The 226,445-nt window shown below is 71.7% G+C and carries 204 protein-coding genes and 10 pseudogenes (1 of these 214 only partly in view); 107 read left to right on the top strand and 107 right to left on the bottom strand.

What is annotated here, in order from left to right; all coding sequences use genetic code 11:
* Together IEZ19_RS03160 and IEZ19_RS03155 are read right to left on the bottom strand one after the other, a co-directional pair.
* Window positions 1-74 carry the beginning of an amidase gene (locus tag IEZ19_RS03160; RefSeq protein ID WP_189309386.1) on the bottom strand. Its footprint begins 1,276 nt before the window's first position, so the window shows 74 of its 1,350 coding nt (coding positions 1-74); it begins with the start codon at window positions 72-74; its stop codon lies beyond the left edge, outside the window.
* A gap of 170 nt (window positions 75-244) precedes the next feature.
* A complete protein-coding gene (locus tag IEZ19_RS03155) occupies window positions 245-1,255 on the bottom strand; it encodes a LacI family DNA-binding transcriptional regulator (protein ID WP_189309498.1) in 1,011 nt (336 codons plus the stop codon).
* 282 nt (window positions 1,256-1,537) lie between these two features.
* On the opposite strand from IEZ19_RS03155, the gene IEZ19_RS03150 reads away from it, so the two are divergent.
* The 6 genes from IEZ19_RS03150 to IEZ19_RS03125 all read left to right on the top strand — a co-directional run bounded on the left by IEZ19_RS03150 (window position 1,538) and on the right by IEZ19_RS03125 (window position 11,071).
* Complete coding sequence (locus IEZ19_RS03150; RefSeq protein ID WP_189309385.1) at window positions 1,538-2,830, top strand: ABC transporter substrate-binding protein; 1,293 nt, start codon at window positions 1,538-1,540, stop codon at window positions 2,828-2,830.
* A 6-nt stretch (window positions 2,831-2,836) separates the two neighbouring features.
* On the top strand, window positions 2,837-3,733 hold the full coding sequence (locus IEZ19_RS03145; protein WP_189309384.1) for a carbohydrate ABC transporter permease: 897 nt from the start codon (window positions 2,837-2,839) through the stop codon (window positions 3,731-3,733).
* Window positions 3,730-4,641, top strand: a complete 912-nt coding sequence (locus IEZ19_RS03140; RefSeq protein ID WP_189309383.1) for a carbohydrate ABC transporter permease — start codon at window positions 3,730-3,732, stop codon at window positions 4,639-4,641. Before IEZ19_RS03145 ends, IEZ19_RS03140 begins: the two co-directional genes overlap by 4 nt.
* Window positions 4,642-4,718: 77 nt before the next feature.
* The gene (locus IEZ19_RS03135) at window positions 4,719-5,975 is read left to right on the top strand and encodes a glycoside hydrolase 5 family protein (RefSeq protein WP_189309382.1); all 1,257 of its coding nucleotides are present in this window, start codon (window positions 4,719-4,721) and stop codon (window positions 5,973-5,975) included.
* Complete coding sequence (locus tag IEZ19_RS03130) at window positions 5,972-8,020, top strand: endo-beta-N-acetylglucosaminidase (protein WP_189309381.1); 2,049 nt, start codon at window positions 5,972-5,974, stop codon at window positions 8,018-8,020. The genes IEZ19_RS03135 and IEZ19_RS03130 overlap by 4 nt, the downstream gene beginning before the upstream one ends.
* 30 nt (window positions 8,021-8,050) lie before the next feature.
* Window positions 8,051-11,071, top strand: coding sequence for an alpha-mannosidase (locus tag IEZ19_RS03125; RefSeq protein ID WP_189309380.1), 3,021 nt, complete (start codon window positions 8,051-8,053; stop codon window positions 11,069-11,071).
* Between the two features lie 266 nt (window positions 11,072-11,337).
* Here IEZ19_RS03125 and IEZ19_RS03120 read toward each other — a convergent pair whose 3' ends face one another.
* Window positions 11,338-12,039, bottom strand: a complete 702-nt coding sequence (locus IEZ19_RS03120) for a FadR/GntR family transcriptional regulator (protein WP_189309497.1) — start codon at window positions 12,037-12,039, stop codon at window positions 11,338-11,340.
* A gap of 189 nt (window positions 12,040-12,228) precedes the next feature.
* On the opposite strand from IEZ19_RS03120, the gene IEZ19_RS03115 reads away from it, so the two are divergent.
* Genes IEZ19_RS03115 through IEZ19_RS03080 form a run of 8 tightly spaced genes read left to right on the top strand, consistent with a single transcriptional unit; the run spans window position 12,229 to window position 20,068 of the window.
* A complete protein-coding gene (locus IEZ19_RS03115) occupies window positions 12,229-13,302 on the top strand; it encodes a sugar ABC transporter substrate-binding protein (RefSeq protein ID WP_189309379.1) in 1,074 nt (357 codons plus the stop codon).
* A complete protein-coding gene (locus tag IEZ19_RS03110) occupies window positions 13,299-14,792 on the top strand; it encodes a sugar ABC transporter ATP-binding protein (RefSeq protein ID WP_189309378.1) in 1,494 nt (497 codons plus the stop codon). The genes IEZ19_RS03115 and IEZ19_RS03110 overlap by 4 nt, the downstream gene beginning before the upstream one ends.
* A complete protein-coding gene (locus IEZ19_RS03105; RefSeq protein ID WP_189309377.1) occupies window positions 14,785-15,810 on the top strand; it encodes an ABC transporter permease in 1,026 nt (341 codons plus the stop codon). Before IEZ19_RS03110 ends, IEZ19_RS03105 begins: the two co-directional genes overlap by 8 nt.
* Before the next feature lie 44 nt (window positions 15,811-15,854).
* On the top strand, window positions 15,855-17,204 hold the full coding sequence (locus IEZ19_RS03100) for an L-fuconate dehydratase (protein WP_189309376.1): 1,350 nt from the start codon (window positions 15,855-15,857) through the stop codon (window positions 17,202-17,204).
* The gene (locus IEZ19_RS03095) at window positions 17,201-17,956 is read left to right on the top strand and encodes an SDR family NAD(P)-dependent oxidoreductase (RefSeq protein WP_189309375.1); all 756 of its coding nucleotides are present in this window, start codon (window positions 17,201-17,203) and stop codon (window positions 17,954-17,956) included. The genes IEZ19_RS03100 and IEZ19_RS03095 overlap by 4 nt, the downstream gene beginning before the upstream one ends.
* Window positions 17,953-18,921: an aldo/keto reductase gene (locus tag IEZ19_RS03090; protein WP_189309374.1), complete on the top strand. Its 969-nt coding sequence runs from the start codon at window positions 17,953-17,955 to the stop codon at window positions 18,919-18,921. Before IEZ19_RS03095 ends, IEZ19_RS03090 begins: the two co-directional genes overlap by 4 nt.
* Window positions 18,918-19,232 carry an L-rhamnose mutarotase gene (locus tag IEZ19_RS03085; protein ID WP_189309373.1) on the top strand — a complete coding sequence of 105 codons (315 nt, stop codon included), beginning with the start codon at window positions 18,918-18,920 and terminating at the stop codon, window positions 19,230-19,232. Before IEZ19_RS03090 ends, IEZ19_RS03085 begins: the two co-directional genes overlap by 4 nt.
* Window positions 19,229-20,068, top strand: a complete 840-nt coding sequence (locus tag IEZ19_RS03080) for an amidohydrolase family protein (RefSeq protein ID WP_189309372.1) — start codon at window positions 19,229-19,231, stop codon at window positions 20,066-20,068. Before IEZ19_RS03085 ends, IEZ19_RS03080 begins: the two co-directional genes overlap by 4 nt.
* Here IEZ19_RS03080 and IEZ19_RS03075 read toward each other — a convergent pair.
* Window positions 20,056-21,477, bottom strand: a complete 1,422-nt coding sequence (locus IEZ19_RS03075) for a lipase maturation factor family protein (protein ID WP_189309371.1) — start codon at window positions 21,475-21,477, stop codon at window positions 20,056-20,058. The genes IEZ19_RS03080 and IEZ19_RS03075 overlap by 13 nt on opposite strands.
* A gap of 117 nt (window positions 21,478-21,594) precedes the next feature.
* On the opposite strand from IEZ19_RS03075, the gene IEZ19_RS03070 reads away from it, so the two are divergent.
* From IEZ19_RS03070 to IEZ19_RS03060, 3 genes are read left to right on the top strand one after another with little or no spacing between them, the layout of a single operon-like run.
* Complete coding sequence (locus IEZ19_RS03070) at window positions 21,595-22,971, top strand: DUF6777 domain-containing protein (protein WP_229839867.1); 1,377 nt, start codon at window positions 21,595-21,597, stop codon at window positions 22,969-22,971.
* A 59-nt stretch (window positions 22,972-23,030) separates the two neighbouring features.
* Window positions 23,031-25,127, top strand: a complete 2,097-nt coding sequence (locus IEZ19_RS03065; protein ID WP_189309370.1) for a SpoIIE family protein phosphatase — start codon at window positions 23,031-23,033, stop codon at window positions 25,125-25,127.
* 30 nt (window positions 25,128-25,157) lie between these two features.
* A complete protein-coding gene (locus IEZ19_RS03060) occupies window positions 25,158-26,021 on the top strand; it encodes an Fpg/Nei family DNA glycosylase (protein WP_189309369.1) in 864 nt (287 codons plus the stop codon).
* Between the two features lie 4 nt (window positions 26,022-26,025).
* Here IEZ19_RS03060 and IEZ19_RS03055 read toward each other — a convergent pair whose 3' ends face one another.
* From IEZ19_RS03055 to IEZ19_RS03045, 3 genes are all read right to left on the bottom strand, one after another.
* Entirely contained in the window at window positions 26,026-26,679 is a 654-nt protein-coding gene (locus tag IEZ19_RS03055) for a zf-HC2 domain-containing protein (RefSeq protein ID WP_189309368.1), read from the bottom strand.
* A 141-nt stretch (window positions 26,680-26,820) separates the two neighbouring features.
* Window positions 26,821-27,336, bottom strand: a complete 516-nt coding sequence (locus IEZ19_RS03050) for a hypothetical protein (RefSeq protein WP_189309367.1) — start codon at window positions 27,334-27,336, stop codon at window positions 26,821-26,823.
* A 136-nt stretch (window positions 27,337-27,472) separates the two neighbouring features.
* Window positions 27,473-28,021, bottom strand: coding sequence for a sigma-70 family RNA polymerase sigma factor (locus IEZ19_RS03045; protein WP_189309366.1), 549 nt, complete (start codon window positions 28,019-28,021; stop codon window positions 27,473-27,475).
* A gap of 228 nt (window positions 28,022-28,249) precedes the next feature.
* Between IEZ19_RS03045 and IEZ19_RS03040 the strand changes: the two genes are divergently transcribed.
* Window positions 28,250-29,401, top strand: a complete 1,152-nt coding sequence (locus tag IEZ19_RS03040) for a CapA family protein (protein WP_189309365.1) — start codon at window positions 28,250-28,252, stop codon at window positions 29,399-29,401.
* A gap of 12 nt (window positions 29,402-29,413) precedes the next feature.
* Here IEZ19_RS03040 and IEZ19_RS03035 read toward each other — a convergent pair whose 3' ends face one another.
* Together IEZ19_RS03035 and IEZ19_RS03030 are read right to left on the bottom strand one after the other, a co-directional pair.
* On the bottom strand, window positions 29,414-30,826 hold the full coding sequence (locus IEZ19_RS03035) for an amino acid permease (RefSeq protein ID WP_189309364.1): 1,413 nt from the start codon (window positions 30,824-30,826) through the stop codon (window positions 29,414-29,416).
* A gap of 185 nt (window positions 30,827-31,011) precedes the next feature.
* Window positions 31,012-31,473, bottom strand: a complete 462-nt coding sequence (locus IEZ19_RS03030) for a universal stress protein (RefSeq protein ID WP_189309363.1) — start codon at window positions 31,471-31,473, stop codon at window positions 31,012-31,014.
* 89 nt (window positions 31,474-31,562) lie between these two features.
* Here IEZ19_RS03030 and lysX point away from each other — a divergent pair, with 89 nt between their 5' ends.
* Together lysX and IEZ19_RS03020 are read left to right on the top strand one after the other, a co-directional pair.
* Window positions 31,563-34,844: a bifunctional lysylphosphatidylglycerol synthetase/lysine--tRNA ligase LysX gene (gene lysX, locus IEZ19_RS03025; protein ID WP_189309362.1), complete on the top strand. Its 3,282-nt coding sequence runs from the start codon at window positions 31,563-31,565 to the stop codon at window positions 34,842-34,844.
* Window positions 34,845-34,936: 92 nt separating this feature from the next.
* Window positions 34,937-35,779 (top strand): polysaccharide deacetylase family protein, encoded by an 843-nt coding sequence (locus tag IEZ19_RS03020; protein ID WP_189309361.1) that lies wholly within the window; start codon window positions 34,937-34,939, stop codon window positions 35,777-35,779.
* Between the two features lie 30 nt (window positions 35,780-35,809).
* On the opposite strand, the gene IEZ19_RS03015 is transcribed toward IEZ19_RS03020, so the two are convergent.
* A complete protein-coding gene (locus IEZ19_RS03015) occupies window positions 35,810-36,481 on the bottom strand; it encodes a class F sortase (protein ID WP_189309495.1) in 672 nt (223 codons plus the stop codon).
* A gap of 809 nt (window positions 36,482-37,290) precedes the next feature.
* On the opposite strand from IEZ19_RS03015, the gene IEZ19_RS50365 reads away from it, so the two are divergent.
* Window positions 37,291-37,785 (top strand): hypothetical protein, encoded by a 495-nt coding sequence (locus IEZ19_RS50365; protein WP_229839908.1) that lies wholly within the window; start codon window positions 37,291-37,293, stop codon window positions 37,783-37,785.
* 152 nt (window positions 37,786-37,937) lie between these two features.
* On the opposite strand, the gene IEZ19_RS03005 is transcribed toward IEZ19_RS50365, so the two are convergent.
* The 3 genes from IEZ19_RS03005 to IEZ19_RS52530 all read right to left on the bottom strand — a co-directional run bounded on the left by IEZ19_RS03005 (window position 37,938) and on the right by IEZ19_RS52530 (window position 39,793).
* On the bottom strand, window positions 37,938-38,642 hold the full coding sequence (locus IEZ19_RS03005) for a hypothetical protein (protein ID WP_189309359.1): 705 nt from the start codon (window positions 38,640-38,642) through the stop codon (window positions 37,938-37,940).
* Between the two features lie 226 nt (window positions 38,643-38,868).
* Complete coding sequence (locus IEZ19_RS03000; protein WP_189309358.1) at window positions 38,869-39,633, bottom strand: bestrophin-like domain; 765 nt, start codon at window positions 39,631-39,633, stop codon at window positions 38,869-38,871.
* 31 nt (window positions 39,634-39,664) lie between these two features.
* A complete protein-coding gene (locus IEZ19_RS52530) occupies window positions 39,665-39,793 on the bottom strand; it encodes a hypothetical protein (protein WP_268248603.1) in 129 nt (42 codons plus the stop codon).
* A 223-nt stretch (window positions 39,794-40,016) separates the two neighbouring features.
* Here IEZ19_RS52530 and IEZ19_RS50360 point away from each other — a divergent pair, with 223 nt between their 5' ends.
* From IEZ19_RS50360 to IEZ19_RS02975, 5 genes are all read left to right on the top strand, one after another.
* Window positions 40,017-40,298 carry a hypothetical protein gene (locus IEZ19_RS50360; protein ID WP_229839917.1) on the top strand — a complete coding sequence of 94 codons (282 nt, stop codon included), beginning with the start codon at window positions 40,017-40,019 and terminating at the stop codon, window positions 40,296-40,298.
* A 180-nt stretch (window positions 40,299-40,478) separates the two neighbouring features.
* Window positions 40,479-41,420 carry an SCO0930 family lipoprotein gene (locus IEZ19_RS02990; RefSeq protein WP_189309356.1) on the top strand — a complete coding sequence of 314 codons (942 nt, stop codon included), beginning with the start codon at window positions 40,479-40,481 and terminating at the stop codon, window positions 41,418-41,420.
* 215 nt (window positions 41,421-41,635) lie between these two features.
* Window positions 41,636-42,448: an SAM-dependent methyltransferase gene (locus tag IEZ19_RS02985; RefSeq protein WP_189309355.1), complete on the top strand. Its 813-nt coding sequence runs from the start codon at window positions 41,636-41,638 to the stop codon at window positions 42,446-42,448.
* Window positions 42,445-44,589 (top strand): putative bifunctional diguanylate cyclase/phosphodiesterase, encoded by a 2,145-nt coding sequence (locus IEZ19_RS02980; protein ID WP_189309354.1) that lies wholly within the window; start codon window positions 42,445-42,447, stop codon window positions 44,587-44,589. The genes IEZ19_RS02985 and IEZ19_RS02980 overlap by 4 nt, the downstream gene beginning before the upstream one ends.
* A 118-nt stretch (window positions 44,590-44,707) precedes the next feature.
* Entirely contained in the window at window positions 44,708-45,487 is a 780-nt protein-coding gene (locus tag IEZ19_RS02975) for an oxidoreductase (RefSeq protein ID WP_189309353.1), read from the top strand.
* A 202-nt stretch (window positions 45,488-45,689) separates the two neighbouring features.
* Here IEZ19_RS02975 and IEZ19_RS02970 read toward each other — a convergent pair whose 3' ends face one another.
* Entirely contained in the window at window positions 45,690-46,574 is an 885-nt protein-coding gene (locus IEZ19_RS02970; RefSeq protein ID WP_189309352.1) for a LysR family transcriptional regulator, read from the bottom strand.
* Between the two features lie 120 nt (window positions 46,575-46,694).
* Between IEZ19_RS02970 and IEZ19_RS02965 the strand changes: the two genes are divergently transcribed.
* The 3 genes from IEZ19_RS02965 to IEZ19_RS02955 are packed head-to-tail and all read left to right on the top strand — an operon-like array spanning window position 46,695 to window position 50,063.
* Entirely contained in the window at window positions 46,695-47,366 is a 672-nt protein-coding gene (locus IEZ19_RS02965; protein ID WP_189309494.1) for a succinate dehydrogenase, read from the top strand.
* A gap of 1 nt (window position 47,367) precedes the next feature.
* Window positions 47,368-49,317 (top strand): fumarate reductase/succinate dehydrogenase flavoprotein subunit, encoded by a 1,950-nt coding sequence (locus IEZ19_RS02960; protein WP_189309351.1) that lies wholly within the window; start codon window positions 47,368-47,370, stop codon window positions 49,315-49,317.
* Window positions 49,314-50,063 carry a succinate dehydrogenase/fumarate reductase iron-sulfur subunit gene (locus tag IEZ19_RS02955; protein ID WP_189309350.1) on the top strand — a complete coding sequence of 250 codons (750 nt, stop codon included), beginning with the start codon at window positions 49,314-49,316 and terminating at the stop codon, window positions 50,061-50,063. Before IEZ19_RS02960 ends, IEZ19_RS02955 begins: the two co-directional genes overlap by 4 nt.
* Window positions 50,064-50,232: 169 nt before the next feature.
* Here the strand turns inward: IEZ19_RS02955 and IEZ19_RS02950 are convergent, their stop codons facing one another.
* Entirely contained in the window at window positions 50,233-50,994 is a 762-nt protein-coding gene (locus tag IEZ19_RS02950; protein ID WP_189309349.1) for an IclR family transcriptional regulator, read from the bottom strand.
* 69 nt (window positions 50,995-51,063) lie between these two features.
* On the opposite strand from IEZ19_RS02950, the gene IEZ19_RS02945 reads away from it, so the two are divergent.
* Genes IEZ19_RS02945 through dmpG form a run of 3 tightly spaced genes read left to right on the top strand, consistent with a single transcriptional unit; the run spans window position 51,064 to window position 53,851 of the window.
* A complete protein-coding gene (locus tag IEZ19_RS02945) occupies window positions 51,064-51,885 on the top strand; it encodes a 2-keto-4-pentenoate hydratase (protein WP_189309348.1) in 822 nt (273 codons plus the stop codon).
* Window positions 51,882-52,826, top strand: a complete 945-nt coding sequence (locus IEZ19_RS02940) for an acetaldehyde dehydrogenase (acetylating) (protein ID WP_189309347.1) — start codon at window positions 51,882-51,884, stop codon at window positions 52,824-52,826. The genes IEZ19_RS02945 and IEZ19_RS02940 overlap by 4 nt, the downstream gene beginning before the upstream one ends.
* Window positions 52,826-53,851, top strand: coding sequence for a 4-hydroxy-2-oxovalerate aldolase (gene dmpG, locus IEZ19_RS02935; protein ID WP_189309346.1), 1,026 nt, complete (start codon window positions 52,826-52,828; stop codon window positions 53,849-53,851). Before IEZ19_RS02940 ends, dmpG begins: the two co-directional genes overlap by 1 nt.
* Window positions 53,852-53,874: 23 nt before the next feature.
* Here the strand turns inward: dmpG and IEZ19_RS02930 are convergent, their stop codons facing one another.
* Window positions 53,875-54,525 (bottom strand): TetR/AcrR family transcriptional regulator, encoded by a 651-nt coding sequence (locus IEZ19_RS02930; RefSeq protein ID WP_189309345.1) that lies wholly within the window; start codon window positions 54,523-54,525, stop codon window positions 53,875-53,877.
* Between the two features lie 194 nt (window positions 54,526-54,719).
* Here IEZ19_RS02930 and IEZ19_RS02925 point away from each other — a divergent pair, with 194 nt between their 5' ends.
* The 5 genes from IEZ19_RS02925 to IEZ19_RS02905 all read left to right on the top strand — a co-directional run bounded on the left by IEZ19_RS02925 (window position 54,720) and on the right by IEZ19_RS02905 (window position 59,863).
* Window positions 54,720-56,267 carry a bifunctional 3-(3-hydroxy-phenyl)propionate/3-hydroxycinnamic acid hydroxylase gene (locus IEZ19_RS02925; protein WP_189309344.1) on the top strand — a complete coding sequence of 516 codons (1,548 nt, stop codon included), beginning with the start codon at window positions 54,720-54,722 and terminating at the stop codon, window positions 56,265-56,267.
* Window positions 56,268-56,300: 33 nt separating this feature from the next.
* Window positions 56,301-57,233, top strand: a complete 933-nt coding sequence (locus tag IEZ19_RS02920) for a VOC family protein (RefSeq protein ID WP_189309343.1) — start codon at window positions 56,301-56,303, stop codon at window positions 57,231-57,233.
* On the top strand, window positions 57,233-58,078 hold the full coding sequence (locus IEZ19_RS02915) for an alpha/beta fold hydrolase (protein WP_189309342.1): 846 nt from the start codon (window positions 57,233-57,235) through the stop codon (window positions 58,076-58,078). Before IEZ19_RS02920 ends, IEZ19_RS02915 begins: the two co-directional genes overlap by 1 nt.
* Before the next feature lie 151 nt (window positions 58,079-58,229).
* Entirely contained in the window at window positions 58,230-59,003 is a 774-nt protein-coding gene (locus IEZ19_RS02910; protein WP_189309341.1) for a GNAT family N-acetyltransferase, read from the top strand.
* Window positions 59,003-59,863, top strand: a complete 861-nt coding sequence (locus tag IEZ19_RS02905) for a lysophospholipid acyltransferase family protein (protein WP_189309340.1) — start codon at window positions 59,003-59,005, stop codon at window positions 59,861-59,863. The genes IEZ19_RS02910 and IEZ19_RS02905 overlap by 1 nt, the downstream gene beginning before the upstream one ends.
* Before the next feature lie 252 nt (window positions 59,864-60,115).
* On the opposite strand, the gene IEZ19_RS02900 is transcribed toward IEZ19_RS02905, so the two are convergent.
* From IEZ19_RS02900 to IEZ19_RS02890, 3 genes are all read right to left on the bottom strand, one after another.
* Window positions 60,116-62,446, bottom strand: coding sequence for an ATP-binding cassette domain-containing protein (locus IEZ19_RS02900; RefSeq protein ID WP_189309339.1), 2,331 nt, complete (start codon window positions 62,444-62,446; stop codon window positions 60,116-60,118).
* 94 nt (window positions 62,447-62,540) lie between these two features.
* A complete protein-coding gene (locus IEZ19_RS02895; protein WP_189309338.1) occupies window positions 62,541-62,732 on the bottom strand; it encodes an antitoxin in 192 nt (63 codons plus the stop codon).
* Between the two features lie 81 nt (window positions 62,733-62,813).
* Window positions 62,814-63,827 (bottom strand): LLM class flavin-dependent oxidoreductase, encoded by a 1,014-nt coding sequence (locus IEZ19_RS02890; protein ID WP_189309337.1) that lies wholly within the window; start codon window positions 63,825-63,827, stop codon window positions 62,814-62,816.
* 210 nt (window positions 63,828-64,037) lie between these two features.
* Between IEZ19_RS02890 and IEZ19_RS02885 the strand changes: the two genes are divergently transcribed.
* Together IEZ19_RS02885 and IEZ19_RS02880 are read left to right on the top strand one after the other, a co-directional pair.
* Window positions 64,038-65,096, top strand: coding sequence for a glycoside hydrolase family 25 protein (locus IEZ19_RS02885; protein ID WP_189309336.1), 1,059 nt, complete (start codon window positions 64,038-64,040; stop codon window positions 65,094-65,096).
* 55 nt (window positions 65,097-65,151) lie between these two features.
* A complete protein-coding gene (locus IEZ19_RS02880; RefSeq protein WP_189309335.1) occupies window positions 65,152-65,667 on the top strand; it encodes a phosphatase domain-containing protein in 516 nt (171 codons plus the stop codon).
* 39 nt (window positions 65,668-65,706) lie between these two features.
* Here IEZ19_RS02880 and IEZ19_RS02875 read toward each other — a convergent pair whose 3' ends face one another.
* Window positions 65,707-65,922 carry a dodecin gene (locus tag IEZ19_RS02875; RefSeq protein ID WP_189309334.1) on the bottom strand — a complete coding sequence of 72 codons (216 nt, stop codon included), beginning with the start codon at window positions 65,920-65,922 and terminating at the stop codon, window positions 65,707-65,709.
* A 211-nt stretch (window positions 65,923-66,133) separates the two neighbouring features.
* On the opposite strand from IEZ19_RS02875, the gene IEZ19_RS02870 reads away from it, so the two are divergent.
* Entirely contained in the window at window positions 66,134-67,405 is a 1,272-nt protein-coding gene (locus IEZ19_RS02870; protein WP_229839866.1) for an extracellular solute-binding protein, read from the top strand.
* Between the two features lie 94 nt (window positions 67,406-67,499).
* Here the strand turns inward: IEZ19_RS02870 and egtD are convergent, their stop codons facing one another.
* Genes egtD through egtA form a run of 4 tightly spaced genes read right to left on the bottom strand, consistent with a single transcriptional unit; the run spans window position 67,500 to window position 71,897 of the window.
* The gene (egtD, locus tag IEZ19_RS02865) at window positions 67,500-68,462 is read right to left on the bottom strand and encodes an L-histidine N(alpha)-methyltransferase (RefSeq protein ID WP_189309333.1); all 963 of its coding nucleotides are present in this window, start codon (window positions 68,460-68,462) and stop codon (window positions 67,500-67,502) included.
* Window positions 68,459-69,235 (bottom strand): ergothioneine biosynthesis protein EgtC, encoded by a 777-nt coding sequence (gene egtC / locus IEZ19_RS02860; protein ID WP_189309332.1) that lies wholly within the window; start codon window positions 69,233-69,235, stop codon window positions 68,459-68,461. Before egtC ends, egtD begins: the two co-directional genes overlap by 4 nt.
* Entirely contained in the window at window positions 69,235-70,551 is a 1,317-nt protein-coding gene (gene egtB / locus IEZ19_RS02855; RefSeq protein WP_189309331.1) for an ergothioneine biosynthesis protein EgtB, read from the bottom strand. Before egtB ends, egtC begins: the two co-directional genes overlap by 1 nt.
* Window positions 70,548-71,897: an ergothioneine biosynthesis glutamate--cysteine ligase EgtA gene (gene egtA, locus IEZ19_RS02850; RefSeq protein ID WP_189309330.1), complete on the bottom strand. Its 1,350-nt coding sequence runs from the start codon at window positions 71,895-71,897 to the stop codon at window positions 70,548-70,550. Before egtA ends, egtB begins: the two co-directional genes overlap by 4 nt.
* Before the next feature lie 373 nt (window positions 71,898-72,270).
* On the opposite strand from egtA, the gene IEZ19_RS02845 reads away from it, so the two are divergent.
* Window positions 72,271-73,059, top strand: coding sequence for a TIGR02452 family protein (locus tag IEZ19_RS02845; protein ID WP_229839907.1), 789 nt, complete (start codon window positions 72,271-72,273; stop codon window positions 73,057-73,059).
* A 65-nt stretch (window positions 73,060-73,124) separates the two neighbouring features.
* Here the strand turns inward: IEZ19_RS02845 and IEZ19_RS02840 are convergent, their stop codons facing one another.
* The 6 genes and pseudogenes from IEZ19_RS02840 to IEZ19_RS02815 all read right to left on the bottom strand — a co-directional run bounded on the left by IEZ19_RS02840 (window position 73,125) and on the right by IEZ19_RS02815 (window position 77,949).
* Window positions 73,125-73,571, bottom strand: coding sequence for a type II toxin-antitoxin system PemK/MazF family toxin (locus IEZ19_RS02840; protein ID WP_189309328.1), 447 nt, complete (start codon window positions 73,569-73,571; stop codon window positions 73,125-73,127).
* A 53-nt stretch (window positions 73,572-73,624) separates the two neighbouring features.
* On the bottom strand, window positions 73,625-74,071 hold the full coding sequence (locus IEZ19_RS02835) for a DUF5990 family protein (protein ID WP_229839865.1): 447 nt from the start codon (window positions 74,069-74,071) through the stop codon (window positions 73,625-73,627).
* Window positions 74,072-74,152: 81 nt separating this feature from the next.
* Entirely contained in the window at window positions 74,153-75,643 is a 1,491-nt protein-coding gene (locus IEZ19_RS02830; protein WP_189309326.1) for a flotillin family protein, read from the bottom strand.
* 133 nt (window positions 75,644-75,776) lie between these two features.
* Window positions 75,777-75,995: an NfeD C-terminal domain-containing protein gene (locus IEZ19_RS02825; RefSeq protein WP_229839864.1), complete on the bottom strand. Its 219-nt coding sequence runs from the start codon at window positions 75,993-75,995 to the stop codon at window positions 75,777-75,779.
* Between the two features lie 26 nt (window positions 75,996-76,021).
* Window positions 76,022-76,300: pseudogene (locus IEZ19_RS02820) on the bottom strand (amidase family protein); the annotation flags it as partial.
* 203 nt (window positions 76,301-76,503) lie between these two features.
* Window positions 76,504-77,949, bottom strand: a complete 1,446-nt coding sequence (locus tag IEZ19_RS02815) for an amidohydrolase family protein (protein WP_189309325.1) — start codon at window positions 77,947-77,949, stop codon at window positions 76,504-76,506.
* 389 nt (window positions 77,950-78,338) lie between these two features.
* Here IEZ19_RS02815 and IEZ19_RS02810 point away from each other — a divergent pair, with 389 nt between their 5' ends.
* The 5 genes from IEZ19_RS02810 to IEZ19_RS02790 all read left to right on the top strand — a co-directional run bounded on the left by IEZ19_RS02810 (window position 78,339) and on the right by IEZ19_RS02790 (window position 82,502).
* Complete coding sequence (locus IEZ19_RS02810) at window positions 78,339-79,139, top strand: IclR family transcriptional regulator domain-containing protein (RefSeq protein WP_189309324.1); 801 nt, start codon at window positions 78,339-78,341, stop codon at window positions 79,137-79,139.
* A 110-nt stretch (window positions 79,140-79,249) separates the two neighbouring features.
* Window positions 79,250-80,440, top strand: a complete 1,191-nt coding sequence (locus IEZ19_RS02805) for a CaiB/BaiF CoA transferase family protein (protein ID WP_189309323.1) — start codon at window positions 79,250-79,252, stop codon at window positions 80,438-80,440.
* Window positions 80,433-81,290: a citryl-CoA lyase gene (locus tag IEZ19_RS02800; RefSeq protein ID WP_189309322.1), complete on the top strand. Its 858-nt coding sequence runs from the start codon at window positions 80,433-80,435 to the stop codon at window positions 81,288-81,290. Before IEZ19_RS02805 ends, IEZ19_RS02800 begins: the two co-directional genes overlap by 8 nt.
* Complete coding sequence (locus IEZ19_RS02795; RefSeq protein WP_189309321.1) at window positions 81,283-82,146, top strand: DODA-type extradiol aromatic ring-opening family dioxygenase; 864 nt, start codon at window positions 81,283-81,285, stop codon at window positions 82,144-82,146. Before IEZ19_RS02800 ends, IEZ19_RS02795 begins: the two co-directional genes overlap by 8 nt.
* Window positions 82,143-82,502: a hypothetical protein gene (locus IEZ19_RS02790; protein WP_189309320.1), complete on the top strand. Its 360-nt coding sequence runs from the start codon at window positions 82,143-82,145 to the stop codon at window positions 82,500-82,502. Before IEZ19_RS02795 ends, IEZ19_RS02790 begins: the two co-directional genes overlap by 4 nt.
* A gap of 12 nt (window positions 82,503-82,514) precedes the next feature.
* On the opposite strand, the gene IEZ19_RS02785 is transcribed toward IEZ19_RS02790, so the two are convergent.
* Window positions 82,515-83,552: a M81 family metallopeptidase gene (locus tag IEZ19_RS02785; protein ID WP_373296901.1), complete on the bottom strand. Its 1,038-nt coding sequence runs from the start codon at window positions 83,550-83,552 to the stop codon at window positions 82,515-82,517.
* On the opposite strand from IEZ19_RS02785, the gene IEZ19_RS02780 reads away from it, so the two are divergent.
* The 4 genes from IEZ19_RS02780 to IEZ19_RS02765 are packed head-to-tail and all read left to right on the top strand — an operon-like array spanning window position 83,433 to window position 87,476.
* Window positions 83,433-84,035, top strand: coding sequence for an ABC transporter permease (locus IEZ19_RS02780; RefSeq protein ID WP_373296890.1), 603 nt, complete (start codon window positions 83,433-83,435; stop codon window positions 84,033-84,035). The genes IEZ19_RS02785 and IEZ19_RS02780 overlap by 120 nt on opposite strands.
* Window positions 84,032-84,910 carry an ABC transporter permease gene (locus IEZ19_RS02775; RefSeq protein ID WP_189309319.1) on the top strand — a complete coding sequence of 293 codons (879 nt, stop codon included), beginning with the start codon at window positions 84,032-84,034 and terminating at the stop codon, window positions 84,908-84,910. Before IEZ19_RS02780 ends, IEZ19_RS02775 begins: the two co-directional genes overlap by 4 nt.
* Complete coding sequence (gene nikE / locus IEZ19_RS02770; RefSeq protein WP_189309318.1) at window positions 84,907-86,562, top strand: nickel ABC transporter ATP-binding protein NikE; 1,656 nt, start codon at window positions 84,907-84,909, stop codon at window positions 86,560-86,562. The genes IEZ19_RS02775 and nikE overlap by 4 nt, the downstream gene beginning before the upstream one ends.
* Window positions 86,559-87,476: an ROK family protein gene (locus tag IEZ19_RS02765; protein ID WP_189309317.1), complete on the top strand. Its 918-nt coding sequence runs from the start codon at window positions 86,559-86,561 to the stop codon at window positions 87,474-87,476. Before nikE ends, IEZ19_RS02765 begins: the two co-directional genes overlap by 4 nt.
* A gap of 53 nt (window positions 87,477-87,529) precedes the next feature.
* On the opposite strand, the gene IEZ19_RS02760 is transcribed toward IEZ19_RS02765, so the two are convergent.
* The gene (locus tag IEZ19_RS02760) at window positions 87,530-87,877 is read right to left on the bottom strand and encodes an alpha/beta fold hydrolase (RefSeq protein ID WP_229839863.1); all 348 of its coding nucleotides are present in this window, start codon (window positions 87,875-87,877) and stop codon (window positions 87,530-87,532) included.
* 187 nt (window positions 87,878-88,064) lie between these two features.
* Window positions 88,065-88,847 carry an SDR family NAD(P)-dependent oxidoreductase gene (locus IEZ19_RS02755; protein ID WP_189309316.1) on the bottom strand — a complete coding sequence of 261 codons (783 nt, stop codon included), beginning with the start codon at window positions 88,845-88,847 and terminating at the stop codon, window positions 88,065-88,067.
* A gap of 146 nt (window positions 88,848-88,993) precedes the next feature.
* On the opposite strand from IEZ19_RS02755, the gene IEZ19_RS02750 reads away from it, so the two are divergent.
* Together IEZ19_RS02750 and IEZ19_RS02745 are read left to right on the top strand one after the other, a co-directional pair.
* Window positions 88,994-90,019, top strand: a complete 1,026-nt coding sequence (locus tag IEZ19_RS02750; RefSeq protein ID WP_189309315.1) for an alcohol dehydrogenase catalytic domain-containing protein — start codon at window positions 88,994-88,996, stop codon at window positions 90,017-90,019.
* 112 nt (window positions 90,020-90,131) lie between these two features.
* The gene (locus IEZ19_RS02745; protein WP_189309314.1) at window positions 90,132-91,013 is read left to right on the top strand and encodes an LLM class F420-dependent oxidoreductase; all 882 of its coding nucleotides are present in this window, start codon (window positions 90,132-90,134) and stop codon (window positions 91,011-91,013) included.
* Window positions 91,014-91,081: 68 nt separating this feature from the next.
* Here IEZ19_RS02745 and IEZ19_RS02740 read toward each other — a convergent pair whose 3' ends face one another.
* Window positions 91,082-91,639, bottom strand: a complete 558-nt coding sequence (locus IEZ19_RS02740; RefSeq protein WP_189309313.1) for an NADPH-dependent FMN reductase — start codon at window positions 91,637-91,639, stop codon at window positions 91,082-91,084.
* A 116-nt stretch (window positions 91,640-91,755) separates the two neighbouring features.
* Here IEZ19_RS02740 and IEZ19_RS02735 point away from each other — a divergent pair, with 116 nt between their 5' ends.
* Window positions 91,756-92,418: a TetR/AcrR family transcriptional regulator gene (locus tag IEZ19_RS02735; RefSeq protein WP_189309312.1), complete on the top strand. Its 663-nt coding sequence runs from the start codon at window positions 91,756-91,758 to the stop codon at window positions 92,416-92,418.
* Window positions 92,419-92,431: 13 nt separating this feature from the next.
* On the opposite strand, the gene IEZ19_RS02730 is transcribed toward IEZ19_RS02735, so the two are convergent.
* Both IEZ19_RS02730 and IEZ19_RS02725 read right to left on the bottom strand, forming a co-directional pair.
* Complete coding sequence (locus IEZ19_RS02730) at window positions 92,432-93,568, bottom strand: FAD-dependent oxidoreductase (protein WP_189309311.1); 1,137 nt, start codon at window positions 93,566-93,568, stop codon at window positions 92,432-92,434.
* Between the two features lie 47 nt (window positions 93,569-93,615).
* Entirely contained in the window at window positions 93,616-94,299 is a 684-nt protein-coding gene (locus tag IEZ19_RS02725; protein WP_189309310.1) for a TetR/AcrR family transcriptional regulator, read from the bottom strand.
* A 151-nt stretch (window positions 94,300-94,450) separates the two neighbouring features.
* Between IEZ19_RS02725 and IEZ19_RS02720 the strand changes: the two genes are divergently transcribed.
* Both IEZ19_RS02720 and IEZ19_RS02715 read left to right on the top strand, forming a co-directional pair.
* Window positions 94,451-95,497: a LacI family DNA-binding transcriptional regulator gene (locus tag IEZ19_RS02720; RefSeq protein WP_189309309.1), complete on the top strand. Its 1,047-nt coding sequence runs from the start codon at window positions 94,451-94,453 to the stop codon at window positions 95,495-95,497.
* Between the two features lie 132 nt (window positions 95,498-95,629).
* Window positions 95,630-97,066, top strand: a complete 1,437-nt coding sequence (locus IEZ19_RS02715) for an aldehyde dehydrogenase family protein (RefSeq protein WP_189309308.1) — start codon at window positions 95,630-95,632, stop codon at window positions 97,064-97,066.
* Window positions 97,067-97,117: 51 nt separating this feature from the next.
* Here the strand turns inward: IEZ19_RS02715 and trxA are convergent, their stop codons facing one another.
* Window positions 97,118-97,498 (bottom strand): thioredoxin, encoded by a 381-nt coding sequence (gene trxA, locus IEZ19_RS02710; RefSeq protein ID WP_189309307.1) that lies wholly within the window; start codon window positions 97,496-97,498, stop codon window positions 97,118-97,120.
* A gap of 119 nt (window positions 97,499-97,617) precedes the next feature.
* On the opposite strand from trxA, the gene IEZ19_RS02705 reads away from it, so the two are divergent.
* Window positions 97,618-99,051, top strand: coding sequence for a dihydrolipoyl dehydrogenase family protein (locus IEZ19_RS02705; protein WP_189309306.1), 1,434 nt, complete (start codon window positions 97,618-97,620; stop codon window positions 99,049-99,051).
* Window positions 99,052-99,150: 99 nt separating this feature from the next.
* Here IEZ19_RS02705 and IEZ19_RS02700 read toward each other — a convergent pair whose 3' ends face one another.
* From IEZ19_RS02700 to IEZ19_RS02665, 7 genes and pseudogenes are all read right to left on the bottom strand, one after another.
* Window positions 99,151-99,795 carry a peptide deformylase gene (locus tag IEZ19_RS02700; RefSeq protein ID WP_189309305.1) on the bottom strand — a complete coding sequence of 215 codons (645 nt, stop codon included), beginning with the start codon at window positions 99,793-99,795 and terminating at the stop codon, window positions 99,151-99,153.
* Between the two features lie 175 nt (window positions 99,796-99,970).
* Window positions 99,971-100,318 (bottom strand): tetratricopeptide repeat protein, encoded by a 348-nt coding sequence (locus IEZ19_RS02695; protein WP_189309491.1) that lies wholly within the window; start codon window positions 100,316-100,318, stop codon window positions 99,971-99,973.
* 503 nt (window positions 100,319-100,821) lie between these two features.
* Window positions 100,822-101,253: pseudogene (locus IEZ19_RS02685) on the bottom strand (MarR family winged helix-turn-helix transcriptional regulator); the annotation flags it as partial.
* A 237-nt stretch (window positions 101,254-101,490) separates the two neighbouring features.
* Window positions 101,491-102,711: a cytochrome P450 gene (locus tag IEZ19_RS02680; protein ID WP_229839862.1), complete on the bottom strand. Its 1,221-nt coding sequence runs from the start codon at window positions 102,709-102,711 to the stop codon at window positions 101,491-101,493.
* 32 nt (window positions 102,712-102,743) lie between these two features.
* The gene (locus IEZ19_RS02675) at window positions 102,744-103,967 is read right to left on the bottom strand and encodes a cytochrome P450 (protein WP_189309304.1); all 1,224 of its coding nucleotides are present in this window, start codon (window positions 103,965-103,967) and stop codon (window positions 102,744-102,746) included.
* 42 nt (window positions 103,968-104,009) lie between these two features.
* Window positions 104,010-107,066, bottom strand: coding sequence for an amino acid adenylation domain-containing SDR family oxidoreductase (locus IEZ19_RS02670; RefSeq protein WP_189309303.1), 3,057 nt, complete (start codon window positions 107,064-107,066; stop codon window positions 104,010-104,012).
* Between the two features lie 48 nt (window positions 107,067-107,114).
* Window positions 107,115-107,429, bottom strand: a complete 315-nt coding sequence (locus IEZ19_RS02665; protein ID WP_444545183.1) for a pyridoxamine 5'-phosphate oxidase family protein — start codon at window positions 107,427-107,429, stop codon at window positions 107,115-107,117.
* Window positions 107,430-107,850: 421 nt separating this feature from the next.
* On the opposite strand from IEZ19_RS02665, the gene IEZ19_RS02660 reads away from it, so the two are divergent.
* From IEZ19_RS02660 to IEZ19_RS02650, 3 genes and pseudogenes are all read left to right on the top strand, one after another.
* Window positions 107,851-108,816, top strand: a complete 966-nt coding sequence (locus IEZ19_RS02660; protein WP_189309301.1) for an ATP-binding cassette domain-containing protein — start codon at window positions 107,851-107,853, stop codon at window positions 108,814-108,816.
* A gap of 2 nt (window positions 108,817-108,818) precedes the next feature.
* A complete protein-coding gene (locus IEZ19_RS02655; protein ID WP_373296900.1) occupies window positions 108,819-109,661 on the top strand; it encodes an ABC transporter permease in 843 nt (280 codons plus the stop codon).
* A gap of 90 nt (window positions 109,662-109,751) precedes the next feature.
* Window positions 109,752-110,346, top strand: a pseudogene (locus IEZ19_RS02650) (IS3 family transposase); the annotation flags it as partial.
* A 6-nt stretch (window positions 110,347-110,352) separates the two neighbouring features.
* Here the strand turns inward: IEZ19_RS02650 and IEZ19_RS02645 are convergent.
* The gene (locus IEZ19_RS02645; protein WP_189309299.1) at window positions 110,353-111,318 is read right to left on the bottom strand and encodes a pirin family protein; all 966 of its coding nucleotides are present in this window, start codon (window positions 111,316-111,318) and stop codon (window positions 110,353-110,355) included.
* A 299-nt stretch (window positions 111,319-111,617) separates the two neighbouring features.
* On the opposite strand from IEZ19_RS02645, the gene IEZ19_RS02640 reads away from it, so the two are divergent.
* Entirely contained in the window at window positions 111,618-113,102 is a 1,485-nt protein-coding gene (locus IEZ19_RS02640; RefSeq protein ID WP_189309298.1) for an MFS transporter, read from the top strand.
* Here the strand turns inward: IEZ19_RS02640 and IEZ19_RS53370 are convergent.
* The 3 genes and pseudogenes from IEZ19_RS53370 to IEZ19_RS02630 all read right to left on the bottom strand — a co-directional run bounded on the left by IEZ19_RS53370 (window position 113,059) and on the right by IEZ19_RS02630 (window position 116,035).
* Window positions 113,059-113,910 (bottom strand): DUF5954 family protein, encoded by an 852-nt coding sequence (locus IEZ19_RS53370; protein ID WP_373296889.1) that lies wholly within the window; start codon window positions 113,908-113,910, stop codon window positions 113,059-113,061. The two genes, IEZ19_RS02640 and IEZ19_RS53370, sit on opposite strands and share 44 nt — an antisense overlap.
* 27 nt (window positions 113,911-113,937) lie before the next feature.
* A pseudogene (locus tag IEZ19_RS52975) lies at window positions 113,938-114,101 on the bottom strand (DUF5954 family protein); the annotation flags it as partial.
* A 77-nt stretch (window positions 114,102-114,178) separates the two neighbouring features.
* A complete protein-coding gene (locus IEZ19_RS02630) occupies window positions 114,179-116,035 on the bottom strand; it encodes a glycoside hydrolase family 47 protein (protein WP_189309297.1) in 1,857 nt (618 codons plus the stop codon).
* A gap of 209 nt (window positions 116,036-116,244) precedes the next feature.
* On the opposite strand from IEZ19_RS02630, the gene IEZ19_RS02625 reads away from it, so the two are divergent.
* A complete protein-coding gene (locus IEZ19_RS02625) occupies window positions 116,245-116,610 on the top strand; it encodes a cupin domain-containing protein (protein ID WP_189309296.1) in 366 nt (121 codons plus the stop codon).
* Window positions 116,611-116,694: 84 nt separating this feature from the next.
* On the opposite strand, the pseudogene IEZ19_RS02620 reads toward IEZ19_RS02625, so the two are convergent.
* The 4 genes and pseudogenes from IEZ19_RS02620 to IEZ19_RS02605 form a co-directional block, all read right to left on the bottom strand.
* Window positions 116,695-117,668: pseudogene (locus tag IEZ19_RS02620) on the bottom strand (NAD(P)-dependent alcohol dehydrogenase).
* Between the two features lie 118 nt (window positions 117,669-117,786).
* Entirely contained in the window at window positions 117,787-118,761 is a 975-nt protein-coding gene (locus IEZ19_RS02615; protein WP_189309295.1) for a pyridoxal-phosphate dependent enzyme, read from the bottom strand.
* Between the two features lie 61 nt (window positions 118,762-118,822).
* Window positions 118,823-120,181 (bottom strand): VWA domain-containing protein, encoded by a 1,359-nt coding sequence (locus IEZ19_RS02610; RefSeq protein WP_189309294.1) that lies wholly within the window; start codon window positions 120,179-120,181, stop codon window positions 118,823-118,825.
* Window positions 120,178-121,035, bottom strand: coding sequence for an AAA family ATPase (locus tag IEZ19_RS02605; RefSeq protein ID WP_189309293.1), 858 nt, complete (start codon window positions 121,033-121,035; stop codon window positions 120,178-120,180). The genes IEZ19_RS02610 and IEZ19_RS02605 overlap by 4 nt, the downstream gene beginning before the upstream one ends.
* 199 nt (window positions 121,036-121,234) lie before the next feature.
* On the opposite strand from IEZ19_RS02605, the pseudogene IEZ19_RS02600 reads away from it, so the two are divergent.
* Window positions 121,235-121,762: pseudogene (locus IEZ19_RS02600) on the top strand (TetR/AcrR family transcriptional regulator); the annotation flags it as partial.
* A gap of 87 nt (window positions 121,763-121,849) precedes the next feature.
* On the opposite strand, the gene katG reads toward IEZ19_RS02600, so the two are convergent.
* From katG to IEZ19_RS02580, 4 genes are all read right to left on the bottom strand, one after another.
* Window positions 121,850-124,057, bottom strand: a complete 2,208-nt coding sequence (katG, locus tag IEZ19_RS02595; RefSeq protein WP_189309292.1) for a catalase/peroxidase HPI — start codon at window positions 124,055-124,057, stop codon at window positions 121,850-121,852.
* 33 nt (window positions 124,058-124,090) lie between these two features.
* Window positions 124,091-124,528: a Fur family transcriptional regulator gene (locus IEZ19_RS02590; protein WP_189309291.1), complete on the bottom strand. Its 438-nt coding sequence runs from the start codon at window positions 124,526-124,528 to the stop codon at window positions 124,091-124,093.
* Between the two features lie 141 nt (window positions 124,529-124,669).
* A complete protein-coding gene (locus tag IEZ19_RS02585; protein ID WP_189309290.1) occupies window positions 124,670-125,980 on the bottom strand; it encodes an FtsX-like permease family protein in 1,311 nt (436 codons plus the stop codon).
* 3 nt (window positions 125,981-125,983) lie between these two features.
* Window positions 125,984-126,769, bottom strand: a complete 786-nt coding sequence (locus IEZ19_RS02580) for an ABC transporter ATP-binding protein (RefSeq protein ID WP_189309289.1) — start codon at window positions 126,767-126,769, stop codon at window positions 125,984-125,986.
* Window positions 126,770-126,937: 168 nt separating this feature from the next.
* On the opposite strand from IEZ19_RS02580, the gene IEZ19_RS02575 reads away from it, so the two are divergent.
* Genes IEZ19_RS02575 through IEZ19_RS02565 form a run of 3 tightly spaced genes read left to right on the top strand, consistent with a single transcriptional unit; the run spans window position 126,938 to window position 129,221 of the window.
* Window positions 126,938-127,618, top strand: coding sequence for an ABC transporter permease (locus tag IEZ19_RS02575; protein WP_189309288.1), 681 nt, complete (start codon window positions 126,938-126,940; stop codon window positions 127,616-127,618).
* The gene (locus IEZ19_RS02570) at window positions 127,615-128,286 is read left to right on the top strand and encodes an ABC transporter permease (protein WP_189309287.1); all 672 of its coding nucleotides are present in this window, start codon (window positions 127,615-127,617) and stop codon (window positions 128,284-128,286) included. Before IEZ19_RS02575 ends, IEZ19_RS02570 begins: the two co-directional genes overlap by 4 nt.
* Window positions 128,283-129,221, top strand: a complete 939-nt coding sequence (locus IEZ19_RS02565) for an ABC transporter substrate-binding protein (protein ID WP_189309286.1) — start codon at window positions 128,283-128,285, stop codon at window positions 129,219-129,221. Before IEZ19_RS02570 ends, IEZ19_RS02565 begins: the two co-directional genes overlap by 4 nt.
* Window positions 129,222-129,229: 8 nt before the next feature.
* On the opposite strand, the gene IEZ19_RS02560 is transcribed toward IEZ19_RS02565, so the two are convergent.
* The 12 genes from IEZ19_RS02560 to rhaI form a co-directional block, all read right to left on the bottom strand.
* Window positions 129,230-130,384: an ABC transporter ATP-binding protein gene (locus IEZ19_RS02560; RefSeq protein WP_189309285.1), complete on the bottom strand. Its 1,155-nt coding sequence runs from the start codon at window positions 130,382-130,384 to the stop codon at window positions 129,230-129,232.
* A gap of 71 nt (window positions 130,385-130,455) precedes the next feature.
* Entirely contained in the window at window positions 130,456-131,004 is a 549-nt protein-coding gene (locus IEZ19_RS02555) for a hypothetical protein (RefSeq protein WP_189309284.1), read from the bottom strand.
* Window positions 131,001-131,672 (bottom strand): DUF6338 family protein, encoded by a 672-nt coding sequence (locus tag IEZ19_RS02550; RefSeq protein ID WP_189309283.1) that lies wholly within the window; start codon window positions 131,670-131,672, stop codon window positions 131,001-131,003. Before IEZ19_RS02550 ends, IEZ19_RS02555 begins: the two co-directional genes overlap by 4 nt.
* 8 nt (window positions 131,673-131,680) lie before the next feature.
* Window positions 131,681-131,974, bottom strand: a complete 294-nt coding sequence (locus IEZ19_RS02545; RefSeq protein ID WP_189309282.1) for a hypothetical protein — start codon at window positions 131,972-131,974, stop codon at window positions 131,681-131,683.
* Window positions 131,971-133,803, bottom strand: a complete 1,833-nt coding sequence (locus tag IEZ19_RS02540; protein ID WP_189309281.1) for a CHAT domain-containing protein — start codon at window positions 133,801-133,803, stop codon at window positions 131,971-131,973. The genes IEZ19_RS02545 and IEZ19_RS02540 overlap by 4 nt, the downstream gene beginning before the upstream one ends.
* The gene (locus IEZ19_RS02535; RefSeq protein ID WP_189309280.1) at window positions 133,718-135,871 is read right to left on the bottom strand and encodes a hypothetical protein; all 2,154 of its coding nucleotides are present in this window, start codon (window positions 135,869-135,871) and stop codon (window positions 133,718-133,720) included. Before IEZ19_RS02535 ends, IEZ19_RS02540 begins: the two co-directional genes overlap by 86 nt.
* A gap of 81 nt (window positions 135,872-135,952) precedes the next feature.
* Complete coding sequence (locus tag IEZ19_RS02530) at window positions 135,953-136,621, bottom strand: LutC/YkgG family protein (protein ID WP_189309279.1); 669 nt, start codon at window positions 136,619-136,621, stop codon at window positions 135,953-135,955.
* Window positions 136,618-138,096: a LutB/LldF family L-lactate oxidation iron-sulfur protein gene (locus IEZ19_RS02525; RefSeq protein WP_189309278.1), complete on the bottom strand. Its 1,479-nt coding sequence runs from the start codon at window positions 138,094-138,096 to the stop codon at window positions 136,618-136,620. The genes IEZ19_RS02530 and IEZ19_RS02525 overlap by 4 nt, the downstream gene beginning before the upstream one ends.
* Window positions 138,093-138,848: a (Fe-S)-binding protein gene (locus IEZ19_RS02520; protein ID WP_189309277.1), complete on the bottom strand. Its 756-nt coding sequence runs from the start codon at window positions 138,846-138,848 to the stop codon at window positions 138,093-138,095. The genes IEZ19_RS02525 and IEZ19_RS02520 overlap by 4 nt, the downstream gene beginning before the upstream one ends.
* Before the next feature lie 72 nt (window positions 138,849-138,920).
* Window positions 138,921-140,369 (bottom strand): rhamnulokinase, encoded by a 1,449-nt coding sequence (locus IEZ19_RS02515; RefSeq protein WP_189309276.1) that lies wholly within the window; start codon window positions 140,367-140,369, stop codon window positions 138,921-138,923.
* The gene (locus IEZ19_RS02510) at window positions 140,366-142,405 is read right to left on the bottom strand and encodes a bifunctional aldolase/short-chain dehydrogenase (RefSeq protein ID WP_189309275.1); all 2,040 of its coding nucleotides are present in this window, start codon (window positions 142,403-142,405) and stop codon (window positions 140,366-140,368) included. Before IEZ19_RS02510 ends, IEZ19_RS02515 begins: the two co-directional genes overlap by 4 nt.
* Window positions 142,406-142,556: 151 nt before the next feature.
* Complete coding sequence (gene rhaI / locus IEZ19_RS02505; protein ID WP_189309274.1) at window positions 142,557-143,717, bottom strand: L-rhamnose isomerase; 1,161 nt, start codon at window positions 143,715-143,717, stop codon at window positions 142,557-142,559.
* A 262-nt stretch (window positions 143,718-143,979) separates the two neighbouring features.
* Here rhaI and IEZ19_RS02500 point away from each other — a divergent pair, with 262 nt between their 5' ends.
* From IEZ19_RS02500 to sigJ (IEZ19_RS02465), 8 genes are all read left to right on the top strand, one after another.
* Window positions 143,980-145,497 carry a sugar ABC transporter ATP-binding protein gene (locus IEZ19_RS02500; RefSeq protein ID WP_189309273.1) on the top strand — a complete coding sequence of 506 codons (1,518 nt, stop codon included), beginning with the start codon at window positions 143,980-143,982 and terminating at the stop codon, window positions 145,495-145,497.
* A complete protein-coding gene (locus tag IEZ19_RS02495) occupies window positions 145,494-146,582 on the top strand; it encodes an ABC transporter permease (protein WP_189309272.1) in 1,089 nt (362 codons plus the stop codon). Before IEZ19_RS02500 ends, IEZ19_RS02495 begins: the two co-directional genes overlap by 4 nt.
* On the top strand, window positions 146,575-147,564 hold the full coding sequence (locus tag IEZ19_RS02490) for an ABC transporter permease (protein WP_189309271.1): 990 nt from the start codon (window positions 146,575-146,577) through the stop codon (window positions 147,562-147,564). The genes IEZ19_RS02495 and IEZ19_RS02490 overlap by 8 nt, the downstream gene beginning before the upstream one ends.
* A gap of 38 nt (window positions 147,565-147,602) precedes the next feature.
* Window positions 147,603-148,685, top strand: a complete 1,083-nt coding sequence (gene rhaS / locus IEZ19_RS02485; RefSeq protein WP_189309270.1) for a rhamnose ABC transporter substrate-binding protein — start codon at window positions 147,603-147,605, stop codon at window positions 148,683-148,685.
* Window positions 148,686-148,702: 17 nt separating this feature from the next.
* Window positions 148,703-149,023 (top strand): L-rhamnose mutarotase, encoded by a 321-nt coding sequence (locus tag IEZ19_RS02480; protein WP_189309269.1) that lies wholly within the window; start codon window positions 148,703-148,705, stop codon window positions 149,021-149,023.
* Between the two features lie 225 nt (window positions 149,024-149,248).
* Window positions 149,249-150,274 carry a LacI family DNA-binding transcriptional regulator gene (locus IEZ19_RS02475; RefSeq protein ID WP_189309268.1) on the top strand — a complete coding sequence of 342 codons (1,026 nt, stop codon included), beginning with the start codon at window positions 149,249-149,251 and terminating at the stop codon, window positions 150,272-150,274.
* A 97-nt stretch (window positions 150,275-150,371) separates the two neighbouring features.
* On the top strand, window positions 150,372-151,673 hold the full coding sequence (locus tag IEZ19_RS02470) for an alpha/beta fold hydrolase (RefSeq protein WP_189309267.1): 1,302 nt from the start codon (window positions 150,372-150,374) through the stop codon (window positions 151,671-151,673).
* Between the two features lie 29 nt (window positions 151,674-151,702).
* Window positions 151,703-152,605: an RNA polymerase sigma factor SigJ gene (gene sigJ, locus IEZ19_RS02465; RefSeq protein ID WP_189309266.1), complete on the top strand. Its 903-nt coding sequence runs from the start codon at window positions 151,703-151,705 to the stop codon at window positions 152,603-152,605.
* 3 nt (window positions 152,606-152,608) lie between these two features.
* Here sigJ (IEZ19_RS02465) and IEZ19_RS02460 read toward each other — a convergent pair whose 3' ends face one another.
* The 9 genes from IEZ19_RS02460 to IEZ19_RS02420 all read right to left on the bottom strand — a co-directional run bounded on the left by IEZ19_RS02460 (window position 152,609) and on the right by IEZ19_RS02420 (window position 160,576).
* Window positions 152,609-152,809, bottom strand: coding sequence for a DUF5999 family protein (locus IEZ19_RS02460; protein WP_189309265.1), 201 nt, complete (start codon window positions 152,807-152,809; stop codon window positions 152,609-152,611).
* A 140-nt stretch (window positions 152,810-152,949) separates the two neighbouring features.
* The gene (locus IEZ19_RS02455; RefSeq protein WP_189309264.1) at window positions 152,950-153,537 is read right to left on the bottom strand and encodes a nitroreductase family protein; all 588 of its coding nucleotides are present in this window, start codon (window positions 153,535-153,537) and stop codon (window positions 152,950-152,952) included.
* Between the two features lie 64 nt (window positions 153,538-153,601).
* Window positions 153,602-154,279 carry a TetR/AcrR family transcriptional regulator gene (locus tag IEZ19_RS02450; protein WP_189309263.1) on the bottom strand — a complete coding sequence of 226 codons (678 nt, stop codon included), beginning with the start codon at window positions 154,277-154,279 and terminating at the stop codon, window positions 153,602-153,604.
* Window positions 154,280-154,360: 81 nt separating this feature from the next.
* Window positions 154,361-154,984, bottom strand: coding sequence for a DsbA family oxidoreductase (locus IEZ19_RS02445; protein WP_189309262.1), 624 nt, complete (start codon window positions 154,982-154,984; stop codon window positions 154,361-154,363).
* 10 nt (window positions 154,985-154,994) lie between these two features.
* Window positions 154,995-155,633, bottom strand: coding sequence for an HD domain-containing protein (locus IEZ19_RS02440; RefSeq protein ID WP_189309261.1), 639 nt, complete (start codon window positions 155,631-155,633; stop codon window positions 154,995-154,997).
* Window positions 155,634-155,730: 97 nt separating this feature from the next.
* The gene (locus tag IEZ19_RS02435; RefSeq protein WP_268248602.1) at window positions 155,731-156,708 is read right to left on the bottom strand and encodes a GlxA family transcriptional regulator; all 978 of its coding nucleotides are present in this window, start codon (window positions 156,706-156,708) and stop codon (window positions 155,731-155,733) included.
* Between the two features lie 99 nt (window positions 156,709-156,807).
* The gene (locus IEZ19_RS02430) at window positions 156,808-159,042 is read right to left on the bottom strand and encodes a xanthine dehydrogenase family protein molybdopterin-binding subunit (RefSeq protein ID WP_189309260.1); all 2,235 of its coding nucleotides are present in this window, start codon (window positions 159,040-159,042) and stop codon (window positions 156,808-156,810) included.
* Window positions 159,039-160,040, bottom strand: a complete 1,002-nt coding sequence (locus tag IEZ19_RS02425) for an FAD binding domain-containing protein (protein WP_189309259.1) — start codon at window positions 160,038-160,040, stop codon at window positions 159,039-159,041. The genes IEZ19_RS02430 and IEZ19_RS02425 overlap by 4 nt, the downstream gene beginning before the upstream one ends.
* An 8-nt stretch (window positions 160,041-160,048) precedes the next feature.
* Entirely contained in the window at window positions 160,049-160,576 is a 528-nt protein-coding gene (locus tag IEZ19_RS02420) for a (2Fe-2S)-binding protein (RefSeq protein WP_189309258.1), read from the bottom strand.
* A gap of 100 nt (window positions 160,577-160,676) precedes the next feature.
* Here IEZ19_RS02420 and IEZ19_RS02415 point away from each other — a divergent pair, with 100 nt between their 5' ends.
* Window positions 160,677-161,198, top strand: a complete 522-nt coding sequence (locus IEZ19_RS02415) for an antibiotic biosynthesis monooxygenase (protein ID WP_189309257.1) — start codon at window positions 160,677-160,679, stop codon at window positions 161,196-161,198.
* 61 nt (window positions 161,199-161,259) lie between these two features.
* Here the strand turns inward: IEZ19_RS02415 and IEZ19_RS02410 are convergent, their stop codons facing one another.
* The gene (locus IEZ19_RS02410; RefSeq protein ID WP_189309256.1) at window positions 161,260-162,342 is read right to left on the bottom strand and encodes an aldo/keto reductase; all 1,083 of its coding nucleotides are present in this window, start codon (window positions 162,340-162,342) and stop codon (window positions 161,260-161,262) included.
* Between the two features lie 165 nt (window positions 162,343-162,507).
* On the opposite strand from IEZ19_RS02410, the gene IEZ19_RS02405 reads away from it, so the two are divergent.
* Window positions 162,508-163,338 (top strand): pentapeptide repeat-containing protein, encoded by an 831-nt coding sequence (locus IEZ19_RS02405; protein ID WP_189309255.1) that lies wholly within the window; start codon window positions 162,508-162,510, stop codon window positions 163,336-163,338.
* Here IEZ19_RS02405 and IEZ19_RS02400 read toward each other — a convergent pair.
* Window positions 163,300-164,832 carry a cytochrome P450 gene (locus IEZ19_RS02400; protein ID WP_189309254.1) on the bottom strand — a complete coding sequence of 511 codons (1,533 nt, stop codon included), beginning with the start codon at window positions 164,830-164,832 and terminating at the stop codon, window positions 163,300-163,302. The genes IEZ19_RS02405 and IEZ19_RS02400 overlap by 39 nt on opposite strands.
* Before the next feature lie 108 nt (window positions 164,833-164,940).
* Between IEZ19_RS02400 and IEZ19_RS02395 the strand changes: the two genes are divergently transcribed.
* Both IEZ19_RS02395 and IEZ19_RS02390 read left to right on the top strand, forming a co-directional pair.
* Window positions 164,941-165,546, top strand: a complete 606-nt coding sequence (locus IEZ19_RS02395) for a TetR/AcrR family transcriptional regulator (protein WP_189309253.1) — start codon at window positions 164,941-164,943, stop codon at window positions 165,544-165,546.
* A gap of 109 nt (window positions 165,547-165,655) precedes the next feature.
* Window positions 165,656-166,381 (top strand): DUF2470 domain-containing protein, encoded by a 726-nt coding sequence (locus IEZ19_RS02390; RefSeq protein ID WP_189309252.1) that lies wholly within the window; start codon window positions 165,656-165,658, stop codon window positions 166,379-166,381.
* On the opposite strand, the gene IEZ19_RS02385 is transcribed toward IEZ19_RS02390, so the two are convergent.
* From IEZ19_RS02385 to IEZ19_RS02370, 4 genes are all read right to left on the bottom strand, one after another.
* Window positions 166,349-167,557 (bottom strand): lactonase family protein, encoded by a 1,209-nt coding sequence (locus IEZ19_RS02385; RefSeq protein ID WP_189309251.1) that lies wholly within the window; start codon window positions 167,555-167,557, stop codon window positions 166,349-166,351. The genes IEZ19_RS02390 and IEZ19_RS02385 overlap by 33 nt on opposite strands.
* A 115-nt stretch (window positions 167,558-167,672) precedes the next feature.
* Window positions 167,673-168,707 carry a hypothetical protein gene (locus IEZ19_RS02380; protein WP_189309250.1) on the bottom strand — a complete coding sequence of 345 codons (1,035 nt, stop codon included), beginning with the start codon at window positions 168,705-168,707 and terminating at the stop codon, window positions 167,673-167,675.
* 34 nt (window positions 168,708-168,741) lie between these two features.
* The gene (locus tag IEZ19_RS02375; RefSeq protein WP_189309249.1) at window positions 168,742-169,995 is read right to left on the bottom strand and encodes an FUSC family protein; all 1,254 of its coding nucleotides are present in this window, start codon (window positions 169,993-169,995) and stop codon (window positions 168,742-168,744) included.
* 103 nt (window positions 169,996-170,098) lie between these two features.
* Window positions 170,099-170,593 (bottom strand): FBP domain-containing protein, encoded by a 495-nt coding sequence (locus IEZ19_RS02370; protein WP_189309248.1) that lies wholly within the window; start codon window positions 170,591-170,593, stop codon window positions 170,099-170,101.
* Window positions 170,594-170,718: 125 nt separating this feature from the next.
* On the opposite strand from IEZ19_RS02370, the pseudogene IEZ19_RS02365 reads away from it, so the two are divergent.
* From IEZ19_RS02365 to nrfD, 7 genes and pseudogenes are all read left to right on the top strand, one after another.
* A pseudogene (locus IEZ19_RS02365) lies at window positions 170,719-171,189 on the top strand (DUF3626 domain-containing protein); the annotation flags it as partial.
* A gap of 111 nt (window positions 171,190-171,300) precedes the next feature.
* Entirely contained in the window at window positions 171,301-172,263 is a 963-nt protein-coding gene (locus tag IEZ19_RS02360; protein WP_189309488.1) for a phosphotransferase family protein, read from the top strand.
* 91 nt (window positions 172,264-172,354) lie between these two features.
* Window positions 172,355-173,644, top strand: coding sequence for an ROK family transcriptional regulator (locus IEZ19_RS02355; protein WP_189309247.1), 1,290 nt, complete (start codon window positions 172,355-172,357; stop codon window positions 173,642-173,644).
* 554 nt (window positions 173,645-174,198) lie between these two features.
* Window positions 174,199-174,429, top strand: coding sequence for a hypothetical protein (locus tag IEZ19_RS02350; protein WP_189309246.1), 231 nt, complete (start codon window positions 174,199-174,201; stop codon window positions 174,427-174,429).
* A gap of 18 nt (window positions 174,430-174,447) precedes the next feature.
* On the top strand, window positions 174,448-177,693 hold the full coding sequence (gene fdh / locus IEZ19_RS02345) for a formate dehydrogenase (protein ID WP_189309245.1): 3,246 nt from the start codon (window positions 174,448-174,450) through the stop codon (window positions 177,691-177,693).
* Window positions 177,690-178,511, top strand: a pseudogene (locus IEZ19_RS02340) (4Fe-4S dicluster domain-containing protein); the annotation flags it as partial. The gene fdh and the pseudogene IEZ19_RS02340, both read left to right, overlap by 4 nt.
* Before the next feature lie 62 nt (window positions 178,512-178,573).
* Entirely contained in the window at window positions 178,574-179,467 is an 894-nt protein-coding gene (nrfD, locus tag IEZ19_RS02335) for an NrfD/PsrC family molybdoenzyme membrane anchor subunit (protein ID WP_189309244.1), read from the top strand.
* Window positions 179,468-179,597: 130 nt separating this feature from the next.
* Here the strand turns inward: nrfD and IEZ19_RS02330 are convergent.
* A pseudogene (locus IEZ19_RS02330) lies at window positions 179,598-179,953 on the bottom strand (SDR family NAD(P)-dependent oxidoreductase); the annotation flags it as partial.
* 373 nt (window positions 179,954-180,326) lie between these two features.
* Window positions 180,327-181,355, bottom strand: coding sequence for a PHP domain-containing protein (locus tag IEZ19_RS02325; protein ID WP_189309243.1), 1,029 nt, complete (start codon window positions 181,353-181,355; stop codon window positions 180,327-180,329).
* Between the two features lie 107 nt (window positions 181,356-181,462).
* Between IEZ19_RS02325 and IEZ19_RS02320 the strand changes: the two genes are divergently transcribed.
* Window positions 181,463-181,708, top strand: a complete 246-nt coding sequence (locus IEZ19_RS02320) for a hypothetical protein (protein ID WP_189309242.1) — start codon at window positions 181,463-181,465, stop codon at window positions 181,706-181,708.
* A 63-nt stretch (window positions 181,709-181,771) separates the two neighbouring features.
* Here the strand turns inward: IEZ19_RS02320 and IEZ19_RS02315 are convergent, their stop codons facing one another.
* From IEZ19_RS02315 to IEZ19_RS02300, 4 genes are all read right to left on the bottom strand, one after another.
* The gene (locus tag IEZ19_RS02315; protein ID WP_189309241.1) at window positions 181,772-183,004 is read right to left on the bottom strand and encodes a ricin-type beta-trefoil lectin domain protein; all 1,233 of its coding nucleotides are present in this window, start codon (window positions 183,002-183,004) and stop codon (window positions 181,772-181,774) included.
* A 132-nt stretch (window positions 183,005-183,136) separates the two neighbouring features.
* The gene (locus IEZ19_RS02310; RefSeq protein WP_229839897.1) at window positions 183,137-183,637 is read right to left on the bottom strand and encodes a VanZ family protein; all 501 of its coding nucleotides are present in this window, start codon (window positions 183,635-183,637) and stop codon (window positions 183,137-183,139) included.
* Window positions 183,638-183,683: 46 nt separating this feature from the next.
* Window positions 183,684-184,346, bottom strand: a complete 663-nt coding sequence (locus IEZ19_RS02305; protein WP_189309240.1) for a DUF4230 domain-containing protein — start codon at window positions 184,344-184,346, stop codon at window positions 183,684-183,686.
* A gap of 117 nt (window positions 184,347-184,463) precedes the next feature.
* Window positions 184,464-185,276 (bottom strand): helix-turn-helix transcriptional regulator, encoded by an 813-nt coding sequence (locus IEZ19_RS02300; protein WP_189309239.1) that lies wholly within the window; start codon window positions 185,274-185,276, stop codon window positions 184,464-184,466.
* Between the two features lie 71 nt (window positions 185,277-185,347).
* Between IEZ19_RS02300 and IEZ19_RS02295 the strand changes: the two genes are divergently transcribed.
* Together IEZ19_RS02295 and IEZ19_RS02290 are read left to right on the top strand one after the other, a co-directional pair.
* Window positions 185,348-186,064: an SDR family oxidoreductase gene (locus tag IEZ19_RS02295; RefSeq protein WP_189309238.1), complete on the top strand. Its 717-nt coding sequence runs from the start codon at window positions 185,348-185,350 to the stop codon at window positions 186,062-186,064.
* Window positions 186,065-186,124: 60 nt separating this feature from the next.
* Entirely contained in the window at window positions 186,125-187,075 is a 951-nt protein-coding gene (locus IEZ19_RS02290; protein WP_189309237.1) for a ribose-phosphate diphosphokinase, read from the top strand.
* Between the two features lie 18 nt (window positions 187,076-187,093).
* On the opposite strand, the gene IEZ19_RS02285 is transcribed toward IEZ19_RS02290, so the two are convergent.
* Window positions 187,094-187,486 (bottom strand): anti-sigma factor antagonist, encoded by a 393-nt coding sequence (locus tag IEZ19_RS02285; protein ID WP_229839861.1) that lies wholly within the window; start codon window positions 187,484-187,486, stop codon window positions 187,094-187,096.
* A gap of 194 nt (window positions 187,487-187,680) precedes the next feature.
* The gene (locus IEZ19_RS02280) at window positions 187,681-188,052 is read right to left on the bottom strand and encodes a zinc-binding dehydrogenase (protein WP_373296899.1); all 372 of its coding nucleotides are present in this window, start codon (window positions 188,050-188,052) and stop codon (window positions 187,681-187,683) included.
* Here IEZ19_RS02280 and IEZ19_RS54360 point away from each other — a divergent pair.
* The 6 genes from IEZ19_RS54360 to IEZ19_RS02245 all read left to right on the top strand — a co-directional run bounded on the left by IEZ19_RS54360 (window position 187,945) and on the right by IEZ19_RS02245 (window position 194,260).
* Entirely contained in the window at window positions 187,945-189,249 is a 1,305-nt protein-coding gene (locus IEZ19_RS54360; RefSeq protein WP_506004994.1) for a GlxA family transcriptional regulator, read from the top strand. The genes IEZ19_RS02280 and IEZ19_RS54360 overlap by 108 nt on opposite strands.
* Before the next feature lie 513 nt (window positions 189,250-189,762).
* Window positions 189,763-191,607 (top strand): ATP-binding protein, encoded by a 1,845-nt coding sequence (locus IEZ19_RS02265; RefSeq protein ID WP_229839860.1) that lies wholly within the window; start codon window positions 189,763-189,765, stop codon window positions 191,605-191,607.
* A 5-nt stretch (window positions 191,608-191,612) separates the two neighbouring features.
* Entirely contained in the window at window positions 191,613-192,023 is a 411-nt protein-coding gene (locus IEZ19_RS02260) for a roadblock/LC7 domain-containing protein (protein ID WP_043670271.1), read from the top strand.
* Window positions 192,020-192,430 carry a DUF742 domain-containing protein gene (locus IEZ19_RS02255; RefSeq protein ID WP_189309234.1) on the top strand — a complete coding sequence of 137 codons (411 nt, stop codon included), beginning with the start codon at window positions 192,020-192,022 and terminating at the stop codon, window positions 192,428-192,430. Before IEZ19_RS02260 ends, IEZ19_RS02255 begins: the two co-directional genes overlap by 4 nt.
* Window positions 192,411-193,016 (top strand): GTP-binding protein, encoded by a 606-nt coding sequence (locus IEZ19_RS02250; protein ID WP_189309233.1) that lies wholly within the window; start codon window positions 192,411-192,413, stop codon window positions 193,014-193,016. The genes IEZ19_RS02255 and IEZ19_RS02250 overlap by 20 nt, the downstream gene beginning before the upstream one ends.
* Window positions 193,013-194,260 carry a cytochrome P450 gene (locus IEZ19_RS02245; RefSeq protein WP_189309232.1) on the top strand — a complete coding sequence of 416 codons (1,248 nt, stop codon included), beginning with the start codon at window positions 193,013-193,015 and terminating at the stop codon, window positions 194,258-194,260. The genes IEZ19_RS02250 and IEZ19_RS02245 overlap by 4 nt, the downstream gene beginning before the upstream one ends.
* Window positions 194,261-194,342: 82 nt before the next feature.
* Here IEZ19_RS02245 and IEZ19_RS02240 read toward each other — a convergent pair whose 3' ends face one another.
* Complete coding sequence (locus tag IEZ19_RS02240) at window positions 194,343-195,374, bottom strand: 7-epi-alpha-eudesmol synthase (RefSeq protein WP_189309231.1); 1,032 nt, start codon at window positions 195,372-195,374, stop codon at window positions 194,343-194,345.
* 446 nt (window positions 195,375-195,820) lie between these two features.
* On the opposite strand from IEZ19_RS02240, the gene IEZ19_RS02235 reads away from it, so the two are divergent.
* Window positions 195,821-197,029 (top strand): RNA-guided endonuclease InsQ/TnpB family protein, encoded by a 1,209-nt coding sequence (locus IEZ19_RS02235; protein ID WP_189309230.1) that lies wholly within the window; start codon window positions 195,821-195,823, stop codon window positions 197,027-197,029.
* 56 nt (window positions 197,030-197,085) lie between these two features.
* Complete coding sequence (locus IEZ19_RS02230; RefSeq protein ID WP_189309229.1) at window positions 197,086-197,547, top strand: pyridoxamine 5'-phosphate oxidase family protein; 462 nt, start codon at window positions 197,086-197,088, stop codon at window positions 197,545-197,547.
* A gap of 140 nt (window positions 197,548-197,687) precedes the next feature.
* Here IEZ19_RS02230 and IEZ19_RS02225 read toward each other — a convergent pair whose 3' ends face one another.
* Window positions 197,688-198,137 (bottom strand): nitroreductase family deazaflavin-dependent oxidoreductase, encoded by a 450-nt coding sequence (locus tag IEZ19_RS02225; protein ID WP_189309228.1) that lies wholly within the window; start codon window positions 198,135-198,137, stop codon window positions 197,688-197,690.
* 82 nt (window positions 198,138-198,219) lie between these two features.
* On the bottom strand, window positions 198,220-198,852 hold the full coding sequence (locus tag IEZ19_RS02220) for a LysE family transporter (protein WP_189309227.1): 633 nt from the start codon (window positions 198,850-198,852) through the stop codon (window positions 198,220-198,222).
* Window positions 198,853-199,144: 292 nt separating this feature from the next.
* Here IEZ19_RS02220 and IEZ19_RS02215 point away from each other — a divergent pair, with 292 nt between their 5' ends.
* Complete coding sequence (locus IEZ19_RS02215) at window positions 199,145-200,395, top strand: cytochrome P450 (RefSeq protein WP_189309226.1); 1,251 nt, start codon at window positions 199,145-199,147, stop codon at window positions 200,393-200,395.
* A 12-nt stretch (window positions 200,396-200,407) separates the two neighbouring features.
* A complete protein-coding gene (locus IEZ19_RS02210) occupies window positions 200,408-200,626 on the top strand; it encodes a ferredoxin (RefSeq protein WP_189309225.1) in 219 nt (72 codons plus the stop codon).
* Between the two features lie 24 nt (window positions 200,627-200,650).
* On the opposite strand, the gene IEZ19_RS02205 is transcribed toward IEZ19_RS02210, so the two are convergent.
* Complete coding sequence (locus IEZ19_RS02205; RefSeq protein ID WP_189309224.1) at window positions 200,651-201,208, bottom strand: TetR/AcrR family transcriptional regulator; 558 nt, start codon at window positions 201,206-201,208, stop codon at window positions 200,651-200,653.
* Window positions 201,209-201,313: 105 nt separating this feature from the next.
* Between IEZ19_RS02205 and IEZ19_RS02200 the strand changes: the two genes are divergently transcribed.
* Together IEZ19_RS02200 and IEZ19_RS02195 are read left to right on the top strand one after the other, a co-directional pair.
* The gene (locus tag IEZ19_RS02200) at window positions 201,314-201,772 is read left to right on the top strand and encodes a nuclear transport factor 2 family protein (protein WP_189309223.1); all 459 of its coding nucleotides are present in this window, start codon (window positions 201,314-201,316) and stop codon (window positions 201,770-201,772) included.
* Window positions 201,773-201,800: 28 nt separating this feature from the next.
* Entirely contained in the window at window positions 201,801-202,328 is a 528-nt protein-coding gene (locus IEZ19_RS02195; protein WP_189309222.1) for a flavoprotein, read from the top strand.
* Window positions 202,329-202,330: 2 nt separating this feature from the next.
* Here the strand turns inward: IEZ19_RS02195 and IEZ19_RS02190 are convergent, their stop codons facing one another.
* Window positions 202,331-203,122: an endo alpha-1,4 polygalactosaminidase gene (locus IEZ19_RS02190; RefSeq protein WP_189309486.1), complete on the bottom strand. Its 792-nt coding sequence runs from the start codon at window positions 203,120-203,122 to the stop codon at window positions 202,331-202,333.
* A gap of 142 nt (window positions 203,123-203,264) precedes the next feature.
* Here IEZ19_RS02190 and IEZ19_RS02185 point away from each other — a divergent pair, with 142 nt between their 5' ends.
* Entirely contained in the window at window positions 203,265-204,233 is a 969-nt protein-coding gene (locus tag IEZ19_RS02185; protein WP_189309221.1) for an aldo/keto reductase, read from the top strand.
* Between the two features lie 25 nt (window positions 204,234-204,258).
* Here the strand turns inward: IEZ19_RS02185 and IEZ19_RS02180 are convergent, their stop codons facing one another.
* Window positions 204,259-205,101: a phytanoyl-CoA dioxygenase family protein gene (locus IEZ19_RS02180; protein WP_189309220.1), complete on the bottom strand. Its 843-nt coding sequence runs from the start codon at window positions 205,099-205,101 to the stop codon at window positions 204,259-204,261.
* 69 nt (window positions 205,102-205,170) lie between these two features.
* On the opposite strand from IEZ19_RS02180, the gene IEZ19_RS02175 reads away from it, so the two are divergent.
* Entirely contained in the window at window positions 205,171-206,085 is a 915-nt protein-coding gene (locus IEZ19_RS02175) for a helix-turn-helix domain-containing protein (RefSeq protein WP_189309219.1), read from the top strand.
* A gap of 289 nt (window positions 206,086-206,374) precedes the next feature.
* Window positions 206,375-208,171: a ricin-type beta-trefoil lectin domain protein gene (locus IEZ19_RS02170; RefSeq protein WP_189309218.1), complete on the top strand. Its 1,797-nt coding sequence runs from the start codon at window positions 206,375-206,377 to the stop codon at window positions 208,169-208,171.
* A 60-nt stretch (window positions 208,172-208,231) separates the two neighbouring features.
* Here IEZ19_RS02170 and IEZ19_RS02165 read toward each other — a convergent pair whose 3' ends face one another.
* The 5 genes and pseudogenes from IEZ19_RS02165 to IEZ19_RS53365 form a co-directional block, all read right to left on the bottom strand.
* Entirely contained in the window at window positions 208,232-208,723 is a 492-nt protein-coding gene (locus tag IEZ19_RS02165) for a universal stress protein (protein WP_189309217.1), read from the bottom strand.
* Between the two features lie 65 nt (window positions 208,724-208,788).
* The gene (locus IEZ19_RS02160; RefSeq protein WP_189309485.1) at window positions 208,789-210,048 is read right to left on the bottom strand and encodes an SLC13 family permease; all 1,260 of its coding nucleotides are present in this window, start codon (window positions 210,046-210,048) and stop codon (window positions 208,789-208,791) included.
* A gap of 94 nt (window positions 210,049-210,142) precedes the next feature.
* Entirely contained in the window at window positions 210,143-211,381 is a 1,239-nt protein-coding gene (locus tag IEZ19_RS02155) for a polysaccharide deacetylase family protein (protein WP_189309216.1), read from the bottom strand.
* A gap of 188 nt (window positions 211,382-211,569) precedes the next feature.
* Entirely contained in the window at window positions 211,570-212,274 is a 705-nt protein-coding gene (locus tag IEZ19_RS02150; RefSeq protein ID WP_189309215.1) for a DUF4232 domain-containing protein, read from the bottom strand.
* Window positions 212,275-213,451: 1,177 nt separating this feature from the next.
* Window positions 213,452-214,264, bottom strand: a pseudogene (locus IEZ19_RS53365) (serine/threonine-protein kinase); the annotation flags it as partial.
* Window positions 214,265-214,310: 46 nt separating this feature from the next.
* Here IEZ19_RS53365 and IEZ19_RS02140 point away from each other — a divergent pair.
* On the top strand, window positions 214,311-214,859 hold the full coding sequence (locus tag IEZ19_RS02140) for an RNA polymerase sigma factor (protein ID WP_189309214.1): 549 nt from the start codon (window positions 214,311-214,313) through the stop codon (window positions 214,857-214,859).
* A 42-nt stretch (window positions 214,860-214,901) separates the two neighbouring features.
* Here the strand turns inward: IEZ19_RS02140 and IEZ19_RS02135 are convergent, their stop codons facing one another.
* Window positions 214,902-217,280 carry a SpoIIE family protein phosphatase gene (locus IEZ19_RS02135; protein ID WP_189309213.1) on the bottom strand — a complete coding sequence of 793 codons (2,379 nt, stop codon included), beginning with the start codon at window positions 217,278-217,280 and terminating at the stop codon, window positions 214,902-214,904.
* A 258-nt stretch (window positions 217,281-217,538) separates the two neighbouring features.
* On the opposite strand from IEZ19_RS02135, the gene IEZ19_RS02130 reads away from it, so the two are divergent.
* On the top strand, window positions 217,539-220,625 hold the full coding sequence (locus tag IEZ19_RS02130; RefSeq protein WP_189309212.1) for a glycoside hydrolase family 2 TIM barrel-domain containing protein: 3,087 nt from the start codon (window positions 217,539-217,541) through the stop codon (window positions 220,623-220,625).
* An 84-nt stretch (window positions 220,626-220,709) separates the two neighbouring features.
* On the opposite strand, the gene qcrB is transcribed toward IEZ19_RS02130, so the two are convergent.
* Window positions 220,710-222,185: a cytochrome bc1 complex cytochrome b subunit gene (gene qcrB / locus IEZ19_RS02125; protein WP_189309211.1), complete on the bottom strand. Its 1,476-nt coding sequence runs from the start codon at window positions 222,183-222,185 to the stop codon at window positions 220,710-220,712.
* Window positions 222,182-223,114 (bottom strand): RNA polymerase sigma factor SigJ, encoded by a 933-nt coding sequence (sigJ, locus tag IEZ19_RS02120; RefSeq protein WP_189309210.1) that lies wholly within the window; start codon window positions 223,112-223,114, stop codon window positions 222,182-222,184. Before sigJ (IEZ19_RS02120) ends, qcrB begins: the two co-directional genes overlap by 4 nt.
* Window positions 223,115-223,307: 193 nt before the next feature.
* On the opposite strand from sigJ (IEZ19_RS02120), the gene IEZ19_RS02115 reads away from it, so the two are divergent.
* Window positions 223,308-223,919 (top strand): hemerythrin domain-containing protein, encoded by a 612-nt coding sequence (locus IEZ19_RS02115; protein WP_189309209.1) that lies wholly within the window; start codon window positions 223,308-223,310, stop codon window positions 223,917-223,919.
* A 17-nt stretch (window positions 223,920-223,936) separates the two neighbouring features.
* Here the strand turns inward: IEZ19_RS02115 and IEZ19_RS02110 are convergent, their stop codons facing one another.
* Complete coding sequence (locus IEZ19_RS02110; protein ID WP_189309208.1) at window positions 223,937-224,659, bottom strand: 2OG-Fe(II) oxygenase; 723 nt, start codon at window positions 224,657-224,659, stop codon at window positions 223,937-223,939.
* 12 nt (window positions 224,660-224,671) lie between these two features.
* The gene (locus IEZ19_RS02105) at window positions 224,672-225,175 is read right to left on the bottom strand and encodes a methylated-DNA--[protein]-cysteine S-methyltransferase (protein ID WP_189309207.1); all 504 of its coding nucleotides are present in this window, start codon (window positions 225,173-225,175) and stop codon (window positions 224,672-224,674) included.
* Window positions 225,176-225,340: 165 nt separating this feature from the next.
* Here IEZ19_RS02105 and IEZ19_RS02100 point away from each other — a divergent pair, with 165 nt between their 5' ends.
* Window positions 225,341-225,583 (top strand): hypothetical protein, encoded by a 243-nt coding sequence (locus IEZ19_RS02100; RefSeq protein WP_189309206.1) that lies wholly within the window; start codon window positions 225,341-225,343, stop codon window positions 225,581-225,583.
* A gap of 3 nt (window positions 225,584-225,586) precedes the next feature.
* Window positions 225,587-225,964, top strand: a complete 378-nt coding sequence (locus tag IEZ19_RS02095) for a toxin Doc (protein WP_189309205.1) — start codon at window positions 225,587-225,589, stop codon at window positions 225,962-225,964.
* Window positions 225,965-226,445: the final 481 nt, after the last annotated feature.

Below are 226,445 nucleotides of genomic sequence, written 5' to 3'. Positions count from 1 at the left end.
TCCCGGGGCGTGACCCGCTTCTCGCGTACGGCGGCGGCGATCTCGACGGCGGTCCGGCCGACCCAGCTGGTCACGGGCGCTCCTGGGGAAAGTACGAGGGCGGCGCGCGGGTGCGTACCGGTCGGTAGGTCCCGTGCGTAGGAGCACTGTGCCCCTTGGCGCGCGCCGCGTCGAGAGGCGGTCGGCCCCTTGGACATTCGCTCCACCGCTCTTGCGGGCCGGCCGGCCGCACCGCCGGGTGCGGTCAGCCGGCCCTCACCGGCCCTGTGCTGTCCCGCTCGATCAGGCGCGGCACCGGCACCTGGACCGTCCGTGCCGGGCCGCCGTCCAGGAGGGCCAGCAGTTCGCGTGCCGCCGTCGAGCCGAACTCCACGCTGTCCCTCGACAGTGCCGACAGCCACGGTTTGACGATGCGGCACAGTGCCGAGTCCTCCCAGGCCACCACCGACAGGTCCGCCGGTACCGAGACGCCGAGTTCGGACGCGGCGGCCACGCCGGCGACCGCCATCACGTCGTTGTCGTAGACCAGGGCCGTCGGAGGAGTGGCACCCTGCAGGACCCGGCGGGTGACGGCGGCGGCCTCGCTGTCCGAGTAGTCGGTGGTCACCGACTGCACCTCGGCCAGCCCCCGCCGCTCGGCCTCCGCGCGCAGGGTGCGGATACGGCGCTGGGTGTGCGCGAGACCGGGCAGACCCGCGATGTGCACGATCCGGCGGTGACCCAACGCCGTCAACTCGTCCACGACCGAGGCCATCGCCCCTGCGTCGTCGGCCCAGACGGTGGACAGGCCGGGGTGGCGTTCGTCCGGGGCCCCGCCGATCACCACGGCGGGCAGGCCCAGTTCGTCCAGCAGGTCGGGACGCGGGTCGTCGGCGCGTGGGTCGACGACCAGGACCCCGTCCACCCGATGCTCCGCCCACCAGCGCCGGTACACGGCGCACTCGTCCGCCACGTTCTCCGCCACCTGGAACAGCAGGCCGAGATGACGCTCCGCCAGCACTTCCTGGATACCCGAGACGAGTTGCAGGAAGAAGGAGTCCACCCCCAGCGTGTGGGCCGGGCGCGCCAGGACGAAGCCGACCGTCGCCGCGCCCTCCCCGGACAGCGCGCGGGCCGCCGTGCTGGGGCGCCAGCCCAGTTGCTCGGCGACGCGGCGCACCCGGTCCCGCGTCACTTGGGAGACCCCGGGCCGCCCGTTGAGCGCGAAGGAGACCGCGCTCTCGGACACGCCGGCGCGCCGCGCGATGTCCTTCATCGTCGGCCGACGCGCGGGCGACCGCTTGCCTGACACCCCTGCTCCCCATTCCGTAGAGACGATCTGTCGAGGTGATCTGCCTGACGATCTACTAAAGCGCTTGAGTTCGGCCATCCTAAAGCGCATTAGCGATCGTGGCAATACTGCGATTATGCGGCTGTGACCTGGGGGTTCGTGCAACTAATTAATTTAGCTGGAGTGAATCCATTGACTTGCCCGACAAACGGCGGGCATGGTCTGGCCGGGCCGCTCGGCCCACCCCACGCAAAGGAGCCACGCATCGTGCGCATCTCCCGCAGAACCTTCGCGGCCGTTGCCGCCGCCGCCCTCTTCCTGCCGCTGAGCGCCTGCGGTTCGGGGGACGACGGGGGCGGTTCGACCGACGCCTCGGGCAAGATCGAGGGCGACATCACCTTCCAGACCTGGAACCTGCGCGCCAACTTCAAGCCGTACTTCGAGGGTCTGGTCTCCGGCTTCGAGAAGAAGTACCCGGGCACCCATGTGAAGTGGATCGACCAGCCCGCCGAGGGGTACGCCGACAAGATCAGCGCCGACGCGGCCGGCGGCACCCTGCCCGACGTCGTCAACGTCTCGCCCGACCTCGTCGCCCCGCTCGCCAAGGCGGGCCTCGCCCTCGACCTCGACAAGACCGCCGCCAAGTACAAGCCCGAGTACCTGGAGGGTGCCTGGGCCAGCCATCAGATACCGGGGCTGAGCGGGACGTACGCCTTCCCCTGGTACCTGAACACCGGGCCGATGTTCTACAACAAGTCCCTGTTCAAGAAGGCCGGACTCGACCCCGAGCAGCCCCCGAAGACCTACGACGACCTCTTCACCGACGCCCTGCAGATGGCGCAGCAGAGCCACGGCAAGGTCGCCACGCTGGCCAACGTGCCGACCATCGAGGACTTCGGACGCTACGGCGCCGAGCTGATGAACAAGGAGGGCACCGGCTTCGCCTTCAACGACGCCAAGGGTGTCGAACTCCTCACCAAGTACAAGGAGTTGTACGACGCCAAGGCCCTCGACCCGCAGGCGCTGACCGCGACCCCGGAGTCCACCGGCAAGAAGTTCCTCACCCAGGCCGTCGCCATGAACCCCGGCAGCGCCCTCGACCTCGGCAACTTCAAGAAGAACGCGCCGGGCCTGTACAAGAACATCGGCATCACCGACCAGATCACCAGCACCGGGCACGTCAACATGTACGTGATGGGCGTGATGGTCAACTCCCGCACCAAGCACACCGCCGCCTCGGTCGCCTTCGCGCACTATGTGACGGACGCGGAGAACCAGATGTCGTTCGCCAAGCAGGTCGCCATCTTCCCGAGCACCGCCGGCTCCCTCGACGACCCGTACTTCACCAAGGAGGACGGCACCGACGAGACCCGCGTGCGGATCGCCGCCGCCAAGTCCCTGAAGAACGCGGTCAACTACACGCCCGTGCTGTTCAGCGAGCAGATGAAGACCGCGCTGCGCAACGAGGTCGCCAAGGCGCTGCAGGGCAAGGAGAGCCCCAAGGCGGCCCTCGACAACGCTGTCAAGGCCAGCGACCAGCTCCTGAAGCAGCAGGGCTGATCCGGCATGGCGAATCTCACGGTGCGGTCCCGGGTGCGGCGCCAACTGCCCACCAGCCCCTGGCTGTTCGCCGCGCCCGGGCTGCTGGTCACCGGTGTCTTCGTGCTCTACCCGTTCGTCTCCACGCTGGTGAACTCCTTCACCGACCGGCGCACCCTGATCCCGGGCCGCTTCGTGGGCCTCGCCAACTACCGCGAGCTGCTGCACGACGACATGTTCTGGACCGGGCTGCGTAACAGCACGCTCTACGTCCTCGGTGTCGTCCCCGCGCTGGTGATCCTGCCGCTGCTGCTCGCTCTGCTGGTGCAGAAGAACATCCCCGGCATCACCTTCTTCCGGTCCGCCTTCTACACCCCGGTCGTCGCCTCGATCGTCGTGGTGGGCCTGATCTGGGTGTGGCTGCTCGACGAGCGAGGCCTGGTCAACTCCCTGCTGGAGGCCGTCGGCGCCGGCCGGGTCGGCTTCCTCAGCGACCAGTGGCTGCTCCTGCTGAGCGCCATGGCCGTGACCGTCTGGAAGGGCCTCGGCTACTACATGATCATTTACCTGGCCGCGCTGGCGAACGTACCCCGGGAACTGCACGAGGCCGCCGCCGTCGACGGCGCGGGCGCGGTGCGCCGCTTCGTCACCGTCACCGTGCCCGCCGTGCGCTCCACCATGGTCCTGGTCGCCGCGCTCGCCTCGGTCAGCGCGTTCAAGGTGTTCTCCGAGGTGTATCTGATGGCGGGACCGGCCGGTGGACCGGCCGGCGAGGACACCACCCTCGTCATGCTGGTCCAGCGCACCGGCACCGGCCTGACCGGACGCGTCGGCTACGCCTCCGCCCTGTCGGTCGTGGTCTTCGTCGTGACCGTCGGCCTGATGCTGCTGGTCCTGCGAGCCGACCGGAGGGACGAGGCATGAGCGTCATCGAGAAGGTACGGCCCGCACGGACGCCGGCCCCCGCCCCGCGCCCGCAACCCCGGATCACCGACGAGCACGGCCGCCGTATTCCGGTGTGGGAACTGGCCCTGCGCTACCTGCTGCTGCTCATCGTCCTGGCCCTGACCATCGGCCCGTTCCTGTGGCAGCTGTCCACCTCGCTCAAGGGTCCCACCGAGGACATCTTCAGCTCCCCGCCGAAGTTCCTGCCCGGCCGTCCCACCCTGCACAACTACGACCGGGTCGCGCACACCATCCCGGTCTGGGACTACGCCCTCAACTCGCTGAAGGTCGCCGTCGCCAACGTCGTGACGAACTGCGTCGGCTCGGCCCTCGCCGGGTACGCCCTGGCCCGGCTGCGCTACCGGGGCCGCGGGGTGACCGCACTCGTCTTCGTGCTCGCGATGCTCGTGCCGGCGGAGGGCATCGTCATCGCCCAGTTCACCACCATGCGCGACCTCGGCCTGAACAACACGCTCGTCGGTGTGCTCCTGCCCGCCTCCATCAGCTCGTTGAACGTCCTGCTGATGCGCAACGCCTTCCGCAATCTGCCGTACGAGATCGAGGACGCGGCCTTCGTCGACGGCGCCAACTCCTGGCAGCGGTTCTATCGGATCGCGCTCCCGTCGGTCAGGGGAACCCTCGCCGTCGTAGCGATCTTCGCCTTCATGGGCGCCTGGGACGACTTCCTGTGGCCGCTCATCGTGCTCAGCGACCCGGACAAGTTCACGCTCACCATCGGACTCAACTATCTGCACGGCACCTTCGCCAACGACGAACGCCTCGTCGCCGCCGGCACCGTCATCGCCGTCGCACCGCTGATCGCCCTGTTCGCCTGTCTCCAGCGGTACTTCTTCCGCGGGGTCGGCGAAGGCGCCGTCAAGGGCTGACCGACAACGGGCGACCGTCAAGGGACGGACCACCCGCACACGCACCTCCACGTACGCACTACAGAACCAGGAACTCCATGCCTTCTGCCGTGCGCTTCGGCGTCAACTACACCCCGAGCGAAGGGTGGTTCCACCACTGGCTCGACTTCGACCTGGATTCCGTACGCGCCGACCTCGACTCGATCGCCGCGCTCGGCCTGGACCACATCCGGGTCTTCCCGCTGTGGCCCTACTTCCAGCCCAACCGCGCCCTGATCCGCCCCCGCGCGGTCGAGCAGCTCGTCACCCTCGCCGACGCGGCCGCCGAGCGCGGCCTCGATGTCAACGTGGACGGTCTGCAGGGACACTTGAGCAGCTTCGACTTCCTGCCCGCCTGGACGCGGACCTGGCACCGGCGCAACATCTTCACCGACCCGGACGTGGTCGAGGGGGAGGCCCGCTATCTGCGCACCCTCGCCGCCGCGCTCGCCGACCGGCCCAACTTCATCGGGATGACGGTCGGCAACGAGGTCAACCAGTTCGCCGCCGGGCCGCACCCCGACCCCGACCGCATCACCCCCGCTCAGGCGGACGCGTGGCTGACCCGGCTGCTCACCGCCTGCGCCGAGGGCGCCCCCGGGCGACTGCATCTGCACGCCTCGTACGACGCCGCCTGGTACCAGGACGACCAGCCCTTCACCCCGGAGCACTCGGCCCGCCGCGGCGACCTCACCGCCGTGCACTCCTGGGTGTTCAACGGCACCGCCCAGCGCCACGGCCGGACCTCCGTGCCGAGCGAGCACCACGCCGCATACCTCGTCGAGCTGAGCAAGGCCTGGGCCGACGACCCGCACCGCCCCGTCTGGCTCCAGGAGGTCGGCGCCCCCGCACCCCTGATTCCACCGGCGCACGCGGCCGCCTTCACCGAGGCGACCGTCACGCACGCGCTGGACTGCCCCGACCTGTGGGGCGTCACCTGGTGGTGCTCCCACGACGTCTCCCGCGACCTCGCCGACTTCCCCGAACTCGAATACGGCCTCGGCCTGTTGACCAACGACCGGCGGCCCAAGGACCTCGCGCTCGTGCTGGCGGACGCCGCCCGTGGACGCCGTACCACCCCCGCGACCCGCGGCACCGCACTCGTCGTACCCGCCGACCCCGCCGTCCGCTCCCGGTGCGCACCCGGCGGGCCCGTCTTCGACGCCTACTTCCGGCTCGCCGCCGACGGCGCCCGCCCCACCACCGTCCTCGACACGCGCGCGGACGACAAGGAACACCTCGCCGCACGCGGCATCACCGAAGTGGTCACTCCCGACCAGGTACTCCCCACTCCCCAAGGAGGCACCCGCTCGTGAACCCCACTAGACGCACCGTGCTCATAGCCGCCACCGCGGCCGCACTCACACCCGCCCTGCCTGCCGCGGCCGCCGGCCGGAAGAAGCCCGCCGCCGCGACCCCGGCGTACGCCTCCTACTGGTACCCGGACTCGTTCCCGTCCGGCAGCCCGGGCGCCGGCATCACCTGGCGCAGCCTGAAGGCCTGGCGCGCGGACACCGACGCCGACCTCGCCCTCAACGCCTCGACCGTGCCGCTCGCCGCCCGTTTCACCCCCACCCCGGCCAACGCGACCGCCTGCACGGACCAGGCCCGCATCCAGTCGCTGGTGTCCTTCGGACCCACCTCGAGCAACCCCTCCCAGGGCTCGGCCACCGCCGACTACTACGCCCTCACCCACTGGGCCTACATCGACGAACTGGTCTTCTGGGGCGGCTCGGCCGGGGAGGGCCTGATCCTCGCCCCGAACGCGCCGATCGTGGACGCGGCCCACCGGCACGGCGTCCGCGTCCTCGGCAACATCTTCCTGCCGCCCGTCGCCTACGGCGGACAGCTCCAGTGGACCCGCGACCTGGTCCAGAAGGACACCACCGGGCACTGGCCGCTCGCCGCACAGCTCGTCGCGGTGGCGGCGGCGTACGGCTTCGACGGCTGGTTCGTGAACGCCGAGACCGGCGGCGGCGACAGCGCGCTCGGCGCGGACATGCTGGGCTTCGTCCGGGAGCTGAAGAGCCTCGCGGCGGCCCAGGGACAGCGGGTGACCTGGTACGACGCGATGACCGTGAACGGGTCGGTGAGCTGGCAGGGGGCGCTCGACAGCCAGAACCAGGCGTTCTTCCAGGCCGCCGACGACATGTTCGTGGACTTCCGGTGGAGCGCGAGCAGCCTCGCCTCCTCGGGGACTCAGGCCGTCGAGCTCGAACGCAGCCGCTACGAGTTGTGGGCCGGGGTCGACGTCGAGTCCAACGGCTCGAACACCACCGTCAACTGGGACGCGATCGTGCCGAGCGGCTCGCCGCACATCACCTCGGTCGGCTTCTACCGGCCCGAGTGGACCCGCAACCACCTGCCCGCGGGCCGCACCCCCGGCGACTTCCACGCGGCCGACGACCGGTTCTGGACCGGCCGGTCGCTGGATCCGTCGCGGCCGGACGGCGCCGATCCCTGGCGGGCGCCGGCCGTGTCGGTCGCGGACCGGTCGACGGTCTCCGCACTCCCGTTCGCGAGCGTCTTCAACACCGGGCATGGCCTGCGGTGGTTCGAGGACGGGGCGGTCGCCTCGGACGCGCAGTGGAACCACCTCGGCCTCCAGGACCGGCTGCCGTCCCGGCGCTGGGTGGTGCGCACCTCGGGGGCGCGGCCGGCCGTCACCTTCGACTTCGCCGACGCCTGGCGGGGCGGCAGCAGCGTGCTGGTGGACGGTGAACTCGATCAACCGGTGGTGCTCGACCTGTACGCGACACGGCTGCCGATCACGGGTGACACGGTTGTCGAACTGACGCATCGGACCGACGCTGGCACTGTGAACGTCGAGCTCGCTGTCGCCACCGCCGAACCGAGCGGCGCCGGTGCGACACCGCCGTACACCTATCTGCCTGTGAACTCGGTCAACACGAGGGGCGGTGGGCATGCCGGTGCCCGTGTGAAGTCGGTCAACGGCTGGCAGACCACGACCGTACGGCTCACAGGGCTGTCCGGCACCGTCCACGCACTCGGCGTTCGGCTCACCGCGACCTCCGGCCCCGTGCGCTGGCGTCTCGGTGGACTCGCCGTCCACGACAACACCCCGGCCCCGGCCGCCCCCGGCGACGTACGGATCACCGCCGCCACCGGCGGCGACCTGCGCTTCGCCTGGAACGCGGCCCCGGGCGGCGTACGCCACTACGAACTCCACCGCCTCCTGCCCGACGGCACCCGGCGCTTCCTCGGCGGCACGGGCCAGCGCGCGTTCTTCGTGGCCGGCCTGCAGCCGGAGCAGGGGGAGAAGACGGCACGGTTCGAAGTGCGCGCGGTAGGGGAGCTCTACACCGCGTCGGCCCCCGTGACCGTCACGCACACCTGGTAACCACCCGCGACCCGCAACGGAGCACCCCGCATGCATGACGACCGCAGCCTGGTCGAAGCCCGTCTCAAGCGCGTCCTCGACGAGCGCATCCGCCCCGCCGTGTACCCCGAGTCCGTGCCCCTCGAGGTCGCGGTCTGGCACGCGCCCGGCGAACCCGTGCCGGTGGAGGAGGGGCTCGCCGCCGAGCCCGAACCGATCGAGGTGGGCGCCCGGTGGGGTGCTCCCTGGGGCACCAGCTGGTTCCGGGTCACCGGAACCGTCCCCGAGGCCTGGGCCGGGAGGACCGTCGAGGCGATCCTGGACCTCGGCTTCGACGAGAACATGCCCGGCTTCCAGTGCGAAGGCCTGGTCTACCGGCCCGACGGCACCCCGGTGAAGGGTCTCAACCCGCGCAACCAGTGGGTGCGGATCGGCGCGCCTGCCGAGGGCGGCGAGGAGGTACGGCTGCACGTCGAGGCCGCGTCCAACCCCGTCATCCTCGACTACCACCCCTTCCGGCCCACGCAGCTGGGCGACAAGGAGACCGCGGGCAGCGAGCCGCAGTACACCCTCACCCGCATGGATCTCGCCGTCCTCGACGAGACCGTGTGGCAGCTGGTGATCGACCTGGAGGTGCTCGGCGAGCTGATGGCCGAGCTGCCCGCCGACGCGCAGCGCCGCTGGGAGATCCTGCGCGCGGTGGACCGGGCGCTCGACGCGATCGACCTGCAGGACGTGGGCGGCACCGCGGCGAGGGCCCGTGCACAGCTCACCGAGGTGCTCTCCGCCCACGCCGTTCCCTCCGCCCACCGGATCAGCGCCGTCGGTCACGCGCACATCGACTCGGCCTGGCTGTGGCCGCTGCGCGAGACCGTACGCAAGGTGGCCCGCACGACCTCCAACATGACCGCCCTCATCGAGGACGAGCCCGACTTCGTCTTCGCCATGTCCCAGGCCCAGCAGTGGGCGTGGGTGAAGGAGCACCGGCCCGAGGTGTGGGCGCGGGTGAAGAAGGCCGTGGCGGAGGGCCGGTTCGTGCCGGCCGGCGGCATGTGGGTCGAGTCGGACACCAACATGCCGGGCTCGGAGGCGATGGCCCGGCAGTTCGTGCACGGCAAGCGGTTCTTCCTCGACGAGTTCGGCATCGAGAACGAGGAGGCGTGGCTGCCCGACACCTTCGGCTTCGCCGCCGGGCTCCCGCAGATCATCAAGGCGGCCGGTTCGAAGTGGCTGCTCACGCAGAAGATCTCCTGGTCCCAGACGAACAAGTTCCCACATCACACCTTCCAGTGGGAGGGCATCGACGGCACCCGGATCTTCACGCACTTCCCGCCGATCGACACGTACAACTGCTCCATGCGCGGCAGCGAAATAGCGCACGCCGTCCGCAACTTCAAGGACAAGGGCCATGCCCGCCACTCCCTCGCGCCCACCGGCTGGGGCGACGGAGGCGGCGGCACCACCCGCGAGATGATCGCCAAGGCCGCCCGGCTGCGCGACCTCGAGGGCTCGGCGACCGTCGTGTGGGAGACGCCGCAGAAGTTCTTCGAGAAGGCAGAGGCCGAGTACGCCCATCCGCCGGTCTGGGTCGGTGAGTTGTTCCTCGAGCTGCACCGCGCCACCCTCACCAGCCAGGCCAGGACCAAGCAGGGCAACCGCCGCAGCGAGCACCTGCTGCGCGAGGCCGAGCTGTGGGCGGCCACGGCGGCGGTCCGCACCGGATTCCCGTACCCGTACGAGGAGCTGGACCGCATCTGGAAGACCGTCCTGCTGCACCAGTTCCACGACATCCTGCCCGGCTCGTCCATCGCCTGGGTGCACCGGGAGGCCCGGGCGACGTACGACCGCCTCGCCGCCGAACTGACGGGGATCATCGACGCCGCCCAGCGCGCCCTGGCCGGCGAGGGCACCTCCGAACTGGTCTTCAACGCCGCACCGCACGCCCGCGCCGGCGTCGCCGCGGGCGCGGCCGGCGTACCGCGGACGGACGGCGAGACGACGCTCGCCCCGCGCCCCGGTGGCGGACACGTCCTGGACAACGGCGTGCTGCGGATCCAGATCGACGCCGCCGGACTCGTCGTCTCGGCGTACGACATCGCGGCCGACCGCGAGACGATCGCCCCGGGCCGGGCCGCCAACCTGCTCCAACTGCACCCGGACTTCCCGAACATGTGGGACGCCTGGGACGTCGACGCCTTCTACCGCAACACCGTCACCGACCTCACGGACGCCGACGAGGTGACCGCGGGCGAGGACGGCGCGTCGGTGCGGATCGTCCGGTCCTTCGGGGAGTCACGCGTCACCCAGATGCTGTCGCTGGCGCCGGGAGAGCGGCGGCTGGTCCTGGACACGGAGGTCGACTGGCACGAGACGGAGAAGTTCCTCAAGCTGGCCTTCCCGCTCGACCTGCACGCCGAACGGTACGCGTCCGAGACCCAGTTCGGGCACTTCCACCGCCCCACCCACACCAACACCTCCTGGGAGGCCGCCAAGTTCGAGGCCTGCAACCACCGCTTCGTCCACCTGGAGGAGCCCGGCTTCGGGGTCGCGATCGTCAACGACTCGACGTACGGCCACGACGTGACCCGCTCCGTCCGCACCGACGGCGATCTCGGTACGACCACGACGGTCCGGGTGTCCCTGCTGCGCGCCCCGCGCTTCCCCGACCCCGAGACCGACCAGGGCGTCCACCGCTTCCGGCACGCCCTGGTGCCCGGTGCGGCGATCGGGGACGCGGTGCGCGAGGGCTGGCGGATCAACCTGCCCGAGCGGCGGCTGACCGGCGCCCACACGGTCGAACCGCTGGTCACGGTCGACGAGGACGCCGTGGTCGTCACGGCGGTGAAGCTCGCCGACGACGGCAGCGGTGACGTCGTCGTCCGCTTCCACGAGGCCCACGGCGGACGCGCCCACGCCACGCTGACCGCCGGCTTCGAGGTCGCGGACGTCACCGTGACCGACCTGCTGGAGCGCCCGCTGGAAGAGACGGCGGCACCGGAGCGCGACGGCGGACGGATCGCCGTACGCCTGCGCCCGTTCGAACTCGTGACGCTGAGGCTGCGGCGGGCGTAGCGCTTGGCGGACCCGGCAGCACGGCCGACGAGACGGACCACGGCCCCACCAGGGGATCGCGGTCCGTCTCGTCGCCGGTGTCCGGTCGGACGCCGGGACGGGCCGCGGCCCCCCCACGCCCCCCAGGGACCGAACTCATGGCCCCGGACCGCGCCGCCGCGATCCTCCAGGCCCGCCGAGCGGGCCTCGGCGACCCCTGACGGACGGGGCGCCGCTTCGAGAAGGACGCCGGGCCGGCCAGGCGTTCGGGCCGGACGAGCCGCCTCCTACCCCCCGAGCTGCGCCCGGAGCCACTCCTCGACCTCGCCCACGTGGGCCGCGGCCGCCGCGCGGGCCGCTTCCGGGTCGCGGGCCGCCAACGCCCGGTGGATCGCGGCGTGTTCGCGGCGGGTGCGGGTGAAGGCGCCCTCCTCCTGGTAGCCGCGCCAGACACGGGCGCGGAACGTGCGGGAGGACAGGCCCTCCAGGATGGCGGCCATGGCGTCGTTGCCCGCTGCGGCCGCGATCTCCCGGTGGAAGGCCAGGTCGTGGGCGAGGATCTCCTCCGGGTCCTCCGTCGCGTTCATCGCCGTGAGGTGCCGCTCGACCTCGGCCAGCTGGTCCGGCGTGATCCGCGCCGCCGCCAGCGCCGTCGCCGTCGACTCCAGGACCCGGCGCACCTCGAGGAGTTCCACCAGACGCGGGCCGCGCGACAGATCGGCGACCACCCCGAAGGTCTCCAGCAGGTCGCCCGCCTCCAGCGCCGTGACGTAGATGCCGGAACCGTGCCGCGCCTCCAGCACCCCCATCACCGTCAGTGCGCGGATGGCCTCCCGCATCGAGCTGCGGGAGATACCCAGTTGGGCCGCGAGATCCCGCTCGGTCGGCAGCCGCTGGCCCGGTTCGAGGCTTCCCTCGCCGATCATCGCCTTGATCCGCTCGATGGCGCGCTGCGTCACGGTGCCCTTCTGCGGGGCCGTCCCGGCCACACCCGTCTCGTCCACGCCACTCCTCCAGCCGCCGGTGGGCCGCAGTCTAATCCGGGATGTGGTCGGACCACTATGGCTTCATGACGGCCTTCTTCGCGGAAAATCCGCGTCCTGAGGGTGTTCCACGCGCCAAGTGGTCTGATAAGTATGCGGACATCTGCTCGCACACGCTCGATGAGGAGCTGCCAGATGCCCGGCGCAACACTGCGGACACCGAGGAAACGCAACCGGTCCCGGATCATCGGCGCGGCGGCCCTGGCCGTCGGTGCCTCGCTCGTGCTCGCCGCCTGCGGCAGCACCAAGGACGGCGCGAGCGCCTCAGGTGGTGGCAGCGGCAAGGTCGGGGTGATCCTGCCGTTGCTGACCTCGCCGTTCTGGCAGTCGTACAACGACTACGTGCCCAAGATGGCGAAGTCCGAAGGCGTCGACGCGCTGAAGACCGTCAACTCCAACAGCGACCCCTCGCAGCAGATCACCGACATCAACAACGAGTTGAACCAGAGCGTCAAGGGTCTGGTCGTCGCCCCGCTGGACAGCGCCGCCATCGAGGCCGGCCTCGATCAGGCGGAGCGCAAGGGCGTGCCCGTCGTCGCCGTCGACGTCGCGCCCGACAAGGGCAAGGTCGCCATGGTGGTCCGCGCCGACAACGTGGCGTACGGCCAGAAGGCCTGCGACTACCTCGGGCAGCACGTCAGCAGCGGCAAGGTCGTGCAGATCATGGGCGACCTCGCCTCGGTCAACGGCCGTGACCGCTCGGAGGCGTTCCGCTCCTGCGTCAAGGAGAAGTACCCGAAGCTCAAGGTCCTGGAGATCCCAGCCAAGTGGGAGTCCGACACCGCGGCCTCCAAGCTCGACACCCTCCTGAACGCCAACCCCGACATCAAGGGCATCTACATGCAGGCCGGCGGCGTCTACCTCGCGCCCACGCTGCAGACCCTCAAGTCCAAGAACATGCTGAAGACGGAGGGGCGGAGCGGCCACATCGTCATCGTCTCCAACGACGGCATCCCGCAGGAGTACGACGCCATCCGCAAGGGCCAGATCGACGCCACCGTCTCCCAGCCCGCCGACGCCTACGCCAAGTACGGCATGTACTACATCAAGGCGGCGATGGAGGGGAAGACGTTCCAGCCCGGACCGACGGACCACGACTCCACGATCGTCAAACTGCCCAGCGGCATCCTCGAGGACCAGCTGCCCGCGCCCCTGGTCACCAAGGAGAACGTCGACGACCCCAAGCTGTGGGGCAACACGGTCGGATGACTACGCCACTTGTCCAAGCGGAGGGCATCGTCAAGCGGTACGGCCCCACGGTCGCCCTCGCCGACGGCCGCCTCACCGTCCTGCCCGGCGAGTCTCACGCCCTCGTCGGCCGCAACGGCGCGGGCAAGTCCACCCTGGTCAATGTCCTCACCGGACTCCAGGCCCCGGACGAGGGCACCGTCCACTTCGACGGCCGGCCCGCGCCCCCGCTCGCCGACCGCGACGCCTGGCGCCGCACGGTCGCCTGTGTCTACCAGAAACCCATGGTCGTCCCCGAGCTGACCGTCGCCGAGAACCTCTTCGTCAACCGGCAGCCGCTCCACCGCGGGTTCATCAGCTGGCGCAGACTGCGCAGCGAGGCCGTCGCGCTCCTCGACACCTGGGACGTCCATGTCGACCCGGACGCCCGCACCGCCGAGCTCAAGGTCGAGGACCGCCAGATGGTCGAGATCGCACGCGCGTTGAGCTTCGGCGCCCGGTTCATCGTCCTCGACGAGCCGACCGCCCAGCTCGACAACCGGGAGATCGAGCGGCTGTTCAGCCGGATGCGGGCGCTGCAGGACTCCGGCGTCACCTTCCTGTTCATCTCGCACCACCTCCAGGAGGTGTACGAGGTCTGCCAGACCGTCACCGTGCTGCGTGACGCCCGCTGGATCACCACGGCCCCCGTCGCCGAACTGCCCAGGGCGGCGCTGGTGGAGGCCATGGCGGGGGAGTCGGCCGCCGGCCACGGGCCGGCCCGCGCCACGGCGGCGAGCGCGGACGCCCCGGTCGTGCTCGACGTGCACGGGCTCACCTCCGCCCCGTTCCAGGAGGTCGACCTGACCGTCCGCCGCGGCGAGGCCGTCGGACTCGCCGGAACCAGCGGCAGCGGCAAGATCGAGCTGGCCGAGACCCTCGCCGGACTGCACCGCCCCACCGCCGGATCGGCCCAACTCGACGGGAGGAGGCTACCGTTCGGCGATGTGCGGGCCGCGCTGGAGGCGGGCGTCGGCTGGGTGCCCCGCGACCGGCACGAGCAGGGCCTGGTCTCCGGCATGACCATCGGCGACAACACCACCATGAGCGTCCTGGACCGGCTCGGCCGTTACGGCTTCGTCGGCACCGAACGCAGGCGCGGTGTCGCCGCCGAGCTGATCGAACGCCTCGACATCCACACCGAGGGCCCCGAACAGCCCGTCTCCGATCTGTCCGGCGGCAACGCGCAGAAGGTCGTCATGGCCCGCGCCCTCGCCTCCGACCCCCGGCTGCTCGTCCTCATCAACCCCACCGCGGGCGTCGACGTGAAGTCCAAGGAGTCCCTGCTGGCCCGCATGGACAGTGCCCGCGAGGACGGCACCGCCGTACTCGTCGTCTCGGACGAACTGGACGACCTGCGCCACTGCGACCGCGTCCTCGTCCTCTTCCACGGCCGCGTCGTCGCCGAGCACCCCGCCGGCTGGCGCGACCACGAGCTGATCGCCTCCATCGAAGGAGTGGACCATGGCTGACACCAAGGCTCCGCCGGTGACGCCGGTACCCGCCCCCGACGGGCGTGCCGCCCGGGCGGTCCTGCTGCGCAGGGCACGCGAACTCGCCCTCGTCCCGGCCCTGTTGCTGCTGATGGTGCTCGGCACGGTGGTCAACGACTCGTTCCTCACCGAGCGCAATCTGATCTCCATCCTCGGCGCCTCGGCCGCGCTCGCCATGGTCGTGCTCGCCGAGTCGCTGGTGCTGATCACCGGTAAGTTCGACCTGTCCCTGGAATCGGTCGTCGGTATCGCGCCGGCCGTCGGAGCGCTCCTGGTGCTGCCGTCCGCCCAGTCCGGCTGGGGCATCGAGTTCCCGGCGCCGCTCGCGCTCCTCGCGATCCTCCTGGTCGGCGCGGCGGTGGGCGCCTTCAACGGCATCCTCGTCGTGAAGTTCAAGCTCAACGCGTTCATCGTGACGCTGGCGATGCTGATCGTGCTGCGCGGTCTTCTGGTCGGCGCCACCAAGGGCAAGACGCTCTTCGGCATGCCGGACAGCTTCTACTCCCTGGCGACCACCACCTTCCTCTCCGTCCCTCTGTCGGTGTGGCTCGCGGCGATCGCCTTCGCCGTCGCCGGACTGCTGCTGCGCTACCACCGCGTCGGCCGCGCCCTGTACGCCATCGGCGGCAACGCGGACGCTGCCCGCGCCGCCGGCATCCGCGTCGAGCGCGTCATGCTCGGCGTGTTCGTCGTCGCCGGCGTCCTCGCTTCCGTCGGCGGGATCATGCAGACCGGCTACGTCGGCGCGATCAGCGCCAACCAGGGCAACAACATGATCTTCACGGTGTTCGCGGCCGCGGTGATCGGCGGCATCAGCCTGGACGGCGGCAAGGGCACCATGTTCGGCGCGCTGACCGGCGTGCTCCTCCTCGGCGTCGTCCAGAACCTGCTCACCCTGGCCCAGGTGCCCTCGTTCTGGATCCAGGCCATCTACGGCGGAATCATCCTCGTCGCCCTGATGATCGCCCGGGTGACGACGGGCCGCGCCCAGGACTGACCCCACGGCTCACCGGGTTCACGCCACCGACCGAAAGGCCCTCTGTGACACCGACCTCCCCGACACCCTTCCGTATCACCTCAGTCGACACCTACGACATCCGCTTCCCCACCTCGCGCGAGCTCGACGGCTCCGACGCGATGAACCCGGACCCCGACTACTCGGCCGCCTATGTCGTGCTGCGCACCGACGCTCCGGACGGACCCGAGGGGCACGGCTTCACGTTCACCATCGGGCGGGGCAACGAGGTACAGGTCGCCGCGATCCACGCTCTACGGCACCATGTGGTCGGGCGGTCCGTCGACGAGCTGTGCGCGGACCCGGGTACCCTGAACCGCGCGCTGATCGGCGACAGCCAACTGCGCTGGCTCGGGCCCGAGAAGGGTGTGATGCACATGGCGATCGGGGCCCTGGTCAACGCCGTGTGGGACCTCGCCGCCAAACGCGCTGGGAAACCGCTGTGGCAGCTGCTCGCCGACGCCGAACCGGAGTGGCTCGTACGGCAGATCGACTTCCGGTACCTCACGGACGCGCTCACCCCGGCGGAGGCGCTGGAGATCCTGGCCCGCGGCCGGGCGGGCAGGGAGGAGCGCCGGGTCCGGCTCCTCGACCGCGGCTACCCCGCCTACACCACCTCCGCAGGCTGGCTCGGCTACGACGACGAGAAACTGACCCGGCTCGCCGCCGAGGCGGTCGCCCACGGCTTCCGGCAGATCAAGCTGAAGGTCGGCGCCGACCTGGACGACGACATACGGCGCTGCCGCGTCGCCCGCGCAGTCGTCGGACCGGACATCCGGCTCGCCATCGACGCCAACCAGCGCTGGGACGTCGACGAGGCGATCCGCTGGACCAGGGCCCTAGCCGAGTTCGACCCGTACTGGATCGAGGAACCCACGAGCCCCGACGACGTCCTCGGCCACGCCGCGATCCGCCGGGCCGTGGCCCCGGTCAAGGTCGCCACCGGCGAACACGTCCAGAACCGCATCGTGTTCAAACAGATGCTCCAGGCCGGCGCGATCGACGTCGTGCAGATCGACGCGGCCCGGGTCGCCGGCGTCAACGAGAACCTCGCCATCCTGCTGCTCGCGGCCAAGTTCGGCGTCCCCGTCTGCCCGCACGCGGGCGGCGTCGGGCTGTGCGAACTCGTCCAGCACCTCTCGATGTTCGACTACCTGGCCGTCTCCGGCACCACCGACAAGCGGGTCATCGAGTACGTCGACCACCTCCACGAGCACTTCCTCGCCCCCGTGGTCGTCCGCGAGGGCCACTACACGGCACCCACCGCGCCGGGCTTCTCGGCCGCCATGCGGCCCGAGTCCATCGCCCGGTACACGTACCCCGGCGGCACCTTCTGGGCCACCGACCCCGACACCCGGAAGGGACAGGCGGCATGAGCGACTTCGAGGGCCTCAGGGCCCTGGTGACCGGCGGCGCGTCCGGGATCGGCCGGGCCACCGCCGAACTCCTCGCCGGGCGCGGCGCCCAGGTCGCCGTCCTCGACCTCGACCCGTCCAGCGTGGACAAGCCGCTCCTCGCCTGCCGGGCCGACGTCACCGACGACACCTCGGTGCGCGAGGCCGTGGCCGCCGCCGTGGCCGGCCTCGGCGGGCTCGACGTCCTGGTCAACAACGCCGGTATCGGCGCCCAGGGCACCGTCGAGGACAACGACGACGCCGAGTGGCGCCGCGTCTTCGACGTCAACGTGCTCGGCATGGTCCGTACCGCCCGCGCCGCCCTCCCGCACCTGCGCGCCTCCGCGCACGCGGCGATCGTCAACACCTGCTCGATCGCGGCCACCGCCGGCCTTCCCCAACGCGCCCTCTACAGCGCAACGAAGGGCGCCGTGTACTCGCTGACCCTGGCCATGGCCGCCGACCACGTCCGCGAGGGCATCCGCGTCAACTGTGTCAACCCCGGCACGGTGGACACCCCGTGGATCGGCCGACTGCTGGACGCCGCCGACGATCCCGGCGCGGAACGCGCCTCCCTGGAGGCCCGCCAGCCCACCGGACGCCTCGTCGCCGCAGCCGAAGTCGCCGGCGCCATCGCCTACTTGGCGAGCCCGCTCTCCGGCGCCACCACCGGCACCGCGCTCGCCGTCGACGGCGGCATGCAGGGCCTGCGGCTGCGCCCGGCCGCCCGGTGACCGCCCTCGGCCGCAGCGGCGTCGAGGTCAGCGCCCTGGCCTTCGGCGCCTCCGGGATCGGCAACCTGTACACCGAGGTCGGCGACGAGCAGGCGTACGAGGCGGTGACAGCCGCCTGGCAGTCGGGCGTCCGCTACTTCGACACCGCCCCGCACTACGGCCTCGGCCTGGCCGAAACCCGACTCGGTGCCGCCCTGCGGGAGTTGCCCCGGGACGAGTTCACGGTCTCCACCAAGGTCGGCCGCCGGCTGGAACCGTCGGACCAGGGCGGCGACGACCTCGCCCACGGGTTCGCCGTACCCGCCCGGCACCGCCGCGTCTGGGACTTCAGCGCCGACGGCATCCGGCGCACCCTCGAGGCCAGTCTGGAACGCCTCGGCCTCGACCGGGTGGACGTCGTCTACCTCCACGACCCCGACGACCACGCCGAACAGGCCTTCCGCGAGGGCTACCCGGCCCTGGAGAAGCTGCGTGCGGAGGGCGTGGTACGAGCCATCGGCGCCGGCATGAACCAGGCCGCGATGCTCACCCGGTTCGTCCGCGACACGGACGTCGACGTGGTGCTCTGTGCCGGCCGGTACACCCTGCTGGACCGGAGCGCGGGGGCCGAACTGCTGCCCGCCGCCGTGGAGCGGGGCGTCCCGGTGGTCATCGGCGGCGCCTTCAACTCCGGTCTGCTGGCCGATCCGCGGCCCGGAGCGACGTACAACTACACGGAAGCACCCGCCGAACTGCTGGACCGGGTCCAGCGCATGCGGGCGGTCGCCGACCGTCACGACATCACGCTGCGCGCCGCCGCGCTCGCCTTCTGCTCCGCGCACCCGGCCGTCGTCGCAGTCCTGGTCGGTGCCCGCTCGGCGGCAGAAGTACGCGACTGCGCCGAACAGTTCGGGACACCGGTCCCGGCCGCCTTCTGGCAGGAACTGCGCGAAACCGGCCTGCTGCTCCCGGAGGAACCGAGATGAGAGTCGCCCTGCACACCAGGGTCCGCGCGAACCACATCGCCGAGTACGAGGCCGCCCACCGCGAGGTGCCGAAGGAGCTGACGGCCGCCATCCGCGCGGCCGGCGCCACCTCCTGGACGATCTGGCGCAGCGGAACAGACCTCTTCCACCTTCTCGAGTGCGAGGACTACGGCCGCCTCCTCGCAGAACTGAACGAACTGCCCGTCAACGTCGCCTGGCAGGCCCGGATGGCCGAACTCCTCGACGTCGTGCACGACTACTCCGACGAGGGCGCGGACGCCGGGCTGCCCGTCGTATGGGAGCTGCCATGACGGTGGACGCCCACCACCACGTGTGGGACCTGTCGGTACGGGACCAGGACTGGATCACGGGACCCGAACTCCAGCCCCTCCGGAGGAACTTCACGACCGCCGACCTCGCCCCCGAGGCCCGCGCGGCCGGGGTGGACCGTACGGTCCTCGTGCAGACGATCACGGTGCCGGAGGAGACCCCGGAGTTCCTCGCCCTCGCCGCCGCGCACGACCTGATCGCGGGCGTCGTCGGCTGGACCGACCTCACCCGTCCCGATATCGCCGACGAACTCGCCCGGCTGCGCGAACTCCCCGGCGGCCGGCACCTCAAGGGCATCCGCCACCAGGTCCAGGGCGAACCGGACCCCGAGTGGCTGGTGCGGCCGGACGTCCGCCGGGGCCTGGCCGCGGTCGCCGACGCGGGCCTGGTCTACGACCTCGTGGTCCTGCCGCACCAGCTCCCGGCCTGCGCCAAGACGGCCGACTCGCTTCCTGAACTCACCTTCGTTCTCGACCACTTGGGCAAGCCGCCTGTCGCACGGCAGGAACGCGAACCCTGGGAGACGGCCCTGCGCACCCTCGCCGCCCTCCCCAACACGGTCGCCAAACTCTCCGGCCTGGTCACCGAGGCCGACCCCGCACGCTGGACGACCGACGACCTGCGCCCGTACGCCGAGGCCGCCCTCGAGGCCTTCGGCCCGGGCCGCCTGATGTTCGGCTCCGACTGGCCGGTGTGCACCCTGGCGGCGACGTACGGCGAAGTGCTGGACTTGGCCCGGGAGTTGACGGCTACCCTCGGCGAGACCGAGCGCACCCAGGTCTTCGAGGCCACCGCCACCCGCGTCTACGACCTCTGAGCCGCCCTCGCCAGCCGGGTCGGCGGCATGTACTCCCGGACGTACGTCCGCTCCCAGCACGCGCCCGTCTCCCGCAGCTCCCGCCAGGTCGTGTAGCGGTAGCGGAAGAGACGGGCGCGGACGTAGCGCGGGGGTTCGCCGGGCGGGAACGGGGAGCGGCGCAGGAGCCTGAGCGTGTCGCGGTCCTCCTCGAGCAGCCGCTCCATCAGACCGCCGAACCATTCCCCGGCGTACGCGGGCGACAGCCCGGCGAACCACATCAGCCAGTCCAGCCGCAGATGGTACGGGGCGAACTGGCGCGGCCAGTGCCGTGGATCGCCGGGCTTGCCCTTGAACTCGTACTCCCGCCAGTCCGAGTCCTCGCGCGGTACGTCGTCCAGCGTGCCCTCGACCACCACCTCGTAGCGGAACCGGCTGACGCTGCCGAACGCGCCGTAGGTGTTGACGAGGTGGAGCGGGTCGAAGGAGCGGTTCATGACCTGGCGGCGCGAGACCAGGTTCACCACCGGGTGGTAGCTGAGGTACCCGAGCAGGGCGGCCACGGCCAGGACCACGACCTCGTACCACAGCGGCGTCGGGGGCACCGACGGCGCGCTCCCCGGCAGACGCAGCGCCGACGCGGCCAGCACGATGGTGATCCAGTTGAGCCAGGAGAAGTTGCCGGACAGCACCAGCCACAGCTGGGTGACGATCATCAGGGACGCGGCGGCCGTCGCGATGGGCTGCGGGGTGAACAGCAGCACCGGCACCACGAGTTGGGTGAAGTGGTTCGCCGCCACCTCGACCCGGTGCAGCGGCTTGGGCAGGTGATGGAAGAACCAGCTCAACGGTCCCGGCATCGGCTGGGTCTCGTGGTGGTAGTCCAGGCAGGTGAGCTTCCGCCAGCAGGCGTCCCCGCGCATCTTGATCAGACCGGCGCCGAACTCAACCCGGAACAGGATCCAGCGCAGCAGGAACAGGACGACGATCGGGGGCGCGACCTCATCGTTGCCCAGGAACGCGGCCAGAAAGCCGACCTCGAGCAGCAGTGACTCCCAGCCGAACGCGTACCAGGTCTGGCCGACGTTGACGATCGACAGATACAGCGCCCAGGGGACCAGCCACAGCAGGATCCCGCCCCACAGTGGGACGTGGGAGTCGAGCCCCGCGAACAGCGCCGCCGACACCGCACAGCCCGCCCACGAGCAGGCCCCGAAGAAGCGGTCCGAGTAGTGCAGTTGGAACACGCTCGGCGCGCGTCGGAACGACACCCGTGCGACGAACCGGGGGATGGGCAGCATGCCTCGCTCGCCGAGCAGGGCGCGGAACTGCAGCGCCGCCGTCAGGAAGGCGACGAGGTACAAGCCGGCGAGAGCCCGCTGGAAGACCAGTCGGCTCCACCAGTACTCGGGTGCGATGAACCAGTCCACGGCCGTGCGCTCCTGCCTCCATTGTCACGCCGCACGCCTGCGCCACTGTCCGTAGCGGGCCGCTCCGCTTGCGTGACCCAAGTGAGTGAAGCAGACAATAGTGGCGAACTACCCGACATGACGTGGGAGAACGCGGTGCAGATACCCAGCGGAAGCATCGTCACGGCCTGTGTGCTCGCGGTGCTGCTGCTCGTGGCCGGATGCGCCGGCGGAGCCACGGAGACGCGAGTGAGCCGGGACGTCCTGCTGCAACCGGTCGACGCCCGGGGCCCCGACCCCTTCACCGACTCCACGGCCACCGGCCCGGGCCTCCCGCCCCCGGTCACCCGTACGGCCGTACCGGCGATGCCCGCCGCCGACACCCGCACCGCCTCCGCGCCCCCTAGCGCGGCGCGCTCCCTCTCCGGCGGCACGCCGGGCCTGTACGGCGGCACGGCCGGGGTCGCGAGCTGCGACGTCGAGCGGGAGATCGGCTACCTCACCGCCGACCCGGCCAAGGGCCGCGCCTTCGCACAGGCCGAGGGCGTCGAGGAGGCGTTCCTGCCCGGATATCTGCGCGGGCTGACCCCGGTCGCGCTGCGCGCCGACACCCGGGTCACCAACCACGGCTACCGCACCGGGCGTGCGGCCGGATTCCAGTCCGTCCTCCAGGCCGGCACCGCCGTCCTCGTCGACGCCCGGGGCGTGCCCCGTGTCCGCTGCGCCTGCGGCAACCCGCTGCTCCCCCCCGACCTGGCCCGGGACGACGCCGGCACGAGCGGAAGTCCCTGGTCGGGCTACCGGGCCGCCGACGTGATCGTCGTGACCCCGGCGCCGCGTGACGTCACCGGCATCACGATCCTCGACCTGGAGACCCGCATCTGGATCGAACGCCGGGTCGGCCAGGACGTCGGCCAGGACCGCCCCGTGGCGCCACCGCCGGGGGAGACCCAACACCCGCCGACAGCACCGCCGGTCCCACCGGACACCGCCTCCAGCGCCTCCGCGGGCGGAACGACGACCGACTGCGACACGCCGCCGACGCTCCCGCGCACCACACCGATACCGACCGCCCCCGCGGTCAGCGTCACCCCGGCCACAGGTGATGAAGCAGCCCCGGTCCGGCCGACGACGCCACTCACGGACTGCGCCTCGACGACCGACTGCGGCACGGCGCCGCCGGCCGCCCCCGCGGTCACCGCCGCCCCGGCCATGGCCGAGGCGGCGCCTCCCGCCCGGCCGGCGGTGCAGCCCGCGGACTGCGCCACGACCACCGTCCCGACGGACACCACGCCCCCCGGAAGCACCGTCTCCGAAGGCACGCCGGCCGACCGTCCCACCGGCACGCCGTCACCCGCTCCGCCGCCGCAGAGCGCCACGCCCGACGCCACCCGGATCGACCCCGGGACCGCCCCCGGCAAACCCCACCGCCCCGACACCGCCACTCCGATCCCAGACACCCACCCGGCCGTCGACAGCATCTTCGACAGCCCCACCGACGTCTTCGGCGGCTGAGCCCGCGCAGCGGCCCGGCACCGGTCGAAGAATCGGACGACTCCTGGCAAGGTGGCTCCATGGCTGATCGGGGAGCGAGCACCCAGTCAGTCCCGGACGACTGGCCCGCCCACCCGGACCCGATCCTGGCGCTCAACCGCATGGGCAGCTTCGACTGGGACCTGGACGCCGGTCTGTTCCAGATGGACGCCCAGGCGCACGAGGTGTTCGACATCCTCCCGGAGGAGTTCGACGGGCGCCCCGAAGGCCTCGCGATCCGGGTTCCGCAGCCGGAGGGCAGCCGACTCGACGCCGTGGTCACCCGCGCCATCAAGGACGGCAGCGAGACGTACGGGGCGTACTTCCGCATCCGCCGCCGCAACGGCACCCGCCGCTGGACCCACACCCAGGGCTACATCCGGCGCGACGAGGCGGGCCGGCCGCGCCGGATCATCGGCATCGTCCGCGACGCCACCGAGGAGCTGGCGGACGCCGAGGCACGCAGCGTGCGCGCCGCCCGGGACGCCGCGTTCCGCCAGCAGACAAACGTCGTCGAGGTCATCACGGCGGCCCTCTCGCACGCCCGCGGCGTGCAGGACGTGATCGACGTCCTCAAGGACACCCACGGCGTCCGCAACATCGGCGCCGCGAGTCTGGTGATGGGTCTCCTGGAGGCGGGCCGTATCCGGCTGGTCGCCGAGGGCCCGGAGGGCAGCTTCGTGCCCGGCACCCGGGTCACCCGGATCGACGAGCCGTACCCCATGGGCGAGGTCGTGCGCACCCTCAGCCCACGCTTCATCGAGTCGCCGGAGGAGTTCGCCGAGGGCTACCCGATCCTCTGGCCGCACATCACCGGCCTCGACATCACCTCCGCCGCCTATCTCCCGCTCATCGCCCAGGCCCGCCCGATCGGCGCGATGGGGCTGCTCTACAGCGACCGGCGCGGGTTCTCGACGGAGGAGCGGGCCGTCCTCGTCGCCCTCGGCACCAGCATCGCGCAGAGCCTGCAACGCGCCATGCTCTACGAGCAGGAGAAGGACCTCGCTCAAGGGCTCCAGCAGGCGATGCTGCCGCGCACCATCCCCAGCGTCCGGGGCGCCGACGTCGCCGTCCGCTACCGCGCCGGCTCCGCAGCGGGCTCGCCGGGCCGGGACATCGGCGGCGACTGGTACGACCTCATCCCGCTGCCGGGCGGCCGCGTCGGCGCCGTGATCGGCGACGTCCAGGGCCATGACACGCACGCGGCAGCCGTCATGGGCCAGCTGCGCATCGTGCTGCGCGCCTACGCGGCCGAGGGCCACATGCCGGCCACCGTGATGGCCCGCGCCTCCGTCTTCCTGCACGAACTCGACACCGACCGCTTCGCGACCTGTCTGTACGCGGAGGCCGACCTGACCACCGGCGTGGTCCAGATGGTCCGGGCCGGGCACATCGACCCGCTGATCCGGCACTCGGACGGCGGCTGCCGGCGCGTCTGCGTCGACGGCGGACTGCCGCTCGGCCTGTCCGCCGATTTCGGGCGGCTCGAGTACCCGGTCACCACCGTCGAACTCGGCCCCGGCCAGACCCTGCTGCTGTGCACGGACGGACTGGTGGAGCAGCCCGGCGCCGACCTCGACGACGGCATTCGGCTGCTCACGAGACTCGTCGCCGACGGCCCGGACGACGTGCGCGGTCTCGCCGACCGGCTGATCGAGGTGGCGGAGAAGCGCGGCGGCGACGACGACGTGGCGCTGCTCCTGCTGCGCCGCCGCACACTGGACTCGGTGCGGTCCGGCGGCCGGCTCCAGCAGCACGTGGCCCCCGGCGATCCGGACGCCCTCACCCTGGCCCGGCACATGATCCGCGCTGCGGTCCGCGCCTGGGGCGCCCGGACCCGCGCCGACGAGATCGAGCTCGTCGCCGACGAACTGATCACCAACGCCCTGATGCACACCGAGGGCTCCGCGATCCTCACCCTGCGGGTCCTCACCGGCAGCGACCGCAGACTGCGCGTCGAGGTCGAGGACTCCTCCAGCGCCCTGCCGCGCCGCCGTGAGGCGGGCGAGAACGGGGTCTCGGGGCGCGGCCTGCTCCTCGTCGACCGGCTCACCGACGTGTGGGGCGTGGAGGCGCGCGGCGGCGGCAAGTGCGTGTGGTGCGAGTTCCAGATGGCGCAACGCACGGGACACACCTGACACGCGGGTCCCGGATGGCACCCTGGACGTATGCCGGAACTGCCCGAGGTGGAAGCGCTCAGGGACTTCCTGACCGAGAACCTGGTAGGCCACGAGGTCGTACGCGTGCTGCCTGTCGCGATCAGCGTGCTGAAGACCTACGACCCGCCGCTCACCGCCCTCGAGGGCCACGAGGTGACCGCCGTGCACCGGTACGGCAAGTTCCTCGACCTGGAGACGGACGGCGGCCCGCACTTCGTCACCCACCTGGCCCGCGCGGGCTGGCTCCAGTGGAAGGACCGGCTCCCCGACGGTCCGCCCCGCCCCGGCAAGGGCCCTCTCGCCCTGCGTGTCGCCCTGGAGACCGGTGCGGGCTTCGACCTCACCGAGGCCGGAACGCAGAAGCGCCTCGCGGTGTACATCGTCAACGACCCGCAGGAGGTGCCCGGCGTCGCCCGCCTCGGTCCCGACCCGCTCGCCGCCGACTTCGACGAGGCCCGCTTCGCGGCGCTGCTCACGGACGAGCGGCGCCGGCTCAAGGGCGCCCTGCGTGACCAGAGCCTGATCGCGGGCGTGGGCAACGCGTACAGCGACGAGATCCTGCACGCGGCGAAGATGTCCCCGTTCAAACTGGCTTCGTCGCTGACCCCGGAGGAGACCGGGCGGCTCTACACGGCGCTGCGCACCACCCTCACCGAGGCGGTCGAACGCTCCCGGGGCGTTGCCGCCGGGCGGCTCAAGGCGGAGAAGAAGAGCGGTCTGCGCGTCCACGGCCGTACCGGCGAGCCCTGCCCGGTGTGCGGCGACACCGTCCGCGAGGTCTCCTTCAGCGACTCCTCGCTGCAGTACTGCCCGACCTGCCAGACGGGCGGCAAGCCCCTCGCGGACCGCAGGATGTCCCGGTTGCTGAAGTAGCGGGCTATCCGGCGTCGAGGGTCACCAGGTGGGCGCCGTCCTGGGTGCGCACGTCGTAGTGGTCGATCTCGTCCGGACGCAGGGCCGCGCTGCCGTCCACGGTGTCTGTCCCGGCGTGGCCGCTCACGGTCCAGCTGGCGACGACCTGTTCCGTGCCGTCGCGGCCGACGGCGACGAGGCGGCAGGAGCGGGGCCCCGCCGCGTCCTTCACCCGCAGCTCGACATCGCTGCCCCAGTCCTTCTCCCACGTCCTCGCCCGCGCCCACACGCCCGACGTGGCGTCGGTCGCCGTGATGACCCGCGCCACAGGACTCCCGTGCCCCGCGGTGTACACGGCGATCCCGGGACCGGCCACGGCGAACACCACCGAGGCGGCCAGCCCGTACAGCAGACGCCGCCGGCGCGCCCGGTGCCGGGCGGTGACCTCGCCGAGCAGACGGTCCAGGAACCGGGGACCGGGCTGGGTCATGGGGTGCACGAAGCGCGGAGTGGCCCGCCGGTACAGCAGCAACTGCCGTGCCGCGGGCCCGAATTCGGTCACGTGGGCCGCGCAGCGGGGGCACTCCATGAGGTGGTCCTCGAAGCGGAAGGCCTCCGCCTCGTCCAGCACGCCGAGCGCGTACGCGCCGACGTCGCGATGCCGTTCCTGGGACCTCATGCCGAATCCTCGTGCCGTTGGGTGCGGGTGGGGTTACTCCTTGCTCCCACCGGTACGCACCGGACAGCCGAATCACTCAAGACACCGGCAGAATCGCGACCAGGGTGTTCGGAGCCGTGGGCCCCGCGGATTGGTCCCGATTCAGAAAAGATGGATCGCGAGATGTCCCAGGGGCAGACCGAGCTGCCAGGCGGGCGTCCACACCTTCGGCCCGTCGTCCTCGCCGACCACCAGCCCGCCTCCCGGCACCGCGTCCAGGTCCGGCGCGAGCAGCTCGGTCTCCTGCAGCCAGCGCCACGCCTCGGCCGCCAGGTCCAGGTCGGGCGACGGGGTCCGCGACCGGACCGTCTCGGCGGCGACCTGGGCCATCCGCCGCCGCACCCAGTCCTGCCACGGCTGGTCGTACGCCGTCAGCGACAGCCACGTCTCCAGCTGGGAGACGACCCGGATGCCGGACAGCTCGCCGTCGGTGTCGGACAGGAAGACGGTCAGCGCCAGCGCGTCCCGGCCGGCCCGGAACTCGAAGGACGTGGGCGGCATCAGGTCGCCGGTCCGCAGCAGCTCGTCGGCGATGTACTCGGCGTAGAGCCAGGCCATGGGGACGGTCAGTTCTCCGCCGCCGGTGCCGTCCGTGCTCTCTTGACCTCTGTGCAGCATCCCTTCCTGCCTTCCTCCGGTGCGTGCGCGTCGCCCGAACCCGAGCCCCCGGTCCGGAACGCGGATGAAGACAGCTGATTGCTCAAACATGGTCGTCAGCAAGGCGCTTTGCGAAGGCTTGACCCGGCCCCCGGTTTCACCGCAGGTCGGCCGCGTAACCCGGAAGCACCCGGCGCAGGGCGCGCAGCGCGTAGTACGCGCGCGACTTCACAGTACCGGGCGGAATCCCCAGCGTTTCCGCGGCTTCCGCCACACTCGCCCCCTGGAAGTACACCAGCACCAGGACTTCACGGTGCTCCGGAGTGAGTGTCTTCACAGCCTCCCGGACGTCGAGCATCGCGGCCGACCGCTCGGCGTGGTCGGCGCACACCCGCGCGTTCTCCAGGATCGCGTCGCCGACCTCCGGCGGGCGCGCCTGCCGGGCGCGCCGCGCGTCGATCGCGAGCCGCCGGCCGACCGTCAGCAGCCAGGGCCGTACGGAGTCGAAGTCGTCGGCGCGCAGCGCCTCGGGATGCTGCCAGGCGCGTACGAGGGTCTCCTGCACGAGGTCCTCGGCGCGCTGCCGGTCCCCGTCGCACAGCCGCAGCAGCAGCGCGAACAGCGGGCGGCCGTGCTCGCGCTGCAGCGCGGCGAGCTCGTGCTCGGCGGTCGTCGTCCCGTGGGCGAGGGTGGTTCCGGCCGTCATGGCCGTATGGCACCTCAAGGCGCGCCGGGGGGACAGGGCGCGCACAGGGGTCTGCGCCGGACGGTCGATCGTGTCGGCGAACGGTACGACGAACGGTCCGACAGGTCCCGTCCGCGACACCGGACGGGTTAATGAGAAGGCCGGGACCGTTTGCGAGGCGAGTCGGATTCGTACCCATGTGGTCGTACATGAGACTTTCCATACATACGACAAATCTGGGGTGAGCTGATGATCGCACGCAGACGACAGGTGGCCCTGGCTCTGACCGCCGTTCTCGCGGCGGGCGCCGCCTGTCAGGCCGAGAACCGGCAGGAGCATGCCACCGGACGCCCGGCTCCCGCCTCCACCGCCCGCGGCTTCACCCTTGTCGCCTCCGGCGACGTCCTGCCGTCCGCCTCGGTCATCGAGCGGGCCAAGTTCGACGCCGGCGGCAAGGGCTACGACTTCCGCCCGATGCTGGCCGGGATCGAACCCGTCGTCCGCCGGGCCGATCTGGCGCTGTGCCACATGGAGACGGCGTATGGCGCGGACGGCGCCTACACCGGCTCCCCCCTCTTCAAGTCCCCGCCGGAGGTGGCCACCGCCCTCGTCACGACCGGCTACGACGGATGCTCCACCGCCTCCGAACACGCCCTGGACGACGGGCCCGCCGGTATCGCGCGCACCCTGGACGCCATGGACCAGGCGGGCCTCGGACACGCCGGCACCGCGCGCACCGAGGAAGAGTCACGCACCGTCACGATCCTCCAGGCCGGTCCGGCCCGCGTCGCGTACCTGTCCTACACCGACAACACGAACGCGGACGCGATCCCGACCGATCAGCCCGCGGCCGTCAACCCGCTCGACCTGCGGCGCATCGTCGCCGACGCCCACACCGCCCGGCAGGCCGGGGCCGACGTGGTCGTCGTGTCCGTGCACTGGGGCACCGCCTGGCAGGACGCCCCCGAACAACGGCAGCTCACGCTCGCCAAGCAGATCACCGCCGCGCACACCGGGGGCCGCCCCGACATCGACCTCGTGCTCGGCACCCACGGCCAGGCCCCGCAGCCGTACGAGAAGGTCAACGGCACCTGGGTGGTCTACGGCCTGGGCGACCAGATCTCCGGCGAGCCGGCGGACGGCCAGGGCGGCCAGGACCCGCGCGGCAACCAGTCCACCCTCGGCCGCTTCACCTTCTCCCCGCCCGCGACACCCGGCGGGCGCTGGCAGGTCACCCGGGCCGAGTTCGTCCCGCAGATGTACGACCTCGACGCCGGCCGGGTGGTCGACCTCAACGCGGCCGTCGCGAACGGCGCCGAACTGGCCCCGGTCCGCGACCGCATCCGGGACGTGGTGTTCAGCCGGGGCGCCGCCAAGGACGGGCTCTTGATGGGGAGTTGAGGCCGAGAGCCGCTAACTCCGCGCCAGCGCCGACCGCTTGTACGAGTAGCCGAAGTAGATGGCGCACCCGATCAGGAACCACACGGCGAACCGCATCCAGGTCTGCCACTGCAGGAACGTGATCAGCCAGATCGAGAAGACGACACCCAGCGCAGGCACGAACGGCATCCACGGCGTGCGGAAGGTGCGCGGCAGGTCCGGCTGCCGGTAACGCAGCACGATCACCGCCGTGCACACCACGACGAACGCCAGCAGGATGCCGATGTTGGTCAGTTCGGCCGCCTCGCCGATCGGCAGGAACCCGGCGATGGCGGCCGACGCCACCCCGACGATCCAGGTCACGCGCGTCGGCACATGCCGCGTCGGGTGCGTCTTCGCGAACCACTTGGGCAGCAGCCCGTCGCGGGACATCGAGAACCACACCCGGGTCACGCCCAGCATGAACGTGAACATCACGGTGAGGATGCCGATGATCGCGCCCGCCGCGATGAGATCCGCGAGCCTGGTCAGACCGACCGACTTGAACGCCGTCGAGAACCCGCTCTCCGGGTCGATCTCCGTGTACTTCTGCATGCCGGTGAGCACCAGGCAGGCCGCCACGTACAGCACCATCGAGATGGCCAAGGAGTAGATGATCGCCTTCGGCATGTGCCGCTGGGCGTCCTTGGACTCCTCGGCCGCCGTGGACATCGCGTCGTACCCGAAGACGGCGAAGAACACCGTCGCGGCCCCCGTGAACGCGCCGCTGATGCCGAACGGGAAGAACGGGTGGTAGTTGGCGGTGTCGATGTGGAACACGCCCACGCCGATCACCAGCAGCACCACCAGTACCTTCAGCACCACGACGAACGTCTCGAAGCGGGCCGCGCTCTTGATGCCGAGGTTCAGCAACCACGCGATCAGCAAGCACAGGACCGCCGCGAACAGGTCGACCCGGTGCCCGCCCCCGGTACCCGGCGCGCCCAGCATCCAGGCGGGCAGGTTCGCGCCCGCGTCCTCGACCAGGAAGCTGAAGTAGCCAGAGATGCCGATCGCGACCACCGCCACGATCGCCGTGTACTCGAGCAGCAGGTCCCAGCCGATGAACCAGCCCGCGAACTCGCCGAGCACCGCGTAGCCGTAGGTGTAGGCCGAGCCCGCCTTCGGGATGAGCCCGGCGAACTCGGCGTACGACAGCGCGGCGGCCGCGCTCGCCACGCCGGCGATGAGGAACGAGACCAGTACCGCGGGCCCGGCCGTGCCGTTGGCGACCGTCCCGGCCAGCGTGAAGATACCGGCGCCGATGATGCCGCCCACGCCGATCGCGGTCAGCTGCCACAGACCGAGCGATCGCTCGAGCCGTGGACCCTCCGCCACCTCGGTGTCCTCGATGTGTTCGATGGGTTTGCGGCGGAGAACGCCTTCACCCATTCGGAGCTTGGCCATACGCCTCACCTCTTCACCGACGGCAAACGGCTGACGGCCGCTCATGATGACTCAGGCCCGTCCAGGACGGAAGACGTCACGCATGGGCCCGCGGGGCCACGAGGGCGCCCATGCCCCGGCATCCCACTGCCGCCGCGTGAGCGCACCGCGGCCTCGGCTTCCGTCGCGCGAGGGCACCGCCTCGGTCACGGCACCACCGTCACGGGCCACCGCCCCGCCTTCACCAGCCGGATCGCCACGGACCCGATGATCCGGTGCCCCGCCTGCTCCGAGGCGCCCACCACCACCGCGTCCGCCTTCAGCTCGTCCGCGGCCTTGACCAGGCCGTTGTACGGGTCGCCGCGGAACGTGTGGAACTCCCAGCGCAGATCGAATATCCCCTTGACCCGCTCGGCCGCCTCCCGGATCAAGGCGATCAGCTGCTCGGCGATCTCGTCGGTCGTCTCCGCCACCGGCGCACCGAGCGCCGCCCCCGCGGCCAGCACCGGCTGCACGTACACGACGGCCAGCAGCGCGCGCTGCCTTCGGGCCAGGCCCCCGGCGTACGACGCGGCGCGCAGCGAGGAGTCGGAGCCGTCGACGCCGACCATGATCACCTTCGGCCCGTCCGTGCCCCGTTCGAACTGGTGCGAGTGCTGTTCCGTCACGGCCGTGAGGCTATCGGAATCTCCGGTTCCCGCTTCCGGCCGGGACCGCCCGACGGGCGAGCGGCCCGCGGTCTTCCTAGAGTCGTAACATGAGCGCCACCGTGGAGTCCGCCCAGGGGAGACAGGGCGCCACGGGCCCGCCACGACCGGCCCCGGGCGGCCGCCTCGGACACGTGCCCGAGATCTTCGGCGGGTTCTTCGGCACCCTCGGCGTGCTCTGCGCCCTGCTCGCCGTCATCCCCCCGCTGCGCGTCCTGCTCCGCCCGGTCGTCCGCGTCCTCGACCAGCTCATCGTGCCGGTCAGCGCCAACCTCGCCTACGCCGTCTTCCTGTTCCTGCTGGCCGCCGCGACCGCCGCCCGCAAGAGGATCGCCTGGTGGCTGGTCGTCGTCTATCTGGGCCTGCTGGTCATCAGCGACGCCATCGGTGTGGCGCTCGGCCTGTACGTCCAGTCGCTCCCGTCCCTGGTGGTGTGCGGCCTCGCCCTGGCCGTCCTGGTCGCGGCCCGTCGGGAGTTCTACGCCGTCTCCCGCCGCGGTGCCGTCCGCCGTGCCATCGCCGTCCTGGTCGCCGGGCTCGTGGTGGCGATCCTGGCCGGCTGGGGGCTCGTCGCCCTGTTCCCCGGCACCCTGCCACACGGACAGCACCTGGCCTGGGCGGCTGACCGGGTCCTGGGCGGCCTGGTGTCCGAACGCTCCTTCGACGGCCGCCCGCCGCACGAGATCACCTTCCTGCTCGGCCTGTTCGGCGCCCTCGCGCTGCTCAACGCGGCCGCCACCCTCTTCCGCTCGCAGCGCCTGGAGGCGGCCCTGCACGGCGACGAGGAGGCCCGCATCCGCGCCCTCCTGGCCGCGTACGGCGAGGACGACTCCCTCGGTTACTTCGCCACCCGGCGCGACAAGGCCGTCGTCTTCTCGCCCAGCGGCAAGGCCGCCGTCACCTACCGCGTCGAGGCCGGCGTGTGCCTCGCCGCCGGCGACCCCGTGGGCGACCGGGAGGCCTGGCCGCACGCCGTCGCCGCCTGGCTGGACGTGGCCCGGCGGCACGCCTGGGCGCCCGCCGTGATGGGCGCCTCCGAGTCCGGCGCCCGCGCCTACGCCCGCGCCGGACTCGGCGCGCTCCAGCTCGGCGACGAGGCGATCCTGCACGTGCCCGACTTCGACCTGGGCGGCCGGGACATGCGCGTCACCCGTCAGGCCGTGCACCGGGTCCGCCGCACCGGCGCCACCTGCCGCGTCCGCCGCCACGCCACCCTCAGCGAGGCGGAGATGGAGGAGGTCGTCGACAAGGCCGACGCCTGGCGCGACACCGAGACCGAACGGGGCTTCTCCATGGCCCTGGACCGGCTCGGCGACCCCGCCGACGGCGACTGCCTCCTGGTCGAGGCCCTCGGCGAGGACGGCGGACTCCTCGCCCTGCTCTCCTTCGTGCCCTGGGGACGCGACGGCATCTCCCTCGACCTGATGCGCCGCGACCGCGCCGCCCCCAACGGCGTCGTGGAGTTCATGGTCGCCGAACTGTGCGCCGCCGCCCCGAAACTCGGCGTGCGCCGCGTCTCCCTCAACTTCGCGGTGTTCCGCTCGGTGTTCGAGGAGGGCGCCCGCATCGGCGCCGGACCGGTCCTCAGGCTCTGGCGGCGCCTGCTGCTGTTCTTCTCCCGATGGTGGCAGCTGGAGGCGCTCTACCGCTCGAACGCCAAGTACCACCCCGAGTGGTACCCGCGCTTCCTCTGCTACGGCGACGCCGCCTCCCTCGCGCGCATCGGCCTCGCCTCCGGGATCGCCGAGGGCTTCGTCGCCGTACCGTCCCTGCGCACCCTCTGGGGCAGAGGGCACGCGAGGCCCGGGCAGCGACCCGTAGGCACCCAGCCCCTGCCGTCCCCGGCCGTGCCCGGTCCCGGCGGGGAGCACGCGGCCGGGCCCGCCGCACCGGACGCCGGCCTGCCCGACCAGGTCCGCGTGCGGCTCCACAAGCTCGACCGGCTGCGTGCCTCCGGCACCGACCCCTACCCCGTGGGCCTGCCACCGCCGACCCACGCCCTCGCCGACGTCCCCGAGGGCGAGGAGGTCACCGTCGTGGGCCGGATCATGCTGGTCCGCGACTTCGGCGGCATCGTCTTCGTCGTCCTGCGCGACTGGTCCGGCGACGGTCAACTCGCCCTGACCCGCGACCTGTCGGGCCCCGGACTGGACCGTTTCACCGCGGACACCGACATCGGCGACATCGTCACCGCGACCGGCCGCGCCGGCCGCAGCGCGAAGGGAGAGCCGACCGTCTTCGTCACCTCCTGGCGGCTCGCCGGCAAGTGCCTGCGCCCCCTGCCCGACAAGCACCGCGGCCTCGCCGACCCCGAGACCCGCGTCCGCATGCGCTACCTCGACCTGGCCACCCGCCCCGCCGCCCGCGACGTGATCCGCGCCCGCTCCACCGTCGTACAGGCCCTGCGCCAGGGCCTCCTGGACCGCGGCTTCCTCGAGGTCGAGACCCCGATGCTCCAGCAGATCCACGGCGGCGCCACCGCCCGCCCCTTCACCACCCACGTCAACGCCTACGACCTCGACCTCTACCTGCGCATCGCCCCCGAGCTCTATCTCAAGCGGCTGTGCGTCGGCGGCCTGGAGAAGGTCTTCGAACTGGGCCGCACCTTCCGCAACGAGGGCGTCTCCTACAAGCACAACCCCGAGTTCACGATGCTGGAGGCATACCAGGCCCACGCGGACTACGACGTGATGCTCGACCTCGCCCGTGAACTGATCCAGGGCGCCGCCATCGCCGCCTTCGGCCGCCCGGTGGCCCGCAGGGACGGCGAGGAGCACGACATCTCCGGGCCCTGGCCGGTGAAGCCGGTGTACGTCGCGATCTCGCAGGCCCTGGGGGAGGAGATCGGCCCCGGCACCGGCCTCGCCGTGCTGCACCGGCACTGCGACCGGGCCGGCGTTCCCTACACCGCGGACGACGGACCCGGCGACGTCGTCCTCGAGATGTACGAACGCCTCGTCGAGGAGCGCACCCGGCTGCCCACCTTCTACAAGGACTTCCCGACCGACGTCTCCCCGCTCACCCGGCAGCACCGCACGGACCCGCGCCTGGCCGAGCGCTGGGACCTCGTCGCCTTCGGCACCGAACTCGGCACCGCCTATTCCGAACTGACCGACCCCGTCGAACAGCGCCGCCGGCTCACCGCCCAGTCACTGCTCGCCGCCGGGGGAGACCCCGAGGCGATGGAACTGGACGAGGACTTCCTCGACGCCCTCGAGTACGCCATGCCGCCCACCGGCGGCCTCGGCCTCGGCGTCGACCGGCTGGTCATGTTCCTCACCGGTCTGACGATCCGGGAGACACTGCCGTTCCCGCTGGTCCGCCGCCGCTGAGCAGGCAGGGCACTGGGCCGGGCGGGTGCTTTCCCGCCGCCGCACCGGTGGCTGAGTGATGCGCCGGTGCCCAGCGGGGCGACTCATAAGTCATGAAGAAGTATCAGTTGCTCACGCGGCGCCGGGCGTTGCTCGCCGGCGCCGCCGCGGTGGGGGCGGCGGGCACCACCGCCGGCCTGCTCCTGTCCCACACCACGGACGCCACGCCCGCGTCGCCGAGCGCACCCGTCGCAGGTCCCCCGGCACGCTCGGCGCTCGGCTCCTCCGCCTACCGGCTCAGTCCCGTCGCCGGTGACGTTCCCCCGCGTGCCACCCCCGGACGCACACCAGTGCGGCACGTGCCGATCATGCGCATGTCGGGGACCGGCCGGCACATGCTGCTGACGTTCGACGACGGCCCCGATCCCGCCTACACCACGCACGTCCTGGACACCCTCGCCGAGTACGACGTCCGCGCGACCTTCTTCGTGTGCGGCGGGATGGCCAGCCGGAGCCAGGACCTGCTGGCCCGGATGGCCGACGAGGGCCACGTCGTCGGCAACCACTCCTGGAGTCACCCGCAGCTCAACCTGCTCAAGCGGTCCCGGATCCGCGACGAGATGGAACGCACCAGCGACGTCATCGAGAAGGCCTACGGGGACCGCCCCCAGTGGTTCCGCGCGCCCTACGGCGCCTGGAACCGGAACGTCTTCCAACTGGGCGCCGAGATGGGCATGGAGCCACTGGCCTGGACGGTCGACAGCCTCGACTGGACCGACCCGGGCACCCGCACCATCGTCGACCGCGTGGAGAACGGCGCCGCCCCCGGCGTCGTGGTGCTCTCCCACGACGCCGGGGGCGACCGCTCCCAGACCGTTACCGCCCTGCGGCGCTACCTGCCCAAGCTCCTCGACTCCGGCTACCACCTGACCGTCCCGAGGCGCCGGCTCAGCTGACCATCCCCCGCCCGCCGGGCCGCGGCACGCTCAGCGCGCCTCGACCAGGCGGGCGAACACGACGACGTTCCCCTCGTAGCCGTTCTCCTTCGAGAAGCCGCCGCCGCACGTGATGACCCGCAACTCGGGTGTGCCCTTGGAGGCGTAGACGCGGTCGCCGGGGAAGTTGCTCTTCGCGAAGACCTCGATGCCGTAGATCTCGAACACGGCGGTCTTGCCGTCCTTGCGCCGCACCTCGACCTGGCTTCCCTTCTTGAGCGCCCCGAGCCCGTAGAACACGGCGGGGCCCGACTTGTTGTCGACGTGGCCGACGATCACGGCAGTGCCCTTCTCGCCGGGCGAGACGGCGCCGGTGAACCAGCCGGCCAGGTTCGGGTCGTCCGGCGGCGGTGCGGCCACCCAGCCGTCGGTGTCCAGGCCGACGGGCGTCACGGGGGCGTCCACCCGGATCGAGGGAATCCTGACCCGCTCGGGGGAGGAGAACGGCAGCGGCTGTGGGGCCTTGGTGGACGTGGTGCCCGGTACGGCGTTCTCGGCCGCGGCGGCCTGAGCCGGCTGCGGCGGTCCGACGTCGAACTCCCCGGATCCGTTCCGGATGAGAGCGAGTCCGGTCAGCAGAACCAGCGCTATCACGCCCCACGGGGCACGCTTCCTCTGCCGCTCCTCCTCTTCGGCAAGCTCGGACAGCCCGGACGCAAACATTAGCCATCCCCTCTCGACACGGCCGTCGCCGCGTCCATCGCGCATACGAGAACGCTAAGTCCCGTTCGGGCCCGCTGCGATCGGAGGCGGGCGCGAACGGGTGGCCCGGAGGCCTTTTGGTGCGCCATCCGAGTTGCCACCCACAGGATTTTTTCTGACGGTCCGTGACCTGCGGTAATATCCGATTGTGCGCTTGTCTGACGGCGTGTCTGATCACCAGGACGGACCATTCTCGAAATGCGGGCGTGTTCCGCGCATCTGAGGGTCTTTCCGGGAGGTGCTTTCTCGCCGATAGACCGGGGACGGGACCCGGGGCACCTCCCGCGGAGGATCACATGGGAAACACACGCGCCCTGGCGGCCGTGGCCGCCGCGGTCGCCGCACTCGGGCTCACCACCCCGGTAGCCGTGGCCGACGGCATGGGCAACGGGGGCGGCACCGACGTGGGCGGCGTCGCCATTGTCCCCGGAGGCAACGGCGTCCTGCCCGTCCCCGTCCCCGGGGGCATTCTGGGCAACAACGGGTTCCTGCCGGGCTTCAACAACGGGTTCAACAACGGCTTCGGCAACAACGGCTTCAACAACGGGTTCCGACCGGGCTTCAACAACGGGTTCAACAACAACGGGAACCGCCCGGGCTTCAACAACGGGTTCAACAACAACGGGAACCGCCCAGGCTTCAACAACAACGGGAACCGCCCGGGCAACGACAACGGGTTCAACAACAACGGGAACCGCCCGGGCAACGACAACGGGTTCAACAATGGGTTCAACAACGGCCTCGGGCTGGGAAACAACAACGGCCTCGGGCTGGGAAACAACAACGGCCTCGGGCTCGGAAACAACAACGGCCTCGGGCTCGGAAACAACAACACCTTCGGGCCCGACAACAACCTCGGGAACTTCGCGCGGAACATCGTCATCCAGCCCAGCGTGGTCGCCGGCGGCGGCCGCATCACCATCACCGTGGACGGCTGCCGGGGTGGCGGCAACGCGTCCTCGCGCGCGTTCCGCACCCTCCCGCTGGTGCCGGTCAACGGCAACAGCGACACGGCCAGGGGCGTCGCGACCATCGACAACAACGTCAGGCCGGGCCCGTACGACGTCACGGCCGACTGCAACGGACGCACCCTGACCCGACCCAACGCCTTCACGGTGCTCGGCGGTGTGCACGGCGGCGTCGGCGGCAGCATCTCCAACGGGGCGACCCCGACGGACATGGCCATCGGCGGCGGTCTGGTGTCGTCGGCCGTGGTCGGCGGCTGCGTGTTCTGGCTGCGCCGCCGGCTCGAGAAGCGGATCTGACCCGGCGCCCCGGTGCCTGGCATTCCCTGTTCCGAGAACACATCGCACGCCGAACGGCCTTCGCCCCGATTCCCTCGATTCCGTCGAGCGAGAACCGGGGCGAAGTCCTGTGCGGCTCTCGGCGGCTGTGCGTACGCGAGTCATGGCGCGGCCTACGCGTCGGCCTCGGCGCCGCTGTCCCCGCGCGTGAGACGGTACGCCGCGCCGAGCACGCCGGCCACGAGCGCGACCCCCAGAGCGATCTCCTTGAGGTCGAACCCGGCGAGGCTGCCGCCGCCGTCACCGGCCTGGACGGGGCCTGGGACCTGCTGGAACGGTTGGAGGGGTTGGCCAGGTTGGTCCGGCTGGACCGGCGTGACTGGCTGGACCGGCGTGACTGGCTGGACCGGCGTGACTGGCTGGACCGGATCGACCGGCGTGACTGGCTGGACCGGCTGGAGCGGCGGGACTGGTTGGATCTGCTGGACCGGCTCGGGCAGCAAGCCGCCCGGCTGCCGGCTGCTCGCCACGGTGAAATCGGTGGAGCCGTACAATCCGTCGCAGTCGAACGTCACGCGGTACGGGGACCCGGACCGTGCGTCCCGGCGGACGGCGGCCGTTGCCGACGAACGCCCCTGTGGGATGCGGACCGTGTCGAAGACACCGGAGGAGGCCGTCGCGAAGCCCTTGCAGGCGCCGCCACGGTCCGGATACAGCGTCACCTTGCCGCCCACCGCCGCGTTCTGCGGCTCGACCCAGAAGCCGTACGGCGTGACGTGGCGGCCGCCCCCGCCGTCGTCCGCGTCGGCGGCCGGAGCGGACAGGGTGAGGGCTACGGCACCGAGCAGGACGGCCGAGGCGACGCGTATCGGGCACATGGTGTGTTTCCTCCGGTCACCGAGGAGCAGCCGCGGACCTTGTTCCGCTCGTGCTGGAAATGCCCTCGATGACCGGAACGCTAGGAAACCGCGCGCACCGGCGCGATCGGGGTAGCGCGAACGGGGCACATGCGTGGGCCGCACGGGCGACATCGGTGCCGCGGACGGGGGACGCGCACGGCGTGTCGGTGTCGTTCCCCCGGGGCTCGCGGCGCGTCAGCGGCGGTCAGCCCTTGATGTGCGGGAAGAGATACAGGAACGGCTGGGCCGTGGCCCGGATGCCCCGGCTGTAGGGGGCGTCGAAGTCCCAGATCAGGAACAGCATGAACGCGATCGTCGCGGAGAACAGCCCGGCGAGGACCAACTCCCGTTTGGTGCGCCGGATCTGCAGGGCGAAGACCATGCCGACGGTGATCGTTGCCCCGGCGATCAGCCCGAACCACACGAAGCCCGGCATCGTGGCCCCGGTCGAGTCGCCGCGGGCGCTGCGCGCCTGGTCCACCGCGGCCACCTGGTCGACGAGCGGCTGGTAGGCCTGTGCCTCGAAGTCCGACCGCGGCTGGTAGTCGGTGACGTCGCGACGGATGCGGGCGAGGAGTTCGGTGCCTTCCTGCGTGAGGTGGCCGCGTTCCGTCATCGTCCGCCACTCCATGTGCACGACGTGTCCGACATAGGCGTTGACATCGGCCCGAATGCCGTCACGGACGTCCGGTGGATAGACCCGGACCCGCTCCGAGATCTCGTGCAGCGCCTGGGCCTCCGTCTGCACATGGTCCTGGGCGGCGCTGCGCGCCTCCCACACCCCCGCGACGGCCAGACCCAGCACGATGGCGTACACGACGCCGATCCACATCGTCATGTACTCGATGACGTCCGGTGTCTCGCTCGGGTCGTCGTCGTCCGACGCCGTGCGGTGCCGTACGAGTGTGATGACGACCACCACGGCACAGGCGGCGAGCATCGCGAGGACGAGAACAAGCCAATCCGACAACAGGTGCCTCCAGGAACGGGCGAATCGACGGTCACCGCGGCCGCAGGGCGGCGACGGCGGCGATCGCGGGGATGGTGATGAGCAGGACGTAGGCGACCGGAGACGTACGGCCGTGGGCCGGGGCGGCAGCCGGCTCGGGCTGATACCGCGGGTACTTCACCGGGGTCGCCGTGTGATGCGGGGCCGAGCGTGGAGTCGGCTTCGGCGGCGGGGACGGTCTGCCGGGGGGCGTCGGGGCCGGCTTGCGTGTCGGTGTCGTGACCGGAGTGGGGGCCGGTCGTGCGGGGGGCTGGGCGCGCGGCGGGGGTGGTGTCGGTTTTGGCGTGGGTTTCGGTGTGGGCTTGGGCGGGGGAGACGGGGTGGGTGTGGGCGGGGGAGACGGGGTGGGTGTCGACGAAGGGCACGGTGGAGGCGTGGGGCAGGCCGGGGACGCCGGCCAGGAGTCCCCTGCCACGGCCACCGCCGTGATGCCGTCCGGGCCCGTCGAGGCGTACGCGCAGGCGTCGGCCCGCGCCGTGCCGATCGGGCAGCCCACGAGGATCCACGTCAGTGTCACGAGGGCCAACACCCTCGTGACCGGCGGGAATCGGATCGGTTCTGGTCCATGCACGACCGAGATCCTGGAGCGCGCGGAGGCACACCATGCCGCCGAGCCGGGTGATTGATCCGAAGGAGGGACAGCCGGTGAACGGCACCTTGACCCGCGGGGACGGGGCGGGAGTGGCACAGGATCCGGAAAGAAATCCGCGCGAGCGTTGAACGCATCGCCCCGTCACGTCCGTACCCAGTGTCGTCCGGCAGCGCAGCAGTTGCCGCAACATCCAGGCGATAATGGGGAGTTGACGATGAAGACCTCCTGGCGGACCGCCTCACTGGTGGCGACGGCCGCTTCGGTGCTGGCACTGACCACGGCGTGCGGTCAGGACAATGCCACCACCCCGTCGTCGGCGGCCCAGAACGTCGGTGCGACGGCCGCGGCGGGCGGCTACGGGACCGGTGCCGGCAACGGGTACGGCGCCGACGGCAGCCAGGCCTCCCCTTCCCCGGCCACGGTGAGCCCCGCGGGGCAGCTGTCCGTGGCCGCCAACCCCGATCTGGGCAAGGTGGTGAGCGACGAGTCCGGTCTCACCCTCTACCGTTTCGACGCGGACACCGCCCATCCGCCCAAGTCGAACTGCGACGGCGACTGCGCCACCACCTGGCCGCCGGTTCCCGCGGACGACGCCACGGCCGGCGCTGGTATCGACAAGGCGCTCCTCGGTGAGGTCACCCGGGCCGACGGCACCAAGCAGCTGACCGTCGGCGGCTGGCCCGCCTACCGTTACGCGAAGGACCTCGACGCCGGCGACGTCAACGGCCAGGGCGTGGGCGGCAAGTGGTTCGCGCTCGCCCCCGACGGCAAGAAGGCGAAACTGTCCGGCCTGCCCGGTCTGTCGACCCGCAAGGACCCCGAGCTCGGCGAGATCGTCGTCGACAAGAACGGCATGACGGTCTACCGGTTCCTCAAGGACAAGGCCTGGCCCGAGTCCGTCTCGAACTGCACCGGAGCCTGCCTCGAGAAGTGGCCGGCCGTCGCCCCGGTGAACGCGAACGACACCAAGGGCGTCGCCAAGAAGGGCCTGATGGGCTTCACCCGCCCCGACGGTGCCAAGCAGATGACGGTGAACTGCTGGCCGATCTACACCTTCTCCGGCGACACGGCTCCCGGAGACACCAACGGCCGGGGCGTGGGCGGCACGTGGTACGCCGTCACGCCCGACGGCAAGCCGGTCGACGCGCCCAAGTAGAGAGCGCCTCCCCAGGGTTCGTCCATACGAGGCGTACGACCACCGGTCCGCCCCCTCCGCTGCCATGCGGAGGGGGCGGACCCATGATCCGACCGCTCCGTGACCGGGAACGGACGGCCAATTTCCGTTTCGGGTCGCTCCATTGGCGGACGATCAGTAGCCTCGGCTCGAACACCGGATCGTCTGTCCCTGTCGGCTACGCCTCGGAGCGATGCATGGAACGTCCCGCCTGGGCTCCACGGAGCATCGACATCTCGGTGCCCAGCGTTTCGCGTATCTACGACTACTACCTGGGCGGTTCGCACAACTTCGAGGTCGACCGCGAGGCGGCCCGCAAAGCCATCGAGTTCATGCCGGGGCTTCCGAAGATCATGCAGGCGAACCGGGCGTTCATGCGCCGCGCGGTGCGCTTCGCGGTCGGCGAGGGCATCACGCAGTTCCTCGACATCGGCTCGGGCATCCCGACGTTCGGCAACGTCCACGAGGTGGCCCAGGCCGAACAGCCGGGCGCCCACGTCGTGTACGTCGACCACGACCCGGTGGCCGTGGCGCACAGCGAGGCGGTCCTGGACGGCAACGACGACGCGGAGGTGGTCGCGGCCGACCTCCGCAAGCCCCACGAGATCCTCGCGAGCCCTCAGGTCGAGCACCTCATCGACCTGAATCGGCCAGTGGCGCTGCTTCTCGTTGCCATACTGCACTTCGTGGAAGACGTGGACGACCCGCACGGTGCGGTGGCGCGGCTGAGCAAGGAACTCGCGCCCGGCAGCCTCCTGATCCTCACGCATGCCTCGTACGAGGGAATCCCCCTGCCGCCGGAGCGGGCCGAGGGCACGGTGGACGTATACAAGGACATTCGCAACCCGCTGATCATGCGCTCGCGCGACGAGATCGCGCGGTTCTTCGAGGGGTACGACATGGTGGAGCCCGGGTTGGTGCCGATGCCGCACTGGCGGCCTCAGACGGCGCCGGAGGACGAGGACCCTTATGCGTTCTCCGGGTTCGCCGGCGTGGGGCGTACCGCGTGAGCGCGGAGCCGGACGGGCCGGAGGACAGACTGCGCCGGTTCGCGACGATCTGGAGCCGGGCCGTGTTCCCGGTGACCTCCACGTCGCTGACCCGGCCGGAGCTCGAGGAACAACTACTGCCGCTCGCACGCCGGTTGAGCCGGGCGCTGCTACGGCGCGGCTTCGACGCCGGCGAGGCGAAGGCGGTCGGCGCCGCGCTCGTCGATGCGCACTGCACCGACCCCGAGGCGCTCGGCCGCACCCTGGACTGCGTCGACGCCTATCTGGTGCTCTACTGCGGCGAGGACGGCCCCCAGGACGAGCTGCGGGTGCGCTCCTCGCGGCTGCAGCACGCCATGGCCGCCGGGTTCGCCGAGGCGCTGCGCGACCGCACGCTCGCCGAGCAGGAGTCCATCGCCCAGGCCGCGCTCAGGGCGCAGGGCGTGGTCGCCCAGGCGCTGCACGCCAGCGAGGCCCGCTTCCGCGCGGTCTTCGAGGGCGCTGCCATAGGGATCGGCATCGCGGACCTCGAGGGCACCGTGCTCCAGGCCAACGGGGCGCTGCTGCGTATGTTCGGGCTCTCCGAGCAGTCGCTGCGCGGCCGCCGGGTGCCGGCCTGGACGCACCCCGACGACGCTCCCCAGACCTGGCGGCTGTACGAGGAGCTGGTGCGCGGCGATCGCGAGCACTACCACGTCGAGAAGGCGTTCAACCGCCCCGACGGAACGGTCCTGTGGACCAATCTGACGGTGTCCCTGCTGCGTGACGCCGACGGAAACCCGCAGTACCAGCTCGCGCTCATGGAGGACACCACCGAACGGCGGCTCCTCAACCTCCGGCTGCGCTACGAGGCCACGCACGACGCGCTCACCGGACTGCCCAATCGCACCCTGTTCTTCGAGCGCCTGGAGAAGGCGCTGGCCGCCGGCGAGGGCCAGCGCTTCGGGCTGTGCTACCTCGACCTGGACGGCTTCAAGACCATCAACGACAGCCTCGGCCACGCGGCGGGCGACCGGCTGCTCGTCGAGGTCGCCGACCGGCTGCAGGCCTGCGCCACCGCCCCCGGCGAGATGGTCGCCCGGCTCGGTGGCGACGAGTTCGTGGCGCTCACCACCGGGCCCGGCACCGAGCGCGAGGTCGACGAGCTGGCCGAGCGCATCATGAACGCGCTCGTCACCCCCGTCAGCATCGACGGCCGCGAACTCCTCGTGCGCGGCAGCATCGGCATCGTCGAGGGCCCCGCGGGCGAGCGCACCCCGGCCGAGGTGCTGCGCAGCGCGGACATCACCATGTACCGGGCCAAGTCGGCGGGCGGCAACCGCTTCGAGCTGGCCGACCCGGAGGCCGACGCCCGCGCCATCACCCGGCACGGGCTGACCACGGCGCTGCCCGCGGCCCTGGACCGGGGCGAGTTCTTCATCGAGTACCAGCCGCTGGTCCACCTCGGCGACGGCAGCGTCCGCGGCGCCGAGGCCCTGGTGCGCTGGCTGCACCCGCAGCACGGCGTCCTCGGCCCCGACCGGTTCATCCCGCTCGCCGAACACACCGGTCTGATCGTGCCGCTCGGCCGCTGGGTCCTGGAGGAGTCGGTGCGCCAGGCCCGCGAGTGGGGGGAACGGTACGGCGACGGGACGGCCGACCGGCCCCTGCGCATCAATGTCAATCTCTCCCCGTGCCAGCTCAGCCACCCGGGACTGGTCCAGGACACGGTGGAGATCCTCGAGCGCACCGGCGTCCAGCCGGACTCGCTGTGCCTGGAGGTCACCGAGTCGGCGCTCATCGGTGCCGACAACGACCTCCTCAAGCCGCTGCGCCGGCTCGCGGAGATGGGCGTCGACATCGCCCTGGACGACTTCGGCACCGGCTACTCGAACCTCGCCAACCTGCGCCGCCTGCCGGTGAGCATTCTCAAGCTGGACCGCTCCTTCACGCAGAGCATGCAGCGCTTCCCGGCGGACCCGGTCGACCTGAAGATCGTGGAAGGGATCGTTTCCCTCGCCCACAGCCTCGACCTCGCCGTCACCGTGGAGGGCGTGGAGACGGGCGCCCAGGCCGAACAGCTGCGGATACTGGGCTGCGACACGGCCCAGGGCTGGTACTACGCCCGCCCGGGCCCGCCGGAGCGGCTGCACGAACTGGCGCTGGTGGACGCGACGGGCTGAGCGCTGAGCGGGGCGACGTGCTCGCCCTGCGGTGCCGGTACGGGCCTGGCACCGCGGGTGCCGGGCTCGTAGGGTTTTCGCTCGCGCCCCGCTCTCCCCATTCCAAGGAGCCGATGTCATGGGCAATGAACTGCAGGGCAGGACCGCCGTCGTCACCGGCGCCAGCAAGGGCATCGGACTGGCGGTGACCGAGGCTCTGGCCGGCGCCGGAGCGGCCGTGGTCGCCGGATCCCGCACGTCGTCGAAGGACCTCGACGAGCTGGTCGAGCAGGGCTCGGTGACCTGGGTGCCCGTCGACCTGAGCGAGCCCGCGGCGGCCGAGCGGCTGGTCGAGGCCGCCCGGGGGCGGGTGGACATCCTCGTCAACAACGTCGGAACGGCGCCGCCCCGCACCGGAGGCTTCCTCACGGTGACCGACGAGGAATGGCGGCGCACGCTCGACCTGAACCTCCTCTCGGCCGTACGGGTCACGCGGGCCGCACTGCCCGTGATGCTCGAGGCGGGCCGGGGCTCGGTCGTCACGATCGCCTCGGTCAACGCCACCCTGCCCGACCCGCTGGTGATCGACTACAGCGCGGGCAAGGCCGCCCTCGTCGCCTTCTCCAAGGCCCTGTCCAAGGAGGTCGGCCCGAAGGGCATCCGCCTCAACACCGTGAGTCCGGGTCCGGTGGAGACGGATCTGTGGCTCGGCGGGGGAGGGGTGGCCCACACGGTGTCGGCCGCGGTGGGCGGCACCCCCGAGGAGATCGTGGCCGAGGCGAAGTCGTCCATGGTCACCGGCCGCTTCACCAAGCCCCGGGAGGTGGCGGAGCTGGCCGTGTTCCTGGCGGGCGACCGCTCCGCCAACATCACCGGCAGTGATTTCGTGATCGACGGCGGTCTGATCCCCACCTGGTGATCACCGCTCGAGGAGCGTCCGCAGCAGCTTCCGGGTGCGCGCGGGGCAAACCCGATGATCACCGCCCCGGCAGCATCCACCGCGCCTCCTTGCGGCTCGCGGAGGCGCCACGTCGTCCCGGACCTGCTGATCGGCGCTCCCGCAGCATCCACTGCAGCTTCCTGGAGCGCGCCAAGGCGCCACGTCGCCGTAGACCCGGTGGTCACCGTTCCAGCAGCATCCGCTGCAGTTCCCTGGCCGCCCGTGGCGGTGCCACATCGCTGCGGTGTGCCAGGGCGATGGTCCGGTACAGGCCCGGTCGGGCCAGCGGGGTGACGCGCAAGCCGCGTCCCGAGCGGGTCGCGACCATGCGCGGGACGACGGCCACGCCGAGACCCGCCCGCACGAAGCCCAGGACGGCGTCCATCTCGCCGCCCTCCACCGCGAAGTCCGGCTCGAAGCCCTCGGCGCGGCACGCGGCGACCGTCAGCTCGCGCAGGTCGTAGCCGTGCCGGAACATCACGAGCCGTTCGCCCTCCAGGTCGGCGATCCGCACCTGCCGGCCGTCCCGTCCCGGTGCCGGCGCCTCCGGTGACGACACCACCACCAGATCCTCACGCAGCAGTTCCACCGTGGTCAGCGCCGGGGACGGGGTCGGCAGGGGGAGGACGACCAGGGCCAGGTCCAGCGCGCCGCGGGCGAGTTCGCGGACGAGGTCGTGCGAGCCGCCCTCCTCGATCAGCAGCCGGATGCCGGGGTAGCGGTCGTGGAAGGCGCGCAGCACGTCGGGCAGCAGACCCGTGCACAGACTCGGCGTCGCGCCCAGCCGGACCCGGCCGCTGCGCAGCTGCACCAGCTCCTGCACCTCCTGCCGGGCCGTGTCCGCGTCGGCCAGGATCCGCCGGGCCAGCGGCAGCAGCGCCTCGCCGGCGTCGGTGAGCGTGATGTTGCCCCGAGCCCGCAGGAAGAGATCCGCCCCCAGCTCCCGCTCCAGCGCCTTGATCTGCTGGGACAGCGAGGGCTGGGCGACATGGACCACTTCGGCGGCCCGGGTGAAGTGCCGGGTCTCGGCTACCGCCACGAAGTACTGGAGCTGCTGGAAGTGCACCCGGCCATCATAGGCCCGGGCTATCGAAACGAGGGATTCCATGTCTTGGACCGATAGGGTCGTTCGGCCCTAGCGTGCTGAGCCATGGCTCTGGCAACGCGGACGGACCGACGGCCGTCCATGGCGCGCACGATGTGGGACAGCTCCGTCGGCAAGAAGACCGTGATGGCGGTCAGCGGACTGATCATGCTGCTCTACCTGGTCGTGCACATGATCGGCAACCTGAAGATCTACTTCGGAGCGGGCGAGTTCAACCACTACGCCCACTGGCTGCGCACCATCGGCGAACCGTTCATGCACTACGAGTGGACGCTGTGGCTCATCCGCGTCGTCCTGGTCGTCGCCGTGGTGGCCCACGCCACGTCCGCCTACCAGCTCAGCCGGCGCGACATCAAGGCGCGCCCCAGCAAGTACGTGCACAGCAGGCCCCGGGCGAGCTACGCCACGCGCACCATGCGCTGGGGCGGGATCATCCTCGGCCTCTTCATCGTGTGGCACATCCTGGACCTGACGACCGGCACCGTGCACTCCGGTGGCTTCCAGGAGGGCCACCCGTACCAGAACGTCGTGGACACCTTCTCCACCTGGTACGGCAACGTCATCTACATCGTGGCGATGCTCGCCCTCGGCCTGCACATCCGGCACGGCTTCTGGAGCGCCGCCCAGACCCTCGGCGTCGGCAGCCGCACCCGCGACCGCGCCCTGAAGACCGTCGCCGACGTCCTCGCGCTGCTGCTCACGGCAGGCTTCATCGCCGTACCCGTGGGCGTCATGACCGGAGTGGTGAGCTGACATGACTTCCTACGTGGACTACGAGACCGGCGCGCCCGTCGGTGACGGCAAGGCGCCCGAGGGACCGATCGACGAGCGCTGGGACAAGCGCCGTTTCGAGGCCAAGCTGGTCAACCCGGCCAACCGGCGCAAGCACACCGTGATCGTCGTCGGCACCGGCCTCGCGGGCGGCTCCGCGGGTGCCACCCTCGCCGAACAGGGCTACCACGTCGTCCAGTTCTGCTACCAGGACTCCCCGCGCCGCGCCCACTCGATCGCCGCGCAGGGCGGCATCAACGCCGCGAAGAACTACCGCAACGACGGCGACTCCGTGCACCGCCTCTTCTACGACACGGTCAAGGGCGGCGACTTCCGCGCCCGCGAGTCCAACGTCCACCGACTGGCGGAGATCTCGGTCGAGATCATCGACCAGTGCGTGGCGCAGGGCGTGCCGTTCGCCCGCGAGTACGGCGGTCTTCTCGACACCCGCTCCTTCGGCGGCGTCCAGGTGTCCCGCACGTTCTACGCCCGCGGCCAGACGGGCCAGCAGCTGCTGCTGGGCGCCTACCAGGCGCTGTCCCGGCAGATCGCCGCCGGGAACGTGGAGATCCACCCGCGCACCGAGATGCTCGACCTGATCGTCGTCGACGGAAAGGCGCGCGGTATCGTCGCCCGCGACCTGATCACCGGCAGGATCGACACGTACTTCGCGGACGCCGTCGTCCTCGCCAGCGGCGGCTACGGCAACGTCTTCTACCTGTCGACGAACGCCATGAACTCCAACGCGACCGCGATCTGGCGGGTGCACCGGCGCGGCGCCTACTTCGCCAACCCGTGCTTCACCCAGATCCACCCCACCTGCATCCCGCGCACCGGCGACCACCAGTCCAAGCTGACGCTGATGAGCGAGTCGCTGCGCAACGACGGCCGGATCTGGGTGCCGAAGGCGAAGGGCGACACCCGGCCGCCGAACCAGATCCCCGAGGACGAGCGCGACTACTACCTGGAGCGCATCTACCCGTCCTTCGGCAACCTGGTCCCGCGCGACATCGCCTCCCGCGCCGCGAAGAACGTCTGTGACGAGGGCAGGGGAGTGGGCCCCGGCGGCCAGGGCGTCTACCTCGATTTCGCCGACGCCATCGAGCGGATGGGCCGTAAGGCCGTGGAGGCCAAGTACGGCAACCTCTTCGACATGTACCAGCGGATCACCGACGAGGATCCGTACGAGGTGCCGATGCGGATCTACCCCGCCGTGCACTACACGATGGGCGGCCTGTGGGTCGACTACGACCTGCAGACCTCGATCCCGGGCCTGTTCGCGATCGGCGAGGCCAACTTCTCCGACCACGGCGCGAACCGGCTCGGCGCCTCCGCGCTGATGCAGGGCCTGGCGGACGGCTACTTCGTGCTGCCGGCCACCATCAACGACTACCTGGCGCGCAACCCGCACCAGGAGGCGGTGACCGCGGGACATCCCGACGTGCGCGAGGTCGTGGCCGAGACCGAGGGGCGCCTCGAGAAGCTCCTCGCCGTCGACGGCGACCGCACCCCGGACTCCTTCCACCGCGAACTCGGCGAACTCATGTGGGAGTTCTGCGGCATGGCCCGCTCCGACTCCGGACTGCGCAAGGCCCTGGAGCGCATCCCGCAGATCCGCGAGGAGTTCTGGCGGCGCATCAAGGTCCCCGGCACCGGCGAGGAGTTCAACCAGTCGCTGGAGAAGGCCAACCGCATCGTCGACTACCTCGAACTCGCGGAGCTGATGTGCCTCGACGCGCTGCACCGCAGCGAGTCCTGCGGCGGCCACTTCCGCGAGGAGTCCCAGACGCCCGACGGCGAGGCCGCCCGCAAGGACGACGAGTTCTCCTACGCGGCCGCCTGGGAGTTCACGGGCACCGGCGAGGCGCCCACCCTGCACAAGGAAGACCTGGTCTTCGAGTACGTCCACCCCACTCAGCGGAGCTACGCATGAAGCTCACCCTGCGCGTCTGGCGGCAGCAGAACGCCGACGCCGACGGCGCCATGTCCACGTACGAGGTGGACGGCATATCCTCCGACATGTCCTTCCTGGAGATGCTCGACACGCTCAACGAGGAGCTCATCCTCAAGGGCGAGGACCCGGTCGCCTTCGACCACGACTGCCGCGAGGGCATCTGCGGCGCCTGCTCGCTCGTCATCAACGGCGACGCGCACGGGCCCGAGCGCACGACCACCTGCCAGCTGCACATGCGGTCCTTCAAGGACGGCGACACGATCGACATCGAGCCGTGGCGGGCCTCCGCGTTCCCGGTGATCAAGGACCTGGTCGTGGACCGGTCCGCGTTCGACCGGATCATCCAGGCCGGCGGGTACATCACCGCTCCGACCGGCGCCGCGCCGGAGGCCCACGCGGCGCCGGTGCCCAAGCCGGACGCCGACTTCGCCTTCGAGCACGCCGAGTGCATCGGCTGCGGGGCGTGCGTGGCGGCGTGCCCCAACGGTGCGGCGATGCTGTTCACGTCCGCGAAGATCAACCACCTCAACGTGCTGCCGCAGGGTGCGCCCGAGCGCGAGACCCGTGTCCTCGACATGGTGGCGCAGATGGACGAGGAGGGCTTCGGCGGCTGCACGCTGACCGGCGAGTGCGCCACCGCGTGCCCGAAGGGTATTCCGCTCATGTCGATCACCAGCATGAACAAGGAGTGGCTGCGGGCCACCCGCAAGGTCGCCAAGCGATAGCGCCGTCGGGAGGGGGCGCGCGGTGGCTGGTCGCGCCCGCGCGGCGGAGCCGCACATCGATGCAGCCCGGCGCCCCTCGGGGCGCATCAGTGAACGTTCGCCGACTCCGTGCGGACGGGCGGGGCCGGGAGTGGTGCTCCCCGGCCCCGTCTCGCTTTTCCACGGCACCTCAGCGCAGGAAGTCGCGCCGGATCAGGGTGCTGCCCAGGGCCGCCGCCGCCGCGCGGACCGCCGTGACCTGGCTCTCGGGACGGAACCTGCTGGTGGGGCCGGCCACGCTGATCGCCGCGAGGGGCTCGTCCTGGCGGCCCAGAACCGGTGCCGCCACACACACCAGCCCCACCGCCGACTCCTCCCGTTCGAACGCGACCCCCGTCTCGGTCACCCGCTGCAGCTGACGGCGCAGGATGCCCGGTGCCACCACGGTGTGCGGGGTACGGCGCTCCAGCGGCCCGGTCAGCACCGCGCGCCGCAGGTCCGCGTCCGCGTGTGCGAGCAGCGCCTTGCCGATCGCGGTGCAGTGCAGCGGCATCCGCCCGCCGGTCCGCGAGGGCACCCTGGCCTGGCGGTGTCCGCCGATCTTGGCGACGTACACGACGTCATGGCCCTCGCGCAGCCCGAGGTGCACGGTCTCGTGGGTGCGCTCGTACAGGTCCTGGAGGAACGGCATCGCCACCTCCAGCAGGCTGCGCTCCAGGGAGGCGAGCATGCCGAGTTCGAACAGGCCGCCGCTGAGCCGGTAGCCGCCGTCGGCCCGCTCCAGCAACCGATTGGCGACCAGTTCGCCGGACAGCCGGTGCACCGTCGCCTTGTGCAGACCGGTGCGCTGCACCAGTTCGGCGAGGCTCACGGCCTGGTCGTCGGGCCGGAAGGCACGCAGTATCGTCACCGCCTTGCCCAGCACCGTGTTCAGGTCGACCGTGTCCGTCATGTCCGCCAGCGTATCGCTGAGCGAGACGAAGTGCTGGTTCGGTGTTCCGCCCGACCGCACAGTGAAGGCGTGAACGAAAGCAACCGGCTCGCCACCCCGAGCCCCTCCGACATCGCGGCCGCGGCCGAGCGCGTCGCCGAGGCCTTCGCCTCCGGCGTGCCGTGCGCGCCCGTGCGCGACCTGATCGGCCGCGACGACCTGGGCGCCGCGTACGCCGTGCAGGCCGCGCTCACCGAGCGCCGGCTCGCCGCCGGCGCGTCGATCGTCGGCCGCAAGATCGGTCTCACCTCCGAGGCCGTGCAGCAGCAGCTCGGCGTCGATCAGCCCGACTTCGGTGTCCTCTTCGACGACATGGCGTACGCCGAGGGCGACACCATCCCCTTCGAGCAGGTGCTCCAGCCGCGGGCCGAGGCGGAGATCGCGTTCGTGCTCGGCGCCGATCTGGCCGACGGGCCGCTCGACCGTGAGCAGGTCCGCGCGGCCATCGCGTACGGCGTGCCCGCGCTGGAGATCTGCGGCAGCCGGATCGCCGGGTGGGACATCAGCTTCGGCGACACCGTGGCCGACAACGCCTCCGCGGGCGCCTACGTCCTCGGCGCCGAGCGCCTCGAGCTCGACGAGTTCGACCCGGTGGCGGTCGCCATGTCGATGACCGTCAACGGCGAGGAGGTCTCCACCGGGTCCGGAGCGGCCTGCCTCGGCGACCCGGTCGAGGCGGTCGTCTGGCTGGCCCGCACCGCCCGCGAACTCGGCGAGCCGCTGCGCGCCGGCCAGGTCGTCCTCTCCGGCGCCCTCGGCCCGATGCGCCCGGTCGCCGCCGGTGACACCGTCACCGCCACCCTGTCCGGCCTCGGCGCCGTGACGGTCCGCTTCAGCGAGGGAGCAGCATGAGCAGGACGAAGGTCGCGATCATCGGCTCGGGCAACATCGGCACCGACCTGATGATCAAGGTGCTGCGCGGGTCGCAGCACCTGGAGATGGGCGCCATGGTCGGCATCGACCCCGCCTCGGACGGGCTGGCCCGCGCCGCCCGGCTCGGCGTGCCCACCACCCACGAGGGCGTGGACGGGCTCATCGCCCTGCCGGGCTTCGACGAGATCGAGATCGTCTTCGACGCCACCTCCGCCAAGGCCCACGAGACGAACGCCGCCAAGCTGCTCCCGCTCGGGAAGCGGCTGATCGACCTGACGCCGGCCGCGATCGGCCCGTACGTCGTCCCGGCCGTCAACCTCGACGAGCATCTCGACGCACCCGACGTCAACATGGTCACCTGCGGCGGCCAGGCCACCATCCCCGTCGTCGCCGCGGTCGGCCGCGTCGCGCCGGTCGAGTACGCCGAGATCGTCGCGTCGATCGCGTCGAAGTCGGCGGGCCCGGGCACCCGCGCCAACATCGACGAGTTCACCGAGACCACCTCGGCCGCCATCGAGCGCGTGGGCGGAGCCCGCCGCGGCAAGGCGATCATCGTCCTCAACCCGGCCGAGCCGCCGCTGATGATGCGGGACACGGTCTTCTGCCTCGTCACGGCACCGGACCCGGCGACCCACGACGAGATCCGCCGGTCGGTGGAGAAGATGGTCGCCGACGTCGCCGCGTACGTCCCCGGCTACCGCCTCAAGCAGCAGGTGCAGATCACCGAGATCCCCGCCGACCAGCCGGTGGGCACCCTCCTGCCCGACGCCGGCGCCCGGCCCACCCACCAGGTGTCGGTCTTCCTCGAGGTCGAGGGCGCCGCGCACTACCTCCCGGCCTACGCCGGCAACCTCGACATCATGACCTCCGCCGGCCTGCAGGTCGCGGAGCGCATCGCAGCACGGAAGGCGGGCCGCTGATGGGCACCCCGATCTTCGTCCAGGACGTGACCCTGCGCGACGGCATGCACGCCGTACGGCACCGGATCACCCCCGAGGACGTCAAGCGCATCGTCGCCGCACTCGACCGGGCGGGCGTCGACGCGATCGAGGTCGCGCACGGCGACGGCCTCGCCGGCGGTTCGGTCAACTACGGCCCCGGCTCGAACACGGACTGGGAGTGGATCGAGGCGGCGGCCTCCGTGCTGGAGCGCGCTCGCCTCACCACCCTGCTGCTGCCCGGCGTCGGCACCATCCACGAGCTGAAGCGCGCCTACGACCTGGGCGTCCGCTCGGTCCGCGTCGCCACGCACTGCACCGAGGCTGACATCGCGGCCCAGCACATCGCCGCGGCCCGTGAACTCGGCATGGACGTGTCCGGCTTCCTGATGCTCTCTCACATGGCCCCGCCCGAGGAACTGGCCAAGCAGGCCAAGCTGATGGAGTCGTACGGCGCGCACTGCGTCTACGTCACCGACTCCGGCGGCCGGCTCACCATGAACGACGTGGCCGCGCGCGTACGGGCCTACCGCGATGTCCTGGACGCGGAGACCGAGATCGGCATCCACGCCCACGAGAACCTCTCGCTGTCGGTCGCCAACTCCGTCGTGGCCGTGGAGAACGGCGTGCGCCGGGTCGACGCCTCGCTCGCGGGGCACGGCGCGGGCGCGGGCAACTGCCCGCTGGAGGCGTTCATCGCGGTCGCGAACATCTCGGACTTCGAGCACGGCTGCGATCTGTTCCAGCTCCAGGACGCCGCCGACGACATCGTCCGGCCGCTCCAGGACCGTCCGGTGCGCGTCGACCGAGAGACCCTCACGCTGGGGTACGCCGGTGTCTACTCGTCGTTCCTGCGGCACGCGGAGGCCGCCGCCGCGCGGTACGGCATCGACGTCCGCGACATCCTCATGGAGTGCGGCCGCCGCCGTCTCGTGGGCGGTCAGGAGGACATGATCGTCGACGTCGCGCTCACGATCGTCGCCGAGCGCGAGGCGCAGGCCGCCTGAGGGTGCGTCAAGTGCCGTCCGCCTCAGCGGGCGGCGAGGAGGGACTCGCCGAGCGCCACCGTGGCGTCGGCGAGTTCTTCCATGAACTGCGAGAGCGGCTTGCCGTCCGCAGACTGGAAGGACACGAAGGCGCCGTCGAACCCGCCCATGCAGAAGTGGGCGAGGGCGTCCGCGACCAGATCGGCGGCGGCCTCGCCCTCTCCCGCGAACGCGGAGCGGATCATGTGCTGCATGTACACGCGGCCCTCGTCACGGACCGCCTGCACGGTCCGCAGCGCCTCGGGCGCCTCGGCTGCCTCATGACTCATCACCAGGACCAGGAGCAGCCGCAGGAACTCCTCGCGGTTCTCGATGACTTCGCCCGTCCGCCCCAGGTACCAGCGCATGCGCTCGCGCGGCGTGCCGCCCTCGGGCGGGTCGCGGTGGGCGTCGCGCATGGCGCCGAAGAACCCGTGCGCTCCCTGGACCATGACCGCCGACAGCAGCCCCGCCTTGGACTCGAAGTGATGGTAGAAGGCGCTCTTGGGCAGGCCCGTCTCCTTGACGAGCGTCGACATCGACGTGCCGGCGTAGCCGCGCACGGACATCACGCGCGCCGCCGCGTCGAGGATCTCCTGGCGCGATCGGCGGCCGCGACGGTTGCTGGTGTGCGCTTTCGGCTCGGACGTCTCCACCTGCCGAATTCTAGGCGGCACCTCCGGATGCGGTGATCCACCCCCGGTCCGGGCCGTCCATCCCTGTCACAAGATCTTGCAATAACCCTTGACATGCCGCCGTGGCGAGTTGTTAACCTCCCCCACTATTGGACCGACCGATCGGTCCAAAAGTTCCGCACCGAGGCGTGCGGACGGGACAACGGAGTCTGTGCATGACCCAGAGCTACGACGCGGATGTCGCGATTGTCGGGTACGGCCCGACCGGCGTGATCGCCGCCCTCACTCTCGCCCGTTACGGCGTCTCTGCCGTCGCCGTCGAACGGGACAAGGACCTTTACCCCCGGGCCCGCGCCGTGACCGTCAACGACTGGACGATGCGGATCTTCCAGGACCTCGGCATCGACGAGCGCATCGACAAGAAGATCGACCCGCAGCGGGCCCTGCGCTGGATGACCTACGACGGCACGGAGATCATGCGGATCGAGCACCCGCCGTCGACGCTGGGCCGCAAACCGCGCTTCTACAACATCTACCAGCCGACGATGGAGGCCGAACTGCGCGCCGCCGCCGAGGAGTACGGCGACCGCATCACCGTCCACTACGGCGCCGAGGTCACGGAGATCGACCAGGACGAGGACGGTGTCACCCTCACCGCGAAGGACACCGAGACCGGAGAGACCCGCACGCTCCGCGCCCGGTACGCGATCGGCGCCGACGGCGGCTCCAGCGCCACCCGCGGCCGGATCGGCTGTCAGCTGGACGGCGACACCAACCACGTCTCCTGGGTGGTCGTCGACTGCCGCGTCAAGCGCTGGTGGCCCGACCGCGACTTCCTGACCTTCTGGTCCGACAAGGAGCGCCCGGTCGTCGACATCGCCCTGTCCGCGGGCAACCACCGCTGGGAGATCCCGCTCAAGCCCGACGAGTCCCCCGAGGACTACCCGACCAGCACCGAGGTGTGGCCGCTGCTCAAGGCGCTCGGGGTGACCGAGGACGACGTCGAGATCCACCAGCACGCCTTCTACCGGCACCACGTCCGCATGGCCGACACCTGGCGCCGGGACCGGGTCTTCCTGGCCGGCGACGCGGCTCACCTGATGCCGCCGTGGGCCGGCGCCGGGATGCAGACCGGGATGCGCGACGCCCACAACCTGGGCTGGAAGCTCGCCCGCGTCATCAAGGGCGAGCTGCCCGAGAGCTGGCTGGACACCTACGAGGCCGAGCGGCGCCCGAACGCCGCCTACTACACCGGCCTCGCCGTCGGCCTCGGACGCGTCATCAAGCGGGAGGCCTCCGAGGAGGAGCAGGCCGCGATGAACGCGGTGCCCGACAACCCCGTCACTCCCTACGAGCCGCCGCTGACCGCCCCGCCGGTGCTGGAGGGCGGCTGGCTGCGGGGTCCGCTGGGCGACGCCAGCATCGTCGGCCGGATGGTGCCGCAGCCCACCGTCGGCGACACCGTCGGCCGGATGGCCCGGCTGGACGACCTCCTCGGCCACGGCTTCGTCCTGCTCGGCGACGACGTCGACCCCGCGACCCTGCTGACTCCCGAGGAGAAGGCCGGCTGGGACGCGCTCGGCGCCCGCTACCTCGCCGTACGGCCGAAGACGGAGTACACGCAGGGCCCGGACGAACTGGTCGACCTCGACGAGGCCCTGCTGCCGTGGCTGCGCCGGTACGGCGCCCGCGCCGTGGCCCTGCGTCCCGACCGGTTCGTGGCCGCGGCCGATGTCAGCGGCCTCGCCGTCCCCACGATCTGAGAAGCCCGAGAGCCCGAAAGAAGGAGAACGGACATGTCCGGAGTAAAGGAACTCGGATACGTCGTCTACGAGGTCAGCAGCCTCGCCGACTGGGAACACTTCGGCGTCGACCTGCTGGGCATGCAGTACGGCGAGAAGACCGCCGACGGATTCACCCTGCGCACCGACGAGAAGGCCCACCGCTGGGTGGTCACCGAGGGTCCCGTCGACGACCTGGTCGCCACCGGCTACGAGGTCTCGGACGCGGCCGCGCTCGACGCGCTCGTCGCGAAGCTGCGCGCCGCCGGGACCGAGGTCGCCGAGGGCGACGACACCCTCGCCGCCGCCCGCAAGGTCGACCGGATCTTCGTCACCGCCGACCCGATGGGCAACCGCCTCGAACTGGTCACCGGCCTGGCCGACGCCCCCACCCCCTTCGAGTCCGCGAAACTGCTCGGCGGGTTCGTGACCGGCGCCGGCGGCGCGGGACACCAGGTCCTGCTCGCCCACGGCGTCTCCCGCGAGACCTACCTCGGTTTCTACGTCGACCTGCTGGGCTTCAAGATCAGCGACATCATCGTCGAGGAGCTGGCCCCGGGCGTCGTGGCCGACCTGATCTTCCTGCACTGCAACGGCCGCCACCACACCGTGGCCTTCGGAGATCTGCCCTCGCCGAAGAAGACCCACCACTTCATGGTCGAGGTCACCGACATCCGCGACGTCGGCCTCGCCTACGACCGCTGCATGGACGCCAAGCAGCCGTTCGAGATGACCCTCGGCATGCACCCCAACGACCAGATGTTCAGCTTCTACGTCTTCACGCCCTCGGGCTTCAGCGTCGAGTACGGCTGGGGCGGTCTGATCATCGACGACGAGACCTGGGAGGTGAAGACGCTCGACCGGCTGCACAGCTGGGGCCACCGTCCCCCGGGCGTCGTCGCCGACCTGCTCGCCGCCGCCCCCACGCCGAACGGAGAGGCCCACTGATGACCCTCGACCCGAACACCATCGCCCGCACCGTCCAGACCGCCGACTGGAAACTCCGCTACTACGAGGCGGGCTCCGGCCACCCGGTCGTCCTGCTGCACGGCAGCGGGCCCGGCGCGACCGGCTGGAGCAACTTCGCCGGCAACATCGAGGCACTGGCCGAGCACTTCCACGTGTACGCCGTCGACATGCCCGGCTGGGGCGAGTCGTCCGCGGCCACCGTCGACCAGCTCGACCACGTCACGGCGGCGATCCAGTTCCTGGACGCCCTCGGCATCGACAAGGCCGCGTTCGTCGGCAACTCGATGGGCGGCCAGACCTCGCTGCGGCTGGCCACCGAGCACCCCGAGCGCATCTCACACCTGATCACCATGGGCCCGCCCGTCGGCCGGATGCCCACCCTCTTCGGCGCCGGCGACGGCCCCTCCGAGGGCCTCAAGGTCCTGATCCAGGCCTACCAGGACGCGAGCCCGGAGAACATGCGGCGCCTCGTCGAGATCATGGTCTACGACAAGGCCCGGTTCGCCACCCCCGAGCTGTGCCAGGCCCGCTCGGACGCCGCGCTGGGCCGCCCGGACCATCTGCGCAACTACGTGGACGGCCTGCCCAAGGGCGCGCCGCTGCCGAAGTGGGTCAAGCCCGAGCTGCTGCCGGCCATCCAGGTGCCGGCCCTGCTCATCCACGGCCGGGACGACCGCGTCGTCTCCTACGAGAACTCGCTGTACCTGCTGGCGAGCATCCCGAACAGCCGGCTGGTGGTGCTCAACCACTGCGGTCACTGGGCGATGATCGAGCACGCCGACGAGTTCAACCGGTTGGTCGTAGACTTCGTCACGAACAACTGACCTGCGGTTACTGAGGGTCCCTGGCGCACCCCACCCGTTCAACAACCGCACATCCGCTCTCCTGGCACAGGTCACGCGCGCGCCAACCGGCGTCGGAAGAACTGGGGTTGTCCCCGACGTCGCCGCACCGGCCCGTGACCAGGAGAGAGCCATGACCGGCGTTTCCACCCTCGACCGTCCCCCGCAGCCCGCCGCGCCCACCCGCTACACCGTCACGCTCGCCCGTGACGAGGCCGACGTGCGGGCCGCGCAGCGGCTGCGGCACGACGTCTTCGCCGGTGAGATGGGCGCTCTGCTGTCGACCCCGCAGCCGGGCCACGACATCGACCCCTTCGACGCGTACTGCGACCACCTGCTCGTGAACGACACCCTGACCGGGCAGGTCGTCGGCACCTACCGGCTGCTGCCCCCGGAGCGCGCGTCCGTCGCCGGGCGGCTCTACTCCGAGGGCGAGTTCGACCTCGCCGGACTCGACCCGATCCGCCCGGGTCTGGTCGAGGTCGGCCGCTCCTGCGTGCACCCCGACCACCGCGACGGCACGGTCATCGGCCTGATCTGGGCCGGAATCGCCCGCTACATGGTCGACCGCGGCCACGAGTGGCTGGCGGGCTGCTGCTCCGTCCCGCTCGCCGACGGCGGCGCGCTGGCCACCGGCACCTGGGAGCGCGTGAAGGACAAGCACCTGGCGCCCGAGGAGTACCGGGTACGGCCGCTGCTGCCCTGGATCCCCAACGCCGAGGCGCCGGCCGGACGCACCGAGCTTCCCGCCCTGCTGCGCGGCTATCTGCGGCTGGGCGCCTGGGTCTGCGGCGAGCCCGCGCACGACCCGGACTTCGGCGTCGCCGACCTGTACGTGCTGCTGTCGATGCGCCGGGTCAACCCGCGCTACCTGAAGCATTTCCTCTCCCTCGTACCGGCTGCCTGATGAGCGTCTGGCTGCCCAGCGCGCCCTGCACCCCAGGGGCGTGCGTGGAGCCGACGGGGTCCGCCACGGCCGTACCACGTGCGGTGCTGCGGCTCGCCGGGGTCGCGGTCCTCGTCCTGGCCGGGGCCGTGCTGCTCCCGCTCGGCGGGAGGATCCCCGCCGGGCTGGTCGGGCGGTGGTGCCGGGCGATCGTGCGGGCCGCCGGGGTCCGGGTGCGCATCACCGGCACCGCCGCGCCCACGGGCGGTCTGCTCCTGGTGGCCAACCACATCTCCTGGCTGGACATCCCGCTGCTGGCCGCGGTGCGTCCGGCGCGGATGCTCGCCAAGACGGAGATCCGCGAGTGGCCCGTGGCCGGTGCGCTGGCGGCCGGCGCGGGCGTCCTGTTCATCGAGCGGGACCGCCTGCGCGCGCTCCCGGACACGGTCGCGCGCATCGCGGGAGCCCTCCGGGGCGGCGCGGCCGTCGTCGCGTTCCCCGAGGGTAGCACCTGGTGCGGCCGCGCCCACGGCCGCTTCCACCGGGCGGTCTTCCAGGCCGCACTCGACGCGGGCGTCCCCGTCCAGCCGGTCCGCCTGCAGTACCGCGTCGAGGGGGGAGCGGCCAGCACGGCCCCCGCCTTCGTGGGCGAGGACACGCTGTTCGCCTCCCTGTGGCGGGTGGCGACGGCGCGCGGCCTGGTGGCCGAGGTACAGGTCCTCCCGGCGATCGCGCCGGGCACCCACCCGGACCGCCGAGCCCTGGCCCGGGCGGCACAGCCGACGGGAGGCGAGCCGGGCTGGACCCACGCGGCGCTGGTGCTCGACCACGTCCACGCCGAGGCTCCGGCGTTCAGCGGCACTGCCCGGGGCGCGGCCTGAGGGGCCACGCTGTCACGGTCGGCCGGTGGGGGCCCGGGGCCGGGCGGACACAGCGGTCGCCGCTCGGTGTGGGGCCCGAGGATGCCGTGGGCGTCGACCGGTGCCGGGCCCGCCGGGTCGATGCGGTGACCGCCACCCGGCGCGCGACACCCGCCGTCCGTCACGCGCGTCGAGCGGGCCCACCGCCCGGCCGCCGCCAGGCGTCGCTCGCGTGGCAGACCGGTCGGCGGTCCCGCGGCCGGCCGACGGCGCTCACCCCATGATCCGGGCCAGATACGGTGCCGTGGCGCTGCCCACGGCCCGCGCCACCTCCGCCGGAGGCCCCGCCGCCACGATCCTGCCGCCCTGGTCACCGCCGCCGGGACCCAGGTCGATCGCCCAGTCCGCTTCCGCCACCACCGTCATGTCGTGTTCGACCACCACGACCGTGTGACCGGCGTCCACCAGGCCGTGCAGTTGGCGCATCAGGACCTGGACGTCGGCCGGGTGCAGGCCCGTTGTCGGCTCGTCGAGCAGGTAGAGGGTGTGCGCCCGGCGGCCGCGCTGCAACTCGCTCGCCAGCTTGATGCGCTGGGCCTCCCCGCCGGACAGCTCGGTCGCGGGCTGGCCGAGGCGCAGATAGCCGAGGCCCACGTCGAGCAGGGTGTCCAGGCTGTGGGCCACCACAGGGGTGTCCGCGAAGAACTCCGCCGCCGCTTCCACCGTCAGGTCGAGCACCTGCGCGATGTTCCGTCCCCGGTACGTCACCCGGAGCGTCTCGGGGTTGTAGCGCGCCCCGCCGCAGTCCGGACACGGCGCGTACGTGCTCGGCAGGAACAGCAGCTCCACGCTGACGAAACCCTCGCCCTGGCAGGTCTCGCAGCGCCCTCCGGCCACGTTGAAGGAGAATCGCCCGGCACCGTAACCCCGTGCCCGGGATTCGTCCGTCGCCGCGAACACCTTGCGCACCACGTCGAACAGGCCGGTGTACGTGGCCAGGTTGGAGCGCGGAGTGCGCCCGATCGGGCGCTGGTCCACCGAGACCAGCCGCCCCACGCCCGCCAGCTCCTCCGTGATCTCGCCGATCAGGGTGGACTTCCCGGAACCGGAGACCCCGGTGACCGCCGTGAACACGCCCAGCGGGAACTCGGCCGTGACCGCGCGCAGGTTGTGCCGGGTCACCGGACCGACGTTCAGCCACCCGCGCGGCGTGCGTGGTTCCCGCACGGGGGCAGGCGCGTGGTCGAACAGGAAACGGGCCGTCGCCGACTCCGGGACCGAGGCCAGGTCCGGCACCGGCCCGCTGTGCAGCACCTCGCCGCCGTGTTCACCCGCACGCGGGCCCACGTCCACCACCCAGTCGGCGCCGCGCACCACGTCCAGATGGTGCTCCACCACGAACACCGAGTTGCCCGCCGCCTTCAGCCGCGCCAGCACCGTGAGCAGCGCCTCCGTGTCCGCCGGGTGCAGCCCGGCCGACGGCTCGTCGAGGACGTACACCACCCCGAACAGCCCGGAGCGCAACTGCGTGGCCAGGCGCAGCCGTTGCAGCTCGCCCGCCGAGAGGGTGGGTGTCGCACGGTCGAGACTCAGATAGCCGAGGCCCAGCTCGACGACCGGCGCGATCCTGGACCCGAGGTCCTCGGTGAGGACCCGAGCCGTCTCGGGCGCGCCGTCGAGCCGGCCGGCCAGCTCCGCCAGCGGCAACGCGGCCAGTTCGGCGATCGTTCGGCCCGCGAAGGTCACCGCCAGCGCCTCGGGCCGCAGCCTGCTGCCACCGCACACCGGACAGGGCGCGCTCGTCAGGAAGCGTTCGGCCTTCGCCCGCAGGGTGGGGCTCTTGGAGTCCGAGAACGTCTTCATGACGTACCGCCGGGCACTCATGTACGTGCCTTGGTACGGCCGTTGGATGCGATCGGCGTCCCGCACCGGGTGCACGGTGACCACCGGCTGCTCGTCCGTGAACAGGATCCACTCCCGCGCCTCGACGGGCAGTTCACGCCACGGCCGGTCCACGTCGTGGCCGAGCGCGTCGAGGATGTCGCGCAGGTTCTTGCCCTGCCAGGCCCCCGGCCAGGCGGCGATCGCGCCGTCGCGGATCGACAGGGAGGAGTCGGGGACCAGCAACTCCTCGGACGTGCGGTGCACTCGGCCGAGCCCGTGACACCCCGGGCAGGCACCGGCCGCCGTATTGGGGGAGAAGGCGTCGGAGTCGAGACGCTCGGCGCCCGTCGGGTAGTGGCCGGCGCGCGAGAACAGCATGCGCAGGGAGTTCGACAGATTGGTGACCGTGCCGACGGAGGAGCGGGAGGTAGGGGCCGAGCGGCGCTGCTGCAGCGAGACGGCGGGCGGCAGCCCGGTGATCTCCCCGACCCGCGGCGCGCCCACCTGGTGGATGAGCCTGCGGGCGTACGGAGCCACCGACTCGAAGTAGCGTCGCTGCGCCTCGGCGTAGATCGTGCCGAAAGCGAGCGACGACTTGCCGGACCCGGACACCCCGGTGAACACGGCCAACGCGTCCCGGGGGATGTCGACGTCGACGCCCTTCAGATTGTGCTCACGGGCACCACGGACGCGGACGTACGGGTCATGGGGGCTGGGCATCGGGGAAACCCTGAATTCTCGACGGGCCGGCCGGGTGGGACAAACCCCGCGATTCTAGCCCCTCGTCCCGCCCGCGGCCCCGCTGACCTGCTGGTCACGGATGCGGAGGGGTGTCCCGCTCCGAGCCGCCGAGTTCGTCCTTGAGCTTCTGCTGGGCGGTGTCGACCTGCGACTGGTACTTGTTGCCGGTCTTCTGGTCGACGTAGTCGCCCCCCTTGTCGATGCCCTTGCCGGCCTGGTCCTCGTGGCCCTTGAGCATGCCCTTGATCTTGTCCATGAAGGACATGGCAACCCTCCTCACAGATAGAGGCTCCATTTCCCAGGGTCACCGTCCGGGGCCCGGTTCGCATCTCGGCGGGCCCCGGATTCAGGCCCCGGCCCGCCCCAGTCCCGCGATCCGGGCGAGCCGCCGGTAGGAGTCGCGGAGGGCCGTACGGTCGTACGTACTGGTCGTGACCAGCACTTCCTCGGCACCCGTCTCCTTCAGCACCGTCTCCAGCTCGTCGGCGACCTGCTCCTCGGTGCCGGCGACATGGCCGGCGAGACCGGCTTCGAAGAGACCGCGCTCCTTGGCGGTCATGGCCCGGGCCCCGGCGTCCTCGGCCGGCGGCAGCGGCGGGAACGTGCCGTGGGTCCGCGAGTACGCCATCGACCAGGCCTCCGGGACCAGCAGCCGACGGGCCTCCTCGGGAGTGGCGGCGACGGCGATCGTGCCCGAGATCACCACGTACGGCTCCGGCGCCCAGGGGGACGGGCGGAACCGGGCCCGGTAGTGGTCGACCCCGCGCAGCATCTTCTCGCGGTTCCTGAGGTCGCCGATGACCATCGGCAGTCCGGCGCGGGCGGCGATCTCGGCGCCCTCGCCCATGGCCAGCACGAAGGGCGGGACGTCCAGCCCCTCCGCGGGGCGCGCGTGCACGCCGGTCGCAGAGGGGCCGCGGAACCAGCCCAGGAGCTCCTCGAGCTGGGCCGCGAAGTCCTCGGCGTCGTCCTTGTCCCGGCCCAGCGCCTTGCGGACCCCGCCGGTGAAGCCCACGGACCGTCCGAGTCCCATGTCGATCCGGCCCGGGAACAGCGACTCCAGAACCCCGAACTGCTCGGCCACGACCAGAGGCCGGTGATTGGGCAGCATGACACCGCCCGTGCCGACCCGGATCGTGCGCGTCGCCCCGGCCACGGCGGCGGCCAGGACCGTCGGCGCGGAGCCCGCGACCCCGGGCACGCCGTGGTGCTCGGAGACCCAGAAGCGGTGGTAGCCGAGCGCCTCCAGCTCCCGGGCCAGCGCGACGGTGTCGCGCAGCGCCTCGGGGTGCGTGTGCCCCTCGCGGGTGCGGGAGCGGTCCAGTACGGAGAACCGGGTCCGATCGATCAGCGAACTCACGCAAGGTTCAACACCGGCGTCGGCCCGGGATTCCCGTGTTCACCGATCGTTCGCCCCCGGGCACCGCGCGTGTGCCTTCTTGGCCGCCCGAGCGCCAGGACCCGTGGCAGGAACCACTCACAAGGCTGACGCGATTTGCGATCGTGGCGCGGGAGTTGATCGAACCTGCGTAGTATCCGGGCTGCGCGCAGACACATGAAGGAGGTCCGGATGGCCACCTGCCGAGGCGTGGACGTGTCCGCCTATCAGGGCACCCAGGACTGGGCCGCCCACAAGTCCGACGGTGTGGTGTTCGCCTTCGCCAAGGCGTCCGAGGGGCAGCACAGCCGGGACACCAAGTTCGACACCCACATCACCGGGATCATCAAGGCCGGGCTGGTGCCCGGCGCCTACCACTTCGGGTGGCCCAACCAGGACGTCGACCTGGAGGCCGCGAACTACATCGGCGCCGTCAAGCCGCACGCGGGCAAGGGGTTCACGCACTGGCTCGACCTGGAGCGCTACAGCGACGGCCGCAACTACAGCGGCCGCAGCGCCGCCCAGATCAAGGCCTGGGCCACCGCCTGGATCAAGGCGGTGCGGGCCGCGTTCCCGGGGCAGCGCGTCGGCATCTACACCAGCGCCTCCGACATCGCCGCCGGACACATGCCCGCCGGCGTGCCGCTGTGGTACCCCGCCTATCCCTGGGGCGCCGCCGACTACAGCAGGGCCGAGGCCACCGCGCGGCCCGAGCCCGGCGGAGTGGCCCCGCTCATCTGGCAGTTCACCAGCCGGCCCATGGACCGATCCATCGCTTACCTGTCCGCGTCCGGTCTGCGTGCCTGGGCCGCGGGCGACGCCGAGGAGGACGACATGCCGCAGTACGTGAACCTCGGGCTGGACAAGCCCTACACCCTCAACCCCGGTGTCTGGGACTCGATCGAGTACACCCAGGAATGGACCGACGAGACCGGTGACCACGCGAACGACGGCAGCGTCTTCGCGCGGGGCGCGGCCCGCTTCACCGGCAGCATCAGCCTGTCCGTCACGGGGCTCCCGGTCGGCGCCGTCGTCCAGGCCCGCATGTCCGAGTACGAGGGCGACACCCACCGGGCCGACCACCCCATCCACGAGATCATCGGCACCCCCGGCGGCGCCTTCGCCGTCCTGCCCCTGACGAAGCGCCTCGCGAAGGGCCGCTTCATGCGCGTTCGGCTCCTCAACCAGGCCGACACCAAGGTCACCATCTCCAGTGCCGTCCTGACCGCGCTCGTCTGGAAGGAGAGCTGAACCGGCTGGAGTCCGGGGCGGATCGCCGCTCCGGACGCTCACCGGGGTGGGTCGCGTGACGGAGAGCAGCGGGCGGCCGGTCGTCGTGTTCGATCTCGACAACACCCTCGCCGACACCGCGCACCGGCAACGGTTCCTGGAGCGGAAGCCGCGGGACTGGGACGGTTTCTTCGCCGCAGCCCCGCAGGACCCACCGCTCGCCGAGGGCGTCGCGCTCGTCAAGGAGAGCGCCCGGGAGTGTGAGGTCGTCTATCTCACGGGGCGGCCCGAGCGCTGCCGGCGCGACACACTGCACTGGCTCGCGGCGCAGGGGCTGCCCGCGGGGCGGGTCTTCATGCGGAGGGACGCAGGGTGGGCGGGCGGGGGAAGAGGTGATCGGCGTCCCGCGCGGCACACCAAGCTGGAGGTGCTGCGCCGGCTGGCCCGCGATCGCGAGGTGCGGCTGCTCGTGGACGACGACGAGCAGGTGTGCGAGGCGGCCGAACGGGCGGGGTTCACCGTCCTCCGGGCCCGCTGGGCCGAACGGTCCGCGGCGCTGGAGGACGCGCAGCAGCGTGAGGGGCGTACCTGAACACGGTCGGGGCGTATCCGACCCCGGTCCGCAGAGGCGTCAGGTCTCGTCCTCGATGCGGAAGCCCACCTTCATACACACCTGGTAGTGCTCGATCTGCCCGTTCTCGAGCTGGCCCCTGACCTGCGTCACCTCGAACCAGTCCAGATTGCGCAGCGTCTGGCTCGCACGTGAGATGCCGTTGCGGATGGCCTGGTCGATGCCCTCGTGCGATGTGCCGACGATCTCCGTGACCCGGTAGGTGTGGTTGGACATGCGGGTGCTCCTCTCCGCCGTGACGGGTGCGTCACGCGTCACTCCACGGTGCCGTACGCGGGGACGGAGCGCGAGGCGTCGAGGACGATCTGCCGACAACCCTTGACCCTCCGCATTGGTACATACCAAAATCCAGACACCCGTGCGAGCGCTCGCTCGTCCCCCCACGTCGGGCCCCTTCCGCTGTCCGCCAGACAGAACAGGACCCCTCGTGAGACAGGTACATGCGCGTCGTCGTCTGCTCGCCCTCGGCTGTGTGTCGGCCGTGCTCGCCGCCGGATGCGGGGTGCTGCCCGGCGGGAAGGAACGCCACACCGTCACCGTGTGGCTGATGAAGGACAGCGCGTCCGGGGACTTCCTGCGCAAGTTCACCGAGGACTTCGAGCGCGGCCACGACGACATCCGGCTCGACATCCGCATCCAGCAGTGGACGGGAATCGTCGACAAGGTGCAGAAGGCTCTGCGGGCCGGCCCCGCGGACGCCCCCGACGTCATCGAGGTGGGCAACACCCAGGTCCCGCAGTACGTCGAGGGCGGCCGCCTCACCGATCTGACCCTGGAGTCGCTGCGCGACTGGGACATGGACAAGTGGCTGCCCGGCCTGGCGGAACCCGGCCGGGAGGGCACGCAGCAGTACGGCATTCCCTGGTACGCCGCCAACCGCGTCGTGATCTACCGCAAGGACCTCTTCGAGGAGGCCGGCATCACGGCCCCGCCGAAGACCCGCGAGCAGTGGCTCGCCGACACCGAGAAGCTCAACTCCGGCGGCAACCAGGGGATCTACCTCGCGGGTCAGGACTGGTACACGCTCTCCGGGTTCATCTGGGACGAAGGCGGTGACCTCGCCCAGGAGTCCGGCGGTATCTGGCGGGGCAGCCTGGACAGCCCGGCCGCGCTGCGCGGCATGGACTACTACCGTCGACTACAGGCGCTCGGCAACGGCCCCGTGGACGCCGACGAGGAACACCCGCCGCAGTCGGGCCTGTTCGCGGACGGCAGGGTGGCCCAGATCGTGGCCGTGCCCGGCCTCGCCCAGGCCATCGTGCAGAAGAACCCCGAACTGGCCGACGAGCTGGGCTTCTTCCCGGTCCCCGGCCGAACCGCCGAACGGGCGTGTGCGGTCTTCACCGGCGGCTCCGACCTGATCGTCCCGCGCAACACCGACGAACGATTCCGTGCCGTATCGGTCGTCGCGGCGCTCACGGGGGCCAAGTGGGACACGGAACTTGCGCGCACCATGAGTTACGTCCCCCACAAGACGACGCTGGCGAGCGCGGTCTCCGGCGAGGAGGGCGCCGCGGCGATGGCGGTCGGCGCGGCCCACGGCCGGGCGACCCCGAGCACCCCCCAGTGGACGGCGGTCGAGGCGGACAACCCGATCAAGGAGTACATGTCGAAGGTGCTGGGCGGAGCGGACCCGACGACCGAGGCACGGCGCGCGTCACGTCGGATCACGGAAGCGCTCGATCCGAACGTGACGTGAGCCGACGGTGACCAAGGGACGCCGACGCGGGGTGAGGACCGGGCCGTGGGACTCGATGAGCAGCCCCCACCGGACCGTCCTCACCCCGCCGGCCTCACCGGACCGAACTCAGCGACAGTGCGAAGCGCCCCTCCCGGTCGGTCCACCAGTGCGTCAACTCCAGCCCAGCGGCGGCAAGTTCAGTGCCGACCCCTTGCTTCCTGAACTTCGCCGACACCTCCGTCCGCAGGTCCTCACCCGCCGTGAAGTGGACCGCCAGGTCGAGCGCCGGCACCTTCACGGTCTGCGCCGCGCGCGAGCGCAACCGCATCTCGATCCACTCGTTCTCCGCGTCCCACAGCGCCACATGGTCGAAGGCGCCGGGATCGAAGTCGGCGCCCAGTTCACGGTTGACGACGGTCAGCACGTTCTTGTTGAACTCGGCCGTCACCCCGGCCGCGTCGTCGTACGCCCGGACCAGGACCGTCTCGTCCTTGACCAGGTCCGTGCCGAGCAGCAGGCTGTCGCCCGGTGTCAGCAGGGCGCGCACCGAGGACAGGAACACGGCCCGTTCCGCGGGCAGCAGGTTGCCGATCGTGCCGCCCAGGAACGCCAGCAGCCGGGGTCCGGGCGTCGCCGGCAGTGTCAGCCGGGCCGTGAAGTCGGCGATCAGGGCATGTACGGACAGCCCCGGCCGCTCGTCGATGAGCGCCTGCCCGGCCTGGGTGAGGGCACTCTCGCTCACGTCGACCGGGACGTACGTGTCCAGATCCGTGAGCGCGTCCAGCAGGTAGCGCGTCTTCTCCGACGAGCCCGAGCCCAGCTCGACCAGCGTGCGGGCGCCGCTCGCCGCGGCGATCTCGCCGGCCCGGCCGGCGAGGATCTCGCGCTCGGCCCGCGTCGGGTAGTACTCGGGCAGTTCCGTGATCTGCTCGAACAGGTCGCTGCCCCGGGCGTCGTAGAACCACTTCGGCGGCAGCGTCTTCGGCGTTGCGGTGAGTCCGTCGCGGACGTCCGCGCGCAGCGCGGCCTCCGTGGCGTCCTCGGGGAGGGTGCGGGTGACGTGCAGGGGACTCACGTACAAGGCTCCTTCGGTGCGGGTGCCTGGTCCTTCAGCGCGGTGAGCCGGACGCCGGTGCGGTCCGCCGCCAGCAGGGTCCGGTCGGGGACCTCCTGCCAGCGCGGATCGTCGTCGTACGGCTCGGAGGCCACGACCGTGCCGCGGCCGGGCTCCGCCAGGTACCAGAGGGTGTCGCCCCAGGTGGTGGCGGCGATGGTCTCGCCGTCGGTGAGCAGCAGGTTGAGCCGGGAGGCGGGCGCCGCCTCCGCGACCTCGCGGACCGTCTCGGCCAGCGCCCGGCCGGCGTCGTCGTCCGCGCGCAGCCGGTGCAGGACCAGCGCCCAGACGAACGCCGAGTCCGTGCGGGCCTCCATCGACAGGAGGTCGACGGGGGGCAGGCCCGGCACCAGCGGCGCCGCCGACTGCGGCCAGCCCGCCACCGCGCCGTTGTGGCTGAACAGCCACCGGCCCGCGGCGAACGGCGCTGCCGCGGCCTCCCCGTCCGCGCCCGGCAGGGTCGCGTCGCGCACGGCCGCGAGCAGCGCGCCGGTGCGGACGACCCTCGCCAGGTCGGCGAAGGAGGGGTCCGCCCAGATCGGCCCGGTCCGCCGGTAGCGGGCCGGCGCCGGATCGCCCGCCGCGTACCAGCCCACACCGAAACCGTCGGCGTTGACCGTCCCGTGCCGCTGCCGTCGCGGTGCCCACGACTGGCGGTACAGGCCGTGCGGGGGATCGACCAGCAGCCGGCCGAGCGGTTCATCGGGGCCGAGATACGCCAGATGCCGGCACATCAGACGTCCGCCGAGCGGGCGGTGCGGAACCCGGAGAAGATCTGCCGCCGTATCGGGTAGTCCCAGTTGCGGAACGTGCCCCGGCAGGCCACCGGGTCCACGGCGAACGAACCGCCGCGCAGGACCTTGTACTCGGACCCGAAGAACACCTCCGAGTACTCCTTGTACGGGAACGCGGTGAACCCCGGGTAGGGCAGGAAGTCGCTGGCCGTCCACTCCCACACGTCGCCGATCAACTGCCGTACGCCCAGCGGCGATTCACCGGCCGGGTAGCTGCCGGCCGGCGCCGGGCGCAGATGCCGCTGGCCCAGGTTGGCGTGCTCGGGCGCCGGATCGGCGTCGCCCCACGGGTAGCGCGTCGAGCGGTTGTGCACCGGGTCGTGCCGGGCGGCCTTCTCCCACTCCGCCTCGGTGGGCAGCCGCCGCCCGGCCCAGCGGGCGTAGGCGTCCGCCTCGTACCAGCACACGTGCAGCACCGGCTCGTCGGGCGGTACGACCTCGGTGACGCCGAAGCGCCGCCGCAGCCACTGCCCGCCCTCCCGGCGCCAGAACAGCGGCGCGGTGATGGAGTGCTGCCGGATGTGCGCCCAGCCCTCGGGCGTCCACCAGCGCCGGTCGTCGTAGCCACCGTCCTCGATGAACGCCTGGTACGCGGCGTTCGTCACCGGCGTGGTGTCGATGTGGAAGGCGGCCACCTCCCGCCGGTGCGCCGGGCGTTCGTTGTCCAGCGCCCATGGCTCGGTGGAGGTGCCCATGGTGAACGGGCCGCCGGGGACCAGGACTTCGGCCGGGCCGGTGAAAGGCGGCACCGGGTCCGGGGCCGGGGCGGTCAGGGCCTGCGGGCCCTTGCGGAGCTGATGGGTGATCAGCATGGTCTCGTCGTGCTGCTGTTCGTGCTGCGCGATCATCCCGAACGCGAAGCCCGCCTCCGTGAGCCGCGTGCCGTGGAACGCCGAACTCTCCAGCAGGTCCAGGGCGCGTCCGCGTACCTCCGCCGCGTACCTGCGGGCCTCCTCCGGCGGCAGCAGCGGCAGCCGCGGCCGTTCGGCGCGCGGGTGCTCGAAGGCGTCGTAGAGGTTGTCGATCTCGGGGCGCATCGCCTCGCGCCCGCCGACCGTCCTGAGGAGCCACAGCTCCTCCTGGTTGCCGATGTGGGCGAGGTCCCACACCAGCGGGGACATCAGGGGCGAGTGCTGTGCGGTGAGGTCGGGCTCCTCGACACAGGAGGTCAGCAGCGTGGTGCGGTCGCGTGCCGTGGTGAGCGAGGCCAGGGCGCGCTCGCGGACGGCCTCGACGTCGATCTCGGGGGCGGTCATGTGCGGATGTCCTTCCCGTGGGCGCCGGTGGTTCCCCCGGCCGGGTGAATCAGGGGCTGGGGGCCGACCGGGCCGCGCAGTTGGTCGAGCAGGTCGTCGGCGGGGCAACGGCCTTGGGTGACGTAGCGGTCCAGATACGCCGCGACGGCGTCCCTGACCTCGGTGGTGGCGCCGATCCGCGGCAGGGCCTCCAGAGCCGCCCGGAAACACAGGACGGCCGCCTCCCGCAGTTCCTCGTCGGCCAGGCCGACGCGGGCTGCGTCGGCCCACAGCGGGTTCTGCGGCGCGGGCAGCGAGAGCGAGCGCTCGGCCAGCGGTTTCACCGCCCGGTAGGCGGTCTCCGCGGCCTGCGGGTCGTCGAACAGCGCGGCCGTCACGGCGAGCGGCACGATCCAGCCGTCCTCGCCGGGCTGCGCGTCGATCATGCGCAGTTCGAGATGACCGCGCGGTCTGACCGGCGGGAACAGCGTCGTCAGGTGGTAGTCGAGATCCTCCCGGGTGGGTGGCCGCGGCGCTCCGGACCGGGTCCACTCGCGGAAGGTCAGCCCGTCGGGCACGTCCCACGGGCCGCTCTCGCGCCGAATGCACATCACCGGGGAGTCCATGACGTGCCGGGCCCACGCCGCGCGCGGGTCGCCGTCCAGCGGGGGAGCGCCCGCCCGGGCCGGGCCTATCTCCATCCACGCCAGCTGCCGGGTGGATTTCCAGCCCGTCGGCCGCAGCCCCACCAGCGGGGAGTTGGCGAACGCCGCCACCAGGACCGGGCCCAGCTGGTGCGCCAGCCACCAGCGGCGGCCGTGGCCCAGCGGCCCCGGCTCCTCGTGCCCGGCGTCCAGGCACACCTGGACGGAGGCCGAGGCGCACATCATGTGGCGGCCGGCCCTGCCGGTGCGGTCCAGGCTGGTCTCCAGGGCGTCGTAGCGCGGTTCGCGCAGGAAACGGCGCGGTGCGTGCCAGGGATCATGGCCGACGCCGACGAGGCCCAGGCCGTCGGCGGCCAGGACGGCGCGGACGGCGTCCAGATCGGCGGAGACGGTACCGATGCACTCCATCAGGGAGCCGGCGGGCGGCGAGCTCAGCTCCAGCTGACCGCCGGGTTCGACGGTGAGCGCCGACTTCAGGGGCACGGTACGCAGTGCGGCGTAAGCCGCTTCGAGTCGTTCGGTTGTCACGGGGAGCTGCGGCTGCCGCAGCTCGTGGACCAGCCATTCCACCTCGACACCGAGGCTGCTGGGCGGTCCGGTCTTGAAGCAGATGCCGTGGACCAGCGCCTCGATCTCTGCTTCCGCGAGCACCGTACGGGGGTCCGTACAGTCACTCGCACCAGTACTCGAGGAATCGGACATGTAGGGATCCTCCTGAGATTCCACCAAGCCAGCGGCCCGGTTCGTGTCGTTCCGGGCAGGTGGCTCGTCCCACCCAAAACCCTCGGGCCGATTCGCACAAGGGTACGCAACGGCGCGTTCCGGATCGGTAATCTCCGTTTCCGTGCTGGTTTCCGGGACGTTCCGGCGGGCCGGGAAACTCCATTGCGACGACTCCCCAGCATCGCTCAGGATTCCTCCATGAGCACGACGGGGGAGAGCGCGCGGCGCGCGGTCAGGGCGCCCACGGGGGAGGCGCCGTGAGCGCGCGCCTGCGGGGGATCGCCCAGGAGACGAGCGGAGCGTAGCCGGAGCGAATGGGGGTCCCCCCGTGCCCGAAGGGCTACGGGGGAGGATCGTGGCTGCGGGGGCCTACCGTGCCGCCGACGGACGCGAGGTGTTCCTGGCGGCGGCGATCGAGGCCGCGCGCGCCGGCACGCGCATGCACGGCCCGGGGCCGGTGGACGTGCCCGCGATACCGCCCTCGGACCTGTTCGTCGAGGTCACGGGCGAGAGCAGCCTCGAGGCCGCCCGCCGCCTGGCCGGCGCGGGACCGGTGGCCGTACTGAACTTCGCCTCGGCCCGCAACCCGGGCGGCGGCTTCCTGAACGGCGCACAGGCCCAGGAAGAGGCCCTGTGCCGGGGCTCCGCGCTGTACACCTGTCTGCTGCGGTCCCCGCAGTTCTACGACCACCACCGGGCCCACCGCGACCCGTTCTACACCGACCGGGTCATCCACTCACCGGCCGTGCCCGTCTTCCGCGACGACAAGGGCCGCCTCCTCCACGAGCCGTATACGGCCGGATTCCTCACGTCGGCGGCTCCGAACGCGGGAGTGGTACTGCGGACGGCCCCGGAGCGCGCCGCCCAGCTGCCCGGCGCCCTCGCCGTACGGGCGGAGCGCGTCCTGGAGACCGCGGCGGCGCACGGCTACCGGCGCCTGGTGCTCGGCGCCTGGGGCTGCGGGGTGTTCCGCAACGACCCGGCGCAGGTGGCGGGCGCCTTCCTGGGCCTGCTCGGCCCCGGCGGACGGTTCGCGCGGTCCTTCGAGCACGTGGTGTTCGGGGTGTTGGACCGTACGCCGGGAGCGGTGGTCAGGGAGGCGTTCGCAGAGGCGTTCACGGCGGCACAGCGCCGGCCGTAGCGATCGCACGGCGCTCTGGCGTCCCATCCGCCGGCTATGGCGTTCGTCCGGGCGTTCCCGGCGCCTCAGCGCCAGCCGTACCGTTCCCGCAGCCGGTGCACGACCAGGTTGAACCGCATCCGGTCCAGCGCGCACGCCTCGCGGCGCATGCCTTCCTCGTGCAGCCGCAGCACGCGGTCCACGTCCACCCACGAGTCGCGTCCCGAGCGGTCCCACGGCCCGCTGCCGATCGCCACCCACTCCCGGTCGCCGTCGTGCCGCTTGCTGGACAGTCGTACGGCGAGGAAGGTCCCCGCGGCCTCCCGGGCCACGACGAGCACCGGCCGGTCCTTGCCACGGCCGTCGTTCTCCTCGAACGGCACCCAGGTCCACACGATCTCGCCGGGGTCCGGGTCGCCGTCGTGCGCGGGGGAGTACTCGGTCCGCACCCGGCCCACGTCGCGCGGGTCGGTCTCGGTGGTGGCCGTCGGGCCGAAGCGACCGGGGACGTCTTCATCGGTAAAGGCAGTCACGTGAGGCACCCTAGAGCCTCGCCGTCCGGGCGCGGACAGCGGGCACTGAGACGTCAACTGCCCTGTGCGCTCCAGGCGATCGCCGGTGGCACCACCCGCGCGCACAGCGGATGCCCGCGGGCGTCCGTCAGCCCGAGGCGGCCGACCAGCAGTCCGGTGCGTACGGCCGCGTCGAGCACGTCGGCCGGGACGGCACCGAGCATCAGCTTGGCCCGCCGGAACATCGTGAACGCGCCCGACGCGTCGACCGTGCCCCACGACAGATAGACGAAGCGCTCGCCCGGCCGGCCCTGGACGTACGGGCCCGTCACATCACCACCCGCCGAGGAGCACTCCAGTGTCCAGGTCGCGGACGGGGCGTCGCCGGGCTGCGGATCGAGGAGTTCGGCCGGACGGCCGCGCCGCTGCACGGCCACATGGATGTTCTCGTACGCCGCACCGTCCGGCGCGGGCCCACAGCTGAGGCCGGGCAGGTCGACGCCGTCGATGCGGATGCGCATGCCGACCATCATGGCCCCCTGCGCACCGGACGGCACCGGGACCCCCGAAGCCGGAGGTCCCGGTGCCGTCCTGTCAGGTGATCAGTCCCCGTCCTTCTCCACGGGCACCTTCTGGGCCGTGGGGGTCGTGAACCCGTTCAGGGACGGTGAAGCCCCGTTCGGGTTCTGACCGTTCTGATTCATCGAGGCGAGTAGCTGCCGGGCCAGGCCAAGACCGGTGCCGCCCATGGTGAGCGCCTTGGCGAACATGTCGGCCATGCCGTCCGCGCCGTTGAGCAGCACCATGTTGTCCACGTTGCCGAACGCGGACGCACCGGCCTTCACGATCTCCGGCCAGTTCTCGGCGAGTTGCTGGGCGACCACGGCCTCCTGGTTCTCGGCGAGGGCCGCGGCCCGCGCCTTGATGGCCTCGGCCTCCGCGAGACCCTTGGCCCTCGCCGCCTCGGCCTCCGCCAGGCCCTTCGCCTGGGCGGCCGCCGCCTCCGCCTCACCCGTGGCCCGGGTCGCGGCCGCCGTGGCCGCACCCTGGGTCTTCGTCGCCTCGGCCTCGGCACCCGCGGCCGTCTTGACCCGCGTCGCCTCGGCCGCCGCCGCCAGCTCCGTCTCCTTGGCCTTGGCCTGCGCCGCGGAGATGCGCGCGTCACGCTCGGCCTCGGCCAGCGTCCGCTTCTCGTACGCCGTGGCATCGGCCGGCTTGCGCACATCGGCCTGGAGCTGCTGCTCGCGGCGGTGGGCCTCCAGCTCGGCGACCCGGGTCTCCTGGACGACGACCTCCTGCCGGGCGGCCGCATCGGCGAGCGGACCGGCCTGACGGGCCTTGGCCCCGGCCTTGTCCCGCTCGGCCTGGTAGCCGGCCTGGAGGATCTCGCTGTCCCTGGTGGCCTCGGCCATCCGCGCGAAGGCCTGCTGCTCGGCCTCCGTGGCGAGCCGGTTCGCCTCCGCCTGCGCGATCCGCGCGTCCCGCTGGACGGCGGCCGCGTGCGGCGCCGCCAGGTTCTGGATGTACCCGGTCGGGTCCTCGATCTCGTGGATCTGCAGCGAGTCGACGATCAGGCCGAGCTTCTCCATCTCCGTACCGCAGGCGGCGCGGGTCTGCCCGGTGAGCTTGTCGCGGTCGCGGATCATGTCCTCGACCGTCAACCCGCCCACGATGGACCGCAGATGACCCGCGAACACGTTATGCACGCGCTCCGACATCATCCGCTGCTGGTCCAGGAACCGGCGGCCCGCGTTGGCGATCGACACGAAGTCGTCGCCCACCTTGAAGATGACCACACCCCGGACCTTCAGCGGGATGCCCTGGTGGGTCACGCAGTCCACCGACAACTCGGTCTCGTTCAGGTCGAGGGAGAGCTTGCGCACCGCCTGCACACCGGGCAGCACCAGGGTGCCGCGCCCGGTGACGATACGGAATCCCATGCCCTCCTCGAGACCCTCCATCCGGTGCTTCGAACCGGAGATGATGAGCGCCTCGTTCGGCTCCGCGACCCGCCACATGAGCTTGAACAGACCGATCAACACGGCAGCGGCGACGACCACCGCTCCCGCAACGACGCCGATGACCATCGGCATACGCCCCCTTTGCATGGTGCCCTTTCGGCACCGAACGAAGGGAGTGTGCTCCCGCGCAAGCTTGCGGTGAAGACGCTGACGGATCCTTGTTGCAATCTTGACGTGAGCCGCCCTCACCTGGGGCGGAGCACGCTCAACTGTCGTACGCGGCCGTGACGTAGACCGTTCTGGGCGGCAGGTACTCCACCACCATCACCACCGTGCCCGGCGCGATCCGGCCCGTCCCGTCGGCGGCGTACGCGAGGAAGTGCTCGGCGCCCCCGCGCACCCGGACGATCACCTCGCCGACGAGCCCGGGCCCGATCGTGCCGGTGACCCGCCCCATCAGCCCCACCATCGACGCATCGTCCATGGCCACAGGGTACGGGCGGATCGCGCTCACGCGGCCGGGGAATCCGCGACGGCGTGCCCGGGCGGCCACCGCTCGTGCCGGCGCAGCCGAGCCTCCAACTGGGCGGCGAGCGAGATCAGCAGCGCCTCGCTGTTCGCCGGGCCGAGCAGCTGGGCGCCGACCGGGAGCCCGCCGTCGACGAATCCGGCGGGCACGTTGACACCCGGCCGGCCGAGCACGTTCCACGGCCAGGCGTAGGGACAGGCGGCGATCATGGCCCGGTCGGTGGCCGGCCCGTTGAGCGGGAGCAGGGCGCCGATCCGGGGCAGGGTCCGCTCGACGAGGGCCCGTGAGGTCGCCTCCCCGTCGGCCAGCGCGCGAGCGGTCTCCGTCAGCCCTGCGGCACGGTCGAGCGACATTGCGGGACACCTCCGGGAGCACGTGGTCTACCGAACGGTGACGTCCGGACGGGCCGGGGCGTGGAGGTTTCGCCCAGGTGAACGGCGCGGCCGGCCGTGCGCCGGGGCTGTCAGCCGCCGTGTGTGGAGCCGCTGCGGTAGTCCGTGTACGTGTACGGGTTGTCGAGGACCTTCGTCTCCGGCACGTCAGGGTTCATGCCCTTGAGCCAGCCCTCCTCGCCCAGCGAGGAGCGCAGGTGCTCCACCGTGCGCTCGATCTCGTGGCGCGCGGCGGCCAGGTCGACGCCGACGAGACGATGGTCGTGCTTGACGACGCGGCCGCCCACGACGACGGTGTGCACGTCGCCGCGCTGGGCCTGGAACGCCACGTGGCCATAGGGGTTGAGCAGCGGGAACGACACCGGCGAGTGCTCGTTCTTGATCAGCACCAGGTCGGCCTTCTTGCCGGGCTCCAGGCTGCCGAGGTCGTCTCGGCCGAGCGCGCTCGCACCGCCGCGGGTGGCCCAGGCGACCACCTGGTCGGCGCGCAGACTCGCGTGGGTGACGGTGTCCCCGTTCGCCTGGGCCTGCAGGTGTTCCCGGGACCGGTCGGCGCCGAGCGTGGTCCGCATCGCGGAGAACAGGTCGCCGCTCCACCAGACGCTGGTGTCCATCGACAGCGACACGGGGATGCCGTGGGCGCGGATCGCCCAGGTGGGAGGGTAGCCCTGGCCCGCGCTCTGCTCGCTCTCGGTGGAGACGGAGACGGAGCCGCCGGTCGCGGCGATGCGGTGGTACGAGTCCGCGGACAGCGACGCGGCGTGCACATAGACCGTCTCCGGGGTCATGAACCCGTGGTCGTGCATGAGCCGGATGCCGTCGTCGCCGGTGGCACCCCACACACCGGCGTGCGTGGTGACCGGCACGCCGAGTTCCCGGGCCACCTCGAACGCGGGCTTCTCCGGGAAGGCGGGGTCGCCGGTGACGTCGAAGGCGAGCTGGAAGCCGAGCATGTCGTCACCCGTGATCCGGCGGCTCACGAAGTCGCGGAACTCGGGGGTGCCGGTCCATTCGGCGGGCGGCTGCTGGATGTTGCCGTAGGCGAGGACGAACCGGCCCGGCACGGACTGCAGGGCGTCGACCGCCGCGTCCGCGTGGTCGACGGTCTGCAGCCCGTGCGACCAGTCCACCACCGTCGTGACACCGGCGTCGATCGCCTCGATGGCGGCCAGCAGATTGCCGGCGTGCACGTCCTCGGGGCGGAAGAGCTTGCCGGACTCCAGGTAGTACCAGACGAAGTACTGGGTCAGGGTCCAGTCGGCGCCGTAGCCGCGCATGGCCGTCTGCCACATGTGGCGGTGGGTGTCGATCATGCCCGGCATGACGATGCCGTCCGTGGCGTCGATGACGGCGGTGCCCTCCGGCACCTCGAGGTCGTGTCCGACCGCGGCGATCCGGCCGTCGACGACGAGCACGTCGGCGCCGGTGAGCACCTGGCGCGTCTCGTCCATCGGCAGCACCGTTCCACCGCGCAGGAGCAGCGGTTGCCCCGGCCGGAACTCGCTCGACTGGCTCATCAGAGGACTCCTTCATGCGGGTACGACCACCGCGGCACCCATCAGAATTCCGGACGAGCGTCCGCCATGCGGTCGGATATCGATTGCTGTCACTCTCGGAGGGTCCGGGGGCCGGTGTCAAGAACGTGCGCGGCCCGAATCTGGCGATCCGGCGGGCAACTATTGCAGCTGGGCGTCCGTATGCCGGTCGATGCGTCAGGTTGGCACATTCGCTCGGGGGGCGTCGACACTCTGAGCGCGCCCTTCCGATCACCTTTGACCTGGGATTACCCTCACAGAGGCAAGTGGTGCTCCCGTCGGGCCCGCTTCAGGGACATCCGTCCGGCAGGCGGACAAGTGCAGTAGGGTGGCGCCGCTGAACGTCACCGCGCCATCCAGGAGGAGCTGCCATGCCGCGCGAAGGCACCGGACCGGATTTCATCGAGGCGCTGGCCCGTGGCCTGGAGGTCATCACCTCCTTCGCGCCGCACCGGCCCGCCATGTCGCTGAGCGAGGTCGCGACCGCTACCGGTCTGGCACGGCCCACGGCCCGGCGGATCCTGCTCACCCTGCAGGAGCTTGGATACGTGCGGGCGGACGGGCAGGGTTTCGCGCTCACCCCGCGCGTCCTGGACCTGGGCGTCGCCTATGTCCGGTCCATGGGCCTGTGGGACGTCGCCCGGCCCCACATGGAGAGGCTGTCGGCGCAGACGGACGAGTCGGTGTCCGTCGCCCAGCTCGACGGCTCGGACATCGTCTACGTCGCGCGTGTCTCCGTGCCGAAGATCGTCTCCCTCGCCGTGCAGATCGGCACGCGCTTCCCGGCCCTGCAGACGTCCCTCGGCAAGGTGCTCCTCGCGGCTCTCGACCCGGCCGAGGTGAGCACCGTCCTGGCCGAGCCGAGCCGGTCCGGTCTCGTGCCGCTCTGGCAGCCGGGCGACGCCGAGCGCGACACGGAGCTGCGTGAGGTCCGGGCGCGCGGCTGGGCGCTCACCGACGAGCAGCTCACGCGCGGCATCCGCTCGGTCGCAGTGCCCCTGCGCAACGGATCGGGGCGCGTGATCGCCGCGCTGAACGTCAACGCCCACGCCGCCGAGACCTCCGTGGAGCACCTTCTCGACCGTCATCTGCCGCTGCTGCTCCAGGCCGCGGGTGAGATCAGCGCAGACTTCGCCCGGCTGGAGAGCGTCCCGCACGTGGTCAGGACCTGACCTGCGCGCCGCTGTCGGCCGGCTCGGCACTTGACGCATGCCGTGAGCGTGCCAGAATCGATCAGCGGACGATCGTCCGTACAGCGGACGAAGCAAGGAGGCGGTCCCTGATGACAGACGGAACCGGAGTGGACCGGGCAGCCGGGAGCGGCCCCTTGTCGGGCGTGCTGGTGGCCGACTTCTCCCGGATCCTGGCGGGTCCCTACGCCACCATGCTCCTGGCGGACATGGGCGCCGACGTCATCAAGGTCGAGGGTCCGCGCGGTGACGACACCCGCACCTGGATGCCCCCCGTGCGCGACGGCGTGTCCACGTACTACCTGGGCGTCAACCGGGGCAAGCGCTCGATCGCGCTCGACCTGCGCGAACCGGAGGACGCCGCCGCGGCACGCGAGCTCGCCCGCCGCGCGGACGTCCTGATCGAGAACTTCAAGCCGGGCGGCCTCGGCCGCTACGGACTCGACTTCGCGTCCGTGCGGGAGGCCAACCCCGGTGTCGTGTACGCCTCGATCAGCGGCTTCGGCGCCGGCGCGGGCCGGCACGTGCCCGGCTACGACCTGATGGTGCAGGCGATCTCCGGGCTGATGAGCCTGACCGGTGACCCGGACGGGCCGCCGTACCGGGCCGGCATCTCGGTCTTCGACGTGATGGCCGGCAACCACGCCGTCATCGGCATCCTCGCCGCGCTGCGCCACCGCGACGCCACCGGAGCCGGCCAGCACGTCGAGGTCAACCTGCTGTCGTCGGCGCTGACCGGACTGGTCAACCACAGCTCCGCCTACGCGGCCGGCGGCGTGGTGCCGTACCGGATGGGCAACGCCCATCCCAGCGTCTTCCCGTACGAGCCGCTGCCCACCGCGGACAACGACCTCATCGTCACCGCGGCCAACGACGGCCAGTTCCGCAAACTCTGCGAGGTGCTCGGTATCCCCGAGATCGCCGACGACCCGCGGTTCGCGCGCAACGCCGACCGCACCGAGCGGCGTGCGGAACTGCGCCCGATCCTTGTCGAGCGGCTCGCCGAGCGCGGTGCCGTCGAGTGGTTCGACCTGCTGGTCGAGGCGGGTGTGCCGTGCGGCCCGATCAACACCATCGACGGCGGGTTCGCGATGGCCGAGCGCTTCGGGCTCGAACCGATCGTGGAGGTCGGCGAGGGCGGGCGCGCGGTGCCCACCACCCGGCACCCCATCCGTTTCTCCGAGACGCCGGCCGACCACCGGCTGCCCCCGCCCGAACTCGACGAGCACGGCGCCGAGATCCGCGCCTGGCTCAAGGCCCCGCAGGAGGACGGCGATGACTGACAAGGACCCGGACTACCCCACCGCCCTCGGCGCGTCGTCCCTGGAGTCGATCACGCTGCTCGGCCACGACCTGGCCAAGGATGTCATGGGCCAGGTCGGCTTCGGTGAACTGGCTTTCTGGCTGGCTACCCAGCGGCGGCCCACGGCGGGCGAGACACGGGTGTTCGAGGCCGTACTCGCCGCCCTCGCCGACCACGGCTTCACGCCGACCGCGATCGTGACCCGGCTGACCTATCTCTCGGCGCCGGACTCGGTGCAGGGCGCGCTCGCCGCCGGACTGCTCGGCGGCGGGTCCCGCTTCCTCGGTGTGACCGAGGACTGCGGCCGGTTCCTGCACGACGTGCTGACCGGCGTCGACGGACCGCTGCCGACGGACGACGCCGGCTGGGACGCCCTGGCGCTGCGGACCGTACAGGCCCAGCGCGAGGCCCGCCGGTTCATTCCCGGCCTCGGCCACCACGTCCACAAGAACGGCGACCCACGCACCCCCCGGCTGCTCGAGATCGCTGAAGAAGAAGGGCAGTTCGGACCGCACCTCGCCCTGTTCGCCGCGATCGGCCGGGTCCATCCGCAGGTGCTCGGCCGTACCCTTCCCCTGAACGGAGCGGGCGTCTGCGGAGCCGCACTCGCCGACCTCGGCCTGCCGATGGAACTCCTGCGCGGCTTCGCGCTGCTGGCCCGCACCGCCGGCCTGATCGGACAGCTCGCCGAAGAGCTGCGCAACCCGGTCGCGAGCGACGTGTTCCTGTCCGTCGACCTCAACAACCGTTCCGTCGCCCCTGATCCCTACACCCCCGAGCCGCTCGGGCCCGAGCCGCACATGCCCACCAACGGAGGTTCGCATGGCTGAACTGGTCGCGGTGATCGCGTCCACCCATCACCCCTTCTACTACCGTGCCAGCACGGCCACCGGGGAGGACCGCCCGCCGTTCGCGGACGAGTGGGTGCGCAAGGTGGAGGCGTTCCGCGAGACGCTGACGAAGGCACGTCCGGACGTGCTGGTGATGGTGGGCTCGGACCACTTCCACCAGCTGTGGCTGGACAACATGCCGCAGTTCCTCGTCGGCAAGGCGCCGGTCTACGACGCCAACTTCTACAACGAGGAACGGGAGTTCGGCCTCCCGCGCATGGTGCTCAAGGGCCAGGAGGACCTGTCGGCACACATCCTGCGCGGCGGCCTGGACGCGGGCTTCGACCTGGCGTTCTCCAACGAGCTGCGGATCGACCACTCCATCACGTGCCCGATCATCACGCTCCGCCCGCAGAACGACCTGCCGGTCGTGCCGATCTACACCAACATCTTCGCGCCCCCGCTGCCCCGGCCCCAGCGCTTCATCCAACTCGGCCAGGCGATCCGGGAGCTGGTGGAGTCCTGGCCCGAGGACAAGCGGGTCGCGGTGATCGGCACCGGGCATCTGTCGCTGGAGCTGGGCGGACCCCGGCAGTTCGGGCCGACCGGTCCCGACCCGGAGTTCGACCGCAAGGCCGTCGAGTGGATCGCCTCCGGTGACATCGAGGGCTGTCTGTCCGAGGTAACCCTGGACAGCCTCCACCTGCCCGGCAACGCCACCCACGGCTTCATGGACTTCATGCTGATGATGGGCGTGGCCGGCAACGGGCAGAAGGCCGACTACGTCGACACGTACGACCTCTTCCACACGATGGAGGCGTACTTCACCTGGTACCCGAAGGGCGGTCGGGCGTGAGCAAGTACCTGCTGAACAAGTTCCTGTTCACCGTCGACCGGGACCCGGAACTGGTCGAGGCCTATCGCGAGGATCCCCGCGGCACGGTGGCGATGTGGGAGGAGCAGTACGCGAACCGCATCCTGAACTGCATTTCCGGCGAGTCGTCCACCTGGCTGACGTTCGACGACACCGAGCGGGAGGCCCTGGCCACCCACGACTACGTCAAGCTCTTCGAGCTGGGCGCGCACCCGTTCCTGACGCTCACCCTCTTCATCGGGATGTTCGAGCGGGACCACCCCCCGATGGGCTTCCAGACCGAGTACGCGCGCAGGCTGTCGCACGTGACGATGCCCTACCCGGACATCGCCACCTGACGACACGGGTTCTCACTCGTCGGCGCCGGTGAGCGGCTGGTCGGAGGGGGCGATCAGCCGCGCGGTGAGATCGGGGCCGGGCATACCCGGGTCGAAGGGGAACATCGGCCGGCGGATGCGGTGGTGGCCGAGCCGCGCCAGGTCCTGGTCGACACCGCCCGGTGTGAGGGCCATCTTCCAGTCGGCGGCCATGGCGTACAGCTCGGGCTCCAGATAGCCGATCTTGACGAGGACGACGTCCGCCTTCCGGGGCGCCAACTCCAGCCGGGTGAAGTCGTGTTCGTAGTGGTACGGCTTCCGCAGCCGCGTCACGATCACATACACGCTTCCCACCCGCAGCACGACCTCCGTCACCGCGTCCCGGTCGCCGTGCCGGACCGCGTGGACCACGCCGGTCATGGTGAGCGGTCCGGAATGCCGGTCGTCCACCTCGGCCCCCGCGGTGACGGTGACCGTCGCGCCGACGCCCGCAGCCACCGCCGTGTCGACGGCGGCGGGCCCCGGCACCGATGCGTAGATCACCACAGGCCCGGACGGATCCTTGAACTCCGGCCGCGACAGCACCTGTTCGAGACCCCAGGTGACGTCCCCGGCACCGCCCGCGGTCGGGTTGTCGCCGGTGTCGCTGATGAAGTACGGGCGGACTTCGGACGCCAGCGCCTCGTCGAGACACTCGTCGAGCGTGCCCGTCGGCGCGACGAACGCGAAGTCGTGCCGTGCGTCCCAGAATCCGCGCGCGAGCCGTTGCGCACCCCCGGCGACCGCTTCGGCGTCCGGACCGGTCACGACCACCGCGGCCCGGTTGCGCGGCTCGTCGGCCCAGGCGTACCCGACCCAGATCGCGGCATCCGTGACTCCGGGCAGCGACTCCACCTCCGCGACCGCCGCGTACACGCCCTGGTCGGCCTTCTGCTGGCCGTACCGCTCGGCATGTGGCAGGCGGTGCGGCGCAACAAGCCGGTGGACTACGTCATCACCACGCTGAGCTTCGTCGCGTACGCGACGCCCGTGTACTTCCTCGGTCTCGTACTGGTCCTCGTCTTCACCCAGACCCTGCGCTGGTTCCCCTCCCAGGCACCCCAAGGGGACACCCTGGCCCAGGTGTTCGCCGACCCGGTCGCCCTGGTGCTGCCCGTCGTCACCGGGGCCGCCTCCATGATCGCCGTGTTCAGCCGGTACATGCGGGCCGCCACCCTGGAGAACCTGGACGAGGACTACGTCCGCACCGCCCGCGCCGGTGGCTCCCGGCCCCGCGCGATCCTGTGGCGGCACGTCTTCCGCAACTCCCTGACCCCGGTCGTCGCCATGCTCGGCTACTACGTGCCGGTGCTGTTCGGTGGCGCGCTCGTCGTCGAGCAGCTCTTCAACTACCCGGGGATGGGGCTGCTGTTCTGGAGCGCCGCGCAGTCCTCCGACTATCCGGTGCTGCTCGGCTGTGTCCTCGTCATCTCCGTCGCGACCGTTGTCGGCACACTGCTCGCCGACATCGTGCAGCGGATCGTGGATCCCCGAGTGAAGGCGGGCCGGTCATGACAGCCGTCGCACAGGCACCCACCCTCGAACCGGTCGCCGGCCACCGTCTGTCGGTGCGCCGCTTCGCCCGCAACCGTCTGGCGGTCGCCGGACTCGCCGTGGTCGTCCTCTTCCTGCTGTTCTGCTTCGTCGGCCCGCTCCTCCACTCCACGGACCAGACCCACACCGACCTCACCCAGGTCAACCTCGCCCCGAGCGGCGCCCATTGGCTGGGCACCGACGCCGTCGGCCACGACGAACTCGGGAGGCTCATGTACGGCGGGAAGGTCTCGCTGCTCGTGGGGCTCGCGGCCGGAATCCTCGCGACCGTCATCGGCACGCTGTGGGGCGCGGTCGCGGGGTACGCCGGTGGATGGGTGGACGCGGTGATGATGCGGGTGGTCGACGCGGGCATCGCGATCCCGGCCCTGTTCATCCTGCTGGTCGTCTCCGCGATCACCTCGCCGGGCACCGGCGGGCTGATCGTCATCCTCGGCCTGGTGTCGTGGCTGGTGCCCTCCCGGCTCGTGCGCGCGGAGACCCTCACGCTGAAGAACCGGGACTACGTCCTCACCCTGCGCGCCATCGGCGGCACCCACGGCCGGGCGATCCTGCGGCACATCCTGCCCAACTCGGTGTCGACGATCGTGGTCGCGGCGACGTTCCAGGTCGCCGACGCGATCCTGCTCGTCGCCTACGTCTCGTATCTCGGCCTCGGCGTCCAGCCGCCGTCGACCGACTGGGGCGGCATGCTCTCGGCGGGACTGACGGTCGCTTACTCCGGGCGCTGGTGGCTCATCGTTCCGCCGGGCCTCGCGATCATCCTCGTCGTGTGCGCGTTCAACGCGATCGGCGACGGGCTGCGCGACGCCTTCGACGTCAGGGGACGCGGATGAACATCCTCGAACTGGAGGGCCTCTCGGTCACCTTCGCGACCGACACGGGCGACGTGCCCGCCGTCCGCGACGTGTCCCTGCGCGTCCGGCCCGGCGAGACCCTCGCACTGGTCGGCGAGTCGGGCTCCGGCAAGTCGACGGTGGCGCTCGCCGCCATGGGGCTGCTGCCGGGCAACTCCCGTGTGTCCGGCCGGGCCTCGCTCGACGGCACGGAGGTCGTCGGCGCGAGCGAAACGGTGCTGGCGCACCTGCGCGGCCGTACGGCCTCGATGGTGTTCCAGGAACCGGCGACCGCGCTGGACCCGCTGACCAGAGTCGGCAGACAGATCGCCGAGGTCATACGCAACCACCGCTCCGTCTCCGCGAAGGAAGCAGCGGCGGAAGCGGTCGACCTGCTGCGCCGGGTGGGCATCTCCGAGCCGGAGCGGCGGGCGTCCGCGTTCCCCTTCCAGCTGTCCGGAGGGCAGCGGCAGCGGGTCGTCATCGCCATGGCCATCGCGAACTCCCCGAGCCTGCTGGTCGCGGACGAGCCGACCACGGCCCTCGACGTGACCGTGCAGGCCGAGATCCTCGATCTGCTACGGCAGTTGGCGGCCCGCTCCGGCACCAGGGTACTGCTCGTCACCCACAACATGGGCGTCGTGGCGGACTTCGCCGACCGGGTGGCCGTCATGCTGCGCGGCGAGATCGTGGAGACCGGCACGGTGGACGACGTACTGCTGCGGCCGGCGCACGAATACACCAAGCTGCTGCTGGACGCGGTACCGCGACTGGCGGTGAGCGGTCCAGAGGAGAGCGATGCCGTGCCGGAGCCCGCTCCCCGGGAGCCGGTCGTCCGGCTCCAGGACGTCTCCGTGTCCTTCGGCCGGGTACGCGCCCTGCACGAGGTGTCCCTGACCGTCCGGCCCGGCGAGACCGTCGGCCTGGTCGGCGAGTCCGGGTCCGGCAAGTCGACGGCCGCCAGGGTCGCGCTGGGCCTCATCGCCCCCTCCGACGGCACGGTGTCCCTGTTCGGCACCGACCTGCGGCGGGCGCGCGGCCGGGCGCGGCGCAGGCTGCTCGCCGGTCTCGGCGTCGTCCTCCAGGACCCGGTGGCCTCGCTGGACGCGCGGATGAGCGTGGCCGAGTGTGTGGCCGAACCGCTGCGGGTGCACCGGAGGGACATGCCGGCGGCGCAGCGGCGCGCGAGGGTCGGCGAGGTGCTGGAACTCGTCCGGCTGCCCAGGGAGTTGGCGAGCCGAGGGCCGCGCGAGCTGTCCGGCGGGCAGCGGCAGCGGGTCAGTCTGGCGCGCGCCCTGGTCCTCGAGCCACGGCTGCTCGTGGCGGACGAACCGACCAGCGCGCTCGACGTGAGCGTGCAGCGGACAGTCCTCGAGGTGATCGAGGAGTTGCAGCGGGAACTCGGCTTCGCATGCCTGTTCGTCTCACACGACCTGGCCGTCGTCCAGCGGTTCGCCCAGCGGGTGGTGGTGCTGCGGTCCGGCCGGGTCGAGGAACAGGGGCCGACCGCGACCACCCTGCTGCATCCGGACACGGAGTACACGCGCCGGCTCATCGCCGCCGTGCCCGTACCGGATCCGGTGCTGCAGAGAAGCCGCCGCGCCGAGCGCCGGACGTCCCTGACCACCGGCGGACAGGGGGCCACCGCGTGACGGGGGCACCCGGGACGGTCGCCGGGATCGACATCGGCGGCACGACCACCCAGGCGGTCCTGTGCTCACCCGACCTGGACGTCCTCGACCGCACGGAGCTGCCGACCCCGGCCGCCGAGGGCGGGCGGGTGATGGTCGCCGCCGCGCTCGGGGCGCTACGGCGGCTGCTGGACCGTACGCCCGCACGGCTGCTCGGCGTCGGGATCGGCGCGGCCGGTGTGGTGGACCCGCGGGCCGGGCGGGTGCTCGTGGCCAGCGACTCCTTCCACGGCTGGGCGGGTTTCCCGGTCACCGAGACCGTCGAACAGGCCCTGGGCGTCCCGGCGTTCCTCGACAACGACGTCAACGCGTTCCTGCGCGGCGAGGTGGCGCGGGGCGCCGTCGCGGGCGCGACCCATGTGCTCGGCATGACGCTGGGCACCGGGGTCGGCGGCGCGCTGTGGCTGGACGGTGCCCTGTACGACGGACCGCACGGCGCGGCCGGCGAGATCGGCCACGTGCCCGGCTTCGGCGACCTGCCCTGCACCTGCGGCGGGCGCGGCCATCTGGAGACCCTGGCGTCGGGCCGCTCCCTCGCCGCCCGCTACGCCGAGCGCACCGGGCGCCTGGACACCGCACGTGAGATCGCCGGGGCGGCAGGGCGGGGCGACCCGGACGCGCTCGCGGTGTACGAGGCCGCCGGTGCCGCCGTCGCCCGGGCGCTGCTGCTGACGGCGGGCCTGCTCGACGTCACCACCTTCGTGATCGGCGGCGGTGTCGGCGGATCGTGGTCACTGCTCGAACCCGCCCTGTTCAAGACCCTCGCCGCGGAGCCGCCCGTGAGCGGCCGGCCGCTGCACGCGCTGCCGTCCCGGCTGGGCGGGGACGCGGTGGCCCTGGGGGCGGCGGCCCGCGCCCGGGCGGCCCTGACATGAGCGCCGCCCGGTCCGGGCGGGTGGACGGTCGGACCGGGCGGAGTCGGTCGGTGTCAGTGCGTGCCGGTGCGTTCCTCGATGCGCTGGAGGGCGCGCTTGAGGTACGGGGCGAAGCGCGGGTAGTTCTCGCTCATCGGGAAGTGACCGATGTCCTTCATCTCGATGAACTCGGCGCCGCGGATCTGCTTGGCGGTGCGTTCACCGTCCTCGGGGGTGGTCAGGTAGTCGTAGTCGCCGGTCAGCATGACGACCGGACAGCGTTCGCCGTCGATGTCGCCGAGCCGGTCGCGCAGGTCGTGGTCGACGGAGTAGAAGTACAGGTCGCCCTTGAAGGACTCCGAGCCCTGGCTGTAATAGAACCAGGTGGCCCAACGGTCCTTGTCCGGGGACTGCGGAGCCATCAGGTCCCACTCCCGGCACCGTCACCGGCCCCGGCGGTCTAGTCCCGGGCCCGGTTCTCACGGGCCGTCCTCGTCCTGCTCGGGCTACGGGTCTTCGGACTCGGTGGTTTCCGGCGCGGCGTTCAGGGGCCGTGCTCGTGCCACTCGCGCGACCCGTCCACGGACCCGGCAGTCCCCGGCCCGACCCTCACCGGCCGTTCTTCTCGCGCTCGCGCAGCCAGGTGTCGAACTCGGCGGCGACGATGCGCTCGTCGTGCACTCCGGCGGCGGCGTCCGACGCCAGCCACACGATGGGCGGGCCCATGACCGACGGCTCGAGGAACGCGACGCCCTCGGGCGCGGCGTCGAGGGGCAGCATGCCCGTGACGGTCGCGCCACCCGGCAACAGCAGATTGACCGTGACGCCGGTGCCGTGCAGGTCGGCCGCCATGATCCGGGACAGCGACTCGGTTCCGGCGCGCGAGGGGCCGTACGGGACGAAGCCCGCTCTGCGCATTGTCGTGTCGTTCACCGAGATGTTGACGACCCGGCCGCCGCCCGCGGCCAGCATTCGGGGAGTGACCTCGCGGGCCACCAGGAAGTAGCCGGTCAGGTTGGTGTCGATCACCGCCCGGAACCCGTCGGGCGGCACCTCCCAGAAGCCCCGAGGATCGGTCATGAACCGCGGGTTGACGGTGCGCATGCCGATCCCGGCATTGTTGACCAGCATGTCGATGCCGCCGAGCCGCGACCAGGCCCGCTCCACGGCCCGCGCCACCGACGCCTCGTCCCGCACGTCCAGCTCGAGGCCCAGCGCTCCCGGCAGTCCGGCCGCCACCGCCTCCGCGCGGGCAGCGCTGCGCCCGGTCAGCGCGACGCTCGCACCCGCCTCGGCCAGGGCGGTGGCCATGGCCAGCCCCAGCCCGCTCGTCCCGCCGGTCACCAGCACCCGCACCGGATCACGCTCCGGCAGCGTCGACGACGTACTCATACGCGTGACGCTAGGCCGTGGAGCGGACTCGAAGTCAAGCCGCCGCGGCTCCCGGAGGCCTCCGCTCGGCGCGCGCGATCCGCCGGGAGCTGGTCTGCTGGTCTCTGGGGCTGTCCGTCGTTCCGTATCGCTTAGCCGGAGAGACCATGAGTAGCTATCGAGTCGCGCAGGTGACCACGTCCGGCGGACCGTTCGAGATCGCGGAGCGCGAGGTGCCCCGACCGGGCCCCGGGCATGTACGGATCGCCGTGGAGGCCTGCGGGGTCTGCCACAGCGACGCCCTCTTCGTGAACGCCGGGGTGCCGGGCATCGAGTTCCCCGTGGTACCCGGGCACGAGATCGCCGGGCGCATCGAGGAGATGGGCGAGGGCGTCGAGGAGCGGGGCTTTCGGGTCGGCGACCGTGTCGCGGTCGGCTGGTTCGGCGGCAGCTGCGGCCACTGCAAGCCGTGCCGCCAGGGCGACTTCATCGTGTGCGAGAACCTGAAGGTCCCCGGCTGGGCCTACGACGGCGGCTTCGCCGAGAAGGTGATCGCGCCGGCCGACGCGCTGGCCCGCATCCCCGACGGGCTGACGGCCGCGGACGCGGGACCCATGGCCTGTGCCGGCGTGACGGTCTTCGACGGACTGCGGCGCAGTTCCGCCCGGCCCGGTGACCTGGTCGGGGTGCTCGGCCTCGGTGGCCTCGGTCACCTCGGAGTGCGGTATGCGGTCGCCATGGGCTTCGAGACCGTGGCGATCGCCCGGGGGCCCGAGAAGGCCGACTTCGCCAAGCAGCTCGGCGCGCACCACTACATCGACAGCACGTCGGGCACTCCGGTCGCCGACGCGCTGCGTTCCCTCGGCGGAGCCAAGGCGGTAGTGGCCACGGCGGGCAACTCCCAGGCCATCACGGCGGTCGTGGACGGACTGGCGCCCCGCGGCGAGCTGGTGGCCATCGGCGCGGTTCCGGAACCCCTGGGAATCAGCCCGGTCCAGCTGCTGATGAGCGGCCGGATCGTCCGGGGCCATCCGTCCGGCACCTCCCAGGCCGTGGAGGACACCATGGCCTTCAGCGCGCTGCACGGCATCCGCCCGATGATCGAGACGGTGCCGCTGGACGAGGCCGACGCGGCGTACCGCAAGATGATGACGGGCGGCGCCCGCTTCCGGATGGTGCTCACCAACGGCTGACGCGTCGACTGCCGTACGGCCGGCCGGAGAACGGGCCTGGGTTGACTTGGAGAGCGCTCGAAGATCTAGCGTCCGCATCGTCGATGGAGATCCGGGCGGAACGGAGACGGCCATGCGGGTCGGCGTGCACATCAACCGGTTCGATCACCCTGGGGGAGGGCCCGCGCTCGGCGCCGAACTCGCCGCAGCGGGCGCCGCGGCCGAGGCGGCGGGCGTGAGCTGGCTGTCGGTGATGGACCACTACTTCCAGATGGAGTTCAACGGCGGCGCCGAGGACCCCATGCTCGAGGCCTACACCACCCTCGGCTACCTCGCGGGCCGCACCTCCACCGTGCAGCTCGGCGCCCTGGTGACCGGAGTGACGTACCGCCATCCGGGACTGCTCGCCAAGATCGCCACCACACTCGACGTGGTCTCCGGCGGCCGGGCCACGCTGGGCATCGGGGCGGCCTGGTACGACCGCGAGCACCACGGCCTCGGCGTGCCCTACCCGCCGCTCGCCGAGCGGTTCGAACGGCTCGAGGAGACCCTACGGATCTGCAAGCAGATGTGGGACCCCGAGAACAACGGCCCCTTCGAGGGGCGGCACTACCAGCTCGCCGAGACGCTGTGCGTACCGCGGCCGGTGAGCGCCCCGCACCCGGAGATCATGATCGGCGGCGGGGGCGAGAAGAAGACCCTGCGGCTGGTCGCGCAGTACGCGGACGCCTGCAACCTGATCCCCTCGTCGCCCGAGGAGCTGCGGCACAAGCTCGACGTCCTGCGCGGGCACTGCGACACCGTCGGCCGTGACTACGACACGATCCGCAAGACCATCGCCTACACCGGCGACTCGGCGACGGACGGCGAACTCGACGCCTTCCTGCGGGACATCGAGGGGTACACGAAGCTCGGTGTCGACACCGTGATCGTCGGCCCGCGCCTGGGCGAGACGTCCGGGTGGATCGAGAGCTTCGTCGCCCCGGCGGTGCAACGGCTGGCCGGGCTGGACTGAGCCGTACCTGCGAAGGGGGGGCGGAGCCCGCACGCCGCACGGCTCCGGCCCCCCTTCGCACGGGGTGGTCAGGCGACCTGGCCCACGTTGCCGTGGATGCGCGCGATGACCTCGGTCAGCTGGGCGACGACCTCGGCGTCGTCGGCCGGGTGGGTCTCGGCGAAGCGGGTCACGGAGCCCGGGATGGACAGCTTGACGTCCTCGAGCACCTTGCCGCCGGCGATGCCCACGGCCTTGCGGGCCTCGTCCTGCGCCCACACGCCGCCGTACTGGCCGAAGGCGGTGCCGACCACGGCGACCGGCTTGCCGGCGAAGCCGCTGTTGCCGTAGGGGCGGGACAGCCAGTCGATGGCGTTCTTCAGGACGGCCGGGATGGTGCCGTTGTACTCGGGGGAGAAGAAGAGGAACGCGTCGGCGGCGCCGGCGGCCTCGCGCAGCTTCGTCGCGGCGGTGGGGACGCTGCCCTCGACGTCGATGTCCTCGTTGTAGAAGGGGATGTCGGCCAGGCCCTCGAACAGCACGATCTCCGCGCCCTCCGGAGCGTGCTTGACGGCCGCCTCGGCGAGCTGACGGTTGTGCGAACCGGCGCGAAGGCTGCCGACGAGCGCAAGGATGCGGACAGACATGGGAACTCCAAGGGGCTGAAACACTGCCGTTACGATCCGGACCGGGGTCCGTTTAATTTTCTACCACCCTAACCGGACCGCGGTCCAATTTCTTCCCGATGCTTTACGCTGTGCTCATGTCCAGCGTCCTGCCGCCCTTCCCGAAGCCCCAGGAACCCATCGACACAAGCCAGTTGCTCGAACTGGGCGCAGGCGAGGACGAGTCCTGCCTGCGGGCGGACGCCGCGCGCAACCGTGCCCGGCTGCTGGAGGCGGCGGCCCGGCTGGTCAAGGAGCAGGGTGCCGCGCAGCTGACCATGGAGGCGGTGGCGGTCGCCGCCTCGGTGGGCAAGGGCACCGTCTTCCGCCGCTTCGGCGACCGCATCGGGCTGCTGACGGCGCTCCTGGACCACTCGGAGAAGAAGTTCCAGGCCGCGTTCCTGAGCGGCCCGCCGCCGCTGGGTCCGGGGGCCGGGCCGGTCGAGCGGCTCCGGGCCTTCGGCGTCGAGCTGCTGCGGCGGACGCACGACGAGCTGGACCTGCAGCTTGCGGCCGAGCCCAGCGCGGACCGCCGGTTCTCCCTCCCGCCGCGCCGTGTGCAGCACAGTCACGTGGTGCTGCTGCTGCGGCAGGCGGTCCCGGAGGCCGACAGCGAACTCCTCGCGCACACCCTGATGGGTTATCTCAACCCCGTTCTGGCCCACCATCTGACGCGGCAGTGCGACATGCCCCTGGAGCGGCTGGAGGCGGGCTGGCTCGACCTGGTCGCCCGTGTGACCTGTACCAAGCCGCCCCGCTGAGCGCGCCGGCCGCTCAGTCGTGGGCGGCGAACTGATCCAGCAGACCCTGTGGGGCGTCGGCACGGAACAGCATGGCGCCGCTGAGCGCCGACCCGGACGCCGAGCTCTCGCCGCGAGGGAACATCCGCTCCTCGTAGGCGGTCAGCGCTGCCTCGACGTCTTCCGGGTGAGCCGCGATCGCCAGTCCCAGCTCGGCACCGTCGAGCAGCGCGAGGTTCGCGCCCTCGCCCGCGAACGGCGACATCAGATGGGCCGCGTCCCCGAGCAGCGTGACACCCGGCACCCGGTCCCATCGGTGACCGACCGGCAGCGCGTGGATGCGCCGGGGCACCAGGGCGCCGTCCGCGTCCCCGACCAGCGCCCGCAGGCTCTTGTCCCAGTCCGCGAAGTGTCCGAGGACGGCCGCCTTCGCGGCCTCGGTGTCGGTGAAGTCGATGCCGTCGAGCCACTCCTCGGCGGTCTCCAGCGCCGCGTACACGTGCAGACTGCCGTCGGACTCGCGGTGCGCCAGGAAGCCCCGGCCCGCGCCGAGCGCGAACAGCATGCCGCCGCCGACCACCTCCGCGCTCACCGGATGGCGCACGTCCGCCTCGATCAGATCCGCCTCGACGAACGACACGCCGGTGTAGGCGGGCCGGGCGGCGGACAGCAGCGGGCGGATCCGTGACCAGGCGCCGTCTGCGCCGACCAGCAGATCCGTGGTGACGCTCCCGCCGTCCGCGAACGTCACCTCGTGCCGGCCGTCACCGAGCGGGCGGGCGCCGGTGACCTTGGCGCCCCAGCGGACCGTGCCGTCGGGCAGCGAGCCGAGCAGCAGGTCGCGCAGCCGGCCGCGGTCGATCTCGGGGCGGCCGCCGGTGCCGTCGTCCGCGTGTTCCATGCGGACCGCGGCGTCCTTGTCGAGGATCCGCGTCGCCTGGCCGCCCGCGTGGACCCGGGCCAGGAACTCCTCGTGCAGTCCGGCGGCGCGCAGGGCCTCCTGGCCGGAGTCGTCGTGGATGTCGAGCATGCCGCCCTGGGTGCGCGCGGCGGGGGAGTCGTCGAGGTCGAAGACGGCTGTCTCGATGCCGTTGACGTGCAGGACCCGGGCGAGCGTGAGCCCGCCGAGTCCGGCGCCGACGACGGTTATGGGGTGGTGGGGTGTGGTCATGGCGCCCTCCTGGGAGTAGGACGGTCTCGTCGGTCGGGTACGGCGGTTCAGCCGGGTACGGCGGTCCGCTCGATGCCGTTGATCAGTGCCTGGAGGGCCCACGAGAGGCGGGCCTCGTGCGCCCCCGCCAGCAGCTCGCCCGCGGACGCCCTGATGTGCGGGTGGGTGGTCCCGGACGTGTCGCGCAGGGCGGCGCCCAGGGCGTCCCACTCCTGCTGGGCGGTGGGGGAGTCGTCCTGTCCGGCGTGCTCGGCGGCCATCGCGGTGGCGTGCTGGAGCAGCAGGTCCACGCCCCACGCGGCCTGCGCGCGCGGCACCCCGCCCTCGTCGAGCAGTGCCAGCAGCGTCTCGATCAGGTTCAGGTAGTGCGGGCCCGACGGGCGGGCCGTCAGCGCGGAACGGGCGAGGCTCGGATGAGCCAGGAGCATCTCCGTGTACGCCGTGAGCACCTGCTCGAGACGCTCCCGCCAGGAGCCCTCGGCCGGCGCCGGCCCCACCGTGCCGAGCAGCTCGTCCAGGACGGCCGCGTGCAGCTCGTCGGTGTTGCGGACGTAGACGTACAGCGAGGCCGGGCCGGTGTCGAGCTCCTGCGCCAGGCGCCGCATGGTGACCTTCCGCAGGCCTTCGGCGCGCAGCACGCCGAGAGCCGCGGCGACGATGCCCTCCCGGGACAGGGCGGGCTTGGCCGGGCGTTCCCGGCGGCTGCGAGGGGTGTCGGGGCGAGCTGTCATGCGTCGAGGATAACGAACATGTTCGCTCCGAACAAGTTCGTTACGAACATGTTCGTCGGCCGCACCCTCGATCCGCCCGCATCGCGGCCGAATTCGTCGAACCGTGAACCACCTTCCCCCGGCTGCAGGGGCCTGCCCGGCCTCTGCCAGGATGCGGTACGTCATGGTGCAGATCCCGAACACGCCTCCGCCCGCGTCGCCCGCACCGCGCTCCGTGCCCACGAGCGCCGATGTGGCCCGCCTGGCCGGTGTCTCGCGCGCGACCGTCTCGTACGTCCTGAACAACACCAGCGCGGTGCGCATCAGTGAGCCCACGCGCCGCCGTGTCCACGAGGCCGCCGAGGAACTCGGGTACGTCCCGCACGCGGCCGCCCGCACTCTGCGCGCCGGACACAGCCGGATGGTCCTCATGCCCGCGCCGGCCGTCCCGGTCGGGCCGCTGTACGGCCAGTTCATCAACGAACTCCAATGGGCCCTCGGCAGGCTCGACTACACGGTGGTGCAGCACGGCAGCGTAGGACTGCACGGCGACGAAGCCGCCCGCGCCTGGGCCGAGTTACGCCCGGTCGCCGTCCTCGTGCCCGGCATCGGACTCGGCCCCGAGGGGGTCGCCGTGCTCAAGCGGGCCGGTGCCCGGGCCGTGGTCACCGTCGGCCCCGCACGTGTCGAGGGCGCGCATGCCCTGCTGATGGACCACGGCAGCGTCGGCCACTGCGCCGGGTCCCACCTCCATGCCCGCGGCCGCCGACGTATCGGCGTCGTCGTCCCCCAGGAGCCCGGGCTGGAGGCCTTCTCGCGGCCACGCCTCGACGGCGTGCGCCGGGCCCTGTACGGCACGGACGCCTCGGTGGCCGAGCTCCCCCTCGCCTTCGACGAGCGGGCCGCCGCGGAACTCGCCGCACGCTGGCGGGAGTTGGGCCTCGACGCGGTGTTCGCGTACAACGACGAGTACGCCATGCTCCTGATGTGCGCTCTCCAGGACGAGGGCATCCGCATCCCCGACGACACCGCTGTGGTCGGCGCCGACGACCTGATGATCGGCCGGCTGCTGCGGCCCCGGCTCAGCACCGTCCACATCGAGCTGCCGTCCGGCCGCGATCTCGCCGACCTCGTCGACCGCGCGGTGCGCGACCCCGACGCCACACCCGAGGCCCACAGGGTGCTGGGCGCGTCCGTGGTGGCCCGCGACTCCAGCTGAGCCGTACGCCCTGCGCACCCTTGCGCGCACCGGCGCTCAACCGCCCCTGCGCGCCTAGGATGTTGCACGCTCGATCAACGGCTCGCAGTTGCCGTGAGCCGTGCAGCCCCGGTGATCGATCGGAGAGCCGTCATGCCGCTGCTCGACCCGAAGACCTGGCAGTCCCGTGCCCTGTCGGGCCCCGAGTACACCGTCATCGAGCCCGCCACCGGCGAGGCGCTCGGCACGGTCACGCTCGCCGCGCCCGAGGACGTCCACAGCGCCGCGCGGGACGCCCGAGCCGCCCAGCGCGCGTGGGCCCTCGCCCCGCACTTCGCCCGGGCCGCCGTGCTGCGCAGGGCCGGTGATCTGTTCGCCGCGCAGGCAGGCGAACTGCGCGAGTGGATCGTCCGCGAGTCCGGCTCGGTTCCGGGCAAGGCGGACTTCGAACTGCACGTCGCCGCCCAGGAATGCTACGAGGCCGCGGCCCTCGCCTCCCGCCCGGCGGGCCAGGTCCTGCCGAGCGAGGCGCCCCGGCTGTCGTACACCCGCCGGGCGCCCGTGGGCGTCGTGGGCGTGATCTCGCCGTTCAACGCACCGCTGATCCTGTCCATCCGCTCGGTCGCCCCGGCCCTGGCGCTGGGCAACGCGGTCGTCCTGAAGCCGGACCCGCGCACCGCGGTATGCGGCGGGCTGTCCCTGGCCGCCGTGTTCGCCGAGGCGGGCCTGCCGGAGGGCTTGCTGCATGTGCTGCCGGGCGGTGCCGAGGTGGGACAGGCACTGGTCACGGACCCGCAGGTGCCCGTCATCTCCTTCACCGGGTCCACCGCCGCGGGCCGCGCCGTCGGCGAGCTGGCCGGACGTCATCTCAAGCGGGCGCACCTCGAACTCGGCGGCAACTCGGCCATGATCGTGCTGGCGGACGCGGACCTCGACGCGGTGATCTCCACGGCAGCCTGGGGCTCGTTCTTCCACCAGGGCCAGATCTGCATGACGACGGGGCGGCACCTGGTGCACGCCTCCCTCTACGGGGAGTACGTCGAGCGGCTCGCCGCCAAGGCCGACTCGCTCGCCGTCGGCGACCCGCACCGCGGCCAGGTGCACCTCGGTCCGGTCATCGACGAGGGTCAGCTGGCCAAGGTGCACGAGCTGGTCGGGGCGAGCACCGCCGCCGGCGCCAAGCTGGCCGCCGGCGGCACCCACGACCGGTTGTTCTACCGGCCGACAGTTCTCGCCGGCGTCGACGACGACACCCCCGCCTACGCGGAGGAGGCGTTCGGGCCGGTCGCACCCGTGCGTTCCTTCACCACCGCCGACGAGGCCGCCGCGCTCGCCGCCGACAGCCCCTACGGACTCTCCCTGGGCATCGTCACCCGGGACGCTGCCCGGGGCCTCGACCTGGCCGAACGCATCCCGACCGGCATCGTGCACATCAACGACCAGACGGTGAACGACGAGGCCGTGGCGCCCTTCGGCGGGGTCGCCGCGTCCGGCACCGGCGCCCGCTTCGGCGGTGAGGCCAATGTGGAGGCCTTCACCGATGTGCGCTGGACGACGGTGCGCCCGGACGTGGCGCCGTACCCCTTCTGAGAGGTACCCCTTCCGCGTGACCAGCCGCATCTGCGGGGCCGGCCGCCGGGGTTACTCGCCCTCGGCCTGTGCCTGCTGGGCCGCGACCGCCTTGCGGACCTCGTCCATGTCCAGCTTCCGGGCCTGCCCGATGACGTCCGTGAGGGCGGCCTCGGGCAGGGCGCCCGGCTGGGCGAACACGGCGACCTGGTCCCGGACGATCATCAGCGTCGGGATCGACTGGATACCGAAGGCGGCCGCCAGTTCGGGCTGTGCCTCGGTGTCCACCTTGCCGAACACCAGGTCCGGGTTGTCCTGCGCGGCCTTCTCGTAGACCGGGGCGAACATACGGCACGGCCCGCACCAGGACGCCCAGAAGTCGATCAGGACGAACTCGTTCTCCGTGACCGTCTGGTCGAAGTTCTCCTTGGTGAGCTCCACGGTGCTGCTCATGGGTGATTCCCTCTTCCTGATGTGGGAGCGAAGCCGTGGGCACAACACGGCCGCCCGGGTACGTATTCCGCGCACGTACCCGTGTGGCCACCGGGCACACCACCCACCAGACTGATGCCATGACGGAAACGGAAACCATCGCGTACGACGTCGTGGTGCTGGGGGCGGGGCCCGTGGGGGAGAACGTCGCCGACCGCACCCGTGCGGCCGGCCTCGCCACCGCGGTCGTGGAGAGCGAACTGGTCGGCGGTGAGTGCTCCTACTGGGCGTGCATGCCCAGCAAGGCGCTGCTGCGCCCGGTCATCGCCCAGGCCGACGCACGCCGCCTGCCGGGCCTGCGCCAGGCCGTGCAGGGCCCCCTCGACGCCGCCGCGGTGCTCGCACGCAGGAACTACTTCACCTCGGACTGGCACGACGACGGCCAGGTCCAGTGGCTGGACGGCATCGGCGCCGACCTGTACCGCGGCCACGGCCGCCTCGCCGGACCCCGCCAGGTCACCGTGACCGGCCCCGACGGCGACGTCACGACCCTCACCGCCCGGCACGCGGTCGTCGTCGCCACCGGCAGCCGCGCGCAACTGCCGGGGCTGCCCGGGCTCGCCGACGTCAAGCCCTGGACCAGCCGGGAGGCCACCAGCTCCCAGACCGTCCCCGGCCGGCTGATCGTGGTGGGCGGCGGTGTGGTCGCCACCGAGATGGCCACCGCCTGGCAGGCCCTCGGCTCCCAGGTCACCGTCCTGGTCCGCGGCAAGGGACTGCTGTCCCGCATGGAACCCTTCGCCGGTGAACTGGTCGCCGAGTCGCTCACCGAGGCGGGCGCCGACGTACGCACCGGTACCTCCGTGGAGTCGGTGACCCGTGAGAACGGCACCGTCGTGGCCGTCACCGACGCGGGCGACCGCCTCGAGGCCGACGAGATCCTGTTCGCCACCGGCCGCGCCCCTCGCACCGACGACATCGGCCTCGAGACCGTCGGCCTGGAACCGGGCTCCTGGCTGCCGGTCGACGACAGCCTGCGGGTCACCGGCATCGAGTGGCTGTACGCCACCGGCGACGTCAACCACCGTGCCCTGCTCACCCACCAGGGCAAGTACCAGGCGCGCATCGCGGGCAACGCCATCGCCGCCCGTGCCTCCGGCGTCCCGCTCCTGGAGACGGACCCGTGGGGCGCGCACGCGGCGACCGCCGACCACCACGCCGTCCCCCAGGTCGTCTTCACCGACCCGGAGGCCGCCGCCGTCGGCCTCTCCCTGGCCGAGGCGGAACAGGCCGGACACCGGGTGCGGGGCGTCGACGTCGAGTTCTCCTCCGTGGCCGGCGCCGGACTCTACGCCGACGGCTACAAGGGGCGCGCCCGTATGGTCGTCGACCTGGAGCAGGAGATCCTGCGCGGGGTCACCTTCGTCGGCCCGGGCGTCGGCGAGCTGATCCACTCCGCGACCGTCGCCGTCGCCGGACAGGTCCCGATCAGCCGACTGTGGCACGCGGTTCCGTCCTACCCGACGGTCAGTGAGGTGTGGCTGCGGCTCCTCGAGGCCTACCGGGACCAGTGATCCGGCCGGTGCGGTTCCCCGCGCGCGGCACAGGAGCGCGCGCGGAACCGCACCGGCGGCCCGGGCTCCAGGGCTACGACAACTCGACGGCCTCGGCGGCTACGGCAGCTCGAAGTCCAGTGCCGTCGCGGCCTGTTCGGGGGTCGGCTGGGTCCAGAACTCCGCCATGGCCGCGTTCGACGACAGCGAGCGCAACTCGGCGCGGTCCAGATAGAGCATCCCGTCGAGGTGGTCCGTCTCGTGCTGGACGATGCGCGCGGGCCAGCCGGAGAACACCTCGTCCACCGCGCGGCCCTGCTCGTCCTGGCAGCGCAGCCGCACCTGGGCGTGCCGGGCCACCACGGCCTGCCAGCCCGGCACGCTCAGACAGCCCTCGAAGAACGCGGCCCGGCCGCCGCCGACCGGTTCGTACGACGGATTGACCAGCACCCGGAACGGCTGCGGCACCCGGCCGCGGGCCTCCCGCACCTCGTCCGGCACCGGCGCCGGGTCCTCGATCACCGCGATCCGCAGCGCCACTCCGACCTGCGGCGCGGCAAGCCCCACTCCCGGTGCCTCGTGCATGGTGCGGCGCATCGCCTCGACGAACCGGGCCAGCAGCGCCGGCTCCAACTGACCGTCGTACGGCTCGGTGCCGCGCCGCAGTACCGGGTCGCCGGCCGCGATGATGGTCAACGGGCCGTCACCGGCGAGGAGTTCCTCGACGCGTGCGGCAAGGGGCGTGCGATCACTGGGGGATGCCATCGCGTCAGCATGCCATGCCGCCGCCCACGGCCTCGAAGAACCGTGTGCCGCAGCGTGTTCCGGCACGGCACCGCCGGAGGACAACCGGTTGCGTCGTCGCCCTGCCGCCGACCGGCACGGCCGCATGACGAGGGGCCCGGTTCCTCCCGGAACCGGGCCCCTGGGCTGTCGCCGCTCAGGCGTCCTGGAACTCGCCCGCGAGCGCGGAGGCGATCTTCAGATGCGACTCCGCCTCCTCGTGCCGGGCCTGACGCTGCAGCGTGCGGCCCAGCATCAGCCGGGCGTAGTGCTCCACCGGGTCGCGCTCGACGATGACGCGCAACTCTGCCTCGGCGCGAAGCAGTTGGGCGGAGTGGTAATAGGCCCGCGCCAGCAGCAGCCGGGGTCCGGTCTGCTCCGGCACCTCCTCGACCAGCCCGACCAGCACGCGCGCCGCGCCCGCGTAGTCCTTGGCGTCGAAGAACTGCTGCGCGCGCTCCCAGCGCTCCGCCGCGGTTCCGTGGTCGTAGTACGTCATGTCCACTCGTGACCTCCTTCGACGCGAACAACGGAACCCGTTGGTTGAATATTCCACTACCTGTCGGGCTTCCAGGGCCGCCAGTTCGGCGTCGGCGCGCTCCGTGACGAGGGCCGGCACGCGGCCCATGACGGCCCGGTCCTGCTCGGAGATGCCCGCGTAGATACGGGCGGTGACCGGCGCGGTCGCGGTGGCGACCCTGGCGTACAACTCGCGCCCGGCGTCCGTGATGCCCAGGCCGGACGGCTCGTGAGACACCAGCAGGCCCGCCGTGATCAGTTCCCCGACGGTGCTCTCGACGTCGGCGGGGTCGGCCTTGAGGGCGGAGACGACTCCGGCGACGAGTTGCGCGCGCTCCACCGGTCCGTCCGCGACGGCGGCGAGCCGCAGGGTGACGTTCTGCTGGAAGGTGAGGCCGTACGACGCCAGCACGCGCTCCAGGACCGCGTGTGACGCGTAGTGGGCCAGGGCGATGACGCGGGGGTCGACGACGGGTGCGGTGGTGGTCGTGACTGCTCCGTCTCGCTGTCCGTCGTGCCGAACGGATCGAGTGGTGCGTCGAGCAGGGTCGTGAGGTCTCGCATGAACTCCCGCGTCCGCGCGCTGTCCAGTCCGCCGAGCGGCGCCAGGAGCTGCTGGAGGAGCCCGTGCACGGCCTCGATCGCCCGTCGGGTGAGCTCGCGGCCCTCCTCGGTGAGTGCGAGCTGCACGGCGCGCGGATCGCGCGGGTCCTTGGTGCGCTCGAGAAGGCCGGCGGACTCCAGGCTGCGGGCCAGCTTGGAGACGTACAGGGCGTCGAGTCCGGTGTGGTCGGCCGGCCGCCGCTGGCTGGGCTGCTCGCCGGAGCGCTGCATGCCGTACAGCGACGCCACCAGTGAGTACTGCGCGTGCGTGAGACCCGGCGGGGCCACCGCGCGGTCGACGGCGACCCGCCACTTCATCGACAGCCGCCACACCAGAAATCCAGGCGTGGCCCCTTCGGAAACCTACGTGATCCTGGTCAATGCGAGGCAGGTCAAGAACCTGCCCGCCGCAAGACCGACGTTTCCGATGCGGCCTGGCCGGCCCAGCTCGGCGCCCAGGGCTTGGTCAGGCCGTCGTTCGTGCTGACCAGCCTGCGTGCGGGGGGTGCCTACGGTCCGCCGGACGTGCAGTGGGCGGCTGCGGCAAGGAGCCGGTCACCACCTGACGGGGAGGGTGAGCGGTGACTTGCTCGGTGACTCGTCCTCCCAGATGGGGTGGTGGTCTTCGGCCAGGCGCAGGTTCGGGAGGCGGTCGAACAGTGCCTCCAGGCACACGGCCATCTGGGCCCGTGCCAGGTGGGAGCCGATGCAGTTGTGCGCTCCGCGGCCGAAGGTGAGGTGCGGGTTGTCCGCGCGGCACAGGTCGAGCCGGTCGGCGTCGGTGAACACGTGCTCGTCGCGGTTGGCCGCGGCGAGCACGGGCAGCACGGCGTCGTCGGCGCGGATGGTCCGGTCGTGCAGCTCGATGTCCTCGACGGCCTGGAGGACGACGACGCCGTTCAGCACCGGTACATAGCGCAGGAGTTCCTCCACCGCGCCCGGCATGAGGTCGCGCTGGTCGCGCAGGCGTGCGTACGCGCCGGGCAGGGCCAGCAGGGTCAGCACGGCGTCGGCCAGGAACATGGTGCTCGTGCGGTAGCCGGCGACCAGCATGGACAGCCCGAAGCTCACCGCGCTCTCGTGGTCCAGAGCGCCGCGCTCGCACTCGTCGACGAGCCGGGTGAGCATGTCGTCGCCGGGCTCGCGCCGCTTCCGGTCGAGCAGTGAAGTGATGTACTCGCGCAGTTGGGAGGTGGCCTCGCGGCCCTCCTCCAGCGTGAGGATGGCCCCGAGCGCGGCGTCCGCCCTGGGCAGGAAGTAGTCGCTGTCCTCGTAGGGGATGCCGACGAGATCGCACATCACCATGACGGGGAAGGGCTCGAGGAACCGGACGACCAGGTCGCCGGGCTGGTCGCTGCCGACGAACGGATCGAGCAGCCGGTCGGCCGACCGCCGGATGCGCGGCAGCCGGCTCCGCACGGACCGCACGCTGAACGGCTCGCTCAGGGCCCTGCGCAGAGCGGCGTGCCGGGGGCCCTCCAGTTCCATCATCGTGACCAGGCCCGGTTCGTCACCGGGGACATGGCCGGGGCGGGGCGGCCAGTCGGTGATGCTCGGCCTGATGAGCCGGGCGTCGGCGATCAGTTCCTTGACGTCTTCGTAGCGGGTGGCGTACCAGGCGGTGGCGCCGAACGGCAGCCTGACCCTGGCCAGGGGGCACTCCTGGCGCAGCCGGCGGTACTCCTCGGGCGGGCCCATGGTGCCCGGCGGCGGGAGCGGCAGTTCGATGACGGGCACGTCGGGCATGTCGACGACAGGTTCCGGCGTTGTGTTCACGGGTGTACCTCCCCTGGTGCCTGCGGGTCGGCTCACCAACTGACCGGGAGGGTCAGTGGTGACTTGGTGACGGACTGGTCGTCCCAGAGGGGTTCCTGCCCCTCGGCCGGACGCAGTTGTGGGAAGCGGTCGAGCAATGCCTCCAGCCCGACGGTCAGTTCGGCGCGAGCCAGGTGCGCGCCGACGCAGTTGTGGGTTCCCCGGCCGAAGGCGAGGTGGGGGTTGTCCGCGCGGCACAGGTCGAGCCGGGCGGCGTCGGCGAACACGCTTCCGTCGCGGTTGGCGGAGGCCAGCACGGGGATGACGGCGTCGCCCTCGCGGATGGTCTGCCCGCCCACCTTGATGTCCTCGGTGGCCAGCAGCAGCACGGTGCCGTTCATCACCGGCATGTACCGCAGGAGTTCCTCCACCGCGCCGGGCATGAGCTCGCGGTGGTCGCGCAGGCGGGCCCACTCGTCCGGCCGGTGCAGCAGGGTGTGCACCGAGTCGGCCAGGAAGAAGCCGCTGATGCCGAAGCCGACCGTGAGCATGGACAGCCCGAAGGCCGTCACCTCCTCGCCGGTCAGTGTCCCGTCCTCGCACTGGCGGACCAGCAGGCTCAGGACGTCGTCTCCGGGCCGGCTCCGCTTCCGCGCGATCAGTTCGGCGACGTACGCGCGCAGCAGGTCGGTGACCCTGCGTCCCTCCTCGACGGTCACCATGCCGTCGAGGGCCGCATCCAGGACCGGCAGGAACCAGTCTTGGTCCCGGGAGGGGATGCCCACCAGGTCGCACAGCACGAGCAGCGGGAACGGCTCGGTGAACCCGGCCACCAGGTCGCCGGGAGGACCGCTTTCCGCGAACTCCTCCAGCAGCCGCTCGGCGAGTCCGCGGACGCGCGGCAGCCGGTCTCGGACGGCTCCGGAGCTGAACGCCGAGGCCACGGACCTGCGCAGCGCCAGGTGCCGGGGGCCGTCCAGTTCCGCCATGGTGACCAGGCGCGGCTCGTCGTCCGCGGCCGGGCCGGGCCGGGGCGGCCAGTCGTTGATGGTCGGCCTGATCAGCCGGGGGTCGGCGAGCAGCGTCCGGACGTCCTCGTACCGGGTGACGTACCAGGCGGTCGCGTCCATCAGCAGCCCGACCCTGGCCACGGGGCGGCCCTCGCGCAGCCGCGCGCACGACTCAGGCGGCCCCATGGTGCCCGGCGGCGGGAGCGGGAAGTCCAGGACGTCCGCCTCGGGGCCGGGTGCCCGCGCGCCGGGTGGCTGTGGGGTCATGCTCGCTCCTCCGCTGAGGTGGCGTTGACTACGGGCGCTCGACTACGGGCGCTCGATGTAGCCGGTGGCGTAGAAGTACTCCAGGTAGCGGTCCAGCAGTGCCGCGTCGACGGGCGGGCAGCGCAGCCCGGTGCCGGCCAGGTCACGCTCGACGTGGTCCCGCCCGACGGCCGGGAAGGTGCCCTCGAAGTACATCTCCTTGACGGACATGTCCGCCTGCTTGCAGCGGTCCACGCACAGGGAGACGAACGGGGCGGTGGGGCTCGTGGGGTGCTGCGCGACATGGCGGACGAGGTCGTCCACCCACTCCTCGTAGGGGAGCCGCCGGATCCGGTGCCCGCCCGCGTCCATCCGGTCGAGCATGTCGCGCAGGCTCGCCGGGCGGGGGTTGGTCATGTGGTAGGTCCGGTGGGTGGCGCGGTGCGCGGTGGCGATGTGCACCACCGCCTCGGTCAGGAAGTCCACCGGGACGAAGTCCAGCGGCAGCGGGATGTCGGGGGCCAGCCCGGTCTCGGTGATCGTTTTGAACAGCGAGCAGATCGCGGTGTCGGTGTTGCACGCGCCGGTGCGCCGGTCGCCGGTGATCTCGTACGGCCGGTGGACCGCCACCGGCAGGCCCTGCCCCGCGGCGTCGCGCAGCACCTCCTCGGCCACCCACTTGCTCTCGGCGTAGCCCATGGTGAGCTGGTCGGCGTGGTCGAGCGGCAGGTCCTCGTCCACGTGCCGTACGCCGGCGGTGCCGAAGCCGGCCAGCACCGCGATGGTGGAGAAGAAGTGCACGGGCACGGCACGTTCGGCCGCCAGGCGCACGAGCTGCCTGGTGCCCTCCACGTTGGTGCGGCGCAACGCCTCGTACGGGTAGAGGAAGTTGACCTGTGCGGCGGCGTGGATCACCAGGTCGAGGGCGTCGGCCAGCTCCTCGGCGCGGCCCGGTTCCAGACCGATGCCGGGCTCGGCGAGGTCCGCGGGGAAGCACACGACACGGTCGGCGGCCTCCCTGGTGGCGAGGCCGAAGCGGGCCAGGTTCCGCATCACCTTCTGCCGGGCGTGCGCGGCGTCGCGGCTGCGCACCGGGCAGTGCACCCGGGCGCCGGTGCGACGCAGCAGGCGGTACAGCAGGAAGGCGCCGAGGAATCCGGAGGCGCCGGTCAGCAGCACCTCCCGGGGGTGCCGCCAGTCCGGTTCCGGACCGCGCGGCGGCGGCAGGACGAAGCCCAGCCGCGACTCGGCGCGGAAGTCCATGGCGCCGGCGTCGGGGGCCGCCTGAGCCCGCCGGTCCTCGACGGAGGTGAGGGCGGCGACGGCGGCGGTGAAGTCCTCCAGGATGGGGGAGCGCAGCAGACTGTGGACCAGGGTGCGGCCGTGCCGGGGGTCGAGGTGGAAGGCGGCCAGTGTGCGGGTGACGACCTCGGCCGCGAGCAGGGAGTCGCCTCCGATGTCGAAGAAGCTGTCACCGGGCGCCGGGCGTACGCCCAGCACGACCTGCCACACCTGCGCCGGCGACTCCTGCGAACCCGGGCCGGTGCGCTGCCCGCGCGCCGGGGCGGTGTCCGTGGCCGCCTGCAGGCGCAGCTGGCGGCGGTCGACCTTGCCCCCCGCGGTCACCGGGAACCGCCCTACCTCCACCAGCCGTGCGGGCACCGCGGGCGCGGGCAGCCAGGCCGTGAGACCGCCGCGGATGCGGTCCAGCGGCAGCGCCGGGCCGGGCCGGGCCGGTGTCACGTACCCGATCAGGCTGTCGCCTTCCAGTTCGACGACGGCCTCGCCGACCGCGTCGTCCGCCCGCAGCCGCGCCTCTATCTCGTCCGGTTCGATGCGGTGCCCGCGCAGTTTGATCTGCCGGTCCACCCGCGCCCGGTACTCCAGCACGCCGTCCACGCGCCGGACCACCCGGTCGCCGGTGCGGTAGAGCCGCGTACCGGGCTCGAAGCGGTTCTCGACGAAGCGCTCCGCGGTCAGCTCGGGGTCGCCGAGATACCCCAGTGCGAGCCCGTCCCCGCCGACGAGGAGTTCGCCCTCCTCACCGGCGTCCGCGAGCGAGCCGTCCGCCCGCACCACGTAGCAGGTGGAGTTCTCCAGCGGCCGGCCGATCGGCACCGCCGTCGCCTCGGGAGGCAGACCTTCCACCAGGTGCGCGGTGGAGACCACGCTGTTCTCGGTCGGACCGTAGAAGTTGACCACGGTGGTGTCCGGGCAGGCGGCGAGTATCGCGCGGGCCAGCTCCGGGTCCATCGCCTCGCCGCCGGCCGAGGCGAACCGCAGGGACCGCAGCGCCGACGGCCTGGTGCGCCCGATGTGGTGGAACACTCCAGTGGTCAGGTAGGCGATGCTGACCCGCTCGGACAGCAGCCGGGACTCCAGGGCGGCCGGTGACAGCAGCTCCTCCTGATCGGCGATCACCACGCAGGCACCGGCGAGCAGCGAGGACCAGATCTCTATCGTGGAGGCGTCCGAGGAGAGGCCGTAGGCATGCAGCACCCGCTCACCCGGCCGCGGCCGCTGCCACACCAGATCGGAGGCGGCCAGACGGACCACGCCGCAGTGCGGGACCGCCACGGGTTTGGGCCTGCCGGTCGAGCCGGAGGTGAACATCACGTAGGCGCAGTCCCCAGGCAGTACCCCGGTCCCCGGGAGCGCGACCGGCGCGGCCGGCGCCGACCCGTCCAGGGCGATACGGGTACGCACCCGCCGGATGCGGCAGAGACTGCCGGGCAGCGTCACCACGGTGTGGACTCCGGCGTCCTCCGCCATCGCCTGTAGCCGCCCGGGCGGGGAGGCGTCGTCGAGCGGGACGTACGCCGCACCGGTCTTGAGGATGCCCAGAAAGGCGACCAGCGCTTCCGGCGACCGGCCCCCGCACACGCCGACCCCGTCACCGCGCCGCACCCCGGAGCCGAGGAGCCGGGCGGCCAGCGCGTCGGAGCGGTCCTTCAGCTCGCCGTAGCTCATGCTGCGGCCGTGCTGTACGGAGGCGTTCGCCCGCGGGCGCAGCGTGGCCTGGGCGTCGAACAGCTCATGCAGACAACGGTCGCGGGGGTACCACACCGTCCCCGCGTTCCACGCCGGCGCCATCGGAAGCGTCACCGTGTCAGTGACCATCGGGATGTCCTGTCGGTGCTGCACGTGAACCACCCGCCGCACGGAGGACTAGGTGTCGAACTCCGCGGCGAAGGCGGAGAAGTCGGCTGTCCTCCACCTCTGGGGGCGCATGCGGATGAGGATGTCGTCGGCCAGTTGCTCCTGGTTGGCCGCCAGGTACGCCGTCGCGGCGTCCGCGTCCAGGTACCGGTGGGCCAGCGCCTCGCGCTCGGCCGGGGGCAGCGGATCCTCCAGGGCCACCACCGGCCCTTCCACGCTCACATAGCGGTACGGAGCCGACTCGTCCTGCACGCAGAGGCTGAACCGCCCTGCGTTGCGGATGAGCCGGGCCTTCAGCGTCTTCCGCCCGGTCTCGATCGCCACCAGCCCACCTGGCCGGTAGGAATACCAGAGAGGCACCAGCAACGGCCCACCCCCGTAGCGCGGATCATCCAGCCCCAGGATTCCCACATGCAGGCCGGCAAGGAATGCTTCCCTGTCTTCAACCGACATCCTGAGATCCACGGGAACCACCTCGATCAGGCAGAAATTCGCGAACGGTGTTGGTCCTGCTGTGGGGATGTGGGCCGATCAGGTGACGTCCGGCCGATCCGGGCCGGCCGCCGGGTCGGGGCCGGGCCCTCTTCCAGGCTTTCACCAGATCCGGCCGGTTCGCATCCCGGGCGAGTGTGGGGGCGCGTGGTCCGGCGGGCCGTTCCCCGACGGGAAAGCAGAATGAGAGGGGCGCTGTCAATGGTGGGCCGCCGCGCTTGATCGGTAGGCGGTCAGGAGAAGGAAGAGGCGCATGAGGGCAGCCATCCGAGCCGTGGGCCTGGTGAAGACCTTCGGCGACATACGGGCTCTGGACGGGGTCGATCTGGACGTGCCGGAAGGGGCGGTGCTGGGCCTTCTCGGCCCCAACGGCGCCGGCAAGACCACCGCGGTGCGGGTGCTCACGACGCTGCTGCGGCCCGACGCGGGCAGTGCCGAGGTCGCGGGGGTGGACGTGCTCCAGCACCCCAACCGCGTCCGCAGCCTGATAGGCCTGTGCGGCCAGTACGCGGCGGTCGACGAGTACCTCACCGGCCGGGAGAACCTCCGGATGGTCGGCGAGCTCTACCAGATGCGGGCCAGGGACGCTAAGGCGCGCGCCCGGGAGTTGCTGGAGTGGTTCGGCCTTGCCGAAGCGGCCGACCGGCTGGCCAAGACCTACTCCGGCGGCATGCGCCGCCGGCTCGACCTGGCGGCGGCACTGGTGGCGCGGCCCCCGGTCATGTTCCTCGACGAGCCCACCGCCGGCCTGGACCCGCGCCATCGGCTGGCGCTATGGGAGCTCATCGAGACGCTGGCGGCGCAGGGGACCACTCTGCTGCTCACGACCCAGTACCTCGAAGAGGCGGACCGGTTGGCGTACGACATCGTTGTGGTCGACCATGGGCGGGTGATCGCACGCGGCTCGGCCGACGAGCTCAAAGCGAGGATCGGCGGCGAGCGGGTGGACGTGGTGATCCACGACCGTGCGTTGATCGGCGCGGCCGTGGCGGCGCTCGCTCCGTATGCCGCGGGCCGGGCCGACGTGGAGCAGCACCCCAGGCGGATCACCGTGCCGGTGAGCGGGGGTGCCCGGGTGCTCGCCGACGTCATCCGCGAGCTGGACAGGCGGGACATCCTCATCGACGACATCGGCCTGCGCAGGCCCACCCTCGACGATGTCTTCCTCTCCCTCACCGGCCACGCGGCCGAGGAGGGCGACCCTGGGAAGGACGCATGACCATGGCGATCGCCACCAGCGGAGTGGGGGGACATGCGACTCCGCAGCCTCGCGGCGGAGTCGTCCAGATGGCGCGCGATTCCTGGGTGGTCGCCCGGCGGAACCTGCGCCGCATGACCCGGATACCCGAGATCGTGGTCTTCGGACTGATGCAGCCGGTGATGTTCGTGCTGCTCTTCTCGTACGTGATGGGCGGCGCGATCAAGGTGCCGGGCGGTAGCTACCGAGAGTTCCTGATGCCCGGAATCTTCGCCCAGACGGTTGCCTTCGCGGTGGAAGGGGCCTCGGCCGGCATCGCGGACGACATGGCCAAGGGTCTGGTGGACCGCTTCCGCTCGCTGCCCATGGCACGCTCGGCGGTGCTCGCCGGGCGGACCCTGGCCGACTTGGTGCAGAGCGCCTTCGTCCTTCTGGTGCTGGCGATGGTGGCGCTCCTGGTGGGCTGGCGGGTGCACCAGGGGGTACCCGAGGCGCTGGGTGCCTTCCTGCTGCTGCTCCTGCTGGGCCACGCCTTCTCCTGGATCGGGACGCTGATCGGCTTGTCGTTGCGCACCCCGGAGGCAGCCACCTCGGCGGGCCTGATCTGGCTCTTCCCGCTGACCTTTCTCTCCAACGCCTTCGTCCCGGTGAACACCATGCCAGGCTGGCTGCAGGCGATCGCGTACTGGAACCCGTTCAGCGCCACCGTGCAGGCTTGCCGGAACCTGTTCGGCAATCCCGGGGCAGAGGGCGCGCATGTCTGGCCGATGCAGCATCCGGTCGCGGCTTCCATGCTCTGGTCCTTGCTGATCCTGGCGCTGTTCTCCTGGTTGTCGGTGCGCAAGTACCGCAACGGTGTCGGCTGACCGGACGAGGTGAGGCCGAACGACTGCGGCTGACCGTTGGGAGTGGACACCCTGACAATGGATCCTGAAGGTCCAGGAAGGGATGTCCAGGTGGGACGCCAGTCTGCGTACCCGGAGGAGTTTCGGAAGGACGCTGTCGCGTTGTACCGAGCCACCGGTGGCAAGCGCACGTACGCGGCGGTGGCCGCGGAGCTCGGGATCACCGGGGAGACACTGCGCACGCGGGTCCGCAAGGACACCGACCAGCACACGTCCGAGCGCCCCGTGGCCGGGGCCGGTCAGGGTCCGGCTGAGGAACTGGCCCGGCTGCGGGCCGAGAACGCCCGCCTGCTCAAGGCGGAGAAGGAATGGCAGCTTGAACGCGCGATCCTGCGCCGGGCAGCCGCCTATGTCGCTCGGGAGGTGAAGTGAGCCCCCGCCGCTGGGACTTCATCTCCGACCATCGCGCCGACCTCGGTGTCAAGCGGCTGTGCCGGGTCCTTGGGTGTCCCGCTCCGGCTGCTACCGGCACCAGGCCACCGCACCGGCACGCGCCGAGCGCCAGGCGGCCGAGGACCGGGCAGTCGCTGAGATCCGCGCCATCCACGCCGGACACCACGGCGCCTTGGGCTCCCCGCGTGCGCATGCCGAACTCCGCTCGCGCGGGCGGAGGATCAACCGCAAGCGGGTGGCCCGGCTGATGCGCGCCGGCTCAGCGCACTCGTGCCCGCGGCTTCAGCGGCACAACGGGCAGCTCTGGCGCAGGCAGTGGATCCCCGTCATACCCCTTCACAACCCCAAATCTCAATCCGCTCATCCAGTCTTGTCGGGCTCGTTCGATATCGTCCTGCGTACGGCCCACGAAGTTCCACCACATGATCAGCTCCTCCTCGAACGGCTCGCCGCCGAGCAGCATGAGGCCGGCGTCCGACTCGGCGCGCAGCGGGAGTTCGGAACGGCCGCAGCCGAGGTAGAGCATCGAACCCGGCAGTACCGGCACCCCGTCGACGTGTGACTCGCCGGACATCGCGAGCACGCCGTACTCGAAGTCGGGTTCGAGGGGCAGGCGGACGTCCGCGCCGCGGGTGAGCGCGAGGTCGGCGCCGACGATCGGTGTGTACGCCGTGCCGGGTGAGACCGACCCGTCGAGGTCGCCGAGGATCACGGTCGCCGTGAGGCCGGGTGCCGTGACCGTGGGCAGGTCGGGGTGGTGCTCGAACCCGGGCTCGGTGTGGCGGTGGGTGTCCGGGAGGGCGACCCAGAGCTGTGCTCCGTGCAGGAAGCGGGCGTGCGACCGGGGGCTCTCCTCGGAGTGGCTGATCGCCCGGCCCGAGGTCATCAGGCCCAGCTCCTTGGGCCGGATGGTCTGCAGGCTGCCGAGCGAGTCCCGGTGCAGCACCTCGCCCTCGTGCAGCCAGCTGACCGTCTGCAGCCCCATGTGCGGATGCGGCGGGACCTGCATGCCGGGCTCGTCGGCGATGTCGTCGGGGCCGTAGTGGTCGACGAAGGCCCAGGCGCCGATCATGCGGCGCCCCAGGTTCGGCAGCAGCCGGCGCACCTCGGTCGACTCGCCGAGCCGCACCTGACGGGGGCTCAGCAGCTCGCGGACGGGTTCGGCGACAACGAATCCGCGGCCGCCGCACACATTCGGTTCGGGCGCGCGGTCAAGGTTGCTCATACCGCCCAACCTAGCGGTCACGGGACCTCGGTGCCGGGCGCTCGGCGGGTCGTCGTGAAACCGCCAATGACGTTGACGGAACCCGCGGCGCCGAGGTTCGCGCACGTGTCCGGACCGACCGTCGCGGGTCGGCCCCCGAGAGCCTGAACGGCCGTTTTTTCGTGGGGTGCTGAGGCTCCGCATGTGTCGAACCCCGCACTCCGCGGCCATCCGATCCAATTCTCCTTGCTTAAGTCAATCAACTTGACTTACATTCTCAGGGACCGTGCAGATCCGAGTGCCCCTACGGAGGCCTGACCATGTCCCAAGCACAACCCCGGTCCGCGGAGGCGGTGGAGGCAGGGGAGTCCGTCGCGCCGCGGACGAACCTCGTCGTCGCGGTGCTGGCCTTCGGCGGGATCGTGGTCTCGCTCATGCAGACCCTGGTGATCCCGATCGTTCCCGAACTGCCGAGCCTGCTCCACGCGTCGGCGTCGGACGCGGCCTGGGCGGTAACCGCCACCCTCCTCGCGGCCGCCGTCGCCACGCCCGTCATGGGGCGGCTGGGTGACATGTACGGCAAGCGGCTGATCCTGCTGACCAGTCTCGCCATGCTGGTCGCCGGATCGGTCACGGCCGCGCTGAGCGACACGCTCGTCCCGATGATCGTCGGACGGGCGCTGCAGGGCATGGCGGCGGGTGTCATCCCGCTCGGCATCAGCATCATGCGCGACGAACTGCCCGCCGAACGGCTCGGCTCCGCCACCGCCCTGATGAGCGCTTCCCTCGGCGTCGGCGGCGCCCTCGGCCTGCCCGCCGCCGCGCTCATCGCCGACCACTTCGACTGGCACGTGCTGTTCTGGACCTCGGCCGGGCTCGGCGCCGTGGCCGCCCTGTTCGTCCTCGCGCTCGTGCCCGAGTCGAAGGTGCGCTCCGGCGGCCGCTTCGACCTGCTGGGCGCCCTCGGCATGGCGGCGGGGCTCGTCTGTCTGCTCCTCGCGATCTCCAAGGGCGCCGACTGGGGCTGGGGCAGCGGCACGACGCTCGGCCTGTTCGCCGCCGCCGTGGTCGTCCTGCTCGTGTGGGGCGTCTACGAACTGCGCGCCAAGCAGCCGCTGGTGGACCTGCGCACCACCGCCCGCCGCCAGGTGCTGGTGACCAACCTTGCCTCGGTCGCGTTCGGCTTCTCCATGTTCGCGATGTCCCTGGTGCTTCCGCAGCTCCTGCAGTTGCCCAAGGCGACCGGTTATGGCCTCGGTCAGTCCCTGCTCGACGCCGGTCTGGTCATGGCGCCGGCGGGCCTGGTGATGATGGCGATGGCACCGGTGTCCGCCTTCATCTCCCGGACGTGGGGCCCGAAGATCACCCTGATGTGCGGTGCCGTGATCGTGGCCGCTGGCTACGGCCTCAACATCGTGCTGATGGACGCCGTCTGGCAGCTCGTCGTCGTGTCCTGCGTAATCGGCGCCGGCATCGGCTTCGCCTACGGTGCGATGCCCGCGCTCATCATGGGCGCCGTGGACCCGTCCGAGACGGCCGCGGCGAACAGCCTCAACACCCTGATGCGGTCCATCGGCACGTCGACGGCGAGCGCGGTCGCGGGTGTGATCCTGGCCCAGCTGACCACCAGGTTCGGGTCCGTCGCGCTGCCCTCGGAGAACGGCTTCAAGGTGGTCATGGGCGTCGGTTCCGGGGCGGCCGTCATCGCGCTCCTGGTCGCGTCGTTCATCCCGCGCCGACGGGTGGCGGCGCCCGCGTCCGTCACGGGGGCGGTGGAGTCGCCCGCGCCCACACCGAGTCGGTGACGGCGCCGGTCGTGGCGGAGGCCGCGGAGCCCGTTGCCTCGGCCGCGGCCGACGCCGGCATCGCCGTGCCGGGACATGTGCGCGGCGCCGAGGGCGCGCGCCGGCACAGGCTGCCGCCGTCACGCTGATCACGCTGGAGGGACGGCAGTTGGGCCGGTCGCTCGCCCGAGCGGACGGTTCCTGCGCCGTCGCCGCGCCGGGGGAGGGGACGTACGTCCTCATCGCCTCCGCCGACGGCTGCCGGCCGCAGGCGACCACGCCGGCGGTCGGCACCGAACCGGTGACCAGCGACCTGCTGCTCAGCGGCACCAGCGGGCCGGCCGGCGCGGTGCGCTCCGCGGACAGCGGCGCGCCGGTCGCCGATGCCGTACTCGTCGTGGTCCGAGGGCCTGGGCGGTTCCGGCCCGTCAGGGCCCGAGCGGACCATCCGCTGGATACGGCAGGTCCGGAAGGCGTCGTCGCCCACGCGAGCCCCGTCGGCGCGGTCGGCGGCCCGGAACTCCTCGGCCGTCCGCGCATAGGCGGCCCGGCGGGCGTCGTCGAACCGGTAGAGCGTGGGCCATGCCTCCGTCATCGCGTCGTAGAGGCGGCGGCGCGCGTCGTGCGGGGTGGCCGTGAGTGTCCCGCACGGCAGCCGGCCGCCCCGGTCGCGCTCGGCCACCCCGAACCCGACGGGCAGCAGCACGATGTCGGGATGCGCCTCGACCGCCCGCTCGGAGTCCGCGCGCACCTCGGCGGGGAACCGGGCGCCGGCGTACGCGAAGCTGCGCAGGGAGAGCTTCGTCGCCCCGGCGAACAGGCCGTCCACCCGGTCCGGGTCCGGGCCGCGGGATCCTGCACGGCCATGCCGAAGACCGGACCGCGCAGCGCGATGTGCGGACAGCGGAGCGAGGCATCCACCGCATCGGCCTCCGCCACCCAGCCGGCGGGGTCGTCGCGATGCGCCAACCCCGTGTGCAGCGAGTCGAGTTGTCGCTTCCAGCCATTGTTCGTGCGCACATTGTGGCCGCCGGGCGGGAGGTGCCCGGCGGCAATGTCACAACTGATCAGAAGCGTTCGCACTGTTCACCGGGCCGTCACACCCGCTCCCACCTCCACTCCTGGGCACGCGTGTCGCTCAGGGCCCGCTGCACCACCGCCGCGCCGGCAAGCTCGAGGGCCTTGCCGCTGTCGCAGTTGACCAGGCGGTGATGGCCGTCGCCGGCCGGTCGCACGGTCCACTGCTGGACGGGGGTGCCGTCGTGCGCGCCCTGGGTCGCGGTGCCGTCCGCCGCGGCCTCGAGCAGCTTGCCGAAGGCGAGGTCGGTCAGCCGGGTACGGCCGCCCGACGTCGTCGCGATCCAGCGCTGCTCGGCCCCGGCGCGCGGGGAGCGGGCGATCACCGTGTCACCGTGCGCGTCCAGCGCGAGGCCTGTCGCCCGGTTGAACAGCCGGAACGTGCCGCTGGGCGCCGGCGCCGCCGCCCGTTCGGCGCCGCGCAGCACATTGCCTTCCGTGGTGAGGTAGTTGACGGCGTAGTCGAAACGCGGGGTGCCCGACCACAGCAGGTAGAAGTACTTCATGTTCTCGGAGAACCAGTAGCCGGGCGTGAGGTCGCCCTTGGTCGTCGGGCTCGTCGTCATGTCCTTCACGACGGTGCAGCCGTTCGCCACCTTGCAGTGCTTCTGCTGCGCGTCCCACAGCCACCTGGCGCGCTCCCGGTAGACCTCCTTGCCGGTCAGCAGCCACAGGAACAGCGCCGAGTCCGCGTACTCCGGCCGGAGCCGGTACTCGGTGCTCGCCGCGGTCAGGGTCACGTAGTCGATCCGCTCCGGCGGCAGCCTGAAGCGCCCGAGCGCCGCCGCCCAGGAGGCGTGGTACGACTCGCCCTCGCTCAGGTTCCCGCCCTGCGCGAGCAACCCCGCGTAGAACGCGGTGAGTTCGGACTGTCTGCGGCCGGTCACCGCACCCGTGTCCATGTGCGCCGACCTGAACCACAGCCGCCTGTCGTGGGTCTCGGCGAGATGCCGCAGCACTCCGGAGGTCAACGTACGGTACCGCCGCTGGATCTCGTTGTCGCCGAGGAACTGGTACGCGTCCCACAGGTACTCGAAGTACGAGTCCACGGGCGGATCGACCCGGGCGGTCGGGTCGGTCCAGCCACCGGTCTCGACGTCGAGCGTCGTCCCGACCAGATCCAGCGCCGAGCGCCGGTCGTACGGTGCCTTCAGCGCTCTCCTCGCCGCGTCGAAGTACCGCTGGTCACCGGTGAGTCGGGTGAGCAGGCCCAGTTCGGTGATGTTGCTGCCGATCTCGGCGAGCGGCACCCGGCTGCCGTGGACCGTACCCGTGCGCAGGTTGACGTACCGGTACGGCGCGCCCGTCGGCGAGGACGTGAAGGCGGGCAGCAGCCGGTCGGCGAGGTCGCGCGCCTTGGCCAGCAGGACGGCCTCGCCGGTGCAGTGGTGGCCGGAGAGCAGTCCGCCGACCAGCCGGATGATCGTCTCGAAGACCTGCACGCTCGCGTCGCGGTCGAAGTCCAGCCGGTCCTCGATCCAGCCGATGGCGGCGTCCAGTTCGCCGTCCAGCTCCATCAGGTACAGCGTGTCCAGCGACTCCACGACGGTCAGCCCCAGTGAGACCCCGTCGATGAAGAAGTCCGAGCCGGTGCCGCTCACCGGACGCAGTTCGTCCCGGCCCCAGGCCAGTCGCCGGTAGGCGGTCCAGGCGGTGAGGAACTCCTGGCGCACGGCCTCGGCGAGGGAGAGGTCGGGCGGACCGGGCGCGGCGGACGCCGGTGCCGATGCCGGGCCACCGAGCGTGGTGAGCGAGGCCGCCGCGCCGGCCGCGGTGCGCAGCAGGGAGCGTCGGGTGAGCGGGGCCGGGAGGCCGGGGGAGGGGATCGCCGTGCGGCGCGGCAGGCGCGCGGACGGACGGGGGTGCGGGAAAGGCATGGGCATGCCGATACCGCCGTGCGAAGCCCCGGACGGCCGTGGCGCGCTCGCGATCCGGCCGGGTTCACCTGATTGGCGGCGCCGAACCGGCGGGCAGACGATGGAACGGTGGGGTGCGGTCGCCGCCGGAGCGCCGGTGCCGCCCGAGGTCGCCGGGAGACGGAGACCGGCCCCGGCCGTGCTGAGCGGCCGGAAGGGAGGACACCGTCATGCTGGAAGTGAAGACGGTCGACAAGCCGGACGAACGGCGCGACTTCCCCCGCGGCCATCTCGAAGCCGTCCACCTGACCGGGCTCGACTTCGCCGTGGCCACCTTCGAGCCCGGCTGGCGCTGGTCGGAGTCCGTGGCGCCGCTCGCGGGCACCGAGAGCTGCCTGGTCCACCACAACGGCTTCGTGGTGCAGGGCCGTATGCATCTGCGCATGGACGACGGCGGTGAGGGCGAGATCGGCCCCGGTGACGTCTTCGTGCTCCCGCCCGGGCACGACGCCTGGGTCGTGGGCGACGAGCAGGTGGTGCTGTACGACTTCGCGGGCGGCATGGCCCAGGACTATGCGAAGGCGCAGGGAACATAGCGACACGGCGACAGCCCGACCGAGGACGAGGAGTGCCCCGCGGCGCGCGTCACCGCGGGGCATTCGCAGGCCCGGTCGACCTCGTCACACCGTGACGACGACCTTCCCGCGCGCGTGCTCGACCTCCAGATACCGGACGGCCTCGGACGCCTCGGCGAGCGGGTACGTCCGGTCGATCACCGGGGTGAGCTTCCCGGACTCGGCCAGCTCCCGCAGCGCCACCAGGACCTCCTTGCTCGGGGCGGGCCCGACGAGCGGGAGCAGGCGCTGCCGGACGAAGGGGGCGAGAGGATGACGCCCTTGAGTGTGAGCGCTGCCGCCCCGACGAACCGGCCCGGGGCGCCACCGCCCGCCAGGACGAGCGTCCCGGCCGGTGTCAGGGCACGCCGCAGTGCGGTGATCCCGCGGGTTCCGACGAGGTCGAGGACGACGTCGTACCGCCGCCCGGAGCGCGTGAAGTCCTCCCGCGCGTAGTCGACGACGTGGTCCGCGCCGAGCGAGCGGACCAGCTCGGCGTTGCGCGCGCTGCACACACCGGTCACCACGGCGCCGAGCCCCTTGGCGATCTGCACGGCGAAGGTGCCGACGCCGCCCGAGGCGCTGTTGACGAGCACATGCTGCCCCTTGCGCACGCCCGCGGTGTCGCGCAGCCCGCGCAGCGCCGTGTTCCCGGCCAGCGGCAGGGCAGCGGCCTGCTCGAAGGTCAGATCGGCGGGCTTGCGCTCCACGGAGGCGTCCGGGACGCAGACGTACTCCGCGAACGTGCCGTCGACCTCACCGAACACCTCGTCGCCCGGCCGGAGTTCGGGCACGTTCCGCCCCACGGACACCACCTCGCCCGCGAAGTCCCGCCCTCGGACACGGGCCTTGGGTGCGCGGAGACCCAGCGCCAGCCGGGCCACGTACGGGTCGCCACGCATGAGATGCCAGTCGTAGGCGTTGACCCCGGCCGCCCGGATCCGCACCAGCACCTGGTCGTCGGTGGGCACCGGCCTGTCCACGTCCCGCAGTTCGAGCACGTCCGGCGGGCCGTACCGGTCCTGCACCACTGCCTTCATGGGCCGTCCCCCCAGCGGCGTACCGGCAGAGTAGGGCCGAACACGGCGGACGGACATCGGGGAGGCGCCGTAATCCTGGGGAAGGAGCGGCGACTTGGCGGTGACCGGTCGGGCGCCGTCAGCCTTCGTACGCGGTGGCACCCTCCTCGGCGTACGCCACGGCCTCCGTGTGCCCGAACAGGCCGGGCAGCCCGCCGGTGTGCACGAACACCGTCCGCTCGCCCGGCCGGACGTCCCCGTCCCGGACGGCCGCGATCAGGCCGGCCATCGCCCGGCCCGTGTAGGTGGGGTCGAGGACCAGGCCCTCGGTGCGGGCCGCCAGCCGCAGTGCGCCGCGCACCGGCTCGGTCAGCGCCGCATACCCGGCGCCCACCTGGTCGCGCCGCACCCGCAGCCGGTCCGGGGCGAGCGCCGCACTTGTGAGCGGTGCCGCGAACCGTACGACGGCATCCGCCGGATCGGCCAGCGCGCCCACGTCGACGCCCAGCACCGCCGCCGACCCCAGCGAGGCGACCAGCCCCGCCGCGGTCCCGCCCGAGCCGAGCGCCACCACCGCCGTCCGCAGGTCCGGCACCTGCGCGCGCAGCTCCTCGCCGCAGCGCACATAGCCGCGCGCCCCGAGCGTGCTCGACCCGCCGAAGGGGATGAGCGCAGGCCGGGCCCCGCCCTCGCGCAGCCGTTCGCAGACCTCGGCCGCCGCCGCGTCGAGGCCGGTCTGGTCCACGTCGCCCGCCCAGGCCAGCCGCGCCCCGAACAACCCGTCCAGGGCCAGGTTCCCGGACCGCGAGGCGCCCGGCGAACCGCGCAGCACCAGCACGGCCTCCAGGCCCGCGCGGGCCGCCGCGGCCGCCGTCAGCCGTGCGTGGTTGCTCTGCGGGGCACCCGTGGTGACCAGCGTGTCGGCTCCCTCGGCGAGCGCAGCGCCGACGGTCCACTCCAGCTTGCGGATCTTGTTGCCGCCCCCACCCAGACCGGTCAGGTCGTCGCGCTTGATCCACAGGTCGTCCGGGCCGAGCCCGATCGCGGCGGCCAGCCGGGGCGCCGGTTCCACTGGGGTGGGGAAGGTGGCCAGTTCCACGATCGAGTCGCTCATGTCGTTCGTCCTCGGGTGCGTGCGGATGTACGGCAAGTCGACCACACGGGCGCGCCGCCGGTCACACCGGGAGCAGCCCCGCGACCAGGTCGCCGAGCTGCCGCGCGGTGCGGCACTCGCGCATCTCGACCAGCTCCGCGTAGACGGGCGCCGCCGAGTCGCCCGTGCCCCACAGGGCGCGCTGCTCCGGATTCAGCCAGTGGACCCGACGGGCGCGCTCCGCGATGTGGCGAACGGCGGGCAGGTTGGGGTCGCTCATGTTGGTACGGGCGTCACCCAGGACGAACACGGTCGTGCGCGGGCCCACCGCATCGCCGTACCGCTCCGCGAACTCGCCCAGCGCCACGCCGTAGTCGCTGCTTCCGTGCCAGCCGGTGAGCGTGGCCCCGGACCGGATCCGGGCGCTCAGCCCCTCCGGATCGGCCCGCCCGTGGTCGAGAAGAGCGGTCACCTCGTCGATCCGGTTGACGAAGGCGAACACCCGCACCTTGCTGAACTGGTCGTGCAGCGCCTGCACCAGCAGCATCGTGAAGTCCGAGAACCCCGACACCGAGCCCGACACGTCGCACAGCAGCACCAGTTCGGGCCGCACGGGACGGCGTCGGCGCAGCACAGGCCGCAGCGGCACACCGCCCGTCGACAGCGAGCCGCGCAGCGTACGCCGCAGGTCGATCGTGCCGCGCGCGGCACGGCGGCGGCGCGCGGCGAGCCGGGTGGCCAGCTTCCGGGCCAGCGGCTGGACCGTCCTGCGCAGTTCGGCCAGTTGGGCCCGGTTCGCGAACAGGAAGTCCACCCGGTCCGCGGTCGGAGCCACCGCCCGGCGCGCGATCTCGTCCCGATCGCGCCGCTCGGCGACCCGCCGCCGCGCCTCCGTCGCCACCAGTCCGCGGAAGGCCTCGATACGGCGCCGGATCTCGTCGTCCAGCAGCCGGTCCGCGAACCCCACGCCCCCGTCCCGCTCCTGGACGCTTCCACGCACCCGGGCCAGCAGGGTCTGCGGCCGCAGCCGGTCGAGCGTCTGGTACGACGACCAGCCGTCCGACTCCGGTGAACTCCCGTACCCGCCGAGCCCGTCGACCGCCTCCGCCGCCAGCCGGGCCAGCGCCGCCCGGTCGTCGTCGGCCAGCGCCGCCGCGAGCCGGTCCCGCAGATCGCCCCGGTCCGCCGGCTCGCCGTCGGGCGCGCCGACACCGCGCGGGAAGTACAGGTCGAAGACCGGGTCGAAGACCGCGCGCTGGCCGGTGCCGTGCAGCAGCGTCGCGGCCAGCCCCTCGCGCAGCAGCTCCCGGTCCGCGAGGCCGAGCGCCTCCACCGCGCGGGCCGCGTCGACGGTCTCCCCGGTGCCTACCCGGACGCCGTGCGCGCGCAGCGCCCCGACCAGACCGGTCAGCCGCTCGGTGACACCGGCCGGGGTGCTCACAGACTGTCCAGGTCGAGCTTGGCCGCCGCCTTCAGGACGTCGTCCTGATGCTTGAGGATCACGCCCAGGCTGTCCCGTACGACCGTCTCGTCCAGGGTGTCGGCGCCCAGCTCGAGCAGGGTGCGCGCCCAGTCGATCGTCTCGGCGACCGACGGCACCTTGCGCAGGTCCATCGCGCGCAGCGCGCCGATCACCCGTACGACCGACTCGGCCAGCGCCTCGCCGAGACCCGGCACCTTGAGCCGGACGATGCGCCGCTCCAGCTCCTCCTCGGGGAAACCGATGTGCAGGAACAGACAGCGGCGGCGCAGCGCCTCGGACAGCTCGCGGCCGGCGTTGGAGGTGAGCACGACGAACGGCTTGCGCGTCGCGGTGATCGTGCCCAGCTCCGGGACGGTCACCTGGAAGTCGCTGAGCACCTCCAGGAGCAGCCCTTCCATCTCGACGTCGGCCTTGTCGGTCTCGTCGATCAGCAGCACCTTGGGCTCGGCACCCCGGATGGCGGTCAGCAGCGGGCGGGGGAGCAGGAACTCCTCGCCGAAGATGTCGGTGCGGGCCTCGTCCCAGGTCTCGTCGCGGCCCGCGCTGATGCGCAGCAGCTGCTTGGCGTGGTTCCACTCGTACAGCGCCCGGGACTCGTCGACGCCCTCGTAGCACTGCAGCCGGACCAGCCGGGAACCGGTGACCTCGGCGACGGCCTTGGCCAGCTCGGTCTTGCCGACGCCGGCGGGGCCCTCGACCAGGAGCGGTTTGCCGAGGCGGGCGGCCAGGAAGACGGTGGTGGCGACCTGGCGGGAAGCGAGGTAGCCGGTCTCGGCGAGGCGTGCGGAGACGTCGTCGACGGAAGGGAACAACGGGGGCCTCCGGCGGGGTCGGGGATCGGCGTCCGGTCCTATCTAAGCGCTTGTTCAGCGCCGCTGTCACGCGGGTTCCTGGGAGCGCGACTGTGCGTGTCCGCGGAGTACGGGGCGTAGACCGATCGGTTTTCCCTCGCCCGTCGGACGGTGCCCTCGGCGGTATGGCCCCCATGGACAAGGCGTCCCCCCGGACCGGCTGCTCGACGCCGCCGCTGAGCTGTTCTACCGCGACGGCGTCTCGATCGGCGTCGGGGCGCTGTGCCGTACGGCGGGTGTGCCGAAGCGTCGACGTACCGGCTCTTCGAGAGCAAGGGCGAGGTGCCGGCCGCGAGTCCGGAGAAGCAACGGCCGTCGATCGAGGCCGAGTTCGCGCCGGCCGATCCGGAGGGTATGACGCCGCGCGAACGGATCACGCACGTCTTCGAGCGGCTCGAGCAGGTCTCGCAGGCGCCTTCGTACCGGGGCTGCCCGTATCTGGCCGTGCTCGTCGAGCTGAAGGACCTCGACCATCCGGCGAGCGCGGTCGCCCGTACGGTGAAGCAGCGCATGGAGTCGACGTTCCGCACCCAGGCGGAGCGGGGCGGCGCCGCGGACCCGGATCTGCCGGCCCGCCGGCTGATGCTGGTCTACGACGGCGCGAGCGCCCGCGCCGGGTCCGGGGCGGAACGGCTGGACGACGGGCTGACGAGGGCGACGGCGGGGGGCGCTGCTGGACGCGGCGGGGGGTGAAGTGACCGGCCTGTGGGCAAAAGGGGCGGACATGGAGCGGCGCCCCCGGACCGCGTGGTCCGGGGGCGCCGTGCGGTGAGCGTCAGACCAGGTCGAACCGGTCCAGGCTCATGACCTTGACCCACGCCGCGACGAAGTCGTTCACGAACTTCGCCTTGGCGTCGTCGCTCGCGTAGACCTCGGCGAGCGCGCGCAGCTCCGAGTTGGAGCCGAAGACCAGGTCGGCACGGGTGCCGGTCCACTTGACCTCGCCCGAGGAGTCACGGCCCTCGAACGTGGTCTGGTCCTCGGACGTGGACTTCCAGGTCGTGCCCGGGTCGAGCAGGTTGACGAAGAAGTCGTTGGTCAGCCTGCCCGGGGTCTCGGTGAAGACGCCGTGCTTCGACCCGTTGTGGTTCGCGCCCAGCACCCGCAGACCACCGACCAGGACGGTCGTCTCGGGGGCGCTCAGCGTGAGCAGGTTCGCACGGTCGAGTAGCAGGTACTCGGCCGGCAGGCGGTTGCCCTTGCCGACGTAGTTGCGGAACCCGTCGAACGCCGGCTCCAGCGCGGCGAACGACTCGGCGTCGGTGTGCTCGTCGGTCGCGTCGACACGGCCCGGTGCGAAGGGCACCTCGACGTCGACGCCGGCGTCCTTGGCCGCCTTCTCCACGGCCGCGCTGCCGCCGAGGACGATCAGGTCGGCGAGGGAGACCTTCTTGGCGCCGGAGTTGAACTCGCCCTGGATGTTCTCCAGGGTGCGCAGGACCTGCGCGAGCTCGTCCGGGTTGTTGACCTCCCAGCTGCGCTGCGGCTCCAGGCGGACGCGGCCACCGTTGGCGCCGCCGCGCTTGTCGCTGCCGCGGAAGGTGGAGGCCGACGCCCACGCGGCGCCGACCAGCTGCGAGACCGTCAGGCCGGAGCCGAGGATCTTGGCCTTGAGCGCCGTGACGTCCGCGGCGTCGATGGCCTCGCCCTCCGCCTCGGGCAGCGGGTCCTGCCACAGCAGGGTCTCCGCCGGGACCTCCGGGCCGAGGTACAGCGACTTCGGGCCCATGTCACGGTGAGTGAGCTTGTACCAGGCGCGAGCGAACGCGTCCGCGAATTCCTCCGGGTTCTCGTAGAACCGGCGGGAGATCGGCTCGTAGATCGGGTCGACCTTCAGGGAGAGGTCGGTGGTGAGCATCGTCGGGCGGTGCTTCTTCGACGGGTCGAAGGCGTCCGGGACGATCTCCGGGGCGTCCTTGGCCACCCACTGGTTGGCGCCGGCCGGGCTCTGGGTCAGCTCGTACTCGTACTCGAAGAGGTTCTTGAAGAACCCGTTGCTCCACTGGGTCGGGGTGGTGGTCCAGGTGACCTCGAGACCACTGGTGATGGCGTCCTTGCCCACGCCCGTGCCGTAGGTGCTCTTCCAGCCGAGGCCCTGCTGCTCCAACGGGGCGCCCTCGGGGTCCGCGCCGACGTTGTCCGCCGGGCCGGCGCCGTGGGTCTTGCCGAAGGTGTGACCACCGGCGATGAGGGCGACGGTCTCCTCGTCGTTCATCGCCATCCGGCGGAACGTCTCACGGATGTCGCGGGCCGCGGCGATCGGGTCGGGGTTGCCGTTCGGGCCCTCCGGGTTGACGTAGATGAGGCCCATCTGGACCGCGCCGAGCGGGTTCTCCAGCTCGCGGTCGCCGGTGTAGCGCCGGTCGTCGAGCCAGGTGGTCTCGGGACCCCAGTAGACGTCCTCCTCGGCCTCCCACACGTCGGCGCGGCCGCCGCCGAAGCCGAAAGTCTCGAAGCCCATCGTCTCCAGCGCGACGTTGCCGGTGAGGACCATCAGGTCGGCCCAGGACAGGCTCTTGCCGTACTTCTTCTTGACCGGCCACAGCAGGCGACGGGCCTTGTCCAGGTTGCCGTTGTCCGGCCAGCTGTTGAGCGGGGCGAAGCGCTGCTGGCCGGCGCCGGCGCCGCCGCGGCCGTCGCTGATGCGGTAGGTGCCCGCGCTGTGCCACGCCATACGGATCATGAGCGGGCCGTAGTTGCCGAAGTCGGCCGGCCACCAGTCCTGCGACGTCGTCAGCAGCTCGGCGATGTCCCGCTTCACGGCCGCGAGGTCGAGGGACTGGAACGCCGCCGCGTAGTCGAAGTCCTCCCCGAGCGGGTTCGCCACGGCGGGGTTCTTGGCGAGGATCTTCAGGTTGAGCCGATCGGGCCACCACTGGCGGTTTCCGCCGCCCTGCGTCGGGTGCGGGGCGCGCCCGTGCGCGACCGGGCAGCCACCTGCCTCCGTCGCCGCTGCTTCGACTGCTTCTTGGTTCTCAGACATGGGAATCCTTCCCGACTTGGCGGATCTAGGTGCTCAAGAACTACGCGCGGTGGAACATTCTGGACACAGTCCCCAGTAGATGACCTCGGCCTCGTCGATGGCGAAGCCGTGGTCCTCGGAGGCGGTCAGACAGGGGGCCCCACCCGTGGCGCAGTCGACGTCGGCGACGGCGCCGCAGGAGCGGCACACGACGTGGTGGTGGTTGTCCCCGATGCGCCCCTCGAACCGGGCCGGACTGCCGGCCGGTTCGATGCGGCGTATGAGCCCGGCCGCGGTGAGCGCGTGGAGGGCCTCGTACACGGCCTGGAGGGAGATATGACCCACGCGGTCGCGCACACGCGTTGCGATCGCCTCGACCCCGAGGTGGTCGCCACCCCGGACGGTCTCGAGCAGCGCGACACGGGCGGCCGTCACCCGCAGGCCGGCACCGCGCAGCTCAGCGGCGGTGGTCGGAGTCTGGGACGAGGTCACGCGGCAGAACCTACTCGCACAAACACGAACGCTACAAGAAAACGAGAGGTTCAATTTTTATGTCGCGACGGTGGCACACACGTCGGAAGGGGCGGTCGCCGAAGCGGCCGCCCCTTCCCCTCTCCGGCATGTCCCACCAGGTCACGCCACCGTGGCCACCGCCGCGACCGCCGGAGTCCGCAGCGCCCGCCGGGCCGTACCCAGGCTCGTCCCCAGCGTCACCGCCGCGGCGACCGACGACACCGCGAGCCAGATCCCGGGGGCCTGGCCCGGCAGTACGCCGTCCGTGCGGACCATGGTGAACGGGACGATCCCGGCCAGCGCCGCCACCGAGCCCAGCAGCACACCGACCGCCGTCAGCACGGCCGTCTCCACGCCCACCGTGCCCAGCACCTGCCCCGGCGTCGCGCCCGCCAGCCGCTGCCGGCCGAACTCCCCGCCCCGGTAGGTCGTCGCCGCGTACAGCGAGTTGACAAGCATCACGCAGACGAACACCGCGATGATGCCCACGACCGTGAGGTTGAGCGTCTCGAGGTTCTTGGCGTCGACGGACTTCCGCAGTCCCGAGGCCGCGACCGCGTCGGACTCCACCGACTGCATGGTCAGCGTCGCCGTGCTCACGGCCGTGAACAGGACGAGCGACATCAGGATCCCGGAGACGTGCTCGACCCGCCGGCGCAGCGTGCGCACCGCGAGCCAGCCGCTCGCCCCGGTCAGGGACAGCCCGGCCAGCAGACCGTTCAGCAGCCGGGGCGCGAGCATCGCGAGGCCTACCGACAGCAGGATCGCCCCGTACGCGGGCGCCGCCATCAGCGCCGCGTCCGTCGCCGAGAACGCGAACGTCGTCGTCACCGACACGGCACCGGCGACCAGCGCGCCGTACGCCAGGAACGTCCGCGCCCGGCCCCGCCGCACCGCCGGACGCGTCGCCCGCCGTACCGCGAGGAACGCCGCGCCCGCCGCCGCGACCAGCGTGATGTCGACGCCGGAGACGAGTGCGACGGGACCGAACGCGTAGTCCACCGAGTCGGCGACCTGGCCGCTGTCCTGGAACACGCCGAGCAGCGCGTGTCCGCCGAGCATCGCAGGACCGATCGCCAGGGCCGCGCCGGCCAGGGCCACGACCACCGCCTCGCCCACCACCATCCGCTTGATCTGCGCCGGAGTCGCCCCCGAGCAGCGCAGCAGCTCCAGTTCGGCCGAGCGCTGACGGACGTTGACCGTCAGCGTGGAGGCGACGGCGAAGAAGACGAGGAGGGTGCCGTACCCGCCGACGACGCTCGCCGACGTGGTCAGCGTCTCGGCGCTCACCGAGTCGACACCCGGCTGTCCGGCCGTGTCGTGCAGCGAGTTGAACGTCATGATGATCGCCGCGCCCAGGAAGGCGGACAGCAGCGTCGCGAGGAGGCGTCCGGGCCGTTGCCGGACGGACCGCAGGGCCAGTACGAGCATCGGTCACACCCCCGCCGGCACGTCGTCGCCCAGGTGGGCCAGCCGCTCGGCGACCGCGTCGGCGGTCGGCGCATGCAGATGTCCGGCCAGGCGGCCGTCGGCCAGGAACAGCACCGAGTCGGCGTACGAGGCGGCGACCGGGTCGTGCGTGACCATCACCACGGTCCGGCCGTGCACCCGCACCGCCTCCTGGAGCAGCCGCAGCACCTCCCGGGCGCTGCGTGAGTCCAGCGCGCCGGTCGGCTCGTCCGCGAAGATCACCCGCGGTTCGGTGACCAGTGCGCGGGCGATCGCCACCCGCTGCCGCTGACCGCCGGACAGCTGGTCGGGCCGGTGGCCCAGCCGGTCGCCGAGGCCGACCGCCGTCAGGATCTCGCGGGCCCGCCGCCGGTCGACGCGCCGGCCCGCCAGCTTCAGCGGCAGCACCGTGTTCTGCACGACCGTCAGCGTGTCGAGCAGGTTGTACTGCTGGAAGACGAACCCCACCCGGCTGCGCCGGAACCGCGTCAGCTCGGCCTCGCCGGACCCCGTCATCTCCGCGCCGTCGACCACCACGATCCCGCTGTCGGGCCGGTCGAGGCCGGCCGCGCACTGCAGCAGCGTCGACTTGCCCGAACCCGACGGCCCCATCACCGCGGTGAACGAACCGCGCGACAGGCTGAGCGTGATCCCGTCCAGCGCGGTCACCTCGCTGTCGCCACCGCCGTAGGTCTTGGTGACCTTCACCAGACGCAGCGCCTCGGCGGCGGGTCCCGTGTCGTGCGTACCCCGCGAACCTGTCCGAAACATCGTCGTCACCCTCCGTCCGGGCACCCCCTGTGCCCCACCGACGAAGCTACGGACCGGTGGCGTCCGGCACATTGGGCGCAGAACCCGTATCGGAGGGTGGGGTCAGCTACACCCCGGACGGGCCACCACAACGAGGCGGCCCGCTCGACCGCCCGGTGCAATGGACCCGTGACCGCGCCGCCGGACGACTGCCTCGCCCGCAACGAGTGGATCTGCGGTGAGTATCTGAGCACCCGCCGCCGGATCCTGCTCGACGCGGTCCTGCAGCACCTCCAGCTGACGACGGTCTCGGTGCTGATCGGCCTCACCCTCGCGGTCCCGCTCGCGGTGCTGGCCCGCCGCTGGGGCTGGGCCGCCGGACCCGTCCTCGGCGTCACGACGATCCTCTACACCATTCCGTCCCTGGCGATGTTCTCCCTGCTCCTGCCGGTGTACGGCCTCTCGGCCACGCCGGTGGTCGCCGGGCTGGTGCTGTACTCGCTCACCCTGCTCGTGCGGAACATCCTCGCGGGCCTGAGCGCGGTCCCCGAGGAGACCAGGCAGGCCGCGCGCGGCATGGGCTACGGCCCGATCCGCCTCCTGCTCACCGTCGAACTCCCCCTCGCCCTGCCCGCCGCGATGGCCGGGCTGCGCATCGCCACCGTCTCGGCGGTCTCCCTGGTGACGGTCGGCGCGATCGTCGGCTTCGGCGGGCTCGGCAACCTCATCTACGCGGGCATGAACACCTACTTCAAGGCCCAGGTCCTCACCGCGTCGGTCCTGTGCGTGGTGATCGCGGTCGCCGCCGACCTTGTCCTGCTCGGCGTGCAGTGGCTGATCACCCCCTGGACGAGAGCGGCCCGCGCGTGAGCACCCTCGCCGGCGCCTGGCAGTGGCTCACCGATCCCGCCCACTGGGCCGGGGACGACGGCATCCGGCACCGGCTGCTGCAGCACCTCGTGCTGACCGTCGTCTGCCTGGTCATCAGCTGCGTCATCGCCCTGCCCGTCGCCCTGGTCCTCGGCCACCTCGGCAAGGGCGGCGCGCTGGCCGTCAACATCTCCAACGTCGGCCGGGCGGTGCCCACCTTCGCCCTCCTGGTACTGCTGCTCCTCACCCCGATCGGCACCTGGGGCGAGGGCCCCACGGTCGTGGCGCTGGTGCTGTTCGCCGTGCCACCGCTGCTCACCAACGCGTACGTCGGCATGCGCGAGGCCGACCGCGACGTGGTGCGGGCGGCCCGCGGGATGGGGATGACCGGTCGGCAGACGCTGTTCCGGGTCGAACTGCCCCTCGCACTCCCCATGGTCATGACCGGGGTGCGGATCGCCGCCGTCCAGCTCGTCGCGACCGCCACCATCGCCGCGCTGGCGGGCGGCGGAGGGCTCGGCCGCATCATCACGGCGGGTTTCAACCTGGCCAGCACACCTCAGGTGGTGGCAGGCGCGGTCCTCGTCGCCGTGTTCGCGCTGATCGTCGAGGGGATCTTCGAGATCGCCGAACGGCTCGCGCCGCGCTGGGCGAGGGGGACGCGATGAGATGCCGTACGGCGCTGCTGGCGGCCGTGTTCGCCCTCGCCGGCTGTACCACCGGCCCCTCCCTGGAGGACCGCGGCGAGGTCACCGCACCGCCCGGCGACAGCCACCGTCTGACCATCGGCTCCGCCGGATTCACCGAGAGCGACCTCCTCGCCCGGATGTACGCGCTGCTCCTGGACCAGGCGGGCTACAAGACCTCGATCCTGACCGTGGCCAACCGCGAACTGTACGAACCCGCCCTGGAATCCGGCCAGATCGACGTCGTGCCCGAGTACGCCGCCACCTTCGCCGACTGGCTGGGCGCCAAGACCAACGGGCCCGACGCGCCACCGGCCGGCTCGCCCGACCTCGGCGCCACGATGACGGCCCTGCGCAGGCTCGCCACGCCCCGCGGTCTCACGGTCCTGGACCCCGGCAGGGCCGTCGACCAGAACGCCTTCGCGGTGACCCGGGCCTACGCCGACGCCCACCACCTCAAGACCCTCAGCGACCTCGGCGCCTCGGGACTGAAGGTACGGCTCGCGGCGGGCGACGAGTGCGTGCAACGGCCGTACTGCGAGCCGGGGCTGAAGAAGACCTACGGCATCGACATCACGGGCGTCGACCCCAAGGGTGTGGGCACCACCCAGGCGAAGCGGGCCGTGCAGAGCGGTGAGGACCAGATGGTCCTCACCACGACGACGGATGCCACCCTCGACACGTTCGGCCTGGTCCTCCTCGCCGACGACAGGCATCTGCAGAACGCCGACTACATCGTCCCCGTCGTCAACCGCTCCCGCGCGGGCGGCGAGCGCGTCACCAAGGCGCTCGGCAGGCTCAACGACGTCCTCACCACCGCCGACCTGGCCTCCATGAACCAGCAGGTGGACGGCTGGCGGCGACTGCCGCAGGACGTGGCGCGCACCTGTCTGGAGGACAAGGGCCTGATCAAGTGACGGCCGGCTCAGGCGTGGGACACCGAGTCGAACGGTACCTGACCGCGCGCCACGCCCCGCGCGTCCGCGTCCACCGAGCGGCGCAGCGCCTCGTGCAGCTTGGCCGGAGTCAGCACACCGAGGAAGCGCGCGCCGTCCAGGACCGCGACCCACCCGGCGTCGTACTGCAGCATCACCCCGAACGCCTGCTTCAGCGGCGCGCCCACCGGCACCCACGCCGTCATCCGCCGCGCCAGGTCGCCGATCGTGCCGCCCGCCGCGAGGTCGTCGACGCCGACCCAGCCGTGCAGATCGCCGTCCTCGTCCAGGACGACCGCCCACCGGGCACCGTCGGCCCGCATCCGCTCCCGGGCCAGCTCGGCACTCTCGTCCGGGCGGGCCACCGGTGGCTGCTCCAGGTCGTCCGGCTCGATCGCGGTCACCGACAGCCGCTTCAGACCCCGGTCGGCGCCCACGAACCCGGCCACGTACGGCGTCGCGGGCGTGCCCAGTACCGCCCCGGGCGTGTCGAACTGCTCGATGCGCCCCTTCCCGTACACCGCGATGCGGTCGCCGAGCCGTACGGCCTCCTCGATGTCGTGCGTGACCAGCAGCACCGTCTTGCGCACCGCCGCCTGCATCCGCAGGAACTCGTCCTGCAACTGCTCGCGCACGACCGGGTCGACCGCGCCGAACGGCTCGTCCATCAGCAGCACCGGCGGGTCGGCCGCGAGCGCCCGCGCCACGCCGACCCGCTGGCGCTGGCCGCCGGAGAGCTGGTCCGGATAGCGCGGCCCGAACGTGGCCGGATCCAGGCCGACCAGTTCGAGCAGTTCGGCGGCGCGCGCCCGCGCCTTCGGCCTCTTCCAGCCGATGAGCGCCGGCACGGTCGCGGTGTTGTCGAGCACCGTGCGGTGCGGGAAGAGGCCGGCCTGCTGGATGACGTATCCGATACGGCGGCGCAGTCGCACCGGGTCGACCGTGGCGATGTCCTCGCCGTTCACGAAGATCCGGCCGGAGGTCGGGTCGATGAGCCGGTTGACCATCATCATGGTCGTCGTCTTGCCGCAGCCGGAGGGGCCCACGAGCGTCACGAGTTCGCCCTCGGCCACCTCGAAGGAGAGGCCGTCAACGGCGGTCGTACCGTCCGGATAACGCTTCGTGACGTGCTCGAACCGGATCATCCCCTCACGCTAGGAGCCCCCGCCGCGCCCCGCACACCGGCGGACCACCAGATGCGCGGCGCCCGGTGCGCTCAGGGATGCCAGTGCTGGGGCGCCAGTTCCGCGGGCGACATCTGGGCGCGCCGCGAGCCGGAGTCGCCGAACGACATCACCCACATGTTCGTCGTGGCGGTGGTGTACATCGGGTGGGAGTGCTCGTAGCGCTCACCCGCGCACGTGACGACGACGCGGAGCAGCCAGCGCGTCACCCGCAGGTCCGTGGTGAGTGCCGCGAGACGCAGCGACCTGATGGGCGCGCGGCTGTCGAGCGGCGGGGCACCGGGCAGCAGCCGGATCTCGGGCGGCGACGGGTCCAGGTACACCTCCAGCTGCGGACGCCAGGCCTCCATGTACTCCTCGGCGTGCACGTTGTGATGCGATGCCGGGAGCCGGTCGGTGACCTCGACGGCGAGGCCCGTGATCGAGGCGTCGTACGGGCCGGTGGGCCGCACCTCGACGACCACACCGTGTCCGGTCAGCCCGGCATCGACCGGGTGCGGCCCGACGACCGGTCCCGGATCCAGCCGCAGGCCGTGGGTGCGGTGCAGCTGCACCTCGAAGTCGTACGGCGGTTGGTTCACAAAGGCTCCTCCCTCTGCTGCGGAATGTGGTCGAGATACGTCGTGGTGAGGAACCTGATGTGCCGCGCGCTCACCGACACCGCGTGATGTCCCGAAAGCGGCCGGGCCGGTGCATCGGGTCCCGGCCGGTACTCCAGGGGTGCGACGAGGACGAGTTCACGGTCGCCGGTCTCCTCGGCCTGATGGGCGAAGTTCTTCAGGATTCCGCCCAGGTAGGCGCCGCCCTCCAGCTCGCAGCCCACGTACACCGAACGCGCCCCGACATCACGTGGATAGCTGTGGAACAGCAGCCACCACGACGACTCGACGGCGAGCGGACCGGGCCCGCGGGGCAGCAGCCGGGCGGCACCGAGCGCCGCGGCGGCGGCCAGCACCAGGAGCCCTGCCGACCAGAGCGCGAGCGGCCCGTAGTGGACCCGGACATAGCCCCAGCCGTCGCGGACGAGCGCGCCCGTGTCCGGGGTGGACGCCGGGGCGGCGGTGCGGACCAGCGCGAACACGGCCAGCGCGAGGCCGTCGAAGGCCAGGCTCGCCAGGACCACCCGGGTGGTCTCGCGGAACGCGGAAGAGGTCCGCTCGGGCAGTCGGGTGTCTCGTGCCGCCGCGTAGACGAAGCCCGGCACGAGACAGACCACGAACAGGAACAGGCCGAGAAAGCTGCTGGGCACCGGTGCGCTCAGCCGCCCTGGCCGTCGGACGCCGCGTCCTCGCCGGCCGAAGGCGGCTGGTCCGGGACGGTGGGTCCGGGTGGCGCCGCCGGGCGCTCCGACACGGGTCGCGGAACCCGTCCGCCGACGGCCATCGCCTGGCCGCCGCGCTTCTCGCCGTGGAGGAGGATGTCCCGGACGGTGCGGGGGCGTGGCCGCCCTGCACGCTCTTCCTCCGGCTGCTCGGCCCGGTCCTGGTCCGCTGTCGGTGGGGACTGTGACGGGGTGTCGTCCTCGGTGCTCACCCGGTCCTCCTCGCTCATGGTCCGGTGTGGATGAAGGGCGTCCAGCAGATCAGCTCCATGCCGGGCTCCCGGCGCAGTTCGCGCACGGCCTCGTGCAGCGCGAGCGCCGTGCGCTCGGCGTCCAGCGTTCCGTTCGCGACGACCGAGGCGTACACGTGGTCGGCGATGTACGTGGCGAACCGGTCGTAGACCGACCACAGGGTCGCCACCACGTGCCGGTAGCCGGCGAAGTGCAGCGCGGCCGAGATATGGATCGCCTCGTCGGGGAGCCCGAAGTCGCTGACCGCCGTCCGGCAGCTCGGCAGGAACGCGAACTCCGCCTCCTCCAGATCGAGGCCCGCGATGTCCCCGACCGTCAGACGCGCGTCGTACAGCTCGATGCCGCTGTCCGACGGGCTGCGGGGCGCCATGTCGCCGTGGCAGCAGAAGTGCGCCCAACTGTGCCCGCCCAGCTCGCCGAGCACCGCGGCCCGCGACGCCTCGGGCCCCGACCGGACGGTGCAGGCGTCGGCGAAGTGGGCGCGCACCAGGCGCAGTTCGTCCCGTGCGTGCGGCAACGACCGCATACCAGGAGTCTGTTCCATGGCGACCATCAGCATCCTCCGCCGCCCGGACCCGGGCGGTCTCCGGTCACGGCTGCGTACCAGCGCCCGCAGCGTCGGTGTGTACGAGGAGACGACGCGGTCCAGGACGCAGGTTCCCGGCGGTGCGCCCGGCGCGTGGAGGCCCATGGCGTGGAAGGGCAGGAAGGCGAGCGGTCCGGTGGGGCACCACCACACCCGGGGCCAGGAGTCGTTGCCGGGAGGCGAGTTGAGACCCAGGGCGTCCAGGACGGGCGAGGCGACCGCCTCCCACATCCGGGCCAGCACCGACTCCGTGGTTCGGCCCAGCCGGTCGTAGTCCTCCTCGGTGGCGTCCGGCTGGTCGCATGCCTCGAGATCGGAGACGTAGTCGGTGGCCGCCCGGGTGATCTCGGTGCCGGTGATGTCGAGCGGAACCGTGCGGACCCCGGTGCGGGTGACCGCCAGGGCGTCACAGCGCCGACCCGCGACGTTGATCAGGACGACGGGGCCGCGGTCGGCCGCCCGGCGCAGCTCGCCGAAGCGCGGTGGCAGCAGGAAGTCCCGGAATCCGGGCACCTCTTGTCTGACCCGCTCGGTCAGTTCGTCCCACTCGCGGGCCAGCGCCATCCTGCGGTCCGCGGTCTGTGAGTGCGGTGTGTACGGAGTGCCGGATCCCGTGTCCAGCGCTTGGAGCTCCGTACGAGTGCGCGTGAGACGGGCCGCGCGTTCCGGCTCCGCCCGGCTCAGGGCCGTCATGTCCGCGGCCAGGTCCAGCGCCTGGTTCCACAGCACCGTGCGGCCGTGTTCCAGCAGCTCCACCGCCCGCTCGGGGCGTCCGGCGTCGAGCGCGGCAGCGGCGGCGTTCTGAGTCAAGGCGCTCAGCTCGCGCAGCAGCCGCTCCCGGTCGGTCCGGCTCAGACCGTGCCAGGCGAGCAACGGCACGCAGGCGACAGCCCGTTCGTAGTCGGCGAGGGCGGCGGCCGGGTCCTGCTGCCGCTGCGCCCGGTACTGGAACGCGTCCAGCCGAAGCATGGGCGGCGTTCCGGCCGAGTCGGCGACCAGGCCCAGGGCCTCGTCCGCGGCGGCACGGTCGGCGGCGCGGGCAGCGGCGGAGCGGCCGGCGACCGCGGAGCGGGCGCTCTGGAGAAGCGCGAGCTGGTAGAGGTGCCTGGCATGGTCGGGATGGTCGGCGGTGACCTCACCGAGGGCGCCGTGCACGGCGGTGATCGCGTCGTTCAGGTCGGGGAGTTTGCCGGTCTCGTCGGAGCGCGCGGACAGGCACATCGAGAGGTTGGCGAGGATGCCCGCGCGGCGCGGGTGCCCGGGGGGGAAACATGCCGGCGGCCGCCCTGAGCGAGTCGATGGCGGCGTCGATGTCGGCCCTGCGGCGAGCCTGCCGGTAGCGCGTCCACTGCGTGAGGCCGAGATTGGACAGGACCGTTCCGTACTGCGAGTGGTCGGTCGGGATGGACTCGGCCGCAGCCGTGGAGGCGTCCACCGCGCTGTCGAGGTCGGCCGGGTCGCCGAAGAAGATGTAGCGGTTGCGCAGGGCGATGCCGGCCAGGTTCAGGGCCGCATGGCGCTCGCTCGGCAGCATGCGGGCCGTCGCGGCGCGAGCCAGGTCCACGGCTTCGTCGATGTCGGCGCGGGCTCCCAGTCGTTCGAAGCGGTGATTGAGGGTGACTCCCAGGTCCACCTGCGCCTGGGCCGTCGCGGTACCGCCGGACGCCGAGGCGGAGACGACCCGTCCGCGCTCCGCGGCGACCGCGGAGTCCAGGTCGCCGGGATGGGAGAAGTACAGCGCGCGGGCGCGCAGCGCGTGGGCCAGAGTCCCGTGTATCACCGGGCTGTTGACGTCGCCGTCGGGGAGCAGGGCGACGGCCTCGGTCGCCATGCGAACCGCCTCGTCCAGATCCTCGCGGGAACCGGTGACCTCCGAACGGTTGACGAGTGCCATTCCGAGCAGGTGGAGGTCGAGTGAACGGGCACCGGGCCGCCCGGTCACCTCGGACAGCCGCACGGCCTCTCGCCCGAGCGCCACGGCACGGTCGATGTCGGAACGCGACGAGGTCAGCAGATGCCGGTCGACGAGCGCCTCGATGAGCGTGTGGAGGACACCGCCCGGACGTACGCCGCCGGACGCGGCCGGGCGGCGCAGTGACTCCACGATGGAGATCGCCTCGTCGAGGTCCGCCACGCTGCCGGAGAACCGCTGTCGCTGAACGAGTATGCCCGCGAGCAGGAGTTGGTACTTCCCCCGGTCCCCGCGCACTGCGGACTCCGGCAGGGCGAGAGCGGCCCTGACCATGCCCTCGGCCGCGACGAGGTCCGCCTGCTCACCGTCACGCCGGAAGCGGTCGAAGAGGGCGGCCGCGAGGAGCGGAGCGGTGGCGGCGCGCAGGCGCCCGGCGGCGGGCTCCGGCCACGCGCCCTCGTGGACGGTGCTCAGGAGGGAGACGGCCGTGTCCAGGTCCTTCGGCCGGCCCTTCGGCGTGCCGTGCCGCCGGTAGTGGGCATGGCCCAGGTTGACCTGCTGCTCCGCCTCGATGGCCGTCCCCCGCGGGGCTGCTGCGACGACCTCGGTCAGCTGGTGCACCGCGTCGTCGAGGGCGCCGGACAGCAGCAGCGCGACGCCGAGGTTCTGGGCGGTGACGAGCCAGTCGCCGTCGTCGGGATCCAGGTGGGCGAGCGCGGTGCGCAGGGCGGACACGGCCGTGTCCGAGTCCGCTTCGGTTCCGTCGCGTTGGCGACGCAGAAGCAGTGCGAGTCCCAGACCCGCGTACCAGTGCCCGAATCCCTCGGGTCCGCCCGGAGCGGCGTCCACCGCGGCCTGGAGCACGGTGATGGCGAGGTCCAGATCCGCGCCGTCCCGCCGCCGTTCGAACCGGACGCGCAGCAGATGACCCCACAGGAACCGGAACCAGGGGCGTTCCGGATCCCCGGGTGTCTCGCCCGCCAGCAGCTCCGCCCCCGCCAGCAGGTCGACGGCCGCGTCCAGCGTGCCGGGAGCGGGGTCCGCCTCCGCCTCGGCCACCAGCCGGTGGGCGTCGTCAAGCGTGAGGGAACGGGCGGCGTACCGGGCGTCGAGCACGGCACGCAGTTCCGGGGGGATCGGGGTGTCGGGCGCTGCCTGCCCGGCGACCAGGAAGAGCTGCACGGCGATCTCCGCGCACTCCCGCCCGTCGTCGGGATCGCTGGTCTCCCGCTGCCGGTACCAGTGGAACCAGGCGAGCGCCGTCACCGTCTCCAGATCGTCGCGCTCCACCACGTCCAGCAGGGCGTCGGCCGCCGCCCGCGCCCACGGCGTGAGCACCGCCAAGCGGTCGGCTCCCGTCGCGTAGTCGTCCACCACCCGTCGCAGAGTGGCGAGTTGACCCTGCCTGCCCGTCCGGTCCATCCATACCCCAGCCGTCCCCCGTCCTTGTGGACGAAGCTAACAGGGGTCGTCCGGCCCGGACCCGCTTTCCACCAGAACCACCTCAAGTGTGCGCGGGCCGTGCACCCCTTCCACCCGGTCGAGCTCGATGTCGCTGGTCGCCGACGGGCCGGAGATCCAGGTCAGCGCGCGGGTCGGGTCGAGGCGTTCGAGGGCCTGGGGGACGGAGGAGACGACCTGGTCGGGGACGCGGACCACGCAGATGTGGTGGTCCGGGACCAGGGTGACACGGCGGCGGCCCTGGTCCGGGCCGCCGTCCAGGACGATGGTGCCGGTCTCCGCGACGGCGACCGCGCAGGCCGTGACCACACTGTCGACCCGGTCGAGTTCCTGCGGGGTGCTCTCGGGCCGGTCGGCGACCCGCGTCACCTCCGTCGCGGCCAGCCAGTCCTCGTCCAGACCCGGCGGCACCAGCACCGACGTCGCCTTCCGGTCGGCCAGCAACCCGGCGATCACTGTGGGCAGTTCACCGGCCGCGCAGCGGTGCACGAGCGCCCGGTAGTCCGCGAGGTTCTCGGCCAGCAGATCCACCGTCTCCGCGACACGCCGGGCACCGTGCTCGCGTAGATAGTCGCGCGGAATCGCCTGCTCGTACGGCGTGTCGTCCTGTGGTACGTCCGCGAGCGCGCGCTGCACCCGGCCCAGGATCCGGTCCCTGCTGCTCACTTGGCGGCCCCCTTCGATCCATGTGTGCGCTGCCACCAGTCGCGGAACGGCTCCGCCGGCAAGGCGGGCAGATCGCGCGTCCCGCTCCACGCCCTGCCGGGACCCGGCAGCGAGCGCGGATGCAGCCGGCGGGTACGTGAGGCGAGCCGCTGCCCGCCGCGGAGGGCACCCGGGTGTGTGAACGCCCAGCGCGCCGCGCGCATGGCCGCCCGCTCGGCGGCGTGTCCCTTCGCGGGCTGCAGGACGACCTTGTTGCCCTCCCGGACGACCTCGCCGCCCTCCGCGACCCGTTCCCTGAGGTGCACCAGCACCTCGGGGATGTCGATGGCGACCGGGCACACCTCGTAGCAGGCCCCGCAGAGCGAGGAGGCGTACGGCAGCGAGGCGTCGATCGCGCTCTGCGTGCCCCGGAGCTGAGGGCTGAGGATGGCTCCGATGGGGCCCGGATAGACCGAGCCGTAGGCGTGGCCGCCCGCCCGCTCGTACACCGGGCAGACGTTCAGGCATGCCGAGCAGCGGATACAGCGGAGCGCCTGCCGGCCGACCTCGTCGGCGAGGGTGTCGGTGCGGCCGTTGTCCAGGAGGACCAGGTGGAAGTTCTGTGGCCCGTCGCCGTCCGTGGTGCCGGTCCACATGCTCGTGTACGGGTTCATGCGCTCGGCGGTGGAGGAGCGGGGGAGTGTCTGGAGGAACACTTCCAGGTCGCGCCAGGTGGGCACGATCTTCTCGATACCGACGACCGAGATCAGCGTCTCGGGGAGGGTCAGGCACATCCGCCCGTTGCCCTCCGACTCGACGACGACGAGCGTGCCGGTCTCGGCGACCATGAAGTTGGCGCCGGAGATGCCGACCTTGGCGCGCAGGAACTTCTCCCGCAGGTGCAGCCGGGCGGCCTCGGCGAGCTCGGCGGGCGTGTCGGTCAGGCCCTCGGGCGCCGGGCGGCCCCACTCGCCCATCTCGGAGCGGAAGATGTCGCGGATCTCGCCGCGGTTGCGGTGGATCGCCGGCACCAGGATGTGCGAGGGCCGGTCCTTGCCCAACTGCACGATCAGCTCGGCGAGATCGGTCTCGTAGGCGTGGATCCCCTCCGCCTCCAGCGCCTCGTTGAGCCCGATCTCCTGCGTGGCCATCGACTTGACCTTCACGACCTCCGACTCGCCGGTCTCCTTGACCAGGTCGGCGACGATCCGGTTGGCCTCGTCGGCGTCGGCCGCCCAGTGGACGGTGCCGCCCGCGGCCGTGACCGACGCCTCCAACTGCTCCAGATACCGGTCGAGATGACGCAGTGTGTGGTCCTTGATCCGCTTGCCGGCCTCCCGCAGCTCCGCCCAGTCGGAGACCTCGGCGACGGCCTTCGCGCGCTTGGCGCGAATGGTGTGCGTGGCGTGGCGCAGATTGCCGCGCAGCGTCTCGTTCGCGACCGCCTCGTGCGCCGCCACGGGAAACGCCGGCATCCCCAGATACGTCCCGCTCATACGGCCGTCTCCTCCTCCGTGCTCGCCAGGATCTCGGCGATGTGCACCGGCCGCATCCCGGTCCGCAGCCGGGCCATCGTCCCGCCGATGTGCATCAGACAGGAGTTGTCGGCCGCGCACAGCACCTCCGCGCCCGTCGACTCGGCATTGCGCACCTTGTCCGCGCCCATCGCCGCCGAGACGTCGGAGTTCTTCACCGCGAACGTCCCGCCGAACCCGCAGCACTCCTCGGCACCCGGCAGCTCGACCAGTTCGAGTCCCTTCACCGCCCGCAGCAGCCGGGAGGGACGGTCGCCGAGGCCCAGGCTGCGCAGCCCGTGGCAGGTCGGGTGGTAGGTCACCTTGTGCGGGTAGTACGCCCCGACGTCCGTCACCCCCAGCACGTCCACCAGGAACTCCGTGAGTTCGTACGTCTTCGGCACCACCGGCGCCAGCGTTGCCGCGAGGGTGTCCCCGCGCCCCTCGGCCCGGGCTCGATCGCCCATCCGCGGATACAGCTCCCGCACCATCGCCCCGCACGAGCCGGACGGCGTCACGATCGCCTCGTACTCCCCGAAGACATCGGAGAAATGCCGGGCCAGCGGCTCCGCCTCATGCCGGTATCCGGTGTTGTAGTGCGCCTGTCCGCAGCACGTCTGGGCCATCGGGAAGTCGACCTCGACGCCCAGTCTGGTCAGCAGTTTCACCACGGCTCGGCCGGTGTCCGGATAGAGCGTGTCGTTGACGCAGGTCAGGAACAGGGCGACACGCATCGCGGCTCCTTGTCGTCGATCATCGGATGAGTGCAGGGTACTGGGGTGCAATCCCGTGGGGGAGCCCCCGGCTCACCGCTCGGCGAGCCGTGCCTGGGCCGTCCGCCAGGGCGCGGTGGTGCCGCGCGGTTCGTACCGCGTGAGCGGCTGGGTACGGGCCAGCAGGCCCCGCAGATCGGCGCGGTCGCCGACGAGGCCGTGGGCGCGGGCCTGGATCAGCACGTTTCCGAGTGCCGCCGCCTCCGTAGGCCCCGCCACCACCGGCAGGCCGCAGGCATCCGCGGTGAGCTGGCACAGCAGCGCGTTGCGGGTGCCGCCGCCGACCACGTGCACCACGTCGACGGGGTGATCCGCAAGATGCTGCGCGTCCTCGACCGCGCGGCGGTGGGCGAGGGCGAGGGAGTCGAGGATGCAGCGCGTGGTCTCGGCGGGGGAGGCGGGCACCGGCTGCCCGGACGCCCGGCAGGCCTCGGCGATCCGCTCCGGCATCCGGCCCGGCGCCAGGAACGCCGCGTCCCCCGCGTCCACGACCGACCGCAGCGCCGGTACCTCGGCCGCGTCCCGCAGCAGCCCGCCCAGGTCGGGCTCGCCCCAGGCCCGCAGGCACTCCTGGAGCAGCCACAGCCCCATGATGTTGCGCAGGTACCGGACCGTGCCGTCGATGCCCAGCTCGTTGGTGAAGTTGGCCGCCCGGCTCTCCTCCGTCAGCACGGGCGCGTCCAGTTCCAGGCCTGCCAGGGACCAGGTGCCGGTGCAGATGTAGGCGAACCGCTCGCCCACGGCCGGGACGGCGGCGACGGCGGAGGCGGTGTCGTGCGAGGCGACGGCGGTCACCGGCACGGGCCCGGTCAGCCCCGTCTCCTCCAGCACCTCCGGCCGCAGCACGCCCGCCGGGTCCCCCGGTTGCCGCAGCGGCGCGAACAGGCTCAGGTCGATGCCCAGCCGGGCCGCGACGTCGTACGACCAGTCACGCGTCCGGGGATCGACGAGCTGGGTGGTGGAGGCGTTGGTGAGTTCGGTGCCCGGCTCGCCCGTGAGCCAGTGCGTCAGCAGATCGGGGATGAGCAAGAGGCGCTCGGCCTGGGCGAGTTGACGGGTCAACCGGGCGGCCGTGAGCTGATACAGGGTGTTGAAGGGCGCGTACTGCAGTCCGGTCGCCGCGTACAGCTCCGCCGCCGGCACACTCGCCCACACCTTCTCCGCGACGCCCTCCGTGCGGGCGTCGCGATAGTGCACCGGATTGCCGAGCAGGGCGCCGTCCGCGTCCAGCAGCCCGTAGTCCACCGCCCAGCTGTCGATGCCGACGGAGTCGACCTTCCCGGCGGCCCGCAACCCCTCCAGAACGCCCGCGTACAGCGCCAGGATGTCCCAGCGCAGCCCCTCCGGGACCCGCACGGGCCGATTGGGAAAGCGGTGTGCCTCGCTCAGCTCCAGCGAGTCGGGCCCGACGCGGCCGACCATGACACGCCCGCTGGAGGCGCCCAGGTCGACCGCGGCGTACGACTTGATCTCGGCGCTCATCGCAGGAACGCGGCCGCCACACCCGCGTCGACGGGGATGTGCAGTCCCGTGGTGTGCGTGAGGTCCCCGCCGGTGAGCGCGAACACCGCGTTCGCGACGTGCTCCGGCAGCACCTCCCGCTTCAGGATGGTCCGCTGCGCGTAGAACTCGCCCAGCTTCTCCTCCTCGATGCCGTAGGTGGCCGCGCGCTGGGCACCCCAGCCGCCGGCGAAGATCCCGGACCCGCGCACCACGCCGTCCGGGTTGATGCCGTTGACCCGGATGCCGTGCTCGCCCAACTCGGCTGCCAAGAGCCGCACTTGATGAGCCTGGTCGGCCTTGGTCGCGGAGTAGGCGATGTTGTTGGGTCCGGCGAACACGGCGTTCTTCGACGCGATGTAGACGATGTCCCCGCCGATCCCCTGGTCGGTCATCACCCGGGCCGCCTCCCGCGAGACGAGGAAGGAGCCGCGGGCCATGATGTCGTGCTGGAGGTCCCAGTCCTTCGCCGTCGTCTCCAGCAGGGGCTTGGAGATGGAGATCCCCGCGTTGTTGACGACGAGGTCGATCCCGCCGAACGCGAGCACGGCGGCCTTGAACGCGGCGGCGATCTGCTCCTCGTCGGTCACGTCCACGGTGACGGCGACGGCCTTGTCCGGCCCGCCCAGTTCCTCCGCCACAGCCTGGGCGTTGTCGGTGTCGAGGTCGGCGACGACGACGCACGCGCCCTCGGCCACCAGCCGGTGGGCGATCGCCTTCCCGATCCCGCTGCCCGCGCCGGTCACCAGCGCCACCCGGGTCGCCAGCGCCTTCGGCTCGGGCATCCGCTGGAGCTTGGCCTCCTCGAGGGCCCAGTACTCGATACGGAACTTCTCCGACTCCTCGATCGGCGCGTAGGTCGACACGGCCTCCGCGCCCCGCATCACGTTGATGGCGTTGACGTAGAACTCGCCGGCCACCCGAGCGGTCTGCTTGTCCTTGCCGAAGGAGAACATGCCGACACCGGGCACGAGCACGATCGCCGGGTCGGCGCCGCGCATCGCGGGGGAGTCGGGCAGGGCGTGCCGCCGGTAGTAGGCGGCGTACTCCTCCCGGTAGGCGGAGTGCAGTTCCTTCAGCCGGGCGATCGCCTCGTCGAGCGGGGCGGTGGGCGGCAGGTCCAGGACGAGCGGCCGTACCTTGGTCCGCAGGAAGTGGTCGGGGCACGAGGTGCCGAGCGCGGCGAGCCGCGGATGTCCGGCCCGCGCCAGGAAGTCCAGGACGACGTCGGAGTCGTCGAAGTGCCCGACCTGGGCGCGGTCCTGGGAGGCGACGGCGCGGACGTACGGTGCGAGGGCGGCCGCCCGCTCCCGCCGCTCGCCCTCGGGCAGTGCCTCGTACCCCTCGATCACGGAGCCGAAGGGCTCGGCCTTCCCCCGCTCGGCGAGGAAGGCCTCGGCGGTACGGATGATGTGCAGCGAGTTGCGCTCGCACTCCTCGGAGCTGTCACCCCAGGCCGTGATCCCGTGCCCGCCGAGGACGCACCCGATGGCCTGCGGGTTGGCCTCCTTGACGGCGGCGATGTCCAGCCCGAGCTGGAACCCGGGCCGCCGCCACGGCACCCACACCACGGTGTCGCCGAAGCACTCGGCGGTCAGCTTCTCCCCGTCGGCCGCACAGGCCAGCGCGATACCGGAGTCGGGGTGCAGATGATCGACGTGCGGGGCGTCGACCAGCCCGTGCATGGCGGTGTCGATCGAGGGCGCGGCCCCGCCCTTGCCGTGCAGGCAGTAGTCGAACGCGGCGACCATCTCGTCCTCGCGCTCCACACCCGGGTACACGCCGGTCAGCGCACGCAACCGGTCGAGCCGCAACACGGCGAGCCCCGTCTCGGTGAGCGTCCCGAGGTCGCCCCCGGACCCCTTGACCCACATCAACTCGACGTCACCACCGGTGACGGGATCGATGTCGGTGCCTTTCGCGGAGGCGTTCCCGCCGGCGTAGTTGGTGTTACGGGGATCAGCACCGAGCCGATGCGACCGGGCGAGGAGGGCGTCGGCTTCGGGGTGAAGTGCCATGAAGATTCGGTCCTTACTGAAAAGAGGGAAGTGGTAGCGCCCCGAAGGGGCGCGGGGCCGTATCGATGTGCGGCTCCGCCGCGTGGGCGTGACAAGTCACGTACGACCCGCAGTCCGCAATCGGCATGACCCGGCAGACGGGATCCGAAACTCAGGCCCCCCAACCCGCCTGCTGTCCACCGACCCGCTCAGCCACGATCTTCTCGGCCCACCCGGACCGGGCATACGCCGCCGGCGGATCGGCGTCCAGCCCCATCTCCTCCCGCACCTCACGAAGCAACGGCCGCACATCGGTGTTGTACGCGTCCATCAGCACCGCGTTCGCACCCAGCACGTCACCCGAGGCCTGCGCCCCGGCCAGCGCAGCCCGGTCCACGAGCAGAGCCTTGGCGGTCGCCTCCTGCACGTTCATCACGGACCGGATGATCGCGGGTATCTTCGCCTCGATGTTGTGGCACTGGTCGAGCATGAACGCGACGTCGGCGGTGAACCCGCCCCCACGCACGACCTCGTACATGATCCGGAACAGCTGGAAGGGATCCGCCGCGCCCACCATCAGGTCGTCGTCCGCGTAGAACCGCGAGTTGAAGTCGAACGCGCCGAGCTTCCCCTCCCGCAGCAGCGTCGCCACGATGAACTCGATGTTGGTGCCGGGCGCGTGGTGCCCCGTGTCGACCACGACCTGTGCCTTCGGCCCCAGCTTCAGACAGTGCGCGTACGCCGTGCCCCAGTCCGGGACGTCGGTCGTGTAGAACGCCGGCTCGAAGAGCTTGTACTCCAGCAGCATCCGCTGCCCGTCCCCGAGCCGCTCGTACACCTCGGCCAGCCCCTCGGCCAGCCGGTCCTGCCGCGCCCGGATGTCGTCCTGACCGGGATAGTTCGTCCCGTCGGCGAACCACAGCTTCAGATCGGCGGAGCCCGTCGCGTCCATGATGTCGACGCACTCCAGCAGATGATCGACGGCCTTGCGCCGCACCGCCGCGTCGGGATGGCAGATGCTGCCCAGCCGGTAGTCGTCGTCCTGGAAGGTGTTGGAGTTGATCGCGCCCAGCTTCACGCCCCGTTCCTCGGCGTACTTGGCCAGCGCGGCGTAGTCGTCGACCTTGTCCCAGGGGATGTGCAGCGCGACGGTCGGCGCGACCCCGGTGAACGCGTGCACCTGCGCCGCGTCCTGAAGCTTCTCCCGCGGAGTGCGTGGCACGCCCTGCTGGGCGAACACCTTGAAACGGGTGCCCGAGTTCCCGTACGCCCACGACGGCGTCTCGACGGCCTGGGTCTTCAGCGCGGCTTTCACCGCGGCAAGGTCGGTCACTTCAGGGCTCCTGTGGTGTCGGGTCGAACGACCGAATCCGTGAAACGATTCAGAACGGCAAGCTATGAGCCCTCCGAAGGGGTGTCAAGGCCTCCGGGCAAGCCTGTTTCTCGTGACTTCGCCGTGACCTTCGGAGATTGAAACTTTTTCGACACGAACCCATTGACGCGACATGCTCGCCATGTCTAACGTCCCGGCAATCCAGTTGAAACCTTTCACGACGCCGTGAGGGCCGTCCCGCCGGCGTCGTCGAGGAGCCTCCATGACCCACCCGTCCGACACGGGACCGGCCCCGGTGCTGGCGCTGAAGGACGTCTCCAAGTCCTTCGGCGCCGTCCGCGCGCTGCGGGACGTCTCCCTGGAGCTGTTCCCCGGCGAGGTGCACGCGCTCGCCGGAGAGAACGGCGCGGGCAAGTCGACGCTGATCAAGACCCTCGCCGGCGTGCACCGACCGGACGCCGGTCAGGTGCTGCTCGACGGCGAGCCCGTCGTCTTCCACGGCCCCGGCGACGCCCGCGACGCCGGGATCGCCGTGATCTACCAGGAGCCCACGCTCTTCCCCGACCTGTCGATCGCCGAGAACATCTTCATGGGCCGCCAGCCCCGGCGTGCCCTCGGCAGGATCGACCACAAGGCCACCCACGCGGCCACGGCCGCCCTGATGAAGCGGCTCGGCGTCGCCCTCGACCCCGACCGTCCCGCGCGCGGCCTGTCCATCGCCGACCAGCAGATCGTCGAGATCGCCAAGGCGCTGTCCTTCGACGCCCGCGTCCTGATCATGGACGAGCCGACGGCGGCCCTGACCGGCAGCGAGGTGGCCCGCCTCTTCGGTGTGGTCCGCACCCTGCGCGACCAGGGCGCCGCCGTGCTGTTCATCTCGCACCGCCTCGAGGAGATCTTCCAGATCTGCCGGCGGGTGACCACTCTGCGGGACGGCGCCTGGATCGCCAGCGAGCCCCTGGACGGCATGACCGAGGACGACCTGGTGCGCCGTATGGTCGGCCGCGACCTCGACGAGCTGTACCCCAAGCAGGACGTCCGCCCTGGCGAAGTGGCGCTGAGCGTACGGCGGTTGACCCGCGAGGGCGTCTTCACCGACGTCTCCTTCGAAGTGCGGCACGGCGAGATCGTCGGCCTCGCCGGACTCGTCGGCGCCGGCCGCACCGAAGTCGCCCGGTCCGTGTTCGGCATCGACCGCTGGGACGCAGGGGAGGTCGAGGTCGAGGGCCGCAAGCTGACCAACGGCGCGCCCTCCACCGCGATGGCCGCGGGCCTGGCGCTCGTGCCCGAGGACCGGCGGGCCCAAGGCCTGGTGATGGACATGTCCATCGAGCGCAACATCGGTCTGACCGGGCTGCGTACGACCGTGAAGGCGGGGCTGGTCGACCGGGGCGCCGAGCGCAGCCGCTCCCTCGACTGGGCGGTGAAGCTCCAGGTGAAGTACGCCCGGATCGCGGACGCCGTCTCCACGCTGTCCGGCGGCAACCAGCAGAAGGTCGTCCTCGCCAAGTGGCTGGCCACCGGCCCGAAGGTACTGATCGTCGACGAGCCGACCCGCGGTATCGACGTCGGCACGAAGGCCGAGGTGCACCGGCTGCTCAGCGAGCTGGCCGCCGACGGCGTCGCCGTCCTGATGATCTCCTCCGACCTGCCCGAGATCCTCGGCATGGCCGACCGCGTGCTGGTGATGCACGAGGGCCGGATCACCGCCGAGATCCCACGCTCCGACGCCACCGAGGAAACCGTGATGGCCGCAGCCACCGGGAGGGCCGTCGCATGACGGTGACCACCCCCACCGAGACCCCCGTGGCCGACGTGCCGAAGTCCAGCGGCACCCGGCTCGTCGACCGTGTCTTCAAGATGCGCGAACTCGCCATCCTGATCGTCTTCCTGGTGATGATCGCCGTCACCCAGGCGGGCAACAGCGAGTTCCTGTCCGAACAGGGCATCAAGGACCTGCTGCTGAACGCGACCATCCTGGTGCTGGTCGCCACCGGCCAGTCCCTGGTCGTGATCACCCGCAACGTCGACCTGTCGGTCGGCTCGACGCTCGGCATCAGTGCCTTCGCCGCCGGCACCTATCTGCACGGCGGCGGCAACGCGGTCGTCGCGATCGTCCTCGCGGTCCTGCTCGGCATCGGCTTCGGGCTGCTCAACGGGCTGCTGGTCAGCCTCGGTCAGGTGCCCGCCCTCGTCGTCACCCTCGGCACGCTTTACATCATCCGCGGCATCGACTCCATCTGGGTCGGCTCCCGGCAGATCACCGCGGCCGACCTCCCGGGCGGATTCGTGGACTTCGGCTCCGGCGGCCTGTCCGCTGTCCCGTGGCTCGCCCTCATCGCGGTCGCCGTCCTCATCGCCACTGCCTACTACCTCAAGCACTTCGGCAGCGGACGCGAGCTGTACGCCCTCGGCTCCAACCCGGAGGCCGCCCGGCTCGCCGGCATCCCCGTCCGCAAGCGGATCCTGCTCGCGTACACCTTCTGCGGCGCCCTGGCCGGGCTGGCCGGTGCGATGTACCTCGCCCGCTTCGGCAACGTCGACTCCGGCACCGGCAACGGCTATGAACTCACCGTCGTCAGCGCGGTCGTGGTCGGCGGCATCGCCTTCACCGGCGGCTCCGGCAGCGTGTACGGCGCAGCGCTCGGCGCCCTCCTGCTCACCTCCATCAACAGTGTGCTGCCCGCCCTCGGCGTCAGCTCGGTGTGGGTGCTCGCCATCAACGGCGTCCTGCTCCTCCTCGCCATCGCGGTCGACCGGATCGTCGCCCTGCGCGTGGCCTCAGCACTCAAGAAGAAGTCGGCGGCTCACCGGTCGGCGCCCGCCGGCACCGCCGCCACGAAGGGAGACGCTCCCGATGCCTGAATCGCTCACCCGGGCCGTCCGCTGGGACACGGTCGTCGGCGTCCTCCTGATCGTCCTGCTGCTCCTGTCGTTCGGCTTCGTGGACGGCTTCGGCAATGCGCTCAACCTGTCCTTCCTGATCGGCAACACCCTTCCGATCGCCCTCATCGCCCTGCCGATGACTCTTCTCGTCGTCTCGGGCGAGATCGATCTCTCGGTCGCCTCCACGGCCGGTCTGTCCGGTGCAGTGATGGGCAAACTGTGGAACGAGGGCATGACGATCGAGACGATCATCCCGATCTGCCTGCTCCTCGGCGTGGTGTGCGGGCTGGTCAACGGGCTCCTGGTCACCCGCCTCGGGCTGCCCTCCCTCGCCGTCACCATCGGCACCCTCGCCGCCTACCGGGGCATCGCACAGATCGTGCTCGGCTCCGACGCGGTGACCGACTTCCCGTCCCAGTACCTGGACTTCGCGGCCGGACGCCTCGGGAACACCTTCCTCCCGCAGGCCTTCCTGCCCTTCCTCGCCCTCCTGGCCATCGCCGTCGTCGTCCTGCACGCCACCCCGTTCGGCCGCTCGCTCTTCGCGGTCGGCGCCAGCGAGGAGGCCGCCCGGTTCGCCGGCATCCGCGTCAAGCGGGCCAAGCTGCTCCTGTTCACCGCGACCGGGTTCATGGCCTCCCTCACCGGGATCTTCTGGGCCCTGCACTACGCCAGCGCCCGCTACGACAACGCCACCGGCCTCGAGCTCTCCGTCGTCGCCGCCGTGCTGCTCGGCGGCATCGACTTCGACGGCGGCAAGGGCACGCTCGGCGGCGCCGTCGCCGGGGTGTTCCTGCTCGGCGCGCTGCAGAACGTGATGAGCCTGCTGAACGTCTCCGCGCAGTCGCAGATCGTCGTCACCGGCGTCCTGCTCGTCGTCTCCGTGCTCGGCCCCAGGGTCGCGCGCCAGATCTCGGTGGCACGGGCGGGCCGCAGAGCCGCCGCCGCACCGACCTCCTAACACCGCTCACCCTCTTACCGAACCCCAAAGGACCTTCCATGTCGAAGTCGTCGATCCGCCGTACCTGTGCGGCCCTCGCCGCCGCCACCTCCCTCGCCCTCGCCGTGACCGCCTGCGGCGGCACCACCAAGAACGACGTCAAGAGCGAGGACAAGGGCTCGGCCGCCTCCGCCGGCAAGGCGGACCCGAACGCCGCCCTCAAGAAGGGGCTGACCGTCGGCTTCCTGCCCAAGCAGGTCAACAACCCGTACTTCACCACCTCCGACAAGGGCGGCGAGAAGGCGCTGACCGAACTGGGCGAGAAGTACAAGGAGGTCGGTCCCTCCAGCGCCACCGACACCGCCGGGCAGGTGAGTTACGTCAACACGCTCACCCAGCAGCAGGTGAACGCGATGGCCGTGTCCGCGCAGGACCCCGGCGCTCTGTGCACCGCGCTGAAGCAGGCCATGAGCAACGGGATCAAGGTCGTCACCTACGACTCCGACACCAACCCGGACTGCCGCAACGCCTTCGTCTCCCAGGCCAGCGCCGAGGACCTGGGCCGGACCGAGGTGCAGCTGCTCGCCGAACAGATCGGCTACAAGGGCGAGATCGCGATCCTGTCCGCCGCGCAGACCGCGACGAACCAGAACACCTGGATCGGCTTCATGAAGGACGAGCTGAAGGACCCCAAGTACAAGGACGTCAAGCTCGTCAAGATCGCGTACGGCAACGACGACGCCCAGCAGTCCTTCCAGCAGACCCAGGGCCTCCTCCAGGAGCACCCGAACCTGAAGGGGATCATCTCCCCGACCACCGTCGGCATCAAGGCAGCCGCCCAGTACCTGTCCGGCTCCAAGTACAAGGGCAAGGTCAAGCTGACCGGCCTCGGCACGCCCAACGACATGCGCAAGTACGTCAAGAACGGCACCGTCGACGGCTTCGAGCTGTGGGACCCGGCCCAGCTCGGCGACCTCGCCGCCCGTACCGCCGTCGCGCTGGCCTCCGGGCAGATCACCGGCAAGGAGGGCGAGACCTTCAAGGCCGGCGAGACGTCGTACACGATCGGCAAGGACGGCGTGATCAACCTGGGCAAGCCGACCGTGTTCGACGCGAAGAACATCGACCAGTTCAACTTCTAGTCCACGGAGGGTTGTTGATGCAGCGCGTGTGCTTCCTGCTGAAGGTCAGGGCGGACCGCCTCGACGAGTACCGCGAGCGGCACGCCGCCGTGTGGCCGCAGATGCTCGAGGCGCTCTCGGCCACCGGCTGGCACAACTACTCGCTCTTCCTGCGCGAGGACGGCCTGCTCGTCGGTTACCTGGAGACCGAGGACTTCGCGGCCGCGCAGGCCGGCATGGAAGCCACCGATGTCAACGCCCGTTGGCAGGCGGAGATGGCGCCGTTCTTCGAGTCGCTGGACGGCGCCCGGCCCGACGAGGCCATGAAACCGCTCACCGAAGTGTTCCATCTCGCCTGATCCGGAGGTCCCGCTCGTGAGCAGGCACACGGTTCCGGTGACGGCCTCGCTTGCCGCCGCCCTCCCGGGCACGGCACGGCGGCCGTCCCCGGCCGAGCGGTGGTCCCGCTCGGCACTCCATGTGGTGGACTTCGCACTGCCTGCGTGACCGGTCCGTTGTGGGGCGCGGTGACGGTAACGTGAAGCCTTCCCGCCGCCCCCCGTCTTTCTGGAGGTCCCCGCCCGATGGCCCAGTCGGTGGGTATCAAGGACGTCGCCCGCGCCGCCGGAGTCTCGGTGGGCACGGTCTCGAACGTCATCAACCGCCCGGACACCGTCGCCAGCGACACCCGGGCGCGTGTCCTGTCGGCCATCGACCGGCTCGGCTACGTCCGCAGCGAGTCCGCGCGGCAACTGCGCGCCGGCCGCAGCCGGATCATGGGCCTGCTCGTCCTCGACATGGGCAACCCGTTCTTCGTCGACGTCGCCCGCGGCGCCGAGCGGGCGGCGCGCGAGGCGGGGCTCGGCGTGATGGTCTGCAACAGTGCGCAGAACGCCGCGGAGGAGGCCGACTACCTGGCGCTCTTCGCCGAGCAGCGGGTGCGCGGCGTCCTGCTCACCCCGGCCGACGCCACCGGCCGGAACATCGACGCGCTCCGTCGGCACGGCATCCCCTTCGTGCTCGTCGACCGGGTCGCCGAGGGCACCACCGAGTGCTCGGTCTCCGTCGACGACGTGGCGGGCGGCGCGCTGGCCGTACGGCATCTGGTGGACGCCGGGCACCGGTCGATCGCGTACGTCAGCGGGCCGCCCGGACTCAACCAGGTGCGCGACCGTCGCACCGGCGCCCTGAACGCGCTGGCCGAGGCGGGGCTCGGCCCCGAGGCGCTGCGTGAGCTGCCCACCGAGCGGCTCGACGTCGCCGCGGGCCGGGACGCGGGCGCCCGCCTGCTCGGCCTCGCCGACCGTCCGACCGCCGTGTTCTGCGCCAACGACCTGCTCGCCCTCGGCGTACTGCAGGCCGTGTACGCGGCCGGCGTCGTCGTCCCCGACGACCTCGCCATCGTGGGCTACGACGACATCGAGTTCGCGGCGGCCGCCGCCGTCCCGCTCACCTCCGTGCGCCAGCCCGCCGTCACCATGGGCGCCCTCGCCGCGGAGCTGCTCCTGGAGGAGACCGAGGCGCAGAACGCGCCCGGGACGCACGAGCACCGGCGGGTGGTCCTCCAGCCGGAACTGGTCGTGCGCCGCTCGAGTCTTGCTTCCCGCTGATCCAGGATTCAGTACGGATTCATGATCCCGGGTCTTAGGCCGTACCGGGCCATGTGCTGAACTGGGACGCGACCATCCGTCCGTCCCGGGAGACCTGTTGAGCCACAGTTACCGCCAGCCCGGCGTCGTCCTGACCGACCGCCGCTTCACCGTGCCCCTGGACCACGCGGATCCCGAGGGCGAGACGATCGAGCTGTACGCCCGTGAGGTCGTCGCGAGCGGCAAGGCCGGCGACGACCTGCCCTGGCTGGTCTATCTGCAGGGCGGCCCCGGCTTCGGGGCGAACCGTTTCATCGGAAAGCAGGCCTGGCTCGAACGTGCCCTGAACGAGTACCGGGTCCTGCTCCTCGACCAGCGCGGCACCGGCCACTCCACGCCCGCCAACCGCCAGACGCTCCCGCTGCGGGGCACCCCGGCCGAGCAGGCCGACTACCTCACGCACTTCCGCGCCGACTCGATCGTCCGCGACTGCGAGCTGATCCGACCGCGGCTCACCGGCGGCGCCCCCTGGACCGTCCTCGGCCAGAGCTTCGGCGGCTTCTGCGCGGTGTCCTACCTCTCCCTGGCACCCGAGGGCGTCGCCGGCGCCGTGATCACCGGCGGGCTGCCCTCCCTCGACGCCCACGCCGACGACGTCTACCGGGCCGCCTACCCGCGCATCGAGCGCAAGGTCGGCGCGCACTACGCCCGCTATCCGCAGGACGTCGAGCGGGCCCGCCGTATCGCCGATCACCTGCTCACCCACGACGTGGTCCTGCCGAACGGCTACCGGTTCACCGTCGAGGCCTTCCAGTCCCTCGGCCTCATGCTCGGCATGAGCGACGGCAGCCACCGCCTCCACTACCTCCTGGAGGACGCCTTCGTCCGCACCCCGGCCGGCCCGGAGCTGTCCGACGCTTTCCAGGAGGCGGTCCAGGGCCTCCTGTCGTACGCGGACCACCCGCTGTACGCCCTCCTCCAGGAGCCGATCTACGGCCAGGACCCGCGCCCCACCGCATGGGCCGCCGAACGGGTCCGCGCCGAGTTCCCGCAGTTCGACGCGGCCAAGGCCCTCGCGGGGGACGCGCCGGTCCTGTTCACCGGCGAGACCGTCCACCCCTGGACGTTCGACACCGACCCGGCGCTGCGCCCCCTGCGCGAGGCGGCCGACCTGCTTGCCGCCCGCACCGACTGGCGGCCCCTGTACGACCCGGCGCGGCTCGCCGCCAACGAGGTGCCGGTCGCCGCGGCCGTCTACCACGACGACATGTACGTCGACGCCGCCCACTCGCTGCGCACCGCCCGCGCGATCCGCGGCCTGCGCACCTGGGTCACCGACGAGTTCGAGCACGACGGCCTGCGTACCGGGGCGCCCCGCGTCCTGGACCGGCTGCTGGCCCTGGCCCGCGACGAGGGGTGACACCGCAGACCGACCGAACGGGGGAGTACATGAACGGCACGCACGACACCGACCTGCTGGCCGAGCGCTTCGAGGAGCACCGCGGACAGCTGCGCGCGGTGGCCTACCGCATGCTCGGCTCGCTCGCCGAGGCGGAGGACGCCGTCCAGGAGACCTGGCTGAAGCTGAGCCGGACGGACGCCGCCGCCATCCAGAACCTGGGCGGCTGGCTCACCACCGTCGTCGGCCGGGTCTGCCTCGACATGCTGCGCTCGCGCACCGCGCACCGCGAGGAGCCGCTGGACGATACGTTCGTCCCGGACCCGGTGGTCCGGCCGCTGTCCGGGATCGATCCCGAGGAAGAGGTGCTGCAGGCCGACTCGGTCGGCCTCGCGCTGCTCGTGGTCCTGGAGGCGCTGGAGCCCGCCGAGCGCCTCGCGTTCGTGCTGCACGACATGTTCGCCGTGCCCTTCGACGACATCGCGCCGGTCGTGGAACGCAGTTCGGCGGCCACCCGGCAGCTCGCGAGCCGGGCCCGTCGCCGGGTCCAGGGCGCCACCCCGGCGGCCGATCCCGATCTCGGCCGGCAGCGCGAGGTCCTGGAGGCCTTCCTGGCCGCCTCGCGCGGCGGCGACTTCGAGGCGCTCGTCTCGCTGCTCCACCCGGACGTGGTGCTGCGCGCCGACTCGGGCGCGCTGGTGCGGGGCGCCGCCGTGTCCAAGCTGGTGCGCGGGGCCCGACCGGTGGCCGAACAGGCCTTCATGTTCCGGCAGTTCGCGAAGTTCTCCCGGCTCGCGCTGGTCAACGGCGCGCTGGGCGTCATCACCCTGCACGAGGGGGCGCCGCCTGCGGTCATGTCGGTCACGATCGCCGAGGGCCGGATCACCGGCATGTACATCCTGTCCGACCCCGACCGGCTCGCCCGCATCGGCCTGCCCGGCCCGGGCGAGTGACGGTCAGGCGGCCACGGTCAGCGGACCGAGGGCGCGGTGCGGTCCGACGGTCCGCCCGTCGGGCAGCACCTCGCCGGTGTCGTCGAAGACGATGGTGCCGTTGCACAGCAGGCTCCAGCCCTGTTCGGGGTGGGCCGACACGATGACGGCGGCATGGTGGTCGGGGCGGTCGGCGCTGGGGCACGGTGGCTGGTGGCTGCACATGATCCGTCTCCTGGGGTCGGCCGGCTCCTGACTTCGTCGGCTGCTGTCTCCGTGATACCCGGACTTGTTTTCCGTTGCATGAGGAGACTCCCACAACCCAGGAAACTCATCGGTGAGTTCGTGCTCGTCCGCCGAGCGGGTCAGTCCACGGCACGAGGCCACAGGGGTGCCGGCACGGTTGCGCCGATCGGGCCGTCCCACCGGTTGCGGCTGGACACTTCGTGCACGGGCCGTCGGTTCGCGGCGACACCCCAGCGGCCGAGCGGGTAGCCGAGCGCCAGCATGGCGTTCATCCGCCAGCCGTCCCCGGTCGGCACACCGAGCAGTTCGTGGACGGACTTCTCCTCGTACCGCAGCATCGTGGTGATGACACCGCCGACGCCCTCGGCCCTGGCGGCGAGCAGGATGCTCCAGATGGCCGGGTAGATGTTCGCGCCGCCGTGGTCGTCGATGGAGAAGACGAACAGGAGCAGCGGGATGTCGGTGAAGTGCTCCGTGAAGTACTGACCCGATGCCTCGACCTTGCGCAGCGTGGCCGCGTGCGCCTCGGGGTCGTGGATCGTCCTGGCGAGGGCACCCTCAGCGATCTCCGCGTACTCCCGCTGCCGGGACGTCCGGTAGAGCGCGGCGAGTCGTTCCTTGAGCGCGGGATCGTCGACCGCGAGGAAGTGCCGGCGCTGGGCGTTGCCGCCGTTCGGTGCCCTGATGGCGGCATCGATCCATTTCAATTACAGTGAGTTTGTGTAATGTAATTACATCAGGGCCGAGGGGCAAGGCCTACCCGCCCCGCCGTCAGCCCGCGGACCCGACGGCGATGGCCGGCCAGATCGTGGCGACGACCTGTTCCGCGAGACCGTCGGGGACGTCCCGGCCGGTGCGCAGGTAGTCCGCGAAGTAGCTGCCGAAACACAGCGTCACGACCATGTCGAGGTCCGCGTCCTCGCGCACCGCACCGCGTCGCTGAAGCGAGACGAGGGTCAGCAGCAACTTCTCGCAGCGCGGGCGGACACCGTGTTCCCGCAACTGCTCCAGCAGTCCGGGTACCCGTTCCACCTCGGCCATGAAATTGCCGTGCAGCGCCATGGCCCGCTCGTTGTGGTAGCGGGGGTCCAGCCGTCGTACGGCCTCGGTGAAGGCTTCGCGGGGCGCCAGGCCGTCCATGTCCAGCGGCGGATACGCCTCGCGCTGCTTGCGCAGCCCGTCCTGAAGAGCGTCGATGACGAGCTCGTACTTGTTCGCCCAGCGCCGGTACAGAGTGGGGCGGGTGACCCCGGCGTCGGCGACGATGTCGCCGATCGTCATCGACGCATATCCGTCGGTGGCCAGCCGTCGGCGCGTGGCCCGGATGATCGCCTCCTCGATCGCCGGGTCACGCGGCCGGCCGCCGGAGGCCGTCGCCGGCTGCGCGTCCGCGCCGCCCGCGTCCTTGCTCTTCCGGTCACCACGGCCGGCCGCGTTCGCCCTCGTCATTCCATGTCCTCCCCGACGTGCAGGTCAGTCCCGGGACATTCCTATCGTGCCCGCGTCGGGAGCGGTGGCGGCCGGTGGCGGTCAGAGCAGCTGTCCCACGGCGTCGTCCGCCAGCTGTTCGAACCGCTCCGGTGGCAGCAGGCCCGAGACCAGCCGCCCGGCGACCAGCCAGCTGGGCGTCGCCCGGACCCCGAACTCGGCGCCCAGCGCCTCCACCTGGTCGAGATCCCGAAGGGCGCTGCCGTCCTCGAACGCCCCGTGCAGCGCGTCGAGATCGATGCCCGCCTCGACGGCATGACGGTCCACTGTCGCCCTGTGGCCCAGGTCCTCGCCCAGCGCGAAGTGGGCCGCGAAGAGGGCGCCGATGAACCGGTCCACGGCATCGGGACGGTGCAGACGCGCCCATTCCACCGCCGCCAGGGCCATCCGCGTGTTCGGGAGCCGTGACGGCCAGTCGAGCGTCAGGCCGGCACGGACCGCCTCCTGTTCGAGTGCGGTGTACATCGCTCCCTCCCGCCGTCCGGCCTCGATGCCGCGGGGCGGGATCTCCGGGTGGATCTGGAACGGCAGGTGCACGACGTCCAGTCCGTGCGCGGCGAAGATCTCGTTCCTCTGCCGGCCGACGTAGCAGAAGGGGCACATGAGATCGAACCAGTGCAGGATCCTGCGTGGGTCGGCCGCGACCGTGGAGTGCACGTCCGTCATGTCGTCCGTCCTACTCGGGCCAGGCGGAGTTCTGGATGACGTCCACGAAGTCGATACGGTGGAATCCGGGGACGAAGTGTTCCAGGACGTCCGCGTTCACCGTGCCGAACGTGGTGTCGGGGCGGTGCTTGAAGCCGTCCGTGAACGCCTGGAGGATCTGCCGCTTGAAGTCCGGGCGGGGGTGCGCGGCGGTGACCTCGTCGATCTCGGCCTGGCTGATGTTCGCCAGGTGCATACCGAGCACGTCGGTCTCGACGCCCGCGGTGGTGGCCGCGATCTCCGGGGCCAGCTTGTACGGCACCTCCGGGGTGGTGTGCAGGGCGATGGCCGTCCACACGGTGTCGGCCGCGCCGTCCACGACGTCGTGGCTGAGCAGGAACGCGCGCGCCTGGTCGGCACCGTCCATCTCGAAACGCTGGTCGTCGCTGCGATAGGGCGGCACCAGGCCGGTGTCGTGGAACAGGGCCGCCACGTACAGCAGTTCCGGATCGGGCGTGATGCCGAGCGCCCGCGCCTGGAGGCTGCCGAAGAGATAGACCCGCCGGGAGTGGTGGAAGATCAGCGGGGGTGTGGTGTCGCGGATGAGGTCGGTGGCGTCCTTGACGAGCTTGCTGTCGGGGATCTCGATGCCGGCGATCTTCTCGGTCATGTCTGCCTCCTGGGAGAGCTTCGAACGATGTGTCCAGTCTCCGGTGGGTGCGGCTGCCGCGTCCGCTACGCGATGGCCAACACGTCCTCGAAAACGGTCATGCCTTCTCCTCGATGTCACGCTCCGGGCGGGAAGCGGGCCGTGTGGTGGCGAAGCGGTGCTGGTAGCGGGTGGGGGAGACGCCCAGGTGCCGGACGAAGGCGCGCCGCAGGCTCTCGTAGCTGGGGAAACCCGACAGGGACGCGGCCTCGGTGGCGGTGTGCCCGGAGTCGAGGAGCGCCTTGGCCCGGTCGAAGCGGATCAGCTCCACGTACTTCATCGGCGTGGTGTCCAGTTCGGCGCGGAACATTCGGGTCAGATGCCGGGGGCTGACCCGCACCCCCGCGGCCAGGGAGTCCAGGCTGTGGTCGGCCGAGGGGTCGGCCTGCACCAGGTCCTGGACCAGCCGCAGCACCGGGGTCCGAGGGGCCGGGCCCTGGAGCGAGGCGGAGAACTGCGACTGCCCGCCGGACCGCTGCATGAACACCACCAGCGAGCGCGCGACACCGCGGGCCAGGTCGGGACCGTGGTCCTCCTCCACCAGCGCGAGCGCCAGGTCGATGCCCGCGGTGACGCCGGCCGAGGTGTAGGTCGTGCCGTCCTTGACGAAGATGGCGTCGGGCTCCACCCGCATCGACGGGTAGCCGCGGGCCAGCAGCGTGGTGTGCTGCCAGTGCGTCGTCACGCGCTTGCCGTCCAGGAGTCCCGCCGCGGCCAGGATGAACGCGCCTGTACAGATCGACGCGACCCGTCCGGCCCGCTCCGCGAGTCTCTTCGCGGCCGTACTGAGATCCGGATCGACGGGGAAGCCGGGCAGCAGGTCGCCGCCCACCACCAGCAGGGTGTCCGGTTCGGAGACCGATGCCGCGTCCGTGTCCACCGGCACCCGCAGGCCGATGGAGGTGCGCACCGGGGCCCCGCTCACCGAGACGACCGTCAGCCGGTAGTCCGCGCCGAACCGGTTGGCTTCGCTGAAGACCTCGGCAGGACCGGACAGATCGAGCATCTTCATGTCGTCGAACACGAGAACGCCCACGGTGTGCGGCTTCGGTGTCACTCGCTGCTTCGCTTTCTTCCGACCGGCTCGGGCTGCGGACACCATCATGCGCTCGCCAGTGAACGACCCCGGCCGCACCTACAGCAGATCCTCGATGGCGATCGGCAGCTTCCGGACCCGCCGTCCGGTCGCGTGGTGGACGGCGTTCGCGATCGCCGCCGCGACCCCGACCTGCCCGATCTCGCCCACACCCTTGACGCCCAGCGGATTGACGACGCTGTCCTCGACCTCGACCAGCTCGACGTCGACGTCCGGCGCGTCCGCGTTAACCGCGACCAGATACTCACCCAGGCTCGCGCCGGCCCAGCGGCCGGTGCGCGGATGCATGTGGTTGGCCTCGAGGAGTGCCTGTCCGAGGCCCCAGAGCATGCCGCCCATCAGCTGGCTGCGTGCCAGCTTGGGGTTGAGCACCCGGCCCGGGGCGAAGGCGCCGGTCAGGCGCCGCACCCGGACCAGCCCCAGCTCGGCGTCCACCGCCACCTCGGCGAACTGGGCGCCGAAGGTCATCATCCCGTACCCGGGATCGCCGCCCGGCGGACTCCATGTGCCGGTCGCCTCGGCGTCCGGCTGGACATCGCGCTGCAGCAACTCGGCGTACGACTCCCGCGCGGTCCCGGCCGTCATCACTCCGTCCTGTACGACGACGTCGACCGGATCCGCCCCGTACAGCGGCGAGTTGCTGTCGCCGGTCGCCTGGGCGATGAGCTGGTTGCGCAGTGCGGTGGCGGCGCTGTGCACGGCGGCACTGATCATGCCCGAGCCCGCCGATCCCACCGCGGCAGCGATGTTGGGGAGGTCCGTGTCCCCGTTCTCGAAGCGGCAGCGGTCCAGGGACATGCCGAGGGCGTCGGCGGCGACCTGCGTCATCACCGTGGCGACACCTGTGCCGAAGTCGGGGGTGGCTGCCTGCACGACGGCGGTGCCGTCGGCGTACATCCGGGCCCGCGCACGCTGGGGGTTGGGCGGCAGGACGACCGGATAACCCGCGCTGGCCATGCCCGTCCCGATCAGCCAGTTGCCCTCGCGGCGCCTGCCCGGCCGGGGGTCGCGGCCCTCCCAGCCGAAGCGCTCGGCGCCGCGCCGGTAGCACTCGAGCAGACCGCTGCTGGACCACGGCCGCCCCGAAGAGGGGCTGACCGCCGAGAGGTTGCGCTCCCGCAGCTCGATCGGATCCATCCCCAGCTCACCGGCCAGCTCGTCCATGGCGCACTCGAGGGCGAACATCCCGCTCGCCTCACCGGGCGCCCGCATGAAGGTGGGGGTCATGGTGTTGGCCCGGAAGATCCGGTAGACACCGTCGAAGTTCGGGCAGCCGTAGATCTCCGGCGAGACGCCCAGACTGGGCTCGGCCCAGTCGTCGAAGTGCGAGGTGGGCGACAGCTTGTGATGCCGGATCCCGGTCAGCCGGCCGTCCCGCGTCGCCCCGAGGGTGATCCGCTGTTCCTGCTCCTCCCGGTGCCCGACCGACGTGAACATCTGCTCACGCGTCAGGACGAGCTTCACCGGCCTGCCGACCTCGCGGGCGGCCAGCGCGGCGAGCGCAGCGTGGTCGTGGATCATCGCCTTGGAGCCGAAGCTGCCGCCGACGTAGTGACCGATCACCCGGATCTTCGACAGGGGAATGCCCAGTTGGCGCGCCACGGTGATCTGTGTGGCGTTGACTCCCTGGGTGGCGTCGTGCAGCAGCACTTCGTCGCCGTCCCACTCGGCCGTCGTGCCGGACGGCTCGAGGGGGTTGTGGTTGTTCGCGGCGTAGCTGAACGTCGTGTCCACCCGCACGTCCGCCGCCGCCAGGCCGGTCTCGATGTCCCCGCGCGAGACCCGGCCGGGCAGCCAGCCGCCGAAGACGCGGTCGGGTACGTAGGCCTGGTCGCGTCCCTGGTCGAGGGTGACGAGGGGTGGCCGCTCCTCGTACGAGACGCGGATCAGGCTCGCCGCGTACTGGGCCCGCTCCAGGGTGTCGGCGACGACGATCGCGATGTGCTGGCCGGCGTAGTGGACGACGTCGTCCTGCATGGGGAAGAACGTCTGCCCGGGTGCCGCGGTGCCGCCCAGCGAGGGGATCAGCGGCGGCTGTTCCGCGATGCTCGGCAGGTTCTCGTGCGTCAGGACGGCGAGTACACCCTCCTCGGCCCGGGCGTCGCCCGCGTCGATGCCGGTGATACGGCCGTTCGCGATGCGGGAACCGACGAGAACGGCGTAGGAGATGCCGGGGATCGGGGTCTCGGCGAAGTAGCGTGCGCTGCCAGTGACCTTGGCCCGGCCGTCGACACGGTCCAGAGACTGTCCGATTGCCGGTGCGATGGTCGTCATGACGCGCTCCTGCCAGGGTCGCCGGTGAGTGTGTCGAGGGCGCGCACGATCGTGCGTTGCGCCAGTTCGGCCTTGAAGGCGTTCATCGGGGTCGGCCTGGCCTCGATGAGTTCGACCCTGGCCGCCTGCTCGAAGTTGCTCCGCACCGTACGGGCGCCGATCAGGAAGTCCTCGACGCGCCAGGCCCGCCACGGCTTCGTGGCCACGCCGCCCAGAGCCACGCGCACATCCGCGATCGTGCCGTCCACCACGGACAGCGCGGCCGCCACCGAGACGAGCGCGAACTCGTAACTCTCCCGGTCCCGGACCTTGAGATACAGCGAGTTGCGCGCCACCGGTGCCGCGGGGACCTCGATCGCCGTGATCAGCTCGCCGTGGGCCATCGGATGCTCGCGGTGCGGGCTGTCGCCCGGCAGCAGGAAGAAGTCGTCGAAGGCGTACGACCGTTCGCCCGACGGCCCGAGTGTGTGCACCGTCGCGTCCAGGGCCATCAGCGCGACCGCCACGTCCGAGGGGTGGGTGGCGATGCAGTGCTCACTCGTGCCCAGCACGGCGTGCCCCCGGCTGAACCCGTCGATCGCGGAGCAACCGGCGCCCGGCTCACGCTTGTTGCAGGGCGACTCGGCGTCACGGAAGTACGAGCACCGCACGCGCTGCAGCAGGTTTCCGCCCATGGACGCCATGTGCCGCAGCTGCGCCGAGGCGCCCAGCTCCAGCGCCTGACTGATCAGGGGATAGCGCTCGCGGACGACGGGTGTCGCGGCGACCTCGCTCATCCGGGCCAGGGCACCGATGCGCACACCGCCGTCCGGCAGCAACTCGACACCGGTCAGCGGCAGTTGATTGATGTCGACGAGCCGCCGCGGATGCAGGACGTTCTGCCGCAGCAGATCGATCTCGGTGGTTCCGCCCGCCAGGAAGTCACTGGTCGGATCCGCACTGACCGCGGCGACCGCGGTGGCGGTGTCGGTGGCCCGTGAGTAGGTGATCGGCCGCACGGCTCACCTCACTGTGCTTCGTCGCGGACGGCACGGATGGCGGCGCGGATATGGGGATAGGCCGCGCAGCGACAGATGTTGCCGCTCATCCACTCCTTGATCTCGGCATCGTCGTGCGCGTGGCCTTCCTTCAGCAGGGCCACCGCGGACATGATCTGGCCGGGGGTGCAGAAGCCGCACTGGAAGGCGTCCTCGGCGATGAAAGCCCGCTGCATGGCGTGCAGTTCCTCGCCGTCGGCCAACCCCTCGACGGTCGTCACCTCGTGTCCCTCGCACGTCAGCGCCAGGGTGAGGCAGGACAGCACACGGTTTCCGTCCACCCACACCGTGCAGGTGCCGCAGGTGCCCTGGTCGCAGCCCTTCTTGGCGCCGGTCAGATCCAGGTGCTCCCGCAGCGCGTCGAGCAGGCTGACCCGTGGCTCGATCTCCAGGGAACGCTCGGTGCCGTTGACCGACAGCACCACCGTGACCGGACCGGGGCCTCGCTCGTCGAGTGCTTGCCCACGCTCGGTGAGGTCCGAACTGCGTACAGACATGAGTTACCTCCTATAGCGGCACTTTCATCCTCATACCGCCACATGAGGGGCGCAACCGTACGATTCTGGTACTGCGTCGGCAGTCCGCGAGGCGGTGACCGTGGTCTTCACCTGGGAGGTGAAGTCCGGGCACGAGTCGGATTTCGAACGATGGGCACACGGGATGGAGCGGGAGGCGGCCGCCTTTCCCGGCCATGAGGGGGTCACCTGGCTGCGGCCGGAAGGAGAAGGCGCCCGGTATCACGCGGTCGTCCGTTTCGCGGACACCTCCGCCCTGGACCGCTGGATGACCTCGCCGCAGCGGGCCGAGTGGCAGCAGAGTGCCGCGCCGCTCGTACGGCCCGTACGGCCCCATCTGGCCACCACCGGCCTGGAGACGTGGTTCAACGTGCCGGGCATCTCCGCGAAGCCCCCGGCACGATGGAAGATGTCGCTGGTGACGATCCTCGCCGTCTACCCGTTCGCGCTGCTCTACGACGGTCTCGTCGCCGAACACTTCCACGGCTGGGCCCTGCGCTGGCGCACCGCGGTCTTCCCGATCATCCTGGCGCCGCTGCTCACCCACGCGGTGATGCCCTGGCTCAGCAGGGTGTTCCGGCGACGGCTCTCCCCGCGGTCCTAGGAGGCCGATCCGCGGTCTCTGACCGCGAATTGCGGACGTCACCATCGCCTCGCACCGGACGTCAGTAGCGCGCCGTGCTCTCCAGCAGCGGCGGATACACCGCGCTGGGCACACCGTCGACGGTGGCCCCGGCGTACTTGAGCATCGCGCCCACCTGCCGGTTGAGGTCGTACGGGAAGTCGAGGACCGGGGCCGACACCTCGTCCAGCACCGCCGTCTGCTCCGGGGTCAGCCGTACCTCGAGGCCCGCCAGGTTGGCCTCCAGATGCTCCACCTTCCGCGGGCCGATGAGCGTGGAACTGACGGCGGGACGGCCCTGCACCCAGGCCAGCGCCACCGCGGCGGGGCTCGCGCCGGCCTCCTCGGCGACGCCCGCGAGCGCCTCGATCACGGTGAACTGGGCCTCGTCGGGCTGTCCCAGTGCGGCCGACCGCCGGGTGTCGGCGGGCGCCGTCCGCCCCTTGCGGTACTTCCCCGAAAGGAACCCGCTCTTGAGCGGGCTCCATGGCAGCAGCCCCATTCCGGCGTCCTGGGCCAGCGGCACCAGCTCGCCCTCGATGGTGCGCTCCAGCAGCGAGTACTCCATCTGCAGTGCCGTGACCGGCGTCCAGCCGCGCAGCAGAGCCATGGTGTGTGCCTTGGCGGTGAACCAGGCCGGGGTGTCGGAGAAGCCGACGTAACGGATCTTGCCGGCGGTGACCAGGTCGTCCAGTGTGCGCAGGGTCTCCTCGATGGGTGTGGACCAGTCGTGGTTGTGCAGCCAGTACAGGTCGATGTGGTCCGTCCGCAGGCGGCGCAGCGAGTCCTCCAGCTGGCCGATGACCGCCTTGCGGCCGGCGCCGCCGCCGTTGGGGTCGCCGAGGTGGAGGTTGCCGAAGAACTTGGTGGCCAGCACCAGCCGGTCGCGCAGGCCAGGGTGGGCGGCGAGGAAGTCGCCGAGGATCGCCTCGGAGTGGCCGTTCGTGTAGAAGTTGGCGGTGTCGACGAAGTTGCCGCCGCGGTCGAGGTAGGTCTGGAGGATCTTCTCCGACTCCTCGACGTCGCAGCCGAAGCCGCCGTCTTCGCCGAAGTTCATCGCGCCGAGGCAGAAGGGGCTCACCTTGAGCCCGGACCGGCCGAGACCGACGTACGAGTCGAGTGCCATGAAACTGCTCCCTGTTCATCTCGGAGGAATCTCGCTTCTTCGATGAAATCAACGTGAGCAGTTCACTTGTTAGAGCGATCGAACCGATGACATGCACGATCCTCTCCGGTTCCGCATGCGACGCCCGGCGCGGCGGACCCGTCGCGGGCCAGTAGGCTGGTCGGCATGCCAGATTCGACGGCCATGCGCCCCGAGTTGCGAGGGGACTGCGCGCAGTGCTTCGGGCTGTGCTGTGTCGCCCTGCCCTTCGCCACCTCCGCCGACTTCGCGCTCGACAAGCCCGCGGGCACGCCCTGCCGCAACCTCCGGGACGACCACCGGTGCGGCATTCACACCGAATTGCGGCAGCGGGGGTTCTCCGGCTGCACGGTGTACGACTGCTTCGGCGCGGGCCAGAAGGTCTCTCAGGTCACCTTCGGCGGGCAGGACTGGCGCACGGGTTCGAAGGAACACGCCCGCCGGATGTTCGAGGTGTTCCCGGTCGTGCGGCAGTTGCACGAACTGCTCTGGTACCTCGACGAGGCCCTCGGCCTGCCCGCCGCCCGTCCGGTCCACGCCGACCTGCGCGCCGCCCGGGACACGACCGAGCGGCTGACCCGGCAGACCGCCGGGGAACTCGCCGTGCTCGACGTGGCCGCGCACCGCCAGGAGGTCAACGTCCTGCTGCTGCGCACCAGCGAGTTGGCGCGGGCCGGCGTACGCGGCCGGAAGAAGGACCGCAGGGGCGCCGATCTCGTCGGTGCCCGGCTGAAGGGTGCCGATCTGCGCGGCGCGAGTCTGCGCGGCGCCTGTCTCATCGCCGCCGATCTGACCGGCGCCGATCTGCGCGGCGCGGACATGATCGGGGCGGACATGCGTGACACCGACCTCACGGACGCCGATCTGACCGGCGCCTTCTTCCTCACCCAGCCACAGATCGACGCGGCGCGCGGCAGTGCCGGCACCCGGCTGCCGGGGTCAGTCACCCATCCCGTGCACTGGGCAGCGGCCCGCTGACACGGCATCCTGCGGGGCGGTGAGCGCAGCGGCGGCCTGCGCGGGAGCGGTGCGCCGGCCGAGCCTCAGCCGCAGGCCGTCGGGCATCAGGGTCAGGCGTTCCGTCACCCGCAGTCGGTAGCCCGGGTCGGCGCGGAGGTCGTAGCGGCGCAGCAGCAGGCCGAGGACCAGCGTCGCCTCGTGCAGCGCGAACTGGCGGCCGATGCAGGCCCGCGCCCCGGTGCCGAACGGCTTGAAGGTGTGCGGTGCGCGTCCCCGGACAGCCTTCGCGTCGAAGCGGTCCGGGTCGAACTGCTCCGCGTCCGCGCCCCACACCTCCGGATCGCGGTGCAGCATCGGCGTCAGCACCAGCGCCCAGGCGCCGCGCCGCATCGGGTGCTCGCCGCCCAGCACGGTGTCCTTCCGTGCCTCGCGGGCGAAGGCCGGTGCCGTGGGCCACAGCCGCAGCGACTCGTCCAGCACCCGTCGTACGTACCGGAGTTTGGCGACCTGGTCGTAGGCGGGCGCCGGGGTGTCGCCCCAGACCCGGTCCACCTCGGCCCGTGCGCGGGCCGCGATCTCGGGGTGCCGGGAGAGGTAGTGCAGCGCGAAGGACAGCGCGCCCGAGGTGGTCTCGTGCCCGGCGACCAGGAAGGTGATCACCTGGCGTCGTACGTTCTGCGGCGAGAGCCGCTCGCCGGTCTCCGGGTGGGCCGTCTCCAGCATCCGGTCGAGCAGGTCCCCGTCCCCACGACCGGACTCGCGCCGGGCCCGCACCAGGTCGTCGACGGTCCGGTTGAGGTGGGCGATGTCGGCGGCGTTGCGGCGCGTGGCATCCCGCAGCATGAGCGGAGCCAGCGGCGAGGGCACGCTGTTCAGCCGCTGTGCATAGGTCAGCGTGCCGACCATCGCGGTGACGAAGGGATGCGGGCGGCTGCGCTCGAACGAGCCGAAGTCGTGCCCGAACCCGGTGCGGGCGATCGTCTCCAGGGTCAGCTTGGTCATGTCGCCGGGCACGTCCACGGTGTGCCCGGCCGCGAGTTCCCGGTCCCAGTGGTCCGTGAGCCGGCCGGCCACGGCCAGCATCATCGAGTGGTAGCCCTCCATGGCCTCGCGGCTGAAGCCGGGAGCCAGCACGTCGTGCGCCAGTTGCCAGTTCGGCTCGTGGTTGTACGCCGTGAACAGCCCGTCCCCGGCCACCGGACGCAGGTTGGCGACGCCCAGGCCCACATGCTTGGCGAACCGGGACTCGTCCGCGATGTCCGCCACGAGCCGGGCGCCCCACACGAACACGAACTCATTGCCGAACGCCTTGCGCCGGAAGATCGGGCCCAGGCCGCGGGCCAGCCGCACCGAGTCCTGCAGGGGCGTGCGCCGATCGACGCCCAGCACGTCGCCGAGCAGGGGAAGGCGGCGGGGCGGATGCGGGATGCGATCCAGCTCGGGCCAGCCCTGCTCGGCACTGCGGAATCCCTTCGGCAGTGCGGTTCCCGTCCCGGCACGGTTGTCGGCCATGACGCGATCTCCCTTGACCATGCTGCCCGTTGAGCATGTTGTACGTGGGTTCTATAACGTGTTCCAGTCTGGTGCCCTTATTGAACCCACGTCAAGTAAAGTGCGGGCATGGCAGCGAACCCGGAGGAGCGCACCCGCCGCAGACTCAGCACCGAGGAGCGCCGGGAGCAACTGCTGTCGGTCGGGGCCAGGCTGTTCTCCGAGAGCCCGTACGACGACGTGTGGATCGAGCAGGTCGCTGAGATCGCCGGGGTCTCCCGTGGGCTGCTGTACCACTACTTCCCGACCAAGCGGGACTTCTTCGCGGCGGTCGTCGAGCGCGAGAGCGAGCGGATGCTGCGCATGACGGCGGCGGTGCCCGGCGTACCGGTGCGCGAGCAGCTCACCGCCGGTCTGGACACCTACCTCGCCCATGTCGAGGCCCACGCCCACGGCTTCCGTGCCTTCCACCGTGCCGACGCGGCCGGTGACCAGGCGGTGCGCCGCGTCTATCAACAGGCCCTGGCCGCCCAGGAGCAGCAGATCCTGACGGCCCTCGCGAGTGACCCGGAGTTCGGTCCCCTGTTCGCCGAGCGCCCCGACGTTCCGCTGGCCGTCCGTGGCTGGCTGGCCTTCACCACGGCGGTCTGCCTGGAGTGGCTGCGCGGCCAGGACCTCTCCCGGGACCAGGTGCGGGACCTGTGCGCGCGGGCGTTGCTCGGGGTGATCTCGTAGGAGGCCGTCCGTTCCCACAGGTGCGGAGGCCCACCGTTCGTGCCCATGGTTGGCGCACACCCCGATCTTCGGTAAGTTAGGCAAGGCTTACCTAATGAGGAGGTTCGGGATGGGTGACAGCCAGGACTGGACGGCGGTGCCCGGCACCGCCGAGCGGGCGCGTTCGGTGCTCGCCACGACGTGGTCGTGCGCGGTGACGGCGGACGGCTACCGCGAGGAACTCGTCGGGGCGCACACCGTGACCGAGGACGGCCAGGTGCTGCTGCACGTACCCGACGACAGCTCCCTCGCCACGGCCGCGATCTGTGCCCCGCGCCAGGAGCCGTCCGCCGTGCTGGAGTTCGCCGACGTGGCGCCCGTCCCCGTGCGGGGCCGCATCCGGGCCCGCCTCTGGCTCGCCGGCTGGTTCACCCCGGTCGACGGCCATCTCGCCTTCACGGCCACCCGCGCGGTCCTGCGGCAGTCGTCCGGTACCGCGGTCATCGGTCTCGACGAGTTCGCCGCCGCCGCACCCGATCCGCTGGCCCGGGCCGAGGCCCGCCTGCTGACCCATCTCGCCGACTCCCACCCGGACGCGGTCGAACGCCTCACCCGCCTCGTCGAGCCACAGAGCCTGCACGCCGCGACCCGCGTCCGGCCCCTCGCGGTGGACCGGCACGGACTCACGCTGCGCATCGAACGGACCCGCACCCACGGAGACGTACGCCTGCCGTTCCACGCGCCCGCCGACGACGTCGCCCAGCTCACGGAGCGCATGCACGTGCTGCTCACACAGGCGAGCGCCTCCTCGTGCCCACGCGCCCTACAGCGGCAGCGCGCAGACCGCGACCGGTGAGGCGAACGGCTCGCCCGCGAGCCGCAGTTCTCCGGTGTCCGTGTCGACGTGGAAGACGCTCACCGTGCCGGACCGCTGGTTCGCCGCGAACAGCAGACGGCCGTCCGGCGAGAAGGCGATCTGCCGCGGGAAGTCCCCGGCCGCCGGCACCGTGTCGAGCAGCCGCAGCCGGGCGCCGTCCGCCTCGACCGCATAGCGGGTGAGGCTGTTGTGGCCGCGGTTGGCGAGGTACGCGTACCTGCCGTTCGCGGTGACGAGGAACTGCGCCGGATAGTTCGTGCCCGATCCGGTGCCCGTCGGCTGTGCCCGGCCGATCGTCAGGCGGCCCGACGCCGGGTCGTACCCGCAGACCGCGACCGTGTTGTCGACCTCGTTGGCCAGATACGCGTACCGCCCGCCCGGATGGAAGGTCAGATGACGAGGACCCGCGCCCGGCCGCGTGGACGCCCGAGCCACCTCCGCGAGCGTGCCCTTCGCCGTGTCCAGCCGGTAGGTGTACACGGTGTCCGTGCCCAGGTCGACGGCGAGGACGTGACCGCCGTCCGGGCTCGTGATGAACTGATGGGCGTGCGGCCCCTGTTGACCCGGACCGGGCCGAGGGGTGGAGTGCGTGACCAGGGCGGTGCGCTCGCCGAGGGCGCCCGAGGCGTCGATCGGGTGCACGGCGACGCTGCCCGTCTGGTAGTTGGCGCTCAGCAGCCAGCGCCCGGTGGGGTGCACGGACAGATGGCAGGGTGCCCCGCCGCCGGTGCTCCGGGCGCCGAGGATCCGCCGGTCGGACAGCCGTACGGCGGTCACGGCGCCGTCCTCGCGCTCGTCGACGGCGTACAGCGTGCGCCGGTCGGGGTGCACGGCGAGATACGACGGATCGGCGACCCCGGTGAGGGTCCCGGTGCCGGTGACACGGCCCGTCGCCGGGGCGTAGGTGGCCAGGCCGATGCCGGTGCCGCCGCCCTCGGCCGAGGTGTAGGTGCCCAGGTAGAGGGGGCGGGGCCCGGAGGGTGGCGTAGCGGCGCGGGGCCGCGGTCGAGGGGCGGTCGCCGTGCCGGGTTCGCCGGGGTCCGTCCTCGGCGCCGCCGGTGCCGGAAGGCCCACCACGGCGGCCGCTCCCGCCAGGGCCCCGACGAACCGGCGCCTGCTCCAGCCGCCGTTCGCCGCCTCCGCACCACTGCCCATGCCCGCACCTCAGGTCGTCCGCTGCCCCGGTCGTGACAGCCACCTTGGCGTGGCCCCGCCCCTCAGCGCAAACGGCAAAGCCTGTTGCGCAGCACGCAACGGCGTTCTGTGCGGGCTACCAGTCGCCGTCCTCCACCGGTTTGCCCGGCGCGTCCTTCAGCGGCTTCACCTGGCCGGGAGACGGCGCCTGCCAGGGGTCGAGGTCGTCGCCGAGCCAGTCACCGACCGGCTTGACCGTGCCCAGTCCGTCCGTGGGGGCCAGGTCCTCGGCCTCCTGGTCGTAGTAGTCGTACCAGGGCAGACCGGCGCGGGTGTACGCCGCCCGGTCCACCGGCGAGGGCGGGGGCGCCTCGCCCGTGATGCGACGCCACTCCGGAGGCGTCACCAGATGCACGAACACCCGGCCCGCCGGCTCCGTCGCCCAGTCCTTGAGCGAACGGTCGTCCCGGTACACCTCCTGGCGCATCGAGCCGCCCACGCCGAGCCCCATCGCCGCGGCCCGGGGTGCCGCGGCCGGCGGGGGAGCCGCGCCGGGAGCCTGCGGGGCGGCCATGGCCATCGGCGCCCCGTACGCCCCGACGGCGCCGCGCATGCGTTCCCGTCGCGCCTGCTCCTCCCGGCGCCACGCCGCCAGCGGCTCGTCCTTCAGCGGGAACGACTGCAACTGGATGCCGCCCCACACCTCCTCGCCCGTGACCTGCCCCTCCACCGTCGCCCCGAGCCCCAGCGGCACGGCCACGAACTGGCGCACCGTCCCCTTGCCCGAGTTGATCCCGTCGAGCCAGGGCTGCCGGGGCAGCACGACGTAGTTCTGCGGCTTCCGGGACAGTCTGTCGCTCCACCGCTTGCCCGAGACCGCGCACACCTTGCCCACCCCGACCTGCAACGCGGCCGGCTCCGTCGTCCCCGCGAAGCTCAGCCACATCGCCTCGCGCAGATACACAGGCAGCATCACTCCGCCGCGCGCCCGCCACAGCTCGGGCACCGTGTCCGGAAAGTCCGACACCCGCCGGAGAGGGAACTCGCCCAGCCCCGGCCGCAGCGGATGCGTGCCCGTCTCGGGCAACCGCAGCGTGCGCACGAACCGCACCGCCACTCCGCCCGGCAGCCGCAGCGTGTTCCCGTCGATCCGTACGGTCGTCTCCGTCATCCGCACGCTCCCCTCCGCTCGCCCGGTCACTCCTTCACGGAGAACGCCCCCCGGCACCCGACTGGTTCCGCCGCAGCCGCTCCGGTACGCCCACCCGCTCCCGCAGCCAGGTCAGCCGCGGGAGTTTGGCGCGCTGCTCCTGGGAGACCCGGTCCAGTTCCTCCAGGAGGCGCTGCGAGCGGTGCTCGGTGTCGAGTTCGTCGAGGATCCTGTTCACCTCGGTCAGGACGGCGCCGAGCAGCTGCCAGTCCTTCGCGTCACGTTCGAACTCCTCGCGCAGCAGCAGGGCCAGCTTGTCGCGGGTGCCGGCGGCCGTGTGCAGCTCGGCGGTGAGCCGGGCCTCGGCGGACTCGGCGTCGGCGCTCAGATGGGTGGTCACCAGCACCGCGAAGCTGACCACCGCGTCGGCCATCTCGGACAGCAGCTGCTCGACGGCGGCGCCGGCCTGCGGCGAGAACAGCGGCTCGGGGTCGCGGGCCTTCGCCAGGTCGGTGAAGGTCCGGGCCAGCACCCGCAGTACGACCGTGCAGATCTCCAGCGTGTCCAGGCCGGTCCGCAGCACCACCCGGTGCAGCAGGCCCTCACGGACGCGCGGGTTGAGGCGCAGGCTGTCCTCGGCCTGGCGCAGGTCCGCGTCGACGCCCGCGATGTCGTGGTCGAGCCGGCGCGCCTCGTGCAGCCGTTCGGCGGCCAGCTCCCACGGGGTGCGTTCCGCGGCCTGCTCGCCGAGCCGCAGCATGAGCTGCCGTACCCGGCGCGCGAGCCCCTCGATCGACTCCCCGGCCTCCTCCACCCACACCGGGGGCGGGATCAGCACATTGCAGCCGAGCCCCACGACCGCGCCGATCAGCGTCTCCACCACCCGCGCCCAGGCCGTGTTCCCGACCGCGGTCACCCCGAGCACCAGCATGGCGCTGATCGCGACCTCCGGGACGTACTCGTCCACGCGCACCAGATGCCCCACGGCCAGCGAGGCGACGATCAGCAGGGCGAGGCTCCACCAGGTCAGGCCGACCAGCAGGCTGAAGGCGATGGCGACCAGGACGCCGGCCACCACCGAGTTCACCCGGCGGATCCCGTTGGTGAGCGTGGCGTAGAGGGTGACCTGGACGACGAGGAGCGCGGTCAGCGGCGCGGTCAGCGGTGCGGGCTCCGGGCTCAGGCGGAGCGCGACGACGTAGGCGAGCGTCGCCGCGAAGGCGGACCGCAGTGTCGTCACGACAACGGGTTCCCGCCACCGCCTCAGCAACCGCCGCAGCCCCGCCGTCCACTTCCGTACGTCTGGCATCTCTTGGGCTGTTCCCCTTCGACGGACGCGCCGAACGTACCCGCCGGGGGCGGCCGGGGCGGGCAAGCAGACCGCTCACGGCCCGTGTGTCACCTGGGCCGGGTCAGACATACAGCCTGTCGAGGAACGCCGACAGATTCCCCGCCGTGCGCGCGATCTGCTCCTCGGTGGTCAGGCTCTCCTCGATACGCATGCCGGACTCGGGCACCTTCCGGCCCCGCACGTAGAGCGAGCAGGCCAGATCCGTGCACATGTACACGCCGACGGAATTGCCCTCACGGCCGGCGGCGCCGGCCTTGCGGGCGGTCATGAGCGACACCCCGCCGCCGGGGTGGGTCGTCAGACACAACGAACACATGCTCCGGTGCAGAAAGCCGTGCCGAGCGGGGGGAAACCGCAGCGCCACGCCGACCGGTTCCCGCCACCGCTCGGCCACCAGATAACTGCGATCGGGGGCCCCCGGATCCCGCCACCCCAGAAAGTCCAGCTCGGGCCAGGGCCGTTCAGCCAGATCCCGCGGCACCGGGAGCCGCTTGGCCTCCCCCTTCGAGCAGTTCACGAAGGAGTCACGGATGTCCTGCTCGGTGAGTGATCTCATGGGAAGTCCTTGTGGGAGTGCGAGCGAAACCTAGGAGCCCTAGGTTTTTGCCTAGCGTAGGTAGTCGCAGTGAGGGGGAGCCAGTGGATTTCCGGCACGTCGCCCCGGCACGGGTGTGCGAGGCGCTGCGCCATGTCGCCGCCCGATCCTCGGGCCCGGAGATCGACGCCGGCCTGCGCATCACGCTCAACTTCCACCCGGACCGCCTGACCGGCGGCGTGCCGATCCTCGAGGCGCCGGCCAGGGACGGCGTGTACCACTCGCAGTTCGTCACCGGCACCACCAACGGCGGCCTGACCGCCCGTCCGGGCGGCGACCGGCACCGCTGGGAGAGCCGGATCTTCGGCGGGGTGTACGACGACGCGGCCGCGGACGAACGGCCCGTGTACGGCGGTCTGAACTTCCGTCGCCAAGTGGTCGGCGCGGCACCGAGGTTCGGGTCCTCGCACTTCCGGCTGACCGGCCCGGCCCTGGCCCGCGCGACCTTCTGCCACCCCGACAGTGCGGCCGAGCCCACCGACTTCGGGGTGGCCGGCGGCACGCATCTGATAGCGCCGGCCGAGACGGACGAGCGCGACGCCCTCGACGACTACATCCGCCTCGGGTACCGCCGCACGCCCGATGGGCGGCGGGCCGGTGGGCGCGGTGACTTGAGGACTCAGGGGCGTTTCGTACCCTGTACCGACATCAAGAGGGGGCGGGGTGCGGTGGCGGACTCGTGGGAGCGGGCGCGGCAGGTCCTGGTCGGCGCCGGGATTTCGGACGGCGGTCTCGCCGAGGTGCGGGCGTTGGGCGGTGGCACCTACAACACCGTCGAGGAACTGCGGTTCACCGACGGCACGCGCTACGTGCTGAAGGTCGCGCCCACCGGACCCGGCCTGCGCTATGAGTCCCGACTGCTCGCCGGCGAGGCGGAGTTCTACCGTGTGGCCGCCGAGGCCGACGTGCCCGCGCCGCGTGTCGTGGCCGTCGAGGCGCGGTGGATGCTGATGACGGTCTGCCCGGGCGAGCCCTGGAACGGCTCCCTCACGGACTCCGAACAGGCAGCCCTGAGGGCGGAGCTGGGCCGTCAGGTCGCCCGGCTGCACCGGCTCACCGGTCCCGGCCACGGCTATCCGTCCGGTGCCCTCGGACCACTCGCGCCGGACTGGCGCACCGCCTTCGTCACGATGTACGACGCCGTCCTCGACGACGCCCGCCGCTACGGCGCCCGGCTGCCCAGGCCCGTCGACGAGGTGGCCCGTACCGCCCGGTCCGCCCAGGACGCGCTCGGCGAGGTCACCGTGCCGCGCCCGGTCCACTTCGACCTGTGGTCCGGGAACGTCCTGGTCGACCGCTCGGCGGGGGATCCCCGTATCGGCGGCCTCATCGACGGCGAGCGCATGTTCTGGGGCGACCCCCTGGCCGACTTCGTCTCCCTCGCCCTGCTGGGCGACATCAGGAAGGACGAGGCGTTCCTGGCCGGCTACCGGGAGGCCGGGGGCCGCGCCGAGTTCGACGTCCCGGCCCGGCTGCGGCTGGCCCTGTACCGCAGCTATCTCTACCTGATCATGCTCACCGAGACGGTGCCCCGGGCCGTGGGGGAGGAACAGGCCCGCCGCGTCCGGGACTTGGTCGCCCCGGAGCTCGTCGCCGCGCTGGACGAGATAGAGGAACTGGCCGCCGCTTAGCTCATAGCGTGAACTAAGGGTTGGACGAATGTCGCGCAAGGCCCGCACAGGGGGGTATGTTGCAGGTCGGGCAGGGTTCGGAAGGAGCCACATGGCGGGGCGGAACGGGCGCACGGTACGCGACCTCAGGCGGGGCAACCGTACGGCCGTGCTGCAACGGCTGTACTTCGACGGCCCCCTCAGCCGTTTCGAGCTGGGTCCGGCGACCGGCCTGAGTTCCGGCTCGGTCAGCAACGTCGTCGCGGACCTGATCGCCGACGGGCTGGTCGAGGAGGCCGGCAGCGTCGACTCCGACGGAGGCCGCCCCCGTACGCTGCTGCGCGTCGCACCCGACAGCGGGCACATGATCGGCGTCGACGTCGGCGAGACCCGCGTCCGCGTCGAGCTGTTCGACGTGACCCTCACCGAACTGGCCCGCGTCGAACACCCGTTGGCGCCGCAGCGCTACGACGTGGACGTCATCGTCGGCCACATCCGCGACGGCGTCGCCGAGGTGCTGCGGGCTGCTGGGATCGAGCCTGAGCGGCTGCTCGGTGTGGGCGTCGGCGTCCCCGGCATCGTCGAGCGCACCGCCGACCGGGGTGCCGTGGTGCACGGGCAGACCATCGGCTGGGACGCCGTCCCGCTCGAGGCCCTGCTCCGCTCCGGCTCCCAACTCCCCGACAGCGTTCCGTATTTCATCGACAACGGCGCCAAGACCCTGGGCCAGGCCGAGATGTGGTTCGGGGCGGGGCGCGGCGCGCGCAACGCCGTGGTGGTCCTCTTCGGCTCGGGCGTCGGCGCGTGTCTCGTCACGCCCGAGGTGGAGCACGGGCGGGCCGTGGAGTGGGGGCATCTGACGGTACGGGTGCGGGGGCGCCGCTGCCGGTGCGGTGCGCTCGGCTGCCTGGAGGCGTACGCGGGGGCGGAGTCGTTGCTCTCGCGCTGGCGGGAGGAGGGCGGCCGGCCGCCGGAGGACACCGACGAGGAGACCGCGCTCACGGCGATGCTGGCCGCGGCGTATCCCGCCGGGGGTACGGCCGCCGACCCCGTGGCGCTGGCGGTCCTCGAGGAGACCGCCGAGTACCTGGGCGCGGGACTGTCCGACCTGATCAACCTCTTCCAGCCCGAGCGGATCCTGATCGGCGGCTGGGCCGGGCTCCAGCTCGGCTCCCGGTTCCTGCCCGCGGTGCGCCGCCATGCGACCACGTACGCGCTGCGCCACCCGGCCGAGAAGGTCACCATCGATCTGGGCCGGCTGGGCCCCGACGCGGTCACCGTGGGCGCGGCGATCCTGCCGCTCGCCGATTTCTTCGCCCGCGGTGGTCGGCGTGCCGAACCGGCGGCCGAGGACCGGCTCCCTGCGTGGCGGACGGCCCTGGAGGAGCGGGCTCCACACTGATTTGCCCACCCGCCTGCCCGACTCGGTGGGTGGAGAGGTCCCGCCCCGGGCTCCGCCCCGGACCCCGTTCGCCCACCCGCCTGCCCGACTCGGTGGGTGGAGAGGTCCCGCCCCGGGCTCCGCCCCGGACCCCGTTCGCCCACCCGCCTGCCCGACTCGGTGGGTGAAAAGGTCTCCTTGCCCTGGGGCTCCGCCTCAGACCCCGGCGGGGACTCCGTCCCCTGCACCCCTGGCGGGCTTCGCCCGTGCACCGCTGGCGGGCTTCGCCTCAGACCCCGGCGGGGCTTCGCCTGTGCATCGCTGGCGGGCTTCGCCTCAGACCCCGGCGGGGCTTCGCCTGTGCATCGCTGGCGGGCTTCGCCTCAGACCCAGGCGGGCTTCGCCTCTGCACCCAGGCAGGCTTCGCTCCTGTGCCCCGGCAGGTGCCGGACCGCGCTGCGGGGCTCCCGCCGTAGTCGTCGCGCCCGTCCCGGCCTGCCCCGCACCCCCCCGCGTTTCGACCACCCCCCGCGCGGTACTCGCGTACCGCTCGAACCGACGCGAGGGAGTACGCCGTGACCGATCAGCGGCGCCGTGAGGACGGTGCGCCCGTGCCGCGGGATCTGCCGGATCAGCAGACCGATGCCGGGGAGGACCCGTGGGAGGTCCCGCCGGAGCGTGCGGCCGGTGACGTGGAAGGGGACGACGTGCCCGACACCGACGAGGCCGGCACGGGGCCCAAGGGCGCACCGCGCTCCGGGGCCGTGCACCCCGAGCAGCCCGTGCCGGACGAGCCCCCCGCCTGACCGCGACAGGGAGCCGCCATGGGAATGGCCGACCGTATCCGTGCCTGGCCCGTCCGCCGCCAGCTCACCGGCACCGACCGCACCGGCCGCGGCGAGGCCGCGAAGTCGCCGTACACCGAGCGGCTGCGGGCCCGCACCGACAGTGCCCACCGGGTGACGCAGTCGATCTGCCCGTACTGCGCGGTCGGTTGCGGCCAGCAGGTCTACGTGCGTGACGAGAAGGTCGTCCAGATCGAGGGCGACCCCGCCTCCCCGGTCAGCCGGGGCCGCCTGTGTCCCAAGGGCTCGGCGACGCTCGAGCTCACCACCGGACCGGCCCGTGAGCATCAGGTCCTCTACCGGCGGCCGTACGGCACGGACTGGGAGCCGCTCGACCTGGACACCGCCATGGACATGGTCGCCGAGCGGGTCGTCCGCACCCGGCGCGAGACCTGGGAGTGGGAGCACGACGGCAGGCGCACCGCCCGCACCCTCGGCATCGCGAGCCTCGGCGGCGCCACCCTCGACAACGAGGAGAACTACCTCATCAAGAAGCTTTTGACCGGCCTCGGCGTGGTCCAGGTGGAGAACCAGGCCCGGGTCTGCCACAGCTCCACGGTCGCCGGACTCGGCACCTCCTTCGGCCGGGGCGGCGCCACCACCTTCATGCAGGACCTCCAGCACGCCGACTGCATCGTGATCGAGGGCTCCAACTTCGCCGAGTGCCACCCCGTCGGCTTCCAGTGGGTCATGGAGGCAAAGCTGCGCGGCGCCCGCGTCATCCACGTCGACCCCCGCTTCAACCGCACCAGCGCGCTGGCCGACCTGTACGTCCCGATCCGCGCGGGAGCCGACATCGCCTTCCTCGGCGGGATCATCAATTACGTCCTGACCGAGGAGAAGGACTTCCGCGAGTACGTCCTGGCGTACACCAACGCGGCCACCCTGGTCGGCGAGGACTTCCGCGACACAGAGGACCTCGACGGCGTCTTCTCCGGCCTCGACGAGGACAAGGCGACCTACGACCCGCACAGCTGGCAGTACGAGGGCGTCGAGGTGCAGCAGCCCACCGGCGAGACCGACGAACTCTACGAGGACCGGGTCCGCAGGACGGCCGGCCCCGAGGCGCACGGCTCCGGCGGCGCCCGCACCGGCCACCGCACCCCGACCGACGAGACGCTGCGACACCCGCGCTGCGTCTACCAGATCCTCAAGCGCCACTACGCCCGCTACACCCCCGAGAAGGTCGAGGAGATCTGCGGCATCCCGCGCGAGACCTTCTTCCAGGTGTGCGAGGACCTGACCGCCAACTCCGGTCCTGACCGCACCAGCGCCTTCGTGTACGCGGTCGGCTGGACCCAGCACTCCACCGGCTCCCAGTTCATCCGCGCGGCGAGCGTCCTGCAGCTGCTGCTCGGCAACATCGGCCGCACCGGCGGCGGCATCCAGGCCCTGCGCGGCCACGCCTCCATCCAGGGCTCCAGCGACATCCCGACCCTCTTCAACCTGCTGCCCGGCTACATCCCGATGCCGCACGCCCACAGCGACATGAACCTCGACAACTTCGTCGCCACGACGCGTACGGAGAAGGGGTTCTGGGCGGACATGCGGGCGTACCTGGTCAGCCTGCTGAAGGCCTATTACGGCGACGCGGCCGGGCCCGGCAACGACTTCTGCTTCGACCACCTGCCGCGTCTGACCGGGTCCCACTCCACCTACGACACGGTCATGGCCCAGCTCGACGGCGTGTGCAAGGGCTACTTCCTGCTCGGCGAGAACCCGGCCGTCGGCTCTGCCAACACCCGCCTCCAGCGGCTCGGCATGGCCAACCTGGACTGGCTGGTGGTCCGCGACTTCTCCCTCATCGAATCCGCGACCTGGTGGCAGGACGGCCCCGAGATCGAGAACGGGGAGCTGCGCACCGAGGACATCGCGACCGAGGTGTTCTTCTTCCCGGCCGCCGCCCACACCGAGAAGTCCGGCTCCTTCACCAACACCAACCGCTGGGTGCAGTGGCACCACCAGGCCGTCGAACCCGAGGGCGACGCACGCAGCGACCTGTGGTTCATGTATCACCTGGGCCGCCGCATCAGGGAGAAGCTGGCCGGCTCCACCGACCCGATGGACCGTCCGGTCCTGGACCTCGCCTGGAACTATCCGGTGAGCGGCCCGCTGGCCGAGCCCGTCGCCGACGCCGTGCTCGCCGAGATCAACGGCCACGGCCCGGACGGTGCCCCGCTGAGCACCTACACCGAGCTGAAGGACGACGGCTCCACCCGCTGCGGCTGCTGGATCTACTGCGGCGTCTACGCCGACGGCGTCAACCGGGCCGCCCGCAAGAAGCCCGAGTGGGAACAGGACTGGGTGGCCGCCGAGTGGGCCTGGGCCTGGCCCGCCAACCGCCGCGTCCTCTACAACCGCGCCTCCGCCGCCCCCGACGGCGCCCCGTGGAGCGAACGCAAGAAGTACGTGTGGTGGGACCCGGAGGCGGGACGCTGGACCGGCCACGACGTCCCCGACTTCCTGCCCGACCGCGCGCCCGGCTTCGTCCCCGACGAGGATGCCACCGGTCCCGACGCGCTGCGCGGCGACGACCCGTTCATCATGCAGGCCGACGGCAAGGGCTGGCTCTACGCACCCGCGGGCCTCGAGGACGGCCCGCTGCCCACGCACTACGAGCCCCAGGACTCGCCGTTCACCAACTACCTGTACCCCTCGACGCCCCGCAATCCGGTACGGCAGCTGCTGCCCCGCGAGGGCAACCGCTACCACCCCAGCGGCGACGACGAGGGAGCCGGTGTCTTCCCGTACGTCGTCACCACGCACCGGCTGACCGAGCACTTCACCGCGGGCGGCATGAGCCGCTGGTCGGAGTATCTCTCCGAACTGCAACCGGAGTTCTTCTGCGAGGTCTCGCCCGCCCTGGCCGCCGAACGCGGCCTGGACAACGGCGGCTGGGCCACGGTCGTCACCGCCCGGGGCGCCGTCGAGGCGCGCGTCCTGGTGACGGACCGCATCCGGCCGCTGCGCGTCCAGGGCCGTACCGTCCACCAGATCGGCCTGCCCTTCCACTGGGGACCCAACGGCCTGTCCCGGGGCGACGCGGCCAACGAACTGGTGGCCATCGCGCTCGACCCCAACGCCCATATCCAGGAGGACAAGGCGCTGACCGCCGACATCCGGCCGGGCCGCCGCCCGCGCGGACCGGACCTGCCCAGGCTGCTCGCCGAGTACCGCCGGCGGGCCGGGATCACCGCCACCACCGGAACGGAGGTACGCAAGTGAGCGAGGAACGGGTCGGCTTCTTCACCGACACCTCCGTCTGCATCGGCTGCAAGGCGTGCGAGGTCGCGTGCAAGGAGTGGAACGCCATCCCGGAGGACGGGCTGTCGCTGACCGGCATGTCGTACGACAACACGGAGGCGCTCGGCGCCTCGACATGGCGGCACGTCGCCTTCATCGAGCAGCCGAAACCGGACGGTCGCACCGAACTTCCCCTGGCCGGCAGCGAGTCGGACGAGCGTGGCGAGCCGGACGGCGGCGACATGCGCTGGCTGATGTCCTCCGACGTGTGCAAGCACTGCACCCACGCCGCCTGCCTCGACGTGTGCCCGACCGGCGCGCTGTTCCGCACCGAGTTCGGCACGGTCGTCGTCCAGGAGGACGTCTGCAACGGCTGCGGCTACTGCGTCCCCGCCTGTCCCTACGGCGTCATCGAGCAACGGCCCGCCGACGGACGGGTGTTCAAGTGCACGCTGTGCTACGACCGGCTCGGCGCCGGCCAGGAACCCGCCTGCGCGAAGGCCTGCCCGACGGAGTCCATCCAGTTCGGCCCGCTCGACGAACTCCGCGAACGCGCCGCCCAACGCGTGGACCGCCTGCACGAACAGGGCGTCGCCGACGCGCAGTTGTACGGCCACGACCCGGACGACGGAGTCGGCGGCGACGGCGCCTTCTTCCTGCTCCTCGACCGGCCCGAGGTCTACGGGCTGCCCCCGGACCCCGTGGTCACCACCCGCGACCTGCCCACCATGTGGAAGCATGCGGGCGCGGCGGCCCTGTCCCTGCTGGGCGGGCTCGCGGTCGGCTTCGCGGCGGCGGGAAGGAGCCGGCGACGACCGCCGCCTGGCCGCGGGAACGGCGCCGCGGGCGTGGTGAGGAACGCATGGTCCCGCGCGCCGAGTTCGACTCCTACTACGGCCGTCCCGTCATCAAGCCGCCGTCCTGGGCCGCGCCCGACATCGCCGGGTACTTCTTCCTCGGCGGACTGGCGGGCGCCGGGTCGGCGCTGGCGGCCGGTGCCCAGCTGACCGGACGCACCGGCACGGCCACCGCGCTCAAGGTCTCCTCGCTCGCCGCCGTGTCCCTGTCGGCCGCCGCGCTGATCCACGACCTGGGCCGCCCGGGCCGGTTCGCGAACATGCTGCGCGTGTTCAAGCCGACCTCGCCGATGAGCATGGGCTCGTGGCTGCTGTCCGCCTACGGTCCCGCGGCCGGCGCGGCGGCCGCGTGCGCGGTGACCGGACGGCTTCCCCGGGCCGGTACCACGGCGACCTGCGCCGCCGGACTCCTCGGGCCGGCCGTCGCCACGTACACCGGTGTCCTGGCCTCCGACACCGCCGTACCGGCCTGGCACGGCGCCCACCGCGAACTGCCGTACCTCTTCGCGGCCTCGGCCACCGCGGCGGCGTCGGGCATGGCGCTGGTCCTGGCGCCCACCCGGGAGACCCCGCCGGCCCGGTACGCCGCCGCCCTGGCCGCACTCGCGGAGGCGGCGGTGACCGAGGCCGTGGAACGCCGCCTCGGGCTGGTCGCCGAGACCTGGCGCGAGGGCCGGGCGGGCACCCTGCTGAAGACGTCCCGAGCCCTGACCGCGGCCGGCGCGGCAGCGGCGGCACTGCTCGGCGACCGGCGGGGCGCGGCCCTGGCCTCGGGCCTCGCGCTGCTCGCGGGGTCCGCGTGCACACGTTTCGGCGTGTTCGCGGCCGGGGTCGCCTCGGCGAAGGACCCCAAGTACACGGTGGTACCGCAGCGGGAGGGGCGGACGGCGACGTCGTAGGCGATCAGGGGAGTTGCCATGGCGGATCAGCGGGAGTGCACGGCCGTGCACGGCTGACGCAGGCCCTACGCGGCGAAGGCGTTCACCCCCGTGAGCCGTGCCGACAGCTCCCACAGCCGGGCCGCCTGCTCCGGGTCTCGGGGCAGGCCATGATCCCGGCGCTGCCGATCATGAAGGTGCGCCCCGAGGCGAGGAACCGCTCGGCGAAGCCGCGCACGCTCTCCAGGTCACCGAGGTCCAGCTCGTCGGCCTCGACACCGTCGAGGCCGGCCAGCGCCTCGCGGACGCCGGCGGGGCGCCGCGCGGGTACGACGACCCGGGCGCGCCCGCTCCGACCAGCGCGCGGGTGGTCTCCAGGCCGAGCCCCGAGTAGCCACCGGTGACGATCGCGAGCCGCCCGGTGAGGTCGATGCCCCGCAGGACGTCCTCGGCGGCGCTGTCCGCCCCGAATCCGGAACCGATCCTGTGCTGTGGCGTAGTGCTCATGCCTGGAACGCTGCGAATTGGAGCGCTCTCGAAGTCAAACGGAAGCCCCGGACGAGCCCCGGGACACCATCCCTCGGGAAACCTGGTGACAGCCCGTGACAGAGAAAGCCCCGACCGCGACGGGGGAATCACGGTCGGGGCGGTCGAGCGGTGGGGGCGGATGGCGGTCGCCTCTCGGCGAAAGGCTCCACAGGGCTTCAGCCGAACGATCGTCCCTGTGGGCAAGAGGTGAGGCCCGGGGACACTGTCCCATCCGCACCCACGGTCTGTTCAACGGGCAACCGTCCCAGGGTGTTCCCGCCGTCCCCGGGACTCGGCGGTGATGTGCGTCACCCCTCCATCACCGCGCCTTCGCTCCACCGTCACCGCGTCGTCACCGCGCCGGAACGCGACCCACCCGGGTCCAGGCCAGCAGCTCCTTCGCCGTCCACGTCGTCACCACCCGCCCGGCCGGCACCCCGCACTCCTCGGCCCGTTCGCAGCCCAGTATCTGCCAGTCGAGCTGGCCGGGTGCGTGGGCGTCCGTGTCGATCGAGAAGAGCACCCCCGCCTCGACCGCCCGGCGCAGTAGCCGCTTCGGCGGGTCGAGCCGTTCCGGCCGGCTGTTGATCTCCACGGCCGTGCCCGCCTCGGCGCACGCCGCGAACACGGCGTCCGCGTCGAACCGCGACTCCGGCCGCCGTCGCTCACCGGTCAGCAGCCGTCCCGTGCAGTGCCCCAGGATGTCGGCGTGCGGATTCCGTACGGCCGCCAGCATCCGGCGGGTCATCGTGGGCGCGTCCATCCGCAGCTTGGAGTGCACGGACACCACGACCACGTCGAGCCGGTCGAGCAGTTCCGGTTCCTGGTCCAGCGAGCCGTCCTCGAGGATGTCGCACTCGATGCCGGTGAGCAGCCGGAACGGCGCCCATGTCGCGTTCAGCCGCTCCACCACAGCCAGCTGCTCGCGCAGGCGCTCCGGCGACAGCCCCCGTGCCACGGTCAGCCGGGGCGAGTGGTCGGTCAGCACCGCCCAGTCATGGCCGAGCCGGGACGCCGTTCGCCCCATCTCCTCGATCGGGCTGCCCCCGTCGGACCAGTCGGAGTGCAGATGGCAGTCCCCGCGCAGCAGCTCCCGCAGCGCCTGCCCGCCGGCGGCGAGCGGGCCGCCCGCCGTCTCCTGCAGTGAGCGCAGGTAGTCGGGCGCCTGCCCGGCCAGCGCCTCGCGCACGACCTGCGCGGTCTTCGGGCCGACCCCCTTGAGGGACTCCAGCTGCCCGGCCGCGGCCCGCTCGGCCAGTTCGGCCGCGGGCAGCGCGCCCAGCACCCGGGCGGCCGTACGGAAGGCGCGGACGCGGTATGCGGGGGCCAGGGAGCGTTCCAGCAAGAAGGCGATCCGGTCCAGTGCCTCGACGGGATCCATGGCCACCTCCACCACCAGGGTTCCCCAGCCCCGGCCGCGTCGCACGACGGCCCGTGGCCAGTGACCCAGGTCACACACTTTCGGTGGTTACGTTCTACGCTCTATGCATGACCGAAATAGCAAGTCCGCGCATTTCCCGCCCGCGGGTCATGGTCCTCGGGGTGATGCGGCGCAAGCCCGGGAGCCCGCCCTTCCGCATCGTGGAGATCGACGGGGAAGTGGTCGCTGAGGCGAAGACGGTCATCGACGTCCTGGAGGTCTGCTCGATCTTCGGAATCACCATCCACGATCTCGACGACCCGGAGGTCGTCCGCTGGGTCGGCGGCGACAAGTTCACCTGGACGACCCGCTAGGGGGTGTCTTCCGGATCAGGTCGTCGGCGTGATCCGGAAGACACCCCCTGGATCCCCGCCGGCTCAGCCCACCGTCCACTTCTGGTTCGCGGTGCCCGCGCAGGTCCAGATCTGCAGGCGTGTGCCGTTGGCGGAGTTGTTGTCCGTGACGTCCAGGCACTTGTTCGCCTGCGGGTTGACGATGTCGTGCGCGGCGGGCAGTGCCCACCTCTGGTTGGGTCCACCCGTGCAGTCCCACAGCTGGACCTTCGAGCGGTCCGCGGTCCCGTTGTCCACCACGTCCAGGCACTTGCCGAGCGCGCGCAGCGTGCCGTCGGCCCCGACCGTCCACTGCTGGGCGGCGGTGCCGTTGCAGTCGTAGAGCTGGACGGGTGTGCCGTTGGCGGAGTTCGCCCCGGCCACGTCCACGCACTTGCCGGCGAGGCCCCGGATTGCGCCGCCGGTCGCCGTGTCGCCGGTCGTCACCGACACCGAGTCCACCACCAGCTGCTGCGGGAACTGGGTGGAGCCGTCCGGGTCGCCCGGCCAGTAGCCGCCGACCGCCAGGTTCAGGATCAGGAAGAACGGCTTGTTGAACACCCAGGTCTTCCCGCCCAGGTCGGCCGGGGTGCGCCGCTGGTAGACGTTGCCGTCCACGGACCAGGTGATCGAGTCCGGCGCCCAGTCGACGGCGAAGGTGTGGAAGGCGTCCGCGAAGGCCTGTCCGTTCGGGAGCGTGTAGCCCGCGCCGATGCCGCCCGAGCCGGAGTAACCGGGGCCGTGGATGGTGCCGTGGACCGTGGACGGCTCGAAGCCGACGTTCTCCATGACGTCGATCTCACCGGAGTCCGGCCAGTTGACCGGCGTCCCCAGCATCCAGAACGCGGGCCACATGCCCTGCCCCCGCGGGATCTTCATCCGGGCCTCGACGTGCCCGTACTGCGCGGTGAACTTCCCGGAGGTGTTCAGCCGGGCCGAGGTGTACTGACACGTTCCGTACCAGCACTGGTAGTCGGCGGGGTTCTCGCGCCGGGCGGTGATCACCAGATGGCCCTGGCCGTCCAGGGCCGCGTTTTTGTTGCCCGACGTGTAGTACTGCCGTTCGTGGTTGTTGACGTTGTCGCCGGTCTCGATCTGCCACTTCGAGGAGTCGACCGCCGAGCCCGCGGGGCCGTCGAAGGTGTCGGAGAACGTCACGGCGGCGGCGGTGACGCCGCCCGCGGCGTCCGCCTGCGCGGGACCGATCGCGGCGGTCGCGACGAGCGCGGCGGACAGGGCGGCGAAGAGACATCTGCGGAGCAGTCGTGGGGAGGCCACTGCTCTCCCTTCCGTACGGCGGCCCGCGACACGGGAGCGCCGACTGAGGTGGGGGGTGAAGGCGGTCGCCTCTTGATTTAAGAAGTGAGATAAGGGGCCGTCAATACCTTGGTACGGACCAGTACTCGACAATCACCGCTTCCGCCCGCCCCGATGCACCACACGTCCGAGTCGCCGGCCCAGCAGGAGGTGACCGGCCAGCGCTCCCGTGGTGTTGAGGATGACGTCGTCGATGTCGAAGGCCCGCCCGGTGACCAACGCCCCCTGTGCCAGCTCCACCAGCAGCATCACGCCCGCCGTGATCAGCAGCACCCACAGGGCCCCGCGCGCCCGCGGCACGAGCACCGGGAGCAGGACCCCGAACGGGACACCCAGCACCAGGTTCCCGCCGATCTGCCGTACGGCGTCGCGCAGTTCGGGCTGGTCCAGATACGCCTCGAGGGTGCGGCCCGGGTGCAGGTTGCTGTGGGCGAGCGCCTCCGACGCCGGTGACGGCTGCAGCGTGATACGGGCCAGCACGACGGCGAACGCCACCATGAACGCGAACGCGCACAGCATCGCCAGGAGACGGACTGTCAACGGGAGCGCGCGCCGCCGCGCAGGGGAGGGACGGCTCGCTTTCGTGGCGTGCAGGCTTGAGGTCGTGGGGGTCAAGTCGCTCCTCCTGTTGCCCGGTTCGTCATGAGCCGTACGAGACGTGCACCTCCGTGAAGCCCAGGGAGCGCAGCAGACCGTCCAGCATGCGGGTGGTGTTGGTCTCGGCCCGCGTGGTCAGCCCGCTGTCCTTCGCCGCGTCGCCGATGTGCCGTACGGCCAGCTTCTGCACGGCCTGTTCGCTGTTGGGGTTGTCCGAGAAGAGGTCGCCGAGCCGGTCGAGCAGCCCGCGCTGCTTGGACACGGCGTAGGAGTGATCGGGGTCGAGGGCCGGCGCGCCGAGCCGCGCATGCGGCAGCCGCAGCGTGGCCGAGGTGCGGTCCGCGTCGACCGTCACGTCGTCGCCGCGGACCTTCCCCAGGTCGACGTACGCGTCGACGGTACCCGCGCCGATGTACAGGGTGCGGGTGCCGCGGATCGCGTCGGGCAGGAACTTGGCGTCCTTGTCCAGGTCGACGACGACCTGGAAGGTGCCGGACGCGGCGTCGTAACGGCTCATGTCCTGGATCGACCTGAGCAGTGTCGGGCCGGAGCGGTCATGGGTATCGGTGCCGAACAGGTCCTTGATGCCGGGCAGTACGGCCAGCCGGATCCCGGCGAACAGCACGGCGAGCACCAGTACCAGGGCGGCCGGCACCTTCGCCCAGCCGGGCATCCGCCGGGGCAGGCGCCCGAGGGTGGTCGTCATCTGGACGGCCCTCCTTTCTGGAGAGCGGATGCCCGCCAAGCCGCCTGCCCCACACGCCTGTTGATGAATTGGTACATCCGGCGGAGGCGTGGCAGACGGTCGGCCGACCCGGTGCGGTCAACCGCGCTCGGCGAGCCCGCGCAGCGTCCGGGCCGACGGCGATCCCGGGTCCGCCGTGATCAGGACGACCTCCTGGTCGTCCTCCGGCACCAGCAGGACGTCGCAGTTCAGCCGCAGCCGGCCCAGTGCCGGATGGTCGAGGACCTTGCTGCGATGGCCGGGCGCGTACACCGGGTGGGTGTCCCAGATCTGCCGGAACTCCTCGCTGCCCACCCGCAACTCGCGTAGCAGAGTTTCCAGTTGGGCATCGTGCGGATAACGGGCGGCAGCCCGGCGCAGCCGCGCGACCACGATGTGCCCGAACTGCTCGGCGCTGGAGCCCTCGTACATCCGCCCCTCGCCGAGGAACCGCCGCCGGGCCAGGTTCGTCGTCCCGTGGCCCAGATCCTCGCCCAGCAGCTCCCGTGCCAGGGGGTTCCAGGCGACCAGCCCGTAGGCCGCGTCGGTGACGATCGCCGCCGTCTCCGGCAGCCGCTCCAGCATCCGGGCCACGTGCGGCCGCACCCGTCGTACCGCGTGGCTGCCGGGCGGTACGGCTGATCCCGCCAGCCGGAACAGATGGCCGCGCTCGGCGGGCGTCAGCCGCAGGGCCTCCGCGAGCCCGTCCAGGATCGCGGGGGAGGGCCGCGGGCCGCGGGCCTGCTCCAGGCGGACGTAGTAGTCGACCGACATATGGGCCAGCTCCGCGACCTCCTCGCGCCTCAGGCCCGGGGTGCGGCGCGGGGTGCCGTCCGCCGGCAGGCCCAGCTCGTGCGGCCGCAGACCCGCCCGGCGGTCCCGCAGGAAGCGGGCCAGTTCCTGCCTCGCCATGCTGTCTCCTCGGGCTGCCTGGTACGAACGGTCCCTGGCAGGACGGCGGCGGTCAGGGAACCGTGGCTGTCATGAACGATCGCACAGCACTCGTCACCGGTGCCAACAAGGGCATCGGCAAGCAGATCGCCCGCCTCCTCGCCGAGGAGGGCTTCACCGTCCTGGTGGGCTCCCGGGACGCCGCGCGCGGCGAGCGGGCCGCCGAGCAGATCGGCGGCGACGCGCGTCCCCTCGTCCTCGACGTCACGGACGCCGACAGCATCGCGCGCGCCGCCGCGACCGTGGATCGCCTGGACGTGCTGGTCAACAACGCGGGCGTCTCCGTTACCCTCGACCCGCCCGCCGTCTCCACCGCCGACGAGTTCCGGCGCACGTACGAGACGAACGTGTTCGGCGTCCTCGAGGTCACCAACGCCCTCCTGCCCGCCCTGCGCCGCTCCCCGCACCCCAGGATCGTGAACGTCTCCAGCGGCACCGGCTCGCTGACCTGGAGCACGACCCCCAACCCCCAGTTCGAGCCCGGAAACGGCGCCGCAGCCGCGTACCGCTCCTCCAAGGCCGCGCTCAACGCCCTCACCGTCCTGTACGGCCAGACCCTCGCGGAGGAGGGCTTCAAGGTCAACGCGCTCGCCCCCGGCCTGCGCGCCACTGACCTCAACCCCAGGGCGGCCGCCTCGGGCGGGAACCCGGCCGAGGCGGCGCGCGGCGCGGTACGGCTGGCCCTGCTGCCGGACGACGGCCCCACCGCGGGCTTCTTCTCCTGGGACGGCACACCCGTGCCGTGGTGAGACGAAGGGGGCGTAAGTAGCATGAGCCGCAACCCGTGATGATCATGCGAGGAGCGGATCGTGCGAGACATCGCCGTCTTCAGCGGCAGCGCCCACCCCGAACTGGCCCGGGAGGTGTGCGCCCACCTCGGTGTGCCGCTCAGCCCCACCCGGGTCAGCCGGTTCGCCAACGACTGTCTGGAGGTGCAGCTCCAGGCCAACTGCCGAGAACGGGACGTCTTCCTGATCCAGCCACTGGTCAGACCGGTCCAGGAGCACCTCGTCGAACTGCTGATGATGTGCGACGCGGCCCGGGGCGCCTCCGCGGGCCGTATCACCGTCGTCATGCCGCACTATTCCTACGCGCGCTCCGACAAGAAGGACGCGCCCCGCATCTCGCTGGGCGGCCGGCTCGTCGCGGACCTGCTGGTGGCGGCGGGCGCGAGCCGTGTCCTCGCCATGACCCTGCACGCGCCCCAGGTGCACGGTTTCTTCTCGGTGCCGGTGGACCATCTTCATGCGCTGCGCGAACTCGCCGCGCATTTCCGGCAGTACGACCTGACCCGCACCACCGTCGTCTCGCCGGACCTCGGCAACGCCAAGGAGGCGGCCGCCTTCGCCCGGCTTATCGGCGCGCAGGTGGCCGCCGGCGCCAAACAGCGCTTCGCGGACGACCGGGTGAGCATCAGCTCGGTGATCGGTGAGGTGGCCGGGCGGGACGTCATCGTGCTGGACGACGAGATCGCCAAGGGCAGCACCGTACTGGAACTCCTCGACCGGCTGCGGGAGTCGGGGCCGCGCTCGATCCGGGTGGCCTGTACGCACGGGTTGTTCGCGGCGGGCGCCCTGAAGCGGCTGAGCGAGCAGCCGGACGTGCTGGAGATCGTGTGCACCAACACCGTGCCCGTGGCGGAGGGGGAACACACCGACAAACTACGGGTGTTGTCCATCGCCCCGGCACTCGCCGAGGCCGTACGCCGTATCCACAACGGCGAGTCCGTCAGCGCCCTTTTCGACGAGCCGCGGGGCTGACGGCCCGCCCGGCCGCGGTCACAGCGGGCCGGACGCGGCCTCGGGCTGCCCGAGCGCCGCGTCCAGCGTCGGCCGCGGCGGCAGCAGTCGCGACAGCCCGGTGACCCGGAAGACGCGCAGGGTCAGGGGGTGGGTGCACACGAGCTGTAACTGGCCGCCGCGGTCGAGCACCCGGCTGCGGGCGCGGTACACCAGACGCAGTCCCGAGCAGTCGAAGAACTCGATGCGGCTCAGGTCGAGCACCACCCGCGCGCCGGGCCGGTCCGTCACCCGGTCCAGATGCGGGCCGATCTCCGCGGCCGTCGCGATGTCGATCTCGCCGCGCAGCTCCACCACCGTGTGCCCGCGGTCCTCGTGGACGCGAAGGTGCCGGGGGAGCGGCGCGGGCTCGTGGCGCGGTTCCTGGCGCACGACGACATCACCTCCCACCCGTGCCGACAACTCCGGACCCCGCCCATGCAAGTTACCCTCGATGGAAGGAATTTGAGCATGTTCGATTGACATATGTCTTCGAGTTTGGGGTGCAACCTTTTCCCGACTGGATGGTGCGCGCCCCGGCCGGGTGTGCCGGGCGTGCGCCGCTGGTGCGGGCGAGGTCGATGCGGTCAGTCGGCCAGCAGGACCAGCTTGCCCGTCGTCCAGCCGGTGTCGCCCAGTTCGTGCGCCTCGGCGGCATCCGTCAGCGGAAAGGTCCCCGCGATCGTCGCGCGCAGCTTCCCCGACTCGACCAGGCCCGTGATCGCCCGCATCCCGGCCCGGTCGGCGTCCACCAGCATCCGGACCGCTCGCACACCCAGCCGCTCGGCCTCCTCGGGGAAGTCGTTCGAGCCGACCGGCAGGATCGACACCACGATCCCGCCCGGACGCGCATCGTCTCGATCTGCACGGCCGCCTTCGTCCTCGCCGCCGCGGGCCTCCTCGACGGGCGCCGCGCCACCACTCACTGGCAGGTGACCGACTGGTTCCGGCGCTCCCATCCGCAGGTCGACCTGGACCCGGACGTCCTGTTCGTGCACGACGGCCGCATCCTCACCTCGGCCGGAGCCGCCTCCGGCGTCGGCGTCTGCCAGCACATCGTGCGCATTGACCACGGCAGCGAACTGGCCAACTCGGTGGCCCGCCGGTGCGTCGTCCCGCCGTTCCGGGACGGCGGCCAGGCGCAGTACATCGAGCAGCCGGACCCGGTCAGCGGCGCCGCGAGCACCGCCGCCACCCGCGCCTGGGCCCTGGAGCGCCTCGGCGAACCGCTCACCCTCGCCGGCCTCGCCGAAGACGCCCGGATGAGCCGGCGCACCTTCGCCCGCCGCTTCGGCGACGAGGCCGGTCTCAGCCCCGGCCGCTGGATCGTCCAGCAACGCGTCGCCCGGGCCCGGCACCTCCTGGAGTCCCGCGACCTGTCCGTGGAGCACATCGCCGGCGAGGTCGGCTTCGCGACGGGCGCGTGCCTGCGCCGGCATCTGCAGGCGGCGATCGGGGTGTCCCCGCAGGCGTACCGGCGTACGTTCCAGGCCGCGCGCTGGGCCTCGAACGTTCCGGGCCCTTTGTGCGTCGGAGGAGCGATACAGCGGTCGAGGAACAGGGGCGGGAATGCGCGCAGCTCTGGTGGCGGTGGCGGTACTGGCGGTCGTGACGGCAGTGGCCTGCGACGGCGAAGGGAACCGGGCGGGCCTGGTGGTCGAGGGCACGCCCCCGGCAACGCCGTACAGCGGCCCCTTGGACGTCCCGACGAAGTTCCTGGACGAGAACACCCCCGCGGCCCTGCGCACGGAGTCCGGTGCGGCCGGTCGCGCGCTGGAGTGCGACGGCGAGATCTACCAGGGCAGCGGCCCCGACGGCTGGAGCGAGCGCGACGGCGGCGGCTCGCCCGAGGAGGGCCTGAACCTCTATTTCGACATGTTCGAACCGGGCCTTCCCGAGAGGGGCTATCGCGTCGAGCGCGAGGAGGCGGACCGCGTGCTCTACTCCTACGACGTCGGCGGCCGGACCAAGGTGGCGGTCGTGGTCGCCAAGGACCAGAAGGGGCGCCCCGGTTGGGGCCCGGAGACCAGCGCCTCGTGCGATCCGGCCGAACTCCCGGCGAGCTTCACGGACTCGCAGGGGTGGTACGAGATCTGGACCGATCGCGCCGGCCGGCGCGCGCCCGTGGCCGAGATCAGCAGCTACCCGGGTGCTGAGCACTGCGACTGGCAGCAGGCGCACTTCCTGCACCTCGGCCGGGGCGAGGACGAACGCAGCTACGCCCGCGACCCCGACGGCGTGCTCGACGCCGACACCATGCTGACAGCCCCGTACGACGGCGACGTCCGGATGCCCGCGGACGCCCACGACACGGGATTCCGGTACCGGAACTGGCAGTTGTGGCTGACGGACGACAGCTCGACGGCGTACGTCCGCACGCCCGACGGCGTCGAGGCCTGGCCCAGGGTGAGGCAAGGTACGGGGTGCCGCTGAGCAAGTCCACTTGCGTGCAAGGGGATTTGTCGATGTGTGGACTCGTCCCGGAGAGAGTGGCCGAACCCTCATGCCCGTGAGGGCTCGAGCTTGATCTTTTCGGGGTCGAACCAGATAGGCTCCAGTCCGTCACCGCGAGTTGACGCGACCGCCATGCAGTCGGCTCGCCGTGCGTACTCATGAGTGCGGCCTTTGCACACCCCCCTCTTCCGTTGTGTTGCGTTCGAAGGATGCAGATGGAACTCGCCACTCCGCCACCGGCGGCGCGGGCCCCTGTCGCCTGGTACAGCTGGTGGCTGCTGCCGCTGTCCTTGGGCGGCGGGACGGTCGCCGCCACGTTCATGAGCTCGGAGCACGTCACCGCCGCCGTCACGGGTGCCGCAGCGACGGCCGCGAGCGCCGTATGCGTCCGGCTCCTGGTCCGCTCGCAGAAGCAACTGCGCCGGGTGGAAGGCAGCTTCCACACGGCGCAGTCCGAGCACTCGCAGCAGTGGCAGCAGCGTGTCTCGGGTCTGGAGCGGAAGTTCGGCGCGGAGCGCGCCGGCCTTGAGGCGCGGCTCACCGAGCAGGCGGACGCCCACGAGGACCGGCTCAGAGAGCGGACGGCGGACTTCGACGCCCAACTCGCCGACAGCTCCCGGGCGTACGAGGAGCGGATCGCCGACCAGGCCACCTCCTACGAAGCCCAGCTGGCCGACCAGGCCGAGGTCTGGCAGAACCAGCTGGCGCACCAGCGGGACGCCGTCGCCAGGCTCGCCGACGAGCAGCTGCCCGAGGCGCTGAAGCGGCTGCGGGACGGCGACGGCATCGACGACCTGCTGCCCGCCACGGACCGCTCCGGGAAGGTCGGCCAGGAAGTCCAGGCCGATCTGCGCCGGATCCTGCGGACCTCGCTGATCGGCGTCGAGGACGAGCTCAACCGCTCCACCTCCGCCGAGCAGGCCGTGATCAGCATCGGCAACCGGATCCACGTGCTGACCAGCAAGCTGCGCGGCCGGCTGCACGACATGCAGGGCGAGCACGGACGGCTGCCCGGCGTGGCCCAGGGCCTGATGGAACTCGACCAGGAGATCGGCCCGGCCGACTGTCTCGCCGCCAGTATCGGCGTGCTGGGCGGCTCGGACCGGCCCGGACGCCAGTGGCAGGAGCCGCAGCGGCTGCTGAGCGTGGTGCGCGGCGGCATCGGCCGGATCAAGGACTTCCAGCGGATCGAGGTACGACACCTGCCCGAACTCGGCGTCGACGGCGGCCTGGTGGACCACCTCACGCTGATCTTCGCGCACCTCCTGGACAACGCGGCCCGCTACTCGCCGCCCACCGAGCCGGTGCTGGTCTCGGGCAAGGAGGTGCCGAACGGTGTCGGCATCGAGATCCAGGACTCCGGCAAGGGACTGAGCGAGGAGAAGAAGCGCGAGGCCGAGCAGTCCCTCGCGGGCACCGCGGCCGGACCCGGCCTCGGCGGCATCTCCGAGGACGCCAACATCGGCCTGCGCGTCGTCGGCATCCTCGCCCGCCGCTACGGAATCCGCGTCACCTTCGCCGACTCGCCCTGGCTCGGCACCTCGGTGGTCGTCGTCGTACCGCACAAGTACTTCAGCCCGCTGCCGGCCGCCCCCACGCCCACCGCGTCCGCGGTCCCCGAGGCCCCGGCCCCCGCGCCGTCCCACGGCCCGGCCGCCACACAGCCGCAGGCCGACCGCGCCGACGACGTGGACACCACGCCCGGCGGACTTCCCCGGCGCCGCAGCAAGCGGCGCGAGGACGACCGGCTGCCGCAGCCGGTACCGGTCGCGACGGGCAGCGTGTCGGCCGTACCGCCGGACGAGTCCTTCACCGGCCTCGCCGCCTTCGCCACCGCGGGCCGCGACCTCACCGACACGGCACCGCCGCCCGCCCGCCACGTCGACGAGCACGAGCCGGCGACCGCCGGACGCGGATCCACCGCGCCCGCCCCGCCGGACGGCCAGGACGGCACCCAGGAGTCCGCAGCGCACACGGCCGGCGACCGCGCGTCCGACGCGATCGGCGCCACGTCCGACGCCGGTGAGTCCACCGAGCACCGCACTGAAGAGAGCGACTAGTCCACATGACGCAACAGGGAACCGACGTGAGCTGGGCGCTCCGCGATCTGGTGGAGAGCATCCCGGAGATCCGCTTCGCCCTCGTGGCCTCCAGCGACGGCAAGGCCATCACCTCCTTCGGCGCCGAAGACCCCGACGACGTGGACCGCTTCGCGGCCGTGGTGGCCGGACTGCAGGCCCTGGCTCAGCCCGTCGCCGAGCAGTTCCCCAAGTACGCGGGCCAGTTGAGGCTCGCGATGATCGAGGTCGACGGGGGTCATCTGTTCGTCGTCCGCGCGGGTGTCGAGACGTATCTCGGCGTCCTCGCCCGCGAGGGCCTCGACCAGGGTCTGCTCGGCCATCAGATGAGGGACATGGCCCGCCGCATGGGTGAGCTCCTCGGCACCACTCCGCGCCTGGAGGAGCACTCTGGATGAGTGCTCCCCGCCGGCCCACGGACCCTCCCCCAGGCTCTCGGCTTCGCTCGAGCAGGGGGGACCCCCAAGGTCTCGAGCGCTACTACGTCCTCACCGGTGGGCGCAGCGGACCGGGCGGGGCGGCGTCGAGCCTCGACGTGGCGACCCTCATCGTCTCCCGCACCGCCCCCGTACCGGGCATGCAGCACGAGCACGAGGAGATTCTCCGGCGTTGCCGCGATCCGCTGTCGGTGGCCGAACTCGGCGCCCACCTCGGATTGCCCTTCAACATTCTCGCGGTGCTGCTGGCCGATCTGCTGGACGCAGGCCGCGTCGAAGCCCGTGACCCCATCCCGGCGCACGACGCCGGGCGCGGGCCCGACCTCGCGCTCCTTCAGGAGGTACTCAGTGGACTTGAAAGGCTTTGACCGATCCGGACAGCCGACTGCAGGGAGTGCCCGGTCGGTGAAGGTGATGATCGCCGGCGGGTTCGGCACCGGGAAGACCACCATGGTCCGCTCCGTCAGCGACATCAAGCCGCTCACCACCGAGGAGACCCTCACCCAGGCCAGCGTCGGCTCCGACCACCTCATCGGCATCGCCGACAAGGCCGAGACCACCGTCAGCCTGGACTTCGGCAAGATCAGCATCAACGACAGCCTGATGCTCTACCTGTTCGGGACGCCGGGCCAGGAGCGGTTCTGGTTCCTGTGGAACGGACTGTTCAAGGGCGCGCTCGGCGCGGTCGTCCTGGTGGACACCCGCCGGCTGGCCTCCAGCTTCCGGGCGATCGAGGAGATGGAGCGGCAGAACGTCCCGTTCGTCGTCGCCCTGAACGTCTTCCCGGACTCCAAGGACTATCCGATCGACGAGATCCGGGACGCCCTGGACATCTCCCCGCACATCCCGGTCGTCTCCTGCGACGCCCGCGACCGGGCCTCCAGCCGTGACGTACTCGTCGCGCTGATACGTCACCTGCAGGACCGCTCGGCCGTAGCACTGGAGTCCCGATGAACGACCGGCCCCACGACCACGACGCCCCGGGCGGCGGCTGCCCCGTCGCACACGGCGCCGGTGTCACCCGGCTGTACGGCCCCGAGTCCGCGACCGACCCGCACGGCATCTACGCGCGGCTGCGCAAGCGGCACGGCTCCGTCGCCCCCATCCTGCTGGAGGGCGACATCCCGGCCTGGCTGGTGCTCGGCTACCGCGAGAACCGGCGCGTGCTGGACAACCCGCTGCAGTTCAGCCGGGATTCACGGATCTGGCGGGACTGGAAGGAGGGGCGGGTCGCCGACACCTCGCCGCTCATCCAGATGCTGGGCTGGCGGCCCGACTGCGTCTCCCAGGACGGCGAACCGCATCGCAGGCTGCGCGCCGCGGTCACCGACAACCTCCAGGGGGTGACCGGACGCGGCATCCGCCGGCACGTCACGCACTTCGCCAACAAGCAGATCGACGCCTTCGCCGAGGCCGGCCGCGCCGACCTGGTGACGGACTTCGCCGACCATCTGCCGATGCTGGTGCTCACCCGGGTCGTCGGGCTCGCCGAGAGCGAGGGGCGCAGCCTGGCCGAGTCCAGCCACCAGGTCATGAAGGGCGGCGCGGACGCGCTCACGCACAACGAGAAGATCATGGCCGTGCTCGGAGAACTCGCCGCCCGCAAGCGCGCGGAACCGGGCTCGGACTTCGCCAGTGGGCTGATCGAGCACCATGCCGGCCTCGACGAGGACGAACTCGTCAACCACCTGCGCCTGGTGCTGATCACGGGACACACCATGACCAGCAACCTGCTGGCCCGGGCCCTGCATCTGGTCCTCACCGATCCCGCCCTGCGCTCCGGGCTGGTCAGCGGGCAGCTCAACCTCTCCTCCGTGGTGGAGGAGGTCATGTGGGACACCCCGCCGCTCGCGGTGCTGCCGGGCCGGTTCGCCACCTCCGACCTGGATCTCGGCGGCTGCCCGATCAAGGAGGGCGACCTGATGGTCCTCGGCCTCGCGGCCGGCAACGCGGACCCGGAGGTCAGACCGGACACCGAGGTCTCGGTCGCCGGCAACCAGTCCCATCTGGCGTTCAGCGCCGGACCGCACGAGTGCCCGGGGCAGAACCTGGGCCAGGCCATCATCGAGACGGCCGTGGACGTCCTGCTGCACCGCCTGCCGGGACTGCGCCTCGCGGTCCCCCCGGAGGAACTCACCTCGACGGCCTCCACCTGGGAGTCCCGACTGGACAGCCTGCCGGTCGAGTTCGCGGCGTGAGAGGAACCATGAGGGCCGCTGTCCTGCCGAACGGCGGCCCCCACGGCCCGGGTTCACACGGGCCGGTTCCGGACGGCCGGTCTCACACCGCGAGCAGGTCGTCCACCGAGCCCCGCCCGGCCAGTTCGGCGGTGGCCGCCGGACCCTCCTTGGCCGCCGCGTAGCGGCCGGTGGTCAGCGCCCACTCGTAGTTGCCGTTGATCCAGTGCCGGATGGCCTCCACCCCCATGGCCACCTGGGCCCGCTCGCCCTCGCCGAGGCCCAGCTCCTCGCACATCCCATGGACTTGGACCTCGAGTGCGACGTACTCCTCCAGGCAGTCGGTCGTCATCCGGTACGCCTCGTCGGCGGCCTCCTGCCAGGAGCCGCGCTGCTCTCGCTGCAGGACGCATATGAGGTTGTGGCCGTCGCCCCGGCGCCGCTCGCGCTCGAAGGAATGGATGTCGTTCATGAACCCGATGGTGTCGGCGGCCAGATCACGCATCCGTTCCATCAGGGGATGCGCCTGAACCTGCGCGGGCACCTCGAAGCGGCGGCTGCGCTCGCCCGCGTCGATGCTGTGGTGGATGCCGACGGTACGGCGGCGGAAGGCGGCGTACTCGTCGAGCCCCAGCGTCCCGGCCAGCCCACGGGCCGCCAGGTCGACCTCCTCGCAGTGCGCGACCAGGAACCGCCCCCAGGAGGCCGCGAAGCGCGACTGCCAGGTCAGGGACATGCCATCCGAAAGCCGTTCCCAGACCTCCGCCCAGGCCAGGGTGATGGGGCACACCACCCGGGGACGGCTGCCCGCCGGGCGCAGCGGTGTCACGATCAGCTCGCGCGCCACTTCCGCGATCCGGTCGGCGCGGTCCGGCTGGTTGGCGTCGAACTGGTCGTCGAACAGGAAGGCGAGTGAGAACCAGTTCATCAGGACGACCATGTCGTCCGCCGAGGCGTACGGGTAGGTGCGGGCGGCGGCCTGCGGCAGGTCCCAGGACTTGTACTCCTCGAACCCGGCCTGACTGCGTACCAGACCCATGTCCCAGATCCAGCGCAGATGACGCGCCCGCGCGTACTCCAGATGCTCGCTGACGGGGGTCTCGAAGGGCAGGTCGAACCTGACGTCCTGAGGCATGCGTGTCCTTTCGGGAGACGGAACGCAGAGTCCCCCGGCCCTGCGAGCGGGCGGCCCGTTCGCCGCCTGGGCACTCGAACTGCGCTTCATGGCAGGAAAGTTGAGACCAGAAGCATTACGAGGCTGCCCCGAGCCTAAATGATCTACACCGTGACCCGCTCGTGATGTGTGTTACTGCTGAGGCCCCGTGAGACGCGTACACTCACTCGCTCTCCGGGCCGGGCACCCGGCACGTTCACCTGCGGAGCACGCCGGCGGCCACACCGGACGCCGTGCGGACGTCATCGGGTCTTTCCTTCGTGGATATGCCGGCCTTCAGGCCGGGGAGGAAACGGAGCTCCTGCGGAGCAGGGCAGGGGAAGCCGGTTCGCCGCCAGAGCGGACCGGCGTCTACCGGCTACCGGCCAACACCTGTTGCTCACACGGAAACTGATAGAGTGTAAGGCATGAGGCAGCAGGTCAAGCGGGCGTTCAAGTACCGCTTTTACCCCACGGACGATCAGGCAGCCGAGCTGTCCCGCACGTTCGGCTGCGTCCGCCTCGTGTACAACAAGGCCCTGGAGGAGCGCACTCGCGCGTGGTACGGCGAGCAGCGCCGTGTCTCCTACGTGCAGTCGTCCGCCGCGCTGACGCAGTGGAAGAAGACCGAGGAACTTGCCTTTCTTACTGAGGTGTCCTCCGTGCCGCTCCAGCAGGCGCTGCGCCATCTTCAGACAGCGTTCGGGAACTTCTTCGCCAAGCGGGCCAAGTACCCCCGGTACAAGAGCCGGAAGACCTCCCGCCCGTCGGCCGAGTACACCCGCAGCGCCTTCACGTGGCGTGAGGGACAGCTGACGCTGGCCAAGATGGCGCAGCCCCTGGACATCCGCTGGTCGCGTCCGCTGCCCGAGGGCACGCAGCCCACGACGGTGACCGTGTCCCGCGACAGTGCGGGGCGCTGGTTCGTGTCCCTTCTGTGCGAGGACACCATCGCCCCGGCCCCGGCCACCACGAACGCGGTCGGCCTGGACGCCGGGATCACCTCCCTCGTGACCCTGTCCACCGGGGAGAAGATCGCCAACCCCCGGCACGAACGCCGTGACCGCGCCCGGCTGGCCCGCGCGCAGCGGGAGCTGTCGCGGAAGGCGAAAGGCTCGGCGAACCGGGAGAAGGCCCGGAGCAGGGTCGCCCGCGTCCACGCGCGGATCGCCGACCGGCGCCGCGACTTCCTGCACAAGCTGTCGACCCGTCTCGTCCGTGAGAACCAAACGGTCGTGATCGAGGACCTGACCGTCCGCAACCTGCTGAAGAACGGCAAGCTCGCACGCGCCATCTCCGACGCGTCGTGGACGCAACTCCGGTCGATGCTGGAGTACAAGTGCGCCTGGTACGGGCGCGAACTCGTCGTGATCGACCGCTGGTTCCCCAGCTCGAAGCTGTGCGGAACCTGCGGAACAGTCCGCGAGAAACTGCCGCTGAACGTCCGTGAGTGGACGTGCGACTGCGGCGCCGTGCATGACCGCGACGTGAACGCGGCACGCAACATCCTGGCCGCCGGGCTGGCGGCGTCTGCCTGTGGAGACGGTGTAAGACCTCAACGGGAGTCCTCCCGGACGGGGCGGTCGTCGGTGAAGCAGGAAACCCAGCGGGCGACCGCTGGAATCCCCCGCCCTTAGGCGGGGAGGAAGTCAAACTCGCGACACCACTCACGACACGAGGAGGCCGTACGACGATGAATCAGCCGCCCGCCCGCACCGCCGGACAACGGAAAAAGGACACCCTCCACCGTCTCGAGGACGACGTGGACGTCTGGGTCGCCACCGCGGCGGCCGACGGGGGAGTGCCCTACCTCGTACCGCTGTCCTTCGTCTGGGACGGTTCGACCCTGCTGCTCGCCACGCCCGCCGCGAGCCCCACCGGCCGCAACCTCACGGCGACCCGCATCGCGCGCCTCGGCATCGGGCCCACCCGTGACGTGATCATGGTCGACGGCGACGTGGAGCCGCTGACCCTCGCCGCCCTGCCCGAGTCCGAGGCCGACCGCTTCGCGGCGGAGACCGGCTTCGACCCGCGCCGGCTGACCACCGAGTACATGTACTTCCGGATCAGGCCCCGGCGTATCCAGGCCTGGCGGGAGGCCGGCGAACTCGAGGGGCGCGACCTGATGCGCGACGGGAAGTGGCTCGTGGACTGACCGGTCCGGATCCTGGGCAGCGGGCGGCCCCGCCGCGACGGGGGAACGCGGCGGGGCCTGACGCTCGCGTGCCCGGGACGCAGCCCGTTCATGCGTGCCGGGCACGGATTTTTCCGGAAGGGACCGATCCCCGGCCGGAATCAGCCCGCGGCGATCGGTTCCAGGACGAACACCGGGATCTCGCGGGACGTCTTCTGCTGGTACTCGGCGTACGGCGGGAACGCGGCGACGGCCCGCTCCCACCACTGCGCCTTCTCGTCACCGGTGACCTCGCGGGCCCGCATGTCCTGCTTGACCGGCCCGTCCTGCAACTCGACGTTCGGTTCGGACGTGATGTTGAAGTACCAGACCGGATGCTTGGGCGCCCCGCCCTGCGACGCGACCACGGCGTACGTGCCCCCGTGCTCCACCCGCATCAGCGGGGTCTTGCGGATCTTCCCGCTCTTGGCGCCGCGGGTCGTCAGCAGGATGACGGGGAGGCCCGTGTCGAGCAGCGTCGTCCCCTCGGTGCCGCCGGAGCTCTCGTACAACTCGACCTGGTTGCGCACCCATTCTGCCGGACTGGGCTCGTACTCGCCCTCAAGAGGCATTGCGTTGTCCCCTCCTCGGAACACGGTTCTCTGACAGCCTGATTCAACACCCGTGAGCATGTGATTCATCCGTACCGCGCCGTCACAGGGGCGACACCGCCATCCGCACGGCCAGCGCGAGCATGACACCGCTGGACAGCAGTGCCGTCACCAGCCGTCCCCGCCGCCCGGTCAGCGCGCGCCCGAGGAGCGCGCCGCCGCCGGCGAGCAGCAGCTGCCAGCTCGCGGAGGCCGCGAGCGCCGCCAGGACGAACACGGTCTCCTCCGGGGGAAGCGCCGTGTCCGCGCCGCGGGTGCCGAGCACCAGCGCGGCGAAGTAGAGCACGGTGGTGGGGTTGAGGAGGGTGATCCCGAGCAGTCCGAGATACGCCCGTGCCGGGCCCGGCGGCGGACGGCCGGGCCCGGTGCCGGGCCGGGGCTCGCGGTGGTGGCGCAGCGCGCCGGCCGCGCCCCGGACCGCCAGCGCGATCAGCACCGCGGCCGACACCCAGCGCAGCGGGCCCAGCACCGGGCGCAGCGCCCCCGCGACGGCGGAACCGCCGACCGTGGCCAGCAGGGCGTAGAGCCCGTCGGCGCTGGCGACGCCGAGCGCGGCGCAGGCACCGGTCCGCAGGGACGTCCGGGCGGTGAGGGAGACGAGATATGTTCCGACGGCACCGACGGGTATCGCGATGCCGTAGCCGGCGATCAGGCCGGCGACGAGCGCGGCCGTCACGGGCGTACGGGACCGGGCCTCCGGTTGCCGCCGGGCTGCTGTCGGCCCCACACCGCTCGGCCGTCGGCGGAGATCGGCGGCGAGTACGCTTCATGTGTGGGCATGTGCCGCATCCTGTGGCCCGCAGCCCGGCACCGGCAACCGGATTTCGGTGGGCATGAACGGCCGGACGGGTGAAGACCGGCCAGCTCGGGCGGATCACTGAACTGGCCTAACTTCCCGTCGTCCCACGGGTGCCTGGGGCATCTAATGAAGATCGGCACGACGCACCCCTTCGTCTGTGAGGTCTTCCATGACGGAACTGACGGACCTGACGGGAGCCGGCGGACCGGCCGACCCGACCGAACCGGCCGACCCCGTCCGCTTCCCCCAGAGCCGCACCTGCCCCTTCCACCCCCCGACCGGCTACGACCCGCTGCGCGACCGGCGCCCCCTGGCCCGCGTCACCCTCTTCGACGGCCGCCAGGTCTGGCTGGTCACCGGCCACACCACGGCCCGCGCCCTGCTCGTCGACCCACGCCTGTCCACCGACCGCACCCGTCCCGGCTTCCCTGCCCCGACGGCACGCTTCGCCGCGATCCAGGACCGCCGCCGGGCCGCTCTGCTCGGCGTCGACGACCCCGAGCACCGCACCCAGCGCCGGATGATGATCCCCTCGTTCACCGTCCGACGGGCCGGTGAGCTGCGCCCCGACATCCAGCGGATCGTCGACGGCCGGCTCGACGCGATGATCGCCCAGGGCCCGCCGGCCGAGCTGGTGAGCGCCTTCGCGCTGCCTGTCCCGTCCATGGTGATCTGCTCCCTGCTCGGCGTCCCCTACGCCGACCACGAGTTCTTCGAGGAGCAGTCGCGGCGGCTGCTGCGCGGACCCGAGGCAGCCGACACCCTGGCCGCGCGCGACCGCCTGGAGGCCTATCTGGGCGACCTGATCGACCGCAAGCGCGCCGCGCCCGAACCCGGCGACGGCATCCTCGACGACCTCGTCCACCAGCAGCTGCGCGACGGCACGATCGACCGGGCGGAACTGATCTCCCTGGCGGTCATCCTGCTCGTCGCGGGACACGAGACGACCGCCAACATGATCTCGCTCGGCACCTACACGCTGCTGCAGCACCCGGACCGGCTCGCCGAACTGCGTGCCGACCCCGCGCTGCTGCCCGCCGCGGTCGAGGAGCTGATGCGGATGCTGTCCATCGCGGACGGGCTGCTGCGCCTGGCCACCGAGGACATCGAGGTGGACGGGATCACGATCCGGGCCGGGGACGGCGTGGCCTTCTCGACCTCCGTGATCAACCGCGACGCGTCCGTGTACCCCGAGCCCGACACCCTGGACTGGCACCGCCCGGCCCGCCATCACATCGCGTTCGGCTTCGGCATCCACCAGTGCCTGGGCCAGAACCTGGCCCGCGCCGAGCTGGAGATCGCCCTCGGCTCGCTCTTCGAGCGGCTGCCCGGGCTTGCTCTGGCCGCCCCGCCGGAGGAGATCCCCTTCAAACCGGGCGACACGATCCAGGGGATGCTGGAACTCCCCGTGACCTGGTAAGAGGCTCCAGTCATGCACATCGACATCGAGATCGACAAGGACCTCTGCGTCGGCGCCGGGCAGTGCGCCCTGGCCGCCCCCAACGTCTTCACCCAGGACGACGACGGCTACAGCACGCTGATCCCCGGCATGGAGGACGGTGGCGGCGACCCCATGGTCCGCGAGGCGGCCCGGGCCTGCCCGGTCAGCGCCATCAAGGTGACCGAGACGGAGGCCGAGACCGCGAGCTGACGTCACGGCGGGCCCGGGCCGATGTCAGCCTGCGGCGGCCTCCACCAGCACCCGCGCCGCTTCCCGGGCCTGCCGGGCCGGCTCCGTGGCGCGGGTGATGCCCGCCGTGACCATGGCTCCTTCCGCCAGCAGATACAGCTGCCCGGCCAGCGCGCCGGGCAGCCCCGCGTCGGCCACCAGACCCTCGAGGTAGTCCCTGAACGCCCGCTTGTGCGCGTCGACCTGTGTCGTCACGCGGGCCGACGTCGCGCCCAGCTCGCCGTACGCGTTGATCCACGCGCAGCCGCGGAAGTCGTCCTCGCCGAACCACTGCTCCAGCCAGTCGAAGACGGCCAGCAGCCGGCCCCGCGGGTCGCCGTGTGCCTCCACGTGCGCGGCGAGCCGCTCGCGCCAGCGCTCGTCCCGGCGCTCCAGATAGGCCTCGACGAGCTGCTCCTTGGCGGGGAAGAGCTGGTAGAGGCGCTTGAGCGACACGCCGGACGTGCCGCGGACGTCGTCCATGCCGACGGACTGTATGCCGCGGCCGTAGAACAGCTTCTCCGCGGCGTCCAGCGCTTGCTCGCGGGCGACTGCGCTGTCCATGGCCGACCACTCCTTGACGAGAGAACGTGCGTTCTTCTAGATTAGCAGTCAGCTGGAGAACGCACGTTCTCCAGCTGCCGTTCCCAGGACTCCGAGGAGGAGACCATGGCCGACCGTCCGCCCCTGCCGCCCTTCACCCCGGAGACCGCCGCACAGAAGGTCCAGGCCGCCGAGGACGCCTGGAACACCCGCGACCCGCACAAGGTGTCGCTCGCCTATTCCGAGGACTCGGTCTGGCGCAACCGCGACACCTTCGTCACCGGCCGCGCCGAGATCGTCGAGCTGCTGACCGCCAAGTGGGCGCGTGAGCGCGAGTACGCGCTGCGCAAGGACCTGTGGGCCTTCTACGGCAACCGCATCGCGGTCCGCTTCCAGTACGAGAGCCACGACGCCGACGGGCAGTGGTGGCGGTCGTACGGCAACGAGTTGTGGGAGTTCGACGAGCACGGCCTGATGACCCGGCGCGAGGCCAGCATCAACGACGTGCCCATCGAGGAGAAGGAGCGCCGGATCTTCGGCCCGCGCCCCGAGTCGGAGCGGGGGCGGACGTTCCCGCTTCAGTAGGCGACCCGTGCGTCGGTACGGTGCTCGGATGACCGAACAGGCCGAGAAGCCCTTCCTGTACGCCGTCGTCTGCGCGGCCGGCATCGCCACGGGCCTCAGCAAGCTGATCACGGCCGCCCAGGAACGGGACTGGGAGGTCGGCGTCATCGCCACGCCGGTCGCGGCGGCGGGCTTCTTCGACACGGCCGCCGTGGAGGCGCAGACCGGTCGCCCGATCCGGTCGGCCTGGCGCACCCCCGCCGATCCGCGCCCCTTCCCGCCGCCGGACGCCGTGGCCGTCGCGCCCGCCACGTTCAACACGATCAACAAGTGGGCCGCGGGAATCGCGGACACGCTCGCGCTCGGCACACTCTGCGAGGCGTGCGGCCTGGGTGTGCCCATCGCCGTCCTGCCCTGCGTTGCCGACACGCTCGCCGTGCACCCCGCCTACCAGGACAGCCTGGCCCGGCTGCGCGGGATGGGCGTCCGCTTCGGCGAGCCGTACACCGGCGAGGTCGACGAGCGGGGCGGGCGCCCGGACTTCGCGTGGGAGCGGGCCCTGGACCTGCTCGAGTGAGGTCAGAGGTGGTCTTCGCGGACGTACCCCGCGCTGCCCGGTGTCGAGACCGCCATGTCGCGGCGGACGATGCTCAGCCTGTCGCCGTAGTGCGCGAGTGGCTCGCGCAGACCGCTGTCCGAGTACTCGACGACGAGGACGCGGTCGTCGAAGGCGCGCGCGTACTCACCGCACTCGTCCCACTCCGCGCACTCCTCCGCCACCGCGAAGTCGAGCCCGGTGCGCCCGCGTTCCTCGGCCAGTTCGACGGTGTTCTTCTGCGCGACGGCCAGGTGCCGGGCGTGCGCGTGGCGGGAGAGCAGCCTGACGAAGGCGGTCGCGTCGTCCGCGGTCAGCAACCCACGGGAGCGGGTGTAGCTGTCGTAGTTGTCCGGCTCGACGGCGTCGAAGCCCTTGTCCGCGCAGCCGTCGATCCAGCGGCCCACGCGCTTTGCCACCCGCGCCCGCTTGGCCGGGGTGCCGATGTCGAGCAGCGCCTCGTGCCAGTCCCGGTCGACGACCACCTTGCCGTGCGCGTCACGCAGCAGCAGGTCGGCGGGCCAGGAGTCGTCCTCGTCCGGCTGGGCCTGGAAGGCGTTGAGGTAGCAGACGTTGTAGAGACCGGGTGCCGGGGACGCCGTACGATCCCGGCTGACGATCCGCACGCCGGGGGGCGGGGGATAGGGGCCGCCGATCTGGTAGTCGAAACCGGTGTGGCGGGGCGGCAGCCGCACCTCGGTCGCGGTGCGGGCGGACTCGGGCGAGCCCTCTCGCGGTTCAGCCGGGGAACCGCATCCGGCGAGCGCGAGAACCATGGCCCCGGCGGCGGCACCGAGAGCCGGTGGGAGTCGTCGTGGCACGCCCAAGATCCAAGCGCCCACGCGCAGGCGCCGTCAAGCGGGGGCCGTGCGACGTACGCTCCCAGTGGTAACCGACCCGAAGGCAGGAGCAGCAACGATGCAGTACGTGAAGCTCGGTTCGACAGGCCTGGACGTGTCACGGATCTGTCTGGGCTGCATGACGTACGGCGACCCCGAGCGGGGCACCCACGAGTGGACCCTCGGCGAGGAGGCGTCCCGCCCGCTGATCCGGCAGGCGCTGGACGCGGGCATCAACTTCTTCGACACGGCCAACGTCTACTCCGACGGCACCAGCGAGGAGATCGTCGGCCGGGCGCTGCGCGACTTCGCCAAGCGCGACGACTACGTGCTCGCCACCAAGGTGCACGGCAGGATGCGGCCCGGACCCAACGGCGGTGGGCTGTCCCGCAAGGCGATCATGACGGAGATCGACCACAGCCTGAGCCGCCTCGGCACGGACTACGTGGACCTCTACCAGATCCACCGCTACGACCACGGGACGCCGGTCGAGGAGACGATGGAGGCGCTGCACGACCTGGTCAAGGCCGGCAAGGTGCGCTACATCGGGGCGAGTTCGATGTACGCCTGGGAGTTCTCCAAGGCCCAGTACACGGCCGAGCGGCACGGCTGGACCAAGTTCGTGTCCATGCAGAACCACTACAACCTGCTCTACCGCGAGGAGGAGCGGGAGATGGTGCCGCTGTGCGCGGACCAGGGCGTGGGCGTGCTGCCCTGGAGCCCGCTGGCCCGCGGCCGCCTCACCCGCGACTGGGGCACCGTCACCGACCGCAGCGCAACGGACAACTTCGGCAGCCGCCTCTACCTGGAGAGCGACCGCGCGATCGTCGAGGCGGTCTCCCGCATCGCGGGCGACCGCGGGGTGCCGCGCGCCCAGGTGGCGCTCGCCTGGCTGCTGCACCAGGACACGGTGACGGCGCCGATCGTCGGCGCGGCCAGGCCGCAGCACCTCGAGGACGCGGTGGCGGCGGTCGACATCGAGCTGAGCGACAAGGAGATCGAAGAGCTGGAACAGGCGTACACACCGCGGGCGATCAGCGGCCACTGACCGGCCGTCCGTGGCCGACGGTCCGTCAATGCGGGCCGTGCGGCGCGAATTCCGAGCCGCACGGCCCCGCCCCCTCACTCTCGGGGAGCGGCACACGGTCACCGCGCATCGTCAGCGTCCGGTAGTGGCTGCCGACGCGCTCCGCCGAGCGGCCCACGTAGTGCGCGATGAAGGAGCGGCGGAAACGGTCCGCGCTGCGGTTGGGCTGCGAGCCGTGCACCAGGCTGCCGTTGAAGAACAGGACGTCGCCCGGCTCCATGTCCACGGGTACGGCCGTCAGGCCGGGCGGCGGGGGCACGAACTCCCGGGCGAACGACAGCCCTTCGTCCGCCTCCTCGGGGCAGAACAGGTCCATCCGGTGCGTGCCCGGAACGACTTCGAGACCGCCGTTGTCCCGGTCGATCACATCGCAGGCGATCCACGCCGCCACACACGTGCCCGGTTCCACCCGCAGATAGAAGTTGTCCTGATGCAGCGCCTGCCCACGCGCCCCCGGCGGCTTGAAGTAGAACATGCTCTGCGCGGCCAGGACCTCCTCCCCGAACAACGCCTCCAGGACCGTCCGCAGCCGCGCGTCCAGCAGAACGTCACGGGCGAGCGGGTCGATCTCGTGCGGGTGCATCACCCGCGGATGCGTGAGCAGCGGGTCGGCCGGGCCGCCGTCCGCAGGCACCCGTGGCTCGAAGAGTCCCGGCACCGGACCGGCCGCGTGCAGCGCCGCGAACTCGGCACACAGCCGGTCGATCTCGTCGTACCCGAACAGCCCGCGTACGACCGTGAAGCCCTGCTCCTCGAACTCCCCGGCCCGCCGCCGCAGCGGCTCGGGCAGGCTGGGAGCGCCGGCGGCGCCGCTGTCCGTGGCTGTCATCCGTCCACTCCTCGCTCCCGTGTCCTCACCTCGTCACGCTAGGCCGACGCCCGCGATCGGAGGATGTCCATGACCGCTGCGGAACTGCCCGTGACTGCCGTACCGGGCGACCCCTCACCGCCGCCGGGTCCGGTGGTGGTCGGGCGCTACGACCGGGATCCGGGCTACAGCGTCGAGCGGCCCGCCGGCTCGGACAGCTGGTTGCTGACCTGGACCACGGGGGGACGCGGTCTGGTCCGTCAGGGGACCGCCGAGGCGTACGCCGGGGAGGGGGACCTGGTGGTGCTCGCGCCCGGTGTCCGCCACCGCTACGCCGTCGCGCCCGGAGCCCGGCACTGGGGTTTCTGGTGGGCGCACTGCCAGGCCCGGCCGGGTTGGGCGGCCTGGCTGCGCCCGTACGCCGTCGCCGACGGGATGTACGCGGTCACGCCCGTGCCCGATGTGCTGCACGGCCGTGTCGGCACGGTCTTCGGGCGCATGCTCGCCGACGCCCGCTGGATCGGTACCGGAGCACCGCCGCCACCCGCGCCCACCGACGGCGACCCGGTCGCCGTCGCACACGGCGGAGCCGCGCGCGAACTGGCGCTGTGCGCGCTGGAGGAGGTCGTGCTGCTCACCGCCTCCGCCGCGCGCGAGCCGGCCCCGCCGCCCGGCGTCGACGCGCGCGTGCTGCGGGCGGAGGAAGTCGTCGCCGCCGACCCCGGCGCCCCGCACACCGTCGGCTCGCTCGCCGCGGCCGTCGCGCTGTCGCCGTCCCGCTTCGCGCACCTCTTCACCCGGCAGACCGGCCGCTCGCCGATGCGCGCCGTGCGCGAGGCCAGGCTGCGTCATGCGGCCCGCCTTCTGGAAAGCACCGATCTGACCGTGGAGCGGGTGGCCGCGGCGTCGGGATTTCCCAGCCCGTTCCACTTCCACCGGGTGTTCCGCGAGCGCTGGGGTGTTCCTCCGGGCGCATACCGGACCCGGGTCCGTAACAGGTCGTAATGGGGATGCCGATACGGCGACAACCGGCAAATGCGCGCTCTTGACGTTTCGTCAATTCGATGCGGCGGAGAGGCATTGCGAAAAGTTTCGGGATCCCTTGTTGTGGCGTGCTGGCCTGTGCAAAGGTGAGCACTGTTCGCGTGCAGACAATTAAGCACTTCTCTGCAGGCGCGTGGCCGCTCCCCGTACGCCCCCACGCTTCAAAAGAGCTGCCGTAGGCGGACGTTCGAGATGCCGCATACCCCTGGTACGGACTAATTCCCGCGTTGCGTCAGGGAGGAATGCAGCCGTGGATGACGCTGGCCTGTCGAATTCCCCGGGTCCTGCTCCACCGTTCGGCATCACGGACGAGCAACTGAGCACCGAACTGAAGAAGTGGACAGGATCGACGCCCGCGCTGCATCCCGTCGGTGAACTCCTCGACCGGCACTGGGAAGCCGCCTTCGCCTACGCCCGGCTGTGCACCGACGGAACGCGCGCCGCCGGAATGCTCACCACGGCCGCATTCACGCGACTCTTCGGTGAATCGCTCCGACAGACGGGCCCGACCTCCGCGTGGCGGCCCCATCTGCTCGTCACCGTCCGGCGCATCGCGGCGGAGTGGGACAACGACGGACGCCAGGAACTGCTCAACCCGGCCCTCCGCTCCGGCACCGGTGAGCGGGCCGCGGCGCGGCTGCTGCCGCCCACGGACCGGCGCCTGCTGTCCCGGGCGTTCCAGCGGCTGCCCCAGTCCTCCCGTGCCGTGCTGTGGCACACCGAGGTCGAGGCCGAACCCGCCTCCGTACCGGCCGCACTCCTCGGCCTCGACCCGGAGGGCGCCGGCATCGAACTGCGCCGGGCCCGCGCTCGGTTGCGCGAGGAGTGCCTCCAGGTCCATCGCGAACTGGCGGCCGAGGACGAGTGTCTGCGCTACGTCCGCATGCTCGACGTCACCTTCCGGCGCGGCGGGGCCCACGTCGATCCGGACCTTCGGCAGCATCTCAACCGCTGCCGGCACTGCCGCCACACCGCGGACCAGCTGAACCGCTTCAACGCCGGCCTCGGACTCGCCCTGGCCGAGGCGGTATTGGGCTGGGGTGCCCAGGCCTACGTGGAGTCCCGGGCGGGGCTGGCCGCGGCCGGCCCCGAGCCCGAGCCCGCCGCGACCGCACTCCCGGCTCCGATCGGCGGGGAGGCCTTCGCGGCGCCGACCGTGCCCCGCCCCCCGGCCGGGGGGCGCCGCTCCGCACACCGGGCCGCCCGCCGCGTCCGCCGGCGGAATCTCGCGCTGGCCGTGGCGACCGTGAGCGGACTGGTCGTGCTGCCCCTGGTGTTGTGGGCCGTGTTCGCCTCCGGCGACGGAGCCGCCCCCGCCCACGACGGAAAGGCCACCGCCACGCCCGGCTCCGGACCCTCGAAGTCTGGTCCCTCCTGGGCCGGTGCCGACGCGTCCGCCCAGGGCGTTCTGCGCGGGCGGCTGCGCAACCTCGCCGCCGGACTCTGTGTCGACCTGGTCGGCGACAAGGCGGTCAAGGGTGCGGAGACCGAACTCGCCAAGTGCTCCTCCCACGCGAGCCAGCAGTGGACGTACGAACCCGACGGGCTCCTGCGCAGCACCGCCGCCCCCGATCTGTGCCTGGACTCCCGCCTCGGCTACTCGGTCCGACTGGCCCCGTGCACACGCACGTCGGCGAAGAGCGGCAAGAACGTCCGCTACGACTTCACGCTCCAGGGCGCTCTCGTGCCCCGATCCGACCAGGATCTGGCCCTCACCCCGGCGGCCACCGACGGCGCGGGCGCCCTCGTCCTCAAGAACCGCACCGGCACCACCGTGCAGCGCTGGGTCGTCGACACCTCCAAGCCCGATCTCCAGATGGAGGTCGTCAACTGGGGCAGCGAGCACCCGGTTCCGGCCCGGCCCACCCCCATGGCGACGCGCCCGCCCTCACCGACCCCCTCGGCGACCGCGTCGACCCCGGCGCCGAGCCCGTCGAGCAGCGGGCCGGCCGACTTCTGCGATCAGTACCCCGACTACTGCCACGGCGACGGGCGCAGCGGCGGCTGGGGCGACGGGGGCGGTGGCGACGGGCGACGCGGGCGCTGAGGCACGGCGCGGTTGAGCGGTGCTGCGGCGGCGTGGCGGGATCGTGGTCCGGCGCCGGTGTCAGCGGTGGTGTGCCGGCGGGGGCGGGATCGTGGTGAGGCCCGGTGCCGCCTCCGGCCAGACCAGCAGCACCGGGCAGGGCGCATGGTCGACGGCGAAGCGTACGGCGGGGCCGAGGCTGCGCGGGCCGAGCCGGGTGCGGTCGCCGTCGCGGGCCAGCACGAGCAGATCGGCGCCCTCCGCGGCCGCCACCACCTCGCGCTCGACCCGACCGGTCCGCTCCACCTCGGTGCACGGCCGGCCCAGCCGCTCCGCCGCCGCAGCCAGGAGCGCGCCGGCCGACCTCTCGTCCAGCTCGTCCATCCGGTCACCGGGATCGTGCTCGCTGCCGCCCCGGCCGAGCAGCCCGGCGAACGCGCCGTGCGCCAGCCCCGGCACGCCCGGCTCGGCCACATGGAGGAGCACCACATCGCCGGCCGCCGGGACATGGGTGCGCACCGCGTCCACACAGGCGGGCCAGGTCCCCTCGGTGAGCCAGACCACCACCCGCATCCCGACTTCCTCCCGCCCTCTCGGATCTCCTGGACGCACCGCCGCGCACGACCGGGCGTCCCTCGTCAGACGCCGACGACCCGCAGCGCCCCCCACAGTGCCACCACCGCCACGCCCAGTGCGGACGGCACGGCGACGAGTCCCAGTCGGGTGAACTCCTTGAGGTCCACCCCGTGTTCGTGCTGATGCACGATCCTCCGCCACAGCAGCGTCGCGAGCGACCCGGCGTACGTCAGGTTCGGGCCGATGTTCACCCCGAGCAGCACGGCCAGCACCGCGCCGGGCCCGGCCGGGGCGGTCAGCGGGAGCAGAACCAGGACCGCGGGCAGATTGTTGATCAGATTGGCGAGTACGGCGGCCAGCGCGGCGATCCCGAGCAGCGCGGGCAGCCCCGAGCCCCCGGGCAGCACGTGTCCGAGTGCGTCCTCGAGCCCGTTGTCGACGACCGCGCGGACCACGATGCCGAGCGCCAGCACGAACGCCAGGAACGCCGGCGCCGCCGCCCGTACCACCGTCAGCGGCGTGGCCTTCCCGCGCAGCAGCGCCCGCCCGGCCAGCACCAGCGCTCCGGCCAGCGCCGCCCACACCGGCTCGATGCCCGCCGCCGACGCCACCACGAACCCGGCCAGCGTGCAGCCCACCGTCACCAGCGCGAACAGCGGCAGGCCCGGAGCCTCACCCGGGTCCGGGACCACGGGCGCCGCGGCGGACAGGTCACGCACGAAGAACCGTCGGAACACCACGTACTCGGCACCGATCGCCGCCAGCCACGGCAGCGCCATCAGCACCGCGAACCGGCTGAAGGTCAGCCCGCTCGCCATGAACGCCAGCAGGTTCGTCAGATTGGACACCGGCAGCAGCAGCGACGCCGTGTTCGACAGATGGGTGCAGGCGTACACGTGCGGCTTGGGCCGTACGCCGGTTCTGGCCGCCGTGGCGAACACGACCGGCGTCAGCAGCACGACCGTCGCGTCCAGACTGAGCACGGCCGTGATCACCGACGCGAGCGCGAACACCGCCGTCAGCAGCGGCACCGGACGCCCCGCCGCCCAACGCGCCATCCACGCCCCGCAGGCCCGGAAGAGCCCCTCGACGTCGCAGAAGTGGGCGAGCACCAGTACGGCCGCGAGGAACCCGACGACCGGACCGAGCCGTTCGGCCTCCGCGCGGGCGTGGTCGAGCGTGATCGCGCCGGTGCCGATGGCGAGGCCCGCCGCCGGCACGGCCAGCGCCGCCTCGGGCAGCCCACGGGGCCGGGCGACGGCCCAGGCGAGCACGGCGACGAGCAGGACGACGGACAGGGCCTCGGCGAGCGGGGTGTTCAGGGCTCCTGCCTTCGGGACGCAGCGGATCGGTCTGTGCCCGCCCGTGAAGTGATCAGGACGTGCCCGCCCATGAAAACAGACCTCGGTATGAGGGCTACGCGGAGCGGGCCCCCGCCGCGCCCAGGAACTCCGCCCATCCGCCGGCCGGGGCCTGTCCCGGTACGAGCGTGCGCAGCCTGCGCAGCACCGCCGGGTCCTGCGCCTCCAGCCACGCCACGAGCTGCTTGCACGACACGAAGCGCACGTCGTCGTACTCGGCCATGCGGCCGATCGCCTCCTCCACGGCGTCCATGTAGATGCCGCCGTTCCAGCGCTCGAAGTGGTTGCCGATGAAGAAGGGCGCACGGTTGCTCTCGTACGCGCGCCGGAAGCCCGAGAGATAGGTGTCGCGGGCCTGCGCGCGCCACACGTCGTACTGGGAGCGGTCGCCGAGTGGGTTCCCGGCGGACTGGTTGGCCATCATGTTGTAGTCCATCGACAGCACCTGGAAGGAGTGGCCGGAGAACGGTATGGACTGCAGCGGGAAGTCCCAGATGCGGCCGCCCTGCACCGTCCCGGGCCAGATCTGCAGCCCGCCCGGCGAGCTGGCGTCGTACTTCCAGTCGAGCGCGGCGGCCGTCGGCAGCAGCGCCGCCTGGCCTTCCAGGCAGGGGGTGCGGCCGCCGATCAGCTCCTTGCGGTAGTCGAAGGGGAGGGGTTCGAGGTCGGTGAAGCCGGTGTTCGTGCGCCACTCGGTGACGAAGCGGACGGCCTGGTCGATCTCGCTGCGCCACTCGGCGGGCGCCCAGTTGCGTACGCCGTCCGCGCCGCAGAAGTGCCCGTTGAAGTGTGTTCCGATCTCGTGGCCCTCGAGCCAGGCGGAGCGCACCTGCTGGAGCGTGGCGTGGATGTGCCGGTCGGCGAGGTAGCCGATGGCGGACGCGCCGACCGCGTGCCGCGGCGGACGGTAGAGGTGCTTCTTGGACTCGGGCAGGGTGTAGATGCCGCTGAGGAAGAAGGTCATCGCGGCGCCGTGGTCGGCGGCCACCTTCCGGAACCGCGAGAACAGCTGGTTGCTCAGCTCGCCCGCGCCGTCCCAGGAGAACACCACGAACTGCGGCGGGCGGGCACCCTCCGCCAGCCGCGTCGCCGTCGGCTGCTTCGGCTGCGCGCCGGTGTCGGCGGTGGAACCGTCGCCGATCGGGCGTGCGGGCCGGGCCTGCTGCGTGGGCGTCTCGCCGGCGGGGCTGTCGCCGCCGACGGACCAGCCGCCGGCCGAGCAGGCCGACAGGGCGCCCAGCGCACCCGCCGTCGCCCCCGCGGTCAGCAGCCGCCTGCGTGAGATGCCGTTCATGCGTGTCCCCGATTCCCTCGTCACGGCTCCGGGCGGAGCCAGTTCGCTGTGCGGTCGAGGGGTTCGATGGGAGGCTCGGGCGGAAAGATCGCGGCGGTCGGGACGTGTTGCCGTGCTGTGACACTCGGGGCGGTTCCATGACGAACCCCGCTGCCCGGGAGCGGACAGCGGGGTCGGGGAGGGCGCGGTCAGGCTCCGGTACCGGGGCTGAAGACCGTGAGGAAGACGGAGGAGGAGTTGCCGGACACGGGTACCGTGCCGGCCGTCCACGTCACCTTCAGGGAGTCCCGCTCGTCCGGCGGGGTGACGAGCAGAGCGGCGGGCGTCGCCGTCTTGGCGCCGCTGATCTCCGGGTTGGAGAAGGTCAGTCCCGCCCAGGCGCTCTGGCCCGGCTTCAGCGTGACCGTCGCGGGCGAGCCGGAGGAACGCTTCGGGTCAGGGCCGAGCTGACCGCCGGACGCGTTCACGAAGGCGGCGCCCGGATAGCCGTGCAGGGTGCAGGTGCGGCCGGACTTGTTGGTGAGCACGATGGGGAAGTTCTCCTGACCGGCTCCCGGGTTGTTGCGACCGACGGAGGCGCCGAGTTCGGAGGTGTGGCAGCGGGTACCGGTGCTGGTGGCCGTCTTGGTACCACCGCCGCTCGATTCGCCGGCCGTGCCGCCGGTCGGCGCGGACGACGGCGACGGCGAGGAATCGTCCGGGGCGGCGGCACTCGGGGACGCGGACTCGTCGCCGCCCGTGGCGTTCTCGGTCGCGGGTGCGGCCGTCCCCGTGACCTTCTCGGGACCGGCCTGGACGCCGGTTCCGTTGCCGCAGGCGCTCAGGAGGCCCAGTGCGGCGACCGAGCTCACGAGCAGGGACGCCCTGCGCAGGGACCGGGACGTGTACACCATATGTCTCTCAACACTCCTGGATGATCACGGCACGCGGCGGCGCGCCTGCGGCGCCTCGTGCGCCGTCATGACACTCCGATGCGCGGACCGCCGGAAAAGTTCGCGGTTCTGATGAAATTCTCCCCGCTCTCCCCGTTCACCGCGTGCTACGCGGCGGAGCGATGCCCTCGCCGTCCCGTCAGGCGATCCGCAGGGAGCGCAGCACACGGTCCGTGGCGGCGGTCGTGCCGTCGTTCGCGCGGTCCGCGTGTTCGCGGACCTGCACATACACCTGGGGCTGCGCCGCGCCGCCGGTCCGGGCCAGCGCGGTCTCGCTGACGGAACCGCCGCCGGAGCAGTCGGTCCAGGTTCGGGTACGGCCCTTCCAGCCGGCGCCGCTGAAGGCGTGGCTGCCGGCGTAGTGACAGCCCGCGTGCGCGAGGGCGTTCACCTTGTCCGCCACGTCCCCGTGCTCGCTCAGCCCGATGAAGACCCCGTTCACCGGGGTCGAGAGATCGGGCCACTTGGCCAGGTCGTCGGCGACGGCCAGCCCCGGCTCCTGCCCGTCGCGCAGACCGAGCGCCTTCGGATTCCACCCGGAGTCGCGCAACTGCCGCCCCCAGCTCGCGGGCACCTCGGCGGTGACGCGACCGGTGGCGTCGGCGACTCGGACCTCGTCGGCGGGGGAGCCCCGGTTCACGAGCGTGACCAGCACGGCGGCGACACCGGCGGCGAGGACCGCGGCAACGGCGAGGGCGACGACACCGAGCCGCTTGCGAATACCGTCCAGCCGGCGGGGGACCGGGGCCCCCGACGCTTGCCCGGTGCGGTGGGGTCCTCGGTCGGGCGGGGCCGCTGCCTCCTGCCGGGCGCTGTGTCCCTCGTGGCCCGCCTGGCTCGACGAGGCTGGTCCGTCACCGTCGAGGCTGCGGTCGGCCGGGACCGCGGGCGTTTGCCCGGCGCGGTCGAGTCCCCGGTCGGGCGAGCCCTGCGGTCCCTGCCCGCTGCCGATGAGCCCGCTGCCCGTCGGGTTCGGCGACGCCTGCCCGCCGCTGTACGGCATCCTGTCGGCCGGAACCGCGGGCGCTTGCCCGGCGGCGTCGGGACCTTGACCGGGCCAGGGCGGCGCCTCCTGTCCTGCGCCGTACAGCCCGCGGCCGTCAGGGGGCGCCGTCCCCGGCCCTGGCATGGTGGGCCCGCGCCCCGCCGGTCCCGCCGCCCCCCGTCCCGCGAGCCGTTCCAACTCCTCCGCGAACTCGCGCGCGCCCGGCCACCGCCGTTCCCTGTCCGGTTCCAGGGCGCGCATCAGCGTGCGTACGACGTCCTCGTCCAGGTCCGGGCGCAGCCGGTCCGGCCGTACGATCCGGCCCGGTGCTCCCGGCACCGTCCCGGTCAGCAGCTCGTAGCCGACCGCGCCCAGGCTGTACACGTCGGCCCGCGCGTCGATGCCCGCGCCGGGCTCCGCCTGCTCGGGCGGCTGGTAGCCCGCCGAGCCCGCCGCCAGCGTGAGGCCGGAGGCCTGGGCCAGGCTCTTGGCCAGGCCCAGATCCCCGAGCAGTAGGCGCCGGCTGCCGTCCGTCGCCGTGCGCAGCAGCACATTGCTCGGCTTGATGTCGCGGTGCACGATCCCCGCGTCGTGCAGCGCCGCCGTGCCCCGAGCGGCCAGTGCCGTCAGCCGCAGCGCATCCGGCACCGGGAGAGGTCCTTCGGCGAGCAGGTCGGCGAGGGTGCCCGCGTCGGCGTACTCCATCACGAAGTACGGCCTGCCGTCCGGCAGTTCACCGATGTCGTAGACCTGCACCACACGGTTCGAGTCGGCCCTGCGCAGCAGCCGCGCCTCGGACAGGAACCGGTCCCGGACGTCGAGCCGGTGCGACCAGTTCTCCGCGAGGACCTTCACCGCCACAGGTGCCTCGAGCTGATCGTCGTGGGCGAGCCACACCGTGCCGAAGGCGCCGCTGCCCAGGCGTCGTTCGAGTCGGTAGCGGCCGATCCGCTCGAGGGAATGCATGCGACTATCATGCCTGCCCTGAGATCGACTCAAAGGGGGACCTCCCGTGCACGATGCGGCGCTGACCGAAGACCTCGCCCGGCGCGCCGCCGCGGGCGACCCCCAGGCCCTGGACCGGCTGCTCACCGAGGTCCGCCCCGAGGTCGTCCGCCGCTGCGGGCGCTTCCTGCCGTGCCGGGAGGACGCCGAGGAGGCGGCGCAGGACGTGCTGCTCCAGATCGCCCGGAAGATCACTGCCTTCGAGGGCCGCAGCCGCTTCAGCACCTGGCTCTACACCGTCGTCGCCAACTGCTCCCGGCAGAAGTACCGCGAACTCAAGCGCCGCGCCGCCGAACAGCCCGGCTCGATCGAGCCCTCCCAGTACGTCGACCCGCGCACCACCAGCGTCATCGCGGGCTCCCGCGTCGACCTCCTGGAGGCGCTGGACCGGCTCGAGCGCGAGCATCCGCACCTCGTCGCGCCGCTCGTCTACCGCGACATCTGCCAGCTCGACTACGCCGAGGTCGCCGAGCGCGTCGGCATCCCCCTCGGCACCCTCAAGTCGCGCCTGCACGAGGCCCGCAAGCAGGTACGACCCTGGCTCTCCGCGTCCTGAGTCGCCCCGTCCCTCGTCGCAGTTCGAGGCGCCCGAGTCGCGCTACTCCTCCTCCATGAGCGACAGCTCCGCCCAGATCGTCTTGCCGTCGGCCGTGTGCCGGCTGCCCCAGCGCTGGGTGAGCTGGGCGACCAGGAGCAGACCGCGACCGCCCTCGTCCCAGATCTTGGCGCGGCGCAGATGCGGGGCGGTGTGGCTGGTGTCGGACACCTCGCAGATCAGTGTGGTCGCGTCGTGGATCAGCCGCAGCCGGATGGGGCGCGAGCCGTACCGGATGGCGTTGGTGACCAGCTCGCTCACCACCAGCTCCGCCGTGAACGCGGTCTCGCTCAGCGACCACAGGTCCAGCTGCTCCACGACCTGCTTGCGGATCGGGGCGACCAGCGCCGGATCGGCGGGGATGTCCCAGGTCGCCACCTGCGAGGCGGGCAGCCCGAGCGTGCGGGCGAGCAGCAGGGCAACGTCGTCCGCCGCGCCGCCGCGCGGCAGCAGGGCCGCCAGGACCCGGTTGCAGGTCTCGTCCAGCGAGTCCGCGTGCGAGCCCAGGGCCGCGCACAGCAGGCGGTGGCCGGCGTCGACGTCCCGTTCCCGGCTCTCGATCAGCCCGTCCGTGAACAGCGCGAGCAGGCTGCCCTCGGCCAGCTCGAACTCGGCCGACTCGAAGGGCAGCCCGCCCAGGCCCAGCGGGGGACCGGCGGGCAGGGTCAGTTGCACGGGCGGGCCGCCGGGCGGGACCAGCACCGGCGGTGGATGCCCGGCGCGGGCGAGCGTGCACCGGCGCGAGACCGGGTCGTACACGGCGTACAGACAGGTCGCGCCGACCTCGCCGGGCATGTCCTCGCCGGTTTCCTCCTGCGACAGCCGCACCACCAGGTCGTCGAGGTGGGTGAGCAGTTCGTCCGGCGCCAGGTCGATGTCGGCGAGGGTGCGTACGCCGGCGCGCAGCCGGCCCATGGCCGCCGACGCCTGGATGCCGTGCCCGACGACGTCGCCGACGACCATGGCGACCCGCAGCCCGGACAGCGGGATCACGTCGAACCAGTCGCCGCCCACGCCCGCGCGCGCCGCGGGGAGATAGCGGGAGGCGGCCTCCACCGCCGCCGTGCGCGGCAGTGTCTGGGGCAGCAGGCTGCGCTGCAGGGCGATGGCGGTGTCACGCTCCCGGGAGTAGCGGCGGGCGTTGTCGATGCAGACGGCCGCGCGGGCGGTGATCTCCTCGGCCAGCAACACGTCGTCCGGCGTGAAGGGGTCCGGACGCCGGTGCCGGGTGAGGACCGCGACCCCCAGGGTGACGCCGCGGGCCCGGATCGGCACCGACATCGTGGAGTGCATGCCGAAGTCGCGCGCCCGCTCGGTGCGCGCCGTGTCCCAGGCCAGCCACAGCTCCAGGTCGCCGGACGCCGTCGAGCCGACGACGGTGCGGCCCGCGAGGAGCGAGTGGGCCTGCGGGGAGGCGGCAGGATAGGTCGCGAGCCCACCGGGCGCGATCATCGCCTCCGGGGCGCCGGTCAGGACCGACCGGTGCGCGGCCCGGCGCAGCACGACGGGCGCCGTGAGCCGTGCCTCGGGGCGGGCGCCCGGCTCCGCGGGGTCCAGCAGGTCGACGCGGACGAAGTCGGCGAGCGCCGGCACGCACACGTCGGCCAGCTCCTGCGCCGTACGGATGACGTCCAGGGTGCTGCCGATGCGTTCGCTCGCCTCGTTGACCAGTTGCAGCCGCTCCCGGGCCAGATAGTTCTCGGTGAAGTCGTGGGCGGCCAGACACACCCCGCGCACCCGTCCGTCGGCGTCGGTGACCGGCGCCAGCCGGGCCAGCCAGGCGTGCGCCTTCTCCTCGCCGCCGGAGCGTGAGTAGGTCTGCACGTCCAGGGGACGGCCGGTCCGCAGCACCCGCAGCAGCTCGCGTTCGATGGCCTCGCTCTCCGGATTGCCGCCGATCTCCGAGACCCGCAGTCCCCGGGCCCGCTCCTCGGGCAGGCCGAGGACTTCGGCCATCGAACCGTTCATCCGGCGCAGCCGGAGCCGTTCGTCGTAGACGGCGACGGCGCACGGGGACAGGGTCAGCGCGTCGGCGGCAAGGGGGTCGCCAGGGCCGGCGGGGCCGGTGACCTCGAGCGGGGTGACGACGAGCCAGTCGGCGGGGCGGTCCTCGCGCGCCGGGCGGTGGTGGGCGAGCAGCCACACCGACACCGTACGGCCGTCGCGGTGGCGCAATCCGAGCGTCCCGTCCCACCGGGGTCCGGCGAGCGCCGGCGGGGCGGCGCCGTCGGCCAGCAGACCGGCGGCGGGCCGGCCCAGGACGTCGGCGGCGTCGTGGCCGAGCAGCCGCCGGGCGCCCTCGTTCCACTCGGTCAGTGTGCCGTCGTCGCCGATGACAGCCCGGGCCGTCGCCCCGTCTTCGAAGGGATAGTCCGGGCTCATCGTCGCCACTCCCGCGCACACACACCGTGATCGGATGCGTCACCTGAGTTCCAGCCTAGTGTGTCGGACCCGTCCGTGAGCCGTGAGCCTCGGCGATGGGGTGGAGCGGCTGCCGGCGGGCAAGAGGGATTCCGGCCGATGCGGTGCCGGACGACGGAGTGTGCCCGACCCTTGACGACTGCGTGTGGCAGGCCGTCAGAATCTGTTTGTTCACGATCAGTTGTGAGTACTTCTGGGCCCTGATGAGGGAGAGCCGCCATGACGGTCACTCGCAGATCGGTATTGGTCGCCGCGACCGCGGCGCCGACGGCCGGAGCACTACTGGGCGCACCCGGTGCGTGGGCAGCCGAGGCGTCCGGCGACGTCACCGGGCGCCGTACGGTCGCCCTGCGGGACGGCTGGCGCTTCGCGCTGGTCGACCCCGGTGGCGCCACCGACCCGACCGGCGCGTACGAGCACGCCGCCGACCCCGGGTACGACGACTCGGACTGGCGCCGGGTCGCCGTCCCGCACGACTGGAGCATCGAGCAGACGCCCACCACGGAGCACGGCACCACCAGCGGCACCGGATTCTTCCCGGGCGGCCTCGGCTGGTACCGCCTCGCCTTCACCCTGCCGCCCGCCCTCGCCGGACGGCGGATCTCGGTGGAGTTCGACGGCGTCTACATGGACTCGCACGTCTACTGCAACGGCACCGAGGTCGGCCGCCACCCCTACGGCTACACGGGTTTCGCCTTCGACCTGACCGATCTGGTGCACACCGACGGCAGAACCGAGAACGTCCTCGCGGTCCGGGTGCACAACCAACTGCCCAGCAGCCGCTGGTACTCGGGCAGCGGAATCTACCGCGAGGCCCGCCTGGTGGTGACCGAGCCCGTGCACGTGGCCCGCTGGGGCACGTACGTCACCACGCCGGACGTCACCGCCGAGCGGGCCGTCGTCCGGGTGCGGACCTCGGTGCTGAACGAGTCCGGCAGCGGCGCGGACGTGCAGGTCGTCTCACGGATCCTCGACCCCGACGGCCGTACGGCCGTTCGCACGTCCTCGACCGTCACCGTCACCGACGAGACGGCCGCGACCCATGAACTCATCGTCAAGAAGCCGAAGTTGTGGGAAATCGACGCTCCGCACCGGTACACCCTGGAGACCGAGGTGCGCGTCGGCGGCCGGACCACCGACACCGTCCGCACCGTCTTCGGCGTCCGCACCTTCCGCTTCGACCCCGACGAGGGCTTCTCGCTCAACGGCACCCACCACAAGATCAAGGGCGTCGACCTGCACCACGACCAGGGTGCCCTCGGCGCCGCGATCAGCATCGACGCCGTGCGCAGACAGATGACCATCATGAAGTCGATGGGCGTCAACGCCTTCCGCACCTCGCACAACCCGCCCTCGCCGGAAATGATCCAGGTCTGCGAGGAACTGGGCATCGTGATGATGGTGGAGGCGTTCGACTGCTGGCGCACCGGCAAGACGACGTACGACTACGGCCGGTTCTTCGACGAGTGGTGCGAGACGGACGCCACCGAGATGGTCCTCGCGGCCCGCAACTCGCCCGCCGTCGTGCTGTGGTCCATCGGCAACGAGGTCCCCGACTCCACCTCCACCGCCGGTCTGGCCATGGCCGACCGGATCATCGGCGCGATCAAGGCCGCCGACGACACCCGCCCCCTCGTCATCGGATCCGACAAGTACCGCCGGCTGCCCGCCAAGGGCTCGGCCGCCGATCTGATGCTCGCCAAGCTCGACGGCCTGGGCCTCAACTACAACACCGCCAAGTCGGTGGACGACCTGCACGCCGCCTATCCCCACCTGTTCCTGTTCGAGTCCGAGTCGTCGTCCGAGACCTCGACGCGTGGCACCTACCAGGAGCCCGAGCACCTCAACACCGGTGAGAACCACGCGCCGGGGCGGCGCGCGACCTCGTCGTACGACAACAACCTCGCCTCCTGGACGATGAGCGGCGAGTACGGGCACAAGAAGGACCGCGACCGGAAGTGGTTCGCGGGGCAGTTCCTGTGGTCGGGCATCGACTACATCGGCGAGCCGACGCCGTACAACGTCTTCCCGGTCAAGGCGTCCTTCTTCGGCGCGGTCGACACGGCCGGGTTCCCCAAGGACATGTACCACCTCTTCCGCAGCCAGTGGGTCGCCGAACCGATGGTGCATCTACTGCCGATGAGCTGGAACCACGAGGCCGGGGAGACCGTCGAGGTGTGGGCGTACGCCAACGTCGCCGAGGTCGAGCTGTACCTCGACGGGACCTCACTGGGCGTCAGGTCGTTCGACACGAAGACGACCACCGACGGCCGCGCCTATCTGGAGACCACCGAGGCCACCGGCGACGACAAGACCTTCACGGACGGTCCCTACCCGGGCAGTTACACCAGCCCCAACGGCAGCGCGGGCAGGCTGCACCTCACCTGGCGGGTGCCCTACCGGCCGGGCGAACTGAAGGCGGTGGCGCGGCGGAACGGCAAGGTGGTGGCCACCGACGTGCTGCGCACGGCCGGTGAGCCCCATGCGGTACGGCTCACCGCGGACCGCGAGTCCCTCGCCGCCGACGGCCGTTCGCTCGTCTTCGTGACCGCGGAGATCGTCGACGCGCACGGCGTCGTCGTGCCCGACGCCGAGCATCTGATCGCCTTCGACGTGACCGGCGGCTCGCTCGCCGGACTCGACAACGGCCGTGAGGAGAGCGCCGAGCGCTACCAGGCGAGCACCCGGACCGCCTTCCACGGCAAGGCCCTCGCCATCGTCCGGTCCGGCACGAAGGCGGGCACGCTCAAGGTCACGGCCCGAGCGGACGGCCTGAGCAAGGGATCGGTGAGCGTGCGCACCACGCCCGCTCACGAGGTCGTGCGCACGCCGGCCCCCGGTTTCGCACCCGACTACCCGGTTCCGCCGAACTACCCTCACGCCGACGCCAGTTACTCGGGCCGCCCCGACACCCTTCCCGCTGCCATGGTGGACGGTGATCCGGCAACCGGCTGGTCCAACGCCTTCGCCAAGTCGGCCACGGCCCTGCTGCCCGCCTTCAACGGGGCCCGGCCGCAGGATTGGGTGTCGGTCGACTTCGGGCGCGACCGGAGCATCGACCGGGTGGAGGTCTCCTTCACCGTGGACGCCACGCACACGCTGCCCGCCGCGATCGGGGTCGCGGTGTGGAACGGGCGGGCGTACACGCCGGTGGACGGCGTGACGGTGGACTGGGCCACGGAATCCGGCAGTCCGACCGTGCTCACCTTCACCGCCGTGCGCGGCTCCCGGATCCGGCTGACGCTGACGAGCGCGCACCCGGGGGAGGCGCAGGGGGCGGTGCGGATCAGCCGTCTGGAGGTCTAGAGGGGCCCGCGTAGGCGGGCCGTCAACCGGAACGCGGCCCTGGCCTGGATGGCGTCCTTCGTGGCCGACCAGGGCCGGCGCTCCTCAGCGCTCCCGCTCCACGAGCTCCCCGGGCCGTTCGTGCGCCGTCAGGGTGTGCAGTTCGGCCTGGGTGAGCGGCTTGTGCATCTCCACGTACTCGCCGTGGGGGAGGCGCTTGATGATGCCTGTCTCCCTGCCGTGGGCGACGAGTTCGCGGTCGCGGAGCTGGAGGCCCAGGCAGATGCGGCGGGTGACGACGAGGACGACGGCGGGAACGACGAACACGGCGATCCGGATCGTCCAGGTCACGGCGTTGATGGACAGATGCAGCCTGGTGGCCACGATGTCGTTGCCGCCGCCCGCGAGGAGGATCAGATAGGCGCTGATCCACGACGCCCCGATCGCCGTGCGGACGGGGCGGTTGCGGGGGCGGTCCAGGATGTGGTGCTCCTTGCCGTCCCCCGTCAGCCAGGCTTCCACGAACGGGTACACCCCGATGAACACCAGAAGCAGGGGGAACACGACGATCGGGATCAGCACGCCCAGGACCAGCGTGTGGCCCCACAGGGTGATCTCCCAGCCCGGCATGATCCGGACCAGGCCCTCCGCGAAACCCAGATACCAGTCGGGCTGGGCGCCAGTGGAGACCTGGTCCGCGCGGAAGGGGCCGTACTGCCAGATCGGGTTGATCGTCGCCACCCCCGCAATCAGCGTGAGGAAGCCGAACACCAGGAAGAAGAACCCGCCCGCCTTCGCCAGGTACACGGGCATGAACGGCGCGCCCACGACGTTGCGTTCGGTCCGTCCGGGACCCGCGAACTGGGTGTGCTTGTGGTACACGACCAGCAGGATGTGGACCACCACAAGCGCCGTCATGATCCCGGGGATGAGCAGGATGTGCAGCGAGTAGAAGCGGGCCACGATGTCGTGGCCGGGGAACTCGCCGCCCAGCAGGAACATCGAGAGGTACGTCCCCACGATCGGGACCGACAGCACGGCGCCGTTGACGAACCGCAGGCCCGTCCCCGACAGCAGGTCGTCCGGGAGCGAGTACCCGAAGAGCCCCTCGAACAGGCCCAGCAACAGCAGCGTCCAGCCGAACACCCAGTTGACCTCGCGCGGCTTGCGGAACGAGCCGGTGAAGAAGTGCCGCATCATGTGCGTCACCATCGCCGCGACGAACACGAGAGCCGCCCAGTGGTGCAACTGCCGCACCAGCAGCCCGCCGCGCACGTCGAAGCTGATGTGCAGGGTGGAGGCGTACGCCTCGGACATGCGGACACCGTTCAGCGGCACGTAACTTCCGTGGTACGTCACCTCGTTCATCGACGGATGGAAGAACAGGGTGAGGTACACGCCCGTCAGGATCAGCACGACGAAGCTGTACAGACAGATCTCCCCGAGCAGGAACGACCAGTGGTCCGGGAAGACCTTGCGCAGATACTGCCGGCCCAGCGCGTAGATGCCGAGGCGGCCGTCCGCCCAGTCGGCCATCCGCTCGCCCCTCGACGCCGGCTCCGGGCGCCGCTCGCCGCTCATGCCTCCTCCTTGCGCACGTGGGTGAGCTTCTCGGGGTTCGACACGATGTAGACGCCGGAGACCCGGTCGCCGTCCGGCGTGAGGTCCATGACCATCACCGCGTACGGCTCGTCGCCCGAGAACAGGACCACCGCGTCGTCGCCGTTGACCCGGCGGTAGTGCAGGTCGAGGTTCTGCGCGCCGCGCCGCGCCGCGTGCGCGGTGACGAGGCGCACCGCCTTGTCCCGGCCGTGCACCGGACGCAGCCCGGCTCCCCGGCGGTTTCCGCCGCCGTCCGTCCACACCGTCACGTCCGGTGCGAGGATCTCCATCAGCGCGCCGATGTCCCCGCCGAGCGCGGCTCGCACGAACCGCTCGGTGGCCTCCCGGCGCACCCGTGGATGCGCCTCGTACAGCGGCCGCCGCGCGTGCACGTGGGCCCGCGCCCGGTGCGCGAGCTGTCGTACGGCCGCCGGGGTGCGGTCGATGATCTTCGCGATCTCGGTGTGCGGATACCCGAACACCTCGTGCAGCACGAACACCGCCCGCTCCAGCGGCGTCAGCGACTCCAGTACCACCAGCATCGCCAGCGACACGGACTCCGTACGCAGGGCGGCATCGCCGCCGTCCGCCCCGGAGTCGGCGACCAGCGGCTCGGGCAGCCAGGGACCGACGTACGTCTCCCGGCGGCGGCTGATCGCCGCACGGCGCTGTACGGCGTGGTTCACCGCGATGCGCACCAGGTAGGCGCGTGGATGGGCGATCCCGTCCAGCGGTGCGCCGCCACCGCCGCGGGACGTCCACGACAGCCAGGTCTCCTGGAGGACGTCCTCGGTGTCGGCGACGCTGCCGAGCATGTTGTAGACGAGACCGAACAGCAGCTCGCGGTGGGCGACGAACACACCGGTCGCCTCGTCGATGAGGTCGCCGGCGGCAAGGTTCTCGGACATGGCGTGGGCCTCCCGTGGTGCGCTCACCAGTGCGAGGGCTCCCGGGGGCCCGAATGTGACACTCACGCGCCGATATGTGACGTACATCTCAGCGGAAGAGCCCCATGTCACACCCGTCCGGTGTCCCGGCCTCCTGAACGCGTCCGATGCCGCCGAACCCGGACCGGAAATCCGGACTGGAGGACACCGCACCATGACGATCGACTTCACCGGCATGTACGCCTCGCACGACGCCTTCCGCCGCGACCTGATCCGCCTCGCCGACGCCGTCGACGACGGCAGGGCCCACGCCGTACCGGTCCGGGCGGGCTGGGAGAACTTCAAGCGTCAGCTGCACATCCACCACACCACCGAGGACACCGGCCTGTGGCCGCGGGTGCGGGAGCGCGCGGCGGGCCGGCCGCGCGACCTCGCCCTCCTCGACGAGATGGAGGAGGAGCACTCCCGCATCGACCCCCTGCTCGCGGCCGTCGACACCGGGCTGGCCGACCGTTCGCCCGAACTTCCTTATCTCGTACGGGCGTTGACCGTGACTCTCGACGACCATCTCAAGCACGAGGAGGACAGCGCGCTGCCCCTGATCCAGGAGGTGCTGACCGACGCGGACTGGGCCGCCTTCACCGGCAGCCTGCGCCGTACCCAGGGGCTGCGCGGCGCCGCGCTGTTCGTCCCGTGGATCGTCGACGGCGTCCCGCCCGCCGACCGGGCCACGTTCCTGGACACCCTGCCCGCGCCGGCCCGTGTCCTCAACAGGTTGTTCTGGGAGGGAGGTTACCGGCGCAGGGGCATCTGGGCCCGCGCTTGAGAGGCGGTCCGGTACGCCTACGACGCGTCGTGGAACACGAGGCCCAGCGTGTGCCGCCGGCCCGAGCGCACCGTGCTCACGCCGTGCCGCATCGCTCCGGCCGACCAGCCGCGGCGGCTGCGCACCGGGCGGTCCCGGGTGGTGAACACCAGGCCGTGGCCCTGCCGCAGCACGGTCGCGGTGCCCCGGGACTGCGCCCGCGCCCGCTGCTCGACCATCAGGAACTCCCCGCCGGTGTAGTCGGTGCCGTACTCGTCGAGGGCCACCACGACCTGAAGCGGGAAGACCAGCTCGCCGAACACGTCGCGGTGCAGGGCGTTCCAGTCGCCCGGCCCGTAGCGCAGCAGGATCTGTGCCGACCGGTCCTGACCGGCCGCATGGCACCGCGCCAGCCACTCCTCAAGGGCGTCCGGCCACGGCGCCGGGCGGTCCAGACGGGCCGCCCAGGCGCGGGCGACCGGCAGCAGCCGCGGATACAGTGCGGCCCGCAGCGCCGCGACCGGCGCGGGCAGGTCGTGCGTGAAGTACCGGTACTCGCCGGAGCCGAACCGGTGCCGGGCCAGGTCGACCGTGGTGCGGAACAGTTCCGGCTTCTCGTACAGCGCGGTCAGCTCCCGGCACTCGGCCGGGGTCAGCAGCGGCGCCGTGAGGGCGCTGCCGTGCTCGTCCAGCTCCTCGGCGAGGCCGGCCCAGTCGCTGCCGGCCACGCGACGCAGGGCCCGTGCGACGGTGAGCGTCATGACGGCCCCCTCTCAGACGAGCGTGGGCTGGAGCGCGCCCTCGTGCGTCAGCAACCACACCTTGCGCTCGCCCCCGCCCGCGTAGCCGCGCATCGAGCCGTCGGCGCCGATCAGCCGGTGGCAAGGACGCACCAGCAGCAGCGGATTGGCGCCCACGGCAGCGCCGACCGCCCGGATCTCCGCCCGTGGCACACCCAGCAGGGAGGCCAGCGCGCCGTATGTCGTCGTGGTGCCGTACGGGATGTCGTCCAGCGCCTTCCACACGCGCCGCTGGAACGCGGTACCGCCGGGGGCGAGCGGCAGTTCGAAGCGGGTGAGCCGGCCCGTGAAGTACGCCGCGAGCTGGGCGGTCACCCCGGCGAAGGGCGCGTCGTCGCGTCGCCGGCCGGCGCCTGCGGAGGGAGCCCCGCGCTGCCCCGGCATGGACACGGAGGTGAGCGCGAAGCCGTCGGCCGACGTCTCGCCGGTGAGCAGCAGGTCGCCCAGCGGGCTCGCGTGGACGGTGTACACGGTCATCGGAGTCTCCTCGTTCCCGACTGTTCCGGCCTCCGAGTCTGCTGCCTCGCGCGCCTGGGCACCGGCGGAAATCGGACGTGGCGATCGGCCTCCGCAGGTACCGTTTGGCATATGCTGTGACCTGCGCTTATTTACGCGTAAGTACCTGCGCGGTACCGTAAGCGCATGCCAGCTCTCAATGTGGAGTTCAGCGAACGCGAGCTCGAGGACCTGCGCGAGATCGCCAAGGAGCGGGGGACGTCCATGAAGGCGCTCGTGCGCGAGGCCGCGGCGGCCGACATCGCCCGCCACCGAGCGCTGCAGGAGGGCGCGGAGGCTTTCCGCCGCTTCTTCGCCGCGCACGCCGACGAATTCGCCGCCGCGTTCCCGGACGACGAACAGCCCACCACCAAGGGCGAGGCCGCCTGACCGATGCCGCCGGTCCTGCACATCGACGTGCCCTGGCTGCTTCAGCGCCACGAGGAAGTACTCCCCGAGCAGCCCACCATCAACGACTTCTCCGCGCTGGTCGCCGCCGTCGCCCGGCACCGCGTCGACCCGCCCCGGCTCGGTGTCGACTCCGACCCCGCCTGGCGGGCCGCGGCGCTCCTGCACACCCTCGCCCTGCTCAAACCGCTGCCCTCGGCCAACGCCCGCTTCGCCTGCGCGACGGCCGTGGCCTACATGTTCGTCAGCGGCGTCGGCATCGACCCGCCGTACGGCGCCCTCGTCGACCTCGCCCGTGACCTGATGGACGGCAAGACGGACGTGTACGGCGCGGCCGACCGGCTGCGCACCTGGCAGATATAGGCAGACCTGGCGGACAGGGCCGGGCGCGGCCCGCCCGGCCCCCGGGGCCGCCGGCCGCGGGCGGGAGGAACGGGGCCGGCGGCCGGATGCGCACAGGAGAGCCGCCGTCCTGCGCGGGGCCTCCGGGAGGGGCCGCCTCCCAGTGGACTCCCCTGCCGCGTACGCCGGGAGCGTGCGCGACCGCCCGGCGCGTGCGCGTGCTTCACACGGGGCGCATGGAAACCGGGTGAAGCGGCTGCGAAGTGCCGGGCGCCGCAGCATTTCTGACTTTCTTTCAATGCTGTCGATGTGACGCGAGTGGCTTGTTGGCCGTATGAGACGTGTGCAAGGGTGAAAACGCCCGTGCGGGGGGTAAAGGCCGGGTCTCATTGAATGGTTGAGGAACCGGCGCCGACTCGGGCGCCGATGGATTTCCGGCTCCCCGTACGCGCGCCGAAAAGGTACGCACCACTCCGCACCACACGCACCAAAGGAATCCCTC

It is taken from the genome of Streptomyces brasiliensis (assembly GCF_014647875.1).
GTDB lineage: Bacteria > Actinomycetota > Actinomycetes > Streptomycetales > Streptomycetaceae > Streptomyces > Streptomyces brasiliensis.
Note: the sequence above shows the minus strand (reverse complement) of the source record. Positions and strands in the feature narration are given on the sequence as shown.

Coding starts and splice junctions, on each gene's coding strand:
- IEZ19_RS03155 (WP_189309498.1), bottom strand. CDS start 1,255: ATGAAGGACATCGCGCGGCGCGCCGGCGTGTCCGAGAGCGCGGTCTCC.
- IEZ19_RS03145 (WP_189309384.1), top strand. CDS start 2,837: ATGGCGAATCTCACGGTGCGGTCCCGGGTGCGGCGCCAACTGCCCACC.
- IEZ19_RS03140 (WP_189309383.1), top strand. CDS start 3,730: ATGAGCGTCATCGAGAAGGTACGGCCCGCACGGACGCCGGCCCCCGCC.
- IEZ19_RS03135 (WP_189309382.1), top strand. CDS start 4,719: ATGCCTTCTGCCGTGCGCTTCGGCGTCAACTACACCCCGAGCGAAGGG.
- IEZ19_RS03125 (WP_189309380.1), top strand. CDS start 8,051: ATGCATGACGACCGCAGCCTGGTCGAAGCCCGTCTCAAGCGCGTCCTC.
- IEZ19_RS03115 (WP_189309379.1), top strand. CDS start 12,229: ATGCCCGGCGCAACACTGCGGACACCGAGGAAACGCAACCGGTCCCGG.
- IEZ19_RS03110 (WP_189309378.1), top strand. CDS start 13,299: ATGACTACGCCACTTGTCCAAGCGGAGGGCATCGTCAAGCGGTACGGC.
- IEZ19_RS03105 (WP_189309377.1), top strand. CDS start 14,785: ATGGCTGACACCAAGGCTCCGCCGGTGACGCCGGTACCCGCCCCCGAC.
- IEZ19_RS03095 (WP_189309375.1), top strand. CDS start 17,201: ATGAGCGACTTCGAGGGCCTCAGGGCCCTGGTGACCGGCGGCGCGTCC.
- IEZ19_RS03085 (WP_189309373.1), top strand. CDS start 18,918: ATGAGAGTCGCCCTGCACACCAGGGTCCGCGCGAACCACATCGCCGAG.
- IEZ19_RS03080 (WP_189309372.1), top strand. CDS start 19,229: ATGACGGTGGACGCCCACCACCACGTGTGGGACCTGTCGGTACGGGAC.
- IEZ19_RS03070 (WP_229839867.1), top strand. CDS start 21,595: ATGACGTGGGAGAACGCGGTGCAGATACCCAGCGGAAGCATCGTCACG.
- IEZ19_RS03065 (WP_189309370.1), top strand. CDS start 23,031: ATGGCTGATCGGGGAGCGAGCACCCAGTCAGTCCCGGACGACTGGCCC.
- IEZ19_RS03060 (WP_189309369.1), top strand. CDS start 25,158: ATGCCGGAACTGCCCGAGGTGGAAGCGCTCAGGGACTTCCTGACCGAG.
- IEZ19_RS03055 (WP_189309368.1), bottom strand. CDS start 26,679: ATGAGGTCCCAGGAACGGCATCGCGACGTCGGCGCGTACGCGCTCGGC.
- IEZ19_RS03050 (WP_189309367.1), bottom strand. CDS start 27,336: ATGCTGCACAGAGGTCAAGAGAGCACGGACGGCACCGGCGGCGGAGAA.
- IEZ19_RS03045 (WP_189309366.1), bottom strand. CDS start 28,021: ATGACGGCCGGAACCACCCTCGCCCACGGGACGACGACCGCCGAGCAC.
- IEZ19_RS03040 (WP_189309365.1), top strand. CDS start 28,250: ATGATCGCACGCAGACGACAGGTGGCCCTGGCTCTGACCGCCGTTCTC.
- IEZ19_RS03035 (WP_189309364.1), bottom strand. CDS start 30,826: ATGGCCAAGCTCCGAATGGGTGAAGGCGTTCTCCGCCGCAAACCCATC.
- lysX (WP_189309362.1), top strand. CDS start 31,563: ATGAGCGCCACCGTGGAGTCCGCCCAGGGGAGACAGGGCGCCACGGGC.
- IEZ19_RS03020 (WP_189309361.1), top strand. CDS start 34,937: ATGAAGAAGTATCAGTTGCTCACGCGGCGCCGGGCGTTGCTCGCCGGC.
- IEZ19_RS03015 (WP_189309495.1), bottom strand. CDS start 36,481: ATGTTTGCGTCCGGGCTGTCCGAGCTTGCCGAAGAGGAGGAGCGGCAG.
- IEZ19_RS03005 (WP_189309359.1), bottom strand. CDS start 38,642: ATGTGCCCGATACGCGTCGCCTCGGCCGTCCTGCTCGGTGCCGTAGCC.
- IEZ19_RS02990 (WP_189309356.1), top strand. CDS start 40,479: ATGAAGACCTCCTGGCGGACCGCCTCACTGGTGGCGACGGCCGCTTCG.
- IEZ19_RS02985 (WP_189309355.1), top strand. CDS start 41,636: ATGGAACGTCCCGCCTGGGCTCCACGGAGCATCGACATCTCGGTGCCC.
- IEZ19_RS02975 (WP_189309353.1), top strand. CDS start 44,708: ATGGGCAATGAACTGCAGGGCAGGACCGCCGTCGTCACCGGCGCCAGC.
- IEZ19_RS02965 (WP_189309494.1), top strand. CDS start 46,695: ATGGCGCGCACGATGTGGGACAGCTCCGTCGGCAAGAAGACCGTGATG.
- IEZ19_RS02960 (WP_189309351.1), top strand. CDS start 47,368: ATGACTTCCTACGTGGACTACGAGACCGGCGCGCCCGTCGGTGACGGC.
- IEZ19_RS02955 (WP_189309350.1), top strand. CDS start 49,314: ATGAAGCTCACCCTGCGCGTCTGGCGGCAGCAGAACGCCGACGCCGAC.
- IEZ19_RS02950 (WP_189309349.1), bottom strand. CDS start 50,994: ATGACGGACACGGTCGACCTGAACACGGTGCTGGGCAAGGCGGTGACG.
- IEZ19_RS02940 (WP_189309347.1), top strand. CDS start 51,882: ATGAGCAGGACGAAGGTCGCGATCATCGGCTCGGGCAACATCGGCACC.
- dmpG (WP_189309346.1), top strand. CDS start 52,826: ATGGGCACCCCGATCTTCGTCCAGGACGTGACCCTGCGCGACGGCATG.
- IEZ19_RS02925 (WP_189309344.1), top strand. CDS start 54,720: ATGACCCAGAGCTACGACGCGGATGTCGCGATTGTCGGGTACGGCCCG.
- IEZ19_RS02920 (WP_189309343.1), top strand. CDS start 56,301: ATGTCCGGAGTAAAGGAACTCGGATACGTCGTCTACGAGGTCAGCAGC.
- IEZ19_RS02915 (WP_189309342.1), top strand. CDS start 57,233: ATGACCCTCGACCCGAACACCATCGCCCGCACCGTCCAGACCGCCGAC.
- IEZ19_RS02910 (WP_189309341.1), top strand. CDS start 58,230: ATGACCGGCGTTTCCACCCTCGACCGTCCCCCGCAGCCCGCCGCGCCC.
- IEZ19_RS02905 (WP_189309340.1), top strand. CDS start 59,003: ATGAGCGTCTGGCTGCCCAGCGCGCCCTGCACCCCAGGGGCGTGCGTG.
- IEZ19_RS02900 (WP_189309339.1), bottom strand. CDS start 62,446: ATGCCCAGCCCCCATGACCCGTACGTCCGCGTCCGTGGTGCCCGTGAG.
- IEZ19_RS02895 (WP_189309338.1), bottom strand. CDS start 62,732: ATGTCCTTCATGGACAAGATCAAGGGCATGCTCAAGGGCCACGAGGAC.
- IEZ19_RS02885 (WP_189309336.1), top strand. CDS start 64,038: ATGGCCACCTGCCGAGGCGTGGACGTGTCCGCCTATCAGGGCACCCAG.
- IEZ19_RS02875 (WP_189309334.1), bottom strand. CDS start 65,922: ATGTCCAACCACACCTACCGGGTCACGGAGATCGTCGGCACATCGCAC.
- egtC (WP_189309332.1), bottom strand. CDS start 69,235: ATGTGCCGGCATCTGGCGTATCTCGGCCCCGATGAACCGCTCGGCCGG.
- egtB (WP_189309331.1), bottom strand. CDS start 70,551: ATGACCGCCCCCGAGATCGACGTCGAGGCCGTCCGCGAGCGCGCCCTG.
- egtA (WP_189309330.1), bottom strand. CDS start 71,897: ATGTCCGATTCCTCGAGTACTGGTGCGAGTGACTGTACGGACCCCCGT.
- IEZ19_RS02835 (WP_229839865.1), bottom strand. CDS start 74,071: ATGCGCATCCGCATCGACGGCGTCGACCTGCCCGGCCTCAGCTGTGGG.
- IEZ19_RS02830 (WP_189309326.1), bottom strand. CDS start 75,643: ATGCCGATGGTCATCGGCGTCGTTGCGGGAGCGGTGGTCGTCGCCGCT.
- IEZ19_RS02825 (WP_229839864.1), bottom strand. CDS start 75,995: ATGGACGATGCGTCGATGGTGGGGCTGATGGGGCGGGTCACCGGCACG.
- IEZ19_RS02815 (WP_189309325.1), bottom strand. CDS start 77,949: ATGAGCCAGTCGAGCGAGTTCCGGCCGGGGCAACCGCTGCTCCTGCGC.
- IEZ19_RS02810 (WP_189309324.1), top strand. CDS start 78,339: ATGCCGCGCGAAGGCACCGGACCGGATTTCATCGAGGCGCTGGCCCGT.
- IEZ19_RS02805 (WP_189309323.1), top strand. CDS start 79,250: ATGACAGACGGAACCGGAGTGGACCGGGCAGCCGGGAGCGGCCCCTTG.
- IEZ19_RS02800 (WP_189309322.1), top strand. CDS start 80,433: ATGACTGACAAGGACCCGGACTACCCCACCGCCCTCGGCGCGTCGTCC.
- IEZ19_RS02795 (WP_189309321.1), top strand. CDS start 81,283: ATGGCTGAACTGGTCGCGGTGATCGCGTCCACCCATCACCCCTTCTAC.
- IEZ19_RS02780 (WP_373296890.1), top strand. CDS start 83,433: ATGTGGCAGGCGGTGCGGCGCAACAAGCCGGTGGACTACGTCATCACC.
- IEZ19_RS02775 (WP_189309319.1), top strand. CDS start 84,032: ATGACAGCCGTCGCACAGGCACCCACCCTCGAACCGGTCGCCGGCCAC.
- nikE (WP_189309318.1), top strand. CDS start 84,907: ATGAACATCCTCGAACTGGAGGGCCTCTCGGTCACCTTCGCGACCGAC.
- IEZ19_RS02760 (WP_229839863.1), bottom strand. CDS start 87,877: ATGGCTCCGCAGTCCCCGGACAAGGACCGTTGGGCCACCTGGTTCTAT.
- IEZ19_RS02755 (WP_189309316.1), bottom strand. CDS start 88,847: ATGAGTACGTCGTCGACGCTGCCGGAGCGTGATCCGGTGCGGGTGCTG.
- IEZ19_RS02750 (WP_189309315.1), top strand. CDS start 88,994: ATGAGTAGCTATCGAGTCGCGCAGGTGACCACGTCCGGCGGACCGTTC.
- IEZ19_RS02745 (WP_189309314.1), top strand. CDS start 90,132: ATGCGGGTCGGCGTGCACATCAACCGGTTCGATCACCCTGGGGGAGGG.
- IEZ19_RS02740 (WP_189309313.1), bottom strand. CDS start 91,639: ATGTCTGTCCGCATCCTTGCGCTCGTCGGCAGCCTTCGCGCCGGTTCG.
- IEZ19_RS02735 (WP_189309312.1), top strand. CDS start 91,756: ATGTCCAGCGTCCTGCCGCCCTTCCCGAAGCCCCAGGAACCCATCGAC.
- IEZ19_RS02730 (WP_189309311.1), bottom strand. CDS start 93,568: ATGACCACACCCCACCACCCCATAACCGTCGTCGGCGCCGGACTCGGC.
- IEZ19_RS02725 (WP_189309310.1), bottom strand. CDS start 94,299: ATGACAGCTCGCCCCGACACCCCTCGCAGCCGCCGGGAACGCCCGGCC.
- IEZ19_RS02720 (WP_189309309.1), top strand. CDS start 94,451: ATGCGGTACGTCATGGTGCAGATCCCGAACACGCCTCCGCCCGCGTCG.
- IEZ19_RS02715 (WP_189309308.1), top strand. CDS start 95,630: ATGCCGCTGCTCGACCCGAAGACCTGGCAGTCCCGTGCCCTGTCGGGC.
- trxA (WP_189309307.1), bottom strand. CDS start 97,498: ATGAGCAGCACCGTGGAGCTCACCAAGGAGAACTTCGACCAGACGGTC.
- IEZ19_RS02705 (WP_189309306.1), top strand. CDS start 97,618: ATGACGGAAACGGAAACCATCGCGTACGACGTCGTGGTGCTGGGGGCG.
- IEZ19_RS02700 (WP_189309305.1), bottom strand. CDS start 99,795: ATGGCATCCCCCAGTGATCGCACGCCCCTTGCCGCACGCGTCGAGGAA.
- IEZ19_RS02675 (WP_189309304.1), bottom strand. CDS start 103,967: ATGACCCCACAGCCACCCGGCGCGCGGGCACCCGGCCCCGAGGCGGAC.
- IEZ19_RS02670 (WP_189309303.1), bottom strand. CDS start 107,066: ATGGTCACTGACACGGTGACGCTTCCGATGGCGCCGGCGTGGAACGCG.
- IEZ19_RS02660 (WP_189309301.1), top strand. CDS start 107,851: ATGAGGGCAGCCATCCGAGCCGTGGGCCTGGTGAAGACCTTCGGCGAC.
- IEZ19_RS02655 (WP_373296900.1), top strand. CDS start 108,819: ATGGCGATCGCCACCAGCGGAGTGGGGGGACATGCGACTCCGCAGCCT.
- IEZ19_RS02645 (WP_189309299.1), bottom strand. CDS start 111,318: ATGAGCAACCTTGACCGCGCGCCCGAACCGAATGTGTGCGGCGGCCGC.
- IEZ19_RS02640 (WP_189309298.1), top strand. CDS start 111,618: ATGTCCCAAGCACAACCCCGGTCCGCGGAGGCGGTGGAGGCAGGGGAG.
- IEZ19_RS02630 (WP_189309297.1), bottom strand. CDS start 116,035: ATGCCTTTCCCGCACCCCCGTCCGTCCGCGCGCCTGCCGCGCCGCACG.
- IEZ19_RS02625 (WP_189309296.1), top strand. CDS start 116,245: ATGCTGGAAGTGAAGACGGTCGACAAGCCGGACGAACGGCGCGACTTC.
- IEZ19_RS02615 (WP_189309295.1), bottom strand. CDS start 118,761: ATGAGCGACTCGATCGTGGAACTGGCCACCTTCCCCACCCCAGTGGAA.
- katG (WP_189309292.1), bottom strand. CDS start 124,057: ATGTCTGAGAACCAAGAAGCAGTCGAAGCAGCGGCGACGGAGGCAGGT.
- IEZ19_RS02585 (WP_189309290.1), bottom strand. CDS start 125,980: ATGCTCGTACTGGCCCTGCGGTCCGTCCGGCAACGGCCCGGACGCCTC.
- IEZ19_RS02580 (WP_189309289.1), bottom strand. CDS start 126,769: ATGTTTCGGACAGGTTCGCGGGGTACGCACGACACGGGACCCGCCGCC.
- IEZ19_RS02565 (WP_189309286.1), top strand. CDS start 128,283: ATGAGATGCCGTACGGCGCTGCTGGCGGCCGTGTTCGCCCTCGCCGGC.
- IEZ19_RS02560 (WP_189309285.1), bottom strand. CDS start 130,384: ATGATCCGGTTCGAGCACGTCACGAAGCGTTATCCGGACGGTACGACC.
- IEZ19_RS02545 (WP_189309282.1), bottom strand. CDS start 131,974: ATGAGCGAGGAGGACCGGGTGAGCACCGAGGACGACACCCCGTCACAG.
- IEZ19_RS02540 (WP_189309281.1), bottom strand. CDS start 133,803: ATGTGCCTGTCCGCGCGCTCCGACGAGACCGGCAAACTCCCCGACCTG.
- IEZ19_RS02525 (WP_189309278.1), bottom strand. CDS start 138,096: ATGAGCGGGACGTATCTGGGGATGCCGGCGTTTCCCGTGGCGGCGCAC.
- IEZ19_RS02520 (WP_189309277.1), bottom strand. CDS start 138,848: ATGCGTGTCGCCCTGTTCCTGACCTGCGTCAACGACACGCTCTATCCG.
- IEZ19_RS02515 (WP_189309276.1), bottom strand. CDS start 140,369: ATGAGCGCCGAGATCAAGTCGTACGCCGCGGTCGACCTGGGCGCCTCC.
- IEZ19_RS02510 (WP_189309275.1), bottom strand. CDS start 142,405: ATGGCACTTCACCCCGAAGCCGACGCCCTCCTCGCCCGGTCGCATCGG.
- IEZ19_RS02500 (WP_189309273.1), top strand. CDS start 143,980: ATGACCCACCCGTCCGACACGGGACCGGCCCCGGTGCTGGCGCTGAAG.
- IEZ19_RS02495 (WP_189309272.1), top strand. CDS start 145,494: ATGACGGTGACCACCCCCACCGAGACCCCCGTGGCCGACGTGCCGAAG.
- IEZ19_RS02490 (WP_189309271.1), top strand. CDS start 146,575: ATGCCTGAATCGCTCACCCGGGCCGTCCGCTGGGACACGGTCGTCGGC.
- rhaS (WP_189309270.1), top strand. CDS start 147,603: ATGTCGAAGTCGTCGATCCGCCGTACCTGTGCGGCCCTCGCCGCCGCC.
- IEZ19_RS02480 (WP_189309269.1), top strand. CDS start 148,703: ATGCAGCGCGTGTGCTTCCTGCTGAAGGTCAGGGCGGACCGCCTCGAC.
- IEZ19_RS02475 (WP_189309268.1), top strand. CDS start 149,249: ATGGCCCAGTCGGTGGGTATCAAGGACGTCGCCCGCGCCGCCGGAGTC.
- sigJ (WP_189309266.1), top strand. CDS start 151,703: ATGAACGGCACGCACGACACCGACCTGCTGGCCGAGCGCTTCGAGGAG.
- IEZ19_RS02460 (WP_189309265.1), bottom strand. CDS start 152,809: ATGTGCAGCCACCAGCCACCGTGCCCCAGCGCCGACCGCCCCGACCAC.
- IEZ19_RS02450 (WP_189309263.1), bottom strand. CDS start 154,279: ATGACGAGGGCGAACGCGGCCGGCCGTGGTGACCGGAAGAGCAAGGAC.
- IEZ19_RS02445 (WP_189309262.1), bottom strand. CDS start 154,984: ATGACGGACGTGCACTCCACGGTCGCGGCCGACCCACGCAGGATCCTG.
- IEZ19_RS02440 (WP_189309261.1), bottom strand. CDS start 155,633: ATGACCGAGAAGATCGCCGGCATCGAGATCCCCGACAGCAAGCTCGTC.
- IEZ19_RS02430 (WP_189309260.1), bottom strand. CDS start 159,042: ATGACGACCATCGCACCGGCAATCGGACAGTCTCTGGACCGTGTCGAC.
- IEZ19_RS02420 (WP_189309258.1), bottom strand. CDS start 160,576: ATGTCTGTACGCAGTTCGGACCTCACCGAGCGTGGGCAAGCACTCGAC.
- IEZ19_RS02410 (WP_189309256.1), bottom strand. CDS start 162,342: ATGGCACTCGACTCGTACGTCGGTCTCGGCCGGTCCGGGCTCAAGGTG.
- IEZ19_RS02405 (WP_189309255.1), top strand. CDS start 162,508: ATGCCAGATTCGACGGCCATGCGCCCCGAGTTGCGAGGGGACTGCGCG.
- IEZ19_RS02400 (WP_189309254.1), bottom strand. CDS start 164,832: ATGGCCGACAACCGTGCCGGGACGGGAACCGCACTGCCGAAGGGATTC.
- IEZ19_RS02395 (WP_189309253.1), top strand. CDS start 164,941: ATGGCAGCGAACCCGGAGGAGCGCACCCGCCGCAGACTCAGCACCGAG.
- IEZ19_RS02390 (WP_189309252.1), top strand. CDS start 165,656: ATGGGTGACAGCCAGGACTGGACGGCGGTGCCCGGCACCGCCGAGCGG.
- IEZ19_RS02385 (WP_189309251.1), bottom strand. CDS start 167,557: ATGGGCAGTGGTGCGGAGGCGGCGAACGGCGGCTGGAGCAGGCGCCGG.
- IEZ19_RS02380 (WP_189309250.1), bottom strand. CDS start 168,707: ATGACGGAGACGACCGTACGGATCGACGGGAACACGCTGCGGCTGCCG.
- IEZ19_RS02375 (WP_189309249.1), bottom strand. CDS start 169,995: ATGCCAGACGTACGGAAGTGGACGGCGGGGCTGCGGCGGTTGCTGAGG.
- IEZ19_RS02370 (WP_189309248.1), bottom strand. CDS start 170,593: ATGAGATCACTCACCGAGCAGGACATCCGTGACTCCTTCGTGAACTGC.
- IEZ19_RS02355 (WP_189309247.1), top strand. CDS start 172,355: ATGGCGGGGCGGAACGGGCGCACGGTACGCGACCTCAGGCGGGGCAAC.
- fdh (WP_189309245.1), top strand. CDS start 174,448: ATGGGAATGGCCGACCGTATCCGTGCCTGGCCCGTCCGCCGCCAGCTC.
- nrfD (WP_189309244.1), top strand. CDS start 178,574: ATGGTCCCGCGCGCCGAGTTCGACTCCTACTACGGCCGTCCCGTCATC.
- IEZ19_RS02325 (WP_189309243.1), bottom strand. CDS start 181,355: ATGGATCCCGTCGAGGCACTGGACCGGATCGCCTTCTTGCTGGAACGC.
- IEZ19_RS02320 (WP_189309242.1), top strand. CDS start 181,463: ATGACCGAAATAGCAAGTCCGCGCATTTCCCGCCCGCGGGTCATGGTC.
- IEZ19_RS02305 (WP_189309240.1), bottom strand. CDS start 184,346: ATGACGACCACCCTCGGGCGCCTGCCCCGGCGGATGCCCGGCTGGGCG.
- IEZ19_RS02300 (WP_189309239.1), bottom strand. CDS start 185,276: ATGGCGAGGCAGGAACTGGCCCGCTTCCTGCGGGACCGCCGGGCGGGT.
- IEZ19_RS02295 (WP_189309238.1), top strand. CDS start 185,348: ATGAACGATCGCACAGCACTCGTCACCGGTGCCAACAAGGGCATCGGC.
- IEZ19_RS02280 (WP_373296899.1), bottom strand. CDS start 188,052: ATGGGAGCGCCGGAACCAGTCGGTCACCTGCCAGTGAGTGGTGGCGCG.
- IEZ19_RS02265 (WP_229839860.1), top strand. CDS start 189,763: ATGGAACTCGCCACTCCGCCACCGGCGGCGCGGGCCCCTGTCGCCTGG.
- IEZ19_RS02260 (WP_043670271.1), top strand. CDS start 191,613: ATGACGCAACAGGGAACCGACGTGAGCTGGGCGCTCCGCGATCTGGTG.
- IEZ19_RS02255 (WP_189309234.1), top strand. CDS start 192,020: ATGAGTGCTCCCCGCCGGCCCACGGACCCTCCCCCAGGCTCTCGGCTT.
- IEZ19_RS02245 (WP_189309232.1), top strand. CDS start 193,013: ATGAACGACCGGCCCCACGACCACGACGCCCCGGGCGGCGGCTGCCCC.
- IEZ19_RS02240 (WP_189309231.1), bottom strand. CDS start 195,374: ATGCCTCAGGACGTCAGGTTCGACCTGCCCTTCGAGACCCCCGTCAGC.
- IEZ19_RS02235 (WP_189309230.1), top strand. CDS start 195,821: ATGAGGCAGCAGGTCAAGCGGGCGTTCAAGTACCGCTTTTACCCCACG.
- IEZ19_RS02230 (WP_189309229.1), top strand. CDS start 197,086: ATGAATCAGCCGCCCGCCCGCACCGCCGGACAACGGAAAAAGGACACC.
- IEZ19_RS02225 (WP_189309228.1), bottom strand. CDS start 198,137: ATGCCTCTTGAGGGCGAGTACGAGCCCAGTCCGGCAGAATGGGTGCGC.
- IEZ19_RS02215 (WP_189309226.1), top strand. CDS start 199,145: ATGACGGAACTGACGGACCTGACGGGAGCCGGCGGACCGGCCGACCCG.
- IEZ19_RS02210 (WP_189309225.1), top strand. CDS start 200,408: ATGCACATCGACATCGAGATCGACAAGGACCTCTGCGTCGGCGCCGGG.
- IEZ19_RS02205 (WP_189309224.1), bottom strand. CDS start 201,208: ATGGACAGCGCAGTCGCCCGCGAGCAAGCGCTGGACGCCGCGGAGAAG.
- IEZ19_RS02200 (WP_189309223.1), top strand. CDS start 201,314: ATGGCCGACCGTCCGCCCCTGCCGCCCTTCACCCCGGAGACCGCCGCA.
- IEZ19_RS02195 (WP_189309222.1), top strand. CDS start 201,801: ATGACCGAACAGGCCGAGAAGCCCTTCCTGTACGCCGTCGTCTGCGCG.
- IEZ19_RS02190 (WP_189309486.1), bottom strand. CDS start 203,122: ATGGTTCTCGCGCTCGCCGGATGCGGTTCCCCGGCTGAACCGCGAGAG.
- IEZ19_RS02185 (WP_189309221.1), top strand. CDS start 203,265: ATGCAGTACGTGAAGCTCGGTTCGACAGGCCTGGACGTGTCACGGATC.
- IEZ19_RS02180 (WP_189309220.1), bottom strand. CDS start 205,101: ATGACAGCCACGGACAGCGGCGCCGCCGGCGCTCCCAGCCTGCCCGAG.
- IEZ19_RS02175 (WP_189309219.1), top strand. CDS start 205,171: ATGACCGCTGCGGAACTGCCCGTGACTGCCGTACCGGGCGACCCCTCA.
- IEZ19_RS02165 (WP_189309217.1), bottom strand. CDS start 208,723: ATGCGGGTGGTGGTCTGGCTCACCGAGGGGACCTGGCCCGCCTGTGTG.
- IEZ19_RS02155 (WP_189309216.1), bottom strand. CDS start 211,381: ATGAACGGCATCTCACGCAGGCGGCTGCTGACCGCGGGGGCGACGGCG.
- IEZ19_RS02150 (WP_189309215.1), bottom strand. CDS start 212,274: ATGGTGTACACGTCCCGGTCCCTGCGCAGGGCGTCCCTGCTCGTGAGC.
- IEZ19_RS02135 (WP_189309213.1), bottom strand. CDS start 217,280: ATGAGCCCGGACTATCCCTTCGAAGACGGGGCGACGGCCCGGGCTGTC.
- IEZ19_RS02130 (WP_189309212.1), top strand. CDS start 217,539: ATGACGGTCACTCGCAGATCGGTATTGGTCGCCGCGACCGCGGCGCCG.
- qcrB (WP_189309211.1), bottom strand. CDS start 222,185: ATGAGCGGCGAGCGGCGCCCGGAGCCGGCGTCGAGGGGCGAGCGGATG.
- sigJ (WP_189309210.1), bottom strand. CDS start 223,114: ATGTCCGAGAACCTTGCCGCCGGCGACCTCATCGACGAGGCGACCGGT.
- IEZ19_RS02115 (WP_189309209.1), top strand. CDS start 223,308: ATGACGATCGACTTCACCGGCATGTACGCCTCGCACGACGCCTTCCGC.
- IEZ19_RS02110 (WP_189309208.1), bottom strand. CDS start 224,659: ATGACGCTCACCGTCGCACGGGCCCTGCGTCGCGTGGCCGGCAGCGAC.
- IEZ19_RS02105 (WP_189309207.1), bottom strand. CDS start 225,175: ATGACCGTGTACACCGTCCACGCGAGCCCGCTGGGCGACCTGCTGCTC.
- IEZ19_RS02100 (WP_189309206.1), top strand. CDS start 225,341: ATGCCAGCTCTCAATGTGGAGTTCAGCGAACGCGAGCTCGAGGACCTG.
- IEZ19_RS02095 (WP_189309205.1), top strand. CDS start 225,587: ATGCCGCCGGTCCTGCACATCGACGTGCCCTGGCTGCTTCAGCGCCAC.